This window comes from Frondihabitans sp. OV104, assembly GCF_057787745.1.
In genome coordinates this window covers 2263552-2491049 of the sequence record NZ_CM173541.1, presented here as the reverse complement: position 1 = coordinate 2491049, position 227498 = coordinate 2263552, and the positions used below count along the sequence as shown (strand labels likewise).

Genomic DNA, 227498 nt, shown 5'->3' with positions numbered 1-227498 from the left:
TCGGGCCCTTCCTCACGCCGTACAGCGCCACCACCATCTCAGGCGCGGTGTCGTCGGCCCCGTCGATGGCGCATCTGTTCGGAACCGACAGCGTCGGCCTCGACGTGTTCTCCCGCGTGATCGGGGCGGCGCGCTACAACCTCGTCATCGCTGTCGCCACCACGCTGCTCTGCACGGTCATCGGGGTCGTCTTCGGCCTCGGGATCGGCTGGTTCGAGTCGGCACGCGGCGCGGCCGGCCTCGTCGCGCGCGGCACGACGCGCCTGTTCGACCTCCTCCAGGCGGTGCCGGCCATCCTGCTCGGCCTCGTGATCGTGTCGTTCTTCGGGGCCAGCGTCATATCGCTGACCGTCGGCATGGCGATCATCCTCGCGCCGATCCAGATGCGGCTCGTGCGCATCGAGGTGCTCCGCGTCCGCAAGGAGGCCTACCTCGACGCCGCCCGCATGGCCGGCCAGAACGAGCTGAAGCTGCTGGCGCGCCATGTCCTGCCGAACTCGATCTGGGTGGCGCTCGAGAACATGTCGTTCCTCTTCGCCACGAGCATCCTGCTCACCGCAGCCCTCGGCTTCGTCGGAGTCGGACTCCGCCCGCCGACGCCGGAGTGGGGCTCGATGATCTCGTCGGCCACGAACGACGCGCTCACCGGGCGCTGGTGGTCGGCGGCGTTCCCGTCGATCGCGATGATGATCACCGTCTGGGCCTTCTCGAACGCGTCGCACGCCCTGTTCGGTCGGATCGCGCCGAAGAAGCTGGCGGCCGCGGCGGCGTCGTCGCCCGTGGTTCCGTCGTCCGAGGCGGCTGCCGAGGCGCGCTAGGCCCTCCCGGCGGGCGCCCCACGGCGGGCGCCCCACGGCGGGCGCCCCACGGCGGGCACCGCGTCGGCGGGCGTGCGTCGGGTTCGGCGGGTCTCCGCCCGCCCGCCGACGCCGACCAGCCCCCGCCGACGCGGGGCGGCCCTGCACGCACGGGGGCGCGCCGGCGCCGAGCCCCGGCGGGAGCCCTCCGCCGGGCCGGACGGCAGCGGGCCCCCGTGTTGACGGTCGGGCTAGAAGGCCTGCAGGTTCTCGCGCAGGGTCGTGCCGCTGTACTCGCTGCGGATCAGCCCGCGGCGACGCAGGGCCGGCGAGAGCCCGTCGGTCACCTCGGTGATGTAGCGGCGGGTGAGCTGGCCGGCGATCAGGAAGCCGTCGCCGCCGACCTCGTCCATGGCCTCGCCCATGACGGCGGCGACCTCGTCGGGTGTCCCGCTCACCTCGAGCGAGCCGAGGCGGACCGGCCGCGAGGCGATCTCCCGCAGCGTCGTCTCGGGGTTCGAGCCCTGCAGCATGCCGAGCGTCGACGACGACGCGGCGTTCGTCTTGATCTCGGGCAGGGGGGAATCCAGGTCGAACTGCGAGAAGTCGATGCCGCTCGACCACGACAGACGCGAGAGGGAGTCCTCGATCGTCGTCGCGTCGATGCGCGCCTTCTTCGCCACGGCCTCCTCGCGGGTCTCGCCGAGCACGGGCGAGATGGTGAACAGGATCTTGACGTCGCTGGGCTTGCGGCCCGCGGCGATCAGCCGCTCGTCCATGTCGGCGCGGTACTCCTTCATGGCCTCGATCCCCGGTACCGATGCGACGACCGTGTCGGCGTACTTCGCGGCGAGGCTGCGGCCCGCAGGCGAACCGCCGGCCTGGCAGACGATCGGATGGCCGCCGGTCGGGGCGATGGTGTTGAGCGGTCCGCGCGACTTGTAGAAGCGGCCCTCGAAGTTCACCGGGTGCACCTTGGTGTGGTCGGCGAAGACCCCCGACTCGTGGTCGCCGACGACGGCGTCGTCCTCCCAGGAGTCCCAGAGCCGGCCGACGAGGTCGATCCACTCGTCGGCCATCTCGTACCGGAAGTCGTGCTCGTAGTGCTCGTCCCGGCCGAAGTTCTGAGCCGTGCGGACGTTGTGCGCGGTGACCAGGTTGACGCCGGCGCGGCCGTCCGACTGCAGCGCGAGGCTCGACATCAGGCGCGCGGCGGCGAAGGGCGGGTAGTAGGGAGTGGCGAGCGTCATGATGACGCCGAGGTGGCGGGTCGCGTCGAGCAGCAGCGGCACCAGCGTGGCCGGGTCGAGCTTCGGCGCGTGGTTGGCCTTCTCGAGGTAGTAGCGGCTCGTGCCCTCGAACGCATCGGGGATGAAGGCGCCGTCCTCGAGCATCATGTAGTCGAAGCGGGCGCGCTCCATCGCCTTCGCGAGCTCGATGTAGAGGTCGGGCTTGACCCAGTCGCGGGCCGCCTCGCCCGACCAGTCCTTGGCCCAGCTCGGGACCGAGTAGTTCAGAAACCATCCCATGTGGAACATTCGCGTCTCCATCCGGGCGCGGCGCCGTGCCACGACCCTCCATCAGCCAGTACAGGGGCGGCGCATTTCACGGTCGTGACGCCGGAGTAACGGCTGATTGCGCTGGGGGTTCGCTGATTGGGGCCATCCCCCGGCCAGTGCACGGGCACTGCGCAGTATTCTCGGAGCATGACCACGAGCAGCGACGAGGTCGACCTGCTGATCGATGCGTGGGCCGGTCAGCTTCCCGAGACCGACTTCTCCCCCCTCGACGTGATGTCGAGGCTCCGGCGCGTCTCGTTGCGGCTCAACACCCTGCGGGCTCAGGCGTTCAAGGGCGCCGGCCTCGCGATCTGGGAGTTCGACGTGCTCGCGGCTCTGCGCCGAGCCGGCGAGCCGTTCCAGCTCAGCCCCGCCCAGCTCGTCAAGGTCACGATGGTCACCAGCGGCACCCTGACCAACCGGCTCGATCTGCTCGAGGAGCGCGCTCTCGTGGAGCGCCGCAAGAACCCGGAAGACGGCCGCGGTGTGCTCGTCTGCATGACGCCCGTCGGCCGCGAGATGGTCGACGAGGCCATGCTGGCGCTCGTCGCCGAAGAGGAAGTGCAGCTCGGGCCGCTCTCCCGCAGCGAGCGCGCCCAGCTGATCGAGCTGCTCCGGCGGCTCGGCGACGGCTTCGCGCCGGGCGATCCCGCATAGGCGCGACCGACCCGAACGGCGCCGGAGCGAATCCGAGAATATGATCGCCTCATTGTCTTAGATGAGGAGCTCTCGTGCACCGTCGCACACCAGTTGAGCCGTCCGTCCGACCGACGAGAGCACGTCGCGGATGGGCCGTCCTGACCATCGCCCTCGCGGTGTCTCTCGCGGCTGCCCTCGCTCCCGGGGTCGCGAGCCCGGCTGCGGCCGCCTCCCCTCCCGATCAGTGGACGGGCGTGTACGGATCGGCCGGGAGCAGCTCGACGAATACCGGCGAGCACGTCCTGACGGCCGGCAATGCGGGAAAGATCACGCAGGCCTTCGCCGCCACGAACCGGACCGGCGGTTCGTACCCGCCGGTGGTCCTCGGCGGTGTCGTGTACACGGTCGGGGGTACCACGTCTCCGCGCTTCTACGCTTCGTCGCCCAGAACTGGCAAGGCCCTCTGGAGCATGGCCCTGCCCTACGCCGTCAGCTCCTACGGGTACGGCATGACCGGAACGGGATCGACCGTCCTGATCTCGTTCGGAACCTCGCCCGCAGGCGGGGTCCTCGTCGTGGATGTGGCGAAGCACGCGATCACCGCTCGGGCCTTCCTGCCGAAGGCGACGACCCCTGGCGCGGACCGCACCTATCCCGGTACTCCCACGACGGACGGCACCCGCGTGTTCCTCTTCGGCTCGGGCTACCCCGTGCTCGCGTTCTCGGTGAAGTCCGGCAAGCTCCTCTGGAAGCACTCGTACACGCCGAACAACAACGACGGCATCGACTTCGTCTACGGCTTCGCGGTCGGCGGCGGAACCTTCTACACCAGCGGAGGCGAAGGCCTCGTCGCGTACAGCGCGACCACCGGCCGCAAGAAGTGGACCAGCGACCCGGCATTCTCGTACGGAACCCCGGTGCTCGCAGGCGGTCGCGTCTTCGTCAACGTCTCCGACGCCGTCGCCGCGTTCCCGGCGGCGGGGTGCGGCGCCGCCTCCTGCAAGCCCCTCTGGTCGACCGCGGTCGACAGCTACGACTCCGACATCATCGGGATCGCGGGCGCCGACTCGACGAACCTGTTCATCACGTACCGCACGTCTCACGAACCCGACCCGGCGAAGTGCGAGGCGCGGTTCGCCGGACACATCGCCCGACTGTCGGCGTCAACCGGCACGGTGAAGTGGCAGACGGAAGTCGGCGACTTCGCCCAGGGCATGGTGCGCGGCGGCGATGTGGTCTGGATCGTCAACGAGTACGGCGAGTTCCAGAACGGGACGTGCGTCGGCGACCAGTACCGCCTCCTCGCCTACTCCACGACGGCCACCGCCACGGCCCCCCTCGCGGCGCTCCCCATCGACAGCGCGTACTTCTACTACCCGCAGACACTCGCCGTCGCCTCGGGCACCGTGTTCCAGAGCCCGAACTCGTCGACCCTGGTCGGCTACCGGGTTCCGGGCACGTGACGCGGCAGGCGTCGGCCTCCGGGAATCAGACCAGGGCCTGGGCCTGCTGCAGTGTTCCGCGCAGGATCTGCTCCATCTCGTCGAACTCCGCCTGGCCGGCGATGAGCGGCGGCGCCAGCTGGATCACCGGGTTCACGCGGTCGTCGGGCCGGCAGTAGAGGCCGTTGTCCATCAGCGCCCCGGGCAGGAACTGCTTGATCAGGAGCTCGCGCTCGGCGGCGTCGAACAGCGCCTTCGACCCCTTGTCGCGAACGAGCTCGATCGCCCAGAAGTAGCCGTCCCCGCGGACGTCTCCGACGATGTCGAGGTCCTTCAGCTTCGAGAGCGTCGCGCCGAACGCCGCCTCGTTGTCGAGCACGCGCTGGTTCAGGCCTTCACGCTCGACGATGTCGAGGTTGGCCAGCGACACGGCGGCCGACACCGGGTGACCGCCGAAGGTGTACCCGTGCGGGAAGAAGTCGGTGCCCGTCAAGAACGGCTCCATCACGCGCTCGTTGGCGATCATGGCTCCGATGGGGCCGTAGCCGCTCGACATCCCCTTGGCGCACGTGATGATGTCGGGCTCGTAGCCGAACTTCTCGCAGGCGAACATGGTGCCGTGGCGGCCGAACGCGCAGATGACCTCGTCGCTGACGAGCAGCACGTCGTATCGGTCGCAGATCGCGCGCACCCGCTCGAAGTACCCGGGCGGCGGGGTGAAGCAGCCGCCGGAGTTCTGCACGGGCTCGAGCACGACGGCCGCGACGGTGTCGGCTCCCTCGAAGAGGATCGCCTCCTCGATGCGGTTCGCGGCCCACAGCCCGAAGGCCGCCTCGTCGCCGCCCCACTCGTCGGAGGCCCGGTAGAAGTCGGTGTTCGGAACGCGGAAGCCGCCCGGTGCCAGCGGCTCGAACGCCTGCTTCATGGCGGGCAGGCCCGTGATGGCGAGGGCTCCGTGCGTGGTGCCGTGGTAGGCCGACATGCGCGAGATGACCTTGTGCTTCTGCGGCTTGCCGGTCAGCTTGAAGTACTGCTTGGCGACCTTCCACGCGCTCTCGACGGCCTCGCCGCCGCCCGACGTGAAGAAGACGCGGTTGAGGCTGCCGGGGGCGTAGTGGGCGAGGCGCTCGGCGAGCTCGATGACCGGACGGGAGGTGGTGCCCCAGTTCGGGAAGTACGCGAGCTTGGCGGCCTGGTCGGCGGCGGCGCTCGCGAGTTCCTGCCGCCCGTGCCCGGCCTGGACCACGAACAGGCCGGCCAGGCCGTCGAGGATCCTGTGGCCGCGGTCGTCCCAGAGGTAGGCGCCCTCGGCGTGGTCGATGACGCGCATCGGCTTCTCCTGGAACGGGGCCATGCGCGAGAAGTGCATCCACAGGTGGTCGCGCCCGGCGGCCTCCAGCGGGGTGAATGCCGAGGGCGTCTCGGTCGTGGTCGGCGCCGCGTCGGTGGTCGTCATGGCGACCATCGTGCCGGGCCGTCACCGTGGGCCCCATGGCCGATTCGTCACTCGGGCGCCGTTGCAGTGCCGGTTCGGCGCAGGAACTCACCCGACGTCGTCGCGCAGCACCAGCGACAGGTAGTGCCGCAGTGCCGCCCACACGTCGACCTGGCGGGGGTCCATGGTCCACTGCAGCTGGATGCCGTCCCACAGCGCCACGAAGCCGGCGCCGGCGAGCTCGGGGTCGACGCCGTCGCGCAGGAGCCCGCGCTCGGCGAGGTCGCGGAACTGACCGGCGAACAGCTCGCGCGTGCGCCGGAACCGCTCGACGAAGTAGTCGTGCGCCGGGTGCGCCTGTCCGGTCGCCTCGGCGCAGAGGGTCGTGTAGAGCTCGATGATGCCGGGGGTGCCCGTGTTGTGCGCGACCTGCGCGCGGGCCCCGTCGACGAGTCCGAGCCCGGCCTTGATGTCGTCGCCGCGCGCGTCGCGGTCGGCGAGGACGGCGAGCAGCAGGTCTTCTTTGGCGGGGAAGTGGTGGAGCACGGCCGACTGGCTGACCCCGGCGGCGTCGGCGACATCCTGCACGCTCCCGGCCCGGTACCCCTGAGCCGCGAACACCTCGCGCGCGGCGTCGAGGATCGCCGTGCGGCGGGCGGCGCTCTTGGCGTAGGGGCCGCGGACGCCGGTGGACCGGGGGCTCACGGCAGTTCCTGCGGGGGCATGAAAGGAGTGTAACCACTCTCCTTTCATGCTAGCGTCGCACCACGCACCGATCGAAGGAGATTCCCCCGTGAGCAGCACCCCGGCCTACGTGACCGACATCGTCCCGGGCAGCGTGCTCACGCCGAGCGGCCGTGCCGTCCCGGCGCGGTCGTGGCTGCACAGCGACGCGCCCCGGGCCGATCTCTCAGGACGGTGGGCGTTCCGGCTGCGGCCCCGCGCCGACGGTGACGACGCGTTCGCCGCCGACGGCTTCGATGTCTCGGGCTGGAGCACCATCGCCGTGCCGTCGCACTGGGTGCTCGGTGGCGACGGCGCCGAACCGGCTGGCGAGGACCGCGGTGCGCCGATCTACACCAACGTGCAGTTCCCGTTCCCGGTCGAGCCGCCGTTCGTGCCCGACGACAACCCGACGGGCGATCACGTGAGGGACTTCGAGGTGGGGCCGGAGTTCCTGCGCGCCGCCTCCCAGACGCTGCGCTTCGACGGGGTCGAGTCGACCTTCAAGGTCTGGCTCAACGGGGCTCCGGTCGGCACCGCCGCCGGCAGCCGGCTCGCGCACGAGTTCGACGTGACGGGGCTGCTGCGCGAGGGCGGCAACCGCATCGCCGTGCGCGTGCACCAGTGGTCGGCCGCGTCGTACGTCGAAGACCAGGACCAGTGGTGGCTGCCCGGCATCTTCCGCGAGGTCACCGTCGAGGCCCGGCCCGCGGGCGGCATCGACGACGTCTGGCTGCGCACGGCCTGGTCGGCCGCCGACGGGGCCGCGCTCGATCCCGAGGTGCGGGCGGCCGACGACGCCTTCCCGGTGACGCTCACGATTCAGGAACTCGGGGTGGCCGTCGAGTGGGCCACCGCCGCCGACGTCGCGCCGTTCGCCGTCCCCGGCGCCGAGCCCTGGTCGGCCGAGTCGCCGCGCCTGTACGAGGCCGTCGTCACCGCGCAGGGCGAGACGGTCACGCAGCGCATCGGGTTCCGGACCATCCTGATCGACGGCGACCGGCTGCTCGCCAACGGCCGCCGCCTCGTCTTCCACGGCATGAACCGCCACGAGGCGCACCCCGACCGCGGCCGCGTCTTCGACGAGGAGCACGCCCGCGCCGACCTCGCGCGGATGAAGCGCTTCAACGTCAACGCCATCCGGACCAGCCACTACCCGCCGCACCCGCGCCTGCTCGACCTCGCCGACGAGCTCGGCTTCTGGGTCGTGCTCGAGTGCGACCTCGAGACGCACGGCTTCGAGCGCGGCGGCTCGCAGACCGGCCTCGAGGGCTGGGGCCCGCGGCCCGCCGACGCCTGGGTCGACAACCCGAGCGACGACCCGCGCTGGCGCGACGTCTACCTCGACCGCATCGAGCGCACCGTCGAGCGCGACAAGAACCACGCGAGCATCGTGCTCTGGTCGCTCGGCAACGAGGCGGGCACCGGGCGCAACCTCGCCGCCATGAGCGCCTGGGTGCACGACCGCGACCCCGAGCGGCCGGTCCACTACGAAGGAGACCTGCAGGGCGCCTACACCGACGTGTACTCGCGCATGTACTCGTCGATCCCCGAGACCGAGTCGATCGGCCAGGACTCCACCGAGCTGCTCCACCTGGCGAGCGCCGCCGAGTCGGCCCGCCTGCGCACCCGCCCCTTCCTGCTCTGCGAGTACGTCCACGCCATGGGCAACGGCCCGGGCGCCATCGACCAGTACGAAGTCCTCGTCGACCGCTACCCGCGCCTGCACGGCGGCTTCGTGTGGGAGTGGCGCGACCACGGCATCCGCACACGCGCGGCCGACGGCACCGAGTTCTTCGGATACGGCGGCGACTTCGGCGAGGTCGTGCACGACGGCAACTTCGTGATGGACGGCATGATCCTGAGCGACGACACCCCGACGCCCGGCCTGCACGAGTGGGCCGCGGTGGTCGCGCCGTTCCGCTTCGCCTTCGCTGACAGCAAGAGCGCAGGAACGCGCATCACCGTCTCGAACCACCGCCACTCGAGCGACTCCTCCGACGTCCGCCTCACCTGGCGGCTCGAGGCCGACGGCGTCGTCACGGCGTCCGGCGACCTCGACGCCGGGATCGTCGCGGCGGGGGAGTCGGTGAGCATGGACCTGCCGGCCGGCGCCGTCTCAGGAGAGACGTCGTCGCCGGGCGGCGAGACGTGGCTCACCGTGTCAGCCGTCCTGAGCGACGACACGGCGTGGGCGCCGGCGGGCCACGTGCTCGCAGCCGCGCAGCACGACCTCACTCCGCCCGCGCCCCGGCGTCGCCCCGCGCGCTCCGGCGGCGACCTCCTGCCGGCCGCGTTCGACGCCGACGGGGCCCTCGGCGCTCTGGCCGGGCTCGCGGCGTCGGGCCCGACGCTCTCGGCGTTCCGGGCGCCGACGGACAACGACAGTCTCGGCCACGGCGGCAGCTACGACATAGCAGGCGTCCTGCCGAACCTCGGGCGCGGAGTTCAGGCGTTCTCGCTCGCCGAGCAGTGGGAGGCCGCCGGGCTCCACCGCATGACGCCGAGAATCCTGAGCTCGGAGTCCGGCCCGAGTCGCGTCGCCCGCCTCACCCGCTGGGCCCCCGCCGGATCGCGCCACTCGATCACCGTCGAGACGGTCTGGGAGCCGTACGGCGACGACGTCCTGCTGACCGCGCACATCGCGCCGTCGGCCGGCTGGGACCTCGTGCTGCCCCGCCTCGGCCTGCGGTTCGACCTGCCGGCCGAGGTCGAGACGGCGTCGTGGTTCGGCACCGGCCCGCTCGAGTCGTACCCGGACAGCCGGCGCGCAGCCCTCGTCGGGCGGTACTCGGCGCCGATCGACGAGCTCGGGGCCGGCTACGCCCGTCCGCAGGAGACCGGACACCGCTCCGAGTTCAGGACGCTCGACCTCGACGGCGCCATGCGGATCACCGCGCTGCCGGACCACCGCGGCCTGCCCGGCTTCACCCTCGCGCGGCACACCGCCGAGCAGGTCGCCGTCGCCGGTCACCCGCACGAGCTGCCGCCGTCGACCGCGACCCACCTCTACGTCGACGCCGCGCAGAACGGCCTGGGCTCGCGGGCGTGCGGCGTCGACGTGTGGCCGCTCTTCGCGCTGCGGCCCGAGGCCCGGACTCTGCGGCTGGTCTTCGGGCGGCTCTGAGCCCGGCGGCGAGTTCCTGCGCCCGTCGCCTCGGTTCGTCGCCGAGAAGCCCCGATCTGGGCAGATGGCTGCTGCCATCGCCCAGATCGGGGCCTCTCGCCCAATCAGGGTGCGGTGTCGGCGACCGACGTCGTCACGGCGGTGGAGTCCCAGACCGTCCCAGCGGGCAGGGGGCCGTACGCTTGCGCCTCGATGACACGCGAACCGATCAGCTGGCCGGTCGCCGGGTCGATGATGATCTCCTGGTGCTCGCCCCCGCGGTTGGGCTCGGAGCGCCCGATCGCGATGCCGGTGCGGCCATCGACGGTGGCGGCGTCATCGGTCACCTCGACTCCCGGGAGCAGTGCGAGCATGCCGTAGATCGCCGAGCGGAGCTTCGCGGTCGCGGTCCCGCTCGTCAGCACCTCGGTCGCACGCACCATGGTGTCCTCCTCGCGGCTGGCGGATCCGCCGGTGTAGTGCGAGTCGAAGTAGGCCAGGAGCGCGTGAGGCTCGGTGGGCATCGCGTCGAGTCCCTGGACCGACCACGGGGTGCCGTAGAACTCCCCGTCTCTGGCGTGCCACGTGCCCTCGGGATAGGGCGTTCCGTTCTTGTCGTACTCGGCCTTCGCGGCGGCGGCATGGGCCGCGGGCAGGAACGTGGTCGGAGCCTCGGTCTTCCTGACCAGGACCCAGTCGGATGCAGGGTCGGCGGGGATGTAGAGAGTGCGGGTCTCCATGATCTGGACGCCGTACTTCGCCGGGCCGTCGTCGGTGACGCCGTACTGGCCGACGCTCGTCTCGACGGTGACGACCTTGACGAACTGGCCCGGCTTCACGACGGGGTCGCTCTCGCCGATGGCGGTGACGGCCGCGTGATGCAGCACCCCGGCCGCCTCGGCCGAGGCGCCGTGGCCTGCCGTCCCCGGAACGCTGACGCCGAGCACGTTGGCTGCCACCAGGACGGCCGACAGGACGAGCACGGCACCGGCCGTCGCCGCTCCCGCGCGGCGGACGCGGCGCCGGGTGCGGGTGACGTCGATGACGGTGGAGCGGATGGGACGGAGCGCCTCGTCGAGTGCGGCGCCGTCGGGCGGTGCGATGGAGATCATGATGGACCTTTCAGAAGCGTCAGTCGGCGCGCAGGGCGCGGAGTCGGGAGCGGGTGCGCTGGATGCGCTTGCGGGCGGAGGCCGCGGTCAGGCCGAGCAGCATCGAGGCGTCCTCGTAGCTGCGGCCCTCGATCAGGCACAGCTGGCAGAGCCGGCGGTCTATCTCCGAGAGGGCCGCGATCTCGTCGCGAACCCAGGTCAGCTCCTCAGCGGCGGCCTCCTGGTCGATCCGGCGGTGCCAGGTCGGGTCGCCGACAGACGCCTCGGCGAGCTCGTCCGTGCGGAGCCGGCGTCGCTGTCGGTTCAGGTTGAGCGACACGTTGCGGCACGTGGTCAGCAGCCACGGAACGACGGAGCTGTCGACGATCCTGATCGTGGCGCGGCGCCGCCAGGCCACGAGAAACGTCTCTTGAACGAGGTCGTCGGCGTCGGACCGGACGTCGGCGAGTCCCCAGGCGTACCGGTAGACGGTGCGCGAGTGTCGGTCGAACAACGTCGCGAACGCCTGCTCGTCGCCCCGCTGGGCCAGCCGGACGAGCTCATGCTCGTCGGTGTCGTCTCGTGGTCTCTTCACGGTCACCTCCACTCATGAGGTGTCTGGGGAGAGCCCAGTGTGACATCGGGCGGCGGCGGGTTGCGGCTGGCCGGGGCACGGCTTAGCGTGAGGCTCGTGCGGCGACCACCGGACGAGGCGGACCGCGTTCGATGAGCGCGGTTCTCTCCGGGGCTACCCCGGGGGACGAGGATTGACCACGACATGACACCGCGAGAGGCGAAGCGCGCTTCGCGCACCCTGCCTCCCGCACCGGCCGATGAGTCGTCCGGCGGTCGCCTGCACGCCCGCGGCGGGCAGCCCTCCGGGGCCTCGCCGTACGAGGTGGCCGTGGTGCTGGCCGATGCCTTCGCCGCCGCACCCGGCTGGGACGTCCGCAGTCTGTCAGCGGCAGGCACCGAAGCGTTCGGGTCGGGCCGGCGCTTCGTGCCGCTGGCGGTCCTGGGCGTCCTGCAGGCGCTGCCCCGGCCGCTCCTCGACTCGCCGCGCACGACGGCACGGCTCATCGTGGCCCTGCCCGGCTTCGTCGAGGCCGTGCGGCGCAGCGCCGAACGCGCGCCGGTCGTCGTGCTCTCGCGCGAGGTCGTCCCCGTCGCCGCTGTCGGGCCCGGCCCGCGCGTCGACACGGTCGCCGACCTCGCGCGCCTCCTCGGCGTGACGGTCGGCCGCCTGGAGTGGTTCGCCGACACGAAGGGGTGGAACCGACGCGCTCCCGCGGGCCCCCTCCACCACTACCGCTACGAGTGGGTCAGCCGCCCCGGGCGCACGCCGCGGCTGCTCGAGGTGCCGCTCGGCCTCCTGAAGACCGTGCAGCGCACCGTGCTCGACGAGCTGCTGGCGCCGATGCCGCTGCACGACGCGGCGCACGGCTTCGTCCCGGGCAGGAGCGCCGTCACGGGCGCGGAACTCCACACCGGGCGCGAGGTCGTGCTCGCCCTCGATCTGGTCTCGTTCTTCGCCGCAGTCAGCGCCCGCCAGGTGTACGGGCTGTTCCGCCGGGCCGGCCTCGCTGAACCTGTCGCGCATCTCCTGGCCGGCGTCTGCACGCACGCTGTCCCCGTGCGTGTGCTCTCAGCGATGCCCGACGGAGGCTCCTCGACCGAGCGGTTCGAGCTGCGGCGCGCGCTCGCGGCGCCGCACCTGCCGCAGGGCGCGCCGTCGTCTCCCGCGCTCGCGAACCTGAGCCTCGCCGGCCTCGACCGGAGGCTCGACGGCTGGGCGCGTGCGGCGGAGGCCGTGTACACCCGGTACGCCGACGACCTGTCGTTCTCGGGCGACGGGGAGCTGGGCGGGCGAGTTCCTGCGTTCCTCCGGGGTGTCGAGCGGATCGTCGCCGACGAGGGGCACACGGTCAACGCGAGGAAGACGCGCGTGCGGCGGGCCGGGGTGCGCCAGACCGTGACCGGCATCGTGGTGAACCAGACGACCTCGCCGGGGAGGACGGAGCACGACCGGCTGAAAGCCATCGTGCACAACTGCGTGCGGCACGGACCTGCGTCGCAGAACCGCGACGGGCACCCGGCGTTCCGCGAGCACCTGCTCGGGCGGATCGCCTGGGTCGAGCAGCTGCATCCGGCCCGGGGAGCACGGCTGCGGGCCGAGTTCGATCTCATCCGCTGGGACTGAGCACCTCGCCCGCTTGGGGGACTGTCGAAAACGGCCGGGTCGCTTAGCCTGTCAGGATGACATCCAGCGTTCTCACCGAGACTCGCAAGGCGATCGACGACGCGGCGCGCGACATCGCTCTCTCGACCGGTCTCTCGACGATCACGCTCCGACGCCTCTGCGCGGTCACCGGCCTGACCCCGGGTGTCGTGGCTGCCGAGGAGCCGTCGATGCACGCCCTCGTCGCCCGGACCTTCTCGGACGTGGCCCGCGCCGACTTCGTGGGCATCACCACGGCAATGGCCGCCGAGGCGACCCCTCTCTCGGCCCTCCGGGTTCTGGTCTCGGCCGTGCTCGTGACCGACGACAGCCTCGACAAGACGATCTGGGCCGACGCCTGGAGCGTGGGGCGCCACAGCGAGTTCGTGGCGACGGCACTCCGCGAGCGGCTGCACGAGTGGCAGGACACCCTGGTCGCCCTCCTGATCGCGGGCACCGCGTCAGGCGACTTCTCGGTCACCAACCCGGGGCTGGCCGCCCGCCAGTTCTTCGCCCTGATCGACAGCACCACCGTCTACGGGCTGGTGGGCTACCTCGACGAGCACGAGCGCGTCGAGCTGTTCACCCGCTCGCTCGAGGTGAGCATCGGCCTCGCCGCCGGCACGCTCGCCCCCTAGAGCTTCCTGAAATTCAAGGAGATTCTCGCCAGCCGCAACGGCCTCAGTGCGATCCGGCGCTGCGCGTGCCGAAAAGTCCTTGAATTTCTCGGGCGGGGCATCGATAGGGTCGGCCCATGGCCACCCTCCGCAACTTCATCGACGGCGAGTACGTCGACGCCACGGGCACCGACTCGTTCGCCCTGATCGACCCGGCGACCGAAGACACCTACGGCATCTCGCCGGTGTCCGACCGCGAGACCGTCGACCGTGCCTACCGCGCCGCCGCGACCGCGTTCGAGACCTGGGGCGAGACGACCCCGGCCGAGCGGCAGCTGGCGCTCTTTCGCATCGCCGACGCGATCGAGGCGCGGGCCGAGGAGTTCGCCGACGCCGAGTCGACCGACACCGGCAAGCCGCGCGCGAGCCTGGTGGCCGACGAGATCCTGCTGTCGGTCGACCAGATCCGCTTCTTCGCCGGCGAGGCCCGCCACCTCCAGGGCATGAGCGCGGGCGAGTACATGCCCGACCACACGTCGTTCATCCGCCGCGAGCCGATCGGCGTCGTCGGCCAGGTCACGCCCTGGAACTACCCGCTCAACATGGCGGTGTGGAAGTTCGCCCCGGCGCTCGCCGCGGGCAACACCACCGTGCTGAAGCCGAGCGACACCACGCCGCTCTCGACGCTGCTGCTCGCCGAGGTCGCCGCGGAGTTCCTGCCCCCGGGCGTTCTCAACGTCATCACCGGCGACCGCTCGACGGGCGCGGCGATGATCGAGCACCGCACCCCGCAGCTCGTGTCGATCACCGGCTCGGTCCGGGCGGGCATGGCGGTGGCGCGCTCGGCGGCCGACGACCTGAAGCGCGTGCACCTCGAGCTCGGCGGCAAGGCGCCGGTGATCGTGTTCGACGACGCCGACGTGGCCCTGGCGGTCGAGGGGATCGTGTCGGCGGGGTTCTTCAACGCCGGCCAGGACTGCACGGCCGCGACGCGAGTGCTCGTGCAGGCGGGCATCGCCGACGAGTTCACGCAGGAACTCGCAGCCCGCACCCGGAGCCACGCCCACGTCGGCGCCCCGGCCGACCCGGGGGCCGCCTTCGGTCCCGTGAACAACGCCGCCCAGCTCGCCCAGGTGCAGGGGTTCCTGTCGCGCCTGCCGGACCACGCCGTCGTCGAGGCCGGGGGCCACCGTCAGGGCGACGTCGGGTTCTTCCACGAGGCGACGGTGGTCTCGGGGCTCCTCCAGGGCGACGAGGCCGTGCAGCAGGAGATCTTCGGGCCCGTCATCACCGTGCAGCGCTTCGCCGACGAGGCCGAGGCACTGAGGCTCGCCAACGGCGTCGAGTACGGCCTCGCCTCGAGCGTCTGGACCCGCGACCACGCTCGGGCCCTGCGCTGCGCCAAGCGGCTCGACTTCGGCTGCGTGTGGATCAACACGCACATCCCGATCGTCGCCGAGATGCCGCACGGCGGCTTCAAGCACTCGGGATACGGGAAAGACCTGTCGTCGTACGGCTTCGAGGACTACACGCGCATCAAGCACGTGATGTCGTACATCGGCTGAGCCGGTCGTTGCCGGCGCCATCAGGGAGAGGGAGCAGAGCCCAGGGTCCGCCTTGAGGACGATTTCACAACGAATAGCTCAGCCCTCTTCGCGGAATCGCCGTACCCCGTTTACCGTTGACGCGTGACCCAACGTTCCGCCCCCCGAATCATCGGCGCCCTCTTCGGCTTCATCGGCCTGTCCGTGGTGGCCGGCATGCTCGCCGCCATGCTGTTCGTGCCGACCCTCGCGGTGGCCGGCGAGGGCGTGGTCACCGCCGCCGACACGTTCAACGCGCTCCCGAGCTACCTGAAGATCACGCAGCCGGCTCAGGCGTCGTCGATCTACGCCAAGAAGGGGGGCAAAGACGTCAAGCTGGCCTCGTTCTACGTGCAGAACCGCACCGACGTGGCGCTCGACGAGATGTCGCCGTGGGTCGCGCGGGCCACGATCTCGACCGAAGACCCCCGCTTCCGCACCGAGGGCGCGATCGACCTGCAGGGCACCGTCCGCGGCGCGCTCGCGACGACCCTCGGCCACGACGTGCAGGGAGGCTCGTCGATCACCCAGCAGTACGTCAAGAACGTGCTCGTGCAGCGCTGCGCGCAGGAGTACGACGGCTCGACGAAGGAGGACAAGGCGAAGGCATCCAAGTGCTACGACACTGTCACCGCCCAGTCCGCGGCGCGCAAGCTGAAGGAGCTCCGCTACGCGATCGGCGTGCAGAAGAAGTACTCCAAAGACGACATCCTCCGCAGCTACCTCAACATCGTCGGCTTCGGCGGCACCGTCTACGGCATCCAGGCCGCCGCGGAGTACTACTTCGGCGTCCCTGCCAAGGCCCTGACGCTCGCCCAGGCGGCGACGCTCGCCGCCATGATCAACAACCCCTCCAACCTGCGGATCGACCAGCCGGCGAACAAGGCCAACGGCAAGGCGAACCACTACGCCGCGACGCTCGAGCGCCGCAACTACGTGATCCACCGCATGGAGATCGAGGGGTTCGTCACGCAGGCGCAGTACGCGAAGGCGATCAAGCAGCCCGTCACCCCGCACATCACGCAGCAGTCGAACGGCTGTGCGACGGCCGCGAAGTACGACGCCGGCTACTTCTGCAAGTACGTCGAGCTGTCGCTCCTCGATGACACCGCGTTCGGCAAGACGGCCGACAAGCGCATCGAGACCCTGACCGAGGGCGGCCTGGCTATCCACACCACGCTCAACCTCGACCTGCAGGCGCAGGCTCAGACCGCGGTCAGCGCATACATGCCCACGAGCGTCCCCGGTCTCAACGTCGGCGCCTCGAACGTGTCGGTCGAGCCGGGCACGGGTCGCATCATCACGATGGTGCAGAACACGACGTTCAATGAGACATCGACCGGTGGAGCCGGCACGACCAGCGTCAACTACAACACCGACCACGACCGGGGCGGCTCGCAGGGCTTCCAGACGGGCTCGTCGTTCAAGGCCTTCACGCTCGCCGCCTGGCTCGAGGCGGGCCACACGCTCAACGAGACCGTGACGACCTCCGAGCACGACTTCACCGGAAGCGAGTTCACGAACAGCTGCTACGGCATCAGCAACGATCCGTGGCCCGTGGCGAACGCCGAGGCGGTGCCGGGCTCGATGTCGGTCATGCTCGCGACCGAGGAGTCCATCAACACCGCCTACGCGCAGATGGGCAAGAAGCTCGACCTCTGCTCGATCCAGAACGCCGCCTTCGGCATGGGGATCCACCCGGCCGATCCCGACGCGAACCCGTTCATCTCGGTGCCGTCGATGATCCTGGGCACGAACTACGTCGCCCCCCTCGCGATGGCCACCGCGTACGCCGGCATCGCCAACAACGGCGTCGTCTGCTCCCCTGTCGCCATCATGAGCATCACCGGCGCCGACGGCAAGAAGATCGCGGCCACACCGACCAAGTGCACTCAGGGAATGTCGGAAGACGTCGCGCACGGCGTCCAGTACGCCCTTCAGACCGTCCTCACTCCGGGCGGTACCGCCGCGTCGGCCAACCCCGGCGACGGCGTCCCGATCATCGCCAAGACGGGCACCACCGACGGCGCCGTCCAGAACTGGCTCGTCACCTCGACGTCGAAGATCGCGCAGGCCACCTGGGTCGGCAACATCTCGGGCGGGGCGAATTTCTATCACACGTACATCAACGGGCAGTACGGCTACGGCCTGAAGTTCTCGATGGACAAGCAGATAATCCACGACCTCAACGTCGCCTACCCCGGCGCGACGGGCTTCACGGCCCCGCCGCAGTCCGAGATCGGCTACGTGCAGAAGGCGCCGGCGAAGTCCGACCCGTCGGGTGACGCGAAGAACGACAAGGGTGCGGACAAGGCGCCGACGCCGTCGACGGACAAGGGCAAGAACTAGCCCGACTCAGACGACGAACGCCGTCTCGTGGGCGGCGCTCCGCCAGCGCGAGCCCGGACCGAGCGTCGACCACACCTCGGCGAGGCGCGAGATGCCCTCTTCGAGCGCTGCGGTGGAGTCGGTGATCGGGATTCGGAGGTTGCGCTCGAACGCGCCGTCGATGCCGAACCGCGAGCCCGCAGTCACGGTGACGCCCCGGGAGCGGGCCGCGAGCGACAGGGCGGAGCTGAGGGGGGCGCCGAGGCCGATCCACAGGGCCAGACCTCCGTTGACCGTCGGCACCTCCCACTCCGGCAGGAGCTCGCTGAGCAGGCGCACCGCGGTGTCGCGCCCGGCACCGAGCTCGATGCGCCGGGCCTCGCGGATGCGCGGCAGGTGCGCCATGGCCTCCACCGCGACGAGCTGGTCGAGAACCCCGTTGCCCATGTCGCCGGCGGGCCGGGCGAGGGCGAAGCGCTCGATGAGGTGGCGTTCCGCACGGATCCAGCCGATGCGCAGGCCGCTCCAGATCAGCTTGCTCATCGAGCCGACGGTGATGACCGTGGCGCCGTGCGACGGCAGCGCGGCGAACGGGGTGGTGGTGAACGGCCGGTCGATGTCGAGGTCGGCGGGGGTCTCGTCGACGAGCAGCGGGGTTCCGGTGCGCGCCGCGGTGGTGAGCAGGAGCTCGCGGTCGTCGTCGCGGAGGCTCGCGCCGGTCGGGTTGTGGAAGTCGGGAATCAGGTAGGCGAGGGCAGGACGCGCATCGCGGAGGGTCTCGGCGAGGCCAGGCGCGTCGGTGCCGCCGAGGGGGAGCGGGCTGGCGACGAGCCGCGCGCCGGCTGACAGGAAGGCGTCGAGGGCGTGCGGGTAGCTCGGCGTCTCGACCACGACGCGGTCGGCCCGGCCGAGGAGCGTCCGGGCGATGAGCGCGATGGCGTGCTGGGCGCCGAGCGTCACGAGGATGTTGTCGGCGGTGGTGGGGGCGCCCTTGGCGGTGTACTGGTCGGCGATGGCCTGGCGGAGTTCCTGCGCCCCGAGAAAATCGATGCCGCCTCGCGCGACGTGCTCGGGCAGGCGAACGAGGGCCCGGGCGGCGAAGTCGGCCACCTCGGGCCACGCCTGGGGGGTCGCCTTGCTCAGGTCGAGGTCGACGGGGCCTGAGACGTCGGCGGGGCGCGTCGCGTCGGGGAGCTCGAGCACGCTGCCCGAGCCCTGGACGCTCGACAGCACGCCGCGTTCGCGCAGGAGCCGGTACGCCGACACGACGGTGGTGCGGCTGATGCCGAGCGCGCGGGCGATCTCGCGCTCGGCCGGGAGGCGGGTGGACGAGCGGACGCGGCCGTCGATCAGGAGCACGTTCAGCTTCTCGGCGAGCTCGATGTGCGCGACGCCGCCGTGGCGCCATTCGCCGAGAAGGGTCTGGAGCGCGTGGGTTCCGAGGGCGGTCGTCGTGGTCACGGAGCCACTTTACCGGGATTGGTCCTTTCTGCGGCCGCCAAAGCAGGATTGGATCTCGACATGACCTCATTGGACTCGTCAATAATCGCCCTGCTCGTCTTCGCCGGGATTGGCCTCGTCGCCATCGCCTTAGTCGTCGTCGCCGTCGCGCGCGACGGCTACGGGCCGGTGCCCGACCGCGATGGAGGTCGCCGCGCGACTCAGCGCCGCAGCGTCTGAGCCGGGTACTCGCCGAACCGCTTGACGTAGGCCGACGAGAATCGGCCCGAGTGCGCGAAGCCCCAGCGGAGGGCGATCATCGACACGGTGGTCTCGGAGGGGGCCGCGGCCAGCAGCTCGCCGCGCACCCGGTCGAGGCGGACGCCCCGGAGGTACTCGCTCGGCGTCGACTCGAACTGCTGGTGGAAGGCGTGCTGCAGCCCGCGCAGGCTGAGGCCGGCCGCGTCGGCGATCGCCGTGGTCGTGATCGGCTCGGCCGCGTGCTCGTGGACGAACTCCAGGGCCGCGACGAGCCGCGCGTTGCCGGGCGCGACCGCCAGACCTCGCCGCTCGGGGCCCTCGTGCGCGAACGTGTCGAGCAGGGCTCCGGCGAGCAGCCGCTTCGCCTCGGACTGCTGCAGCTCGGTCGAGGGCGTGCCGAGGATGGCGCGCGCGGCCACCTGGACGGCCTCGTTCCACGCCACGAGCGCTGCCGTGTCGGGAATCGCCGTGTGGTCGAAGTGGAGCCGGCTCGGCTCCGCGCCGGCGCGCTCGGCCGCGATCCGCTCGAGGTAGCCCGACTCGAAGTGGATGAGGTTCTGCCGGAAGTCGCTGAGGTGGAACGCGTACCGCCGACCCGTCGGGAACATCGCCGGTCGCCCCCGCGCCATCCGCAGCTCGTCCGCGCCGATGTCCATCAGGCCCTGGCCGGCGGTCAGCCACGACACGATGTACTCGCCCTCGGGCTGCACCGTGCCGCGGATCGATCCGAGAAACCTCGACGACCGCAGGGTCACGTCGTCGTCGCCGTCGATCGTGTAGCGGTACGCGAACGGCAGCTCGGTCTGCTCCGCGTAGAAGCCGGAGCCGTTGTAGTTGCCCGCGTACAGGGCGAAGGCCTCGTCGAGGTCGCGTCCGTGGTGGTCGGCCTTGATCTGGGCGGTATCGGGCGTCTGCTCGGCGTCCGGGCTGTCGTGGTGCTGGCTCATCGATGGGGATGCTCGCACGTGGGTGACGCTTGCGTCATCCCCTGGTGCGGCCGTGTTTTTCCTGGTAATGGGCGAGTGTTAGGCACACCTCCGGCGCTGACCGGGGACTATCCGAAAAACGCCAGGCGACAAGGGCAGAGTGGAGATCCGTCCCTGAATTCACAAGGAGTACTCGATGTCGAACGACAACCCGTCTGGTGCCGGTTCTGCCGGAGACCCCGCTGCCGACCGCCCTCAGGCCGGCCCCGCCCCGCAGTACGGCGAGTACGCGCCTCCGGGTGCTGTCCCGCCGCCCGTCACGACGCAGCCCGCCGCCGACTCCACGGGATCGCAGGCCGAGCAGGCCGGCGGCTTCGGCGCGTTCGCCGGCGGCGGCTACCCGCAGGTCGTCGCGACCTACACGAAGTACGAGGACGCCCAGGCCGCGGTGGACCGCCTGAGCGACGAGGGCTTCCCCGTCGAGAACGTCTCGATCGTCGGCCACGACATCCGCACGGTCGAGAACGTGTCGGGGCGTCTCACCAACGGCAAGGCGGCCGGGCGCGGTGCGCTCAGCGGCGTCTGGTTCGGCCTGTTCCTCGGCTTCCTGTTCGCGATCTTCGCCAATGCGAACCTCGTCGCGGTGCTCCTCACGGCCGTCGTGGCGGGTGCCGTGTGGGGAGCCCTGTTCGGATTCGCCGGGCACGCCATGACCCGCGGCCGCCGCGACTTCTCGTCGATCAAGACCATGGAGGCCGGCCGCTACGAGGTGCTGGTGCGCGGGGAGTTCTCCGCCCGGGCCTCGCAGGTGCTGACTCAGGCCGTCTACAAGTAAGGGTTGAGTCCACCCCGCTCACCTTTGTGGGCGGGGTGGGAATGTCTCGCGTCCTCCTGCGTTGAGTTGAGTCAAAGGCACTCAAGTTTCTCCTGGAGGTTCCATGCCCGACAACGTCGACATCAGCCGACTCCTCAGCCGTCGCACGCACGAGCTCATGGCCGCGGCGCGCGAGATCGCCGTCTCGCGCGGTCACGCGGAGCTCGACGCTCTCCACATCCTTCGGGCCGCGCTCGACCTCCACCCGGCCAGCGACCTCGTCGCCTACGTCGGAGCCGACCGCGAGGCCCTGGCCGCGGCAGTCGACGGCCGCCTCCCCGGCGCGTCCGCCGATGCCCCGCAGCGTCCGGCCCTGACCGCGGCGGCCCAGCGGATCCTGCTGGAGGCCGCTCAGGCGGCACGCGCATTCGGCTCGACCTACGTCGACCCGGAGCACGTCGTCTTCGCGCTCGTCGTCGATCAGGGCTCCGCGCCCGGCCAGCTGCTCGGCGCCGCGGGGATCACTCCCGAGGCCATGCAGCGCTTCGTGCAGTCCGGCGGCCCCGCGCAGGCGGCGGCCGGCGCCGAGCCGGCATCCGAGACGCCGACGCTCGACCAGTACGGCACGGATCTCACCGCGCGAGCTCGCGAGGGCCTCATCGACCCGGTCATCGGCCGCGCCGATGAGATCGAGGCGACCGTCGAGATCCTGCTCCGCCGCACCAAGAACAACCCCGTCCTGATCGGCGAGCCCGGCGTCGGCAAGACCGCCATCGTCGAGGGTCTCGCCCAGCGCATCGTCTCCGGCGACGTGCCTCCGGTGCTCCGCGACAAGCGCGTGGTCGCCCTCGACCTGCCGGGCATGGTGGCGGGCACCCGCTACCGCGGCGACTTCGAGGAGCGCCTCACCAAGGCGATGGACGAGATCACAGCGCACTCCGACGAGCTCATCGTCTTCATCGACGAGCTGCACACCGTCGTCGGCGCCGGTGCCGGAAGCGACGGCGGAATGGACGCCGGCAACATCCTCAAGCCGCGTCTCGCCCGGGGCGACCTCCACGTCGTCGGCGCCACCACGCTGGCCGAGTACCGCCGCGTCGAGAAGGACGCCGCACTCGAGAGGCGCTTCCAGCCCGTCCAGGTGCCCGAGCCCTCGGTGGCCGACGCCACGGCCATCCTCGGCGGGCTCGCCCCGCGCTACGAGGAGCACCACTCGGTGACCTACACGCCCGAGGCCCTCGCGGCCGCAGTGGAGCTCTCGCACCGCTACGTCAGCGACCGCTTCCTCCCCGACAAGGCCATCGACCTGATCGACCAGGCCGGCGCCCGCCGTCGCTTGCGCCTCGGGCTCGTCGTCGACACCGCCGCACTCCAGGCCGAGCTCGCCGAGCTCGAGGCCGAGAAGAACCGCGCGGTGGCGGCCGAGCGGTACGAGGAGGCGTCGGGGCTGCGCGACGCGATGACGGCCGTCGAGGCCCGGCTGGCGGAAGCGTCCGGCGTTCCTGCGCCCGAGGACCTCGCCGCGAACGCCGACGCGGTCATCACCGCCGACGACATCGCCGAGCTCATCTCGCGCGCCACGGGGATCCCCGCCGCGCGCCTCACCGACGGCGACCGCTCACGGCTCGCGCTGCTCGAGACGGAGCTGCACGAGCGCGTCGTCGGTCAGGACGACGCCGTCGCGGTGATCGCCAAGGCCGTCCGGCGCTCGCGCACCGGGCTCGGCGACCAGCGCCGCCCGACCGGCAGCTTCCTCTTCCTCGGCCCGACGGGCGTGGGTAAGACCGAGCTGGGGAAGGCCCTGGCCGCGTCGCTGTTCGGCGACGAGACCGCCATGCTGCGCTTCGACATGTCGGAGTTCGGCGAGCGCCACACCGTCTCGCGCCTCGTCGGCGCCCCTCCCGGCTACGTCGGCTACGAAGAAGCCGGTCAGCTGACGGAGCGCGTGCGCCGCAACCCGTACTCGGTCATCCTGCTCGACGAGATCGAGAAGGCGCACCCCGACGTGTTCAACCTGCTGCTGCAGGTGCTCGACGACGGGCGCCTGACCGACGGACAGGGACGCACGGTCGACTTCCGCAACACGGTGGTCATCATGACGTCGAACCTCGGGTCGGAGTTCTTGGCGTCGCGGAGCGGTGCGATGGGCTTCGTCGGCGGGCCGGCCGACGGCGGCGGTTCTGACAGGCACAGCGGGTTCGGCTCGGACAAGGCGCTGCGCGACCGCGTGATGGGCAAGCTGCGTGAGGCCATGCGACCGGAGTTCCTCAACCGCATCGACGAGATCGTGCTGTTCCGCAAGCTCGAGCGCACGCAGCTCGCAGCGATCGTGTCGCTCATGCTGGCCGAGACCGGCGCCCGGCTCGCCGCGCAGGGCATCCGGTTCGACGCCTCGCCCGAGGCCGTCGACTGGCTGGCCGAGCACGGGTACGAGCCCGAGTACGGCGCTCGCCCGCTGCGCCGGCTGATCCAGCGCGAGGTCGACGACCGGCTCGCGACGCTCATGGTCGACGGGCGCCTCGCCGCCGGGTCGACCGTGCGGCTCGCGGTGGCCGACGGCAGCCTGACGGCCGACGTGCTGGTGGCCGCGGCCGTCTAGCGGCCCGGCCCGCCGGCCCCTACCCCGCCGTTTCGGCTCCGTCCCTCCTGCGCGACAGCGGGGATCTGCCGAAACGGCGGGGCTCGGCGCGTCGTGGCGCTGCCTCAGGCGTTGAACGTGCCGTCGTAGAACGGGCTGGCCGACGGCGCGAGCGCGAGCGAGGCCTTCGCCGTGGCACTCCACTCGTCGACGACGACCTCCGTCGAGCCGGCCTCGACCCCGTCGAGCACCGCGATCACGACGTCGCGGGGTGCGAGCAGCGGACCGTCGTAGCCGGCCATCATCTCGGTGTCGGCGGCTCCGAGGTGGACGCCCGTGACGAGGGTCCCCTGCGCTGCGAGCTCGAGGCGCACGCCGTTCGTCATCGCCCAGCCGGCCGCCTTGGCCGCACCGTACGCGCCGGCGCCGATCCAGTTGAACCACGACAGCGCCGACAGGACGTTCACGATCCCGCCGCCGCCGTTCGCCCTGAGGATCGGCGCGAACGCCCGCACCATGCTCAGGGTGCCGAAGAAGTGGGTGTCCATCTCGCGGCGGATCAGGGCGAGGTCGCCCGCGACCAGGTCGGCGCCGGTCGAGACGCCGGCGTTGTTGATCAGCAGCGTGACGTCCTGAGCTGCCGCTGCCACGGCGTCGACAGACGCCTGGTCCGTGATGTCGAGCGGCAGGATCGCGACGCCGGTCAGCCCGGACAGCTCGGCGTCGACGCCCTCGGGGCGGCGGGCGGTCGCGTAGACCTTCGCCGCGCCGCGCGCGAGCAGCTCTTCGACGAACTGCCGGCCGATGCCGCGGTTCGATCCGGTGACGAGGACGATCTGGCCTTCGATGTTCATTGGTGCTCCTTTTCCGGTGCCGTCCGTTCGGCACTCGTCGAGCGTACGAAGCAGGTGATGCGCAGGTCGATGCCTGGAGAGAACAAATCGATAGCCGATCGACTCATGTGTGCAGGTGCAGAGATGCTTGCCGGCTATCCTGGGGGGATGGACCTCCTTGCCGACGTACTCGCGGTCTCCGGCGTCCGCGGCACCCTCGGCGCCCGGATCGAGGCCACCGCGACCTGGGGTGTCTGGTGGACCGACAACCCGGGCGCCGCCTTCTACGCCGTCACCTCGGGCACCGCATGGCTCGGTGTGCCCGGGCACGACCCCCGACAGCTGATGCCCGGCGACGTGGTCCTCCTTCCGACAGGGGTGGGCCACACTCTGACGAGCCACCCGGGCGCTCCCGCGCCGCTCTGCGACTCGAGCACGGCCGCCCACGCCCGGCGCACGGGCGGGGTGCTCCGGTTCGGCGACGGCGATGTGCAGACGCACATCCTCGGGGCCGCCTACCGCCACGACCCGGCGGTCTCCACCCAGGTGCTGGAGCTGCTGCCGGAGGTCGTCCACATCCGCGCCGACAACGGGGGCACCTGCCTCGACGACACCGTGCGCCTCCTCGCCCGCGAGCTCGCCCACCCGCAGATCGCAGCGAGCGTAGTGATGAACAGCCTGGTCGACATCCTGCTCGTGCAGCTTCTCCGCGTCTGGCTCGCCACGAGGCCTGCGCCGTCGGAGCCGTCGTGGTTCGGGGTCCTCGGCGACCCGCTGATGACCGAGGCGCTCACTCTCGTGCACGCCGACCCCGCCGCGCCCTGGACCACGACCGCCCTCGCGGCGCGACTGAACGTCTCGAAGGCGACGCTCGCCCGGCGCTTCCAGTCGGTGGCGGGCGAGACTCCGGCGGCGTACCTGACGCGCTGGCGCATGGACCTCGCCGCCGTGCGGCTGCGCGACGGCGACGAGCCGCTGGAGGCCGTCGCCGCGGCGGTGGGGTACTCGTCGGTGTACGCGTTCTCGAGGGCGTTCAGCCGGGCGCGGGGTGCGGCGCCGGGGCGGTTCCGCGCGGCGGCTCGGGCTGTGGCGGCGTAGTCGCAGTTCCTGCGCCCCGGGGGTGATGGTTGAGGGGACGACACTGCCGGTACGCTCCGAGCATGAGCAGCGCAGCATTCGTCGTCGGCGAGGCGCTCGTCGACATCGTGGTCGACGGCGACTCCACGGTCGAGCACCCGGGCGGGAGCCCCATGAACGTCGCCTACGGGCTGGCCCGGCTCGGAGTCGGCACCGCGTTCCGCGCCTCGGTCGGCCGCGACGCACGCGGCGACGCCCTGCTGGCGCATCTCGCCTCGGCGGGGGTGAGCGTCGACCCGGCCACGGTGACCTCGCACCGGACCTCGACGGCGGTCGCCACGATTCAGGAGGATCGCCACGCCGAGTACGAGTTCGACATCGAGTGGGCACCCGGGGCGATCAGCGTTCCTGACGACGTCGCGCTGCTCCACACCGGCTCGATCGCGACCGCCCTCGCGCCGGGCAGCGACGACGTGCGGCGCCTGTTCGAGGCCTCGCGCGACCGGGCGCTCCTGAGCTTCGACCCGAACGTGCGGCCCAGCATCACGCCCGACCGCGACGCCGTCCTGGCCACCGTCGACGCGCTGGCGCGGGTGGTGCACGTGCTGAAGATGAGCGACGAGGACGCCGCCTGGCTGCACCCGGGCCTGCCCCTCGACGCCGTGCTCGACCGCTACCTCGGCCTGGGCGTCACGCTCGCGGCCATCACTCGCGGCCCTGACGGTGCGGTCGCGGCCACGTCGACCGACCGGGTCGCGCTGCCCTCGCTTCCGGTCGAGGTCGTCGACACCATCGGCGCCGGAGACGCCTTCATGTCGGGGCTGCTGTTCGCGCTGCTCGACGGCGGGCAAGCCGACTCGGTGCGCGCTGGCGGGCTGGCTGCCGGCGTGCTGTCCTCCGTCGTAGCGACGGCCCTGGCGAGCGCCCGCGTCACGGTGTCGCGCGCCGGGGCGAATCCTCCGACGGTCGCGGAGCTCGGCCCCTAGCGACCGCTGTCCGGGCCGGGCCCCGAACCCACGATCGGGACTCGACACCACGACATCGCGTGGTGTGGAGTCCCGATCGTGGTGTGGTGGGGGAGGTCCGGGCGCGACGGGCTAGGGGCAGGGCACCGCGATGGCGCCGGTCGTGACCGGCACGGCGGCTGCGGCGGGCGCCGGCGCCGACGCCGCGCGAGACGACCCGCTCCGCCCCAGCACCAGCAGCGTCACGAACCCGAGCGCCGCGATGACGGCCGACACCGTGAAGGTGGCACCGTAGCCGCCGAGGCCGAGGGTGACGGCCCCGACGATCGAGCCGCCCGAGATCGCCAGCTGGATCGTGGTGACGAACATCGCCAGGCTGCCCTCGGCGACGCCGGGAGCGGCGGTGGACATCCACGTCTGCATGCCGAGCGGCATGCCGCCCCAGACGAAGCCCCAGACGATGAGCAGGACGAACACGCCGGGCACGGTCCAGGCGAGCAGCGGCAGAAGCACGATCGCGACCGCGAGCAGGATCTTGCCGAACAGGAGCGTGCCGACCAGGTTTCGCGACAGGGCGACGCTGAACGCGAAGTTGCCGGCGATCCCGGCGATGCCGAAGACCAGCAGCGCCAGCGTCACGGTGGACGTGTCGACCTTGACGAGGTCCTCGAGGTACGGCGTGATGAAGGTGTACGCGGTGAACTGCGCCAGGAACACGAAGGCCGTCGCGATCAGGCCGACGCGGGCGCGCTGAACCCGGAACAGCCCGCCGAAGGTGCGGAACGCCACGCGCGAGCTCGACGGGATCGACGGCAGGAGGATCAGCTGGCCGACGAGCGCGACGACCGCGAGGCCGGCGCCGATCACGAAGGCGAGGCGCCAGCTCGCGAGGTTCGCCACGAGCGACCCCAGCGGCAGGCTGACCACGGTCGCGACCGAGACGCCCGCGGTGATGATCGAGGTGGCCTTGATGACCTGCGGTGCCGCGACGAGGCGGCCCGCGATGCCGGCGCCGATGGCCCAGAAGGCGCCGAGGGTGACGCCGAGCAGCACCCGCGCGACCAGGAGCAGGGCGAACGAGCCCGCCATGGCGCCGACGACGTCGGCGATGATCAGCAGCACCATCAGCGACCAGAGCACGTAGCGGCGGTCGATGCGCGAGCTGACGACGGTGATGACGGGGGCGCCGATCGCGGCCGCGATGGCGGTGGCGACGATGAGGAGCCCTGCAGTGCCGATGCCGATCCCGAGGTCGGAGGCGATGTTGGGCAGCAGGCCGATCGGGAGGAATTCGGAGAGGACGAGCACGAACGAGCCGAGCGATACCGAGATCACGCCGAGCCATCCGCGCCTTTCAGGCGACTGGGTCATGCTCGGCCCAAGCTCTAGGAGCGCCGATCCATTCCCCGGTGTCGCGCCGCGTATCGTGGGCCGGGTGACCGGGCGCGACGTGACCATCGAGCTGCTGCTCGCCTCGCCCCGGCATCGCTACGACGGCCGCCCCGCCGACGGCGCCCGGCCGTTCGGCCAGGGGGAGCGCGAGAGCGAGCTGCCCGGCCGTGTCGAGATCCGCGCCGGCCTCGGCATCGTCGGCGACCGCTACTTCGCGAAGCCTGCGCACCGCGGCGCGTCGGTGACCTTCTTCGACGTCGGGCAGCTCGAGACGGCGGCGCAGGAACTCGGGGCGGTCGCGTTCGATCCCGCCCTCACCCGTCGCAACGTGATCGTCCGCGGCATGCCGGTCGACACCCTCCGCGGAGCCCTGTTCTCGCTCGACTCGGGCGCAGGCGCCGTGCTCTTCCGCGGCAACCGCCCCGCCAACCCGTGCGCCTGGATGGACCACGAGCTCGCGCCCGGCGCCTTCGCGGCCCTCCGCGGCCGCGGCGGCATGCGGTGCGAGCCGCTCACCGACGGCGAGCTGACCCTGGGGCCGGCGGTGTTCGAGGTCGTCCAGCCGTCATGATGGACTCGTGACCGAATCACGGACCGACTTGCTCTTCAGCGGGATCGTCTACTGCGACCTCGTCTTCTCGGGCGTCGCCGTGCCCGAGGCGGGCACCGAGGTGTTCGCGAAGGCGTTCTCCGTCACGCCCGGCGGAGTGGCCAATCGCGCCGTCGCGGGGGCGCGCCTCGGCGCCTCGACGGCGCTGCTCGCCGAGCTCGGCGACGACGTGCTCGGGGCCCACATCCGCAGCCTCCTGGAGAGCGAGGCGAACCTCGACGTCAGCCGTGTCCGTACGCTGCCCGGCCGGCAGAGCCCGGTGACCGTGGCTCTGACCGGCGCGCACGACCGGAGCTTCATCACCTACGAGGAGTCGCTCACGGACGCCGAGTGCCAGCGCCGCAAGACGCCTCCGGCCGGGCTCGGCGCGGTCGGAGTCGTGCACGTCGAGCTCGCCGAGCCGGTTCCCGGCTGGGTCGCCGAGCTGCGCGCCGGCGGCACGACTGTCGTGGGCGGCGTCGGCTGGGACTCCACGGGCTCGTGGTCGAGCGAGGTGCTCGACCGGCTCGACGGCGTCGACGTCTTCGTGCCGAACGACCTCGAGGCGATGCGGTACACGCGCACCGACGACGCCCACCTCGCGGCGAGGGCGCTCGGGGAGCACACGCCCCTCGCCGTCGTGACGCGCGGGCCCCGCGGGGTCGTGGCGTACGACGCCGGGAGCGGGACGATGGTCGAGACGGCGGCGGTGGCAGTTCCTGCCGTCGATCCGACCGGAGCCGGCGACGTCTTCGTAGCGGCCCTGATGGTGGTGCTCGGCCGCGACTGGCCCCTCGAGCAGAAGCTGCGATTCGCGGGGCTGTGCGCGTCGCTCTCGGTCATGAGCCTCGGCGGGGCCGCCAGTGCTCCGGTGCCCGAGGCGCTGGTCCGGTTCGTGGAGGAGCAGCGGCCCGAGGGCGACTGGACTTTCGTGTCGGAGTGGGCGGCATCGCTGTAGCGGTCGAGGGTCGTGGACCGAGGTCCGATATGCAGGAACCGTGGTCTCGCTGACATTTGTTTGATACTTTGGAGGAGTCCACGGCATCGGATCAGGGTCGTGGACGACGGCGATCCACGCGATCGCCTGGCGGGGCCGGTCGTTTGGGTCGATCGGCCTCGCCCCTTCCTGCTCGAGGCAACACGAGGTGATCTGTCTGTCCGCCTTTCGGCTGTCATGCGGGGGACGACTTGCTGAGAACCTGGCAGTGGTCGACAGGTGCGTGATTACGTTGTCTCCATGGATCCGCGAGCACGACGAAGCCGCGACCGGCTGACCTCCGCCGTACTGGCCCTCGCCGCGGCAGGTCGCATCGACGACGTGAGCGTCTCGGAGGTCGCCCGAGACGCCGGCGTCACGCGCGATACGTTCTACCGGCACTCCTCGTCGGTCGTCGACCTGCTGGCACTCGCCCTTCACGAGAAGCTCGAGGAGTACCTCCTCGGCTACGTCGGTCAGGGCATGCCCGCGTCCAGCGCGCTCCAGGGTGTGCTGGCGACGGCGGAGGCCGGGCTCCTCCGGCACATCGCCGCTTTCGGGCCCGCGTACCGCGCGGCCCTGCTCGGGCAGAACGGAGCGCCCGTGCGGCGCTCGCTGTCGACGTTCCTGGCCGACAACATCGTCACCGCTCTGACCGCCTATCCGCAGATCGCCCCGCTCCCGGTAGAGCAGATGGACGACCAGACCACTCGGATGATCGCGGCCTATGCGGCATCGGGCACAGTCGGCGCGATCGAGGTGTGGCTGCAGATGGGCGACCTGGACGACATCGAGGGCGCGGTGCACGCCATCGCCGCCGGCGCTCCGACCTGGTGGCGCCTGGCGACGGGAAAGCCCGCGTAGTCAACCCCCGCTCGGGTGGTGGAAATCGACTCGGCTCGCTCGTATGATCGTCACAGGAAGCACCGAGGGTTCCGGCACAGGCCGCCTCGACACGTTCGCCCCTCTTCCGGATCCCGCGGTCCGCCCGCGTCGTTTGCCGAACGGCGCCTGAACCGCCGAGAGAGGTCCGCGATGTCCGAGCTCACCATCGAGTTCGTCGTGCGAGACACGACCGGGGCCATCGTCGCCCTCGTCACCCCGACCGGCGTCATCGACGCCGAGCTCGCGGCGCAGCAGATCCACCGCGGCGAGGCGCACTACTTCGCCGGCCCCGACTCGTACCAGCGGGCGCGAGTGCGCTCGCTGCCTTTCCTCGACGGCCGCTACCTCTACGTGAACTGGGACGGCACGCGCCGCAACAACCTGCACGACCTCGCGCGCGGCCTCAAGCGCATCGAGCTGCGGACGAAGACGCACGCGCATCTTCCCCGCCGCGGCGAGTGGATCGCACGGCTCTTCGGCCGGGCTCGCGCGGCTCTCGCAGCCTGAGCGTCCGCACCCGCGAGCGCGCACGAGAAAGCCCGGCGACAGGAAGGTCGACTACGCTCGGACCATGTCGGTCTTCGCAGTCTTCCTCGCCATTGTCGCCGGGCTCATGGCGGTCGCCCTCATCGCACTGTTCGTCACGATGATCGTGCTCGCCGTCAAGTCGCGCAGTACCGCGACCGCCGCCACGCTGTACCGCAACGACTGACGCCGACGCGCTCGGTCAGACCGTGCGCGGGGCCTTGGCCAAGTTCTCGACGAGCTCGGCCTTCGACTGGCGCACGACGTAGGCCGGGCGGTCGCGCTCGACGCGCCAGCTGTCGGCCAGCGGGCCGACGTTGACGGTGTCGAAGCCGAACTCGTCGTAGAGCTTCTCGACGAACGTGCTCGCGTCGTCGAAGTCGCTCGAGGTCGCGAGTGCGCGGCGCTTCGGGTCGCCCGCCGGGAGGGCGTCCTCGGTGATGTCCTTCGCCATGATGTGGTTGAAGCCCTTGGCGACGCGGCTCGTCGGGAGGTGCCTCTGGAGCATCTCGCTGACCGTGTCGGTGCCTTCGTCGAGAGCGGCGATGTGGCCGTCGCGCTCGAAGTAGTAGTTGTTCGTGTCGATGACGATCTTGCCGGCGAGGGGCTCGACGGGGACCTGCTCGATGGCCTTGAGCGGAACGGTCACGACGACGACGTCGCCGGCCTCCCCTGCCCCGGCCGCGGTCGCGGCGCGCGCCTTCGGCCCGAGCTCCGTGACGAGGTCGGCGAGGGTCTCCGGCCCGCGGGAGTTGCTGATGACGACGTCGTATCCGGTCGCGATCGCCGCGCGGGCGACCTGGCTGCCGATGTGACCTGCTCCGATGATTCCTAGTGTGCTCATGGTGATGGCAACGGCTCCTGCCGTCAGAAAAATCCGTTCTGCGGTGAGAGTTCCCTGAAAATCCAGGCGGAGGGGATTCCCAGGCGCACGATTTGATCCGCACGATGCCCTCGCCTAGCGTGGTGCGTCGTTCGGCCCTCGTCACCGGGGGCCTCGCCGCGGCGCTGCATCTCGCCGTCGGGCCGCCCAGCCTGCAGCAGCCGCTACCTGACCTCTATCGGCAGGGGTGGGCGGCCGACCCTCGAGGTCTTCGGCGTCCCCCTGGAGCATTCATGGCATCGAAGAACACCGCATCGAAGAACACCGCATCGAAGAGGATCGGCCGTCCCCGCGTCCTCCTCGGATCGGCCGCGCTCGTCGCGCTCACCGCCGGCGGAGTCGGCCTCGCGGCGGCCCCGGCCAACGCGGCCGACGCCTCCACGTGGGACGCCCTCGCTCAATGCGAGAGCGGCGGCAACTGGGCCATCAACACCGGCAACGGCTACTACGGCGGACTCCAGTTCACCCAGGGCACGTGGACCGCCAACGGCGGCACCGGCTCGCCGGCCGCCGCCAGTCGTGCGACGCAGATCTCGGTCGCCGAGAACGTCCTCGCCTCGCAGGGCTGGGGCGCCTGGCCGGCGTGCTCGGCGAAGCTCGGGCTCTCGGGCACCTCCGGCGCGGCCGCGACGGCACCAGCGGCTCCCGCGGCACCCGCCGCTCCCGAGACGCCTGCTGCTCCGGCCGCACCCGCGCCGTCCACGAGCACACCGACGACGACCGAGTCGAGCACGGTGCCCGCACCGGCGATCACGCCGGTCAAGACCAGCGGCAAGACCTACGCCGTGAAGTCGGGCGACACGCTCGCGACGATCGCCACGCACCTCGACGGCGGATGGCAGGAACTCGCCGGCGCCAACACGACCACGGTCACCGACCCGGACCTCATCTACCCGGGCCAGAAGCTCGAGCTCCCGGCCTAGTCGACGGCACGCCACGAGATGGCCGTCCCGGTCGTCACTCCCTGCGGGGTGCGACCGGGGCGGCCATCTCGCCTGCGGTCGGGTCGTAGCGCGTCGAGCGGTCTAGTGCCGGTGCTTCCAGAGGTAGGGGAGGAAGAACGCCAGATTGGCGCTGCCTCCCATGCTCGATCGCATGATGACCTCGGTCTCGCGGTCGAACTCCTCGGCGGGGTCCTGCGCGGCCGATTGCTCGTGCGTGGGAGCGATGTACGAGCACTGCTCGATGAGCAGCTTCATCTCGCGCTTCGCTTCGCGGGCGAACCGTCGTGTCTCGTGGTCCATTGGTCTTCGTCGCCTCTCTGCGCCGCCTACCGGGAGCCCTGGGGCTCCGAGTCGCCGACTCCGATGTCGACGATGCCTCCAGGGTACGACTCTCCCCGGGAGAACGGCCACCCGTCGCGGCTTCGCCCTGCGGCTCGCGTCGCGGCGGCTGGCTAGGCTGTGGGCATGTTCGTCGACATGCCCGAAGAAGAGCTCCGCCGCTACAGCAGCAGCCAGGTCGATCCCGTCGACTTCGACGAGTTCTGGGCGGCCACCCTCGACAGCACCCGGTCTCACGATCTCGGCCTCGCCGTGGTGCCCGTCGACACCGGCCTGGCCACCGTCGACGTGTTCGACGTGACGTTCGCCGGGTACGAGGGGCAGCCGGTCCGGGCGTGGCTGCGCGTGCCGCACGGCGCCTCGGCGCCGCTTCCGGCCGTCGTGCAGTTCGTCGGGTACGGCGGCGGCCGAGGGCGTGCCGTCGAGAATCTCTTCTGGTCGTCGGCCGGCTACGCGCACCTCCAGATGGACACCCGGGGGCAGGGCTCGGCGTGGAGCGAGGGCGCGACCGCCGACCCCGATGGCGGCGGCCCCCAGTTCCCGGGCTTCCTGACCCGGGGTATCGACAGCCGCGAGACGTACTACTACCGCCGCGTGTTCGCGGACGCTGTCCGTGCGGTCGAGGCGGCTCGCACGCTGCCGGCGATCGATGCCGATCGGGTGGTCGTGCTCGGCGGCAGCCAGGGCGGAGGCATCGCGCTCGCCGTAGCCGGTCTCGTTCCCGGGCTGGCCGCAGCGTTCCCGCGCGTGCCCTTCCTCTGCGACTTCCCGCGCGCGACCGTCATGACCGATGCCGATCCCTACAAGGAGATCGGCCGGTACCTGGCCGTGCACCGCGACCGGGTCGACGCCGTGCACGGCGTGCTCGCCTACTTCGACGGCGTCAACTTCGCCCGCCGTGCGACCGCGCCCGCGTGGTTCACGACGGCGCTGATGGACCCGATCTGCCCGCCCTCGACCGTCTTCGGCGCGTTCAACGTCTACGGCGGCGAGAAGGCGATCACCGTCTGGCCGTACAACGGCCACGAGGGCGGCGACGTCTTCGACGACGAGGCGCAGCTGGCTGTTCTCCGACAGGTGCTGCCGGTCTGACGACGCGAGAGCATGATGGATCGACGCCGCCGATCGGAGCGGCCCGACGAACGGAACGACCCATGACGATGACCGTGCTCCTCGAGATGACCCTCAACACCGACGTCGCCAGCGCGACCGAGGTCATCCGCGAGGTCCTGACTCAGACGCGTGACCGCGAGGGCAACACCGGCATCGACATCCTGATCGACGACGACGACCCGTCGAAGATCGTGATCGTGGAGTCGTGGGCGACCGTCGAGGCGCGCACCGCCTACGCCGAATGGAGGCAGACCCCGGAGGGGGCCAACCGCCTCGGATCGATCATGGCCGCGCCGCCGGTCTTCCGCACCTTCACCGAGGGCATCGAGCTCTAGGAGGGCATCGAGCTCCAGCGGCGCGGGCCGCGACGAGGGCCTTCGCACAGTCTTCGGACCGGAGGCGGATGTCGGCGGCCCCCACTTCTGGTGCTTGCCACATCTATTCGACAGACGTACGGTTGCCCCAACCCAGCCACAAGGGGTCGGTCGTTCACTACGGATCAGGACGACAAGACGACCTCCGGCGAACCGAACCAACCACTCGGAGCAACCCATGTCCCAGCTCGTCCCTGCCCTCCTGCGCCCCGCGCGGGTCCAGCGCTACCGACTCGTCGGCGACGGACCCTCGTCCGTCCCCCGACCGCACGATGCCCCCCAGGGGCATGCTCCCGGGGAGAACCCCGACCGCGTGCTCGTCTTCGGAAACGGAATCGCGATGGGCTGGGGCGTCGGCACCCACGAGCTCGCGATCCCCGGCCAGCTCGCCCGCGCTCTGAGCCAGCGCACGGGGCGCGGGGCCGACGTCGACCTCCTCGCCGACATGCGGTGGGACGTCGAGTCGGCCGCGAGCGTGCTCTCCGGCGACTCGCTCGGCGTCTACGACGCCATCGTCATCGTGATGGGGGCGAGCGACGCCTACCGCTTCACGTCGCCCCGCAAGTGGGCCGAGGGTCTGGTGCGCCTCATCGACGCGTTCGAGCGTCACACGGCGCCTCTCACCGGGATCTTCGTCATGGGCATCCAGCCGGTGTCGAGCATCCCGATCTACAGGGCCCGTCCGGGCGGTGAGACCGACCGGTGGGCCGATCACCTCAACCAGCTCACCTTCGCCATCTGCCAGGGTCACCCGCGAGCGCACTTCGTCAGCCCGCCCGAGAACTGCCAGCCGACGACGAGGCAGGGATCCACCGCCGAGGAGCACCGCTACCGATCGCCTGAGCGCTTCCGCCAGTGGGCGCTCACCATGGCCGACGCCATGACACCGCACCTCGAGGTGCAGGCCGCGCCCGAGAGCGAGACCCGCGCGGCGCGCGACCGTCCTCAGTCGCGCGACCGCCGGCTCGCGGCCATCTGGGATGCCGGCCTCGACGGCTCCCCCTCCGAGAGGCGCTTCGACGAGATCGTCGCCCGCGCCGCCCAGGCCTTCGGAACCAGGGGCGCCGCCTTCACCGTCATCGGCGGAGACCGGCAGTGGAACAAGGCCGTGGCCGGAATCGACGCGGGTCCCGAGGCTTCGCTCGAGACGTCGTTCTGCCGCGTGACGATCGAGCACTCCACGCCGTTGGTGGTGCAGGACGCCTGGTCAGACGCGCGGGTTCCCGGGGAGGGTGCGCCTATGCGCTTCTACGCGGGCTACCCGGTCGAGACTGCCGACGGCACCCGGATCGGCGCGCTCTGCGTCTTCGACTCCGAGCCTCGGGAGGGGGAGGACGTCGACGTGTCGATGCTCCGCGAGCTCGCACTCCAGATCCAGCACGAGCTGGGATCGGTGCCGGTCAGCTGAGCCGTTCGTCCCGGTGTGCCACGGTCAGGGGCTCGACGGTCAGCGTCCGGCCGGCGACCGTGACGGTGGCCGGGTCGGCGCCCAGATTGGCAGCGACGACCTCGACCCCGGTCGGGCGGCGCACCGCGATCGCCCACGTGTCCGGCCCCACCCGACCGGCCTCGACGACCTCGCACCCCTGGAACGAGCTCAGGATGCGCAGCGCGTCGGCGGCGGGGTAGGGCGCGCCGTCCGCATCGCCGAAGCCGCGCGGCCCCCACGCCTCGGCGAACGCCAGCGACGCCACGCCGTCGACGGTCAGTGCGGCGGCCGAGGCGACCAGCCAGGCGGCGAAGAACGGCTCGCGCTGCAGCGGGTCGGACGATCCCCACGTGAGCGCGGCTCCTGATCCGTCGCGCTCCGGGTCGTCCGGCGCGGGTGCCGGCGCCGAGGTCGCGACGGCGTTGAACCGCGCGCGGAGCGAGATCGGGCCGACGTGCACGGGGCGGCCCGCGGCGATCCGCACGGCCTGCTCGGCGACGGTGCGCTGAAGGGCGATCGACTCGACCTTCTGCGTCGTCGACCAGTCGTGCATGCCCGCGGTGACCGAGAACGTCACGCCGACCAGGTCGTCGGGCAGGGACTGCGAGGTGCGGTTGAGCTCGGTGAAGTGAGCGCGCGTGCCGCCGACCAGGGTGCCGGTCAGAGGCTCGCTCGCGGCGAGCTCGCCGAGACGGCGCCAGAGCTCGGGCGTCGTGCCGTGTGTCGCGGCGTCGTAGACGGCCAGCCGGCCGACCGGGACCCCGCAGAGCGCGTGCGCGGCGGCGACGAGCTGCTCCGCGTCGGCTGCGATCAGGCGCACGTCGAGCCGTGCGCCGGGGGAGTCGGCGCGGGCCCGGCTCAGGACGCGCGACCAGGCGGCGCTGGTCAGGTCGAGCTCGACGAGGATCCCGGCGCCCGCGAGCCATGGGAGCAGGCGGCGGGGGCGACCCGGGGCGCTGGCGGCTCCGACGGCGAGCTGCGGGAAGACGGCGGCGGTGCGCGCCTCAGGAGATGCGGCAGCCGGAGGGGCCGGGGCCGTGCCGGTCGGCGTGAGCACGACGGATTGCCTGATCACGGCGCCGGCAGCGACGCGGACCGGGAACGGCAGCGACAGCGGCGTGCTGTAGGTCTTGAACGACGCGTCCGTCCAGTTCCGCTGGTCCTCCATCTCGAAGACGTCGCCCTCGAACCGGAGCTCGCCGCCCGCGAACCGCAGGCCGGCGATGTCGCGGGCTGGCTGGTGCGGGGCGACGTCGACGGGGAACGCGGTGTCGGAGGTCGTCCCGTCGGGGTGCACGACGGTGAACGGCGTGCCCGCGACCGCGGGGGAGTGCAGCACGATGAGGCCGGCTCGGTTGCTGTCGAAGTCGCTGTGCGCGACGATCTCGGCGGCGAGCCGCAGGCCGGGGCCGTCCGGGCGGAGCGTCGCCGTCCAGGTCGCTTTCACCCCGAGGTCGTCGAGCTCGGCCGTCAGCGTGATCGAGCCGTCGCCTCCCCGCGAGAGCGCCGTCGAGGCCGCCGGGATCGTGCGCCAGTCGCGGTCGCGCACGACGACCCGGATCGCGCGCAGGAACTCGCGCCCCGCGTGCTCGAGGTGATCGAACGACGCGTCTGCCACGACGACCGTCCACTCGTCGGTCACCTGGAGTCGTTCGGGCAGCCGGAGCCGCTCGGGGGAGCCGGTCATCTCATCTCCGTCGATGTCGCGAGTGGTGCCACCGCGGCGAAGGGAGCGCGGTGGTAGAGGAGCACTGTGGAATAGGAGCACAGCGGAATAGGAGCACAGCGGAATAGGTGCACAGTGGAATAGGTGCATTGAAGTAGAGGACAGTGAAGTGGAGCGGCTGATCGCGATTGGTCAACCGGTTCTGTTCCAGCGACAGTGTAGGGCGTCCGGCCTGCCGTCGCACTCGCGATTCGAAGGAGAATCATGACCCGTCTCACCGACCTCGCCGACGCGGGACTCGTCCCGGCCGGAGCCGCACCCGAGCGCCTCGCCACCGGCGCCATCTGGTCGGAGGGGCCGTGCTGGATCCCGGCGAGCCGCACGCTGCGCTGGAGCGACATCCCGAACGACCGCATCCTGCAGTGGTCGTGGGATACCGGCGAGATGAGCGTCTACGCCTCGGGCGTCGAGTTCACGAACGGCCGGGTCATCGACGACGACGGCAGCGTCGTGCAGTGCTCCCACGGTCGTCGCCGGGTCGAGCGCGACCGAGACGGAGTCATCGAGGTGATCGCCGACCAGTGGAACGGCTACCGGTTCAACTCCCCGAACGACGTGGTCGTCAAGCGCGATGGCACCGTCTGGTTCACCGATCCGCCCTACGGGATCATCGAGGCCCGAGAAGGTCACCCCGGCTTCCGCGAGTACGGCGACCACTGGGTGTTTCGGGCTGATCCGGTCACGGGCGACGTGCGCCCCGTGGTGCTCGACGTCGAGGAGCCCAACGGCCTGGCGTTCTCGCCCGACGAGTCGGTGCTCTACGTCGCCGACACGTCTTCAGCACGCCAGCCCGCGGGTGTCGGCAACCGCTGCATCCGGGCGTACGACGTGACCGAGGGCGTCCGGTGCAAGAACTCACGGGTGTTCGCGACGGTGGGCTCGGGTCTGGCCGACGGGTTCCGCGTCGACGCGACGGGGAACGTCTGGACGTCGTGTGCGACCGGCGTCGAGGTCTACGCGCCGGACGGCGAGTTCCTGGGTGCAGTGGATCTGCCGGAGCTGACGGCGAACCTCTGCTTCGGCGGACCGGACGGCACGACGCTGTTCGCCGCCGCCTCGACGAGCCTCTACCGCATCGCGACGACGACCACCGATGCGCGCCTGACTCGCCGCTGACGGACCGCTGACCCGCCCCTAGGAGTCGAGGTCGAGGCTCGCCACGCGATCGCCCGCCGTGGTCATGTGCACGCGCATGGCCGCCTCGGCCGCCACCGCGTCGTGCGCCGCGATGGCCTCGTAGATGGCCACGTGCTCGCGCAGGGCGACAGCGCCCTGGTCGCGGTCGCGGAGGCCGCGCTCGACCCAGAGGCGCAGGAGGGAGCGGACGCTCTGCAGGAGGTCGCGCAGCACGACGTTGTCGGCGCTCGCCGCGATCTGCAGGTGGAAGCGCACGTCGGCCTCGACGAAGCGGTCGAGGTCGTCGAGGCTCTCCTTCATGGTCTCGATGTGCCGCGCCAGCATCTCGACCTCGTCGTCGGTGATCCGGCTCGCGGCGAACGCGGCCGCCTGGATCTCGAGCGCGCCGCGGACCTCGATCAGCTCACGGGTGCGCGACGCGGAGAGCATGAGCCCCCAGCTGAGAGTCGTCGGCAGGAGCTCGGAGGTGGAGTCGCGCAGGTAGGTGCCCGAGCCGGGACGGACGCTGACGATCCCGAGGATCTCGAGCGCCGCGAGGGCCTCGCGGACGGCGGACCGCCCCACCCCGAGCTCCTCGGCGAGCTGGCGTTCTGGAGGGAGCCGCGACCCGGGGGTGAGCTCGCCGCCGGTCAGCAGCGAGATGAGCTGCTTCACGACCTCGGCCACGGCGGTCCCCCGGGGCACGGCTTCGATCTCGAGCCGCAGCGTCGCGGGGTCGTCGTCTGGATAGGCCGGCATGGCGTGAAGCCTATCTTTTGGTCAACCAATTCGGGGGCGGGCACACCGGCAGTTTAATTGGTCAACCGGTTGACAGATTATGTTGCGGGAGTCATCATGGTTGCAGTGACGCGGGACGACCCTCTCGTGCACGTCCGACAACGTCGTTGAACGAAATGGAGTCGCAGTGGACGCCCCCTTGACAGCCACCCCCGCGCCGAACGGCGTCGAGAGGTCGGCCATCCGCAAGATCTCGATCCGGCTCGTGCCGTTCGTGGCCCTGATGTTCTTCATCAACTACCTCGACCGCACCGCCATCGGCTTCGCCGCCCCCAACGGCATGGAGGCCGACCTCGGTCTGAGCGCGGCGCAGTTCGGCTTCGCCTCGGGCGTCTTCTTCATCGGCTACATCCTTCTCGAGGTGCCGTCGAACCTGGCCCTGGCGCGCTTCGGCGCCCGCCGCTGGCTCGCCCGCATCATGGTGACCTGGGGCATCGTGGCGTTCCTGTTCACCTTCGCCCAGAACTTCGAGCAGCTCGCGGGCCTCCGCTTCCTGCTGGGCGTCGCCGAAGCCGGGTTCTTCCCCGGCGCGATCCTGTTCCTGAGCCTCTGGGTGCCGTCGAAGCACCGCTCGAAGATTCTGGCCCTGTTCTACCTGGCCCAGCCGCTCACGAGCGTCGTGGGTGCCCCGCTGGCCGGACTCCTGCTCCAGAACGACGGCGTGCTCGGCCTCGAGGGCTGGCGTTTCATGTTCCTCTGCGTCTCGATCCCCGCCGTCATCGTCGGCGTCGTGGCCTGGTTCTACCTCAAGGACAGGCCCTCGCACGCCAAGTGGCTGACCAAGGAGGAGAGCACCTGGCTCGAGACCACTCTCGAAGAGGAGAAGATGGGCACCGAGACCAGCGCCACCGGCATCGGGGGCCACGGCGTCGGCCTCGGCCGCGTCCTGAAGAGCGGCCGGGTCTGGATGCTCGCGTTCATCTACTTCGGGTTCATCTACGGCCTCTACGCTCTCGCCTTCTTCCTGCCGACGATCATCGGCACCTTCCAGGAGCAGTTCGGCACCGAGTTCGACCTCTTCGAGAAGGGGCTCATCACGGCCATCCCCTACGTGCCGGCGGCTCTCGCCCTGTACTTCTGGTCGCGGGACGCCACCAAGCGCGGCCTCAGGACCTGGCACATCGTGATCCCGGCGATCGTCGGCGGCGTCAGCATCCCCGTCGCGCTCTACATGAACTCGCCGGCGGCGACGATCGTCGTCATCGCGTTCACGGCCATGTCGATCTTCGCGGCTCTCCCGAACTTCTGGACGCTGCCCACGCAGTTCCTCACCGGCACCGCCGCCGCAGCCGGCATCGCGCTCATCAACACCATGGGCAACCTGGCCGGCTTCGCGGCCCCGTACATCACCGGGGCGGTCACCGACGCCACCGGCGGGTACCGTGCAGCCATGTTCATAGTCGGATTCTTCATGCTCCTGTCCGCCCTCCTGATGGCGATGCTGTCGCGCAAGCGCCGCGTCGGACCGACCGCCACCGCCGAGAGGCCGGCTGCCGCGACGGCCGCGGGGCTCGGCTGATGACGCGCCTCTACAACGAGCCGTCCGACTTCGCCGACGAGGCGGTCGACGGGTTCGTCGCAGCCAACCGGCGCTGGGTCCGCAAGGTCCACGGCGGCGTCGTCCGCACGGCCGCCTCGGCACCCGGCTCGGTGGCGCTCGTCGTCGGCGGCGGGTCGGGCCACTACCCGGCGTTCGGCGGTCTCGTCGGACCAGGCCTCGCCGCGGGCGCGGCCCTCGGCAACCTGTTCGCCTCGCCGTCGTGGCAGCAGGTCCGCTCGGTCTCGAAGTCGGCCCACAACGGCGGCGGCGTCCTGCTCAGCTACGGCAACTACGCCGGCGACGTCCTGAACTTCGACCGCGCGCAGGCCAGGCTCCGCGAGGAGGGCATCCGCGTCGAGACGGTGACGATCACCGACGACGTCGCGAGCGCCTCCGCCGCCGAGAAGCACAGGCGCCGCGGCATCGCGGGCGACTTCACCGTCTTCAAGGCGGCGGGTGCCGCAGCGGCAGCCGGGTACTCGCTCGACGAGGTCGTCCGCGTGGCGCAGAAGGCCAACGACCGCACGCGGTCGATCGGCGTCGCGTTCACCGGGTGCTCCCTGCCGGGGGCCGACGAGCCGCTGTTCACCGTCCCCGAGGGCCGGATGGCCGTCGGGCTCGGCATCCACGGCGAGCCCGGGATCTCCGAGCAGGATGTCCCGACGGCGGCCGGCCTCGCCGAGCTCCTCGTCTCGACCCTGCTCGCCGAGCTGCCCGACGGCGTCGAGCGGGCCGACGGCCAGCGCGTCGCGGTCATCCTGAACGGCCTCGGATCGGTCAAGTACGAAGAGCTCTTCGTCGTCTACGCGAAGATCGACGAGCTGCTGACCGCCGCGGGCGTCGAGGTCGTCGAGCCGGAGGTCGGCGAGCTCGTCACGAGCTTCGACATGGCCGGCGCCTCGCTGACCCTGTTCTGGCTCGACGACGAGCTGGAGAGCCTCTGGGCCGCCCCGGTCGACGCGCCCGCCTACAAGAAGGGCTCGGTCGACCCCTCGAGCGCCGCAGCCGAGATCCACGACGAGGAGGAGCTCGCCGAGCCGATCCCCGAGTCCTCCGAGGAGTCGCGACAGGCCGCGGCCCTGGTCGTGACCGCCCTGGATGCGATCAAGGTCGTCATCGACGAGAACGCCGACGAGCTCGGCCGGATCGACGCGGTGGCCGGCGACGGCGATCACGGCATCGGCATGCAGCGCGGCGTCACCGCCGCGGTGGAGGCCGCCCACGACGCTCTCGACCGGGGAGCCGGAGCCAAGACCGTCCTCGACCGGGCGGGCGACGCCTGGTCGGACCGCGCCGGCGGAACCTCCGGTGCCCTGTGGGGGTCGGCCCTCGGCGCCGTCGGAGGCGCGCTCACCGACTCGGCCGCGGCGGACGCCGACGCCGTGGCGCGCGGAGTCGCGCAGGCGACCACCGAGATCCTCGAGTTCGGCGCCGTCGTCGGCGACAAGACCATGGTCGACGTGCTCGTGCCCTTCTCGACGGCGCTCACCGAGCGCGTGCAGGCCGGCGAGCACCTGACCGATGCATGGAAGACCTCGGCTGACATCGCCTCCGATGCCGCAGCCGCCACCAAGGACCTCCTGCCCAAGATGGGGCGAGCCCGTCCGCACGCGGAGAAGAGCCTCGGCACCCCCGACGCCGGAGCCGTGTCTCTCGGCCTCATCGTGCAGTCCGTCGCGACAGTCCTCGCGACCTCAACGAAGTAACCCCGAAGGAGAACGCAATGGCTGAGCAGCTGCGAATCGTCATCGGATCCGACGACGCCGGATTCGACTACAAGGAGATCGTCAAGCAGGACCTGGAGGGCAACGCCCTCGTCGCCTCCGTCGTCGACGTGGGAGTGGACGCGGCGTCGCACACCCCGTACCCGCCCGTGGCCATCGCCGCGGCGGAGATGATCGCGCGCGGCGAGGCCGACCGTGCCGTCCTGTTCTGCGGCACCGGCCTCGGTGTCGCGATCGCGGCGAACAAGGTCCCGGGCATCCGTGCCGTGACCGCGCACGACTCGTTCTCGGTCGAGCGATCGATCCTGTCGAACGACGCCCACGTCCTGTGCCAGGGGCAGCGTGTCGTCGGGATCGAGCTCGCCCGCCGCAATGTCCGCGAGTGGCTGACCTACACGTTCGACACGTCCAGCGCGTCGAACGACAAGGTCCAGATCATGAACGACTACGAGGCCGCGAACACGACCGGCGCCCCTGCGGCGGTGGACTCCGCCTCATGCTGAGCGACTCGGCGGCAGCCCCCTTCACCGTGGGGGTGAGCTTGAAGATGTACTTCGGCCACGCCCGCACGGTGGAGTGGGCCACCGCCATCGGCGACATCGCACGTCGCCACCCCGCGGTCGCGGACGGCCTGGTCGAGCTGTTCGTCGTCCCGACCTTCCCGTCGATCGTCCCCGTCCGCGACGCGCTCGCGGGTGCTTCGGTGCGCCTCGGCGCGCAGGACATCGCGTGGGCCGACTCCGGCGCGTTCACCGGCGAGGTCTCCGGCGTCGAGCTGGCCGAGATCGGCTGCACGCTCGCCGAGGTCGGCCACGCCGAGCGCCGCGCGCTCTTCCACGAGGACGACGAGGTCATCGCGCAGAAGACCGCCGCCGCTCTCCGCAACGGCCTGACTCCGCTCCTCTGCGTCGGCGAAGAGGAGGCCGCCTCGCCGGCCATCTCGTCGCTCGAGGTGACCCAGCAGATCGAGTCCGCGCTGGCGCAGGCCGGTCCGGGCGCGATCATCGTCGCGTACGAGCCGCAGTGGGCCATCGGCGCGCCTAAGCCCGCCGCCCCCGAGTACATCGCCGCGGTCGTCGCGGAGCTCGAGCAGTTCGTCCAGGCGCTCGAGGGCCGCGACGGCAGCCGGGTCATCTACGGCGGCAGCGCCGGCCCCGGCCTGCTGACCTCCCTCGGCGGCGACGTGAAGGGCCTCTTCCTCGGCCGCTTCGCGCACGACCCTGCTGCGGTCGAGCTGATCCTCGACGAGGTCGTCGCGCTCGCGCATCAGGGGGCCTCCGCGTGATCGGCCTCTCGACCTACGCTTACTTCTGGCGGTTCTCGGAGCGGGTCGCCGATCCGATGAGCCTCGACGACATGCTGCGCGACGCGGCGGCGATCGGCGCGGAGCTCTTCCAGATCTGCGACTACGCACCCCTGGCCGGGTACGACGCCGCGCAGCTCGCGGCGACCAGGGCGGTGGCCGACGGGCTCGGGCTGACGCTGGAGGTCGGGACGCGCGGCACAGTTCCTGCGCACCTCGACCGCCACCTCGACCTCGCCGTCGCCCTCGGCGCGACCGTCGTCAGGAGCATGTGGACCTCGGGCGACGACCGGCCGACCTTCGACGAGAGCGTCGCTCGGCTCCGTCAGATCGTGCCGCGCTACGAGGCCGCCGGCGTCACGCTGGCGCTCGAGACCTACGAGCAGGTGTCGTCGACCGAGCTGGTGGCGCTCGTGGAGGCCGTCGGCAGCGAGCACCTCGGCATCTGCCTGGACCCCGCGAACACCGTCGCGAACCTCGAGAACCCCGCCGACGTCACGGCGCGCTGCCTGCCGCACGTGAAGAACTGGCACGTCAAGGACTTCGACTTCACCCGCCAGGCGGGCTGGGTCGGGTTCAGCCTCGTCGGCGTGCCCCTCGGCGAGGGCCGCCTCGACTACGACGGCATGCTCGCCGCCATCGACCCCGGATCGCGCGGCATCAGCCAGGTCGTCGAGCACTGGCTGCCGTGGCAGGGCGACGAAGAGACCACCACTCGCCTCGAGCGCGAGTGGACCGAACACAACCTGAAATTCCTGAAGGAGAAGAACACGTGACCGACATCCTCGACACCACCCCATCCGTCACCTACGCCGACGGCCAGGGTGCGCCCGACATCACCGTGGCGGTCATCGGCGCCGGCGGCAAGATGGGCCAGCGCGTCTCGAACAACCTCGCCAAGAGCTCGTACACGACGCTGTACTCGGAGGCATCGCCGAACGGCGTCGCCCACATCGAATCGCTGGGCCGCACCGTCACGCCGACCGACGACGCCGTGAGAGACGCCGACGTGGTGATCCTCGCCGTCCCGGACGTCGTGCTCGGCCGCGTCTCCGAGTCGGTCGTTCCGCAGATGAAGTCGGGCGCCATCATCCTGACGCTCGACCCGGCCGCCGCCTACGCAGGACTCCTGCTCGCCCGCGAGGACATCCACTACGCCGTGGCGCACCCCTGCCACCCGAGCGTCTTCCTCGAGCGCACCACCAAGGAGGAGTGGGCCGACACGTTCGGCGGCGTCGCGGCTCCCCAGGAGGTCATCGCCGCTCTCGAGGGCGTCGACGAGGACTCCCCGGTGCGCGAGCTGGCCACCCAGGTCATCTCGACCATCTACGCGCCCGTCATCGCGGTGCACTACGTCACGGTCAAGCAGCTCGCCGTGCTCGAGCCGACCCTCGTCGAGACGATCGCCTGCATGATCGGCGCCTTCCTGAAAGAGGCCCTCGAAGAGACCGTCGACGGCGTCGGCGTGCCCTACGAGGCCGCCCGCGCGATGCTCTACGGCCACACCTGGATCGCCCTCACCAACGGCCTCCGCGGCTCGAACCCGTTCTCGGACGCCTGCCACATCGCCATGGACTACGGCCGCGAGTCGATCGTCAAGGACGACTGGAAGAAGATCTTCGACGACAGCCAGCTCGACACCGTCATCGCCAAGATGCTGAAGATCGACGCGGTGAAGCGCTGACCCGCTGATCCGCCGACCCGCTGACCCGAAGCGCCTTAGGGTAGAGCAATGGCCCGGCGCGCAGGAACTCGACTCCTCACCGTCGGCGTCACCGTGGTGGTCGTCCTCGCCGTCTTCGCCACTGCCTTCCTGGTCTACGCGAACCAGGTCATGCCGGGGGAGCGCAGCGCCGCCCTCACGGTGTGGCGCGACGACCGCGTCGCCGTGCGCGACGCCGGCGACAGCGTCGTGATGACGCCGACCGGTGCGTCCGACGGGGTCGGAGTCGTGTTCATCCCCGGCGCCAAGGTCGACCCCTACGCGTACATGGTGACGTTCCGCGACGTCGTGGCCGCCGGCACCACCGTCGTCATCACGAAGCCGACGCTCAACCTCGCGTTCTTCGACACCCGGCCGCTGTCGACGTTCGAGGCGCACGCGCCCGGCGTCACGACCTGGGCCGTCGGCGGCCACTCGCTCGGCGGAGTCCGCGCCTGCCAGCTCGCCGAGACCGGCGACACGAGAGGGATCCTCCTGCTCGGCAGCTACTGCGCCAACGACCTCGCCTCGTCGGGGGTCGACGTGCTGAGCCTGGCGGGGAGCCGCGACGGGCTGTCGACTCCGGCGAAGGTGGGTGCCGCCAGGACGTTCCTGCCCTCGGATGCGTCGATGGTGACGATCCGGGGTGCGAGCCACGCCAGCTTCGGGGCGTACGGGAAGCAGCCGGGCGACAACACGCCGACACTGTCGCGCGCCGCGGTCGATCGGCAGATCACGGCGCGCGTCGAGGCCTGGGTCTCCGGCCTCTAGCGATCACCCCGTGTAGGCACCCGCCAGGATGTCGTCGACGAGCGTCGGGCCGGTCGGCGTCCAGTCGAGGAGCTGGCGGGTGGCCGCGCTGCTGGCGGCGAGGTCCATGCCCCAGAACAGGCCGATGAAGCCGCCCATGCTGGCCTGCGACTCCTCTGACGTGAAGGAGCGCGCCTCGAGGCCGAGCGACTGGGCGATCGCCGCGGCGATGTCCCTGCTGGCGACGCTCTCCTCGCCGACGGCGTGCAGAGCAGCGCCCGCGGGCGCCTTCTCGAGGCCGAGGCGGATCATGCGCGCGGCGTCGGCCACATGGACCGCGGCCCAGCCGGTGGAGCCGTCGCCGACATAGCCGGCGTAGCCGTTGCGCCTGGCGGCGTCGGTGATGATCGCCATGAAGCCGTGGTCGCGCATGCCGTGCGTGGTCGGCGAGAAGCGGAGGCTGATCGACTTCACGCCCTTCTCGACGTAGTCGAAGGCGAGGTTCTCGGTGCCGCCGCGGGGTGCGTCGGGGCCGACGGCCGGCGACGAGTCGGTCTCGAGGGCGGGCCGGCCCTGCGCGAGCCCGGCGACTCCCGAGGCGAGGAGCAGGGCCCTGCCGGTGCCCGCGAGGGTGTCGCCGAGGGTCTCGACTGCGGCGCGCTCGGCGCGGTTGGTCTCGACCGGGTCGCCGAAGTCGTGCTTGTTGGCGAGGTGGACGACCGCGTCGGCCGCCTCGGCGCCGGCACGCAGGCCGGCCAGGTCGTCGAGGTCGCCCCGCAGGACGGTGGCGCCCTTGGCCTCGAGGGCTGCCGCGGAGGCGTCGGAGCGGGCGAGGCCCGTGACGTCGTAGCCGTGGCTCAGGAACTCGTCGACGGTGTGGGAGCCGATCCAGCCGGATGCTCCGGTGATGAAAACACGCATGTCATCTCCTAGTGATGTCAGTGACGGACATCAGTAACTGTACGCCCGATGTCAGGATCTGTCATCACCCGGTCGAGACCCGTATCATCGGAGAATGGGTCGATGGGAACCGGGCGGCAGCGACCGCCTTCGCGAGGCGGCACTCGAGCTCTTCCTCGAGCGGGGCTACGAGCAGACGACCGCCGCCGAGATCGCGCAGAGCGTCGGCCTGACCGAGCGCACGTTCTACCGGCACTTCCCCGACAAGAAGGAGGTGCTGTTCGGCGGCTCCATCGAGTTCCGAGCGACCATGGTCGACTCCGTCCTCGGCGTGCCGGAGGGGCTCGCACCCCTCGAGGTCGTCGCGCGCGCGCTCGCCTCGGCGACGGAGTTCTTCCCCGACGAGCGCCGCGAGTGGTCGCGGAAGCGCTGGCAGGTGCTGTCGGTGAACCCCGGCCTGATGGAGCGCGAGCTGCTGAAGATGGCCGACGTCGCCGCTGGCATCGGGGCGCGGCTGCGCGAGCGCGGCGTGCCCGAGCCCGCCGCGACGCTGGCCGCCGAGTCGGGGATGACGGTGTTCCGGGTCGCGTTCGACGTCTGGCTCCAGCCCGGCGAGCGGCGCTCGATGGCCGAGATCGAGGGCGAGATGTTCGCCGCGCTGGGGGCGGTCGTCGGGGTGTAGGCGGAGTTCCTCCGTGGATGCGGCTCTGCGCTGTGGGGGTGTGCCAGGAAGGCCGGGGGACCGCCGAATCGGCACGGCCCTGCCGAATGGACGGCGGGGTCGAGCCGGAACGGCGGGGGTGCGGCGCCGACGGGTGGGGCCGAGCCGGAACGGCGGGGGTGAGCCCCGCGCCCGCCGCGCCGACCTAGGTCGTGACGTCGATGTCGATGTCGCTCCGGTCGACCGAGATCGTCGGGATCGACGCCGTGACGACCGAGCCGTCGGGGCGCAGCATCCCGCGGAGGTCGCTGGTCGTCGGGGGAGCGGTCTCGATCCGCGGGCCCTGGTTCGGCAGCGCCACGGTCACCGGCGAGCCGGCGACGACCTCGATCTTCTCGTGGACGACGTGCACCGTGACCTGGGTGCCCTCCTCGATGGTGAAGGTGATGTCGGACTGCGTCACGTCGACCCGCATGCGCGAGCCCTTGACGGTCATCTTGTACGTGAGGCGCTCCCAGTCGGCCGGGAGGCGCGGGTTGAACGTGAGGCGGCCGGAGTGGTCGCGCATGCCGCCGAACCCGAACACCATGGCGCTCCAGATGCCGCCGGTCGACGCGACGTGCACGCCGTCGGAGGTGTTGTGGTGCAGGTCGGCGAGGTCGACGAACAGCGCCGACAGGAAGTAGCTGTGGGCGAGCTTGTAGTGGCCCACCTCGGCCGCGATGATCGACTGCACGACGGCCGACAGCGTCGAGTCGCCGGTGGTCAGCGCGTCGTAGTACTCGAAGTTGCGGCGCTTCTCGGCGGGCGTGAACTCGTCGCCCTGGAGGAAGAGCGCGAGCACGACGTCGGCCTGCTTGAGCACCTGGAACCGGTAGATGACCAGCGGGTGGTAGTGGAGCAGCAGCGGTCGCTTCGACGCCGGGGTCGAGTCGAGGTCCCAGAGCTCCTTGTCCAAGAACTGGGCGTCCTGCGGGTGGATGCCGCGGTGCGGGTCGAACGGGATCTCCATGGCGTCGGCGGCGGCGCGCCACCCGCGGATCTCGTGCTCCTGAAGTCCGACGCGCGTCACCATGCGCTCGTACGCGACCGGGTCGTTCGCCATCAGCTCTTCGCAGATGCGTACGGCCGACCACAGGTTCGCCCGCGCCATGACGTTCGTGTAGAGGTTGTCGTCGACGACCGTGGTGTACTCGTCGGGCCCGGTGACTCCGTCGATGTGGAACTTCTGGTCGCCGTTCGAGCGCCAGAAGCCGAGGTCGGCCCAGAGCCGCGCCGTCTCGACGAGGATGTCGACGGCGCCGCGGGCGAAGAAGTCCTCGTCGCCGGTGGCGGCGACGTACTGCATCAGCGCATGCACGATGTCGGCGTCGATGTGGTATTGCGCTGTGCCGGCCGCGTAGTACGCGCTCGACTCGAGGCCGTTGATGGTGCGCCACGGGAAGAGCGCGCCGCGCTGGTTGAGCTCGCTCGCCCGGTCGCGTGCAGCGGGGAGCATGCCCTCGCGGAAGCGCAGGACGTTCCGGGCGACGTTCGGCGCCGTGTACGACAGGAACGGCATGACGTAGATCTCGGTGTCCCAGAAGTAGTGCCCGCCGTAGCCGGAGCCCGAGACGCCCTTCGCGGCGACGCCCTGGCCGTCGGTCCGGGCCGAGGCCTGCGCGAGCTGGAAGATGTTCCAGCGAACGGCCTGCTGCAGGATCGGGTGGCCGGGCAGCTCGACGTCGCTGCGCACCCAGAAGTCGTCGAGCCAGTCGCGCTGCGCCTGGAAGATCTCCTCCACCGGCGTCTCGGCGGCGCGGTCGAGAGTGCGGTCGCAGCGGTCGGCCAGCTCGCGCGGCGGCACGCCCCGCGACGAGTGGTACGTGATGGCCTTGACCATGCGGATCGGCTTGCCGGCCTTCGCCTTGACCCGGTAGACGTGCTTAGCCAGGTCGTCGTCGATCTGCGTCGACTGCGACCACTCGTTCTCGGTGTCGAGCGTGTGCTCGGCGCCGACGGCGATCGTCATGCCCGAGTTCGAGGTGCGGTAGCCGAGCACGTAGCGGGTGCCCTGGACCTTCTTGTACGACGGCTGCAGGACTCGCGCCGTGAAGCTCTCGGCCTTGCGGGGGTCGAAGGTCGCGGCGGCGCGCATGCCCGCGTGGTACTCGTCGCCGAGGTCTTGGCGGTTGAGGATCTGGCTCGAGATCAGGATCGACGCGTCGGCGTCGAGGACTGTCACCTCGTAGTCGATGACAGCGAGGTGGCGGTCGGTGAACGACACGAGGCGCCGGCTCGTCAGCCGCACGAGCTTGCCGGACGGCGTGCGCCACTCGATGTCGCGCACGAGCACGCCGTCGCGGAAGTCGAGTCGACGGGTGTACTTCAGGATGTCGGCCTCGCTCAGCACGAAGGGCTCGTCGTCGACGTAGAGGCGGACCACCTTGGCGTCAGGCGCGTTGACGATCGTCTGGCCGACGCTCGCGAACCCGAACGCCTCCTCCGCGTGGCGGATCGGCCAGGTCTCGTGGAAGCCGTTGATGAACGTGCCGTCGGCGTGGCTGCCGCGCCCCTCGTCGAAGTTGCCGCGCAGGCCGAGGTAGCCGTTGCCGACGGCGAAGATCGTCTCGGTGACCCCGTGGTCTTCGGCGTGCTCGGCCTCGACGAACGCCCACTCGTCGAGCGGGAAGCGGTTGCGGTCGAGGGGGTCTTCGGTGATGACGGTCATGCGCGGTTCTCCGTGGCGGTGGGGTCGAGGGGTTCGCTGACGGGGCCGACGAGCTCGTCGAGGTCGGTCACGACGAAGTCGGCGCCGAAGTCGAGCAGGGCTGCGGCGCCGACGCCGCGGTCGACGCCGAGCACGAGGCCGAACGCCCCGGCGCGGCCGGCCTGGACTCCCGACTGGGCGTCCTCGACGACGACGCAGTCGGCCGCGGTCAGGCCGAGGCGGCGGGCGCCGTCGAGATAGGTGTCGGGGGCGGGCTTGCCGGCGAGGCCCTCGGCGGCCGCGACCTCGCCGTCGACGACGACCTCGAAGTACGAGCTCAGGCCGGCCGCGGCCAGCACGGGCACGGCGTTGCGCGAGCTCGAGACGACGGCGACCTGGTGACCCGATGCGATGGCCGCGCGCAGGAACTGCAGCGACCCCGGGTACGGGGTCACCCCGTTCTGCGCCAGCTCCGCCGCGAACACCTCGTTCTTGCGATTGCCGAGCCCGCACACCGTGTCGGCGTCGGGGGCGTCGTCGGGCGCGCCCTCCGGCAGAGTGACGCCGCGGCTGGCGAGCATCGACCGGACGCCGTCGTAGCGGGGCTTCCCGTCGACGTAGTCGAAGTAGTCGGCGTCGGTGTACGGCGCCGCCCCGGGAACGTGCTCGGTCAGATAGGTCGAGAACAGCGTCGCCCAGGCGCGCATGTGCACCTCGGCGGTCGGCGTGAGGACGCCGTCGAGGTCGAACAGGATGCCGGGGAGGCGGCGAAGCGCCGCGGCGTCGCGGGGCGCGGAGGAAGAGGGCACGAAGCGGGGGATCCCTTCGAGATCGAAGTCGCCTGGAGAGGGCGGAAACGTCGGCGTTTCGATGGAGCGGACATGATCGGTGGACCGGGGGCTCGGGAACCGCCGCTCGTCAAGTCTGGCACGCCGGACCGCCGCCCACTAGTGACGGATGGCCGAGCGTCAGTTCTGGTCGACGCCGCCCATGCCCTCGAGCGCGGCGGTCAGGATCGTGCCGACGGCATCGGGCAGCACGTGGTGGTTGAGGTAGATGCCCTCGAGCCAGGACAGCACCTCGTCGGCGGGGAGGCCGACGGCGGTCCAGTCGATCCCGGGCAGGGCGCTGGTGACGGGCAGCTCGGTCGCGGGATCGAGGCGCGCCTCGGCGATCGCGACCTCCGCGTCGCCCTCCGACGCCGACCACAGCAGCGCTATCGGATGATGCTCGCCGTCGATGTGCTCGTGGTCGACCGCGCCGCTGCCGAGCCAGGGGAGCGTGAGCAGCTCGCCCTCGATGTCGACGGAGATCAGGTCGAGCTTCGTGGGCTCCTCGACCTCGCAGATGTAGAGGTCGAAGCCCTCGTCGTGCCAGGCCGCGGCCTCCTCGACGTCTTCGAGCAGGTCGGGCATGCGCTGGTGGAACTCCGCCAGCAGGATGGACGCCCACGACAGGATCTCGTCAGTCGCCGCCGGCGGCCACGGGCTTCGATCGGCTTCGGCGCCATTGCCGCGGTGGAAGTGGTAGTCGATGCCGCCGTCCACGGTGTCGAGGTGGATCTGGCCGCTGTCGAACTCGACGGCGAGGCTCGAGTGGCCCGTCTCGTCGTCCCAGTCGCCGAAGAGGTCGGGCGTGCCGAGGCCGGCCGCCTTCTTCCAGGTGGCGGGGCCGATCGCCGCGGCCGTCTTCGGGCCGAGGTTCAGCACCGCCTGGAACCGTGTCGTCGGAAGGCGGAGACTCATGTCGGTCACGGGTGGATCCAATCGCTCGGCTTCGAGACTAGTCGACGCCGAGCGACCGGATCTCCGCGGCTCGGGCCCTACGCGATGGCGTTCAGCTCGGCGAACTCGGCGTCGCTCAGTTCGATCTCGGCACCGTGCATGTTGTCTTCGAGGTGGGCCACCGTCGACGTGCCGGGGATCGGCAGCATGACCGGCGAGCGCTTGAGGAGCCAGGCGAGTGCGAGCTGCGCCGGCGTGGCCTGCTTCTTCTCTGCGATCTCGGCGAGCGGACTTCCCTCCGCCGCCAGCGACCCGGTCGCGAGCGGGAACCACGGGATGAAGCCGATGCCGTGCTCGGTCGCGTAGTCGAGCAGCTTCTCGGACGACCGGTCGGTCAGGTTGAACAGGTTCTGCACCGACGCGATCGTCGCCACCTTCTGAGCCTGCTCGAGCTGCTCCACCGAGACCTCCGAGAGGCCGATGTGGCGGATCTTGCCTTCGTCCTGGAGCTTCTTCAGCTCGCCGACCTGGTCTTCGAGCGGCACCTTCTCGTCGATGCGGTGCAGCTGGTACAGGTCGATCCGCTCGAGGCCGAGCCAGCGCAGGCTCATCTCGGTCTGCTGGCGGAGGTACTCGGGGCGGCCGACCGGCGGCCACTCGTTCGGGCCGGACCGCGTGAGCCCGCCCTTGGTCGCGATGACGAGGTCGTCGGCATAGGGCTTGAGCGCCTTGGCGATCAGGGGCTCGGCGACGGCCGGGCCGTACGAGTCGGCCGTGTCGATGAAGTTGACGCCGAGCTCGACGGTTCGGCGCAGGACGCGGATCGCCTCGGCCTCGTCTTTCGGCGGACCCCAGACGCCGGCGCCGGTCAGCTGCATGCTGCCGTAGCCGAGGCGGTTGACGGTGAGGTCGCCGCCGAGGTCGAACGTGCCGGAGGCCTGCGCGGGAAGAGATTCGAGTGTCATGGAGTGGGTACCTTCCGTTCGGGGACAGGAGCAGTCAACGCCTCGTCCCATGCGGGCGCACTCAGCTACAATTAGTTGTCGCTACAACTAATCGGGTGTATTCTCGATGACATGTCCACAAGCTCCTCGGGAACCAGCGCCCTCGACCTCCTCGCCGCCGACACGTCGATGGGCGCCGTCACCCTCCGCGTCGCCGATCTCGACGCCATGACGGCCTACTACCGCGACGCCGTCTCGCTGGCCGTGCTCGCCCAGGAGCCCGAGCGCAGCGTCCTCGGCCGTGTCGGCGTCCCGATCGTGATCCTCGAGCACGCCCCCGAGCTGCGTCACGCCGGCCCTCGCGAGGCCGGGCTGTTCCACACCGCGATCCTCTTCGAGACCCAGGCCGACCTCGCGTCCGCCGTCTACTCGGTCGCCTCCCGCTACCCGGACTCCTTCACCGGCAGCGCCGACCACCTCGTCAGCAAGGCCTTCTACTTCGACGACCCCGAGGGCAACGGCATCGAGCTCTACTGGGACCGCGAGCGCACGAGCTGGAGCTGGACCCACGGCCAGATCGACATGGCGACCCTCGCTCTCGATCCGAACGCCTTCCTGAACGAGAACCTCGCCGAGCAGGCGTTCGCCGAGGCCGCCAGGCGCCCTGCGACCGTCGGCCACGTGCACCTCAGCGTCGGCGACGTGCCCAGCGCCCGCCGCTTCTACGTCGAGCAGCTCGGCTTCGAGGCGACCACCGAGTTCGGTCCGCAGGCGCTGTTCGTCAGTGCCGGCGGCTACCACCACCACATGGCCATGAACACCTGGCAGAGTGCGGGCGCGGGGCGCCGGCAGCTCGCCCTCGGCCTCGGCCTCGTTCGCATCCAGGTGCCCGGAGCCGACGACCTCGGCGCGCTCGGCGAGCGGCTGGCGCACTACGGCGTGGCCACCGCCGCCACCGGCCGCCTGCTCGGGTTCGACGACCCGTGGGCGAACCGCATCGAGGTGTCGGTCACGGCGCCGTAGCGCGGCGGCGGTCGGACGGTCGGCGGGCTGCGAGTTCCTGCGCCCGCCCCGCGAACCCGGCGTCTACCCCCGAACCGGCGCTGGCGACGCGGAGGGACCGGGTCTAGCATCCCCGGCATGGGCATCCGCGAAGACCGGCGCCGCGCCACCGTGGCGCGGATCCTCGCGGCCGCGGGCGCCGAGTTCGAGGAGCGCGGCTACGAGTCGGCGTCGTACGGGTCGATCGCGACGCGGGCGGGCGTGGCGAAGAGCCTCGTCAGCTATCACTTCGCCACCAAGGCCGACATGGCCGCGCGGGTCGTCGCCGAGGCGTTTCCGCAGGGGACCTTCCTGAACACCGAGCCGTCGCCCGACGGCCCGCTCTCGGACATCGTGCAGTCGACCGCCGAGGTGGCGCGCGCGTTCACGACCAACCCGCTGGCCCGCGCGAGCCTGCGCCTGGTCAACGAGCAGAGCCTCCAGGATCCCGCCGCTCCCCGCCCCTATGTCGGCTGGGTCGCCCGCATGTCGGACGATCTCCGCGCCGCCGCGGCACGGGGCCTCATCACGATGGGCGTCGACACGCACCGTGAGGCGACGATCCTGGTCGGGCTCTTCGTGGGCATCCGCTACGTCACCGACACGCTCGACGAGCGCGACGCGTTCGTCGACCTGGCCGTGACGACGATCCGTCAGCGGCTGGTCTTCCTCGGGGCCGACGAGGCGTCCCTGCCCGCTACTGCGGCTCAGTGAGCGCGCCCGCGGGCAGCCCCAGCGCCGTCTCCATCGCCGTGAACACCACTGCCGACCGCTCGGACGCCTCGCGGTAGCCCACCAGCGCGTACGCCGTCGTGCTGTCGAGCAGAGCGAACATCTGCAGCGACACCAGCTCCGGGGTCGCCGTCGCGAACGCGCCCTCGGCGATCCCGGCTGCAAGGATCTCGTCGGCCAGCGCGCTCCACTCGCCCATCAGCGAGCGCGTCGCGGCGGCCAGCGTCGGCGAGCGGCGGCCGCGGCTCCACGCGTCGGCCCAGAGCGACGACACGTCGTCGCGGCCGGGGGCGAGGAGGGTCGCGAGCACAGACCGCAGCCTCCCGAGGGCGGGCCCGTCACCGGCCAGACGGGCGACCTCGTCGAGCTCCGCCCGTGCCAGCTCGTCGAAGGTGCGCGCCACGAGCGCCTCCATCGACGGCTCGTAGTGCGCCACCAGACCCGAGGCGACACCGGTCTCGGCCGCCACCGCACGGAGGGTCACCGCGCCGAGCCCCTCGCGCAGGGCGACGGCGCGAGCGGCCGCGGCGATCTCGGCGCGGCGCTCAGCGGGTGATCGGCGAGAAGGCATCCCTGAATCGTAGCCTTCCCTTCCGCGCTTGTTGATCGTACGATCAACAAATGCAGCTCATCGTCGCTCCAGTGCTCCCGTCGCCGCTCGCCGCCCCCGTCTCCGCCGAATCGGTGCGTGCCCCCGTCCGCGTCGCCCTCGTGCAGATGCGCTGGCACGCCGACCCCGCCGAGCATGTCGCCGAGCTCGACGAGGGCATCCGGCTCGCCGCGGCCGAGGGTGCCGAGGTGGTCTTCCTGCCCGAGCTGACGCTGCGGCGCTACCCGGGCGACACCCCCGCGACCGGTCGGCCGGTCGACGACGCCGAAGACCTGCACGACGGGCCCACCGCGACCTTCGCGCGCGAGGCGGCGGTGCGGCACGAGCTGTTCGTCCACGCGTCCCTGTACGAGCGGCCCGCCGCGTCGATGGGGATCGCCGGCGACCCGCGGGGCTTCAACACCGCGATCCTCGCCTCGCCGACGGGCGAGATCGTGGCCGCCACCCGCAAGACCCACATCCCGATCAGCGCGGGCTACTACGAAGACACCTACTTCCAGCCGGGGCCGTCCGCCGACGCCTATCCCGTGCACGCTCCCGCGGGCCTCGAGGCCCGTCTAGGCCTCCCCACCTGCTGGGACGAGTGGTTTCCCGAGGTGTCGCGCAGCTACGCGCTCGCCGGCGCCGAGGTGCTCGCCTACCCCACCGCGATCGGCTCCGAGCCGACCTTCCCCGACTTCGACACCAGCGGCATCTGGCGCCACGTCATCGTGGCGAACGGCATCACCAGCGGCCTGTTCATGGTCGTGCCCAACCGCTGGGGCGACGAGGGCGACATCGCCTTCTACGGGTCGTCGTTCATCTCCGACCCGTTCGGGAGGATCCTCGCCGAGGCGCCGCGCGACGCCTCCGCCGTGCTGGTGGCCGACCTCGACATCGCCCAGCGCGAGGAGTGGCTGCGGCTCTTCCCCTTCCTGCTGACGCGGCGGCCCGACACGTATGGCGCCCTCGTCGCGCCGGTCGACCCGGTGGCGCACGGGTACGGGGCGGTGGAGGCGGCGGCGGAGGCGGCCTCGTCGTCGCCGTCTGGCCCTGAAGCATCCGGCCCCGAAGCATCTGGCCCCGGATCACCCGGCCCCTCTTCGCCGGGCCCCGGATCGTCGGGCGTCGAGCCCTCGGGCGCAGGATCGGCAGCCCTCTGATGGGCTGGCGCATGCCGGCCGAGACCGAGCCGCACGACCGCACCTGGATGGCCTTCCCGCGCGAGGGCTTGACGCTCGGCGACGATCCGGCCTCCACCGAGGAGGCCCGCGCCGCCTGGGCAGCGGTGGCCCACGCGACCGCCGAGTTCGAGCCGGTCACCGTCGTCGTCGACCCGTCGGCGCTCGCGGATGCGCGACGGCACCTCTCCGCCGCCATCGACATCGTCGAGGCGCCGCTCGACGACTTCTGGATGCGCGACATCGGGCCGACGTTCGTGGTGCCGGCGGGGCCGGCCGACTTGTCCGGTTCGCCCGCGCCCGGCCTCGGCGCCATCGACTGGATCTTCAACGGCTGGGGCGCGCAGGCCTGGGCCGAGTGGGGGAGCGACGGCGAGATCGCCCGTGTCGTCGCCGAGCTCGCCGGCGCCGAAGTCATTCCGTCGCTCCTGGTCAACGAGGGCGGCGCCATCCACGTCGACGGCGCCGGGACCGTGCTGGTCACCGAGACCGTGCAGCTCGACCCGGGCCGCAACCCGCACGCCGACCGCGCCCGAGTCGAGGCCGAGCTGGCACGCACCATCGGCGCGACCCATGTCGTGTGGCTGCCGCGGGGGCTGACCCGCGACTACGAGGAGCTGGGGACCCGCGGCCATGTCGACATGGTCGCCGCGATGCCCTCGCCCGGGCGGGTGCTGCTCCACGCCCAGACCGACGCGGGGCACCCGGACCACGCGGTGAGTGCGGCGTCGAGGGAGTTCCTGCGCGGGCAGACGACCGCGAGCGGAACGCCGTTCGAGGTGATCGACCTGCCGGCCCCGTCAGGGCTCCGCGACGACGAGGGCTTCGTCGACCACAGCTACGTCAACCACCTCGTCGTCAACGGCGGGGTCATCGCCTGCGGGTTCGGCGATCCGGCCGCCGACGACCGTGCCGCCGGGATCCTCGCCGAGGAGTACCCGGGCCGCCGCGTCGTCACCGTCGACGCCCTCCCGATCTTCGCGCGCGGAGGCGGCATCCACTGCATCACGCAGCAGCAGCCCTCCCTGCCCTGACGCTCTCGCCCTTTCGCCCGCGCCGTCAGCGCGCGAGCGCGGCCAGTGCCCGCCGGTCGGCGGCGAGCCGCGCCAGCGGTTCCGCCGTCGGCGAGCCGTGGCCCGGGACGAGCAGGGCGGCAGCCGCTGCGAAGGGCTCGAGGGCGTCGAGGCCCTCGGCGTAGGCGGCGAGCGGGTCGGGCCCGTCTTCGCAAAGGGGCGGCTCGACGTCGCTGAGCATGTCGCCCGCGAGCAGGACGCGTCGGGTCGGCAGCCAGAGTGCGGTGTGGCCCGGAACGTGGGCGTCGTGCACGACGAGCTCGACCCGCGGGCCCGGCCACGGCACGGCGGGGGCGGCGAGTTCCTGCACCCGGGCCACCAGGGGGACGAGCTCGGCGGGCCACGGACCGAGCTCGGCGAGGAGCGCCGCACGGCCCTCCGGCGAGGTCGAGCGGCGGACGGTCTCGGGCGACGCCCACCGCGGCACGTCGCCGAAGCGCGGGTGCCACAGCAGGTGGTCGAAGTGCGCGTGCGTCGAGAAGCCCGCCTCGACGGTCAGGCCGAGGGTGTCGAGGTCGTCGGCGAGCGACTCGAGCTCGTCGACCTCCCACGCCGGGTCAACGAGGAGCGCCCGACCGCCGGGCCCGACGACCACGGTGGTGGTCGTCGAGTCGCGGCGGCTGGTGGCGACGAGGATCCCGTCGGCGACCTCGACGAGGAGCACGGGGGCGTCCGTCTTCGTCGTCAGTGGAACGTCGGACCGAGTTCGGCTTTGGCCTTCTTCAGCTCCGCCTCCATCGCGAGGTTCTCGCGGCGGGTCTTCGTTCCGAGCGCCCAGAAGACGACGCCGAGCACGATGAACGCGAGCACCGGCAGCAGCTCGGTCAGGAGGTACAGGCCGCCCTCGCTCGCCTTCCAGCCGTCCGGGCGGAAGTCTGTGCCGAACCAGTTGAACCCGGCGCCGGGCGCCATCAGCTGGACGACGGCGAACGCGAGCGTGACCATCAGCAGGATCGTCAGGAAACGGTGCGCGGGCATCCTGTAGGGGCGCGGAGTGTCGGGGTGGCTGCGACGGAGCTTCCACAGCGACGGGAAGATCAGCAGGTAGCTGATCAGCGTCGTCGAGATCGTCACGCCGAGCACGGCGGTGAAGAACTTGTACGCGTCGCCGCCCGTGATCGAGGTGGCGAGGACCAGCACGAGCGTCGAGACGATGCCGCTGAAGATGTTGACGCGGACCGGCGTGCCCAGCTTGGCGTTGATCACGCCCAGCGAGCGGGGAGCGGCACCGTCGTAGCCCGACACCGCCAGGGCGCGGTCGGAGCCCATGATCCAGGTGACGCCCGACGTGAGCACGCAGATCACGACGACGATGCCGGCGACCCCGCCCAGCACCGCTCCGGCACCCGTGAGGGTCGGGACGCCGTCGGAGGCGATCGAGCCGCCGTACACGGTGAAGACCGACTTGATCGCGTCGACGAAGCCGCCGAGGCTGGTGACCTGGTCGGCAGGGATCACGAGCAGGATGCCCAGGATCGGGACCGCGTAGAGGAGGAACGAGAAGGCGGCCCCGCGCGCGATCGCGAACGGCACGTCGGCCGTGGAGTCCTTCATCTCCTCGCCGGCGCTGTTGGGCAGCTCGAACCCGACGAAGTTGAACAGCAGCACGCCGATGAGCCCGACGAAGCCGCCGGCGGTGGGGAGGAAGCTGCTGGCGCCGAGACCGTGGACGCCGTTCTGGACGCCGTAGGCGATGACAGTGATCACGAAGACGCCGAGCAGCACGAAGCGGGCGAAGGCGCCGACGGTGGTGATCCACTTGCCGACCCGGAACGACAGGACCGCGGCCAGCACGGCGACCCAGATGAACGGCACCGTGATCAGGTAGTAGACCGGCGTGGAGAAGTCCTTGCCGCCGTTGAAGAACTCCCGCAGAGCGTAGGCCGCGACGCCGGCGAGCGTTCCGCCGAGCCAGACCGGGTTCGTGATCCAGTACAGGACGTTGTTGATCGCGCCGACCAGGTGGCCGAAAGCCATCCTGGTCCACAGGTACGGGCCGCCCTGCTGCGGGAAGGCGGTGCCGAGCTCGGAGAAGAGGAGCGCCTGCGGCACGAAGAAGATGATCGCGAAGATCACCATCCAGGTGAAGGCCTCGCCGCCTGCCGCCGCGACCGCGGCGATCGTGTCGACCCCGACGATGGTGCAGATCAGGAAGAACAGGATGTCGAACCGGCCGAAGTGCTTCTTCAGCTTGCTGCTTTCGGTGGCCGCCGGAGCGACCGCCTGCGTGTCGAAGTCGAGTGCCATGGGTGCCGAGCTTCTTTCAATCGGGACGGTCGGGTGCGCCGTCGAGGTTGCGGGAAGGGGTGGAGCAGGGCAGAGCGTGGTGCAGGAGGTGCGCGTTCGGGTGGTCGTTCGAGTGCGGGCGGAGACGGTGGAGCGGAGCGGCGGCTAGGGGGTGACCCCTGCCGTCGCCGGAAGCGACGCCGCGATCTCGGTGCCGAGGCGATGCCCCATGCGGATCGCGCCGTCGACGTGCTGGAAGCCGAGACCGGCGATGTCGCTCGAGCCGAAGCGGATCGGGCCGACCGCCGAGTGCTGATCGGCACCGTACCGCGTGAGTCCGCCCAGGTCGAAGCTGGCCGCGTAGGCCCCCTGGGTCCACTCTTCGGCGGCCCAGTCGCTCTCGTAGTAGACGACCGGCTCCAGCGCCGCGGGGCCGTAGTAGGCGGCGAGGGAGCTCAGGATCTCGGCCCGGCGCTCGTCGGGCGAGAGCGCGAACAGGCGGTCGGCCTTCTCGTCCGAGACGAAGCCGACCAGCGTGCCCCGCGTCTCGCCGTGGTTGCTGTTGTCGTAGGCCTCGTGGACGAGCTGGTAGGGGCTGAACGCCGTGCCCGAAAGGCCCGACTCGCGCCAGAACGGGGTCTCGTAGGTCGCGTGGACCTTGATCACGAGACCGAGCGAGAGGTGCTGGTGCAGCTGCTGGCGTCGGCGCGGCAGCGGCGGGTCGTAGGCGATGCGGTTGTAGAGGTTCGGCGGGACGGCGACCAGCGCCCGCTTCGCCTCGACCCGCAGCGAGTCCGTGACGGCGGTGACCCCGTCGTCGCCCCACTCGAGCGTGCGGACGGCCTCGCCGAGGTGCACGTTGTCGCCGAGTCGTGCCGCCAGGGCCAGCGGCACGCTCTGCAGGCCTCCGACCACGCGCTTGTCGAGGATGAAGTCGGCGTCGACGAGGTTGGAGAAGCTGCCGGCGCTCGCCGCCATGAGGAGGGCCTGCAGTGCCGAGAAGGCGTGGGCCGGCTTCGTGAGCATCGCGTCGGCGATGAAGAGGGCGATGTTGTCGCGGGCCTCCTCGTCGTCCGACTGAGTGGCCAGCCAGTCCTTGAACGAGACGTGGTCGAGCTCGACGGCACGCGGGTGGTTCCACGGTGCGTCCGGGTCGGTCTGCGCGGTCAGCTCGTCGAGCACCTCGATCAGGCGCTCGATCTCGCTCTCGGTCGTCTTCGACGCCGGAAAGATGTCTCCGGTGAAGCGCTTGGGCTCGCCGTCGCGGCCGACGTAGACGCTCTCGCCGTCGCGGAAGCGCGAGTACGTCTCGAGCCCCAGCTCGTCGAGGGTGGCTATGAGCGCCGTCTGGTCGGGAGAGACCCACTGGCCGCCGATCTCGAACATCTGGCCGTCGATGTCGTTGGTCCACAGGCGTCCGCCGACCCGGTCGCGGGCCTCGAGCACGATGACGCTGTGGCCGGAGCGGACGAGGTCGGTCGCGGCGGTCAGGCCGGTCGCGCCGGCACCGATGACGACGACGTCGCAGGTGAGGGTGGTGGTCATGCTGATCTCCTTGGGGCAGAGCTGACATACGGTGCGTGGGCTGTCATGGGTGCCCATCGGCGGCGCTCGGCGTCGTCAATGGGCGCTCATGACGTGCTTCACCCGCGTGTAGTCGTCGATCGAGTACCGCGACAGGTCTTTGCCGTAGCCGGACTCCTTGAAGCCGCCGTGCGGCATCTCCGCCGCCAGCGGGATGTGGGTGTTGATCCAGACGCAGCCGAAGTCGAGGTCGCGCGCGAACCGCTCGGCGGTCTGGTGCTGGTTCGTCCAGACGCTCGATGCGAGCGCGTACCGCACGCCGTTCGCCATCTCGAGGGCCTCGTCGTCAGTGTCGAAGGCCTGCACGGTGAGCACCGGGCCGAACACCTCGTCTTGGACGATCGAGTCCGTCTGCTCGACGTCGGCGACCACCGTCGGGGCGTAGTAGTAGCCGACGCTGCCGACCCGGAAGCCGCCGGTGCGGACCGTCGCGTGATCGGGCAGCGCCTCGACGGCGGCCGAGACGGCGGCGAAGTGACGGGCGTTGTTGAGGGGTCCGTAGAACGCCTCGTCGGAGTCGCCGGTGATCGTGGCCTCGGCAGCCCGCACGAGCGCGTCGACGAAGGCGTCGTGGATCGAACGGTGCACGATGACGCGGGTCGCGGCCGTGCAGTCCTGGCCGGCGTTGAAGAAGGCGGCCTGGGCGATCGCCTCGGCAGACGCGTCGATGTCGACGTCGGGGAAGACGACGACGGGTGCCTTGCCGCCGAGCTCGAGGTGGACCCGCTTGAGCCCCGCTGCGCCCGAGGTCGCGACCGCGCGGCCCGCACGGACGCTGCCGGTGATCGCGACGAGGCCCGGAGTCGGGTGCTCGGTGAGGAGCGAGCCCGTCGAGGCGTCGCCGAGCACGACGTTGAATACGCCGTCGGGCAGGATGCCGCGGGTGAGGTCGGCCAGCACGAGCGTCGACTCGGGGGTCGTGTCGCTGGGCTTCAGCACGATGGTGTTGCCGGCGGCCAGGGCCGGGCCGATCTTCCAGAGCGCCATCATCAGCGGGTAGTTCCACGGGGTGACCTGGGCCACGACGCCGATCGGCTCGCGCCGCACCGACGAGGTCAGCCCCTCGAGGTACTCGCCCGAGGCGACGCCGTCGAGCATCCGCGCGGCGCCGGCGAAGTACCGGATCTGGTCGGCCCCCACCGCGACCTCCTCGGCCGCGATCGTCGCCTTCGGCTGGCCGGTGTTGCGGGCCTGGGCTTCGACGAGGTCGTCCGAGCGGGCCTCGAGCGCGTCGGCCAGCGCGAGCAGCGCCTTCTGGCGGACGCTCGGCGTGGACCGCTTCCAGCCGGGCAGCGCGGCGTCGGCCGCGGCCATCGCGGCGTCCACGTCGGCCGCGACCGAGACCGGCGATACCGCGACGACCTCCTCGGTGCGCGGGTCGACGACGTCGATCGTCGCATCGCCCTGGGCGGGTACGAACTCGCCGCCGATGAAGTTCTGCAGTGGCTCAAGAGGCATGGATCGCTCCGGTTCAGGCGTCGTCGGAAGTGGTCAGCGGAACGAACGTGTACGACGTGTCGAGGTACTCGTGGATGCCCTGAGCGCCGCCTTCGCGTCCGAGACCCGACGACTTGACGCCGCCGAAGGGCGCGGCCGCGTTCGACACGACGCCGGAGTTCAGACCGAGCATGCCGGAGCGGAGCGAGGCGATCAACCTCTGGCCCCGCGCGAGGTCCGTGGTGAAGGCGTACGACACCAGGCCGAACTCGGTGTCGTTCGCCATCGCGACGCCCTCCGCCTCGGTCTCGAAGGTCGCGATCGCTGCGACAGGCCCGAAGACCTCCTCGCGGAGGAGTCGCGTGCCCGGTTGGACGCCGGTGAGGACGGTGGGCTCGAAGAAGGTGCCCGGCCCGTCGACGGCCGAGCCGCCCGAGACCACGGACGCGCCGCGTGAGACGGCGTCGCCGACGAGTTCGGCGCTCTTGCTGACCGCCGCCTCATTGATGAGCGGGCCGATCGAGACGCCGTCCTCGGTGCCGCGGCCGACGCGGAGCGCCTCGACGCGCGCCGTCAGTCGGGCGGCGAACTCGTCGGCGACCCCCGACTGCACGAAGAAGCGGTTGGCGGCGGTGCAGGCCTCGCCGATGTTGCGGAACTTGGCGAGCATGGCCCCGTCGACCGCCTTGTCGAGGTCGGCGTCGTCGAACACCAGGAAGGGCGCGTTGCCGCCGAGCTCCATGGAGGTGCGGAGCACGTTGTCGGCCGCCTGCTTCAGCAGGATCTTGCCGACCGGGGTCGAGCCGGTGAAGCTCACCTTGCGCAGGCGGTCGTCGGCCATGACGGCGGATGAGACGCCGGACGCGTCCGTGGTGGTGACGACGTTGACGACACCGGCGGGCACTCCCGCCTCGATCAGGATCGCCGCGAACGCGAGGCTCGTGAGCGGCGTCAGCTCGGCCGGCTTGAGCACGACGGTGCACCCGGCGGCCAGCGCCGGCGCGATCTTGCGCGTGGCCATCGCGAGCGGGAAGTTCCACGGCGTGATCAGGAAGCAGGGCCCGACGGGGCGATGCGACACGATCGTCGTGCCCGTGCCCTCGGGGTTCGTCCCGTAGCTGCCCGAGATGCGGACGGCCTCCTCCGAGAACCAGCGCAGGAACTCCGCGCCGTACGTGACCTCGCCCCTCGCCTCCGGGAGCGACTTGCCCATCTCGAGGGTCATGAGCAGCGCGAGGTCGTCCGCGCGCGCGATGGTCAGGTCGAACGCGCGCCGCAGGATCTCGCCTCGCTTGCGGGGCGGGGTCGCCGCCCACTCGTCGGCGGCACCGACCGCGGCGTCGAGCGCGGCGACGGCGTCTGCGGGCGAGGCGTCGGCGACCTGCGCGAGCGTCTCGCCGGTGGCGGGGTCGACGACGCCGAACGTCTCGCCGCCGGTGGCGTCGCGCCAGACGCCGTGGATCAGCAGCCCGGTCGGGATCGTCGCGAGCAGCTCGGCTTCGCGAGTCGTCGTGATGGTCATGCGGCCTCCAATGCCTGGGCGACCACGTCGAGCCCTTCATGCAGGAGCGCGTCGCCGATCGAGAGCGGCGGCAGGAACCGGATGACGTTGCCGTAGGTGCCGCAGGTCAGGAGTATCACCCCGGCGGCATGACTGGCGGCCGCCACACGGGAGGTGAGGGCCGCGTCGGGCTCGCCGGTCGCGGGGTCGACCAGCTCGACGGCGATCATGGCGCCTCGTCCGCGCACGTCGCCGATCCGCCGATCGGAGGCCTGGAGCTCCGAGAGCCGGGCCTTCATGATCTGCTCGATCTCGCCGGCCCGGGCGACCAGCCCGTCGTGCTCGTACGACTCGATGGCGGCGAGAGCCGCCGCGCACGCGATCGGGTTGCCTCCGTAGGTGCCGCCGAGACCGCCGACGTGCGGGGCGTCCATGATCTCGGTGCGACCGGTGACGGCTGAGAGGGGCAGGCCGCCCGCGATGCCCTTGGCGGTGACGATGAGGTCGGGGACGAGCCCCTCGTGCTCGCTGGCGAACATGGCGCCGGTGCGGGCGAAGCCGGTCTGCACCTCGTCGGCGATGAACACGACCCCGTTCGCCGTCGCCCACTCGGAGAGCGCGGTCAGGAAGCCCGGCGCGGGGACGATGAAGCCGCCCTCGCCCTGGATCGGCTCGATGATGATCGCGGCCGTGCTGGCCGCGCCCACCTGCTTCTCGATCATGGCGATCGCGCGCTTCGCGGCCTCGGGGCCGGAGAGCCCGTCGTGGAACGGATACGACAGCGGCGCCCGGTAGATCTCGGGGGCGAACGGGCCGAAGCCGCTCTTGTAGGGCATCGACTTGGCGGTCAGCGCCATCGTCAGGTTGGTGCGCCCGTGGTACGCGTGGTCGAATGCGATGACCGCGGGTCGCCCCGTGTACGAGCGCGCGATCTTGACGGCGTTCTCGACCGCCTCGGCGCCCGTGTTGAAGAGCGCCGTGCGCTTGTCGTGATCGCCCGGCGTCAGCCGGTTGAGGGCTTCGGCGACGTCGACGTAGGAGTCGTAGCCGGTGATCATGAAGCAGGTGTGCGTGAAGCGGTCGACCTGCTCGTGCACGGCGGCGACCACCCGGGGGGCTGCATTGCCGACTCCGGTGACGGCGATGCCCGTGCCGAAGTCGATGAGGCTGTTGCCGTCGACGTCGACGAGCACGCCGCCGCCGGCGACGTCGGTGAAGACGGGGAGGGTGATCCCGACGCCGCGGGCCACCGCCGAGTTCTTGCGGGCGAGGAGCTCGCGCGATCGGGGGCCGGGGATCTCGGTGACCAGGCGGCGTTCCTGCGGGAGAGAAGGCCCCCCGACGTGAGCGCGGCCGTCGCTGGACAGCCGGGAGTCGACGAGCGTCATGGCGCCTCCTAGAAAACGGTGGATCGGTTAGACGAGACACTAGGGAGAGAGCGCACCCCCGGCGATGCCGTTTCGGCAGGACTGTGGACAACCGGTGGCCCGAGCGGCAATCGGGGGATAGCCTGTGGCGCGTGCAGACCACCACGCCTCCCACGGTCCGAGGCCTTCTCGCCGAGTCCGCCCTGCGGCTGATCCCGCGCCTGACCGGCGACGGGCGCGACACCGAGATCGACTGGGTGCACAGCTCCGACCTCGTCGACCCGACGCCCTTCCTGACCGGCGACACGATGCTTCTCACGACGGGGACGCAGTTTCCGCTCGACGACGCCGACGAGTTCTACGCCGACTACGTCGACCGCCTGGTCGCCGCCGGTGCCGTCGCGCTCGGCTTCGGCCTCGAGGTGATCCGCGAGGGCACCCCGCAGCCGCTCGTCGACGCCTGCGCAGCCCGCGGCGTCACGCTGGTCGAGGTGCCGTACGAGGTGCCGTTCATCGCGCTGATCCGCTGGGTCGCCGACCGGATCGCCGCCAGGGAGCACGAGCGCGACGCGTGGACGCTCGGCGCCCAGCGGGCCGTCTCGGTCGCCGCCCTCACCGCAGGAACCCTGGTCGCCGTCGTGCGCGCGCTCGCCGAGCAGGTCGAGGGCGCGGTCGTCATCCTGTCGTCGACCGGCGACGTCGTCATCGAGGAGAACGCGCGCGGCACCGGGCTCGACGCCCTCGTCGCCGAGGGGCGGAGGATCCTCGGGCGCGGCTCGCGGGCCAGCGTCGAGACGACCCTGCCGGGCTGGCCGGGCTTCGCGACGACGCAGACGCTCGGCCCGCGCGGCGGACTCCGCGGGGCCATCGGCGTGGCCGGGGCCGGCCGGAACGACGTCGCCATGCAGGCCGTCGTCACCAGCGCGGTCGCGATCGTCGAGGTGCTGCTCCGCTACGGCGACGCCGAGCGCCACCTCGAGCAGCGGCTCGGCGCCGTCATCGTGCGGCTCCTGCTCGACGGGCACCTCCCGGGCGCCGTCGCGGCGGCCGCGGAGTTCGACGCCGAGATCCCCGACGCGCTCCGGGTCGGGGTGGTCGTGCTGGCGAGGTCCTCGCAGCCGTCCGAGCGCTGGCGGCTCGTCGACGCGCTCACTCGCAGGCACCTCGCCTTCGCCGACGCCATGGCCGAGCGCATCGTCTTCCTGCTGCCGGCGGCATCGACCGACGACCTGTCCCGGCTCGTCGACACGACGCCGGCGCTGGCCGTCCTGCCGATCGGCCTGTCGTCGGTGCTCGCGCCCGTCGAGGCCGCCACGGGGCTCGCTCAGGCGACGCGGGCGCTCGGTCAGGACCCCGGGGCCGGCCTGCACGTCTTCGGCGACTCGGCGGCGGGACTGCTCGACGACCTGTGGTCGCCGGCGGCCGAGAGCCTCGCCAGGCGACGGCTCGGGGCCCTCGACGGCGAGCCGGGCGACCTCGTCGCGTGCTCGCGGCTCTGGCTCGACCACAACGGGCACTGGGAGTCGGCGGCGCGCGAGGCGGGCCTGCACCGGCACACGCTCAAGGCCCGCATCGCGAGAGTCGGCATCCTGCTCGATCTGGATCTCGAGTCGTTCGCCGGGCGGGCCGAGCTGTGGGCCCTGCTTCAGGCGTCGCGGGCCTGACGAAGCGCTAGGCGCCGACCAGCCACAGCGGGTCGGCGAGGTAGCGGGCGCCGACCTCGACCGTGCCGGGCAGGTTCTCGTCCCAGAGGTCGGCGGGCAGTGCGTCGGCGCGGTGCGTGGTCGCCCAGCCGAGCATCGTGAGCCGGCGCATCAGCGAGAGCGACCCCGCGACCTCGAGGTCGTCGCGTGACAGCGGTGCCACCTCGCGGTAGCCGTCGAGCCAGCGCGCGCCCATCTCGAGGGCGGCGGGCCGGTGCTCGTAGAAGGTCAGCGCCGAGCCGAAGTCGTAGAGGTAGAAGCCGTACCCGCAGTCGTCGAAGTCGATGATCGTCATCGCGCCCTCGTGCGTCATGACGTTCGACGGGCGGAGGTCGGAGTGGATGAGGCCCCAGTGCTGCGGCGTCCTCAGGATTCCCGACAGCGTGGCGCGGGCCGAGTGCTCCGCCCGCTCCAGCACGGCGCGATCCGCCTGAGTCAGCGGCGCGCTCCGCCAGTCGCCCCAGCGCGCCAGCCCGCCCGTCATGTCGTCGAGCGACCAGTCGAAGCGCTGGAACCCGGCCGGCGACTCCCAGCCGCGGGAGTGCTCGTGCAGCTGCGCGGTCAGCCGGCCGATCTCGACGAAGTGGTCGGCGAAGTCGATCTGATCCTCGAGGATGGTGCCGGTCACGAAGTCGAACCCGACGGCCGTCCAGGCGGCCCCGGTGTCGTCGGTCAGGAACTGCACCAGGTCGCCGTCCGCCCCGTGTCGCGGCGACGGCGTCGGCACCCCCGCGTCGCGCTGCAGGGCCTCCACCCAGAGCAGCTCGCTTCGCACGTGCTCGACGCTCACCGCGTACCCGGGGCGGCCCAGCCGGACGACCAGGCCCGGCACGCCGTCCACCGCCACCTTGAACGTGATGTTCTCCGAGACGGCGATCAGCGTGACGGTCGTGCGCTCCGGGGGCAGGGCCCAGCGGCCGCATACGCCGGCGTGCACCCAGGAGGGGGCGTCGTCGCCGCGGCCCACGTGATCGAAAGCCGCGAGCGAACCCGCCATCTGCTCGGTCGTCATGAGACAGAAACCTAGGGGCGGGGCGCAGGAACTCAGGCACTCGCGCCCCATCCTTTACCAGCCGTTCACGCCGGTAACACGCCATTCATCCGGCCGGGGCGGTTGGTAACGTCCCGGCAACACGGGGTGTCCCCGCCGGGCACCGCGCCCTCGGAGAATGGACGTGCACCCACGAACGACGGGACCCCCATGGCGAACACCGCTTCCATCCTCGACGGCAACAGCTTCAAGGCCGAGGACGCCGCCGCGCTCGACCCGCGCACGCGTGCCCTGACCGAGCGGCGCGAAGTGCTCGGGGCCGCCTACCGCCTGTTCTACAAGCACCCGGTCGAGATCGTCCGGGGCCGCGGCGCCCACGCCTGGGACGCCCAGGGAAACGAGTACCTCGACCTCTACAACAACGTGCCGAGCATCGGGCATGCCCACCCCCGCGTCGTCGAGGCCGTGCGCAAGCAGATGTCCGAGCTCAACACCCACACGCGCTACCTGCACGAGGGCGTCCTGAACTACGCCGACGACCTCCTGTCGACGATGCCCGACGAGATCGACCAGGTCATGTTCGTCTGCACCGGCTCCGAGGCGAACGACCTGGCCCTGCGCGTCGGCCGCGAGTACACCGGCGGAACCGCCTGGATCGCGACGAGCGAGGCGTACCACGGCAACACGGCACTGGTATCGGCGCACTCGCCGTCGCTCCGCGGGCCCGAGACGATGGACCCGACGCTGCGCATCGTCGACCCGCCCGACACCTACCGGCTCGGCTCCGAGACGGCCGAGGGCGCAGGCGCCTGGTGGCTGGCTCAGGTCGCCGCGGCGATCGCCGACATCGAGGCGTCGAGCGACGGGTTCGCAGGGCTCATTCTCGACTCGTCGTTCTCGTCCGACGGGATCTTCCTGGGCGAGCCCGGCATGATCCACGCCGCGCTCGAGCTCGTGCACCAGCACGGCGGCGTCGTCATCGCCGACGAGGTCCAGCCCGGGTTCGGCCGCACCGGCGAGGCGTTCTGGGGGTTCGCGCGCCATGGCTTCGTTCCTGATCTGGTGACGACCGGCAAGCCCATGGGCAACGGCTTCCCGATCGCGTCCATGGCCGCGCGCCGGGAGGTGCTCGAGGCGTTCAGCACCCGGCGCCCGTACTTCAACACCTTCGGCGGCAACCCCGTCGCGATCGCCGCCGCCCAGGCCGTGCTCGACGTCATCCGCGACGACGGGCTCCAGGCCAAGGCCCTTCGCGTCGGAGCCGTCCTCCGCGACGCGATCCGCGAGCTCGTGCCCTCGCACCCCGGCATCGGAGACGTCCGCGGATCCGGCCAGTACACCGGCGTCGAGATCGTCGACGATCCCGGCACCAAGGTCGCAGGAACGCGCTCCGCCCTCGCCCTCCTCGAAGAGCTCCGCGACCGCCGGGTGCTCACCAGCGTGTGCGGCCCCACCAACAGCGTCCTGAAGCTGCGTCCTCCCCTCGCATTCGACGAGGACGACGTTCCCCGGCTCGTCGAGGCCCTCGACGGATCGCTGACCGCGCTCGGCATCTAAGCTCATCGCGTGCCCCGAGACCACTCCGAGCTCGCCGAGCGCCTGCGGCGGATGATCGCGCGCGCCGAGCTGCGCGTGGGCGATCGCATCGGATCGGAGCGGGCCATCGCCGAGCAGTTCGGGGTGCCTCGCTCGGCTCTGCGCGAGGCCCTCGAGGAGCTCGAGTCGGCGGCGGTGATCCGGCGCACCATGGGCCGGACCGGCGGGGTGTTCGTCGCCGACGGCAAGATCGAGCGCCAGCTCAACACGATCATGGGCGTGCCCGACATGCTGCGCCAGCAGGGCTTCACCTCGTCGACGGAGGTGCTGTCGGAGGGGATCGGCGTCGCGTCGCCGTCCGAGCAGCGGAGCCTCGGCCTGGCCGACGGCGAGAACGTCTTCCGGATGCGTCGACGGCGCGACGCCGACGGCATCCCGCTGTCTCTCGACACGATGGTGCTTCCCATGCGGCTCGTGCCCGGCTTCCAGGACAGCGACCACACCGGGTCGGTCTACCGCGTGCTGTCGCGCGACTACCGCGTCGAGATGGCTCAGGCCGACGAGACCATCGACGTCGTGGCGGCGACGTCCGAGCAGGCCGCGATCCTCGGTGTGGAGGTCGGCGCGCCCCTGTTCGAGATCTGGCGCATCACGTTCGACGCGTCCGAGGCGGCCATCGAGTTCTCCCACGACTTCTTCCGAGCCGACCGCACCCGGATCTCGCTGCGCCGCTACGGGGCCCGGTGGAAGCGCGTGCCCACCGGGCGCTGAATCATTCTTCCGACTGACCCCGCGGACCGGCGACCGGCCTACTGTGAGGGCATAGTCGATTCACAGGGGGATCACATGCGGGGCAAGGCATATCTCGGCGTCGCGGCGCTTGCGGCGACGCTCATCCTGACCGGGTGCACTGGCACGGCGACCACCTCGCCCGCGGTGTCCTCCGCGGCGGGTTCGTCCACGTCGCCGGGCGACGGTGCGTCCGGCGGGCCCTCCTCGGGCGGTGCTGGATCCGCGACCGCGACGCCCGGGCCGTCCGCGACGACCAAGCCGACGGCCAAGCCGACGAAGACCGCCGAGGCCGACCCGCACCACGACCACGGAACCGTCCCGACCTCGTGCAAGTCCACGATGTCGGCGGCGACCTACGCGAAGACCTTCGCCTCGACGCCGTTGAACCCCGCCGGATTCGACCTCAAGGGCAAGCTCGGACTCCTTCCCGCCAGTGCGCAGACGAGCGGCCGCAGACTCGAGTGCCTGTGGCGCGACCCCCGGGCCGACATCACCAATCTCGACATGGTCATCGCCCCGGTCGACCCGGTCAAGGCCGTCGCCTTTCTCACGGGGCTGAAGTCCAAGGGCTTCACCTGCGTCCCCCTCGGCGAGGGCACCCGCTGCCAGAGCGTCACGACCGACAGCCAGTACGGCGTCGAGATCGGTTCGAACTACTACGTCCGGGGCTCGACCGGGGTGTACATCAGCCAGGCGAACTTCCCGACGAACGGGCTGCTGAACGAGGTCATCGCGCGGGTGTGGTGACGGGGGAGCGCGTGAACCGGCCCACCCCGGGCGGGGTGGGCCGGTTCCTGCGCTCGCGACTACACGAGGTCGGACTCCCGCGGCGCGGGATCGGGAACGGCGTGCGGGAAGATCTCGGATTCCATCGCGTCGTAGCCTTCGGCCTGCGGGTCGCCGTGCAGCCCTCCTGAGAGCGCGTACTCCTCCTCGGGGGCGAGCACGAGGTTCTTGCGGCCGACCGTGGCGAACAGCACCAGGCCGACGGCGTACACGATCAGCATGATCACGATCGCCGACCAGAGCGCGGGATTCAGGATCTCGCCCACGAAGATCGCGAGCCCGATGATCCCGGCGATGTACGCCCCGGCGACTCCCCACGGCGACTTGTAGGGGCGCTTCGCGTTCGGGAACTTCCGGCGCAGGATCAGGAACGACACCATCTGCAGCATGTACGACACCACAGCGCCCCAGACGGCGATGTTCAGCACGAGCCCGCCGCCGGCGCCCGGCGTCGACCTCTCGGCGGCGAACAGCGCGATTAGGCCGATCGCGGAGGCTACGGCGATCGCGATCACCGGAGTCTGGCGCTTGCCCGTGACCGACAGGCCGCGCGGGTAGTAGCCGGCCCGCGAGAGCGAGTACATGTTGCGGCCGGCGGCGAACATGATGCCCTGGAGGCTGGCCAGCAGGCCGACGAGGGCGAACGCGCTCAGGACGGCCGCTATCTTGTCGTTGGGAATGATCGCGCGGAAGCCGTCGAGCAGGGGCTCGAGGCTGGCGCCGGCCGCGGTCCCGCCGATCACGGCGGGGTTCAGCACGAGCACGATCGCGCCGCAGCCGATCAGCGTGGCGAGGCCCCACACGCTGGCCTTCGGGATGTCCTTCGTCGGGTTGTGCGCCTCCTCAGCCGACAGCGGGAGCTCCTCGATGCCGAGGAACAGCCAGACGCCGAACGGCAGGGCGAAGAAGATCGGCAGGATCCCGTGCGGCAGGAAAGCCGTCTGGCCCGCGTCCGGCTTCACGTCGAACAGGCTGCCGAAGTCCAGCTTCCCTGAGAAGACGGCCATGACCGCGAACGTCACGAGCACGCCGATCGAGATCAGCGCCACCACGAGCGCGAACCGGAACGAGACGCTCGACCCCAGCGAGTTCAGGCCGATGAACACGGCGTACAGGATGATCCACCACACCCAGATCGGCAGGCTCGCCCCGGTCAGGTCGGTCAGGATCGGGTCGGCGTACCCGGCCGAGAAGTACACGACCGCGGCCGTCGTGAGGACGTACTCGAGCGTCTCCGCGAGCCCCGTCACGAATCCGCCCCACGGACCCATCGAGGCGCGGGCGAACGAGTACGCGCCGCCCGTGTGCGGCATCGCGGCGCTCATCTCGCCGATCGAGAAGATCATGCCGAAGAACATCACGACCACGACGGCGGACGCGATCAGGAGGCCGCCCCAGCCGGCGCTCGTGATGCCCGCGTTCCAGCCGGAGAAGTCTCCTGAGATGACGGCCGCGATGCCGATGCCCCAGATCCCCCAAAATCCGGCCGTGCGGCGCAGCTGCCGCTTCTCGAAGTAGTTCGGGTCGGCGGACGTGTACGTCACGCCGTTCGTGGAGCCGGTTCCGGTCGACATCAGAGGTCTCCTGTTCGCTGGCGGGTGGTGGATGGCCTCACTTTCGCGGTCGGCGGGCGGGCGCTTGTGACCGCCTCATAAATGGGCTGTAACGAGCGTGTTAAGCGGCCCCCGGTCGGGGGCGGTGCCGACGACGGAGAAACGCCTGGCGGCCACCGACGCATGCGGATCGGGACGGGTGGCGCGGAGAATCTCCGTCACTAGGCCCCGACGGTCGACTCGCGGATCACGAGCGTCGGCTCGATCACGGCCGACGCCGGCTCGCGCCCCGCGATCAGGTCGAGCAGCGCGCGCCCGGCCAGCCGGCCCACGTCTTCGAGGCGGAGATTGACGGTGGTGAGCGGCGGGCGGCTGGCGAGCGCCATCACGTTCCAGTCGTCGTAGCCGGTGACGGCGACGTCCTGAGGCACCGACTTGCCGAGCTCGCGCAGCCGGTCGCAGACGCCGCGGGCGACCTGGTCGCTGCCGCACGCGATGGCGTCGACGTCGGGGTTCTGCCGCAGCAGCAGGTCGACGGCCTGGCGCCCCCAGCGCTCCGACCACTCGCCGAAGAGGGGCGGCGCGACGAGGTTCGGGCCGAGCAGGGCGGCGGCGGCCCCGGCGCGCAGGGTCGAGGCCGCATGGCGCGACGGCCCGGAGACGTAGGCGACTCGGCGGCGGCCGATCGTGAGCAGGTGCTCGGCGAGGATCTCGGCGCCGCGCGCATCATCGACCGCGACCGACACGTCGTCCGCAGACAGCGACGGGGTGAACGCGTAGACCACGGGGATGTCGACCTCGATGCGCGGGCGCGGGTCGGACGACCGGCCTGTCACGATGATGCCGTCGACTCGACGCGACGAGAGAGACCGGAGGTAGTGCTGCTCGCGCACGGAGTCGTCGCGGGTGTCGCACATCAGGACGGCCATCTGCCCGGCGCTCAGGACGTCCTCGGCACCGAGCATGACCGGGATCGAGAACCGGCCGAACGAGTCGGTGGTGATCATGCCGACGGTGTAGCTGCGTCCTGACGAGAGCGCCCGGCCGCGGGCGTCCATGACGAAGCCCAGCTTCTGCGCCGCCTCGCGGACGCGCAGCCGGGTCTCCTCGCGCAGCTGGCCGGTGTCGTTCAGCGCCTTCGAGGCGGTGCCGATGGAGACCCCGGCGAGGGCTGCGACGTCGGTGATGCGCACGATCGTCTCGCCGGCCACGGCAACCGCCTTTCCTGAAAACCGCGCAGGAACTCGAGGTGGTCCCTTTCCACAGATCATCATAGACACGGACTTATCCACATTTTGCATCCGGGCCTTGTGTGGATGCCATGCGCGCCGTACGGTGATCTCAGAAAACGTATTCCGCCGCACGCTTGCAAAGGAGCAGCATGACAACCACGGCCACCCTCGGCACTCCTCGTCGAGCCCAGCCCGTCCAGCCGACCGATTCCGCGACCGCGGTGCTCCGTCCCCTCGACGCGGGCGCCGCCCACATCACCTCCGGGTTCTGGTCGCTGCGACAGGAACGCAACGGCGCTGCCGCCATCCGCGAGGCCTACGACCTCCTCGAGAAAGCCGGCAACTTCTCGAACCTCCGCATCGCCGCCGGGCTCGAGTCCGGCGAGGCACGCGGCCCGATCTTCATGGACAGCGACATCTACAAGTGGCTGGAGGCGGTGGCGTTCGAGTACGGCCGCAACCCGTCCGACGACCTCCTCGAGATGCAGCGCGAGGTGACGGCGCTGGTCGCTCAGGCTCAGGCCGACGACGGCTACCTCGACTCCGTCCAGCAGATCCAGGGCGGGGTCGCGGGGCGCTACACCGACCTCCCGTGGAGCCACGAGATGTACTGCGCCGGGCACCTGTTCCAGGCGGCTGTCGCGCAGGTCCGCGCCACCGGCGACACCGGCCTGCTCGACGTCGCGGTGAAGCTCGCCGATCACCTCGACGCCACCTTCGGCCCCGACAAGCGCCTCGATGTCGACGGCCACCCCGTCGTCGAGATGGCTCTCGTCGAGCTCTACCGGGTGACCGGAGAGCGCCGCTACCTCGACCTCGCCGCCCACTTCGTCGAGGCCCGAGGTCGGGGCTACACCGCCGAGCGCGGCAAAGAGGCCACCTACTTCTCCGACCGGCTCCCCGTCCGCGAGGCCGTGACCGTCGAGGGCCACGCCGTGCGCGCCGTCTACCTCGGTGCTGGCGCCACCGACGTTGCGCTCGAGACCGGCGACGCCGAGCTCCTCGCCGCCCTCGAGACCCAGTTCGCCTCCATGATGTCGTCGAAGGCGTTCATCACCGGCGGCCTCGGCGCCCGCTGGGACTGGGAGGCCTTCGGCGACCCCTACGAGCTGCCCACCGACCGCGGGTACGCCGAGTCGTGCGCCGCGATCGGCGGCGTCCAGTGGGCCTGGCGACTGCTGCTCGCGACCGGCAAGCCCGTCTACGCCGACGCGATCGAGCGGTTCCTCTACAACGCGTTCCTCCCCGGTGTCTCGCTCGCAGGCACCGAGTACTTCTACGTGAACCCGCTCCAGCAGCGCGCCGACGCCCATGCCGACGAGAACCGCTCGCCGGCTCACGGCCGCCGCGGCTGGTTCGACTGCGCGTGCTGCCCGCCGAACATCATGCGCACCTTCGCCAGCCTCGACGCGTACCTCGCGACGACCACCGGCGGCGGCCTGCAGCTGCACCAGTTCGCCTCGGGCGACTTCGCGTTCGACAACGGAGCGGTGCGCGTCACGACCGACTACCCGTGGTCGGGCTCGATCGGCATCGAGATCACCGAGACGACCGGCAGCTGGGCGCTCGAGGTGCGGGTGCCCGCGTGGTCGGACGACACGAAGGTCACCGTCGGCGGCGAGCCCGTCGCCGCACCCGCGGGCGAGTACGTGCGCATCGAGCGCGAGTTCTCCGTCGGCGACGTCGTGCAGGTCGAGCTCGACCTGACCCCGCACCTCTACGCCGCCGACGCCCGCGTCGACGCGGCCCGCGGCAGCGTCGCAGTGGAGCGCGGCCCGCTCGTCTACGCCGTGGAGCACGGCGACATCCCCGGGACGGCCGTCGACGACATCCTGCTCGACACCGCCGCGCCCATCGAGGCGACGAAGGTCGACGGCCTGCTCGACGGCGTCGTCACCCTGGCACTGTCCGGGTCGACGCCGTCGACCCACGCCGAGACCGCCTGGCCCTACCGACGGGTCGACCACGGCGGCGCGGACGGTGTCGGCTACCCCGGTGCGAATGCAAGCCGGCCACCAGAAGTTCCTGCGCCCGTGGCTCTCACCGCGATCCCGTACTACGCGTGGGCCAACCGCGAGATCGGCCCCATGCGCGTGTGGATCCCGACTCTCTAGCGCCATGGCCGTCGACAGGAGAACGTTTCTGGCGGGGTCCGTTATCGGAGCAGCGTCGCTCGCACTCGCAGGATGTGCGGGCACGCTGCCTCGGATCGACTCCTCGGCAGCAGGCTTCACCAAGAAGGCCACCGGCACCATCAACGTGTGGTGCCGCTCCGCGACGCAGGCAGGCCTCGTCGCCCTCGTCGCCGACTTCAACAAGTCGCACGGCGACCTCAAGGTCGAGCTCACGCCCGTGCCGGACGGGCAGTACGTGACCAAGCTCGCCACCGCGATCCGAGGCGGCGAGCCGCCCGACGTCGTCGACATGGACGACATCAACTCGTCGCTGTTCATCTTCCGCGACGTGTTCGCCGATCTGACGAGCGTCGTCGAGGCGCTCCCGTACTACGACAAGCTCTCGACCGGGCACATGGGGCTGCTGAAGCACGACGGGAAGATCTTCGGGGTGCCGTACCTCGCCGACAACTCGATGCTGTTCTACAACAGCGAGCTGCTCCAGAAGGCGGACGTCGACCCGGCCTCCCTGTCGACGGGCTTCGACGGGCTCCTCGCCGCGGCGAAGAGCGTGCAGAAGCTCGGCGGCGACGTGTTCGGCTGGACCCTGTCGGGCAACGCCGCCGGCATCCTCGGGTTCACGGTGCAGCCGCACATCTGGGCGACCGGGAGCGACATGCAGAAGGGGCCGATCGGCAAGCAGCAGGGCAACATCGTCGGCAACGACGCCCTCGAGCAGACGCTGTCGTTCTACCGTCAGCTCTGGACCGACAAGCTCGTCTCCCGCAACGCCTACAGCGACGCCGGGCAGACGTGGGGCGCCGACTTCCGGGCCGGCACCGTCGGGCTCATGCCCGTGTCGTACGGCGCGATCGCGGCGTCGACCCCGGAGATGATGAAGAAGATCGGCGCCGTGCTCCTGCCCGGCCCCACGGGCGGCGCCGCCTTCTTCGACGGCGGCGACAACATGTGCATCCCGAACGGCGCCAAGAACGCGCCGGGCGGGTGGGAGTTCATGAAGTACGCCACCGCCACGAAGACGCAGTCGAACCTCCCGGCCGGCGGCTACTTCCCGATCCGCTCCGATGTGCTGACCCCCGAGTACGAGGCGAAGTACCCGCTGTCGGTGCTGCCGCTGGAGAACATCGACAAGGGCTACGCGCCGCAGACGCTGGCGTACAACCTGCTCTACAACCAGCCGTCGAGCCCGTTCTTCTCGATGTTCCGGGAGGCCGTGTTCGGCAGCGGCGTCACCCAGGCGATGAAGACCGGGCAGATCGCCTGGGATCGCATCCTCGACCAGGCCCAGGCCTGACCCACTCGCACAAGGAGGTGCAGAAGTGTCCACAACAACCGTCAGGCCGCCGCTCGCGTCTGATCGTCAGCCGCCGCCGCCGCGCAGACGCGCGTCGCTCACCCATCCGCCGCGCACCGGCTTCGCGCTCGTCACGCCAGCGATGCTCTTCGTCGTCGTCTTCGTGGTGGCGCCGCTGATCGTCGCGATCTACATCTCGCTGACCAACTGGCCGCTTATCGGCAGCTACCGCTTCATCGGCCTGGAGAACTACTTCAAGCTCTTCCAAGACCCGGCGTTCGTGCAGTCGATCGGCTACACCCTGCTGTACACGGCGATCGTCACGGTGCCGATCCTCGCGGTCGGGTACTTCCTGGCCGTGCTGGTGCGGTCGAAGCGACGCGGGGCGACGCTGCTCCGCACGATCTTCTTCCTGCCGTTCGTCGTCGGGCTCTCGACGCTGAGCTTCATGCTCGTGCTCGAGGCGCAGCCGTCGTCGGGCCTAGTGAACGTGCTGCTGAAGCTGCTCCACATCACCGACGGCACCACGGCGTGGCTCGTCAACGGACCGCTCGCCACCGGCCTGATCTGCGTGTTCGTGGTGTGGGCCGTCTCGGGCCTGACGATGGTGCTCGTCATGAGCGCCATGCAGGGCATCCCCGACGAGATCTACGAGGCCGCGTCGCTCGAGGGGGCGAGCTGGTGGCAGCAGGAGCGCCTCATCACGATCCCGATCATCCGCAACACGCTCGCCCTGAGCGTCATCATCTCGGTCACCGGTTCGCTTCTCGCCTTCACGCAGTTCTACATCCTGACGCAGGGCGGCCCCGGAACCGAGACCCAGACCATCGTCGGCTACATCTACAACCGCGCGTTCGTGCAGCTCCAGCTGGGCGCGGCGACCGCCGAGGCCTTCGCGCTGATCATCGTGATCGGCCTCGTGACCGCGTTCCAGTTCTGGGCGCTGAGGGAGAAGGACGAATGACCGCACTCGCAGGCCGCGTCTCCGAGACGTCGCCGTCGACGGATCCGTCGCCACGCAGCCTGAAGCATCATCAGGGCACCGTCGACCACCCGCGCGACACCCGGGTCAAGCGCACGCTCTACGCCATTGCAGGAATCGGCTCGGCGCTCATCTTCGGCGTGCCGCTCCTGATCGCGATCATGCGGGCCTTCCAGCCGAACGCCGTCATCACGGCGGCTCCGACCTGGGCGACCTTCTGGAACTTCGGCTTCGAGAACTTCCAGGCCATCTTCAGCCCGTCGTCGCATCTGCTGACGGGCCTCGTGAACAGCCTGATCGTCGCCATCTCGACGGCCGTCATCACCGCGGTCGTCGCGACGATGGCCGGCTACGGGTTCTCGAAGTTCCGGTTCCGCGGCTCGAAGGCCGTCTTCGGGCTCGTGCTGCTCACCATGATGGTGCCGTTCCAGGCCATCCTGACTCCGCTCTACCTGCAGCTGAACGCGATGCACCTGACGAACTCGCTTGCGGGCCTCGTGCTGTTCTACGTCACGGTCAACCTGCCGTTCGGCACCTTCGTGATGCGGAACGCCTTCGACGCCATCCCCGACGAGCTCGAAGACTCGGCGCTCGTCGACGGTGCGAGCCGCACCCGGGTCATCGTCACGGTGTTGCGGCCGCTGCTGCTGCCGGGAGCGGCCACCGCGGCCCTCTACGCTTTTCTGGCGGCGTGGACCGAGTTCCTGGGCGCCTTGACCTTCCTGACGAAGGACTCGCTCTACACCCTGCCGGTCGCCCTGCTCAATCTGCAGACGGGCACGTACGGTCAGGTCAACTACGGCACCCTCGTCGCCGGCTCCGTGATCGCGATGATCCCGTGCATCGCGCTCTACGTCGGTCTGCAGCGGTTCTACGTGGCGGGCCTGTCGTCGGGTGCGCTGAAGGGGTAGCGCTCCGGCGGGCGGCGAGGTGAGGGGTCGCTGGTTGTCGGCGCAGGGGTGCTTTGCCGACAACCAGCGACTCCTCACCGCCCGGGTTGGGGCGGGGCTCGCGGTGCGGGGGCGCGCGCCCGCACGCGCGCGCCCCGACGGCCCCGAGCCGCTCAGGCCAGCGGCAGGTGCTTCCGCGACGACACCAGCACGAGCACGAACGACGCCAGCGCCAGCCCGACGGCCACCGTCAGGATGGTCAGCACGGGCACCGCGGAGGCGAGTGCCGCGATGACGGCGGGGGCGAGGAAGCCGGCGTAGGCGATCGCGTAGAAGACACCGGTCAGGCCGGCGAGGTCGCGAGTTCCTGCGATCGTCTGAACTTCCTGAAGACCTGACACCAGGCCGATGCCCATGCCGAAGCCGATGACGACGTCAGCAGCGAGGCCGACCCAGATCGACTGGGTGGCGATCGCGGCGATGACGATGACGAGTCCGACCCCGATGAACGCGACCATCGTCGCGAGTCCGCGAGCGCTGGACGTCGAGTGGACACGGCGCGCGAGCGGCTGAAAGGCCGACGAGACACCGAGTGCCACGACGGTCGCGGCGGTCGCGAACACGAGACCCCACGATCCGGTCGCCCCGCGGAGCTGCGTCGGCAGATAGCCGTAGCCGATGGCCGCGCCGGCGAAGATCCACGGGCACGAGATCGCGACAACGCGCACGAAGCGGCGGTGCTTGGCCGACGGCACTGTGAGCTGCTTCCACCACGGTCCGGCGAGGCCGCTGCCCGACTGCGTCTCAGGAGCCCGCAGCACCACCAGGATGAACGGCAGGGTCACCATGATGTGAATCAGGAAGGGCAGCACCTCAGGAATCGGCCCCCACTGCGCGATCAGGCCTGCAACGAGGGCACCGGCGCCTGAGCCCAGCGTGAAGGCGAGCGACGCGCGGCGAGCACCGGCGGCACGGTCGGCCGTCGGGTCGAAGCGGCCCTGCGAGAGCTCCTTGATCCAGCTGTTTCCGACGGCCATGGCGACGCCGACCGTCGCTCCTGAGAAGAGGCGACCGATCAGCAGGAACTCGGGACCCATCGGCCCGCAGGCCAGCAGCCCGCTCCCGACGACGGCGGACACCAGCCCCGCCAGCATCAGCGGCTTGCGGCCGTGGCGGTCCGACAGCGAACCGGCGATCAGGAGCGCCGGCGCGAGACCGAGCACGTACACGCCCAGGAACGCGTTCACGAGCACGGAGCTGTAGTGCTGCCGGTCTTCGTACATCAGGAGGAGGGGGCTGAACTGGTTGCCGCCCCACGACGAGACGAAGACGGCGCCCCAGAGGAGAAGCCACGTGCGGGGCTTCGCGGTTCCTGCGCCCGCGACCGTCGTCGCGCGGACCGAGCCGGTGTCGACCGCGCTCACAGCAGGCCCCTCAGGATGCCGACGTGGCGGGCGAGGACCGCCGCGTAGGCATCGGCGTCGCGCCGCGCGACGGCGTCGGCCAGCGCCTCGTGATCGTGGAGTGTGACCGCGAGGTGATCAGGACGCACACGGGTGAGGTGATGACGGAGGCGATGGGCTCGGTCGTGCAGGAGGCGGGAGAAGTGCGCGGCGATCGGATTGCGGCTCGCCAGCACGACGGCGGTGTGGAAAGCGTCGTCGGCTTCGAGGAAGGCGTCCGTGTCTCCCGCCGATAGCGCTTCGCGCTGCGCCGTCAGGAGGGTCCTGAGCACGGCTACGAGCTCGGTCGCGTCGGAGGCGACGGCGCGCCGGGCGGCCGCCGCCTCGACGGCCTCGCGCATCTCGACGACGTCATCGGCCTCGCTCGGCGACATCGGCCGGACGACGGCGCCCTTGCGCGACTCAAGCGTCAGGAGCTCCTCCGCGGCGAGGCGGAGGAACGCCTCGTGCACGGGCGTGCGGCTGAGCCCGAGCTCCTGGCAGACGGTGATCTCGCTCAGGGAGGAGCCGCCGGGCAGGTCGCCGCGGATGATCCGGCGCTTGGTGTCGAGGTACGCGCGCTCGGCGGCGCTCGTGTCGGGAGGGGTCGCTGTCACGGGACGAGCATACGTTGCATGCAACGATGCATGCAATGCGTGGAAGCGGCCGGACGTTGCTTATTCAGGGCATCTGCACGGCACCCGTCGCGGATGCCCGGCCCTACGCTGAGGGGGTGAGAATTCTCCTGATTCGGCACGCTCAGACCACGGCCAACGCCGGCGGCATCCTCTCGACCGCCGCCCCCGGCCCCGAGCTGACTGAGCTCGGCCGCGCGCAGGCCGAGGCGCTCGTCGATCGCCTGGCGCACGAGTCGATCGCCGGCATCTACGTCTCGTCGCTGCAGCGCACCGCGCAGACGGCCGCGCCCCTCGGCCGCGCCCGGGGGCTGGAGATCGAGGTCGTCGACGGCGTGCACGAGATCGAGGCCGGCGACTTCGAGGGCACGAACGACACCGACTCGATGACCGCCTACCTTGCGCCGATCCGCCGATGGGCCGAGGGCGACCTCGCGGCGACGGTCCCGGGGGCCTACGACGGATCGCACTTCCTCGGCCGGTTCGACGGCGCGCTCGCCGCGATCGCCGAGAGGCACGACGACGACTCGACGGTGGCCGTGGTGTCGCACGCGGGATCGATCCGCGTCTGGCTCGGCGGCCGCGCGACGAACCTCGACCCGGCGTTCTCGGTCGCCCACTCGCTCGACAACGCCGGGGTGATCGAGCTGTCGGGGTCTCCTGACGGAGGGTGGCGCGTCGACGCGTGGCAGGGCGAGGCGGTGCAGGCCTACTGAGTTCGGGGTGGGCGGCGGGTGCGAGTTCCTGCGCCCCGGGCTCTGTTGCGTCTCAGGCTCTGGTGCTGCTCAGGCGCCGAGCAGCGCCCGCGCCGTGCTCTCGTCGATGATCAGGTCGGTGACGAGGCCGGCCGCGAGAGCCCCGCGAATACCCGGCACCTTCGACGTGCCGGCGACCACGCAGACGCGGCGCGGCGCCCGGCGGATCGTTGCGAACTCAGGACCCGACGCGCGCTTGTTCAGCTCGATGTCGCTCGACGAGCCGTCCTCCCTCAGGAAGACGGTCGCCACGTCGCCCACGACGCCGTCGCGCCGCAGGCTCTCGTGGTCGGCATCCTCCAGGTAGCCGCCGGAGTAGACGTGGCTCGGCACGAGGGCCGACGGGGCTCCGATGCCGAACAGCACGACGTCCATCGACTCCTGAAGCTCGAGCACCCGCTTGGTGCTGCGCTCACGCCAGAGGGCGAGCTTCGTGTCGGGGTCGTCGAAGAACGCCGGCACGGGGAACTGCTGCACCTGCGCACCGAACGCGTCTCCGAACCGGCGCAGGATCTCACTCGCGTAGACGATGCCGGTCGTGCGGGTGTTGGCAGCGCCGTTCAGCTGCACGATCATCGAGCCGTGCGTCGACTTGGGCACGAGGTAGCGGCTGATCGCGCTGACCGTCGAGCCCCAGGCGATGCCGACGACCATGTTCGAGTCGACGAACGGCGTGAGAATTCGTGCAGCCGACAGGGCTACGCGGTCGAGCCGATCGACGTCGGTGGTCTGGTCGGGGATCGGCACGACGTGGGCGACGACGTTGTACCGACGGTGCAGGGCGTCGCTCACGACGGTCGCCTGATCGAGCGGCGACTTGATCTGGATGTCGACGAGGCCGGTCTCCCGCGCGAAACTCAGGAGGCGCGACACGGACGATCGCGACGTTCCGAGCTCGCGAGCGATCGCCTCCATCGTGAGGTCCTGGAGATAGTAGAGATGCGATGCGCGCAAGGCGTCCTGAGTGCGGTCTGACGCGGTTGAATCAGGAAGAGTCATGAGTGCCTCCGTCTGCACGTATGTGCACAGGCCTTGACCACTCGCGCGCACACGTCAAGTATGGCTGTGTTCAGCATCACCAGTTCCACTGAGATCGAAGAGGACAGAGCCAGTGACCGAGTCGAAGAAGACAGAAGCGGGCAAGCTCCGCGCCAACGTGTCGCGAATCGTGGATCGGCCGTCGGCCCAGGTCCTGATCATCGGCGGCGGCATCAACGGAATCGCGACGTTCCGCGACCTGGCGCTGCAGGGCGTCGACGTCGTGCTCGTCGAGCGCAACGACTACGCGTCGGGCGCTTCGGCCGCGTCGAGCCACATGATCCACGGCGGCATCCGCTACCTCGAGAACGGCGAGTTCCGTCTCGTCCGCGAGTCGGTCGAGGAGCGCAACGGCCTCCTGAAGATCGCACCCCACTACGTCAAGCCGCTTCAGACCACGATGCCGATCTTCTCGACGTTCTCCGGTCTGATGAACGCGCCCCTGCGCATGCTCACGCACAAGCAGCGTTCCACCAAGGAGCGCGGCGCCGTCCTGATCAAGGTCGGCATGACCCTGTACGACTCCTTCTCGCGTGACGGCGGCACCGTCCCGCGTCACAAGTTCCTGACGCGGTCTGCGGCCCTCCGCGATATGCCCGCCCTGAACAAGAACCTCAAGTACACCGGCACCTACTACGACGCCTCCGTGCACGAGCCCGAGCGTCTCGCCCTCGACGTCCTGAAGGACGGCCTCGCCGCCGGCAACCGCGGCGCCGCCGGAGCCACCTCCCGCAGCGCGAACTACGTCGAAGCGGTCGGCGCTCAGGACGGCGGCGTGCTCCTGCGCGACGTCGTGTCGGGCACGGAGTTCGTCGTCACCGCCGATGTCGTCGTCAACGCCTCCGGGCCCTGGACCGACCTCACCAACGAGGTCTTCGGCGCGACGTCGCAGTTCATGGGCGGCACCAAGGGCTCGCACATCGTCGTCGACCACCCCGAGCTCCTCAAGGCCACCAACGGCCGCGAGCTGTTCTTCGAGAACAACGACGGCCGCATCGTCCTGATCTACCCGCTCAAGGGCCGCGTCCTGATCGGGACGACCGACCTCGAGGCCGACATGAGCCAGCCCGCAGTCTGCACCGAGGAGGAGGTCGACTACTTCTTCGACCTCGTGAAGCACGTCTTCCCGAAGATCACGATCACGCGCGACGACATCGTCTACCGCTACTCGGGCGTGCGCCCGCTGCCGAAGCACGACGACCTCGCCGCCGGCTTCGTGTCGCGCGACTACCGCATCGTCGAGACCGACGTCGCCTCGCTGCCGAAGTCGAAGGTGCTGTCGCTCGTCGGCGGCAAGTGGACCACCTTCCGCGCCCTCTCGGCGCACCTCTCGACCGAGGCCACCACGCGCCTCGGCGTCGGACGCACCGTCGACACCGCGGGCATGCCCATCGGCGGCGGCAAGGACTTCCCGACGCTGCCCGGCGACCGCGCCAAGTGGATTACCGAGCACCAGGGCGGCCTGGATCGCGCTCAGGTCGACCGCCTCCTGACCCGTTACGGAACGCGCGCCGAAGAGGTCATCCAGACGCTCCTCGACCAGCCGTCCGAGGCCCTCGCGAGCGATGCCGACTTCACCGAGGCCGAGATCGCCTACTTCGCCGAGCACGAGGACGCCGTCCACCTGGTCGACGTCATCCTGCGCCGCACGAACCTCGCGTTCGTGGGCGGCGTGACACACGAGGTCCTCGCTGAGATCGCCGGAATCCTGCAGGGCTCACTCGGCTGGACCGACGAGGCGCGTGACGCCGAGATCGCGGACACCGTCGAGATCCTGAAGACGTTCCACGGCGTCGAGGTCTCGTCGCAGGATGCCCCCGCCGGCTCGTCGGCCCAGTCGCCTGCCGCTGCCCCCGCCGAGGCCGAGAGCCCCGTGTCGGCCGCGGCCTCCGGCTCGCCCCAGGCGTAAGCCGCCCACGACCCGCGGCCCCGCCGCCCGGACTTGCGAGAGGTTCGGGTGGCGGGGCCGCGTTCGTCGTGCGCGGTGCGGACTCAGGTGATGTGGGCGGGCAGAGCGTGCGATCGCCGAGTCCGCGGTGGGCGCGGTGCGGTTCTCCTGAATCGCGACGTGCGTCGGGAGGCGAGGCGCCGAGTTCCTGCGCCCTGATCAGTGCACGGGCGCAGGAACTCCGCGCTCCGCGCTAGCCGCCGAGCCTGCCCGTCAGGCGGCCATGGAACGCCTGCGACCTCTCGTCGAGGCCCTCGATCGCTACGGTCTTGCCGAGCGCGGCGTACTTCGTCTCGATCGAGTCGAGAGCGGCGACGGTCGACGCATCCCACACCTGGGCGGCCGTGAGGTCGATCGTGACGTTCTCAGGATCTTCGGCGTAGGCGAACCGCTCGACGAGGTCGTTGGACGAGCCGAAGAACAAGGGTCCTGACACGGCGTATCGCACGGCCTCGCCCACGGAAGCGCGATCCACCTGAATGACGTGCGCGACTCGGCGCGCGAACAAGACCATCGCGAGCACGACGCCGACGAGCACTCCGAGCGCGAGGTTGTTCGACACCACCACCACCACGACGGTCACGACCATGACGATTGTCTCGGGGACGGGCATGCGGCGAAGGGTCGACGGCTTCACGCTGTGCCAGTCGACCGTCGTGATGGCCACGATCATCATGACCGCGGCCAGAGCCACCATGGGGATCTGCGCCATGACCCCCGCCAGACCCGTGACGAGCGCGAGCAGGAAGAGCCCGGCCACCGCCGTCGAGACTCGCGTCCGCGCGCCGCCGGTCTTCACGTTCAGGATGGTCTGGCCGATCATGGCGCAGCCGGCGATGCCTCCGTAGAACCCCGCCGCGATGTTCGCGACGCCGAGCGCCCACGACTCCTTGCCCTTGTGGGAGCGAGTCTCGGTCAGGTCGTCGACGAGCTTCGCCGTCAGGAGGGTCTCCATCAGGCCGACGAACGCCACGCTGATGGCGGTCGGCCAGATGATCGACAGCGTCGTCAGGTTCAGCGGAACGAGCAGCTGCGTCAGGCCGGGAAGGCCTCCGCTGAGGGGTCCTTCGTCGCCCACGTTCGGCACGTCGGCACCGCCGAAGATGACGATCGCCGTCACCAGCACGATCGCGACGAGCGGCGCCGGCACGGCTTTCGTGAAGCGCGGCAGGATCAGGATCACCGCGAGCGTCAGGGCGAACAGCACGTAGGCCAGCCACGGCACGTCGATGACGTGCCGCACCTGCGCGACGAAGATCAGGATGCCGAGCGCGTTGACGAAGCCGATCATGACGCTGCGGGGGATGAAGCGCATCAGACGCGCGAGCCCCGCGGTGCCGAAGACGATCTGCACGATTCCTGCCAGAACGACCGTCGGCAGCACGTACTTGACCCCGTGCTCGTGAACCAGAGGCGCGATCACGAGCGCGACCGACCCGGCGGCGGCCGTCACGACTCCCGGTCGGCCGCCGAGCACGGTCATCACCAGAGTCAGGACGATCGACGCCACGAGGCTGACCAGCGGGTCCACTCCGGCGACGACCGAGAACGAGATCACCTCGGGAACGAGCGCGAGCGTCGTGACGATGCCCGCCAGCGCCTCGCGGGTGAGCAGGCGCGGGTTCTTCAGGACGTCGAGCACGCCGATCGGGCGGTCGAGGGCAGGCGTGATCATGGCGTCTTTCGGGTGCGGTCGAAGGTGATGCAGGAACTCGGGGCAGTCGTCAGATCAGGCGGCACCCGGTCGATTCGGGGCGCACCGTTGCGCCAGTGTCAGGATACGCGGCCACCGGGTCAGCTCCGCACGTGCATCCGCTCCCCCTGCCGCCCGAACAGGCTCAGGAATTCGACGGCGCGCTGGTCGGCGCGGCCGAACCAGTGGGGTGTCGTGGTGTCGAACTCGGCCGCCTCGCCTGACTCCAGGACCATGTCGCGGTCGCCGACGATCAGCCGCAGGCGACCGCGGATCACGTAGACCCACTCGTGGCCCTCGTGCGTGCGCGGAGTGGGGTCGCGGTCGTCAGCGCTTCGGGTGCCGTCCGTGCTTTCGGCGAACAAGTGCTTGAAGACCTGAACGCCTGACGCGCCGCGCGACAGCGGCAGGATCGTCTGGCCGTGCCGGCGGACCGGCTTGATATGAATGCGCGGGTCTCCGGTCTGCGGTGCGCCGACCAGATCGTCGAGCGGGACGCCGTGCGCTCGGGCGAGGGGGAGGAGGAGCTCGAGAGTCGGCTTGCGGCCGCCCGACTCCAGCCGCGAGAGCGTGCTCACCGAGATCCCGGTCTCCGTGGACAGATCGGCGAGGGTCACGTCGCGCTGCTGACGGAGGGCTCGGAGGCGGGTGCCGACGGCGTCGAGCACCGCGCGCGTGGGGTCGAGGTTTGCCATATCGGCAAGGTTAGTTGCCGTCCGGACTCGTGTCGACTGAGGATGAGCCATGATCGATTCAGTCCCAGCCGTGTCCGGAGATGCGAACCCCTACGACGTCATCGTCATCGGCGGAGGTGCAGCCGGCCTGGGTTCCGCGCTGACGCTTGCCCGAGCGCGCCGACGCGTCCTCGTCGTCGATTCGGGTGAGCCGCGCAACGCCCGTGCAGAGGGCGTCCACAATTTCCTCACCCGCGACGGGATGACCCCGCTCGACCTCGTGGCCGCGGGTCGCGCCGAGGTCGAGTCGTATGGCGGCATCGTTCGCGAGGGGGTCGTGGTCGCGGCGCGTGGCGATGTGGCGCGGGGGTTCGAAGTGGATGTGGTGGCGTCTGCTGCGGGTCGTGCGGGTGCGGGTGCGGGTGCGGGCGGCGTCGCCGGTGCTGGGGGCGGTCCCGGATCGGGCGATGGTGCGGGGGCACGCCGAGTTGCGTCGGCCGACTCAGGAATGCTGACGCTGCGCGCCCGTCGCCTCGTGGTCACCACGGGAATCACGGACGAGCTTCCTGAGGTCGCGGGCCTCGACGCCCGCTTCGGCCGCGACGTCATCCATTGTCCGTACTGCCACGGCTGGGAGGTCCGCGACCTGCCGATCGCCGTCATCGGCGTCAACACGTTCGCCACGCACCAGGCGCTTCTCTTCTCGCAGTGGTCGCCTGACGTGACCCTCGTGGTGCACGACCCGTCGGCGGCGCCTGGCCCCGACGACCGAGAGCGGCTCGCCGCGCGAGGCGTCCGCGTCGTCGAGGGCGGCCCGATCGAGTCAATCCGTGTCGACGGCGATGCGCTCACTGGCCTGCGACTCGTCAGTGGGAACGTCGTCGACGCTCGGGCCGCCGCAGTCATGCCGACCGCCGTCGCCCGAGCCGGGTTCGTCGCCGACCTCGGGCTCGACCTCGCGCCCGTGCCGATGGGTGCTGGGACGTGGATCGAGGTCGACGCGGCGCAGGGCACCTCGGTCGCCGGGGTGCGGGCCGCGGGGAACGTGACGGACTCTTCCCAGCAGGTGGTCGCCGCCGCCGCGGGTGGCGTCCTCGCGGGGGCGCGGGCCAACTTCGACCTGCTGGAGGAGGACACAGCGGCCCTCGTCGCCGAGGCGCGGGCCGGCGCCTGACGGCGCGGGCCGGCCACCGCGTCACACGCGGAGCCGAGCTTCCACCTCGCCGAGAGTGCACTTTTTGTCGAAAAACGTCCCCCGGGGCGACAAAAGTTGCACTTTCGCCGCAAGCGCGGGCCCTCACGTCGACGTCGACGTCGACGTCGACGTCGGCTTCGGCATCGACGCAGCCGGGGCCCACCGCGACCGCGACCGCCGCCGCCACAGCCCCTCACAGCCAGGCCGCCGCCACCCGCACACGCAGAACGGCCCCGGGCACGACACGCAGAACGGCCCCGGGCACCAAGCCCGGGGCCGTTCCGTACTGCGGTGAGCGCTAGTGCGCGGCGACCGGCACGTCGCTGCCGCTGTGCTCGCCGGCGGCAGCGACCTCGGCCTGACGGACGCCGTGGGGGCGGATCAGGAGTCCGCCGATGAGCGCGATGATCAGGAAGACGCCCGTCGCGATCCAGAAGGCCAGGTGGTACCCGGAGAGCGTCGCGTTGGCGAGGTCGGTCGGGGTGCGACCGTGGTCGTCGAGGTAGGACGTGATGGCGTTCGCGCTGAGGGTCGAGAGGAGCGCCGTTCCGATGGAGCCGCCGATCTGCTGCGCCGTGTTGACGGTGGCCGAGGCCACGCCGGCGTCCTCGCGAGCGACGCCCGAGGTGGCGGTGTTCATGGCCGACGAGAAGATCAGGCCCATTCCGAGGCCCATGACGATGAGGCCGGGAAGGACGACGCCCGCGTAGCTGGAATCGAGGCCGATCCGCGTCAGGAGTGCGAGGCCGCCGGCGGCGATGAGGGCGCCGACGAAGATCAGCAGACGCGGCCCGACGCGCGGCAGCAGGCGGCTGCCGAACAAGGTGGCGCTGAACATGATCGACAGCGGCATCGGGAGGAACGCCACGCCGGTCTTGAGCGACGAGAAGTTCAGCGTCTGCTCCATGTAGTAGGTCAGGAACAGGAACACTGCGAACATGCCGATTCCGGCGAGGCCGACTGTGAGGTACGCGCCGCCGCGGTCGCGGTTCAGGATGACCCGGAGCGGGAGCAGCGGGTGCTTGACGCGCTGCTGGATCAGGACGAACGCGATCAGGAGGACGACGCCGGCCGCGAGGCAGGCGATCGTGACCGGGTCGCTCCACGAGCTGGTCTCGGCGTTCGAGAAGCCGTAGACGATTCCGACGAGCCCGGCCGTGACCGTGACGACGCCGGGGACATCGACCTTGGGCTTGTGAGCGACGACGCCGCGCGCCTTCAGGAACACGATCGCGCCGACGAGGGCGAGGACTGCGAAGACCACGTTGACGAAGAGGCAGAAGCGCCAGGAGGTGTACTCGGTGAGCACACCGCCGAGGAGGAGGCCGACGGCCGCTCCCGAACCGGCGATGGCGCCGAAGATGGCGAACGCCTTGCTGCGCTCCTTGGGCTCCGTGAAGCTCGTCGTCATGATGCCGAGCGCGGACGGGGCGAGCAGCGCGCCGAACACGCCCTGCAGAGCACGAGCGGCGACGAGAGCGCCGAACGAGTCGGCGGCCCCGCCCAGGACGGAAGCACCGGCGAAGCCGACGAGCCCGATGATGAAGGTCGTGCGGCGACCGAAGATGTCCGAGAGGCGGCCGCCGAGCAGGAGGAGGCTGCCGAACGCGAGCGAGTAGGCCGTGACGATCCACTGGCGGTTGTCGTTCGAGAAACCCAGGTCGGCCTGTGCCGAAGGGAGAGCGATGTTCACGATGGTGGCATCGAGAACGACCATCAGCTGAGCCAGCCCGACGATCGCCAGGATGATCCACTTGTGGTCGCGGGCGGCGGGTGCCGGCGACGAGTTCGGTGCCGCGGTCGCGGCAGAGGTGGTCGAGGTCATTGCATCCTGACGGTCGTGAAAACGGGAGGGAGAAAAGAAGAGGCGTTCACCGTTGGACGCAGTCGCGAGGCTACGGGGAGCCACCGACACTCGGACTCCAAGCGTGCAGTCACCGCAATCATTCCCTGATTCGCGGGAAATCCTCAGAGAGTTACAGAGAGTTCACGAACGGGCCTTGCCCGATGCACTCGCCGCGAGGGTGGCGAGGTCGATGTCCAGCAGCAGCTTGACTCGCTCGTCTCGCCCCTCGCCGTAGCCGACGTCCGGCACGACGACGCTGGTGACGTGGCTCATGATGGCCCCGCCGATGTCGTTCCAGGCTCGGTCTCGCGCGGCGAGGACGATCTCGTCGACGTAGGCGTCATCGGCCGCCAGGGTCTCGAGACGCGAGGCGATCGTCGTGTAGATGGTCTGTCGCGAGGCGAGTGCAGTGTTGTCGTCGGCACGGTAGTCGAACTGGTGGCGCGAGCGTCCGCTCGACTTGAGCGCCTTGGCCCGCGTGTCGACCATGCGGCCGGCGAGCTCCACCTGCTCCTCGGCGAGGTGCGCCAGCTCGTCGCGCACGGCGACGGCTGTCTCGACGACGTCGAACGACTCCTGCTCGCGGAGCGCGCTCACGATGATCCGGTTCGCGACGGCGATCGTGGCCGCCGACTTCGCGATGAGCAGACCGTCGGCGACGGCGCCCTCGACCTCTGCGGGGTCGACGGTCTCCGCCGCGAGGCGGGCGCGCTTGGACTTGGATCTCACCACCCCTCAACGCTAGCGCGACTGGCGGTGGTTCGACGATGCGTGGCAGTCCGAGCAGGCGCGGATGTCGGCGGGCACCCCTACTGTCGTCGCATGGCGATCACCCCCGACGCGAAGAACTGGACCTGGGTCCTCGAGAGGCCGTGCGCTGACTGCGGCTACAACTCCGGCGCGACGGCGTTCGACGACGTGCCGCGTCTCGTGCGAGAGAACGCCGCCGCGTGGCGGCCACGCCTCGCAGAGCCCGACGCGCGAGACCGACCCGACGACGCGACGTGGTCGCCTCTCGAGTACGGCGCACACGTCCGCGACGTCTTCCGCGTCTTCTCGACGCGCCTTCAGCTCATGCTCGACGACGACGCCCCGACGTTCCCCGACTGGGACCAAGATGCCACCGCCGTCACCGACGACTACGCGTCGCAAGAACCGACCGTGGTCGCCGACGAGCTGCTCGCGTCGGCAGCGAGAATCGCCGACGCGTTCGAGGCCGTGCGCCCCGAGCAGCTGCCGCGCACGGGGCTGCGCTCCGACGGCAGCGGGTTCACAGTCGCATCTCTCGCCCTCTACTTCGTCCACGACCCGATTCATCACCTGCACGACGTGACGGCGACGTCCTGAGACGAGAGAAGCGCAGGAACTCGGGGCACTCACCCCGCTCAGACCGAGAACGCCGCTTCCGGGCCACCCGTCAGCGCTGCGGTGACGCGCTCCGTCATGTCGGCGCTCATGGCCGGCATCGCATCCGCAGCGTACCACCGCGCCTCGGTGTTCTCGCCGTCGGCCGGCCGGGGGTCGCCCGAGACATAGCGGCAGACGAAGGTGTGGTCGATGTACTGGGCGCGGTCGCCGTTGGGATACGTGATCTCGTCGGTGACGCCGATTCGAGCGAGCCGGACGGGCACGACGACGAGGTCGGCCTCCTCGAGCACTTCGCGAGCAGCGGCTGCGGCGGGCTGCTCTCCGGGATCGATGATGCCGGTCACGGGTGTCCACGCACCCGTGTCGGTCCGCTTCACCAGCAGGATCTCCGCCGAAGCCGAAGCCGAAGCCGAAGCCGAAGCCGAAGAAGTCCGCGGCGACCTGTCCAGGTCGCGCACGACGACGGCGGTCACGCCGGTGAGCCAGAGCGGCGCGGTCCCGATCTTCTCGCGGAGGGCAAGGACGAATTCGGGGGTGGCCATGCGGGCAGGCTAGCAAGCGACGCGCCCGGGAACCCCGTGAATTGGGGGCACGATGCCCCGGACGGGGGACTCCCCGGGGTTGGTTGCACCCGGGAACATAAACGTGGGCCCGACGGGCGGGCCCAGGGGAGTTCCATCGTGACCATCGTCAATCCTTCGGCAGCCGACGCGCTGCGCGAGATCGAGCTGCCGTCGTCGTGCCTCAAGGCCGGCAACGGGCGAGGCGTGCCCATGCGCCGCTACTCCATGCTCGACTCCACCCTTCTTCTCACCGCGGTCCAGTCGATCGTCATCGCCACGCTGCTTCCGCTCGAGGGCAACGTCAAGCTCGCCGCGATCATCCTCGGCGTCGTCTTCACCGCCATCGCCGCCGTCATCAGCCGCCGCCGTGCCATCCGCAGCAAGGCCGTCCGCGACGAGCGCGCCGCGATCATCCGCTGGCTCGCGATCCACACGCCGCTCGACCACCGCAGCCGCCTCGCGCTCGCCTGGGCCGAGCCGCAGGAGATCGGCGACCGCCAATACGAGTTCCGCTCCCTGACGGGCGGGCGGCAGCTCTCGCTCATCATCGACCTCGACATCCAGGTCGCATCGCTCGCGACCCTGTAGGGCGGGGTCGCCGGCACGGCGGGCCTCGACGGCGGGCTGCGAGTTCCTGCGCCCGTGGTCTGTGGAGAACTCCGGCGGCGAATCGGCGCCCGAGCCTAGAATCGTCTCGCCCGGCAATCGCGACGAAACGAGACGACAGTGACCCCGACGACAGCGTCAGACGCAATCGCAGTAACCCCGAAGATCTTCGGTGACATCACCAAGGCCTTCGGCAACACCCCCCTGGTTCGAATCAACAAGCTCGGCGGCTCCGAGCGGGCCGAGATCCTCGGCAAGCTCGAGTTCTACAACCCGGGCAGCAGCGTCAAAGACCGTCTCGGCGTCGCCATCGTCGACGCCGCCGAGGCCTCGGGCGAGCTGACCGCCGGCGGAACGATCGTCGAGGGCACGAGCGGCAACACCGGAATCGCCCTGGCCCTCGTCGGCGCTGCGCGCGGCTACCGGGTCGTCATCACGATGCCCGAGACGATGAGCGTCGAACGACGCGTGCTGATGCGGGCGTTCGGTGCCGAGATCGTGCTCACGCCGGGTGGCGAGGGCATGCGCGGCGCACACGACCGAGCCGAGCAGATCGTCGCCGAGACCCCCGGTGCCGTGCTGGCGCACCAGTTCGAGACGCTCGCCAACGCCGAGATCCACCGCACCACGACGGCGCAGGAGATCCTCCGCGACACCGACGGCAAGGTCGACATCTTCATCGCCGGCGTCGGAACAGGCGGCACGATCACGGGTGTCGGCCAGGTTCTCAAGGAGAAGGTCCCCGGCGTCCAGATCGTCGCGGTCGAGCCCGCCGACTCGCCCCTGCTCTCGCAGGGCAAGGCCGGCCCGCACAAGATCGCCGGCATCGGCGCGAACTTCGTGCCCGAGGTGCTCGACACCAGCGTCTACGACGAGGTCTTCCCGGTCGAGCTCGACGACGCCCTCCGCGTGGCGCGTGAGCTCGCCAGCGAAGAGGGAATCCTCAGCGGCATCTCGTCTGGAGCGATCATGCACGCGGCCCTCGAGATCGCGAAGCGTCCTGAGAACGCTGGCAAGCGCATCGTCGCGATCGTCTGCGACACCGGTGAGCGCTACCTCTCGACGGTGCTGTTCAGCGACCTGACGGACTAGGGGTGCGGCTGATCGCGCGCCTGCGCGACGACGTCCGTGCCGTCCGGCGCGGCGACCCTGCGGCGCGCGGCACGGCCGAGATCGTCATCGTCTACTCCGGGCTGCACGCCGTCTGGGCCTACCGGTTGACGTCGAGACTGTGGCGCGAGCGGCCCTTCCCGGGTGCCCGCTTCGCTGCCCGACTGGGGTCGCAGACGGCACGTTGGCTCACCGGCATCGAGATCCATCCGGGCGCGTCGATCGGCGACCGCCTCTTCATCGACCACGGCATGGGCGTCGTGATCGGCGAGACGGCTGTCATCGGCGATGACGTGCTGATGTACCACGGGGTCACTCTCGGTGGTCGGGGCATCTCCGGGTCAGCCCGTCGGCACCCGACCGTCGGCGATGGCGTCATGATCGGAGCGGGGGCCGCGATCCTCGGGCCGGTCACGGTCGGCTCGGGCGCACGCGTCGGAGCCGGGGCCGTCGTGACGGCCGATGTGGCTCCGGGGGCGACCGTCGGCGGCGTCCCAGCGAAGCCCCTCGACTGAGCTCGGTCGGGGGACGGACTCAGCAAGCACTTACGACCAGGGAGTTCACTGTTCTAATGGCGCCCTCCACCCGAAGTCCCGCCCGAATCCTCCCCCTCGACGGACTCCGCACCCTCGCGATCCTCGCAGTAGTGCTCTACCACCTGCACGTGCCCGGGTTCTCCGGCGGCTTCGTCGGCGTCAACGTCTTCTTCGTGCTCTCGGGTTTCCTGATCACGTCGCTTCTGCTCGACGAGCACCGCAAGTCGGCGACCATCAACCTGGGCCGCTTCTGGGTGCGCCGCATCCTGCGCCTGTATCCGACTCTCCTCGTCGTAGTCGTCGTCGGTGTCTCGCTCTGGTTCCTGGTCGGCGACTACGGCTACTCCGACGTGGGTGCCGCCAGTGGCGCCCTCATCGCGCTCACTTACACGGGCAACTTCATGCGCGCCTTCGGCCACGTGTCGCAGGGCGTCTTCGCCCCCGGCTGGAGCCTCGCGATGGAGGAGCAGTTCTACCTCGTATGGCCGCCGATCCTGCTCCTGATGCTGTCGCGGGGCATCCGCCGCCGCACCGTCGCCTGGATCGGCGCCGGCGCCGTCGTCGTGTCGTGCACCCTCGCCGCGGTGTTCTACGACGCCCCGTCCGGCATCGCCACTCCCGACATCTACTTCAGCCCGGTCTCGAACCTCGCCCCGCTGATGATGGGCTGCGTGCTGGCGCTCGCCCTCACTCACGAGCGGGTCCGCATCTTCTTCTCCGGCCGCATGTCGATGATCTCGTCGAGCCTCGGGTTCGCCGGCATCCTGGCAGTCCTCTTCCTGATGCCAGACGACTGGAAACAGGACGCAGGAACATTCGCCCTCACTCTGCCGACCGCCGGTCTGGCGACGACCCTCCTCGTCGCCGGGGTCAGCCAGGGGTTGCGCACGACGCCCGTCGGAGCACTCCTCTCCTGGCGTCCCATGGCCTGGTTCGGCCGCAACGTCTCCTACTCGCTGTACCTGTGGCACATGATCGTCCTGGCGCTGCTCGAGCCGTACGTGCACGGACTGGGTGGCAAGTTCCTGCTGCTGGGAGCGTCGTGCGCCGTGGCCGTCGGAAGCCACTTCGCGATCGAGCGCCCCTTCCTGAAGGTCAAGAAGCGGTTCGAGCCGGCCTCGTGGTCGCGGCCTGTGGAGAACCCTCGCCCGACTCAGCCGAGTATGCAATCGTTGAAGGTGTGATCAGCACCTCCTCGTCTTCCGTCGGCTCCCTCAGTCGCTACCGCGCCGACTTCCCCGGCCTTCAGCAGGAGGTCAACGGCGAACCGCTCGCGTACCTCGACTCGGGCGCGACCGCGCAACGGCCGTCGGCGGTGCTGGATGTCGAGAGGCGGTTCCTCGAGACGACGAACGCCGCAGTCCACCGCGGCGCTCATACCCTGGCCGCCTTGGCGACCGAGGCGTACGAAGAGGCTCGCGAGACTGTCGCTCGCTTCGTCGGCGCCCGGTCGAGCGATGAGATCGTCTGGACGTCGAACGCCACCGACGCGCTCAACCTCGTCGCCTACGGCATGGGCAACGCGACTCTGGGTCGCGGCGGACCTGAGGCGAGCCGCTTCGTCCTGGCTCCCGGCGACGAGATCCTCGTCACCGAGGCCGAGCATCACGCCAACCTCGTCCCCTGGCAGGAACTCGCAGCTCGCACCGGCGCGACGTTCCGCTACGTGCCCGTGCACGACGACGGCACCTGGTCGATCGACGACGCGGCTGCGGCCCTGACCGATCGCACCCGGGTCTTCGCCTTCGCGCACGTCTCGAATGTCACCGGACACGTCGCTCCCGTCGCCGAGCTCGCCGAGCTCGCGCACGGCGTGGGTGCCCTCGTCGTGCTCGACGCCTGCCAGTCGGCTCCGCATCGCGCGCTCGACCTGGTCGGCCTCGGCGTCGACTTCGCCGCCTTCTCGGCGCACAAGATGCTCGGCCCGACCGGCATAGGCGTGCTCTGGGGGCGTGAGGAGCTGCTCGACGCCCTGCCGCCGTTCCGCACCGGCGGCTCGATGATCACGACCGTGACCATGGAGTCGTCGAGCTTTCTGCCATCACCCGCGCGGTTCGAGGCCGGCACGCAGCCGGTGTCCCAGTCCATCGCACTCGCCGAGGCGGTCCGCTACCTGGAGCGCGTCGGGCTCGACGCCATCGACGAGCACGAGGCGCGCCTCGGCCAGCGTCTGGTCGACGAGCTCGGTGCCCTGCCCGGTGTCCGCGTCGTCGGCCCCGCTTCGGGCGTCGCGCGTGCCGGTCTGGCGAGCTTCGACGTGGCCGGTGTCCACGCCCATGACGTCGGGCAGTTCCTCGACGCGCAGGGGATCGCGGTGCGCGTAGGCCACCACTGCGCGCAGCCGCTGCATCGCCGGCTCGGGCTGACAGCGACTACGCGCGCCTCGACCTACCTCTACTCGACCGACGACGAGATCGACCGCCTGGTGCAGGGCGTCTCCGAGGTCCGCGCCTACTTCGGAGCCGAGTGATGTCCGACGCACTCGCAGGCCTCTATCAGCAGGTGATCCTCGACCACGCCAAGGCACGGACCGGCGACCGCGAGCTGCCGGGTGCCGACGCGGAGCACTATGAGCGCAACCCCACGTGCGGTGACGAGATCACCGTCCGGGTCGTGATGGAGCCCGGCACCGACACCATCCGCGAACTCGCGTGGCAGGGCGACGGCTGCTCCATCTCCATGGCGTCGGCATCGGTCCTCGCCGACATCGCGCCCGGCCTCACCCTCGCTGAGCTGGCCGAGCGCACCGAGGCGTTCCGGGGCATGATGCGTTCGAAGGGCGCGGGCGAACCCGACGAAGACCTTCTCGGCGACGCGGTCGCGTTCCAGGGCGTCTCGAAGTTCGTCATGCGCGTGAAGTGCGCGATGCTCTCGTGGGTCGCCGCCGAGGCGTGCTCGACTCAGCTCGTCGCCAAGGTTCGCTAGCCCGTCACAACGGTCTGCACCGGCGGACACGCCCGGTCGGCGGGCGTCCTTCCGCAGAAAACTCCCACCCGTCGCTTAGCCTGTGGAATCACCGGCGACGGCGGCCGCCAGGCGATGTCATGCGCCCGGCGAACTGCTGAGACGTCGGCCGACGCAGGGAGCGGGATGGCGCAGGAGAGCAAGGTCGCGCAGGGCGGCAAGGTCGCGCAGGTCAAGCACGGTCAGCTCAGGCGGCCGCATCCCGTCGCGTCGCTGCTGCGCCTGGTCGCCGTCGTGGTCGCCGTGGGGCTCGTCTCGTCCGCCTGCGTCGTCGCCTACGCGGCCCATGATGTCGTGACGACCGCTGCGCCGCCCGTCCACATCCCCCACCTCCCCGGGCATACGGCCGAGCCTCTGCCCGAGGCGCCGGCCGGGCAGACCGTCGGCGAGGTCAACATGCTTCTCATCGGCACCGACACCCGGACCGGGCAGGGCCAGGACTACTCCGACTCCGCGAATCAGGACGCCAGTACGGGCGCCGGCAACAACGACGTCAACATCCTGCTGCACATCTCGAAGGACCACTCGAGCATCTCCGTCGTGAGCTTCCCCCGTGACCTGATGATCCCGATCCCGTCCTGCCCGACAGCCTCAGGCGGCTACTCGTACTCGAGCAGCAAGGCCATGCTGAACACGGCCCTCAGCCGCGGCGGCGACGACCGGCACGGTCTCGCCTGCGCCGTCCTGACGATCGAGCAGCTGACCGGGCTCGACATCCCCTATGCGGCGAGCGTCACTTTCGCCGGCACCAGCGCGATCTCCACCGCGATCGGAGGCGTCACCGTCTGCCTCGCGACGCCGATTCAGGACGACAACGTCGATCCGCCGCTCGACCTGAAAGCAGGCGAGCAGACCGTGGTCGGCGACGAGGCCCTGTCGTTCCTGCGCAGTCGCCACGGAGTGGGAGACGGAAGCGACCTCGGCCGCATCAGCAACCAGCAGGTCTTCATGTCGTCGCTGGCTCGCCAGCTCACGAGCTCCTCGACGTACGCGAACCCCTTCAAGCTGTTCGCGATCGCCTCGGCGGCCTCGAAGAACATGCTCCTCTCCGACACGCTCAACGTGAAGACGCTGATCGGAATCGTCCAGGCCGTGCAGACGGTGGGCCTGTCGAACATGGTCTTCGTGCAGTACCCGGTCGGGGAGGACCCCGACGACAGCAACCGCGTCGTGCCGAACGCGTACGCGGCCGGGCAGCTGAATCAGGCGCTCATCGCCGACCGGCCGATCGTCCTGACGGGCACGACCGGAGACGCCGCCGAGACCGACCCGTCGAGCACGCCGTCGACGGGGGCCACCTCGCCTCCATCGACGCCCGCGTCTCCCGGATCGACCTCGCCAGCCACGACGCCACCGGCCTCCACGCCCGCGAAGACCACGGCTCCCTCCGCGTCGGTCACTCTGCCGCCGTCGGTCACGGGGCAGACCGCCGCGCAGAAGACCTGCTCCAAGAAGGGGCAGTACTAGCGTCACGTTTCGTCACGTTGCGCGGGCCCACCCCCGGGCGTCGGATGATCGTCAGGTGACTTCATCGACCCGCGGAACCGTCGTCGTCCTCGGCGGCGGCGACCCGGGCGGCGACCTCGGGCATGTCGTCGACGCCCTGGCGCTCGCCGGGTTCCGGGTCGAGACGCTTCCTGACGTCACGCCCGATATTGAGTCCGCGCGGGCCGCGGTCGTCCGGGCCTTCGACGACACGGCCAACGACCTGCCGCGCGTTCTGGTGGGCTCCGGAGTCGGTGCGACCCTCGCAGCGGGCCTCGCCGCGTCGCGTCCCATCGGCATCGAGGCCCTCGTGCTGGCGAACGTCGTGACCGCGTCGTCGCGGGGCGTCGAGCTCCCGGACGGCATCGCCCTGCCGGCCGCCCGCTCCGTCCGCCAGCCGACGCTGGTCTTCCACGGCGATCGCGACGCCGTGACCGACATCGCCGACGCGGCCAGTTGGGCGACCCAGCTGCCGTTCGGCGTCGTGCGCGTCGTCCACGGCGGCGGGCACGACGTGCTCGGCGGGGAGTCTCGACGGTCGGTGGCCGCGGCGATCGTGCTGTTCGTGGAGCGGCAGCGCGCCGGGGCGCCGGTGCTGACGGACGGGTTCGCGTAGTTCCTGCGTCCTGCGTCCTGCGCCGTGCGCCGTGCGCCGTGCGCCGTGCGCCGTGCGCCGTGCGCCCTGCGAGTCGCGCGCACCCGCCCGCAACTCAGGCGATCTGCTCGCCGCGCGCCGCATCCACGAGGATCGCGACGCTCGCTGGAGCACAACGCCTGAGTCGGCTGCGTTCATCAGGTGAACGAGGACGGCTCGGACACGCGGGCGAGGTCGCCGTAGCAAGGCGTGACGGCGCCGACGACGCGGGCGGGCTCGAGCAGGGTCGCGCGTCCTGAGCCCCCGCGCGTCCCGACTTCGACGTGCGGCGCTCCTGCGGCGCGAATCGCGCTCGACGGCACCCGACTGCGACTAAAGGATGTCGGCTGTTCTGACGATTCCCAGGTGGTGTTTGCCCATTCTTAGGATTGTCTTGGGACGCATCCTGTTTTCTGGACGGGTGAGTTCTTCCCCCGCCATCGCGCGCCTGTCTCCCGCGCCGCTCCGCTCAGGCCGGGTCGCGCACCGCCGCGGCGACCTCCGCCTCGGCTGGGCACTCGGGCTGTTCGCCTGGGCCCTGGCCTCCGCGTGGTCGTGGGTGCCGTCGTTCTGGGGTGACGAGGCGGCGAGCGTTCTCTCGGCCGAGCGGCCGCTCCCGAGCCTCTTCCGGATGCTGGGCCACGTCGACGCCGTCCACGGGACGTACTACCTCGGCCTGCACTTCTGGATCGAGGTGTTCGGCGCCTCGCCGTTCTCCGTCAGGACGCCTGCCGCGATCGCGACGGGCCTCGCCGCCGTCGGGCTGTACTTCCTGGTCCGCGAGCTCCGCTCCCGTCGGGTCGCTGTCACCGCGGCTCTGCTCTTCGCCGTCGTGCCGCGAACGATCGCGTTCAGCGACGAGACGCGCGCCTACGCCTTCAGTGCCGCCATCGCCGCCTGGTCGCTCTTCCTGCTGGTGCGGCTGGTCGGCCGCGGCGTCACCTCGAAGCGATGGTGGCTGGGCTACGGCCTGCTCTTCGCGGCGGGTGTCTACACATTCCTGTACTTCGGGCTCTTCGTCGTCGTTCACGCGCTTGTCCTGCTCCAGGCCCGGGTGCCACGCGACATCCTGAGACGGTGGGCGCTTGCGACAGCCGGCGCGGTGATCGCGGCGGCTCCTGTCATCGTCTTCGGCCTCGGGCAGCACGATCAGGTCGGGTTCCTCGCGCGCCGCGAGACGGTGACGCCGCACTCGATCCTCGTCACGACCTGGTTCGGCGAGTGGTGGTTCGCGGCGATCGCCTGGGTTCTGATCGTGACGGCGGTCGCGTTCTTCGTCGTCGACCTCGTCCGCGACCGCCGAGTCGACCTGGGCGCGGCCGAAGTGGGCCGCCCCCGGCCGATCAGCCTGACCTGGCTGGGCATGGCCTGGTTTGTCGGCCCTCTCCTCATCCTGATGGCCGGCAACCTCGTGGTGGCCGACTTCACCCCTCGCTACCTCTCGTACTCCGCGCCCGCGGCGGGTCTTCTGATGGCCATCGGACTCGTCCGGATCGCAGGACTGATCGGCCGCGCCCGACCGCGCCGCACTCTCGTCGCGACCATAACCGGCGTGGCGCTGGTCTTGGGCGTCGCAGCGCCGATCTACGCCGCCTCCCGCACGCCGTACGCGAAGAACAACACGGGATGGCAGTCCATCAGCGAGGTCGTCGGCACCAGCGCGCGCGCCGGCGATGCCGTCGTGTTCGACGAGTCCACGCGGCCGTCACGCCTGGTCCGGCTCTCGATGTACCTCTATCCGGCCGGCTACCGGGGCCTCCGAGACGTCACTCTCGAGACGCCGTACGCCGACACGAACTCTTGGCACGACTCCGTCTACACGGTCGATGAGGCTCTGAGACACGACCGCTTCGACGGCGTCACGACCGTCTGGCTCGTCGAGTACGGCGACGACGACTACGGCCTGAAATCGCTGCAGGACGCCGGCTACGCAATCGCCTCGACGCACACGGCGCACAACGCGACGATCCTCGAGCTGACGAAGTAGCCGGAGGCGGTGCGGGTGGAGCCCGACTCAGGCAGAGACGCGCCGGAGAGCCTTCACCGCGACGTCGAGCACCGGTTGAGCGACGAACGAGCCGCCGTCGGCTGCGTCGACCAGGAGTCGCGCCCGATCCGGGCTCAGGCCCGCGAAGCACTCGGCGATGGTGATGCCGTGCGACGGCCGGTCGGTGACGATCACGGGGTCGCCTGCGGACACCGAACCTGAGGAGACGACGCGGAGGTACGCGCCCGTCCTGTTCTCGGCGGTGAATCGCTTCACCCAGCGCGGCTCCTTCATGCGGCGGGCAAAGGTGGCGCAGGGCGTTCGGGGCATCGTCACCTCGAGCACGAGCGCGTCGCCGATCCGCCAGCGCTCGCCGATGACGGCCCCGCCCACGTCGACCCCGGTGGTCCTGAGGTTCTCGCCGAACAGGCCGGGGGCGATCTCGCGCCCGAGCAATCCTGCAAAGTGGGCGGCATCCTCGTCCGAGAAGGCATAGACCGCCTTGTCGGCCCCGCCATGGTGCGTGCGATCGGCCTGGACGTCGCCGTAGACGCCGAGCTTCCTCACGGCGACGGGCTCGTCGAGGGGAGTCTTGTCGATGGCGGTGACGCCGACGTTCCCCGAGTCAGGACGCAGGCGGGCGACACGGCAGACGGCGGTGATGGCGGGCATGCCTCCATGGTGCCATCCGGTCGACGAGACGACCAGGGGCGCAGGAACTGCGGAACCGCCGCCGAGCCGCACCGCAGCCGCGCCCGGCGTCCGTCTCCGCACCCGCCACCGCCGCTCCGGCTCGCCCCTTCCGGGCTAGAGCTCGACGACCTCGAACTCGAGGAGGTCGGCGCCCGTGGCGACAGGCGTGGGCGCGGTGGCTCCGTCGGCCGCCGCAGCCTGGGCGCCGTGTCCGGCGCTGTCGGCGTGTCCGGCGCCGTGTCCGTCGCCGTGCGGGGCCGGGCCGCCGTGGCCGTGGGCCGCCTTGGCGCCGTTCTCGGCCCAGTCCTGGAAGCTGGCCTCGTCGGCCCACGTCGTCACCACGAAGTAGCGGTCGTCGCCCTTGATCGGGCGGAGCAGCTGGAAGCCCTCGAAGCCGGCGGCGCCGTCGACCGAGTGCTTGCGAGCGGCGAAGCGCTTCTCGAGCTCGGCTCCGTGGCCCTCGGGAACATGGATGGCGTTGATCTTGACGACTGACATGGGCTCTCTTCGGCTCGATTTCGGGAGGACGGCGTCAGCCTAGCGAGCACGTCTTGGTGCGCGCTTCAGGCCATGGACCCTGGGATCCGGTCGCGGTCGTAGGTGATGTCGGTGTAGCCGTGGGGCAGGGGCAGGCCCTCGGGTCCGAGGTTCACGAAGACGATCTTGTCGATCGTCAGGATGCTCTGGCGCGTGACCATGTTCCTCACCTCCGCGCGCATGGTGAGCGACGTCCGGCCGAAATGCGTCGCGCGCAGGCCCATCTCGATCAGGTCGCCCTGGACTGCGCTCGACACGAAGTTGATCTCGGAGATGTACTTCGTGACGACGAAGCCGTTGCCGAGCTGGAGGATGGCGTAGATCGCGGCCTCCTCGTCGATCCAGCGGAGCAGGGACCCGCCGAACAGCGACCCGTTGGCATTCAGGTCTTCAGGACGGACCCACTTGCGCGTGCGGAAGTTGATGGAGTCGGGATCGGACGCGGGAACCCGAGTTCCTGCGGGGTCGCCCTCATGTACTGACATGCGTCGATCGTAGCGAATCAGGAGGGCAGGACTCGTTGGGGGCCCGCTCCGTCGCCCGCGAGCTCGTCCTCAGGATTCAGGAGGGAGCAGGTTCCGAGCGACAGGCAACCGCAGCCGATGCAGTCCGTGAGCTGGTCGCGCATCCGGGTGAGCGTGGCGAGGCGCTCCTCGACATGGGTGTTCCAGGCGTTCGAGATGCGCTGCCAGTCGGCGCGGGATGGCGCGCGATCAACCGGGAGCGAGTCGAACATCGCCGCGATGTCGGCGAGCGGGATGCCGAACCGGACTCCGAGCCGCACCATCGAGACGCGTCGCAGGGCGTGGCGCGGGAACATGCGCGTTCCGCCGACCGTGCGAGTTGACTGGACCAGGCCCTTCGACTCGTAGAAGCGGATCGTCGCCAGAGTGGCGCCGGAGCGCTTTGCGAGCTCCCCGATGGAGAGGGCGTCTCCTGCGGTCTTCGTCATGTGTCGTCCAAACCGAGTTCTCACCTGAGTGGGAGCTTGACCTCAAGTGCACTTGAGATCCTAGGCTGGAAACGACTCCGAATCACCGCGGAATGCACCGCCCAATCCGGCGGCACACCCAAGAGAAAGCGACAACAGTGGCTGAATACACTCTTCCCGACCTTGCGTACGACTACTCGGCCCTCGCGCCGAGCATCTCGGGCCAGATCATGGAGCTGCACCACTCCAAGCACCACGCGACCTACGTCACCGGCGCAAACACCGCCAACGCGGCGCTCGCCGAAGCCCGCGAGAGCGGCAACCTCGCGAACGTCAACAAGCTCGAGAAAGACCTGGCGTTCAACCTCGGCGGCCACGTCAACCACTCCATCTTCTGGACCAACATGTCCCCGGACGGCGGCGACAAGCCCACCGGCGACCTCGCGTCCGTCATCGACGACCAGTTCGGCTCGTTCGACCAGTTCGTCGCGCACTTCACCGCGGTCGGCCTCGGCGTCCAGGGCTCCGGCTGGGCCGTCCTCGCCTACGACATCGTCGGCCAGAAGCTCAGCATCTTCCAGCTCTTCGACCAGCAGGGCAACGTGCCCTTCGGCCTCGTGCCCCTGCTGATGCTCGACGTCTGGGAGCACGCCTACTACCTCGACTACAAGAACGTCCGCGCCGACTACATCAAGGCGTTCTGGAACATCGTCTCCTGGCAGAACGTCCAGGACCGCTACACAGCCGCCACGACCAAGACCGACGGCCTCATCGTCCTCTAGTCGTTCGTGCCTCAGCGCCCGTCACCTCACGGTGGCGGGCGCTTGTGCGTGGCGCCTCGACGGCCTCGGCCTCGACGGCCTCTCTCCCGTCCGACTTCTGGCGTAGCGAGCCGGACTTTTGATTGACAGTCGGCAGAAGTCTCGGTTAGATCAGAGCAGACCGTCTCCGAATCTCGAAGGATCACTCATGGTTCCCACACCGCTGCGTGTCGCCATCATCGGTACCGGTATGATCGGCGCAGTCCACCGGCGAGCCGCCCGAGACGCGGGTGCCGAGGTCATCGGAGTCCTCGGCTCGTCGCCGTCCCGCTCCACCGAGTTCGCATCGCAGTGGGGCGTTCCCAGGGCATACGCGGCCTTCGACGACCTCTTGGTCGACTCGCCCGACGTGATTCAGATCTGCACCCCGAATGGCACCCACTTCGACTACGCCATGCAGGCCATCCGCGCCGGTGTCGCCGTCGTGTGCGAGAAGCCGCTCGCGATGACGGCCGATCAGGCGCAGGAACTCGAGGCTGCCGCACTCGCATCCGGGGTCGTCGCCACCGTTCCCTTCGCGTACCGCTACCACCCCCTCGTCCGCGAGCTCCGCTCTCGGCGCATCGCCGGAGAGTTCGGCGACGTCCTCCTCGTCCATGGCTCGTACCTGCAGGACTGGCTGCTCGATCCGCAGTCGTCCTCGTGGCGGGTCGACGCGGGGGCCGGCGGTCGGTCCCGCGCCTTCGCCGACATCGGCTCGCACTGGTGCGACCTGGCCGAGTTCATCTCGGGTGAGCGCTTCACCGAGGTATCGGCGACGACGTCGATCGTGTACCCGATGCGTCCTGAACCTTCTGGGCTGTCTTTCGGGGGCGCGTCGGACGGCTCTGCGCCGATCCGGGAGGTCACGACAGAGGACACCGCCATCGCCACCTTCCGCACAGCGTCGGGCCGCACCGCCAACACCGTGATCTCGCAGGTCAGCGCCGGCCGCAAGAACCGCCTCTGGGTCGAGGTCGACGGATCGGCCGGCTCTGCGGTCTTCGACCAGGAGAACCCCGACAGCGTCTGGATCGGCGGGGAGGCGTCGTCGACGATCCTGCACAGGGCCTCGGGTGACGTCTCCGCCGATCAGGCGCGGCTCAACCTCGTGCCTTCGGGCCACCCGCAGGGATATCCTGACGCCTTCGCGGCCTTCCTCGCCGACACCTACACGGCTGTGCGGGGCGGGGCCCCTGAGGGGCTCCCGACTTTCGCCGATGGCGCTCGCGCCGCCCGCATCATCGATGCGGTGCTCGAGAGCGCGTCGTCGTCGTCCTGGATCCCGATTCCCGATGGTGTCTCCGTGTTCGCCGGAAGTCGGGCCTCGTGAGCTGTCGTCTGGCGTGAGCTCGTTCTGGTCGCGGAGCAGGTGGTCTACGTCGCAAGCCGGAGATTTCATCAGTTCCAGGCTCACGAACAAGCCCGGCCGGCCCGCGCGAGGGAGCTCATGGCGTCGGCATCCCGCTGGGCTCGGACCTCGGACGAGGTGAGCCTCCCCCGGGGCGCCGCGAGGTGAGCCTCATCGATCGCCGCGGGGCTGATGCGGCACCGCCAGGGCCGCCGACCGCGAGGCCGGACCCGTCGGAGCGGTCGCACGCCGATGGCTGCCGTGGAGTCGCCGAGGTGCCGCTGGACGGCTCGCGTCGTCGCCAGCCGGATCTGGTCCCATGCGTGGCGAACCATCGTCGAGCTCATGCGCAGCGGCATCTTGCCGTCGATGGCGATCGCGAGGTCCTTCGTCCGGTCGGCTTCGAACGTCGACTGGTGGAACTCGCGGCCGTCCAGCTCGACAGCGACGACGCCGTCCACCACCAGATCGATCGACTGACCCGTGCTCACCGCCACCTGCGCCTCGACGTGGTGGCCATCGGCGATGTACCGGACCCTCGCGACGGACTCCAGGACGCTCTGCGACTCGGCGTCCGACCAGGTGGCCACCCCGCGGGCGTCGGCGGGAAGGCTGTCGAGCACCTCCCGCAGATCGTCGACGCTGTAGAGCGATGAGCGCCGGGCCCAGTCCCACAGGGCGACGGCGGCCTCGAACGACGAGTCGAGGAGGGCCCGCCGAAGGGCGTCCCTCGCATCGACGACCGTGTGGTCGCCCCGGTCGACGACGTGCTGACGGTCGTGGACGACGCGGACGCCCGGCACCCGTCGGAGTCGCGCGGCGTTGCGCGGGACGGACACCGCCAACGGGATGTCGGTCTGCCAGGTCCAGGCGCCGAGCAGGACGAGAGCAGCGATGCCGGTCAGACGACCGCCGACTCGCAGAGCGACGAATCTCGGATCGGCCTCGGTGAAGGTCGTGTACCAGCCTCGCCGGGCCCGCCGGACGGCGCCGCTGCGGACGGCCCGGGTCAATGTGCGACTGCTGAACGGGAGGTCGCGCCGAGGGAGGGCGCCGCCGTTGTCGAGGACGTACTGGTGGACGGACTGGAGTGTGCTCTGGTTCATGCCGACAAGGTTCGCGACCGTGACGGCGCCGTGGAGCATCGTCGGCGGATCTGTGGATAACTTCTCCGGGCGGCGAAGGTGGGGATAACCCCGGCGGTCCGGGGCCTGCTCAGGAGGGTTGTCGCCGGCGGGGCGCGGGACCCGAGTTCCTGCGCCCTGGCTTGCTCAGATCGCCTGAGTACGCGCCGCCGGCCTAGGCGTGGTCGACGTGCTCGTGCGCCTGGTGCGCGACCGGCTCGAGCTGGAAGGTGGAGTGCTCGATCTGGACGCTGAAGTGCTCCAGCACGCACGACTGGAGGTCGTCGAGGATCCGGGGCGCGTGCCCGTCTTCGAAGCAGCCCTGCTCGACGACGACGTGCGCGCTCAGGATGGGCAGGCCCGTCGCGATCTGCGACGCGTGGAGGTCGTGGACGCCGCGGACATGCGGCAGCTCGAGCATGTGCGTGCGGACGGCTTCGAGGTCGAGACCACGGGGTGTCGACTCGAGCAGGACGCCCGTGGTCTCGCGGAGGAGACCGACCGTGCGGGGGATGATCAGGACGGCGATGAGCATGCCGGCGATCACGTCGGCGCGGGTCCAGCCGGTCAGCGAGATCAGGATGGCAGCGGCGATGACGGCGACCGAGCCGAGGGCGTCGTTCAGGACCTCGAGGAAGGCCGCGCGCAGATTCAGGTTCTCGCCACGGGACGACGACAGGACGGCGAGAGAGGCGACGTTGCCGACGAGGCCGATGATCCCGAAGATCAGAAGCGACGACGACGGCACCTCGGGCGGGGCGAGCAGTCGCTGCACGCCCTCGACCAGCGCGTAGATGCCGACGGCCAGCAGCACGGCGGCCTGGCCCAGCGCGGCGAGTACCTCGGCGCGGCGATAGCCCCAGGTGCGGGCCGATGTCGCCGGACGGGACATGAGCCCCGCGGCGACGAGCGCCGCGGTGAGCCCCGCGACGTCGGTCAGCATGTGGCCGGCGTCGACGAGCAGCGCGAGGCTGTCGGTGGTGACGGCTCCGACGACCTCGGCGATCAGGATGACCGACGTGATCGCCAGGGCGATCGACAAGCGGGTGCGGGACGACGTCGCCGCCCCGTGGTCGTGTGACATCAGCCCTCCCCGTGGTGGTGCCGGATCGGGGCGCCCACCGTGTGCTCGGCCTGATGGATGGCGTCCTGGACCAGCTTCGAGACGTGCGTGTCGACGAGCCGGTAGAACACGCGGTTGCCGTTCTGACGGGTCGAGACCATGCGCGCCATCCTGAGTTTCGCGAGGTGCTGCGAGACGGCGGTGGGCGACTTGCCCACCCGCTCGGCGAGGGCGTTGACCGACAGCTCTCCTGAGTCGAGCGCGAGGACGAGCCGCACCCGTGTCGCATCGGCGAGCATCGCGAACACCTCGACCGCGACCTCCACGAAGGTGTCGTCCGTGATGTCGTCGTCGAGTGCGGCCGCATCGTCGGCGATCACCTGCGAATCTTCGAGCATGCGTAGATAGTTGCACGGTGATCGCCTGCGGGCAATGGAATTGCGCCTTTATTCAGGAAAACGGGCGCGTTGGGGTCGGCAGCGCGCGGATCAACGCGGTTGCGGGAGCGGATCGCCTGAGTTGCGCGCACCGCCGCCGCAGCGAGGCCGCACCGCACCGCAAGCGCACCGCACCTCCGCGCGAGCGCGGCCGCAGGTCAGCCCTGCGCCGCGTGGACCAGCTGCAGCACGGCGCGCATCTCATGCGCGTCGACCTGGCCGGGCGCGCTCGCAGTGCCGGCGGATCCGAACGTCGCGCACGATCCGAAGGTCTCGCCGGCGAGGCGGCTGACGACACCGAGCGGCCCCATCGACATGGTGATCGCTGGGCGCACGGCTCTGGTCGAGGTGAACTCCGCGGTCGCCTGCAGCAGGGTCAGGACGTCGCCAGGAGTATTGGGCATGACGGCGATCTTGACCACGTCCGCTCCGAGATCCTGCTGGAGGGTCAGCCGCGCGACGATCTGCGCGACCGGCGGCGTGCGCTCGAAGTCGTGCGACGACATGATCACGGCGACTCCGGCCTCGTGGGCGCCGTTGACCAGGCGCTCGAGCGATCCGAGCTCGGTGAACATCTCGACGTCGACCGCGTCGACGAGTCCGGAGTGGATCGCGAGACGGAGGAGCGACTCGTAGTCGCGGGGATCGATGTCGCGTGCCCCGCCCTCCGGCTTCGAGCGGAACGTGAACAGCACCGGGACGTCGTCAGGCAGCTCTTCGCGCACCGTCTCGAGGAGCTCGAGCACCTCCGTGTGGTGCTCGACGTCGTCGAAGTGGTCGACGCGCAGCTCGACGAGGTCGTAGTCGTCGCGGGCGAGCCCGCCCACGGTCGTGCGCACCGCGTCGAGGCTCGCGCCGACGATCGGGACGATGATCTTGGGTGCGCCGGCGCCCAGCATCAAGCCTCGGAGGGACGCGGGGCGGAAGGTCTCGGTCACGAGTCGAGGCTACCGGCGGCCGATGGTGCAAGCCCCACGGACTCCCGCATGGCCTGCCTGATTCCCGTCTCGCCAGCGAGGGGTTCGTCCTGAGCCCGTCCCGTGAAGAGACGGATCTGCCCGATCGCCTGCTCCACGAGCATGTCGAGCCCGCTGACGGCGGTGGCGCCCGAGGCCCGCCAGGCCGAGGCGAGGGGGCTCGGCCAGGGGTCGTAGGCGACGTCGAGCAGGACGGCATCGGGCGACGACGGCGTCATCTCCGGAAGCGGAACCCCGCCGGGGAGAGTGCTGATGACGAAATCGTGGGGTCCGCTCGCGGGGGCGCTCGACAGCGAGTCGACGGCGAACGCGATGTCGAGGGCCGAGGCGACCGCCTCGAGTTCCTGCGCCTTGGAGGGATCGCGCAGGAACGCCGACACCGAGCGCGCCCCGAGCTCGTGGGCCGCTGTCAGCGCCGAGACGGCCGTCGCACCTCCGCCGAGGATCGCCACGCGCTCGTGCCGCCCCTCGTGCGCTTCCGAGATCGCGCGCGTGATGCCGTCGACGTCGGTGTTGTGCCCGGCCATCGTGCGGCCCGCCCCCGTGCCTGAGAAGACGACCGTGTTCGCGACACCCAACTGTCGGACCAGCGGCGACGCCGAGTCGAGCATCGCCACGACCTCGCGCTTGAGCGGCATGGTCAGGCTGAGACCCAGCCAGGAGTCGTCGAGCGAGTTCAGGAGGTCAGGGAGCTCGCCCGACGCCACCTCGCGCCGTCCGTACTCGTGGTCGAGCCCGAGGAGGCGGTACGCCGTCGACTGCAGGGTGGGCGAGAGGGAGTGCTCGATGGGGGAGCCGAGGACGGCGAGACGCATGCGACAACCCTACTGAGCGGGTCGCCGAAGTCAGGGGCTCGGGTCACGACCTCAGGACGTCAGCGATCCGATCCAGGGCGAGCCGTGCCTCCGGGAGCCACGGTGCGCCCGGAAAGTCGTGGAAGCCGCCGCGCGTGATTCTCAGCTCGGCCTCGCCACCGGCGTCGCGGATGCCGCGAGTCAGGAGCTCTGCGTCGGCGAGGAACACGTCGCGGTCGCCCTGGTAGGTGTGCACGGGCGGAAGTCCTGAGAGGTCGCCGTAGAGGGGGCTGACGCGCGGGTCGCGCAGGTCGAGGCCCCCGGCCCAGAGTCGGCCGGCCTCCACCAGCCCGGCGGGGGCGAGCATGTGGTCGAGCGGGGCGAGTTCCTGCACCCGGGGATTCGACATGGTCACGTCGACCCAGGGGGAGATCAGGACGACGCCGCGCGCCGGAGGGAGTCCGGCGTCGCGTTGGGCCATGGCCTGGCCGAGCGCCAGGCCGGCCCCCGCGGAGTCGCCGCCGAGGAAGACGCGGTCGCCGTGGTCGTCGCGTGCCCGCTCGGCGACCTCGTTCAGGAACGGATAGGCGTCGACCGCGGTGAACTCCGGCGCGAGCCCGTAGAGGGGGACGCTCACGCTCAGGCCGGTGCGGGCGATGAGCCCGGCCAGGATGCCCCAGTGCGGCCCGACGAGGGGGAAGACGTAGCAGCCGCCGTGCGTGTAGATGAGGTGCGCTCCCGACGGGTTCGACAGGGGAGTGAGCGTGACGAGCCGGTGGCCGGCGACGAGCTCCTCGGTCACGGACGCGACCTTGCGGAGGCCTGCGGGGATCGGGGCGGCGGTGCCGCGGTTGTCGATCGCGCGGCGGAGCGTCCCGGCGTCGGCCGTGCTCCGCCCCCGCAGGACGAGAAGGCGGCGGGTGGCGCTCAGGAGAACCGACATGGGCCCGAGCCTAGCCAGATCGGGAGAAAGTAGTGGGTCGTGGTGACTTTAAGGGTTAGATTCAGGTAGACATTAACTGCGAGGGCCGGCGAGGGGTGACAATGTGAGCGATTCCACGCTGGCGAGCATGTCTCCTGCGCTCGCGGTCTCGACGGTGGTCTTCTCGCTGATGCCGTCCGACTCGACTGGGCGCATGGCTCTGCATATCCCTCTGGTGCGCCGGATCCGGGAGCCCTACCGCGGACGTTGGGCCCTGCCGGGTGGCCCGCTCGCGCCCGACGAGGACCTGGCCGACGCGGCCCGTCGCCACCTCGTGACGACGACGGCGCTGTCGCCGACCTATCTAGAGCAGCTCTACGCGTTCGGCGCGCGAGGCCGGTCTCTGGCCGAGCGCGTGGTGTCGATCGTGTACTGGGCACTCGTGTCGCGGGCCAACGCGGCCGACGATGCGACCACGGCGCTCGTGCAGAGCGACCCGAACGTGTGCTGGTTCGACGCGGACGACCTTCCTGAACTCGCCTTCGACCACCGGACGATCGTCGACTACGCCCTCTGGCGGCTCCGCACGAAGATGGAGTACAGCCGGATCGCCCACGCCTTCATCGGTGACACCTTCACGCTCGCCGGCCTGCGCGAGGTGCACGAGGCGGTGCTCGGACGCGAGCTCGACCCGGCCAACTTCCGCCGCATGGTCGAGTCGAGCGACTCCGTCGTGCCGACGGGGGAGTTCCTGACCGGCACCCCGCACCGGCCCCCGCGCCTCTATCGCTACAACCACGCAGTCGACCTCGTCGACCCCAATCCGCTCGGGCGCACCTGAGACCCGAGCGCCGGACCTCCTTCCTGACGTAGCGCACACCCCAGTCATCCGACGACCGAAGAAAGCCGCACCATGACCTCCGTCGACACCACGATCCGCCGCATCACCAACGGTGAGGCCCCCGGCGCCGTCTGCACCACCGACCTCCGCGAGGCGCCGTGGGCGTTCGACACGGGTGTGCCCTCCTACGGCCCCGGCTCATCGATGTTCGACGCGATCCCGGCGCGCTCGCCGCTCCAGGGCGAGATACCGGCCGAGTACCGCGAGGCGTCGGCCGACGAGCTGCACCGCCGCATCCTCGCGGCGAAGGAGATCCTCGGCAACCGCGTCCTGATGCTCGGCCACTTCTATCAGCGCGACGAGGTCGTGCAGTACGCCGACTACGTGGGCGACTCTTTTCAGCTCGCGGTGAAGGCCAAGGCGTCGCCCAATGCCGAGGCGATCGTCTTCTGCGGCGTGCACTTCATGGCGGAGACCGCCGACCTCCTCTCGACGCCCGAGCAGGCGGTCATCCTGCCGAACCTCGCGGCTGGTTGCTCGATGGCCGACATGGCCGACATCGACAGCGTCGAGGCGGCCTGGGAGCAGCTCGAGGGCATCTACGGCGACATGACGGCCGTCGACGAATCAGGACGAGTTCCGGTCATCCCAGTCACCTACATGAACTCGGCCGCCGACCTCAAGGGCTTCTGCGGCCGTCACGGCGGGATCGTCTGCACCTCGTCGAACGCCGAGACCGTTCTCGAATGGGCTTTCGCCCGGGGCCGCCGCGTGCTGTTCTTCCCCGACCAGCACCTCGGCCGCAACACTGCCAAGGCCATGGGCATCCCGCTCGAGAGCATGCCCCTGTGGAACCCTCGCAAACCGCTCGGCGGGTCGACATCTCAGGAACTCGACGACGCGAAGGTAATCCTCTGGAACGGCTTCTGCTCTGTGCACAAGCGCTTCACCGTCGCCCAGATCGAGCAGGCCCGCGCCGAGCACCCCGACGTGCAGGTCATCGTGCACCCCGAGTGCCCGATGCTCGTCGTCGACGCCGCCGACTCGTACGGTTCGACCGACTTCATCGTGAAGGCCATCGAGGCGGCTCCCGCCGGTTCGACCTTCGCGATCGGCACCGAGATCAATCTGGTCCAGCGTCTGGCACAGCAGTACCCGCAGCACACGATCTTCTGCCTCGACTCGGTCGTCTGCCCGTGCTCGACGATGTACCGAATCCACCCCGGCTACATCGCCTGGGCACTCGAGGCGCTGATCGGCACGGCCGACCGGCCCGCCGAGGTGCTCAACCGAATTCAGGTCTCTGACGACGTCGCCGAGCCCGCCCGCGTCGCGCTGGAGCGGATGCTCGCCGCCAAGCCGAACCACACGGTCTCGGTCTGACATGGCCAAACTCAGGAACATCGTCGTCGTCGGGTCGGGGCTCGGCGGTCTCACGGCGGCACTCCACGCCGACGCACTGGGCCACAGCGTCACGCTCCTGACCAAGGGCGCGCTCGACGAGAGCAACTCCCGCTATGCGCAGGGAGGAATCGCCGCGGCAGTCTTCGATGACGACACCGTCGAGCTGCACGTCGAGGACACCCTGGCCGCCGGTGCCGGACTGTCGGTGCTCGCCGCCGTCGAGGCTCTGTGCGGCGACGGTCCCCTTCGAATCGCCGACCTGGTCCGCTGGGGCGTTCGCTTCGACGGCGACGAATCAGGATTCTCCCGGGGTCTCGAGGCGGCGCACAGCCGCGCGCGCGTCCTCCACGCCGGCGGCGACGCGACCGGCAGGGCGATCGTCCTGGCCCTGATCGCGCGGCTTGCGGCATCGCGGGTAGAGGTCGTCGAGCACGCATTCGTCACGGACCTCCTGATCACCGCCGACGGAGAACCTCGCGTCGCCGGGCTCATGGCTCGTGTCGGCGAGGGCACGGAGCCGCAGGAGATTCGCGCCGACGCGGTCGTGCTCGCCACGGGTGGCGCCGGGCAGCTCTTCGAGTTCACGACGAACCCGGCGGGCGCGACGGCCGACGGCCTGGCAGCCGCCTGGCGTGCCGGTGCGCGCGTCGACGACCTCGAGTTCTACCAGTTCCATCCCACGGCGCTGGCTGTGCCGGGCAGCTTCCTGATCTCGGAAGCCGTCCGAGGCGAGGGCGCCGTGCTCCTCGACGCCGCCGGCCGACGCTTCATGACCGGCGTGGATCGTCGCGCCGAGCTTGCCCCGCGCGACGTCGTGGCGCGCGGCATCGCCCGGCAGATGGCCCTGCAGGCAGGACTCCCCGTCCACCTGGACGCCACCGCTCTCGGCCGCGAGACGCTCGAGAAGCGCTTCCCGACCATCACGCGCGCGACGCGCGACGCCGGACTCGACTGGGCCGCCGAGCCGATCCCGGTCACGCCCGCCGCGCACTACTTCATGGGCGGCATCTCGACCGATCTCGGCGGGCGTACGTCGCTCCCCGGCCTCTACGCGGTCGGCGAGGTGGCCTCGACCGGTATTCACGGGGCCAACCGACTCGCCTCGAACTCGCTGCTCGAGGCCGCGGTCTTCGGCTGGCGCGCGATCGAGGCGATCGCGGCCGACGAGATTCCGACGACGCAGGAACGCGAGGTGGAGGCACCCGGGCCCGCCCCGACCGGTGCGGAAGGCGGGGGTAGGCGCGAGTTCCTGCGCCCGGATCTTCAGCACCTCATGTGGTCGGCTGCCGGCGTCGAGCGGTCAGGAGAGACGATGCTCGCCGCCGCCGCGACCCTCGCGGGTGCCACAGCGCCGACCGATGATCCTGAGACGACGAACCTGCTCGACGTGGCCCGCCTCGTGCTGGCGGGAGCCCTCGCCCGCGAGGAGTCGCGCGGCGCCCACTACCGGGCCGACTTCCCCTTCCCATCCGACGAGTTCACCCACGCCATCACGTGGACACGAGAGGTTCCCCAGCATGCTCACTGACGACGCGATCCTGCAGGTCGTCCGCGCCGCGCTCCGAGAGGACGCCCCCTGGGGCGATGTCACGAGCGAGGCCCTCATTCCTGAGACGGCGACCGCGACGGCGGCCGTGGTGGCTCGCGAGCCCGGCGTCCTGAGCGGGACGCGCGTGCTCGTCGCGACTCTCAGCCAGGTCGACCCGCTCGCCGAGGTCGAGCTCCTGGCCGCCGACGGCGACGCCTTCGTGGCGGGCCAGACGCTCGCCGTGCTTCGCGGCTCGGCCCGCTCTCTGCTCCGGGCCGAGCGAGTCGCTCTCAACCTGACGCAGCGACTCTCCGGCATCGCCACTCTGACGGCCCAGTACGTCGCTCTCACCGAGGGCACCCGGGCCCAGATCGTCGACACCCGCAAGACGACACCGGGGCTCCGCGCCCTCGAGCGCGACGCCGTCGTCGCGGGTGGGGGGCGCAACCACCGCTTCTCGCTGTCGGACGCCGTGCTCGTGAAGGACAACCACCTGGCCGTCCTGATCGCGTCGGGGCTGACCGTCACCGAGGCCCTCCTCGCCATGAAGGGGAAGCTCTCGCACACCACCCACGTCGAGGTCGAGGTCGACCGCATCGACCAGATCGAGGCCGTGCTCGCGGCGGGCGTCGACACGATCATGCTCGACAACTTCTCGTCAGCCGACCTCGTCTCAGGAGTCGAGCTCGTGGCCGGACGAGCCCTCGTGGAGGCGAGCGGCGGGGTCGACCTGACCACCGTCGCCGCCATCGCGGCGTCCGGGGTCGACCTCATCTCGGTCGGCGCGCTCACCCACAGCGTGCGCGCGCTCGACCTCGGGCTCGACATCGACGTCGACGTTCCTGCCGGACGCACGCCCGCCGGGTTCGCCCGCGCTGACGCCTGACGGGACACCCGTGCTCTACCTCGACGCCGCCGCGACCTCGCCCGCCCGCCGCGAGGCCGTCGAGGCCATGTGGCCGTTCCTGACGAGCGACTTCGGCAATCCGTCAAGCCACCACACGGTCGGGGAGTCGGCGGCTCGGGCACTCGCGACAGCCCGCGCTCAGATCGCGGACTGGCTCGGCTGCCGCCCGGGGGAGGTCGTCTTCACGGCGGGCGGCACCGAGGCCGACAATCTCGCGATCAAGGGGATCGCGCTCGGTTCGCCCCGTGGCAGGCACCTCGTGACGAGCCGCATCGAGCACGAGGCCGTGCTCGAGTCGGTGCTCTTCCTGGAGCGGCTGCTCGGGTTTCAGGTGTCGTACGTCGACCTGACCGACGACGGGCTCGTCACCCCGGCGGCGCTGGCACGAGTCCTGAGAAGCGATACGACGCTCGTCTCGATCGCTCACGCTAACAACGAGATCGGGACGGTGCAGCCCATCGCCGACCTGACCGCCGTGACGCGCGAGGCCGGCGTGCCCTTCCACACCGATGCCGTCCAGACGGCCGGCTGGCTCGACACTCGCGTCGACGTGCTCGGCGTTCAGGCGCTGTCGATCTCAGGACACAAGCTCGGGGCGCCCAAGGGCGTCGGCGCGCTCTACGTCGCGGGCCGGGTGCCGCTCGAGCCGCTCGTCCACGGTGGCGGGCAGGAGCGCGGGCGGCGCTCCGGCACTGAGAACGTAGCGGGCGCGGTGGCGCTCGGTGTGGCCGTCGGGATCGCAGAGCAGGAAAGACGCGCTCGGGCGGATGCCGCCGCGGGCGTCCGCGACGCGTTCGTAGCAGAAGTCCTGACGCGCGTACCCGGCGCCCGCCTGACCGGCCCCGCCGAGGCACGGCTGCCCGCCAACGCGTCGTTCGTCTTCCCGGGGACGAGCGGGGAGGCCGTCCTGCTGGAGCTGGAGCGCCGCGGCGTCGTGTCGTCGAGCGGCTCCGCCTGCGCCGCCGGAAGCGACGAGCCCTCGCACGTCCTCACGGCGCTCGGCATGGACGCCGATCTTGCGCAGACGTCGGTCCGGTTCACCTGGGGCGGCGGGCTCACAGCGCAGGAACTCGGGTCGGTCGCCGCCGACGTCGAGGCAGCCGTCGCCGCCGTGCGCGGAATCGCGGGCTAGTTCCTGCGCCCAGGAACACGGCAGGGTGGTCGCCCGAGGCGCGCCCGCCGCCGCCAGCACAGGAAAGCCGGCGCGGTCCTCCCGTCGAGGCCCGCGCCGGCGTCAGAGGCCGTGCGGTTTTCCTGAGCGCGCAGCCCGGGCCAGGGCCGCTACGCAGCCACCGGCTGTCCGGCCGGCGCGAGCCCCGCCTCGGCGCGCTCGGCGTCGGCGATCGAGGCGTCGATCGGGCGGCGGCGGACGAAGCGCTTCAGGACCACGTACACGACAGCCGTCACGACGGTTCCGGAGAGGATCGCGACGATCCACATGAGGAGGTTGCCGATCGCGAAGAACACGAAGATGCCACCGTGCGGCGCCTGAGAGGTCACGCCCGCGGCCATCGAGATCGCTCCGGTCAGGGCGCCGCCCACCATGCTGGCGGGGATGACGCGCAGCGGGTCCGCAGCGGCGAACGGGATCGCGCCCTCCGAGATGAACGATGCTCCGAGAAGCCACGCCGCCGCGCCGTTGTTGCGCTCGATCGGGGTAAAGCCCTTGCGGTAGAGCACGGTGGACGCGAGCGCCATCGCGAGCGGCGGCACCATGCCAGCTCCCATGACGGCGGCCATGATCTCCCACGGGGCGGGGTTGGCGACCGAGCCCGCCGAGAGTCCGGCCACAGCGAACGCGTAGGCCACCTTGTTGACCGGGCCGCCGAGATCGAAGCACATCATCAGGCCGAGGATGATCCCGAGCACCACGACGCCCGAGCCGGACAGGCCGTTCAGGAAGTCGCCCAGCGCTTTCGTGAGGGCCGCGATCGGTCCGCCCAGGAAGAGGAGCAGGAGACCGGAGGCGAAGATCGAGGCGAACAGCGGGATGATCACGACGGGCATGAGACCGCGCACGAACCGGGGCACGTTGAGCTTGCCGATGTAGTAGGCCGCGAAGCCGGCGAGCAGACCGCCGACGAGGCCGCCGAGGAACCCGGCGTTCATGAAGACCGCGATCGCGCCGGCGACGAAACCGGGGGCGATGCCGGGTCGGTCGGCGATCGCGTAGGCGATGTAGCCGGCGAGGGCTGCCACGAGGAATCCGAGCGATGCTCCGCCGATCTGGAAGGCCGCGGCGCCGAGGTAGTAGGCCAGGCCCTGCGGCGGGAGGTTCCAGAGCGTGTAGTTCTGGAGGGCGTAGGCGGCGTTGTTGACCGTGTGGCCCTCGGCCGTGAGCGCGATGCCGTACTTCGCCAGCAGGAAGCCGAGCGCGATGAGCAGGCCGCCTCCGGCGACGAACGGGATCATGTACGACACGCCCGTCAGGAGCCACGTCTTGAGCGCCGAGCCGAAGCCGCGGCGACCCTGGCTCATGGCTGGGCCTTCGGCCAGAGAACCTGAGACGCGGGCCGCGCTCGGGTTCTTCGCGGCTGCCAGCGCCTCGCGGACCATCGCGTCGGGCTCGTCGACACCGCGCTTCACGGGGCCCTGGACGAGCGGCTTTCCTGCGAATCGCGCGCGGTCGCGCACGTCGACGTCGACGGCGAAGATGACAGCGTCGGCCTCTCGGATGACGGCGGGGTCGAGCGGGACGACCTGGCCGGAGCCCTGCGTCTCGATCTGCAGCTCGGCGCCGAGCTTGGCGGCGGCCGCGACGAGGGCGTCGGCGGCCATGTAGGTGTGGGCGATGCCGGTGGGGCAGGCGGTGACGCCGACCAGCTTGATGGCGGGGGCCGTGCCCTTGGCGGCACCGGCGCCAGCACCCGCGGCAGCCCCGGCACCAGCACTCGCGGCGGCCGGAGCGGCCGTCCCGGTCACGCCGCGGGCCGCGTCGACCTCGCCGCCGACCTCGGCGTCGACGATCGCGACGATGTCGGCGGGGGTCGCGGCAGCGCGAAGGGACGCTGTGAAGTCCTCGCGGATGAGTGCACGGGCGAGCGTCGAGAGCACGGTCATGTGGTCGCCGTCGGCGCCTTCCGGCACCGCGATCATGAACACGATGTCGGCGTCGCCGTCCGGTGCGCCGAATGGCACGCGGCGGGCGAGACGGGTCATCGCGAGGGTCGGCTCCGTCACGGAGGCCGACCGGGCGTGGGGGATGGCGATGCCGCCGGGCACGCCGGTGCCGACGGAGGCTTCTCGGGCGATGGCGTCATCGGCGAGGGAGGACGCCGAGCCGGCGCGGCCGACGGAGGCGACACGGGCGGCGAGAGCGCGGATCACGTCGGACGACGTGCCTCCGAGGTCTTCGTCGAGGCCGACGAGGTCGGTGTTGATGAGGGTGGACATGGGCTGGAGCTCCTTTGCTGCTGCAGGTAGTCAGGTGGAACGAGAGGGGATCAGGCCTGAACGGCGCGCGCCTGAGACAACGGCACGACGTCGATGGCCTCGGGGTGGGTCTGGGCGAGGGTGGGGACGACGCTGCCGGGCAGCGACGCGGCCGCCGCTCCGGAGGCGACGGCCTGGGCGAGGCGGCGGGGCGCCGAGGCTCCGCTCGTCTCGGCCAGCAGGTAGCCCGAGAGCGACGAGTCGCCGGCCCCGACGGTCGAGAGCGCCTCGATGACGGGCGCCGCGGCGAACCAGGCGCCGTCGTCGTCGACGAGGATCGCGCCCGCGCTGCCGAGAGTCAGGAGGACTGCGCCGACACCGCGGGCTCGGAGCAGGTGCGCCCCGGCCACGGCCGCGTCGCGGTCGGTCTCGTAGACATCGGGATCGCCGCCGACGACCTCGGCGAGCTCCTCGGCGTTGGGCTTGACGAGGTCGACCGGGACTCCTGAGTCGAGGAGCTGGCGGAACGGCTCGCCCGACGAGTCGACCGCGATGCGCGGGGCCGAGTCGCCGTGCGCGACGCGGACGGCGTGGACGACGCCGGCGAGGAAGTCGGCGGGCAGCCCGGGGGGCAGAGATCCGGCGATGACCAGCCAGTCGGCGCTCACCGCGTGCTCGACGATCAGGTCGACCAGCGCGATCGCGTGGCCGCCGAGGTCGGGGCCGGGCTCGTTGATCTTCGTGGTGGTGCCGTCGGGCTCGGTGATCGTGACGTTCGACCGGAGGCGCGCGTCGATCGGCAGGTTGACGGTGGCCACGCCTCGTGAGCGGAGCGCGACGAGCACCGGATCGTCGAGCCCGCCGGGCAGGATGGCTACGGTGTCGGCACCTGAGGCCGCCAGAGCGCGCGAGACGTTGACGCCCTTGCCGCCCGGCTCGTCCGTGGTGCGCACCGAGCGCTGCACGGCGCCGCGGGCCAGCGGCGAGGTCAGCTCGATGGTGCGGTCGAGCGAGGGGTTCGGGGTGACAGTGATGATCATGCGACCAGGACCTCCACTTCGGCGTCGCGAAGCGCGCCGGCCAGGTCGGCGGGCGGCTCCACGTCGGTGATGACGGTGTCGAGCTCGTCGAGGCGGGCGAAGCGCGTGAGAGCCTCGGCGCCGTGCTTGGTGCCGTCGGCGACGGCCACGGCGCGGCGGGCTGCGCGCACGAAGGCGGTCTTGACGGCGGCCTCGAACTCGTCCGGGGTCGAGAGTCCGAACCCGGCGCTCAGGCCGTTGACGCCGATGAACGCGATGTCAGGACGGAGCCCGGCGATCTGGTCGACGGTGGTGCTCCCGACGGCGGCGCTGGTCAGGCCGCGCACCCGCCCGCCGAGCAGACGGAGGTCGATGTGCGGGCTGTGCTGCAGGAGCGCCGCGATCGGGACGGAGTTCGTGATGACGGTGAGCTGCACGCCATCCACGGCCGGGCGCCACGACGCGAGCTCCGCAGCCACCGCCGCGGTCGTGGTGCCCGCGTCGAGGGCGACCGACCCCACGAACGTCGAGGGGACGAGGCGAGCCGCGGCCCGCGCGATGGCCGTCTTGCCGGGCGTCTGCTGCTCCTGCCGCTCGGCGAGGCTGAGCTCGGTGACGCTCGAATGGCCCGCAGGAACTGCCCCGCCGTGCACCCGCTGCAGCCGACCGGCCTGCTCCAGCACGTCGAGGTCCCTGCGGATGGTCTCCGTCGTGACCTCGAACCTGTCGGCGAGGTCGGACACCACGACGCGGCCTTCGGCGCGCAGCAGCTCGGTGATCGAGTCGTGTCGCTCCAGTGCGTACATCCGGTGACCTCCGCGTCGCCTGCTCGTCGTGCCGTTGGTATCGCAGGCGTGATCTGCCTGCTTTTCAGGAGCTGCGTCCTGCGTTTCAGGAGACTGTATGCCCGTTTCGGGCACAAAGCAAGACGAACGCAGACAAAACCACAACCGTCGCGGACGCCTACGGTTGACGGATGACCACTGACCGCTTCGTGGGCCGTATCGCCGGCGTCGGCACCGAATCAGGAACCCGGCTCGTCGTCGGGCTCTGGAACACGTCGCCGCTGGGCTCCTTCGCCGACGTCATGGTCGAGACGGGGAGCGGCCACCGGGTCCTCCTCGCACCCCGTGAGGACGTCGCGCACTACATCTCGGCGACCTACGAGTTCGACGAGGTGCGCGTCCTGCCGGTCGAGTGGCGGAAGGTCGACGGCGGGATCCTGGTCGAGGCCGGCCCGGGCGTGCTCCGGCTGCGGCTCGGGATCGGCGGCATCTCGCCGCTCGGACGGCTCCTGAGGGCGGTTCCGCGGAGTGTGGCCACCCGCCCCGCGTGGCTGCGGCTCATCAATCCGGTGGCGAAGTTCCTGCTTCCCGGATCCGCGACCGCCGGCACCGCGGGCGGCGGCCGCCGCGAGTACTACGGCGTCACGCTGGCCCGGCGGGTCGCCAGTGTCGAGGCCGAGTTCGACGCGCAGGAACTCGGGGCCCTCGCGCCCCTGGACCCTCCCGTGCGCTTCGGCTTCGGCTCGGCGCCGCGCGACCCGAGCCTCGTCGACGTCACGACCACGATCCGTTCCTGATCGCCGGCGGGTCCGACCGGGCCGAGCCGTGCGCGAATCAGGAGATCTGCACCCTCACGCGCCGGGCGCGGCACCCAGCACGAACTCGAAGGTCCCGATCTCCTGAATTCCGCCCGACAGCGTCTGCCCCGGCGCGACCGGGCCCACGCCCGACGGCGTCCCCGTGAAGATCAGGTCGCCGGGCGCGAGCTCCCAGGCGCGGGACGCTGCCGCGATGACGTCGGCCACAGGCCAGATCTGGTCGGCGAGGTCGCCGTCCTGAGCGACGACTCCGTCGACGGCCAGCCAGATTCGCCCGGACGCCGCGTCGAGGGCGTCAGCGGCGGGGTCGCCAGCGGCGAGGGCGCCAGCGTCGAGCGACACCCGCGGCATCAGCGATGCCCGCGGCACCAGGGGCGTCAGCGGAGCCGACGCGTCGAAGCCCTTCGCGACGTCCCAGGGGCGACGGGTGTCCTTCGCCTCCTGCTGGCGGTCGCGGCGCGTGAGGTCGACCCCGACCGCGTAGCCCCACACGTGCTCGAGTGCGTCGGCCGGGGCGATCGACGAACCGCCGACTCCGATCGCGACGACGAGCTCGACCTCGAACTCCAGACGGGACGTCAGAGTGGGGTAGGGCACTGTTCCTGAGGCGGGCACCACGGCGTCGCCCGGTTTGGCGAAGAAGAACGGCGGCTCGCGGTCGGGGTCGCTGCCCATCTCGCGCGCGTGCTCGGCGTAGTTGCGGCCCACGCAGAGGATGCGCCGGACGGGGAATCGCTCGTCGGATCCTGAGATCGCCACCGACGGCACGGGCGGAGGAGCAAAGGCGAAGCCCGCCATCAGAGTTCCCGGACCGGGGTGCCGGAGAGTACCGCGAGCACGTTCTCGACGGCCTGGCCGTAGAAGACGTCGTAGACCTCGCGTGTGACATAGCCGATGTGGGGGAGGAGCAGGACGTTCGACAGCTTCCGCAGGGGGTCCTTCAGAGGCAGCGGCTCGACGTCGTAGACATCGAGTGCGGCGCCGGCGAGGGTGTCGACCATGAGCGCCATCATCAGGGCCTCCGAGTCGACGATCGGGCCGCGCGACGTGTTGATCAGGAAGGCCGTCTCCTTCATGGTCGCGAGCTCCTCCGCGCCGATGATCCCTCGCGTGGCCTCGGTGAGCGGCACGTGGACGGAGAGGAAGTCGGAGCCCTCGAACAGCTCCTCGCGCGACACGGCGGCCACGCCGTGGGCGGCGGCGCGTTCCGGCGTCAACGAGGGGCTCCATGCGACGACGCGCATCCGGAAGGCGAGGGCGAGCTCTGCGACCCATCGCGCCTGCTTGCCGAGGCCGAGCAGTCCCAGCGTCCTGCCTTCGAGGCGCGTGCCGATGGTGTGCTGCCAGCCGTCGGCGTGGAGGGCGGCGTCCTCCGCGACGATGCTGCGAGCGAGAGCGATCATCATGCCGATGACGAGCTCGGCCACCTCGCGACCGGACCCCTCCGTGCCGGTGACGACGACGCCGCGCGCCTTCGCGGCGGCGATGTCGACGGAGGCGTTGGCCATGCCGGTCGTGACGAAGTGCCTGAGTTCGGGGAGCCGCTCGAAGACCTCGGAGGGGAAGGCGGTGCGCTCGCGCATGGCGACGACGACCTGACTGCCGGAGAGCCTCTCGACGAGCGCATCGGCGTCGTCGATGTGCTCTGTCACGACGTCGATCTCGAAGTGCTCCCGCACCTCGCTCCAGTCGGCGGAATCGAGGGCGATCGACTGGTAGTCGTCGAGGATCGTGAGGATCGCGGGCATGGGATCAGGCTACAGGCGGCGCCCCCGCGGGCGGCGGGCGGCGAGTTCCTGCGCCCCCGCGATCAGAGCACTCGTCTCGGGGGACAAAGCAGACAGGTTCGTCTGTCACCCCAACGCGTATCTTGTCGCCCTCAGACGCATCAAATAGCGTGGAGGCAACCTGAGAAGCAGACCACCTACCCGGTCTGCTCCCGCCGGTGGCCTCGTTGTGCGCCGGAGAAGCGCGCGACTCGGACCCGACCCGACGACAGGACCCACCCGCCCATGCGGCACGCCCAGAACTCCCGTGTGCAGAACTCCCGTGTGCATAGCACCCGCGCGCAGGACGGCCGCGCCCTTCTCGCGTGCGTGATCCTCGCTCACACGGATCCGCAGCACGTGCAGCGACTCGTGCGGGCACTCGATCCGTTCCCGGTCTTCCTCCACTGCGATCCGAGCACTCCTGACGACGCGTTCGCCGAGATGACCCGCGGGCTTCCTGAGCGAGCGGTCGTGATGCCCCGGATCAAGACCGGCTGGGCGCGCTGGGAGAACGTCGAGGCCGAGCTGCAGGGGTATCGCGCAGCTCTCGCGACGACCGACGCGACCCACGTGGCCGTGCTGACCGGCACCGACTACCCCCTGGCTTCGAGCGATGAGATCTCCGAGCTGCTCGGCGAGCACCCCGGTACGTCGTTCGCTCTGATCGACCCCCTGCCGCATCCCGAGTGGGGCCGCAGCGGCGGCTTCGACCGCCTGCGCTACCGGCACTGGGCCTGGCGCAAGCGCATGATCCGCCTGCCGATCCCGCGCCGACTGCCGCACGGCGTCACGTTCGCCGGCGGCTCTCAGCTCAAAGTCCTGTCGCGCGAGCACGCGCAGGCCGTGCTCGACGCCGTCGACGCGCATCCGGAGCTGGTCGGCTTCTGGAAGCGCAGCTGGGTCGCCGACGAGACGTTCGTTCCCTCCATCCTGATGACCGAGCGCTTCGTTCCCGACTGGGAGCAGAAGCACGTCCGCGCGACCCTCTGGTGGATCGGCTGGGACGGCACGCGCCGCAAGAGCCCGCCGTGGCTGACCCACGAGCACGCCGAGCGCGTGCTGTCGCGACGGTCCGACGCCCAGCAGGAGCTCCCTCACTTCTTCGCCCGCAAGTTCTCCACCGCCGAGAGCACGCCCCTGCTCGACGCGCTCGACGCCGAGCACGTGCGCGCAGGAACTCCCGGCCGGTCCGCAGCCCCCGCAGCTCAGGACGGCACCCCGTGACCGCCGCCGCTGCCGACGTCTCCGTCGAGGGCCCGGCCGCCGCCGCGCCCGCCGACGGCGGATCGAGGCTCTTCGGTCGCGGACTCCTCTACGTCGTCGTCTGGTCGCTGCAGCTGGTCGTCTCGACGCTCATCTCGCCTGTCCTGACCCACCTGATGGGTCCGAGCGAGTTCGGCGCGCTGTCGAGCGCTCTCGCGATCTACCAGGTGCTCAGCGTCGCAGCACTCCTCGGCCTCGACGAGGCCCTCGTGCTCGAGCGCGCCGACGACGGCGACGGCAAGCGCGCCCGCGGCCTGGTCACGATCGGCGTCGTCATCTCGTTCGCCGTCACGGCCATCGCGCTCGCCACCATCCCTCTCTGGTCGGGCCCGCTCGGATTCGGCGACTTCCCGCTGCTCGTCGTCGCGGTCATCCTCTGGACGGCTCCGTCGGCCGCCGTCACGGTCATGCTGGCGCTCCTCGTCGCCGAGGACCGCTTGAAGCCGTTCACCGTCGTCAGCGTCATCTCGGCCATCGGCGGCTCGGTGGTCGGACTCGTGCTGATCCTGACCGTGCACAACGACGCCACCACCTACGCCTGGGGCGGCGTAATCTGCCAGTTCGTCGCCATGTTCCTGGGTCTCATCGTCGTGCGGCCGACCCTGCAGGGCTTCAGGCAGTGGGCGGTCACGCGCCGCGCCATCACGCTCGGCGTGCCGCTCGCCCTCGGCAGCCTCGCCTACTTCGTCCTGAACGCGGGCGACCGCATCATCATCCAGCGCGAGCTCGGCGCCACGGAGGTCGGCCGCTACCAGGTCGCCTACGTCATCGGCTCGGCCGTGATCCTGCTGCTGAACTTCACGAACGGCGCGTGGACGCCGCACTTCGCCGCGCTCAAGGACAAAGCGGCCCGCTACTCGCTCGCCATGAAGTCGCGCGACGAGCTGTACGGCATCCTCGTCCCGATCGTTCTCGGGGTGACCCTGATCGCGCCGCTGGCCCTCCGCATCCTCGCGCCGGCCTCGTTCCGCCCAGCGGGGCTGACCCTCGTCGTCCTGCTCGTCGCGCTCACCGCGTTCCCCGTGGCGGCGTCCGGCGCCTCCGGCCGCCTGCTCGTCGTCGGCCGCCGCGGCAAGACCGTCGGCATCATCACGGGAGTCGCCGCCGTCCTGAACATCGTGCTGAACCTGCTTCTCGTACCGGTGATGGGCATCTCCGGAGCGGCAGTCGCGACTCTGGCCTCGTACTCGCTCCTCGCCGTCCTGCAGGTCGTCTTCCTTCCTGATCGCGACCGCTGGCACGGCGCTCCGATCCGCCTCGTGATGCTGGTCGCGGCAGCGATCGCGGTCGCCGCCGTCTCGATCCTCTTTCCGCAGACGCTCGCCTGGAACCTCGGCCGGGCCGTGCTCGCGGTCGCGTGCTTCCCCTGGTTCGTGGTCCGCCTGCAGGCGGCACGGCGAGGCGCATCCGATCCGGTTCCCGAGGAGGCGGTCGCCGCGATTGCCGACGACGAGGTTCCCGACCACGCGGTTCCCGACAGGAGGAGCGGTCCTGTCGGAGAACGAGCGGCCGCCTCGACAGCTGCCGGTACCACCCCACCTGTCGCCGAACGCACCCCGGAAGGGGACGTGACGGCCGCCGCCCCGGCACTGGACACTGGGGAGGAGCCCCGCGAGGCCGATAGCGCCGACGACCTCGCGCGGCTCCTGGGATTCGACATCGACCCCGGCCGCGACACCGGCCGCGACCCCGCCACCGGCGTCCCACCAGAGGAAGGCGCGACATGACCAGCACCGAGACCGTGGAGACCGTGGTCCCCGGTCCTCGCCGCGTCGTCTCCGTCGACCTCGGCCGGTCGGTTCCCGATCTCGTCGCCGACTACCGCTACTCGACCGCCATGGTCGTCGGCTACCGCGGTGCGGTCCCCGTCGGGGCCGTCGACATCGAGCTCACCGACGACCCGGCCGACGCCTCGCGCGCCCTGGCCTCTTTCTACGCCCAGCAGATTCCCGACCGCGCCGCGGACGCCGTCGACGTGCCCGACGAGCGGCTGCCCAGCATCTCGGTCGTGGTCTCGACGGTCGTGGCGCGCCCCGCCGACCTCGGCGTCCTCCTCGAGGCGTTCACCCGCCTCGACTACCCCGACGTCGAGTTCATCGTCGTCGACAACCGAGTGACCCTTCCTGCCGACGACGCGCTCCCGAGCATCGTCTCCGGCCACGACTCCGTCCGCGTCGTCCGCGAGTCGCGCCCCGGCGTCTCCGCGGGCCGCAACGCCGGGATCGAGGCCGCGCGCGGCGAGGTCGTCGCCTTCACCGATGACGACGTCCGCGTCGATGAGAACTGGCTCCGCGTGATCGGACAGCGCTTCGCACGCGCCGACGGCATCGACGCCCTGACCGGGCTCATCCTGCCCGCCGAGCTGGAGACCCCGGCGCAGATCTGGTTCGAGGGCTACTACGGCGGGTTCGCCGGGGAGCGCACCTTCGTGCCGGTCGTGCTCGAGGCGGCGAAGGATGTTCCTGCGCCCGTCCGCGGTTCGAAGATCGCCGTCAGCGACCCGACGGGGGCCGAGATCAAGCGGCTGCCGGTCTACGGCGTGGGTGCGTACGGTGCTGGCGCGAACATGGCCTTCCGCCGCGCGGCGCTCCTTCGGGTGCGCGGGTTCGACTCCGCCCTGGGCACCGGCACGCCGGCGCTCGGCGGTGAGGACCTCGCGACCATCGTGTCGATCCTCTGGACCGGCGGGCGCGTGGCCTTCGAGCCGCAGGCCGTCGTGCACCACCGCCACCGCCAGACGCTGCCCGAGCTCGAGAGGCAGCTGCACGGCTACGGGCTCGGCTTCACGGCGATGCTGACCTCGCTCGTGCTCGACGACCCGCGCCACCTCATCGGCCTCGGCTGGCAGGTGCCCTCGGCGGCCGGCCGCTTCGCCAAGCAGGCCGTCGGGCGCGTGCTGCACCGCGGTGCGGTCGCAGAGCAGAGCGACGAGAATCAGGCGGCGCAGGATCCCGCGAACCTCTCGGGCGGCTACCCCCGATCGCTCGTCTCGACCGAGCTGCGGGGCTTCCCCGGGGGTCCGGGCGCGTACCTGAGGAGTCGACGCACCTGGCTGCGCTTCGGCCGCGAGAACGTGGTCGAGGCCCGCACGTGAGCACCGGCGTGGACGAGACTCAGACGGCCTCGGGGTTCGGCCCCGACCGCTTCGACCGGACGGTCCCGCCGCTCCGCATCGTGACAGCCACCGATGTGCTCGCGCCCGTGGGCGGCATCGAGGTCTGCGTCTACGAGGACACCACCGCGCTCGTCACCCGCGGGCACCGCGTCGACCTCCTCTACACCGAGTCGGGCGTCCAGCGCGCCGACCTCGAGATCCTCGGCGTGCATCTGCGCGGGCCCGTGACGGTCCGCTTCGAGCCGAGCCGCGCGCTCCGGGGGCTCGCCTCGTTCGTGCGCTCCGCCTACCGCGTCGCGCGGCTCCGGCCCGACGTGCTCTGGCTGAACCGCTCCGAGAACATCATCTGGGCGCAGGTGGTCTCTCTCCTGGCGCGGGTTCCCCTGGTCGTGCACCTGCACCACGCCCCGAACTACCGCCTGCAGTCGCAGCTCATGACCGGCGTCGCCGAGTTCGTGGCCGTGTCCGAGTACATCAAGAGCGTGTGGGTGGCGCGCGGGATCCAGGCCGACCGCATCACGGTCGTGCACAACGCCGTCCCGCTCGACAGGTACCCCGTCGCCACCGAGGCCGAGCGGGTCGCCGCGCGTGCCGCGCTCGACCTGCCCGACGGCGTCCGCGTCGCGATGTACTTCGGGCGGATCTCGCGCGACAAGGGCGTGCTGACGATCCTGCAGGCGTGGAGGTCGCTCGACCTCGACCCGACCGAAGCCCGGCTGGTCTTCGTCGGCGACGCGGCCTCCGCCGACGACGAGATCGGCGAGCTGCTCCGGTCGTTCCCGGAGGGGTCGGTGGCGCACGTCCCGAATCAGGTCGACGTCGTGCCGATCCTGCACGCCGCCGATGTCGTGGTCGCCCCGTCGTGGGCGCCCGAGTCGTTCGGCCGCACGACCGTCGAGGCGATGTCCGCAGGAATTCCGGCCATCGCATCCGATCTCGGCGGCAGCGCCGAGGTGCTCGCCGACGGCATGGAGCGCCTGCTCGTGGTTCCCGGCGACGCCGCCGATCTCGCCGGGCGCCTGTCAGAGCTCCTGGCCTGGCGCACGTCCGAGCCCGGCCTCGGCGCTGCCGTGCACGCGCATGTCGCGCGCCGGTTCCCCTACGAGCCGCACGTCGACCAGCTGTCCGACGTCCTTCTCGCGCACCGGTCGCGTCGCCGCACCCGCGCCTCCCGGGTGCCGCGGGGGAACCGCGCTGTGATCGCCCGATGACCACGGCCGTCACTCGTCCTGACGCGGTCGCTCGTCCACGACTCACGCTTCGCACTGCTGAGATCGGCCTCGCTGTCTACGGACTGATCGCGGCGACCCTCGTCGTCGTCGACGCTCCCGGTCCGGTCCGGTCGATCGTGGTCCTGATCGCCGTGCTGATCCTTCCGGGCTGGACGGTCCTCCGCCGGTTCCCCACGATCGAGCCGGCCGCCCGGCTGGTCTTCACGGCGGTAGGAAGCATCGTCGTCCTGACGCTGCTGTCACTCGCGATGGTCTGGACTCAGGTCTGGCACGCGCGGGCGGCGACCGTGCTCGTGCTGGTCGTCGCGGCCGTCCTGATCGCGCGCCGCCCGGTCGGTGTCCGCGGCCCGTCGGTCGACCCCGTCGCGCGGGCGGCCGGCGGCTGGGCCCCGCGGGACCCGGTAGCCCGCATCTCGGCCCTCCCGTGGCTCGTGCTCGTGGTCGCCGCCGCCCTGTGGATCGTCGGGCTCACCCTGACGCACAGCACCGACCTCGGTCAGTTCGGCCTGCTCGTCGAGTTCCCCGTCTACTGGTACGCCGCCGTCGTGATCGCTTTCGTCGTGGCACTCGTCGGGCTGTTCACCACGAAGCGCGCCCACGGGCTGCTGGCGTCGGCCCTCGCTCTGCTCATCGTGATCCTCTACGGCTCGGCGAACCTCGTCGAGAACGCCCCGCGCCTGCCGTGGGTCTACAAGCACATCGCCGTGACGAACTACATCGTCGCCAACGGCAGCGTCGATCCGTCGATCGACCTTTACAACCGCTGGCCCGGCTTCTTCTCGTTCAGCGCGACGGTGAGCTCCGCCCTCGGCATCCCCGACGCGACCCACTACGCGACCTGGGCCGAGGTCTTCTTCGCGCTGGTCGACGCCGTGCTGGTGCTCGCCATCGCCCGCACGATCTCCCGGCACCGCCGCTGGGCCTGGACCTCCGTGATCGTCTTCACGGTGGGCAACTGGGTCGGTCAGAACTACTACTCGCCGCAGGCGTTCGCCTTCATGCTGTACCTCACGGCCGCGCTCGTCGCGGTGTCGGCGCTCGGCAGCGAGCCGCGTCGGCTGATGGTGTGGTTCGAGCGCCAGCTGGCCCGGCCCGCCGTCCGCCTCGGCCGCGCGATCAATACCGAAGTGCTCGGCGTCACGCGGTCGGGACGCGGCCGGATCCTCCCGATCGTGGCCGTCGTCGGCCTCCAGGGCGTCATCGTCGCGAGCCATCAGCTCACGCCCTACGTGGCGATCCTCGCGCTCGTTCCCCTCTTCGTGCTCGGCTACCTCCGCCCCCTCTGGGTCGCGATCGCGCTCGTGGCGCTTCCGGTCCTTTACCTGCTCCCGAACCTCCCGTACGTCAGCCAGCACTTCGGCCTGTTCTCGTCGTTCAATCCGGGCGCCAACATCTCGCAGGCATCGGTGTCGTCGGTCGGCGTCTCCGAGGCGGCGTCGCTCCAGAGCCACGGCGTCGTCCTGCTGACCGGATTCGCCGTCCTGCTCGCGCTTGCCGGCTTCACGCGACGCATCCTGAACGGCCACGTCCGCACGACGGTCGTCGTCGCGTGGCTGGCCATCGCCCCCGTCTTCACCCTGCTCGGCCAGTCCTACGGCGGGGAGGGCAAGTTCCGCATCTTCCTGTTCGGGCTGCCGTTCTACGCGATGGGCGTCTCGTGGCTGTTCTGGACCCGGGGCGGCTCCGAAGGCCGCCATCGCGTCCGTCGGGTCAGCGCCCTCGGTCTCATCAGCACGCTGTCCGCGCTGCTGGTTCTCTTCGTCGGCACCTACTTCCAGCCCGAGGCGAGCCTCCGAATCTCGGCGTCCGACGTCAGGGCGGCGCAGTGGCTCGACAAGCGGTTCGCGCCCTCCGACTACGAGCTCAGCGTCACCGACACGTTCCCCGTCCTGATCGGTCCGCACTATCCCGACTACCTCCTGAGGTACCTGCAGACGAACACCTTCGCCGACGTCCAGTCGGCCTCGCCGACGAGGCTCTCCACGGCGAAGCTGCTCGAGAGCGCCTACCAGGAGCCGAAGACCGCGCGCACCTGGGTGGTGTTCTCGGACGACCAGGAGCACACCGCTGTCGTCGCCGGCGTCTTCACCCGCGCGCAGCTCGACGAGATGGAGAGGGCCGTCGCCGCCTCAGGAACGCTGAGCTACGACCGCGATGGCGTCCGCATCTACGAGACGCACGCCGCGGCCCGGCCATGAACCGCATCCTCTTCCTGATCGGGCGTCGCGTCCGCCGGGTCCGCGCCCGGATCCGAGCGGCGCAGGAACGCGCACGCCTCGCCCGAACCGTCGTCTCCCGGCCCGTCGACCTCGTCGCACCCGAGCCCGCCGTCGACGGAACGCTCTTCGTGCTCGCCCACCAGGACGACGACCTCCTCTTCGCCTTCACCCGGCTCGCCGGCGAGCTCGCGGCGGGCCGCCCGGTCACGACCGTCTATCTGACGGCCGGCGACGACGACGACGACGAGTGGTACTGGCGCGCCCGCGAGGCCGGCGTCCGCGCCGCCTACTCGCACCTCGCCAGAACCGACGACCGCTGGATAGAGACGACCGAGGCGTTCTCCGACGAGCCGGTGACCCTCGCCCGGCTCGAGGCCCGGCCCGACGTGACGCTCGTCTTCATGCGGCTTCCCGACGGCGGCGTCGAGGGCTCCGGCGGCGAGAGGAGCGGCGGCCAGAGCCTTCGCAAGCTCTGGGAAGGGCGCATCGCCACGATCTCGACGGTGGACGGGACGGCGACGTACTCGCTGGCCAGCCTGCACGCCGTCCTCCGCGCCATCGCCGACCGGATCGCCCCGGCGGCGATCGTGACCCTCGACCACGAGGGCGACTTCGTCGACGGCGACCACAGCGACCACCACGTCGCCGGGTATCTCGCCGAGCGCCTCCACGAGGGGCTCGGCGACGGCACGTCCCTCACCGGCTACCTCGGGTACCCGATCGCCGAGCGCCCCGCCAACCTGACCGCCGAGCAGATCGCCGCGAAGGAGGCGGCGTTCTTCCTGTACGCGCTGTCGGACTACAAGACCTGCGCGTCGACGGCGGCCTGCAGCGCGCGCCCCGAAGGGGCGTGGCTGGCACGGGAGTACACGGCGCGATAGGCGGGGTGGGAACACGCGGGCCCGTTCCTGCGTTCGCTCCTTCATGACTACAACCCTCTCGATCCTGGATCTCGCTCCCGTCTCTCCCGGGGAGACGATCGCGCAGAGCTTCGAGAACAGCGTGGCGCTGGCTCAGGCTGCCGAGGCGAACGGCTACGGCCGGGTCTGGTACGCCGAGCACCACAACATGGCGACGATCGCGTCGAGTGCGACGAGCGTCCTGATCGGGCACGTCGCGGGCAAGACCTCGACGATCCGGCTCGGCGCCGGCGGCATCATGCTGCCTAACCACGCGCCGCTCACCATCGCCGAGCAGTTCGGCACGCTCGCGACGCTCTACCCCGATCGCATCGACCTCGGGCTGGGGCGCGCGCCGGGCTCCGACCAGGTGACCATGCACGCCATGCGCCGCGACGCGATGAGCGCGGAGTCGTTCCCTCAGGACGTCCTCGAGCTGCAGGGCTACCTCCGCGGCGAGTCGCGCGTGCCCGGAGTCCAGGCGACTCCCGGTGCCGGCACCAACGTTCCCCTCTACATCCTCGGATCCTCGATGTTCGGCGCTCAGCTCGCCGCCGCCTACGGGCTTCCGTACGCGTTCGCGTCGCACTTCGCTCCCGACCTCCTGCACGACGCCGTCGAGTTCTACCGCCGCGAGTTCACCCCGTCGGCGCAGCTCGCCGAGCCGCACGTCCTCGCCGGCGTCAACGTCGTCGCTGCCGCCACCCACGAGGAGGCGCAGGCGCAGTTCGACGCCACCCGCCGCACCCGCGTCCGCGGCATGATCTCGCGCACGCCTTCGTCGCCCGAGTACACCGACGAGCAGATCGACATCTTCCTGACGACGCCGAACGGCCGCCAGATCGCCAACATGATGCGCTTCTCCGCCGTCGGAACCGCCGACGAGGTCCGCGACTACCTGACCGAGTTCGCCGCGGGCGCCCAGGCCGACGAGCTCATGATCGCCCACCAGTCGCCGCACATCGCCGAGCGCCTCGTCTCGGTCGAGCTGACGGCCGGCGCGATGCAGGTCGCGACCGTCTAGGGCGCAGGAACTGCGGCGCCGCCGCCGCGCGCAGTCGCCGTCGCACCGCGCATCACGCGCAGCCCGGCGGCGCCGTCACCTCAGGCCTGTAGCTGCGGCTCCCTCGACCAGCCCAGCTCGGCCCCGATGGCGTGCACCGACTCGAGCAGGCGCGCGTTGAACTCCACGCCGAGCTGGTTCGGCACCGTCACGAGCACGGTGTCGGCGGCTGCGACGGCCGCGTCGTTCGCGAGCTCCTCGACGATCCGCTCGGGCTCGCCGATGTACGAGCGGCCGAAGCGCGCGAGGGTGTTCGCGTCGAGATGCCCGACCTGATCCTGGCTGTCGGCCTGGGCGCGGAGCCCGAAGTAGTGCCGCGACTCGTCGTCGATCAGCGGCAGGATGCTCCGCGAGACCGAGACGCGCGGCTCGCGCTCCCAGCCGGCCCGCGCCCATGCGGCGCGGTACAGCTCGATCTGCTCGGCCTGCAGCTGGTCGAACGGCACCCCGGTGTCTTCCGTCAGGAGGGTCGAGCTCTGCAGGTTCAGGCCCTGCGCCGCCGTCCACTCGCCCGTGGCCCGGCTGCCGGCGCCCCACCAGATGCGGTCGCGGAGGCCTTCGGACTGCGGCAGGATCGGCAGGTAGCCGGTCGATCCGGTCATCTGCGGGTTGGCGGCGGCCACTCCGGCGCCATCGATCGCCTGGAGGAAGACGTCGAGGTGATCGCGTGCGAGGTCGGCGTCGGTCTCGCCCTCCGAGGGGCGGTAGCCGAACGACTCGTAGCCGTTGAGCGCCGTCTCAGGTGATCCCCGGCTGACGCCGAGCTGCAGCCGGCCGTCCGAGATCAGGTCGGCCGCGGCCGCCTCCTCGGCCATGTACAGCGGGTTCTCGTACCGCATGTCGATGACGCCGGTGCCGATCTCGATGGTCGAGGTGCGGGCGCCGATGGCGGCGAGCAGCGGGAACGGCGACGCGAGCTGGCGTGCGAAGTGGTGCACGCGCACATACGCTCCGTCGATGCCGATCTCCTCCGCCGCGACGGCGAGCTCGATGGTCTGCTGCAGGACGTCCTTCGCGGTGCGGACGCGCGAGCCGGGGACGGCCTGGTAGTGCCCGAAACTCAGGAATCCGATGCGCTTCATGCTCGGTCCAACCTCGCGTCAGGCTGACGAATTCCCCATGCTCATGCAATTGCATCGACTTGCGTGCCGGTGCTCAGGCCGTGGTCCCGTCGCGTCGAATCGGGCGCAGGAACTCGGGTCGGTCACCCGCGCGCTTTCCGCGCGTCTCGCCGCCTACCCGACCTCGACCGCCTCGTACGCCCGCCACATGCTCGCGTAGCGTCCCTCCCGCTCCAGGAGCTCGTCGTGCGTGCCCACCTCGACGAGCCGCCCGCCCGAGAGCACGCCGATGCGGTCGGCGGCGCGCGCCGTCTGCAGGCGGTGCGCGATCACCACCGTGGTGCGGCCGCGGGCCACACGGTGCATCGCCCGGGTCACGCGCGCCTCGGTCAGGAGGTCGAGGTTCGACGTCGCCTCGTCGAGCAGGAGCACGACGGGGTCGACGAGCTCGGCGCGGGCGAGCGCGATCAGCTGCCGGTGTCCGGCCGAGAGAGAGCGGCCGCGCTCCGTGAGCCGGTGGTCGTAGCCGCCGGGCAGCTCCATCACGAACTCGTGCGCGCCGACGGCTCGGGCAGCGCGTTCGACGTCGTCCTGAGAGGCGTCGGTCCGGCCGTACGCGATGTTGTCTCGGACGGTCCCGGTGAACAGGAACGCCTCCTGCGGAACGTAGCCGAGCTGCGTCCGGAACTCCCGCAGGTCGAGCTCCCGGAGGTCGTGGCCGTCGATCGTGACCGCGCCCTGGTCGGGGTCGTAGAAGCGGGCGAGGAGCTTCATGACGGTGGACTTGCCGGCTCCCGTCTCGCCGACGAGCGCGATCGTCTCGCCGGCCGGGATATCGAGCTCGATGTCGTGCAGCGCCTCGGGCGCCTTCGGCACGATGCCCGCGTCGACGACGAGCGAGCGGGCGTCGGACGGCCCGCGACGGTCGCCGCCGGTCGGCATCGCGGAGAGCACCGGGTAGGAGAACCCCACCCCTTCCAGTCGCAGGCGACCGGCCAGGCGTCCAGGCCGGAGGGGCGTCGCCGCCTCCGGCGTCAGGGTCTCCAGCGCCATGAGGTCGCCGATGCGTGCCACCGAGACCCTCGTCTGCTGCCAGGCGTCGAAGACCTGAGACAGCTGCTGGATCGGGGAGAAGAACATGCCGATGTAGAGCAGGAAGGCGATGAGGTCGCCGGAGGTGAGCTTCCCGTCGGCGATCAGGGTGGCCCCGACGCCGAGCACGATCACGTCGGCGATTCCCGACAGGAACTGCACGAACGGGAAGTACAGGGCGACCAGCCGCTGTGCCGCGATCCGGGAGTCGACGAACCGACGGGCGAGGCGGGCGAAGTGCGCCATCGTGGCCGCCTCGTGCGTGAACGCCTGCGACTCGCGGACACCCGAGAGGCTCTCCTGGAAGTCGGCGTTCACGACGGCGATGCGCTCGCGCGCCACGTCGTAGAGGAGGGCCGCCCGGGCACGGAACACGACGGTGGCGACAGCCAGGGGCACGACCACGGTGAGCGTCAGGAGGCCGAGCTCGGCGTCGATCAAGACGAGCGCGACGCCCACGCCGACGAAGGTGACGATCGACACGAGCGCCGACAGCAGGCCGTTCTGGATCAGACCCTCGAACTGGTCGACGTCCGTCGTCATTCGCGTCATGACGCGCCCGGCCATCTCGCGCTCGTAGAAGTCGAGCGACAGCCGCTGCAGCTGCGCGAAGATCCTGATCCGCAGGCTGAGCATGATGCGCTGGGCCGCCCGGCCGGTCACGAGGGTCTCGGCCATGCCGTCGAACAGGTCGACGATCGTGACCAGCAGGAACGCCCCGGCCGCGGCGAACAGAACCAGCTCCGAGCCCTTCTGCACGCCGGAGTCGATGCCCGTCTTGACCAGGTACGGTCCGATCAGGCCGGCGATGGCGTCGATCACGACGAACACCAGGGCGAGCAAGAGGGGCTTCCGGAACTCGCGGAGCAGGGTGCGCAGCGAGAATCCGCGGTCCTGGCGGATCTCGACGGCGAGGTCGACGGAGGGCGCGTCGCGCACCGGGCCGAGCGCCTCGACGCGGGCCAGGAGCTCGGGCGTCGCCGCGAAGAGCGCCGCCGCGCCGCGGGAGCCGCCGTGGCCGCCACCGGCACCCAGGCCGCCGCCGAGGCCGCCGCGAGGGACGGCCTGGGCCGACGGCGCGGACTGCGGTGTCGGGGCGGTCGCCGTCTCAGGGATTCTGGCCGCCAGAGCGTCTACGTCGCCGCTGGCCGCGGCTGCGGCGGCGCCGAACTCCTGATCCTCCGACTGCCCGGTGACGAGCGCCCGGTAGAGCGCGCTCGACTCCGAGAGCTCGGCATGCGTGCCTTCGGCGGCGACCCGGCCGTGCTCGAGCACGACGATCCGGTCGGCGAGGTGGAGCGTCGACTCGCGGTGCGCGATCAGGAGGACCGTGCGCCCGGCGAGCTCGTCGCGAAGGCCGTCGTGGATGGCCTGCTCGGTCGAGGCGTCGATGGCGCTCGTCGCGTCGTCGAGGATCAGGATCCGGGGGTCGGCGAGGATCGCCCGGGCGAGGGCGATCCGCTGCCGCTGACCGCCCGACAGGCTGAGCCCGCGTTCGCCGACGACCGTGTCGAACCCCTTTGGCAGGCCGTCGACGAACTCGAGTGCCTGGGCGGTGGCCGCGGCCTTCCTGATGTCGTCGTCGGCGGCGTCCGGCCGGCCGTAGGCGATGTTGGCCCGGATGGTGTCGGAGAACAGGAAGCTCTCTTCGAAAACCATGCCGATCGACGACCGGAGCGACGCCAGGGTGACTCCTCGAAGGTCGTGTCCGTCGAGCGAGATCGAGCCGCGGTCGGGGTCGTGGAAGCGCGCGACGAGCGCGGCGACCGTCGACTTGCCGCTGCCGCTGGGGCCGACCAGCGCGACGCGCTCACCGGATCTCAGGTGCAGGTCGAGGCCATCGAGGGCCGGGTGGCCGGCGGCTCTGTCGTACGAGAAGGCGACGCCGTCGAAGCGCAGATCTCCTGAGACCGCGTCGAGCACCACGGCGTCCGGAGCGTCGCGGATTCCGGGCTCGCGGTCGATGAGCTGGAAGATGCGCTCGATGCCGACCTGCGCCTGCTGGCCGATCGCGAGGACGCCGGCGAGCTGGCGGGCCGGCGCCATGAGCGCGGCGATGTAGGAGGTGAAGGCGAGGAACGTGCCGATGGTGAGCTGACCCTCGATGGCGAGCCAGCCGCCGAGCGCGAGGATCGCGACCTGAGCCAGCGTCGGGATCGACTCGAGCAGCGGCTGGAACCGCGCCTGGATCCGCACCGACCGCATCTGGGCGCCGTACACGTCGGTGGCGACGCGCGACATCGTCTCGACCTCGCGGCGCTCGCGTCCGAACGCCTTGACGACGCGTACTCCGGCGACGTCCTCGTCGACGATCTGAGCGACCTCGCCCTCCTTCTGCTGGGCGTCCCAGGTGGCGGGGAGCACCTTGGCGCGCATCCGGTAGCCGATGATCACGAGCGCCGGAACCATCACGAGGCTGACGAGCGCCAGCAGCGGCGACAGGGTGAACATCACGACGAGCGACAGCACCATCAGGATCACGTTGCCGCTCATGATGGGCAGCATCATCAGGAGGCTCTGCACCAGGGACGAGTCGGAGTTCGCGCGGCTGACCAGCTGGCCGGTCGACATTCGGTCGAGAGACGACTGGTCCATCCGCTGCAGGTGGTCGTGCATGTCGGTCCGGAGGTCGTTCTGCACCTCGATGGCGACTCGCCCGCCGCGGTACCGACGCAGGTAGGTGAAGCCGAAGCTCGCGACGGCCAGGGCCACCATCAGGGCGAGCCAGGGGGCCAGCGGCGACGTCCTCTCGACGATGACGCCGTCGACTATCTGCCGCGCGATGAGCGGCACGACGACCTGGCAGATGCTTCCGGCCAGCGACGCGACGAGCGAGATGATCAGGCTGGCGCGGTGTCGCAGCATGTAGCGCCAGAGGCGGCGGACCCAGCCCTCGGCAGAGGTGGTGGGCGATCCCGATTTCGAGGAGCTCTCGGTCGTGCCGGCGCTCACTGCGCGGCCGCGGTCTCGGCGCTGCGGCGCTCCTGAACAGTGCGCTCGACGGCGTCGTTCAGGGTGGCCAGGGCGGCGATCAGGGCGGCAGGATCGTCGGCGCGGCCGGCCACGAGCTCCAGCTGGCGCGCCATGCGCCCCTCCATCCGCTCGAACAGCTCAGAGCCCTCGTCGGTCAGCGCGAGCGACGTCGCGCGACCGTCGCCCTCCACGGCGTCACGCCGGATCAGCCCGCGCCGGTGCAGCGAGTCGACCGTCGCGCTGATCGCCGGCTTGCCGATCTCGAGCCGCTGGGCCAGGCGCGAGGCGCGCTCCTCGCCCGACGAGATCGTGGCCAGGACGCGGTAGTCGGCGAAGCTCAACCCGTCGGCGGCCCGCTCGACGATGCGCGACGCCCGCGCGAGGGCGCGGACGGCGCGCACGAGATCAGGAGTGGTCATGCGCTCACTCTACGCTCGATGGTTCGGGTGTCGAACTAGTTGGAGGGCCGCGATGAGGGGCGCAGGAACTCGGGACGGCGAGTTCCTGCGCCCGATCGGCCTGTGCGGAGGTCACACGACGAGCGCCACAGCCCGCGCGATCACCACGCCGATCAGCACGTACCCCGCGAACGACTCGACCGCCGTCAGCCACTTCGCCCGACGCGACACCGGCGTCGCGTCCGCGGTCATGAAGGCGACCGCCGTGCGGAACGACGTGCGCAGATAGTCGACGTACCAGGCCGACCAGGGGGTGGCGCCCCCCTGTTCGCGGAAGCGGAAATCAGGTCGCCGGCGATGGGGGAGCTCCGGGTGGAGGCGGGCCACGGGTCCGTCGCGGTCGATCTGCCAGTAGAGGAGCGAGAACGAGAGGACCATCGCGACCCAGACCTGGAGCGCGGCGACGAGGAGCCGTGGGGTGCCCTGGATGACGAGGCCGGCGACGGTCTCGCCGAGGGCGGCGAGGGTGGCGGCCGCGACGACGCCGTGCAGGCCGACCGAGAGATCGCGAGACCAGGGTTCCTGACGCGAGTATCGGAGCGGGTTCAGGACGACGAGGGGGACGCCCGCGAGGACGGCCAGCAGTGTCACAGCATGACGGATCGGCGCGGAGTCGCCAGGCAGGGTCGCGTACAGCGCGAGCGCGACGAGAAAAGCCACGGCGGGCGGGATGCGGGGCTCCGCGGTCGTCCGTCGCTGATGGGGGCTCACGACGAGCCAGTGTAGGTGCGCGCCGCCGAGAGCTTCGGCGCCGCGCTCGCCGATCAGGCGACCGGCGCGAAGATCAGGCTGCCGTTGTGGCCGCCGAAGCCGAAGCTGTTCGACAGGACGGGCCCCGGCGTCCAGGCGCGGGCCTCCGTCGGGATGTCGAGGTCGATCTCGGGATCGAGGTTCTCGAGGTTCGCCGTGGGAGGGATGGTCTCGGAGGCCATCGTGAGTGCGACCGCCACGGCCTCGACGGCACCGGCGGCGCCGAACGAGTGTCCGGTGACGCCCTTGATGCTGGTGACGACGGGGCGCGAGCCCTCGAACACGCGGGACACCGCCTCGCTCTCGGCCTTGTCGTTCAGGCCGGTCGACGTGCCGTGCGCGTTGATGTGGGTGATCTGCTCGGGGCTGAGCCCGGCGTCCTCGAGCGCGAGCCGCATGGTGCGCTCGGCGCCGGTGCCGCCGGGTGCTGGAGCCGTGACGTGGTAGGCGTCGGCGGTCGAGGCCGCCCCCTCGATCGTCATGTAGATGCGGGCGCCGCGCGCGACGGCATCGTCGTAGGGCTCGAGGATCAGCATGCCGGCCGCCTCGCTGGCGGCGAGGCCGTCGCGGTCGCGGTCGAACGGACGCGCGACTCCGGTCTTCGACAGCGCGCGCATGTTGGCGAAGCCCGCGAGGCAGACGGGCGTCAGGCTCGAGTCCGTGCCGCCGGCGACGACGAGGTCGGCCGTGCCCTGGGCGATCATGCGGGCGCCGGCGGCGATGCCGTCGGTGCCGGCCGCGCAGGCCGTCGAGATCGTGGTCGCCACGCCCCGGAGGGCGTAGCGGATGCTGATGGCGCCCGCCGGGGCGTTCGGCATGACCATGGGCACGAGGTGCGGCGACACGAGGCGCTCGCCCTTGGCATCCAGCAGCAGGATCTGGTCGGCGAGCGTCTGGACTCCGCCCATGCCCGTGCCGAGCGACACGGCCGCCCGCTCGTGGTCGATGCCGTCGATCAGCTCGGCGGTGTCGGAGGTCGACGGGTTCGGAGCGTCCGGGTCGATCTTGAGGAGACCTGCGTCGCGCAGCGCCTCATCGGCGGCGACGACGGCCATGCGCGTCACGATGTCGGAGTTCTTGGCGTTCTTGTGGCTCATCAGGCGGCGCGCGTCGAGCGCCTCCTGGTCGACGCGGCGGACGGCGAGCGGCGCGACAGGCTCGAAGAGGCTCTTCCAGAAGGCGTCGACTCCGACGCCGTTCGGGGTGACCACGCCGATCCCGGTGACGGCGACGCGGCGGTTCTGCAGGGGCTTCATGCGAGTGGATCTCCTTGGCGAACGGTGCACGGCCTGGTCGGGCCGCCTCCTATTCAACACGGCGCCCGCCTCAGGACTTTCGTCGACTCGTCCAAGATTCGCGGGCCGGATTTGTACCCGGTCTGGCGGATTACCTGAATCCCGTGGAGAAAGGCGACGCCTATCGGGTGCAAGATCGATGCATGGACTTGTCTTCTGGAGGTACCCGCTGATGGTCGCGCCACTGCTCAAGGCGATCGGAGCGGTCGTCGTCGGCACGCCCCTCGCCATCACGCTCGGCCTCACGGCTCGGTCGCTCAAGAAGCAGGAGGACGCCGCCGTCCCGGTGGTCGCTCCGGGCGACTCGCCCCTCGTCGTGACCGTCTTCAGCAACTGGCTGGACGCCAAGACGCACGAGCACCTCTCGCCCACGTCGTTTAAGAAGGGCTACGCGGCGTACGACGTCCGTGTCGAGAACCGCACCGGCAGCAGCGTCAAGGGCGTGAACGTCGAGCTTCTCGATCTCGATGGCGACGTGCTCGGCACGGTGCGCCTCGGCGACGTCGAACAGCACGGTTACTCTGTCTTCGCCGCGAAGAAGGCGTGGAACCGCGCCCTCGAGCGCATCCGCGTGGCGGAGGAGGCGCCGAGGGCCGTCCTGACCTGGCGTACCCCCGAGGGCCGACGCCGGGCGATCCCGTCGCTGGTCATGCGCCGCGTGCTCGGGCCCACTCCGAGCGAGCTGCGTCGTGGACGCCGCGAGAAGTCGCCCGTCGTCAACCACGTGATGAGCTAGGCGACGCGACCTTCCTGAGAGGCGGGGCGATCTTCCTGAGGGACGACGCGACGTTCTTGAGGGGCAGGCGGGTTGCTGCGCCCCGGCGGCGCGCCCTGCTTCTCGCGCGCCCTACTTCTCGCGCGCCCTACTTCTTGCGCGGGCTCGCCAGCCAGGTGAGGCTCACGATCAGGACGACCGCCGCCGCGACGAGCCACGGGGCCGAGACGCCGGTCGACAGCACGACGGCGCCGCCGGCGACGAGGATCATCGCCGCGACGGCGGAGGCGACGACGAGGGCGACACGGGGCGCGGGCCTGGGCGAATCGGACATCCCCCGAGTGTGGCGTCGCCCGAGGGACATCGAAAGACGGCATTCAGGGGGACATAGCGCGGTCCGAGCGCATCGGCCCACGCGGCGCGCGGGCTGTCGCCCGAGGGTGGGGCGCGAATTCGCCCGCGGGTGACCGCGGGCGCGGCGTGGTGCGGGGTGGTGCGGCACGGGCGTGGCGCGGCACGGCCCGCATCTCGCGGCGCGCGGATCAGGAAACGTGGGGCGGCGGCGCGGGGCAGCACGGCGTGTGCGGGCGCGGCGGTGCAGGATTCCTGAGCTGGCACCCGCCCCGGCGCGGGCCCCGCCGGCACGGCGCGAGCCCGCGCACGACACGCGCCTCGGCGGCGCGGCCACGGCAGAGGGCGCCGGCCCAGACGGACCGGCGCCCTCAGCGCGAACGCGGGGTCAGACGGTGGAGCGGGAGGCGGTCTCGAGTTCCTGCGCCCGGTCGTCGCCCTGGGCGGCCGCGGGGACGACGGCGATCGACCCTGTCGACAGGCCCTCGGCTGGCGACTGCTCGAGAGTCGTCGCGAGCGGCACCTCCTTCACGAAGAGCAGCAGCACGGCGGCCAGGAGCACGAGCGGCACCATGATCAGGAAGATCGGGGTGAGCGCGTCGTTGTAGGAGTCGATCACCGCGGTCTTGAGCGCGCTCGGCAGGTTCTTGACGAGCTCGGGGGTGAGGGAGTCGGTTCCGCCGGTGGCGCCCGCCGAGGAGGACGGCAGGTTCTCGCTCAGGAGGCTGGTCAGGCGCGACACGAAGATGCTGCCGACCACCGCGGCGCCGAGCGAGGCGCCGATCTGGCGGAAGTAGTTGTTGGCGGCGGTGGCGGTCCCGACCTCGCGGAGCGGGAACGTGTTCTGCACGACGAGCGTCAGGATCTGCATCGCAAGGCCCAGGCCGATGCCCATCAGGGCGAAGTAAAGGCACATGATCCATACCGCGGTCGAGGCGGTCATGGTGCTCATGAGGGCGAGGGCTCCGGCGGCGATGACCATGCCGACGACGGGGAACCACTTGTAGCGGCCCGTCTTCGAGACGATCTGGCCGGCGGCGATCGACGTGATCAGAAGGCCCGCCATCATCGGGATCATCAGGAAGCCCGCCTGGGTGGCGTTCGAGCCGGTGACCATCTGGAGGTAGGTCGGGATGTAGGCGAGCGATCCGAACATCGCGATGCCGATGATCAGCGTCGCTGCGGTCGTGAAGACGAAGTTCGGAGCCCTGAAGAGGTGGATCGGCATGATCGGCTCGGCCGTCCTGCGCTCGACCATCACGAACGAGAATCCTGAGATCGCGAGGCCGGCGAACAGGCCGATGATCTGCGGGGAGTTCCAGTCGTACTGGTTGCCGCCCCAGGTCGTGACGAGCACGAGGCAGGTAGAGGCGATGGCGAGCAGAGCCATGCCGTAGGCGTCGATCCGGGGCTTGCCCTGGTCGGCGCGGCGCGGCAGCTTCAGGAAGAACACCGCGAGGGCGATCGACAGGATGCCGAGCGGCACGTTCATCCAGAACGCCCAGCGCCAGCCGATGCCGTCGGTGAAGAAGCCGCCGAGGAGCGGGCCGGCGACGCTCGAGAAGGCGAAGACGCCGCCCATGATCCCCATGTACTTGCCGCGCTCGCGGGCGGGGACGACGTCGGCGATGATCGCCTGAGCGAGGATCATCAGACCGCCGCCGCCGAGGCCCTGAATAGCGCGCGCCACGATCAGCGACGGCATGGAGTCGGCGAGCCCGCCGAGCACGGACCCGCCGATGAAGATGGCGATCGCGACGATGAACAGGCTCTTGCGGCCGATGAGGTCGCCGAGCTTGCCGTAGACGGGCAGCACGATCGTCTCGGCGAGGATGAAGGCGGTCGTGACCCAGATCATCTGGTCGACGCCGTGGAGCTCGCCGACGATGGTCGGCAGGGCCGTCGAGAAGATGGTCTGGTCGAGCGATGCGAGCAGCATCGTGACCATGAGGCCGGCGAAGACGAGCAGGATCCCGCGCTTCGACGTGCCGGTGGCGCTCGTGGGCGCGGGGGCGACGGTGGTCATGTGATTCTTTCGATGAGAGAGCGGACGAGTTCGATGGCGCGCGTGCGGACCACGTCGGCGGGCTCGGGAGCCCCGTCGTCGATCCACTCGCGCACGGAGGTGCGGACGACGCCGCCGCAGAGGGAGAGCAGGGTCTCCGCCTCGGCGCGGCTCGGGGTGACGCCGGGGCGATCGTGCTGGAGGATGCGCGTGACGGCGGCGACGAGATCGTCGACCATGCGCGTCATCTGCACCATGTGGCGCGAGAGCAGCTGGGGGTGCCGTCTCAGGAGCTCGACGCGCGACTCGTGCAGCGCGGCGCCCTCGATCGACGGGCGGATCAGCGAGAGCAGCAGCACGAGCGTCGACTCCAGCACATCGACGCCGTCCGTTGCGGCGATGTGCTCCGTCACCGACTCCCGAGTGAGCACGGCGTCGTGGATGCCGAGGACCGCGTCCTCCTTGGTGTCGAAGTAGTTGAAGAAGGTGCGCGACGAGACGTCGGCGCGAGCGCTGATCGAATCGACGGTCGCGTGCTCGAGCCCGTCTCTCAGGACGAGCTCGACGGCAGCCGCTTCGAGGCGGCGGCGGGTCTCTTCGCGCTTTCGATCGCGGAGACCCAGTTGTTCAGGAACCATGCGTCAATTCTTGCCACACGTGCAAAGTTACGCAACTGCAAACGTGCAGTGCTGAAAACATTCACAGCAGGGGCGCAGGAACTCGACTCCGCCGGGCCTGAACCCTCTCGCCGGCTCGCTGCGGATCGGGGCCACCTCGGGCTCGGCGATCGTGGGTCGGCCGACGGCCAGTTCCTGCGCCCGGAGCGACTCTCGGCCACTGGGGCGGGGCGCTCGAAAGGCGCCCCGCCGTCAGACGGGGCCTGCGGGGCGAAATGGCTTCCCGACCATCTCGCCCCCGGCCCTTACGGGGTGTGCACTCACGGCAGGACCCGAATCGATGCCGTTGTACTCAGGGGATTCGGAGCCGTTCGAAGCGCGGTTGGGCGGACTCCGACCCCCCGTTCGAGGGCCAATCCGTCAGTAGCCCGTGCCCGCGGGGTCGATGAAGTCGTTTGCCGAGTCGACGTCCAGCTCGCCGAGTCCCGTGACGGTGTCGTAGCCGACGCGCGTCTTGAGGCTGGAGTCGGTGTCGAGGGTGACCGCGTACGAGTACGCGGAGCTCGAGTAGGCCAGCACGGTGCTGCGCCCCCGCGGTGCCACGTCGGTGATGGCGGTCGACGACGCCTTCTTCAGAGCGTAGAGCGACGGGTTCGCGAATCCCACCCGGACGCCGGTCTGCTGCTGCACGATCGCCATCTGCGCGGCGGCGATGGGTGTCGCGAGCGACGTTCCGCCGACGACGCCGAAGCCGAACGAGCCGGTGGAGAGGGTGGTGTTGTTCGTGATGGGGCGGTAGCCGATCAGGAATCCGGTGAAGGGGTCGGCCAGGGCGGCGATGTCGGGCACGGCGCGACGTCCTTTCGACACGAAGCCCTCCTGATACGACGGCGTGGTGAAGATCGCCGAGAGGCCGCCGCCGGAGCCGCCGAAGAACTGCCTGCCCGGGAGCGTGTGCCTGTACGTCAGCTTGCCGCCCGACTTCGAGATCGGATCCAGGGTGTCGCCCCAGCCGACGGTGAAGAGGCGCCTGCTGGTCTTGGAGAGTCCGATCGCCGTGCCGCCGACTGCGGTGACCCACGGCGAGGAGGCCTGGAAGTCAGGAGAGATGGAGCCGAAGTTGGCCTTCTCGTCGCCGTCGTCGCCCGACGCGAAGTAGAGGCCGATGCCTTCGGCGGCGGCTTGGAGGTGGAGGTTGACGTCGCCCTGGACGGAGTTCGCCGAATCGGAGTCGGTGGGTTCGCCGACGCCCCCGTAGCTGTTGCTGACGATGGTCGCGAGGCCCTTGTCGAGGATCTTCGAGAGCGCGATGTCCATGGCGCCGCCGCAGTTCGATGCGCCGACGTAGAGGATCCTGGCTGCCGGCGCAACGGCGTGAACCGCCTGCACATCGAGGGTCTGCTCGTTCTGCCAGCCGCTCGGCAGGCCGCACGCGGCCTTGTCAGTGAAGGTTGATCTGGCTGCCGACAGATCGGTGTACTGGCCCTTGGCGAGCTGCGGTTCGCCGAGGTAGGCCGCGTAGGAGTTGACGTCCGACGTGATGGTGGGCGACGCGTACGCGCCGACGATCGCGACGGTCTGGCCGGCCCCGGATCTCGTCGTGGTGCCGTAGGCGGCGCGGATCTGACGAGGCGTGTAGCCGCAGTTCGCGGTGGCGACGCTCGTGGTGCCGTGGGTCGAGGGGTACCGCGCGTAGTTCTGCGTGATGTACGACGAGCACGGGGTGCTGACCGTCACCGACTTGGGCGTGGACGCGTTCAGGGCGGCCACCGACTTGGCGGTGCTGGTGCCGCGCGTGACGGCGGCGGGCTTTGCGAAGCGGCTCTGGTCGAGCGTGATTCCCGAGACGATTCGCGCGGCGGTGCCGGTGATCGACGGCGTCGACTGCGGAGCGATCCGAGTGACGCCGGCCACCGAGTAGGTTCCCATCCGGGTGTCGAACGCCTTGTTGAAGGCGGCGACCGAGCCGCGGAACACGATGTAGGAGCGGCTGGCCGGCGTGCCGGTGACGGTGATGCCCGTGTTGGCCTTCACCTGCGCGACGGCCTGGTCGAAGTCGGCCTGCGACGGCGAGTACGTGTCGATCCAGTCCTGGGGGGCGACGTACTGCCTGAACTGCGGGCTCGCCGGGTCGGACACCGCGCGCGCGACCGCCTCCGCGCCGGCGGCATCGCGCAGCTTCAAGTACATCTCGCCCTCGATGACGGTCGACGCCGAGGTGGAGCTGGTCAGGTTGGTCGTGGTGGCCCAGGTCGGGACGGCCGACGTGAAGGTCACGCGGGTGGCGGCGTCGGCGGAGCTCACGCTCGCCAGACTCAGCGCGACGATGGTCACCGCGGTCAGGGTGACCGCGACCGCAGTCTTCAGCGCCGTGTTGAAGTTCAGCGCCGTGTCGGAGTTCGGTGTCGTGTTCGCCATCGGTGCGCGTCCGTGCGCTTCTCGTTCCATCATGGATTCCTTCCCCGGTGATCGGGACGGGGCGACCCCCACGACGAAGCTACGTCCGCGGTGTGCCGCACCACAGTCCCCAGTAGGGGGAATGGTCCTGCGGTGCACGCGGCGAGACGCCGGACGAGGCGAGTCGTCACCTCCTCCGTCGGGATGAAAAGGGGGCGCGAGAGGCGTCCTCCGCCCCGTTCGCCCGTACCGTCGGAGCCATGCAGACCACCAATCCCGTCTTCGGACTGACGACGCTCCGAGTCCTGCGCGTCCTCCGACATGCGGCGGCCCCGGCCGCCGGCGCCGTCTACCTGGTCCTCTGGATCGTCGCCGAGTCCGGCCGCTGGCCGCTCGGGCCGAACATCCTGATGTTCTCGCTCTACGCGATCGCCATCGGGCTGGCGGCGCGGCTGCCGCGCATCGCGCTGGGGCTCGTCCTGGTCGTCGGGCTCTGCCAGGCGCTCGGCCTTCTCCAGCCTCCGGACTCGACGACGTGGCCGGCGTCGGCAGCCGCGGCCTACGCGGTCCTTCTCGTCGCGGCCTTCGCCCCGCTCCGGGTCCGCTGGCTGGCCCTGCCGACGGTCGTCGTCTCAGGTCTCCTGTTCGCGTTCGCCGCCGCCGTCCCGACCGCCCGCTGGCCGTACAAATGGGGGTCGTGGACCGACTCCGGCCAGTCGCCGCGTGCGGATGCTCTGACTCTCGCCCTAGCCGCGATCTCGCTCGGCGTCATCGCCTGGGCGATCGGGTTCGGCATCTCGTGGGTCATCGCGCGCGTCCGGACCGACGTCGAATGGTCAGGCAGCGAGCTCGAGCGCGTGGACGTCGAGCTGCGCCTCTCGGAGGATCGCGCGTGCATCTCGCGCGACGTGCACGACTCGCTGGCGCATTCGCTCGCCGTGATCGTGTCTCAGGCGCAGGGCGCTGCGGCCCTCAGCCCCCGCCGGCCGGAGGTCGCCACCGAGGCGCTCGGCACCGTGACCGAGGTGGCGCGGGCCGCCCTGGTCGACGTCCGCAACCTCGTCGAGCGCATCCAGGGCGAGGGTGACGTGATCCTGCCGCGGCTCGGCGTCGACGACATCCCCGAGCTGGTCGACCAGATGCGCCAGGTGGGCATGCGCATCGACCTGCAGGAGAGCGGCGCGAGCGACGGCGTCGCCCTCACCTCCGCGCAGGAGGTCGCGGTCTATCGGATCGTGCAGGAGAGCCTCACCAACGCGCTCAAGCACGCGGGGTCGTCGGCGCGCGTCGTCGTCGTGCTCGACCGCACCGAGAACGGCCTCGGTCTCGAGGTCCTCTCGGAGGGGGAGGCTGCGCTCGTGGAGCCCTCGCCCACCGGCATCGGCATCGCCGGCATGAAGGAGCGCGCCCGGCTCTCGGGCGGATGGCTCCGCGCAGGTCCTGCGGCGCCGGCCGACGAGTCAGGAACCCTGCGCTTCGCGGTCACGGCGTTCGTGCCGACGGTGCGATCCCTCGCGCGGGGGCACCAGAATGCCTGAGTCCGCAGTGACGCCAGCCGCAGCCAGCCCGGCCGGGGCGACCCGCGCCGCCGTACCCGTCCGCGTCGCCGTGGTCGACGACCAGCGCCTGTTCTCGTCGGGCATGGCCATGCTGCTCGAGGCCCAGCCCGACCTGGTCTGCGTGGGGACCGCGCTCGATGGGCAGGCCGCGCTCGAGCTGGTCGAACGCGAGGCGCCGGACGTGGTGCTGATGGACCTCAGGCTGCCGGTCATGTCGGGGCTCGACGCCACCAGGCGGATCCTGCGCCAGGCACCCCTGGACGGATCGCCTCGCGTGATCGCCCTCACGACCATCCGGAAGGACGAAGCCGTCTACGCTGCGCTCGCAGCGGGCGCGTACGCCTTCCTGACCAAAGACGCCGAGCCCGACGTCGTGCTCGGCACCATCCGGGCCGCTGCCGCCGGAGCGCCCGCGCCGACGGAGGAGGAGGCGATTCGGCTGGTGCAGGAACTCGCAGCCGCCGGCGTCGTCCCCCAGCGGGGCGACGACGCCCTCGCCGGACTCACCGCCCGCGAGCGCGAGACGTTCCTGCTGGTGGCGCGCGGCCTGAGCAACGCCGAGATCGCCCGCGACCAGTACGTCACGGAGGCCACGGTGAAGTCGCACGTGCGCGCGGTGCTGTCGAAGCTCGGGCTGCGGGGGCGGATTCAGGTGGTCGTCTTCGCGTACGAGCACGGGCTGGCGGGGGAGCGGCGCTGAGCGAAGCGGCGCGGCAGGGGAGCGGCGCTGCGGGGAGCGCCACTGCGGGGCGGATCTCCTGCATCGACGACGAACGGCGCCCACCCCGAGGGGTGGGCGCCGTTGGTGGCAGGATCCGACTAGGCCGCGAAGGCCAGGTGGCCGAGCTGCACCTCGTGCGCCTGGAGGATGGTGCGGCTGGGCTCGTCGCGCCAGGCGCGGCCCGGAACGACCCAGCCCTCGGCGCCGGTGGCCTGGACGTGGGCGCCCGGGGCGACCTCGGAGCCGAGGTCGGCGAGCGGAAGGCGGACGAGGAACTCGCGGGAGCTGTCGTCGACGACGACGAACTCCACGAGGTTGTCGTGGGTGAGGGCGGGCGCCGTGGTGACGGTGCCGCCGATGCGGATGAGGTTGAGTGTCTGTGTCATGGTGCGGTCTTTCGATGCGTGGTGGCGACGCGCTGCCGTTCAGGGCTCTGCTCTCTTCGAGCAGCGGCCCCCAGGCGGGTGGATCGCGGTGAACGATCGGCCTGGGACGGCAGGTGTGTCGCACACGCCGAGTGTCGGCGTGCTGGTGTCAGCCTGTGAAGTCTGACGGGATGGACTCGGTGGAATGTGCCCCGGGAGGAGCAGTACGAGTCGGTGCGGGTGCGAGTCGAGTAGATGGTCCGTCTCAGAACACCATCGACCAAGTTACCAGGCTCGTTAGGTGTCGTCAAACCTGGAATGACACCAGTGCGAGGGGTGTTCGATGGATCCATGACCGATTCAGCAGTCCCCACGATTACCTTGAACGACGGCCGCACGATCCCGCAGCTCGGCTTCGGCGTCTTCCAGATCGAGCCCGCCGACACGAAGGCCGCCACTCTGAAGGCGCTCGAGGTCGGCTACCGCCACATCGACACCGCCGAGATGTACGGCAACGAGAAAGAGGTCGGCGAGGCGATCGCCGAGTCCGGCATCGACCGCGACGAGATCTTCGTGACGTCGAAGCTCAACAACGGCTTCCACGATCACGACGACGCCCTCACTGCGTTCGACGGCACGCTCGAGGCTCTCGGCCTCGACCACATCGACCTGTTCCTGATCCACTGGCCCCTCCCCGGCGTCGGCGACTTCGTCGAGACCTGGAAGGCCCTCGAAGAGATCTACGCCTCGGGCCGCTCGCGCTCCATCGGCGTCTCGAACTTCCAGGAGCACCACCTCCGTCGCCTCGCCAATGAGACCACGGTCACCCCGGCCGTGAACCAGATCGAGGTGCACCCGTACCTGACGCAGGAGCCCCTCCGTGCCTTCGGCGCCGAGCACGGCATCGCGACCGAGGCCTGGTCGCCCATCGCACAGGGCCTCGTGCTCGACGACCCGACGATCGTCCGCATCGCCGAGAACGTCGGCAAGTCGCCCGCTCAGGTCACGCTCCGCTGGCACATCCAGCGTGGCGACATCATCTTCCCGAAGTCGGTGACCGAGTCGCGCGTGAAGGAGAACTTCGACATCTTCGACTTCGAGCTCTCCGACATCGACATGACCGACATCTCGATGCGCAACAAGGACGAGCGCACCGGCCCGAACCCCGACGAGTTCAACTACGTGCCGGCCTGATCCAGGTCGCCGGTCCCTCTGAGGTGACCAGTGCGGGGCGCAGGAACTCGGGTTCCTGCGCCCCGCCGCCGTCTCAGGATGCCGCCGGAGGTGCGAGCAGCGCGACCGCCGCGTCGAACGCCTCGGTCATGTCCATGGTCCGGTCATGCATCCACTGCAGCTGGAGGCCGTCGCTGAGGGCGATCAGGAGCCGCGCGGCGACGGTGGGGTCGATGTCGGTGCGCGCCGTTCCTGCGCCCTGCCGCTGGCGGATGGCCTCGCCGACGCGGGTCTCGAGATCTTTGTAGCGCTCGCCGATGTAGGCGTGGCCGGGGTGCTCGAGCGACTCGCTCTCGACGACGAGCCGCGAGTAGAGCTCGACGAGTCCTGGCACCTCGTGGTTGTGCCGGACGGCGCCGCTCAGGAGCTCGACCACGTCGCCGTCGGTCGGGGTGAAGTCGGCCGAATCGGCCGCGTCGCGCTCGCGGAGCACCTCGGCGAGGAGACCTTCGCGCGAGTCGAAGTAGTGGAGGACGCCGGCTTTGGTCAGACCGACCGCGTCGGCGATCTCCTGGAGCGAGGAGTTGCGGTAGCCGCGCTCGCTGATCACGCGAAGGGCGGCGGCGAGGATCTCGCGCCGGCGTGCATCGCCTTTGGCGTAGCGGCGGGGTGGAGCGTCGTTGGTCACGGGATCACCCTAGCCGCACAGTACTTACCTACCTTCGGTAGGTTTTAGGGGTATGGTCGACTGGAGGTCCGTCTTTCAGGAAGTGAGTCACACATGTACGACAGCGCCGAAGAGACTGCGCGTCTCGAAGAACTGGCAGCGAAGCTGACCCTCCCGGAGAAGGTCCAGCTGCTGACCGGTCGCGACTTCTGGAACACCTGGCCCATCGAGAAGATCGGCCTGCGCCGCATCCTCGTGTCGGACGGCCCCTCGGGCGTCCGCGGCGAGGTCTGGGACGAACGGTCGCCGTCGCTGAACCTGCCGTCGGCGACTGCGCTGTCGTCGTCGTGGGACCGCGACATCGCCGCCCGCTACGGTGCCGCCTCGGCCGTCGAGGCTCGCCGCAAGGGCGTCGACGTCGTGCTCGGACCGACCATCAACCTGCATCGCTCGCCCCTGGGCGGTCGCCACTTCGAGGCATTCTCGGAAGACCCGGTCCTGACGGCCGAGCTCGCCGCCGCCTACGTCGAGGGCGTCCAGGCGAACGGCGTCGGCGCGACGCCCAAGCACTACATCGCCAACGACTACGAGTCGGAGCGCTTCACGGCCTCGACCGAGGTCTCGGAGCGTGCCCTGCGCGAGCTCTACCTGCTCGCCTTCGAGAAGAGCATCACCGAGGCGCACGCCTGGCTCGTCATGTCGTCGTACAACTCGATCAACGGCACCACGGCAACCGAGAGCGAACTGCTCGAGACGCCGCTCAACTCGGAGTGGGGCTTCGACGGCGTCGTGATCAGCGACTGGACCGCCGTCCGCACGGTCGAGAGCGCGAAGGCGTCGCAGGACCTCGTCATGCCCGGGCCCGACGGCCCCTGGGGTGCGGCGCTGGTCGCCGCCGTCGAGGCCGGCGAGGTGTCGGAGGAGGCGATCGATCGCAAGGTGATCCGGATCCTGCGCCTGGCCGCCCGCGTCGGCGCGCTCGAGGGCTTCGCCCCCGTGCAGGCCGCGCCCGTCTCGGCCGAGGACGGCATCGCGTTCGCCCGTACGGCCGAGGCCGCGGGCAGCGTGCTGCTGTCCAACGACGGGACCCTCCCGCTGGCCGCCGCCGATCTGAGGAAGGTCGCGGTCATCGGGCACAACGGCCTGCAGGCCCGCACCCAGGGCGGCGGCAGTGCGACGGTCCTCCCCGAGAGGATCGTCACGCCGCTCGAGGGCCTGACTGCCGCGCTCCCCGACGCCGAGGTCACCTACTCGATCGGCGCCGTCGTGCAGGAGGGCATCGCCGAGCTCCCGATCGAGGAGATCGTCAACCCGTCGACGTCCGAGCCCGGCATGCTGGTGCGCTTCCTCGACGAGGACGGCACGGAGATGTTCCGCGAGGACCGCCGCGCCACCGCGCTCGTCTACTTCGGCGGCGACGCCCCGATCGACACCTCGCACCGCATGGAGCTGTCGACGACGTGGACCCCGACCCGCTCGGGCGACGTGCTGTTCGGCTTCGCGGCGGTCGGCCACGGCCGCATCCTCGTCGGCGGCGAGCTCGTGCATGAGGAGACCTCGCAGGAGACCGGCGGCATGGACCTCGGCGCGAGCCTCCTGGCCCCGCCGTCGATCGTCACGCCGCTCACCGTCGCGGCAGGAGAGCCCGTCGATCTGACGGTCGAGTTCGACATGAAGACCCGAGACGCCTCGATGGCCGGTGTCTTCGGCATCACTGCGGGCCTCGAGGCCGACAACTCCGACCCCGAGGCGCTCATCGCGGAGGCGGTCGCCGCGGCGGCGGACGCCGAAGTCGCGATCGTCGTCGTGGGCACGAACTCGCGCGTCGAGTCGGAGGGCTTCGACCGCAAGGACCTCGACCTGCCCGGTCGTCAGGACGACCTCGTGCGCGCCGTCCTCGCCGCGAACCCGAACACGGTCGTCGTCGTCAACTCCGGCTCGCCGGTCGTCATGCCCTGGCACGACGACGTCAAGGCCCTCCTGCTGACCTACTTCGGCGGCCAGGAGTACGGCAACGCCCTCGCCGACCTGCTGTTCGGCGCTGCGGAGCCCGGCGGGCGCCTCCCCACCACGTGGCCGGGGACCCTGAGCGACGTGCCCGTGCTCGACGTCACGCCCAAGGACGGCCTCGTCGCCTACGACGAGGGAATCCACATCGGCTACAGGGCGTGGCTGCGGGCCGGACGCATCCCGGCGTTCGAGTTCGGGCACGGGCTCGGCTACACGACGTGGAACCTCGACGGGCTCACGGCGACCGCGGCGGCCGACGGCGGATTCACGGTCTCGGTCGACGTCGCGAACACGGGTGCGCGCGAGGGCAAGCAGGTCGTGCAGGCCTACCTCTCTCGCAGCGAGTCCGCCGTCGAGCGCCCCGCACGATGGCTGGCCGGGTTCGCGCCGGTCGTGGTCGCGGCGGGGGAGACCCGGACGGTGGTCATCGACGTTCCTGCGCGCGCCTTCGCCCACTGGGATGCCGGCTGGCAGCACGAGGCCGGTGCGTTCCAGCTTCACGTCGGCACCTCGGTCACTCAGACCCCGCTCGAGGCGGATGTCGAGCTCGCCTCGGATGGCTCTCTCGTCTGACGTCCTCAGGCCTGAACCCGGTGCGCGCCGTGAGGCGGGCACCGGGTTCTCCTGAACCGCTGGTGAATGTCGGCGGGTGAGGGAATACTGACCGAACCACCACGTTCGACCCTTCATGCGGCCAGCGCCCCGCAGTCACCCTCGGCGCCCATCACGATCACTGGATTCACTCTTGACGACCGACACTCGCTCCACGCCGCTCGCCGGCGCCGCCACCGCTTCGACTCCTGCCCACGATCCGGCAGCCCTCTCGAAAGACGACGCGGCCCGCAACCGCGTGGTCATCGGGCTCCTCATCGTCTCGGCCTTCGTGGTCATCCTGAACGAGACGATCATGAGCGTCGCCCTGCCGACGCTCATCATCGACCTGAGGGTCTCCGCCGCCACCGCCCAGTGGCTGACCACCGGCTTCCTGCTGACGATGGCCGTGGTCATCCCGATCACGGGCTTCCTGCTGCAGCGGCTGCACACCCGTCAGGTGTTCCTGATGGCGATGACGCTCTTCAGCGTCGGCACGCTGATCGCCGCGATCGCTCCGGGGTTCTCGATCCTGCTGATCGCCCGCGTGGTCCAGGCCTGCGGAACCGCGATCATGCTCCCGCTGCTCATGACGACCGCCATGACGCTGGTGCCGCCGGCCGCTCGCGGCCGGACGATGGGCAACATCTCGATCGTCATCTCGGTCGCGCCCGCGATCGGCCCGACGATCTCGGGCATCATCCTGAGCGCGCTGAGCTGGCGCTTCATGTTCATCATCGTGCTGCCGATCGCCATCGCCGCGTTGATCCTCGGCGCCGTGAAGATGAAGAACGTCACCGAGCCCCGCAAGGTGCCGCTCGACGTGCTCTCGGTGATCCTGTCGGCGTTCGCCTTCGCCGGTCTGCTGTACGGCCTGTCGGGCGTCGGCGAGGCCGCGGCCGGCTCAGCCCAGCCCGTGCCGCCGCTCGTGCCCGTCGCCGTGGGCGTCGTCGCTCTCGCCCTCTTCATCCTGCGTCAGACGCGCCTGGCCCGTGGCGGATCGCCTCTGCTCGACCTGCGCACCTTCCTGACGAAGAACTTCTCGATCTCGATCGCCATGATCGCCGTCTCGAGCATCGCGCTCTTCGGCACCCTGATCATCCTGCCGATCTACATGCAGACCGTGCTGCACCTCCCGACGCTCGAGACCGGCCTGCTGCTGCTTCCCGGCGGCATCGTCATGGGCGTGCTGTCGCCGGTCGTCGGCCGCCTGTTCGACAGGTTCGGCCCGACGGCGCTGCTCATCACGGGCTCCGTCCTCGTGAGCGGAGCGCTGTGGACCATGGCGCTGGCCCTCCACGCCGACACCCCGGTCTACATGATCCCGGTCGTCCATGTGATCCTGAGCATCGGCCTCGCGATGACCTTCACCCCGCTGTTCACGTCGTCGCTCGGCTCGCTGAAGCCCGAGCTGTACTCGCACGGCAGCGCGATCCTGAACACCGTCCAGCAGGTGATGGCGGGCGTCGGCACGGCGCTGTTCGTCACCCTGCTCTCCACCGGCATCGCGTCGGGACTTTCCGACGGGGCGAACGAGGTCGACGCGACCGCGGCGGGCGTGCAGATGGCGTTCTTCGCCGGCGCCATCGTCTCGCTGCTGTCGATCGCGGCGGCGTTCTTCGTGCGCAAGCCGCCGGTGGTCGAGGGCGCGCCGGTGCCGATGGCGCACTGAGCCGCCAGCGATCTCCCTCGGCCCCGCCGAATCGGCACACTCCCTCCGTCGCGACGGCGGGGGTGAGCCGAATCGGCGGGGCCGAGCTGTTTCTGCCCGCCGGCGTGACCGACAGACCGACCCGGCGGGGCCGACCGCGCCCTAGGCTTTGAGGATGCCGGAAGAACGCCTGGGAACGATGACCGAGGACTACGTCAAGGTCATCTTCAAGTCGCACGAGTGGTCGAACGAGGGCCTCACCACGAACGACCTCGCCGCCGTGCTCGGCGTCGCCCCCTCCAGCGTCTCGGGCAACCTCAAGAAGCTCGCGCGCGAGGGCTTCCTCGACTACGAGCCGTACGGCCGGGCGACCCTCACCCGGTCGGGTCGACAGCTCGCCGTCCAGGTCGTGCGACGTCACCGCCTGATCGAGACGTACCTGGTGGAGCACTTCGGCTACGGCTGGGACGAAGTGCACGACGAGGCCGAGGTTCTCGAGCACGCGATCTCCGACCGGCTGCTGGCGAAGATCGACGCGGAGCTCGGCTTTCCCGACCACGACCCGCACGGCGATCCCATCCCCGCGGCAGACGGCACCGTGACGCATCCCGAGGGCATTCGACTGCAGGAACTCCCTGACGGCTCCGAGGGCACGGTCGTCCGGGTCAGCGACCACGACCCCGCCCTCCTCCGTTACCTCGACACTCTGGCGGTCGCGGTGGGCACGCGCGTCCGCGTCGTCGAGCGGCACGATTTCGCCGGGAGCCTCGCCGTCGCGGTCGGCGACGGCAACGCGGTCGAGCTCGCGAACGTCGCCGCCGGCGCCATCTGGGTGGCTGTCTGAGGGCTGGCCGGAGTTCCTGCGCGCGTGCCCTCGAGCAACTCAGGCATTCTGGCGCGTCGGCGCCGCGCGGCCCCCTCGCCCGGGCCGCACCGGTGCGATTCGCCTGACGGGCGCACCGGGCACCCCCGCGAAACCACGATCGGGACTCCGCACCAACGGATCTCGTGGCGCGGAGTCCCGATCGTGGGCCGGAACGCGAGGGGCGGCGCTCTGAGGGGCCGCGCTAGCGGCTGCCCGCGCCTTCCAGTTCGCGTTCGGCGGGGCCCTCCGCAAGGGCGGCCGACGTGCGGAACGGCGCCGTGATCGTCGGAAGGATGTCGCGTCGGTGGATCCAGAGGGCGACGATCGCGACGACGATGTGCACGGCGCTCAGGACGTATCGGCCGGTCTCGTCGGTCACGAAGAACTGCACGGCGAACAGGGCGACCAGCGCGATCGCGGCCCAGCGGTGGAAGCGCAGCGCGACGATGATCGCGACGCCCATCACAGTCTGCGACGCGGTCAGGACGAACTCCTCGATCTGGCGTCCGTCGAGGGGGAGCGCCGTACCGCCGCCGCCGAGCGCGTGGGCGATGGGGAGGGATCCGACGAGCAGGGTCCACTGGTTGATCTTCGAGGCGATGAGCGTTCCGATGGCGGCTGCGCCCTGGCCTCGCAGCGCGAACAGGACGGCCACGATGAACTCCGGAGCCTCGGTCGCGAGCGGCGCGAGCCACTGGACGAGGAAGTAGCTGTCGATGCCGAGGCTCGACCCGGACTGCACGAGCGCATCGGCGAAGGGCTCTGCGCTGGACAGGATGATGGCCGCCGAGACGACGAACATGCCGACGAACACGACCTTGCGCTGCGGGGCAGGCAGGTTCGCGATGTGCGCGGCTGTGCCGACGAAGTCCTCCTCGCCGTCGTCGGCGGCCCGGCCGGCCTTCCAGAGGTACGCGCCGAAGATCAGGATCAGGATGACGCCGAACCAGAGGGCGATCTCGCCGCTCGCAGGGATGACGAAGGCGAGGACCGCGACGATGGCGAGGACGCCCACGTCGAGGCGCGACGAGCCGGGCAGGTCGAGGTACTTCGGCACGACAGTGCCTGAGGCGCGGCGGGAGGCTGCGGCACGGCGGGCGGCGAAGAGGGCGACGAAGACGACGAGCGGCCAGCCGAAGCCGAGCAGCAGGCGGTTCGAGCCGGTCATGTTCGCGGCGGCGAACTGCTCGTAGGCCGGGTCGGATCCTGAGCGGAATGCGTAGTACAGGTCGACGGCGTATTCGGGCAGGACGGCGATCAGCGCGAGGATCGCGATGGCGAGCGCGCCCGAGATGTCTTTCTGGGCGGCCTCGGCGGCCCAGGCGAGCATGAACGACGCGGCGACGACGGCGCCGCCGAAGACGAGGAGGTCGACGACGGGGTGGGGCGCGAACCCGGTCACCCGGAAGACGATGGCGGGGGAGGCGATGAGGAGGCACAGGACGATTCGCCTGATCAGGGGTGCGGGCACGGCGGCTCTCTCGGTCACTCGCGACCGGGCCGGTTCCCCGTCGCGGAGACCACCGTGTCACAGTGATTTTCGGGGCGAAACCTTTTCGGAATGCCGAAATTCACATCACGTGTTGCCGATTATGACCCTACGTCACGGGCAACGGGAATAGCGTTGGCAGGTGCGGACTTATGCGTTCGTATCCAATTCGTTTCTTGAAGGAGAAAACATGTCCGACACCTCGATCCTCGTCCTCGTGGGAAGCCTCCGTGCCGCCAGTACCAACCGCCAGCTCGCCGAAGCTGCCGCGCAGGTCGCACCCGAGGGCGTCACGCTGACGATCCACGAGGGCCTGGGCCACATCCCGTTCTACAACGAGGACATCGACGTCGACGGCGCCGTGCCCGAGGGTGCCGCCAAGCTCCGCGCCGCCATCGGCGCCTCGGACGCCGTGCTCGTCGTCACGCCCGAGCACAACGGAACCATCCCCGCGAGCCTGAAGAACGCCATCGACTGGGCCTCGCGCCCCTTCGGCGAGTCGACTCTCGTCGGCAAGCCCCTCGCCGTCATCGGCTCCGCGTTCGGCCAGTTCGGCGGCGTCTGGGCTCAGGACGAGACCCGCAAGGCCTTCGGCATCACCGGCGCCAAGGTGCTCGAGGATGTCAAGCTCGCGATCCCCGGCTCGGTCGTCCGCTTCGCGGAGACGCACCCGAAGGACGACGCCGAGGTCGTCGGCCAGCTGAGCGAGGTCGTCGACAAGCTCGTCTCGGCCACCACCGAGGTCGCCGCCGCGTAACGCAGCCCTCCTGAACGGCGACGCGCCAGTCGCCGTCTCGCCACACCGATGCGCCTGTCTGGCAACGCTGGGCAGGCGCATCGGCTTGTCATAGGAGGCGCATAGCGCCCGGAGTGATCCTCGGAGTCCACTCGACCTGAGAAGGACTCCCCATGACCGCACACGCCGGACCTATCGCCGGGCACGCCGCCCCGCGGGACCGCACGCTCGCAGCCCGGGCGCTCCTCGGCAGGAAGGCCGACCCCGTCTGGGTGCGGCCGAGCCTCTGGGCGCTCCTGATCGCGACCGCCCTCCTGTACATCGTCGGGCTCTCCGAGAGCGGAACCGCCAACAGCTTCTACGCCGCCGCGGTGCAGGCCGGCTCGAAGAGCTGGAAGGCGCTGTTCTTCGGGTCGCTCGACTCGTCGAACTTCATCACCGTCGACAAGCCGCCGGCCTCGCTCTGGGTGATGGGCATCTCGGCCCGGATCTTCGGCTTCAGCTCGTGGAGCCTCCTCGTGCCGCAGGCGCTCGAGGGCGTGGCCAGCGTCGCCCTCGTGTTCGCGATCGTGCGTCGGAGCCTCGCGACCCTCGGTCCGCGCCTGTCCGCGGCGGGGGCACTCGTGGGCGGACTCGCACTCGCGTGCACGCCGGCCGCGGCGCTGATGTTCCGCTTCGACAACCCGGACGCCCTGCTGGTGCTCCTGATGACCCTCGCGGCCTACTTCGTCGTGCGCGCCCTGCCCCGGGCGAGCTGGAAGTGGCTGGCGGCGGCCGGACTCGTGCTCGGCTTCGCCTTCCTGACGAAGATGCTCCAGGGCCTGCTCGTGGCTCCTGCGTTTGCCGCCGTGTACCTGATGGCAGCGCCCACCCTCCTGCGGAAGCGCCTTCTCCACGTGCTCGGCGCCCTGGTCGGCGTCGTCGTCGGCGCCGGCTGGTGGGTCGCGATCGTCGCGCTCTGGCCGGCCGACTCGCGCCCCTACATCGGCGGCTCGACGAACAACTCCGTTCTGGAGCTCGCCTTCGGCTACAACGGCCTCGGCCGCTTCTTCGGCTCGGGATCAGGAAACGGGGGCGGCGGTGGCACCGGCGGCACGGCCGGCGGCTCCTTCGGCGGATCGACCGGCCTGAATCGGCTGTTCTCGAGCGAGATGGGCCTTGAGATCTCGTGGCTGCTCCCGGCGGCCCTGCTTCTCCTCGTGCTCGGCATCGTGGTCGCCGGGCGGCGCCCGCGCCTCGACCCGGTCCGGGCCGGCCTGGTGCTCTGGGGTGCCTGGCTCGTCGTGACCGGCCTCGTCTTCAGCTTCACCAGCGGCACGATCCACCCGTACTACACGGTCGCCCTGGCCCCGGCGATCGCGGGCCTGATCGGCACCGGCGGCGCCCTGCTGTGGCGGATGCGCACCACGTGGGTCGGCCGACTCGGCCTCGCTGTCGCGGTCGCAGGAACGGGCGCGTGGTCGTTCCACCTGCTGTCCGAGAACGCCACCTGGCTGCCCTGGCTCAAGTGGGTGGTGCTCGCGGGTGCTGTCGTGTCAGGAATCGCGCTCGTCGTCGGGTCGATCGCGGCCTGGCACCGCGTGACCGTCGCAGCCGTCCTGACGGGAACGCTCTCCGCCCTCGGCGGGTCGGGCGCCTACGCCCTGGCGACGGCGTCGGTCGGCCACACCGGCTCGATCCCGAGCGTCGGATCGTCGTCCACCACCTCCGGCTTCGGCGGTGGCGGAGGTGGCGGCGGCACCGGAGGCGGGATGGGCGGCGGCACGGGCGGCGGCACCCCGCCGAGCGGCGGTGCGAGCGGCGGCGAGGCCCCGTCGGGCGGCGAGGCCCCGTCGGGCGGCTTCGGCGGCACGCCCCCGGGCGGCAGCGGCAGCACCGGCGGCGAGGCCAGCGGCGGCGGCGAGGCCAGCGGCGGCAGCAGCACGACAGACGACAGCGGCAGCGAGAGCGGCACGAGCAACGGGACGAGCGACAGCGGCACCGCCGACTCGGGAACCTCGACGCAGGGGTCCGGCAGTTCCGGCGCCGCGTCGTCGACAGCGCTCGACACGCTCCTGAAGAAGAGCGCGGCGCGGTGGGCGGCGGCGATCGACAACGATCAGTCCGCGGCGACGCTCGAGTTGTCGAGCGGCCAGGCGGTCATGGCGATCGGCGGCTGGTCGGACGACCCGACGCCCACCCTCGCCGAGTTCGAGGCGTACGTGAAGTCCGGCGACATCGGCTACTACGTCTCGGGCGGCAGCGGCATGAGCGGCGGCACGGGCTCGTCGTCGTCGGCGTCGAAGATCGCGGCCTGGGTCGCGGCGAACTACACGGCGAAGACCGTGGGCGGCTACACCGTCTACGACCTCTCCAGCTGAACCCGTCGCCAGCGCAGGAACTCCGCGCGGCCGAGGCGCCCGCCACCGGGTGGTGCGCTCCGGCCGGGCGGAGTTCCTGCGTCCGTGCCGCTCTCCGGGGTCAGGCGGCGACGACCTGCTCCTCTTCGCGCACGGCGACCCGCTCGTCGGCCAGGCGGGTGCGGCGCCGGCTCGCCAGGTGCGTGACCAGCGTCAGCGCGAGGCCCACGGCGGCCCAGATGCCGAGGCGCAGGACGTCCCAGCCGAACGACTGTCCCGAGAAGTACTGAAGGGTCTGCACGGCGTCGAGCCACGCGGCGCCGTTCCAGAAGCCGTAGAGGGCGGCGAAGAAGCCGGGCATGAGCTGCACCGCGAAGATGCCGCCCGATGACGTGAAATTGAACATGACGAACAGCATCGTGAGCGCGGCCGTCGTCCAGTGGCGGAGCACCGGGTGCAGGCCGACGCCGATCAGGACGATCGCCGCCGAGTAGAGCCAGCCGAGCAGCCAGGTGGCCCAGACGAAGTGGCCGAGGACGCCGAAGATAGGGCCTGCGACGGTGACCGCGATGCCTGAGATGACGGCCGACATGACGCCGGCCGTGACGAGCGACCACCGGATGCCCAGGCGCGAGGCGAAGGCGGCGACGGCCGCGGCGGTCGCGTACGAGCCGACGCTGAGCCCCACGAGCAGGAAGAACAGTCCCTGGCCCGTGGAGTCGTGCTCGGCGGCGGGGACCACGTCGTCGACCGTGAACGGGAGCTTCTGCTCGTAGGCGATGGGCAGGAACACCTTCTGCGTCACCTCGGCGGTGGTCTCGGAGGCGGCGGACGAGATGAGGAGAGTCGCGGAGTCGGCCTTCGCCTCGTAGGCGGCCGTGATGGTGCGGTCGGTGATCAGTCGTCGGGCCTCCTGATCGGACGCCACGGTCCGCACGGCGAGCTGGCCGTCCGCGCCGTCGCTGAGCGTCTGCGCGAAGACCTTGGTCTCGGCACTGGTGCCGACGACGGCGACGGGGAGGTCGTGCGGGGTGGGCTGGTGGAACGCGCCCAGGTACGCGAGCGTCATGCCCGCGCCGAGGAAGAGCGGTACCAGGATCGCCACGCCGAACGCCTTGAAGACGGCCACGGGCGTGCCGAAGAACAGGCGGGGCCCGGGTCGGGCCGGCCTCGGCGACTCCGGGAGGCGGTGGGAATGGGGGTGGCCCGGGCGGAGGGCGACCTCCCGGAGGGCGTGGGTCGGTGTGGACACGGGGTCCTTTCTGCAGCGGAGGGGTGCGCCGTCGAGCGGCGAAGTCATAGTGTTGCATAATGCAACACAGGTGTACAGTACACCCGATCGTTAAACTCGTGGGCGTGAGCACCCGACGCGAGGATCGAATGCAGGCCGTCTACACGCAGCTGCAGACCATCTCGCGCCGTGCCTCCGCTCGCAGCCGCCGCACCGCCGAGCCGCTCACTCTCGTGCAGCACACGCTTCTCAACTTCATCGACGGGACTCCCGAGTGCCGCGCGATCGACATCGCCGGCGCCATGCGGCTGAACCGCTCGACCGTCTCACGCCAGGTCGGCGACCTCCAGGCGATCGGCCTGATCGAGGTGGGTGCCGTGACCGCGGAGCAGACGTCGCGCGGGCAGCTCCTGACGCTGTCGAAGCGGGGCCGCGAACTGCTTGACCGATCGATCCGCGCCAACCACGACGAGCTCGAGCGGCGCTTGTCCGAATGGAGCGACGACGAGATCGACGACCTCGCGGCGGGCCTCGAGCGGTTCAACGCCGACGAGGAGCGCTCGCCGTCCTGAACGCCGCTCTGCGGCAATCTCGGTACTCTCGTTCGGATGCGAAGCGCGGTCGAGCAGAGGCGGGTGGTGCGGTGACAACCTCCCTCGACTTCCGGATCTCCGGGCTCCTCCGCCTGGTCGCGGCCGCCGTCGCCGTCGCTGCTCTGATCGCCAACTTCCAGTACGTCCTCGGGTTCTCGACGTTCGCGACCCTCAACTACTTCAGCTACTTCACGCAGCAGAGCGCCATGGCGAACGTCGCGGTGCTCGCCGTCTCAGGAGTCCTGACCTTCCGCGGCCGCCTCGATCCGCGCTGGTTCGCCGTCGTCCACGCGATCGTCACGACCTACGTGATCGTCTCGGGGATCGTGTTCGGCGTGATCGTCACGCAGTCGGCGGCCCACCACTACTCGCTGGCGTTCCCGACGTCGAGCCAGGTGCTGCACTTCTGGCTCTCGGGCTACGTGCTGCTCGACTGGGTGCTGGCGCCCGGCCGCACGCCGGTGCGCTGGCGCACCCTCTGGCTGGTGCTGCCGTTCCCGCTCGTCTGGGGCTTCTTCACGCTGGAGCGCGGCCGAGACGTCCGCTGGTACCCCTACTTCTTCCTCGACCCGGCGCAGGTCAGCCCCGAGCAGTTCCGGCTCTACAACGCGATCGTGCTCGTGATCTTCCTGGCGGTCGCGTCGGCGCTCATCGGCCTGAGCCACGCGCGCCCGTGGCACCTGACGAGACACCGCAGACCGGGCGCAGGAACTCCCCGGCCCGCCGCACCTCAGGGCGCGGGGGCAGCCGACGGCGTCGGGGACGCCGTCGCGGGCACGACGTCGAGGTAGGCCGCGACGTCCGACAGCGCCTGTGCGACGGCGTCGCCGTCCGACAGCTTCTCGGCGGCGATCGCGTCGTCGCCCCCGATGAGCGCCACCAGGATCGGGAATCCGGTCGACGGCTCCAGGTTCAGCCAGAGGCGGTAGGTCGCCGAGTCGTCGAGGATCGCCCAGACGGTGGCGTCGGTCGACCACAGGCGCTGGTCGAAGCGCAGCCAGAGGACGTCCTGGACGCCGACGCCCAGGCGGTCCATGGCATCGAGCTTGGCCACCGGCAGCTCGGGCTCGAAGACGATCTTCTTCTGCTTCAGGACGCCCAGGGGGATCGTGGAGATGACGCGATCGGCCGACAGCGACTCGCCCGTGACGAGACGGAGTCCGACCCCCTGGTTGCCGTAGTCGATCTGGGTGACGTTGCTGCCTCGGAGCACGTCGAGGTCTTCGAGGAGGGTGGCGACGTAGGCCGCGAAGCCCTTCGTCACGAGCTGGGAGTCGCCCGGAGCCGACGCCTCGGCGAGCACGCGCGCCGACAGCGCGTCCGGGTCCAGGCCGAACCGGGCCGGCAGCGCCTCGTCGAGCAGGAAGGCCAGACGGTCGGCGTTCGAGACGCCGCTGCCGTCGGCCGTCGCCGAGAGCTTCGACCCGGCGCGCGAGCCAGTGACGGCGGCGTCGACGGAGTACTCGGCGCTGCGGGTGTCGGCCCAGCGCGATGCCTGGGCGAGCGCCGCCTCGACGGCGGACGTCGCGGGGAAGGGCGTGGCCTTCGCGCCGGACCGGGCCGCCGGCGAGGCGCTGAACGGAACCGTGGTGACGCCGCCCGCGGTCAGGACCGCCTCGAGTTCCTGCGCCCCCTGACCCGAGAGGGTCGCGACGCCGAGCTGGGCGTCGATGGGCCACTGGTCGGACTCGTAGGAGGCGATGCGGCCGCCCACGCGATGGCGCGCCTCGACGACGACGACGTCGAAGCCGCGGTCGGCCAGGTCGCGAGCGGCCGTGGCGCCGGCCATGCCTGCGCCGATGACGGCGATACGCTCGCCTGCGGACGCGATGCCGGCGACCTGGCGGGCGGCGTCGAGTCCTGATTCGCGGGCGCCGGCGAGCGTGCCCGGGTAGGTCGCGGCGACGGCCTCCCCGGCGAAGAAGAGCTTGTCGTCGAGGGGGGAGGCGATGCGCTGCCGGTCGGTGTCGGTCGACGCGTCGGTCAGGACGCTTCCTGAGCCGAAGGCGTAGGGGTCGGTGCCCCAGGAGCTCCGGCGGAAGGCGCTCGGCTTCACTCCGGGCGCGCCCGTCGCCGTGGGCGTCGCGGTCGGGGCCGGAGTGCGCGTCGAGGACGGCGCCGGCGTCGGATCGGAGCACGCCGCGAGCACCAGGACCCCCGCCCCCGTCACGGAGGCGGAGAGGAAGACCCGGCGGCTGATCGACATGATGCGGCCATTGTCTCAGGAACACCTCGCGCGTCGGTGGCCTGCCCTACTCTGTGAAGTCCACCCCGGAGGCCGAATGACCATCGAAGCGACACGAGTTCCGGCGCAGCAGCGCGTCGTCGCTCTGCTCGGGCCCGCCCTGGTCGCGGGCGTCGCCTACCTCGACCCTGGCAACGTCGCCAGCAACATGACCGCGGGCGCGCTCTTCGGCTATCTGCTGGTGTGGGTCGTCATCGCGGGCAACGCCACCGCCTGGCTGATCCAGTACCTGTCGGCGAAGCTCGGCATCGCCACCGGCGCCTCGCTGCCCGAGATCCTGGGACGCCGGCTTCCCGGCGCGTGGCTGCGTCGGGCGTACTGGCTGCAGGCCGAGGTCGTCGCCATGGCGACCGACGTGGCCGAGGTGATCGGCGGCGCCATCGCGCTGGGGCTCCTGTTCGACATCCCGCTCCTGATCGGCGGGCTCCTCACCGGAATCGTCTCGCTCTGCCTGCTCCTGCTGCAGAGCCGCGGCCGGGCCCAGGTCTTCGAGCGGGTCGTCACTTCGATGGTGGTGCTGATCGCCGTGGGCTTCTGCGCCGGCCTGGTCGTCGCCCCGCCGCAGTGGGCGAGCGTCGCCGGCGGCCTCGTGCCGAGGTTCGAGGGATCGCAGTCGGTCCTGCTCGCCGTGTCGATCCTCGGCGCGACGATCATGCCCCACGCGATCTACGCGCACTCCGCTCTCGCCCGCGACCGGTTCGACGGGACGCTCGTCACGAAGCCGCGCCTGCTGCGTGCGACGAAGATCGACGTGACGATCGCGCTCGTCGTCGCCGGCACGGTCAACGTCGCGATCCTGCTCGTGGCCGCCGGAACCCTGCGCGGGGTGGCCGGCACCGACACGCTCGAGGGCGCGTACCAGGCGCTCCTGGCCAACCTCGGACCGGTCGTCGCGACGCTCTTCGCCATCGGGCTGCTCGCCTCCGGGCTGGCATCGACGTCGGTGGGCGCCTTCGCGGGCTCGGAGATCATGCACGGGCTCCTGCACGTGCGGGTGCCGATCCTCTACCGCCGAGTCGTCACTCTCCTGCCCGCGCTGGCCCTCCTGGCGTTCGGCGTCGACCCGACCTGGGCGCTCGTCATCAGCCAGGTCGTGCTCTCGTTCGGAATCCCGTTCGCAATCGTGCCGCTGGTGATCTTCACGGCGTCGAAGGCGATCATGGGCGACCTCGCGAACCGGTGGTGGACGTCGGCAATGGCCGCTGTGGCCGCGGTCGCGCTCATCGGCCTGAACGTCGTGCTGCTGGTGCTCGTCCTGGGCTGACGGGCGAGGCCGGGCGAGCCCGATGCGGCAGGTGGCTGGCGCGTTCGGGTGCGGCTGCCGAGAGGCGTTTCGCCGTCGGCGCACGGGTGGCCAGAACCGCGGCATCATACAACCCCTGAATCGGGTAGAATAGTAAGACTGCCGAGATGATGCCCGGCATTGGTCCGCACTCTCGACGAGAAGTGCCATCGGCCTAAAGCCGCTTCACGATACGTAAAGAGAACAGAGGCACGACTAGATGATTTTCGAAGTAGGGGAGACCGTCGTGTACCCCCACCACGGCGCCGCCACGATCACCGCGGTGAAGACCCGCACCATCAAGGGCGCTGAGAAGAAATACATCACCCTGAACGTCCACGCCAGCGATCTGATGATCGAGCTCCCGGTCGACAACGTCGATCTGGTCGGCGTCCGCGACGTCATCGACGCCAAGGGCGTCGAGGCGGTGTTCGACGTGCTTCGCAGCGACCACGTCGAAGAGCCCGGCAACTGGTCGCGCCGCTTCAAGGCCAACACCGAGAAGATGGGCAGCGGCAGCGTCTACAGCGTCAGCGAGGTCGTCCGCGACCTGTGGCGCCGCGACCAGGACAGCGGCGTCTCGGCCGGCGAGAAGCGCATGCTCCTCAAGGCCCGTCAGGTGCTCATCTCCGAGCTGGCGCTCGCGCAGAAGTCCACCGACGAGGAGGCGTCCGCGCTCCTCGACGAGGTGCTCGCGACCGTCACGGTCTGACACCCCCGCACGATCCGCACGAAGGCAGGCCCCGCGGGGCCTGCCTTCGTCGTTTCGGCGGGGTGTCGTGTCGTTCGCACCCGTCGAATCGGCACGGCCCCTCCGATACGACGGCGGGGGTGTGCCGCTTCGGCGGGGCTGAGCGCGCGGCGGCGCGGGCCGCGGCGGCCGGCGGGGCCGGCGGGGCCGCGGGGCTGAGCGCGCGTCGACGCGGGCCGCGGCGGGGCCGAGTTCCTGCGCCCCCTTGACTCGGTAGTACATCGTTGTAGAAGATAGCCGTTACAACGATGTAACCCCTAGGAGAGATCACATGCCGCACGCCCGCCTCGCCCTCGACCCGTCTTTCGTGGTCGCGCCTGTCTCGCGCAACACCTTCGGCACCTTCGTCGAGCACCTCGGCCGCTGCGTCTACGGCGGCATCCACGACCCGGGCCACCCGACGGCCGACGCCGACGGCTTCCGCGGCGACGTCATCGACTTCGTTCGCGAGCTCGGCATCTCGACCGTGCGCTACCCCGGCGGCAACTTCGTCTCGGGCTACCGCTGGGAAGACGGAATCGGCCCCGTCGCCGACCGCCCGGTGCGCAAGGACCTCGCCTGGCACTCCACCGAGCCGAACCTCGTCGGCGTCGACGAGTTCATGCGCTGGGCCAAGAAGGCCGGCGTCGAGCCGATGATGGCCGTCAACCTCGGGACGCGCGGCGTTCAGGACGCCGTCGACCTTCTCGACTACACGAACGGCGCCGGCGGCTCGTTCCACTCCGACCTCCGCAGGAAGAACGGCTCGGCCGACCCCTACGACGTCAAGTTCTGGTGCCTCGGCAACGAGATGGACGGCCCGTGGCAGATCGGCCACAAGACGGCGAAGGAGTACGGCCGCCTCGCCTCCGAGACGGCGCGCGCGATGCGCCTCGTCGACCCCGACCTCACGCTGGTGGCCTGCGGCAGCTCCGGCGCCGAGATGCCGACCTTCGGCACCTGGGAGCGCGAGGTGCTCGAGGAGACGTACGACGAGGTCGACCTGATCTCGATGCACGCCTACTACTGGGAGAAGGACGGCGACCTCGGCAGCTTCCTCGCCTCGGGCGTCGGCATGGACCACTTCATCGACGACGTCGTCGCCAGCGTCGACCACACCCGAGCCGCCATGAAGCGGAAGAAGCGCATCAACATCTCGTTCGACGAGTGGAACGTCTGGTACCTCGACGGCGAGGCGAGCAAGAACCCGACCGACTGGCCGGTCGCGCCCGTGCTGTTGGAAGACCAGTACAGCGTCGCGGACGCCGTCGTCGTCGGCGGGCTCCTGATCTCGCTGCTCAGGCACTCCGACCGCGTCGTGAGCGCCAGCCTCGCTCAGCTCGTCAACGTCATCGCCCCGATCATGACCGAGACCGGCGGCCGCAGCTGGAAGCAGACGACCTTCCACCCGTTCGCCCAGGCATCGGCCCACGCGCGCGGCGACGTCCTGCGCGTCGAGCTGCAGTCGCCCGAGGTCGAGACCGCCAAGTTCGGCGAGGTCCCGACGCTCGACGCGGTCGCGACGCACGACCCCGAGTCGGGAGACGTGGCGGTCTTCGCCATCAACCGCTCGCTCACCGAGTCGCTGACCGTCGCCGTCGACACCCGTGCGTTCGGCTCGGTCCGCCTCGTCGAGGCGACGACGCTGCACAACCCCGACCCGTACCTCACGGTCACCGTCGACACGTCCGACAGTGTCGCCCCGGTCGCGAACGGCGACGCGAGCTGGGACGGCAGCGTCCTGAGCGTCGTGCTCCCGCCCCTGAGCTGGAACGTGGTGCGCCTGGCGAAGGCCTAGCAGACCCGTGCCCGCCACCATGCGAGACGTCGCCGTCCGGGCCGGCGTCTCGGTCAAGACAGTGTCGAACTTCTTCACCGGCTATCCGTACATGCGTCCTGAGACGCGTGCGCGGATCGAGTCCGCCGTGGCCGAGCTCGGCTACCGCGTCAACCTGTCGGCGCGGCGTCTCCGCACCCGCCGAACGGGGATGATCTCGCTCATCGTGCCCGAGCTCGACCAGGCCTACTTCGCCGAGCTGGCGCAGGAGGTGATCGACGCGGCCGCCGTGCACGACCTGACGGTGCTCGTCGAGACGACCGGCGGCGACCGCGTGCGGGAGCTCGCGGCGCTGACCGGCGACCAGCGTCAGCTGGTCGACGGCGCGATCGTCGACCCCCTCGCGCTCGGGCCGGACGACCTTCCTGAGCCCGGTGCCGGGCTGCCGCTCGTGGTGATCGGCGAACGGCAGTTCGAGGGGCTGGCCGACCATGTCCTGATCGCCGACCACGAGGTCGCCCGGGCTGCCGCCGAGCACCTGATCTCGATCGGGCGGCGCCGGATCCTGGTGCTGGGTGCAAGCGGCATCGCGACGCACACCGCGACACTGCGGCGCGAGGGCGTCGAGGCCGCCCTCGCCGCCGCGGGGCTGCCGGCCGATCAGGAGCTCCTGCGCGAGGTGCCGGCGTGGAGTCGCGACGCCGGCGCGGCTGCGACGGCTGCCGCGCTCGACTCCGGGCTCGCCTTCGACGCCGTGCTCGGGTTCAACGACGCACTCGCGCTGGGGGCGCTGTACGCGGTCCTGCGACGGGGGCTGCCAGTTCCTGCGCACGTGGCGGTCATGGGGATCGACGACACTGCCGATGCCCGTTTCGCGCACCCCGACCTGACCACCATGTCGCCCGGCCGCGCCCAGATCGCGCGCACCGCCGTCGACCTGCTCGTGGCCCGCATCGCCGACCCGGCGCCGGAATCAGGATTCGTGTCGGTCGTCGCCGACCACGAGCTGATCGTCCGGGCCTCGACGGCACCGATAGCCTGATCTCCGCACCCACTCCGATCCAGAACGGCACCATTCGATGACGAACCCCACACCCCTTTCCGGAGCCCAGGTCGTGCTGACCCACGGCGCGTACTCCGCCACGATCGCCAGCGTCGGAGCCACCCTCCGCGAGCTGACCGTCGACGGCCGCCATCTCGTCGTGCCGTTCGACGCCGACGAGGTGCGGCCCGCGTACCGCGGCGCGATCCTGGCGCCCTGGCCGAACCGCGTCGTCGACGGCGTCTACGCGTTCGACGGCGTCTCGTACCAGCTGCCGCTCACCGAGCCGAAGCGCGGGCACGCCCTGCACGGGCTCCTGGTCTGGACCCGCTTCGAGATCATCGAGGCCACCGATCGCGAGGCCGTCTTCGAGGCCGAGGTCGTGCCGAGCGACGGCTACCCGTTCCCACTGCGGGTTCAGGTCGCCTACGCTCTCGGCGACGACGGCCTCTCGACGACCGTCACGGCTGTCAACGCAGGAACGTCGGCCGCCCCGTACGGCACCGCGCCGCACCCGTACCTGATCGCCGGCCCGGGACACGTCGACGACTGGACGCTCGAGCTCCCGGCGGCGACCGTGCTCGAGGTGACGCCCGACCGGCTGGTCCCGACTGAGACGCGCGGCGTGGCCGATCACCCCGAGTTCGATTTCCGCAAGGCCCGGGCGATCGACGACGTCTTCATCGACCACGCCTTCACCGACCTTGCGCGCGACGCGACCGGCACGGCGGCCGTGCGGGTGCGCGCAGCCGACGGAACCGGCGTCGAGATGGCGTGGGGAACCGAGCTGCCCTGGGTTCAGGTGCACACGGCCGATCGTGACGACGCTCCTGAGATCTCGCGCATCGGCCTCGCTGTCGAGCCGATGACCTGCCCGCCGGACGCATTCACGTCGGGCACCGACCTCGTGCGGCTGGAGCCGGGCGCGACGCACACCGCGTCGTGGCGGATCGCGGCGCTGTAGGGGCTGGCCCGGGCGCGCCCAGAACGCCTGAGTCGCGGCGCGGCCGCCGGCGCGAGCGCGCCGAGAGTGCGCTCGCTGTCGCTGGCGGGCGGATGGGCGACAACGAGTGCACTCTCGACGGCGAGAACGCGCGGGCGCCGTGGGGGAGTGGGCGCCGTCGGGTGCGTATGGCCGCCGGTCCCGGGCGGGCCGCTCGCGGCGGGTGGTCGCGCGCGCGTCAGGAGTTCTGGCCACGCGGGCGCAGGAACGCGGGGCGGCTGGCCCGGGCGCGCCCAGAACGCCTGAGTCGCGGCGCGGCCGCCGGCGCCGACCCCGCGCACTCCCGCGCTAGCGGCCCGCGTTCCAGTGCTGCGCGACCTGCGCCGGCGTGAGAACGGCCGTGTAGACGCTGGCGAAGCGGAGGCTCCCGGTGAAGAAGCCGTTCGCCGCGGCGTTCGGCCAGCCGGAGAGCGAGTCGTAGCCGATGCGCCAGTAGCCCGTGAAGTTCTGGGCGACCGTGTAGGTCGAGTTGGAGGCGACGAGCGTCCCGTCGAGGTAGAGGCTCATGCCGGCGGCGGTGGAGAAGGTTCCGACGGCCTGGTGCCAGGCGCCGTCGTTCACGGCCGCGGTCGACGTGATCGTCTTCGTGGCCCCGTTGTAGGTGCCGAAGACGAGCTTGCCGGTCGTGTCGACGTAGAGGTGGCGGTCGTACGAGCCCGAGGCGCCGGTCTGAGACGAGCCGAAGCCGATCAGCTTGCCGCCGGCCGTCGTCGTCTTGAACCAGATCTCCTCGCTGAAGGTCTGCGGGTTCGCGAACGACGTCGCCGTCGAGACGTAGCTGGTCGACCCGTTCAGGACGTACGCGCCGCCGGTGTCGCGCGAGCAGGCCTGCGGGGTGGACGTCGAGGTGGTCATGCTGCCGCGGTAGGTGCCGGGGTAGGCGCCGGAGTCGGTGTCGGTCGCCGTCGTGGCGTTCGACGCCTCGTTCAGCGGGAGGACGAAGAGGGCGGGAGCGCTGTCGTTGGCGAGGGCTCCGGCGCAGGTGAAGAAGGGGGCGGTGGCCGCGGTGTCGGTGCTGTTCTTGACGGAGGCGATGAAGCCGGCGCTCGAGCCGGGCACGAGGGCGGCGCTGAGGGCGAGCGTGGCAGCGGCGAGGGCGCCGACGATCGCGGCGACGCGGAAGGGGGTGGTCACGCGACGTCTCCTGAGCGGTCGGCGGAAGAGGCCAGGGCAGCAGCAGCCGCAGCCGCCTCCCCGTCTTCGACCCGCTCCGACGGCAGCCCCACGACGAACGTGAACAGCATCGGGATCGCGCAGATGACTCCGAACAGGATCCACTCGGGCAGGGTCAGATGCAGCTGGCTCGACACGCTGTAGTGGGCGAGGTCGGTGATGTGGCGGACGGTGAGGGTCCCGACCTCTCCGGCGTGGAGGTCCACGCTGGTGCCGCCCTTGGCGGTGGCGGTGATCGGCAGGATCCCGGTCGACACGATCTGAGCGCTCACGCCGCCGGTCTTCGTGGCGGCGGTGGTCAGGACGACCAGGCCGACGAACGGCTTGAGCACGTAGACGGTCAGCGAGGCGAGCATCGAGAAGCCCAGGATGCGGAACGACATGCGACGAGCGGGGTTCGCGATCAGGCGGGTCGCGATCAGGACGAAGGCGGCTCCGACCAGGAGGATCGGCAGGGCGCGGACGAGCGAGCCGGCCATCGGGAGGATCGTGGTGGTCTTGCCGACGAGGTCGGCCTGGTGCAGACGCCACGGGTCGGTCGCGCCGTTGATGTCGCCGCGGGTCGAGATCCCGTCGGCGTCGATGGCCACGATGCGGTGCGTGAAGACCTCGCCGGTCTCGGTCGGCGGGTGGAACGTCAGGACGTCGCCCGTGTGCAGATCGGCGACCTCGACGGGGGTGGTGAGGACGAGGGTCCCGACGGGGGCGGCCGTGCCCATCGAGGGCGTCTGGACGATGAACCAGCGCCCGCCCTGAGCGTGGAACATCAGGGCGAGGACGACCAGGACGGCCGCGGCCGCGGCCCCGAGCCAGATCAGGACGGTCTGGCTCTTCTGGCGGCCGTTCTGCCGCGGACGCGGACGGGCCCCGGTCGGAAGGTCAGCGTCGACGGTGCGAGAGGCGGTGAGGCTCTCTGTCACGTTCGTCATGGTCTGACTTTCCGGCCGGGGCCTGGGTGCCCTGCAAAGGGGCGTGGGAGCCCGGGAGGGCTGCTGGGATGGCGGGGTGCGGTGCTGCTGGGATGGCGGGGTGATGCGTGCCCGGGCGGTCCGGGCTGGAGGTGCGAGCCGACCGAGTGGGCGGCTGGCTCGCGCCGGGGAGCAGGGCGAGCTCGAGGCTGTGCCTACTAGCTCGAGTAGGTCCAGGTGAGGGGAAGCGAGGCGGCCAGGCCCTGGTAGGTGTTGCCCGCGGTGGAGGGCAGGGTGACGGCGAAGCTGAAGCCGGTGGTGGCGCCGGCGGCCTGCGTCGGGAGGGCGATGGCGCCGCCGGCGGCGAGAGCCGTCAGGGTGCCCGAGAAGACGGTGGCGCTGGTGGTCGTGTTCGTGACGACGACGGTCAGCTTGGAGCAGAGGTCGGTGGCGGTGCCGTTGAGCGAGCCGTTGTTCGACTGGGTGCAGGAGGAGCCGGGGGTCAGCGTGAAGGTGTTCGCGGTGACGGTGCCGGTGTTCTTGATGGTGATGGGGGTGGTGACCGTCTGGCCGGGGATCATCGTGGTCGAGCCGCCGAACTTGTTGATGGTCGCGCAGGTCGCCGTGTTGGTCGAGACCGTGCCGCCGTCGGTGGAGGAGCAGGTGACCGTGGCACCGGAGTTCTGCTCCTGCATGGTCAGCGCGCCGGTGGCGGTGGTGTTGGTCGAGTTCTGGATGCTGGCCACGAAGCCCGACAGCGTGCCGGACATGGAGACGGAGAGGAGGACCGCTCCGAGGACGCCCGTCGCGATGGCGAGAGGAGCAAATCGGAGACGCTTGGCCTTCGCGGCGTGCAGGTTGCTGGACATTTCGGAACCCCTTGGGTGGTCTGGTAGTGGGCGGCAGCGAGCCGCTTGGTGAGTGGTCTTTGCGAGCTGGTTGATTACTCGATTGTGAAGCTACTCAATGATGTGGTTACTCATTCATCGACACAAACCCCCACTAGTGGGGCAAATCCGGCACCCGTCCGACTGCGAATATAAAGATGCGCACTTTTCACCAGAAGTGAGCTACCCCTCTATCCAGGAGACCCTCGTGACCCGAGATCCCGCAGCGCTCGCGCTGAGCGCAGCCGACGCCGACGACTTCGAGCCGACCCTGTCGGCCGACACCCCGGTCGTCCGCGAGATCGCCCACGCCATGGCCGAGACCGACGCCGCGCACCGGCGCCTCCGTGCCGTCTTCGCCGCGAGCGTCGGGCTCAGCCCCCTCGAGTTCAACGCCCTCATGCACGTCGGCGAGAGAGGCGACACGACGCCGAAGCTCCTGGCCGCCCACCTCGACATCACGACCGGCGCCATCACCGCTCTGACCGACCGCCTCGTGGGTGCGGGCCTCGTGGGGCGCACCCCGAACCCGAACGACCGCCGCAGCCTCCTGCTCTCGCTCACCGAGACCGGGGCGCGCGCGAGAGACACGATGTACACGCAGTACCACGAGGCCATCGCCCGTGCTCTGCAGGGCGGCACCGGGCTCGAGGCCGGCGACATCACCGCGCTGCTCGACCGGACCGCCGAGGCGATCACCGCCACGGCCGACGCGATCGAGGCCGTGCCCGTCCTTCCGCACTGAGCGCGACCCGACACGACGACGGCGCCGCCCGGACCTCGGTCCGGGTGGCGCCGTCGTCTGCAGAGGGCGCAGGAACTCGGGGTGGCCGGTTCCGGCAGGCAGCGCGACCTAGTCGACGGCCCCGATCCAGCGCGTGCCGGTGGGGACGCCGACAGCCGCGGCGATGTCGGCCGGCATGGGGGAGGCCGTGCCGGTGGAGGCCGCGATCTGCGTCGTCATGACCGAGAGGGCCTGGATGTCCGAGGTCTGCAGGTTCTTCCACCTGCTGTCGACCGCGGAGGCGAGGGCGTCCGGGCTGTCGTAGGAGGTGAAGGACTGGTCGGTCGAGGAGTAGCCCCAGGCGACCAGGACGGATTGCGCCCTCGAGGTGCGCCGGTTGAACAGGTTGCCCGTGATGGTGATCTTCTTCGCGGGGGCGTTGAGAGCGTAGATCTGGAAGCCCGTGCCCGCACCGAAGGCGTTGTTCTCGACGTCGATGTCCTTCGTCACCCAGGGGACGGTGGGGTCGGGCACCGGCCGCTGCTTGTCGTGGCCCGGCACCGACAGGTCGGACGCGAGTCGTGAGTCCTGGTGGATCTTGATGCCGAACACCGTCGAGGCTCCGATGGAGTTGTTCCAGACGCGGACGTCGCCGGTGTTGAGGATGTAGACGGGGGCCTTGCCGCCGGTGAGCACGTTGTCGGCGACGATGGCCTTCTGCGACAGCTCCAGCTCGACGTTGGCCGTCGTGTTGCCGGTCGCGGTGTTGCCGGCGACGACGATGTCGTAGCACGACTCGTCGAACCAGATTCCCGTCGTCCAGTTGTCGTTGACCTGGTTGTTCGTGACGGTCACGCCGCGCGACCGCGTGATCTTGAAGCCGCCGGCGACGGGGGCCGCCTTGAAGTGCGACGAGTTGTTGTCGTCGACGACGGAGTTGGTGAGGGCGAAGCCGTAGCCGGCGTTGACGCCGATCCCGAGCAGGCCGGAGCGGACGACTGTGAGGTGGTCGAGGGTGCCGCCGGCGGCGGAGTTGTTGAGGCCGATCCAGGCGCTGTCCTCGACGACGAGGTTGCGTGCCGTCACGTTGGCGCCCGCGAGGCGGACAGCCCCGATGGAGACCTGCTGGCTCGCGTAGCGCCGGACGCCGAAGCCGCGCACGGTGGAGTTCGGAGAGAGCACGGCGAGGGCCTGGCTGAGGTTCGACACGCGGACCTCCTGACCGGACGGGTCGGAGCCGATGGTGACGGTACCCGCAGAGGAGTCGACTGCGAAGGTGCCGGCGGTGACCTGCGAGGTCTTGGCGACCTGGGTCAGCTGCGCCCCGTTGACGAAGACCTGGTCGAAGCGCGCGGCCAGAGGCGCGGCGGAGTCGACGTAGCCGGGGTTGTCGGCGATGCCGTCGATGACGCTGGAGGGGAAGAAGCTCCACGGGGTCGTCCACGTCGATCCGGACTTCGTCCACGCCGTGACGCGCTTGGAGCCGTCGAACCAGACGGCCTCGTGAGGGTAGGCCTGGATGGTGATCGACTTGGACGCCGGCACGGAGACGGACTCGTTGTAGGTGCCGCCGCGGATCACGACCGTGTCGCCCGAGGTGGCCTTCGACACGGCGGCCGCGACAGTGCGCAGCGGGGAGGCCAGGGTCCCGGAGCCCGAGTCGCTGCCCGAGGTCGAGACGATCACCGCGCCCGAGGCGGGGACGGCGTAGTCGGATGTCCCGACGGCGGCCGAGCCGCGCGTGGGGCGCGCGGCCGACTCGACGGGCGTGGTGGTGGCCGGCGACTCGTCGGCGTCCGTGGGCACGCTGGGGTTGCTGACGACGGTGAAGTTGTCGAGGGTCGACGAGATGGCCTTGGCGTTGAAGCCGGACGAGTACAGCCACCAGCCGGCGGTGCCGGCCTTCGTGATGCGCTTGGACGAGGTGTCCGTCGTGTCGAGCTGCCAGTCCGGCACGGCATCGCCGTCGAGGGACGCCCGCCCGAGGATGCGCACCTCGGTCGTGCCGGTGATCTGGAACTGCAGTCGCACCTCGGAGCCCTTGGCCACCTTGAAGGGAAGAGCGACCGTGTCGAGGTTGGTCTCGCCGGACGTCGTGAGGCGGGACACTGCGAGGACGGCCGAGCCCGACGACATCACGTTGAGGCGTCCGCGGTAGCGCGAGCCGTCCGACTGGCGGCGCAGCTCGAAGGCGTTGTACGTGCGGGCCGCCGTCGACGGCATGCCGATCAGCCCGACGGCGTTGACGTCGCGGAGGGAGAGCTTCTTCAGCGTCGCGGATGCCGCGGCGCCGCGGGCGAGCGACGAGAGCACGCCCCGACCCTGGGAGACGGAGAACCTCGTCGAGCCCGACTTCGAGAGCGACCAGGCGCCACCGAGGCTGGCGGTGCCCCAGCTCGACGAGAGCGTGCGGCCGCCGAAGCCGTCGTTGGCCACCACGGCGCCCTTGGCGGCGGCCGCCTGGGGGACGAGCAGGGCGAGCGCGAGTCCGACGACGAGGCCGGCGGCTGGGAACACCTTCGAGCGGCGGCTCGGGACGTCTTTCCGGTGGGCGCTTGTCGGCACGGGTGTCTCTCGATCTGTTCGATGCGGGGGCTGTTCAGCGGTTCATCTCGATGCGATCGGGCCCTCCGGCCCGCGTGAACGGGGCATGAACCCGATGAGTCATCAAGTATTCAGGGTTCGCCGCGGGCGGGGTAGACCCCGACAGGGTGTGGGCGCTCTGGGGGACAGAATGGGGGATTGCCGAGTGGTCATCAGGCCGTATGGTGGACGCCATGACCCTGACGACCCGAATCGCCAGCCAGTCGCCGACCCGCCTGATCCGCCAGGCCGCTGCCGAGCGCTCGCGCCATCGCGCCGTGCTCGCTGTCGCAGCCGCGTCGATCGTGGTCCTCGGCTGGCGCATCACCCTGCCCCAGGGCGTCGAGGTCGGCTGGATCGTGGCCGCGCTGCTCTCGGCCGTCTGGGTGCGCGCAGTGGGCCGCTACCGGTTCGGCTGGCTGCTCGTCTGCCTCTCGCTCGGGACGGCCGTCGCGGGTGTCTGGCTGCGTTTCGCCAACGCCGCGACCCACGGGACGAACGGCCTCGTCTTCACGACGCAGACCGGCATCATGATCGGCGCCGGGCTCTCGATCGGGCTGCTGCTGTGGGCGCGGACGCTGTTCTCGCCGTCGCTGGTCGCGATCCTGTTCGGAATCGGCCTTCTGATCGGCACCGACGTGCAGAACTCGGCGTTCCAGGGCAACCCGTGGAAGTTCGGCTTCTACTACCCCGTCGCCCTGATCGCGCTCGGCCTGGCCCACCTGACCCGACGCTGGTGGGTCGAGCTCCTCGTTCTCGTGGCGCTCATGCTGATGTGCGCGACGCACGACTTCCGCTCGTCGTTCGCCCTGCTGCTGCTCGCCGCGGTGCTCCTGATCGCGCAGCGCCCCGTGCTGCGGGTGCTCCACCGAGGGTCGACCCTTCTCGTGCTCCTCGGCATCGCGGTGGCGACCGTCGTCGTGACATTCGTCGGCCAGGCGGCGATCCTCGGCGGTCTGCTCGGGGCCGAGACGCAGGCCCGGTCGATCGCCCAGATAGAGACCTCGGGCAACCTCATCGTCGGATCGCGGCCGGAGCTGCAGGCGACGCTGGCCCTCATGCAGAACAGTCTGTGGGGCTTCGGCGCGGGGTCGGCCCCGACCGGCGCCGACATCGAGATCGCCAAGACCGGCATGCGCTCGATCGGGTACGACCCCGACAACGGCTACGTCAACGTCTACATGCTCGGCAACCACTTCGAGGTGCACTCGATCTTCGGCGACGTCTGGATCCAGTCGGGCCTCGTCGGCCTCGCCCTCATCGCGGCCCTGCTGGTGGTCCTGCTCGGGTCGACCAGCCGCCGCATCGCCCAGGGCACCGCACCCGCCGCGACTCTGCTGATGGTCGTGACGACGTTGTGGTTCGTGCCGTTCGGGCCGTGGTTCTCGTCGTCGCCGATCGTCGTGATCGCCGTGGCGCTGCTCCTCGAGGTCAAGCGCCGGGGCGGCGACGCCGACCGACCCCGCGAGAGCTCCGCGGAGCTGCCGCGGTGGAAGCGCGTCGCGCCGGGCCTCAGCCCCGACTGAACTCGAGCACGTCGGTCCGCGAGCCGTCCCAGACGGCCGTGCGGGTGAAGCCGGCGGTCCGCAGCACGGCATCGTCGGCGGCGCTCGCGGCGGCGCCGTAGTCGGCCGGTCGGAGCACCCAGACGCGGTCGACGCGGCTGAGCCGCTCGGACGCCCGCGCACCCCCGATCTGCCAGGACGTGCCGCGGAGGGTGTGATCCTGCGCCCCGGTCGTTCTGAGGGTCAGGTCGACGAGGCCGTCGAAGTCAGCCGGGTACACCGTGTCGACGTAGCGCTCCGAGCGCTTCACGACGGCCTGCCGGTTCGCCTCGAGGGGCGAGAAGTAGATGCCGTCGCCCTGGGCGGCACGATCGCCGACGATCGCCGCGGCCGCCGACCAGTCGGTGCCGCTCTTGCCCGTGACCTGCCGCTGCGACACGTAGACGGGTGCCGCCAGCACGATGACGGCCACGAGGGCGGCGAAGCGGAGCACGCGCGAGCCACGGCCGAGGCGCGGGCCGAGCTGCTCCAGCCCGAGCCCGACGAGCAGCGCGACGGCGGGGGCCGCGAAGGTGAAGTAGCGCGCGTTGTACAGCGGCGAGACGGCGACCGAGTAGGCGATGGCGACGACCGTGGGCACGATCGCGATCGGCACCACGACGATGACCGGGCGCAGGATCGCCGACCTCGCGGCACCCGAGGCCCGCGCGCCGCTCCACCCGTCGCGCACGCACGCCCACGCCGCCAGGGCCCAGCAGAGGGCGGCGAGCACGACGGCCGCGACCGCCCACGCGGAGCGTCCCGAGTCGGAGCCGCCGTTGCCGGTCGGGGTGTCGCCGAGGAAGAACTGGTTGACGACCGCCTGCCGCAGCATGGTCGACAGGCCGATGGCGTTGTCGCCGAGCTGCGCCGACTGCCGCATCGACTCGAGGACGACCGGGGATGCGGCGAGGGCACCCGCCGCGGCGGCGATCAGCCAGGCGCCGCGGGTGCGCCAGGAGGTGTCGCGCAGCAGGAGCAGCGAGACGGCGTGCGCCACGACGAGCAGCGCGAGGTAGATGTTGAGGGCCACGCCGAGGGCGACGAGGACGCCGTAGACCACCCACCGCCACCGGCCCGACTCGAGGGCGCGGACGAGCACGACCGTCGCCCAGACGGCGATCGCGGCGCTGGGGCCGAACGAGCGCGCCTCCACGCCCATCCAGGTGATGCGTGGAAGCACGATCGCCACCGCGGCGGCCCAGACGGCCGCCTCCGGGCGCTGGAGGGCACGGGCCAGGGCCCACACGCCGACCACGGCTATCCCCGCCGCCACCGCGCTGGGCAGCCGGAGGGCGACCGGCGAGAATCCCGCGATCGAGGTCCAGGCGTGCAGGAAGACGTAGTAGAGGGCGTGCACGGCGTCCTGCCCCTGGATCAGCTGCCACAGACCGCCCAGGCTGCGGTCGGCCGCCGACACGCTCGCGGCCTCGTCGGTCCACAGCGAGACGTTCCAGGAGCCGATGAAGGAGACGACCGCGCCCGCGACGAACAGGGCTGCCGGGACGACGGCGCGACGGGAGGAACGCGCATGCAAGGATGAGGGGGCCACGGTGCGGTCATGCTAACAGCAGGCGAGGGTCCCGAATCCCGACCCGGACGACCGCACCCCCGAAGGAGCAGCCATGGCCGACACCCCTCCCGCATCGCCGTCCCGGCGCACCGCCGTCATCGTCACGATCGTCGTCGTGGTGGTCGTCGCCGTCATCGCGGTTCTCGTCGTGCGGGCCCTGGGCCGCTCCGGCGACGACACGGCGACGCCCTCCGCGACGACGACGATCAACCCGACGCCCACGCCGACCGCGCCCGGCTACACCCCGGCGCCGACCGACTCGCCGAGCCCGTCGGCCAGCATCCCCGTGTCGACGCCCTCGGCGAGCGCGAGCCCGGGTGCCGAGGCCGAGGCCGTGCCGCTCACCACCACCGCGCAGCCCGTCTCCGGAGTCAAGGTCAGCGTCGGCGCGATCACCGCTGTCACGGGCAAGGGCAGCGGCATCGGCGAGATCGACGGTCCGGCGATCCGGTTCACCGTGACGTTCGTGAACGACACGAGCAAGGGCATCCCGCTGTCGTCGGTCGTGACGAGCGTCACGCACGGCAGCGACGACGCCCCCGCCAACGAGCTGGTGAGCGTTCGCAAGGACTTCCCGTCGGCCCTGGCGGCCGGCAAGACCGCTAGGGCGACCTACACGTTCACGCTGGCGAAGGCCGATCGGAGCGACGTGCGGATCCTCGTCGACTACTACGTCGGCGTTCCGATCACGGTGTTCGCGGGCTCGGCTCCGCAGTAGATCGGGTCCGCCAAAGGGGGGACCACCCCCTTTAAGGGAGGACCACCCCCTTTAAGGGGGGTATGGCACCCGAGCGGGGGTCAGCTAGTGTTCTGAGAACGGTGAGAACCCGAAAATCCTCACCTTCTGCCAAGTCAACGATGCAGTCGCACCTGGCGCAGCACCACCGCACGTACCCGAAGCTCGTGCGAACTTCACGTGAACCCGTCGGTCCCCAGCCGCCGGGCGAGCGGCTTACCCGAATCAGTGAGGCACCCCCATGGGGATTTCCCTGCCCTCGCGTCTGCGTGCCCCCAGCATCGCAGCCGCCGCAGCCATCGTCCTGAGCAGTGTCATCGTCGCCTCCCCGGCGCTGGCCGACTCGAACCCGACGGACCCGACCAACCCGTCGACGCCCACCACGGTGACCGCGGACGCGCTGGCCGCACCGCAGATCAACGGCGTGGTGTGGTCGCAGAAGATCGTCGGCAACACGGTCTACGCGGGCGGCGACTTCTCGACGGCGCAGCCTGCCGGCGCGGCCTCGGGCGTGAGCACTGTGACGCGCACGGACCTCCTCGCGTACGACATCACGACGGGTGCCCTCAACACCGGCTTCGCGCCGTCCATCAACGGCGCGGTGAAGGCCGTCGCGGCATCGCCCGACGGCAGCATCATCTACATCGGCGGCACGTTCACGACCGTCAACGGCGTCAGCCGCAGCCGCCTCGCCGCGCTGAACGCGACCACGGGCGCGCTCATCACGACGTTCAACCCGGCCCCCAACTACACCGTCGCGGCCATCGTGCCCACGGCCAGCACCGTCTACTTCGGCGGTTCGTTCGCCAGCGTCGGCAAGTCGACCCGTGGCAAGCTCGCCGCGGCATCGGCCGCCACCGGGGCTGTCACCGCCTGGGCGCCCGTCGCCGACGGCGGCCAGGTCACCTCGATGGCGATGTCGCCCGACGGCACCAAGATCATCGTCGGCGGCGGCTTCACGACCGTCAACGGCTCGAGCAACCCGGGCTACGGACTCGCCGCCCTCGACACCTCCGGCGCGCTGCTCCCGTGGAACGGCAACAACCTGATCCGCAACGGCGGCACGCAGGCGTCGATCACCAGCCTCACCGCCTCGGCGAGCGGCCTCTACGGCTCCGGCTACGTCTTCGGCGCCGGCGGCAACCTCGAGGGCTCCTTCCGCGCCGACTGGGCCACCGGCAACCTCGTCTGGGTCGAGGACTGCCACGGCGACACCTACTCCACCGCCGTCACCGACACGGCCGAGTACATCGCCGGCCACCCGCACTACTGCGGCAACATCGGCGGCTTCCCGCAGACCTCGCCCACGTGGACCTTCCACCGCGGCCTCGCGTTCAGCATCGCCGCGACCGGCACTGCGACGGCCGACCCGTACGGCTACTACAACTACGCCGGCAACCCGACCCCGAGCCTGCTCAACTGGTTCCCCGACTTCAACACCGGCACCTTCACCGGTCAGAGCCAGGGCCCGTGGAGCGTCGCGGCGAACAACAACTACGTCGTCTACGGCGGCGAGTTCACCACTGTCAACGGCGTCCGCCAGCAGGGCCTGGTCCGCTTCGCGGTCAAGGCGCTCTCCACGAACAAGCGCGGACCTCAGCTGAGCGGCGCGAACTACACCCCCAAGGTCGTCTCGCTCGCCTCGGGCACCGCGCGCGTCAGCTTCGCCGCCAACTACGACCAGGACTCCGGCACCCTGAAGTACGAGGTTTACCGCAACAACAACCAGACCACGCCGGTCTACAAGGTGACGGCCGACTCCAGCTTCTACAAGCAGCCGTCGCTCGGGTTCGTCGACACCGGCCTGACGCCGGGACAGACCTACTCGTACCGGGTGCGCGCGACCGACCCCGAGGGCAACACCGTGATCGGCGACACCGTCTCGGTGGTGGCCAGCAGCTCGGCGCCGTCCTCCTACGCCCAGACCGTGGCGTCGCAGGGCGCCTCGTCGCTCTGGCGCCTCGACGAGGCCAGCGGCACCACCGTCTACGACAACGTCGGCTACACCGACATGGTCGCCGGCTCGGGTGTGACCCGCGGCGCGACCGGAGCGACGACGATCGACGGCGACTCCGCGTCCACCTTCGACGGCACCGCGAACGGCCTCGCCGCGACGCAGTCGGCCGTCGCCGGCCCGCAGACCTTCTCGGTCGAGGCCTGGGTGAAGACGACCTCCACCACCGGCGGCAAGATCGTCGGCTTCGGCAACTCCTCCACCGGCACGTCGACCTCCTACGACCGTCACCTGTACCTCGACCCGAGCGGCACCGTGAACTTCGGCGTCTACAACGGCAACACGCAGGTGCTCACCAGCCCGACGGCCGTGAACGACGGCCAGTGGCACCAGGTCATCGGCACGCTGTCGTCGTCCGGGATGCAGCTCTTCGTCGACGGCAAGCGCGTCGGCAGCCGGACCGACACCACCAGCGCCCAGGACTACAGCGGCTTCTGGCGCATCGGAGGCGACTCGTCCTGGAACGGCGACAACTTCCTGAAGGGCTCGATCGACGACGTCTCGGTCTACCCGACGGCGCTGACCACGTCGCAGGTGAACAACCAGTACGTCGCGGCCGGCTACCCGTCGCAGCTCAACTCCGCGCCGACCGACACCTACGGCGCCCGCGTCTTCAGCGACTCGCCCGTGCTCTACTACCGCCTCGGCGACTCGAGCGGCACGACCGCGAAAGACAGCTCGCTCGCCGGCTCGAACGGCACCTACACCGGCGGCGTCACGAAGGGCGCGACCGGCGCCCTGGCCGGCAACTCCGACACGGCCGCGACCTTCGACGGCTCGTCCGGTCAGGTCAACTCGACCCAGTCGTTCAACGATCCCGAGGTCTACTCCGAGGAGGCCTGGTTCAAGACGACCACGACCACCGGCGGCAAGATCGTCGGCTTCGGCTCGTCGCAGACCGGTCAGTCGGGCTCGTACGACCGCCACGTGTACATGCAGGACAACGGACAGCTCGTCTACGGCACCTACACCGGCACGACCAACACGATCACCACGGCGGGCTCCTACAACGACGGAACCTGGCACCAGGTCGTCGCGACGCAGTCGTCGGCGGGCCTCAAGCTCTACGTCGACGGCGTGCTCCAGGGCACCAACGGCGCCACTCAGGCGCAGCCGTACACCGGCTACTGGAAGATCGGCGGCGACACCACCTGGGGCTCCTCCAGCGCCTACTTCCAGGGCTCGATCGACGAGGTCGCGATCTACGACACCGCTCTGAGCGCGTCCACCGTCAGCGCCCACTACGCGCTCGGCACGGCCGGTGCGGTGAACGTCGCCCCGACGGCGTCGTTCATCTCCAGCGTGTCGAACCTGACCGCCTCGTTCGACGCCTCGGCCTCCAGCGACTCCGACGGAACCGTCGCGAGCTACGCCTGGGACTACGGCGACGGATCGAGCGGCACCGGCAAGACGCCCAGCCACACCTACGCCACGGCCGGCACCAAGACGGTCACCCTCACGGTGACCGACGACAAGGGCGCCACCGCGACCTCGACCGCCCAGGTCGTCGTCACGGCACCGCGCGTCAACGTCGCCCCGACGGCCTCGTTCACCACCGCGGTGACCGACCTCTCGGCAGCGTTCGACGCCTCGGCCTCGAGCGACTCCGACGGCACCGTCGCGAGCTACGCCTGGGACTTCGGGGACGCAGGATCGTCCACCGCCGTCAAGCCGACCCACGCCTACACCTCGGCCGGCACCTACAAGGTCACGCTCACGGTCACCGACAACGACGGCGCCACCTCGTCGTCGACCGCTCAGGTGACGGTCACGGCTCCGCGTGTCAACCAGGCTCCGACGGCCGCGTTCACCGCGACCACGACGAACCTCGGCGTCTCGGTCGACGCCTCGGCCTCGACCGACTCGGACGGCACCGTGGCCCAGTACGCCTGGGACTTCGGAGACGGCTCGACCGCGAGCGGCCCGACGGCGTCGCACTCGTACGTCTCGGCCGGCACCTACACGGTCACGCTGACGGCGACCGACAACGAGGGCGCCACCGGCACCCTCACGAAGTCGGTCACGGTCGCCCCGCCGGCCAACGTGCCGCCTACCGCGTCGTTCACGACCTCGGCGAACGCTCTGGTCCTCTCGGCCGATGCCTCGGCGTCGGCTGACACGGACGGCACGATCGCCTCGTACGCATGGACGTTCGGCGACGGAGGCACGGCCACCGGCAAGACGCCGAGCCACACCTACGCGGCAGCCGGCACCTACGCGGTCAAGCTCACCGTCACCGACAACCAGGGCGCCACCGGCACCTCGACCTCCTCGGTCGTCGTGACGAAGGCTCCGAACGTCGCCCCGACCGCGTCGTTCACGCAGTCGACGACGGGCCTGAAGCTGACGGCGGACGGCTCCGGGTCGTCCGACCCGGACGGCACGGTCGCCTCGTACTCGTGGACGTTCGGCGACGGCGGCACGGCGTCGACGGCCAACCCGACCCACGCCTACGCCTCGGCCGGCACGTACTCGGTCGCGCTGACGGTGACGGACAACGACGGCGGCACGGCGACGAGCACCCAGCAGGTCACGGTGACGGCTCCGGCCAACCAGGCTCCGACGGCGTCCTTCACCACCTCGACGTCCGGCCTCACCCTGACGGCCGACGGCTCGGGATCGTCCGACCCCGACGGCACCATCGCCTCGTACGCGTGGACGTTCGGAGACGGCGGCACCGCGACGACGGCGAAGCCCACCCACGCCTACGCCACCGGCGGCACCTACACGGTGACGCTCAAGGTGACCGACGACAAGGGCGCGACCAACACGTCCACGGCGACAGTCGCCGTCACCGCTCCGGCGAACCTGCCCTTCTACCTCGACTCGTTCAACCGGACGGTCTCGGGTGGATTCGGCACGGCGGACACCGGCGGGGCGTGGACCGCGGTCGGCTCGGCCAGCGCCCTCTCGGTCGCACCGGGCGCCGGCGCGATCACCCTCTCGAAGGCGGGCGCCCAGGCCGGTGCGCAGCTGATGACCAGCCCTCAGGCGAACACCGACCTGCAGGCCCGGTTCCAGCTCGACAAGGCGGCCACCGGCGGCGGCACGTTCATCTACGTCTCGGGTCGACGCGTCGACGCGAACAACGAGTACCGTGCCACGCTCAAGCTGACGCCGACCAACACGGCCACGCTGACGCTGACGGCGATCTCGGGAGGCGTCGGGACGAACCTCGGCAGCACCGTGACCGTCCCCGGCACCTTCGCGGCCGGCGCCAACGTCACCTTCCGGATGCAGGTCACCGGCACCAGCCCGACGACCATCAAGCTGAAGGCCTGGCTGACGGGGACCCCGGAGCCCAGCGCGTGGCAGTTCACGCAGACGGACTCGAGCTCGGGAATCCAGGCGGCCGGCGGGATCGCGGTCCAGGGCTACGTCTCCGGCAGCGCGACGAACGCCCCGCAGAAGCTCTCGGTGTCGCAGCTCAGCGCCTTCAAGCCCTGAGGTCCGAGCCCTGACAGTGAACAGCAGCAGCACTCGGGGGCGGGCGGGAGGACTGACCGTACAGCAGTCCTTCCCCCGGCCCCGGCCCACCACCAACCCGTACCTCCGGCAGCTGGCCGACGCCATCGGCAGCCAGCCGGGGGTGCGGGTCCTCCCGTTCTCGTGGCGGTCCGCCCTGCTGGGGCGGTACGACGTGTTCCACGTGCACTGGCCCGAGATCCTCGTGACCGGCGCCAGCCCGACGAAGACGCTCGTGCGCCAGCTGCTCACGCTGCTCCTGGTGGCCCGGCTGGCGGTCCTCCGCCGGCCGATCGTGCGGACTCTGCACAATCTGACGCCGTGGGAGGGCCTCGACGGCCGGCGCGCAGCGCTGGTGCGGCTGATCGAGCGCCGCACGGCGCTCGTGGTGCTGCTGAACGACCTGACGCCCGTTCCTCGGCGCACCCTCTCGGCGCTCGTGCCGCACGGCCACTACCGCGACTGGTACGACACGTCGGCGGCGCCCGGCGAGGGAGAGCCCGGCCGCGCCGCGTTCGTCGGCCTGATCCGTCCGTACAAGGGCGTCGAGAGCCTCGTCGAGGTGTTCCGCTCGGTGCCCGGCGAGGTATCGCTCGCCGTGGCCGGGAAGCCGGCGAGCCCTGAGCTCGCTTCGAGACTGCAGGAACTCGCCTCCGGAGACCCGCGTGTCGAGCTCGACCTGCGCTACCTGGACGACGTCGATCTGGTGGCCGCGGTCCGTCGTGCCCGCCTGGTGGTGCTGCCGCACCGGGGGATGCACAACTCGGGCAGCGCCCTGGCCGCGCTGAGCCTCGATCGGCCGGTGCTCGTTCCGGCGAACGAGGTCAACGAGCGGCTCGCCCGTGAGGTGGGGGAGCAGTGGGTGCGGCAGTACGATGGCGATCTCGACGCGGCGGACATCGCCGCGGCGCTCTCGGCCGCCGAGGGCATCGCCGCCGGGGAGCGGCCCGACCTGTCGAACCGCGAGTGGCCGGCGGCGGGCCGGGCCCACGTCGAGGCCTACCGGACAGCGATCGCACGAGCGAGGGGGAGACGCCAATGAGTCAGGACGCACCCGCGCGCCCGTCGACGACGCCGGCGGCCCCGTCGAAGAAGGGCGGCGGCTCAGGCATGCGCCAGGTCGGGTCGACGGCCGCGATCAAGGTCGTCGTCATGGGCGTCTCGGGGATCCTCGGCATCATCACGAGCCACCTCATCATCGGCCACTTCGGCACCGCCGCCTACGCGCAGTACGGCCTCCTCACCTCCTTCCCGCAGCTGCTGCCGTTCGCCGACCTGGGCATCGCGGCCGTCGTCATCAACTCCGTCGCCGGGTCGGAGAAGCCGAGCACCGACGAGGCTGTGCGCCGGACGCTGATCACGGCGTTCCGCGTGCTGTTCACGGCGGGCGGCGTCATCCTGCTGGCGGCCACCGTGCTGACGGTCTTCGACCTGTGGCCGCGGCTGCTCGGCGACGGACTGCTGCCCGGCGGCGGGCTCACCGCAGGGCTCTGCCTGGCGGTCTTCAGCATCGTGATCCCCATGACCATCGGGCAGCGGATCCTGATCGGACTCCGCAAGACGACCACGCAGGTCGCGAGCCAGACGGTCGTCGCGCCGTTCATGATCCTGGTGATCGGCTCGTTCGTGCTGCTCGCCGTGCCCGCCGGCAACTTCCTCTCGATCGTCTCGTACGTCGCGAACGGCCTGGTCTCGGTCATCTGCCTGGTCATCGCCTGGCGCGTGCTGTCGCCTCAGGTCAAGGAGTCGCTCAAGAACGTCTTCCGCCCGCGCCGGTACCCGAGCGTCAAGATCATGAGCGTCGCGTGGCCGATGATGCTGCAGTCGCTGATCCTGCCGATCGCCATCCAGAGCGACCGGGTGCTGCTGTCGCACCATTCGGGCTCGGAGCAGCTGGCTCAGTACAACCTCGCGGCGCAGCTGTTCGGCATCGTCCTGCAGACGATCAACGCGGCAGGCGTCGCCCTCTGGCCGATCTACACGAGGGCGCGCGCCCAGGGCCGCGTCGAGTCGCCGTACAAGGCGGTCGTCTACTTCCTGATCGGCGGACTCGCCGTCGGCGGTGCGCTCGTCGCGGTGTCGCCGTGGCTGGTGCGCTTCGTCTCGGGTGGCAGGATCGTGCTGCCGACGGCGCTGCTGATCGGGTTCCTCGGCTACATCGCCATCCAGGCGGCGAAGTACCCGCTGACCATGTACATGACCGACAAGCGGGGGATGACCTTCCAGGTGGTGCCCATCCTGATCGGCGTGCCGCTCAACCTGGCGCTGTCGTGGTTCCTGATCACGCCCTTCGGCGCCGCCGGGCCGATCATCGGCTCGCTCATCATGGTGGCGCTGTGCCAGCTGCTGCCGAACCTCTGGTTCGTCGAGCGCGACCTCCGCAGGCGGCGCGCAGAGCTGGCCGCCGCAGCGGAGCAGGCCCCGGTCACGGAGGCGGAGGGGACTTCGCGGTGACGTGCCAGACGAAGAGCGTCCAGACCGACTGGACGACGATCAGCACCACGACGATCGCGACCCGGTAGACGCGCGAGCGCGGCAGTGCCAGTGCTCCGATCAGCGGGAAGACCGGCATCAGCAGGCGGATCGTCGACGACTGCGGGTAGAAGACCGCGAACAGGTACGCCAGGTAGGCGAACGTCCAGAGGCGGAGGTCGACGCCGAGGCGGCGGACGGCCGGGACGAACAGCGCGGCCACGCACGCGAGCATGAAGACGGCGACCGCTACCACGCCGACGACTCCCGCCCGGTGCTCGCCCGCCGCGAACCAGCCGGTGAACGGCAGGAACTCGGTGTGGCCGATCGCGGCGGCACGCCAGGCGAGCTCGGTGTCGGTGTAGGCGCTCGGCACCCCGGTGACCGCGCCCGCGATGACCGGCCAGGCCAGGCCCGCGACGAGGCCGGCCAGCGTGGCGATCGCGGCGGAGACGAACTCCCGGAGCGGGAACGGGTCGTCGCGGCGTCGGTACAGCCGGTAGAGGATGTGCAGGCCGAGGAAGAACGCGAAGGCGATCTCGCCGGGGCGCGTGAAGGCCATCACGACGGCGACCGGCAGCACCAGCCAGTACTGCCTCTTCAGCGCGAACAGCAGGCCCGCGGCGATCAGCAGGGCGCCCAGCGACTCGGCGTAGGCGACCTGGAAGAGCAGCGACACGGGATTGAGCGCGAGCAGCGTCGCCCCGAACAGGGCGGTGCCCGCCGATCCGGTGACGCGGAGCAGGATGCGGTGGAAGACCAGGAGTGTCCCCGCGCCCGCCAGGACGGAGACCGAGACCGCGACCACGTCGAACGGCAGGGTGGTGATGGTCATCAGCGCCTTGATGACGTACGGGTATCCGGGCAGGAACGCCCAGGCGTTGGTGACCGCGTGACCGGCGTCGTCGACCGGGAGCGTCGTCGGGTAGCCGCTCTCGACGATGCGGCGGTACCAGACGCCGTCCCAGATGACGGAGTACTCGAGCAGGCCCGGGCGCGCGCCGGTGAAGGGGTTCGCCCCCTGGCGCAGCGTGCCGACGAGGAGCACGGCCGTCGTCAGCACGCGCGAGAGCGCGTAGACGACGAGGACGCAGAGCCACCAGGGCAGGCGCTGCCAGAGCGGGATCGCGGTCGCGGCCCGCTCGGTCGTCATCGCGGTCGTGCTCATTCGTTCTCCTTCTCGACCCGGGCGCGGGATGCGCCATGATCGTCTGTATGACGAAACCCGCGGCGTCCCAGGACGCCGAGCGCCCCGAATCGCTCACCATCGCCGTTCTGACCTTCCGCCGGCCCGCCGACCTCGACGCCGTCCTGCCCCAGCTCGTCGAGCAGGCGCGCACCACCGCGCCGCTGGGCATCGCATCGCGCGTGCTGGTCGTCGACAACGACCCCGAGGGCTCTGCGCGCGACCAGGTGGCGCGGCTCGCCGCCGACGCGGGCGACGTGACCGTGGCCTACTCGCACGAGGCGGAGCCGGGCATCGCCGCGGCCCGGAACCGGGCGCTCGACGACAGCGGAGACTCCGACCTGCTCGTCTTCATCGACGACGACGAGCGGCCGAGCGCGAGCTGGCTGGTCGACCTCGTGCGACTCATGCTGGCGGAGGGCGTCGCCGCCACGGTCGGCCCCGTGATCTCGGAGTACTCGATCACGCCCGACCCGTGGATCGTCGCCGGCCGCTTCTTCGACCGCCGACGCCTGCCGACCGGCACGGAGGTCGACGTCGCGGCGACGAACAACCTGCTGCTCGACCTGCGCGCGATCCGCGCCCTGCGACTCGGCTTCGACCGCTCGCTCGGCACCATCGGCCGCTCGGACACCGTCTTCACGCGGACGATCGTGCAGAACGGCGGCCGCATGCTCTGGTGCGACGAGGCCGTGGTGACGGACGTGGTGCCGCCGCATCGGCTGACGCGGCAGTGGGTCGTGCAGCGGGCGTTCTCGAGCGGCAACGGCTGGAGCCTCACGTCGCTCCTGCTCACGCGCCACATCGGCTTCGGGGCGCGCCTCGCGCTGCGGGTCCGCCTGACGGCGAAGGGCGTCGTGCGCCTGGCCGGCGGGCTCGCCCGGGTCGCTCTCGGCACCGTCGCCAGGTCTCTCGGCCAGCGCGCGCGCGGCGTGCGCACCATGGCGCGCGGCGCGGGCATGGTCACTGGCGCGTGGGGCCACCGGTACCAGGAGTACCGCCGCAGCTGACCCCGGCGTCGCTGCCTCCGGCGCGGGAGCCACGGTCAGTCGTTCGTCGTGGGCTTCGGTTTCGCCGCAGTGCCCCGAGGGGTGCGGGCGGTCGAGGCCGTGGTCCGCGGGGCAGGCGTTTTCGTCGCGGGGGACTCGACGACCGGCGCCACCGGGGCCTCGGCGGGTGCCGGGGGCGCGGTGGGGGCGGAGGGGGTCTGCCGCGTCGGGGCGTCGACTGGAGCGCGCCCGCCGACCTCCGAGAGGACGACGCCGGTGACGTACGCGTCGACGGCCTCGAGCTGCTCGACGACCTCGGTGAGCTGCTGCCGCCTCGTGCTCCGGGCTGACGCGACCACGAGGGTCGAGTCGACGGCTCGCGAGAGGGTGAGCGCATCGGCGAACTCGAGCGCCGCGGGGGCGTCCACGACGATGAGGTCGTACGCGTCGGCGAGCGTCGCCAGGGTCTCGGCCAGGACCGGGCGGCCGAGGGCGAAGTGCGGGTTCGACTGGACGGCTCCGGCCGGGAGCACGTCGACTCCGTCGCGCCACTCGACGATCGCCTCGGCCGCGGGGACGGCACCCGAGAGGACGTCGGCGAGGCCGCGCGCGTCGGTCGTCGCGGTCAGCTCCGAGATGCGGCGCGTGCGGAGGTCGGCGTCGACGATCAGGACGCGGGCACCTCGCTCGGCCGACGCGAGGGCCACGTTCAGCCCGACCTCGGCGGCGGGGACGCCGGTCGTGACCGGCGCGACCAGGACCGACGTCGCGCCCTCGGGCCCGGCGAACGGGAGGGTGGCGCTGACGCGGCGGTAGTCCTCGGCCAGCGGCGACTGGGCGCCGTCCGCGACGACGATGCCGGGGACGTGGTCGGCCGAGCGGCGGACGGTGCCGATGACGGGCGCGGCCGAGGCGCGCTCGACGTCGACCGTGGTCCGGAGACGGGTGTCGACGACGGCGCGGACGACCGCGACGATGATGCCGAGCAGGAGGCCGATGACCAACCCGGACGCGATGATCAGAGGCCGGTTCGGGCCGCTGGGCGAGGTCGGGGTGTCGGCCGTCGCGATGACGGTCATCGACACCTGCGGGGCGCCCGTGGAGCTGACCGGAGAGAGCTCGATCGTCACGGTGCGCAGCGAGTCGGCGATCGCGTTGGCGATGGCCGCCGCGGAGGTGGCCGACGACTCGGTGACGACCACCTGGACGATGACGGTGTCGAGGGGGTTGGTCGCTGCGACGTGCGTGGCGAGCTTCTCGGCCGTGGTGCTCAGGCCGAGCTCGTCGATCACCGGGTCGAGCACCTTGGGCGACGCCGCCAGCTTGGTGTACGACGCGACGAGGTTCTGGGTGTACTGCGACCCCTGCGAGAGCTGGTCGGTCGTGGCGCCCTGCGGCGTCGACACGAACACCGAGGTCGTCGCCTCGTAGCTGTCGCCGCGGGCGAACGCATAGGCGGCGCCGGCGGCGCCGCCGACGATGACCAGTACGAGAATGAGAGCCCAGCTCTTGAGCAGGGCCTTCCAGTAGTCGTGGGCTTCCATTGCGGTCGCTCCCCCTTCGGTTCTACGGGGCCGGGGCTAGGCGCCGAGCCTTCGGGTGCTCGTGCCATCTCGCCCAGCGGTCTCCCGGAAGTGCAGACCTGCGAATCCGTCTCAGCTTACGGCACCCGAGCGACGCTCAGGAGGGTCGCTCGGGCGTCACGCGGCCCCCGAAGTGGGGTGACGCGAGCCGGTCGCGCACACGGCGTCGAGCTCGTCGTCGCGCACGATCCCGGCCGCGAACCCCGCCGTCGTCAGATGCCCGACGGTCGTCACGGCCTGCCGCTCGCTCGTCTCCACGACCAGCAGTCCGCCGGGTGCGAGCCACTCCGCTGCCTCGCCGGCGATCCGCGCCTGGATCGCGGTGCCGTCCGGCCCGCCGTCGAGCGCGGCGAGAGGCTCGAAGTCGCGCGCCTCGGGCGGCATGAAGGCGACCTCGCCCGACGGCACGTACGGGGCGTTGGCGATGACGACGTCGAAGCGGCCGCGAAGCGAGCCGGGCAGGGGCGCGAACAGGTCGCCGCAGAGCACCCGGTCGGCGGCGCGCAGGTTGGTGCGGGCGCAGTCCGCCGCTCGGGGGTCGACGTCGCTCGCCCACACCTCGGCGTCGGGTCGGGCGGCCTCGACGGCGGCTCCGGCGGCCCCGGTCCCGCAGCAGAGGTCGAGCACGCGCGGCGACGCGGTCGCTTCGACGCGGCGGAGCGCCACCGCGACGAGCAGCTCGGTGCGGCGGCGCGGCACGAAGACGCCGTCGGCCACCCTGATCTTCAGGCGCAGGAACTCGGCCCACCCCACGACCATCTCGAGCGGCCGCCCGCTCTCGCGCTGGGCGAGCATCCCCTCGAGCCGCCCGCCGTCTTCGCCCGCCTCGGCCACGAGCAGCGCCGCCTCCTCCTCCGCGAAGACGCAACCGGCCGCCCGCAGGCGCGCCGTCACCGCCGCGAGGCCCGGCGCGGTCAGGCGCCCACCGCGTCCATGGCGCTCTCGAAGTCGGCGATCACGAGCTTCTTCATGCCCATCATCGCCTGCATCGCGGCCTGGGCCCGCGCGGGGTCGGGGTCACCCAGGAAGCCCGGCATCTGCACCGGAACGATCTGCCACGCCATGCCGAAACGGTCGTGCAGCCACCCGCACTGCGACTCCTCGCCGTCCTTCGTCAGGGCGTCCCAGAAGTAGTCGACCTCGGCCTGGTCGGCGCACGAGACCTGGAACGACACCGAGTCCGTGAAGCCGGCGTCGTAGCCGTTGATGAGGGTGAAGGTCAGGCTCCCGATGCGGATCGTCGCCGCGAGCAGGGTGCCCTCGGGGGTGTCGAAGCCCGGTCCCCAGCGGTCGGCCGACAGCACCTCGCTGTCGTCGAAGATCGAGGAGTAGTAGTCGAGCGCCTCTTCGGCGTTGCCGCCGTACAGGAGCGCGGGATTGATCGTCGTCATGGCTGCCTCCCGGCGTCGCTGCGGATTCAGGCCGGCTGCACTGCCGCGCCTGCCGCCCAGGATGGCACGATCCGGGTGCGTCCGCTTCTCCTGATTCCGCACCGCGCGCCCCTAGACTCGGCGGCGTGGCGAACATCTTCGACGTGGCGTCCGAGGCGGGGGTCTCGCACCAGACCGTGTCGCGCGTCGTCAACGGCGACCCGAACGTCCGTCCCGCCACCCGCGCCCGCGTCGACGCCGCCATCCTCAAGCTGAACTACCGGCCGAGCGCCGCGGCCCGCGCCCTCGCGAGCCGCAAGACCCGCGCCCTCGGCCTCATCTCGGCCGGCGGCACCCTGTTCGGCCCCGCCAGCACGATGCAGGGGTTCGACGGCGCCGCTCGCCAGGCGGGCTACCAGGTGTCGATCGCCACGATCCCGCCCGATGACCAGGCCGAGGTCGGTGCGGGGATGCGCGCCGCGATCGATGCCCTGATCGGCCAGAACGTCGAGGCCATCGTGCTCATCGCTCCCGACACCGGCTCGATCGAGGCCATCCGCAAGATCGACCTCCGCGTGCCGCTGGTCACCGCCGATGCGAGCCCGGACGACGGCCTCGTCTCCGTGGCGCTCGACCAGTTCGGCGGGGCGGTCCTCGCCACCGAGCACCTCGCCTCCCTCGGCCACGAGCGCATCGTCCACGTCGGCGGCCCTGTCGCGTGGAACGACGCTCGCGAGCGGGAGCGCGGCTGGCGCGACGCCCTGGTGCGGCTCGGGCTGCCGCAGGCCGACGTCTACCGCGGCGACTGGACGGCCGCGAGCGGCTACGCCATCGGCCGCCGGCTGCCCGACGACGTGTCCGCCGTGTTCTGCGCCAACGACCCGACCGCGCTCGGCGTCCTGCATGCCCTCTCCGAGCGGGGCATGGACGTCCCCGGGAGGGTGAGCGTGGTGGGGTTCGACGACATCCCCGACGCGGCGCACTTCATCCCGCCGCTGACGACGGTCCGGCAGGACTTCACGGCGCTGGGCCGCCGCATCATGCTGACCGTCGAGGGGCTGCTGGCGCCGGGCGACGCCGAGCCGCTGCCGGCGCTCGAGCCGACGCTGGTCGTGCGCGAGTCGACGGGGCCGGCGGCGGGGTGAGCGGGCGGGGCGGGGCAGTTCCTGCGCCACGTGCCGGGGAGCTTCACAAAGTGAGCGCTCACATGGCAGACTGAGGACGCACGCCCACCGAAGACAAGGACGTCTCGACATGACGACACCCCGCGAACTGATCGCCGCCGGCGATGCCACTCTCGGCATCGAGTTCGGCTCCACCCGCATCAAGGCCTGCCTCGTCGGCTCCGACCTGGCCACCCTCGCCACCGGCAGCCACGAGTGGCAGAACGAGTACGTCGACGGCCGCTGGACCTACTCGGTCGACTCCGTCTGGTCGGGCCTCCAGGCCGCGTACGCCGACCTCGTCGCCTCCGTGCGCGAGCAGTACGGCGTCGACCCGCAGAGCTTCGCCGGCATCGGCATCTCGGCGATGATGCACGGCTACGTGGCGCTCGACGACAGGGCCGAGCTGCTCGTGCCGTTCCGCACCTGGCGCAACTCGTCGACCGGCGAGGCCGCGGGCGCCCTGACCGAGGCGCTGGGCTTCAACATCCCGCTCCGCTGGTCGGTCGCGCACCTCTACCAGGCCGTGCTCGACGGCGAGGAGCACGTCGACCGCCTCGCCTCGCTCACCACCCTCGGCGGGCTCGTGCACCGCGCGCTCACCGGCGAGAACGTGCTGGGCGTCGGCGACGCGTCGGGCATGTTCCCCATCGACCCGGCCACGCGCGACTACGACACGGCCCTCCTCGATCGGGCGCAGGAACTCCTCCGGCACCACGCCCCGTCGCTCCACCTCGCCGAGCTCCTCCCCGCCGTGCTCGTCGCCGGGGCCGACGCCGGCTCGCTGACGCCCGCCGGCGCCGCCCTCCTCGACCCGTCCGGCACCCTCCAGGCGGGGTCGCCGTTCTGCCCGCCCGAGGGCGACGCGGGCACCGGGATGGTCGCGACGAACTCCGTCGCGCCCCGCACCGGCAACGTCAGCGTCGGCACCAGCATCTTCGCCATGGTCGTGCTCGACTCGCAGCTGACGAGCGTGCACCCCGAGCTCGACGTCGTCACGACGCCCGCGGGCGACGCCGTCGCGATGGTGCACTGCAACAACGGGGCCAGCGAGATCGCCTCCTGGGCACGCGTGTTCGGCCGTTTCGGCGAGGTCGCGGGCACGACGCTCTCGGCCGACGACGTCTACGCCGCCCTGCTCGACGAGGCGCTGGCCGGCGACGCCGACGCGGGCGGCCTGCTGTCGTACAACTACCTGTCGGGCGAGCCCGTCACCGGCGTCGAGGACGGCCGGCCGCTGCTCGTCCGCACGCCCGAGAGCCGCTTCACCCTCGGCAACTTGATCCGCTCCGAGCTGTACGCGGCCTTCGCGACGCTGAGCATCGGCATGGAGGCGCTCGACGACGAAGACGTCCGCGTCGAGCGGCTGCTCGCCCACGGCGGCCTCTTCCGCACCGCCGGCGCCGCGCAGCAGCTGCTCGCCGCCGCGGTCGGCGTGCCCGTGGCCGTCGAGACCACCGCCAGCGAGGGCGGCGCCTGGGGGATCGCGGTGCTCGCGGCCTACCTGCGCCGCGCCGCCGACACGTCGCTCAGCGACTTCCTCGACGACGAGGTGTTCGCGTCGTCCGACGCCGTGACGGTCGACCCGCAACCGGCCGACGTCGCCGGCTTCGCCGCCTACCTCGACCGCTACCGCGCGGCTCTGCCGCTCCAGCGCGCGGCGGCCGCCGCCACCCCCATCACCTCGAAAGGCACCGCTTCATGACCGATCTCGACGCTGCGATCCAGCGCACCCGTGAGCAGGTCGCCGCCCTGCACTCCGAGCTCACCCGCTACGGCCTCGTCATCTGGACCGGCGGCAACATCTCGGGCCGCGTGCCCGGCGCCGACCTGTTCGTGATCAAGCCCTCGGGCGTCTCGTACGACGAGCTCACCCCCGAGAACCAGATCCTCTGCGACCTCGACGGCACCGTCGTTCCCGGCACCCCGGGCAGCGAGCGCTCGCCGTCGTCCGATACCGCCGCGCACGCCTACGTCTATCGCAACATGCCCGAAGTGGGCGGAGTCGTGCACACGCACTCGACCTACGCGACCGCCTGGGCCGCCCGCGGCGAGGAGATCCCCTGCGTCATCACGGCCATGGCCGACGAGTTCGGCGGGCCCATCCCGATCGGGCCGTTCGCGATCATTGGCGACGAGTCGATCGGCGAGGGCATCGTCGCCACGCTGACCGGTCACCGCTCGCGCGCCGTCCTGATGCAGAACCACGGCGTCTTCACGATCGGCAGAGACGCCAAGGACGCCGTGAAGGCCGCCGTCATGGCGGAGGACGTCGCGCGCACCGTGCACATCTCCCGCCAGCTCGGCGAGGCCATCCCCATCCCCCGGGAGAGCATCGACGCTCTCTTCGACCGCTACCAGAACGTGTACGGGCAGCAGCCCGCCGCGTCGGAAGGAACCACGAAATGACCAAGCTGACCACCTCCCTCGACTCCTACGAGGTCTGGTTCCTCACCGGGTCGCAGGGCCTGTACGGCGAGGAGACCCTCCGCCAGGTCGCCGAGCAGTCGCAGGCGATCGCCGCCGCGCTCGGAGACGCCGGCGTCCCCGTGAAGGTCGTCTGGAAGCCCGTGCTCACCGACTCCGACGCGATCCGGCGCCTCGTGCTCGAGGCGAACGCCCGCGACGAGGTCATCGGCCTCACCGCGTGGATGCACACGTTCAGCCCCGCCAAGATGTGGATCGCCGGCCTCGACGCCCTGCAGAAGCCCCTCCTGCACTTCCACACGCAGGCGAACGTCGAGCTGCCCTGGGGCGACATCGACTTCGACTTCATGAACCTGAACCAGGCCGCCCACGGCGACCGCGAGTTCGGCTACATCCAGACCCGCCTCGGCATCGCGCGCAAGACCGTCGTCGGCCACGTCTCCGACCCGCGCGTCGTCGGCCAGATCTCGACCTGGATGCGCGCCGCCGCCGGCTGGGCCGCGACCCGCTCGATGAAGCTCGCCCGCTTCGGCGACAACATGCGGAACGTCGCCGTCACCGAGGGCGACAAGACCGAGGCGGAGCACGTCTTCGGCGTCTCGGTCAACACGTGGGGCGTCAACGAGCTGGCCGAGCGCGTCGCCGCGGCCGGGTCGGGCGACATCGACTCGCTCGTTCAGGAGTACCTCGACTCGTACGCGGTAGTTCCTGAGCTGCTGCCCGGCGCGGAGCGCCACCAGTCGCTGCGCGACGGCGCCGCGATCGAGCTCGGACTCCGGTCGTTCCTCGAGGAGGGCGGCTTCTCGGCCTTCACCACCAACTTCGAAGACCTCGGCGCGCTCAAGCAGCTCCCCGGGCTCGGCGTGCAGCGCCTCATGGCCGAGGGCTACGGCTTCGGCGGCGAGGGCGACTGGAAGACGGCGGTCCTGATCCGCGCGGCCAACGTGATGGGCTCGGGCCTGCCCGGCGGCGCCTCGCTGATGGAGGACTACACCTACCACCTGGTGCCCGGCGCCGAGAAGATCCTGGGTGCGCACATGCTTGAGGTCGCCCCGTCGCTGACCTCGTCGAAGCCGTCGCTCGAGATCCACCCCCTCGGCATCGGCGACCGCGAAGACCCGGTGCGCCTCGTCTTCACGGCCGACCCCGGCCCGGCCATCGTCGTGGCCCTGTCGGACATGCGCGACCGCTTCCGCCTCGTGGCCAACGTCGTCGACGTCGTCGCTCCGGACGCCGACCTGCCGCACCTGCCCGTCGGCCGCGCCGTGTGGGAGCCCCGCCCGTCGTTCGCCGTGTCGGCCGAGGCCTGGCTCACCGCCGGAGCCGCGCACCACACCGTCATGTCGACCGCCGTCGGCCTCGAGGCGTTCGAGGACTTCGCCCGCATGGCCGGCACCGAGCTCCTGGTCATCGACGAGCACACGACGCTGCGCGACTTCCGTCAGGCGGCCAACTGGAACGCGGCCTACTACCGGCTGGCGCGGGGCCTCTAGCCCTCGCTGCTCGACCGACACGCGACCCTCGACTCCGGGGGTCGCGTGTCGTCAACCGGGTCGCGCCGTGTCTCCCCAGTCGTGCAGTTGTCCACAGACTGAACGGGCGCAGGATCTCCCCGCCGCCGCCGGGCCACCCTGGTCGAGTGCCTCCGCTCCCCGCCCTCCCGCACCTGCTCCGCTCCTCCACCTCCCTCCAGGCCCGACGCCTGGAGCGCGCGGCCGCCGAGGGCCGGCTGATCCGCGTGCATCCGGGCGTCTACGTGCGCGCCGCCGACTGGGCGGGTCTCCTTCCCGAGCAGAAGCACGTGCTGCAGGTGCAGGCCGCCTCGACCTCGCTGCTGTCGAGGCTCGTGTTCTCGCATGAGTCGGCCGCGGCCGTTCACGGTCTGCCCTTCCTCTCGGGCACGCCGAAGCCGGTGCACGTGACCGATCCGGAGCGCGAGCGGGGGCAGCGCTGGGCCGGCGTGGTCAAGCACGCGGGTCCGCTCTCAGACCTCGAGATCGAGGTGGTCGACGGGGTGCAGGTCACCACGCTGGCCCGCACCTGCGTCGACGTCGCGCTGACCTGCCTCTTCGCGGACGGTCTCGCGATGGTCGACGCGGCTCTCGCCGGCGGCATCGTGACCCACGACGACCTGGTGAGACTGCTCGCCGATCGTCCGACGGCCCGTCGCCGCGCCTCCGCCTGCCGCCTCATCGAGTTCGGCTCGCCCAAGGCGGGCTCGGCAGGAGAGTCCCTTGCGAGGCTCCGCCTGTTCGAGCTCGGCGCTCCGCAGCCCTCGTTGCAGGAGCCGTTCGACGACGCGGACGGCCTGATCGGCTTCGTCGACCTCTGGTGGGAGGAATTCGGGATAGCCCTCGAGTTCGACGGCGATCACAAGTACACGAACCCGCGGTACGCGAACGGACGGACACCGGCGCAGATCGCCCTCGACGAGCGAAAGCGGGAACGCCGCCTGCTCGCGCACCCTCGCGTGCACACGGTCGTCCGTTCGGAGTGGCGCGACCTCCTGCAGCCGATCCGGCTGAGGTCGGCCCTTGCAGCGGAGGGCCTCCCGTTCGGTCGGCCGAGGCCCACGATCGCGACATGACACCACCAGGAATCCTGGTGCCATGTCGCGATCGTGGGCGCTGATGTCGGGATCGTGGGCGAAAGGCGGGAGGCGGGCGCAGGTGCCGCGCGGGGGCTAGTGGAACTGCGGGATGATCAGGTACAGCGCGTAGAGCACGGCCAGGCCGCCGACCCCGATGCACGCCCAGCCGCCGGCGGTGCGCGTCGGCGAGCGATCGGTCACGGGCGTGCTGCCCTCGCCGACCGGGAAGCCGTTCGCATCGACGGCGCCGGTCTCGAGCTCGCCGTTCGCCAGCAGGCGCAGGCCCGCCGAGAAGAACAGCACCACGACGGCGGTGGCGGCCAGCGCCACCAGGAAGACGACGACGAACGCGCCCCAGTCGACTCCGAGGAACATCAGCGGACTCCTTCCGTCTCGAGCTCCGGCGCGTCGGCCGACGTGCCGGCGACATCATGCGCCGAGATGGGCTTGCGCTTGGCGAGCACGGAGAACGTCACGCCGGCGCCGAGGGCGAGGACCGCGACGACGACGAGGCCGATGGTGCTGGTCGACGCCACCCACGCGGCGACGCCGCCGACGAGCGCGGCCGCCGGGAGGGTGATGACCCAGCCGGTGGCGATCCTGCCGACGACGCCCCAGTGGACGATGGCGAGGCGCTTGCCGAGGCCGGCGCCGATGACCGAGCCCGACGTGACCTGGGTGGTCGAGAGCGCGAAGCCGAGGTGCGACGAGATCAGGATGGTCGCTGCCGACGCGGTCTCGGCCGCGAAGCCCTGCGGGGACTGCACGTCGGTGATGTTCTTGCCGACGGTCTTCATGATGCGCCAGCCTCCGACGTAGGTGCCGAGTCCGATTGCGAGCCCGCAGGCGAGGATCACCCAGAGCGCCGGGCCCGTTCCTGCGCCCTGGTACCCCGCGGCGATGAGCGTCAGGGTGATCACGCCCATCGTCTTCTGGGCGTCGTTGGTGCCGTGCGCGAGCGAGACGAGGGAGGCGCTCACCGTCTGCGCGTGCCGGAAGCCGCGCTCCGAGCCGCGGGCCCGGGCGTTGTGCGTCATCCGGTAGGCGGCGAAGGTCGCGAGCAGCGCGACCGAGCCGGCCACGAGCGGCGAGGCGAGGGCCGGCACGACGATCTTGGTCAGGACGACGCCGAAGTCGACTGATCCGACGCCGGCGCCGATGACGGCCGCGCCGATCAGGCCGCCGAACAGTGCGTGCGTCGACGACGAGGGGAGGCCGAGGTACCAGGTGGTGAGGTTCCAGAGGACGGCGCCCACGAGGCCGGCGAAGATCATGACCGGGGTGATCTCTATGCCGCCCGGACCCTCTTTGATGATGCCGTTCGAGACGGTCTTGGCGACCTCGGTCGACAGGAACGCGCCGACGAGGTTCAGGACGGCCGAGATGAGCACGGCGGTCCGCGGCTTGAGGGCGCCGGTGGCGACCGAGGTCGCCATGGCGTTCGCGGTGTCGTGGAAGCCGTTCGTGAAGTCGAACACGAGGGCGACGACTATGACGAGTATCACAGTGAAGAGCACGTCCATGGAGAACCCCTTTCGTTGGCGCGACCGTAGGCCCGGATCGTGAACGCAGGATGAACCGGGGCGGACGAGGGTGCGCCCGGGAGTGTCTATGCTCGAAGGGTGCCAGCTCGTCCCCTCGCCTCCCTCTCGAAGTGGGCGCAGGACGCTCGGGTGCTCTGGTCGGGTCTCGTGCTCGTGCACGTCGTCGTCTTGATCCTGAGCATCCCGTACATCCTGAGCGGCGAGCTCGGCGGCGATCTCCCGGTCTACGCGAAGTGGGCCTCCGACGCCGTCGACCGCGGCCAGTGGCCGGTCTTCGCCACCGACTGGGTGTACCCGGCGGGCGCCCTGCTGCCGATCGTCGGCTCGCGCGTGCTCGGCGCCGGCCTCTACACGGTCGTCTGGGTGGTGCTCGTCGGCGTCGCGAACGGGATCGCGCTGCAGGCGCTGATCCGCCGCGGCCGCTTCGTGCGCTCGCAGTGGGCGCCCGGGTTCTGGGTGCTGACGATCGCCGTCCTGGCCGCAGTCGACCTGCTCCGCCTCGAGGGCTTCACGGCGCCGATCGTCGTCGTCGGCATGCTGTTCCTCGGCTCGCGCCCGTGGGTCGCCGGCTTCCTGCTCGCGGCGGCGACCTGGATCAAGGTGTGGCCGGCCGCGGTCATCGCCTCGGCCGTCGTCGCGACGAGCCGCCGCTGGATCGTCCTGATCACCGGCGCTGCCGTCTCTCTCCTCGTCTCGTCCATCGTGCTGATCGGCGGCGGGGGCGCCCACCTCGACAGCTTCGTCACCCAGCAGAACGGGCGCGCCCTTCAGGTCGAGGCGCCGCTGGCGACGCCGTGGCTCTGGATGTCGCTCGCCCGAGTGCCCGGGGCGCACCTGATCCACAACCGCGTCCTGCTCACCGAGGAGGTCACCGGCCCCGGCGACCAGTGGCTCGTCTCGCACGCCACGGCCGTGATGTTCATCGTGATGGCGGCCCTGATCGTGGTGCTCGCCGTGGCGACCCGCCGCCTGTCGACGCTGCCGCACGCCCTGGGCCGTGAGGTCGACCTCGTGCTCGTCGGCGCGCTGGCGCTCGCGTCGGCCTTCATCGTCTTCAACAAGGTCGGGTCGCCGCAGTACGTCCTGTGGCTCACGCCGATCGTCGTGGTCGGCCTGGTGCTCCGCCCGCCGGACTGGAAGACCCCGGCCATCCTCGCCCTCGTCGTCGCCGGGCTCACGACGCTGGTCTACCCGGTGCTCTACATCCCGCTGCTCGACCTCGCGCCGATCGCGCTCATCGTGCTCGGCGCCCGCAACGTCATGCTCGTCGTGGTGCTCGCCTGGTCTGTCGTCAAGCTGGTGCGCGCCGCGTTCGTGCGGCCGGCGGTCCCGCTCGGGACGCGTCCGATGGGCTCGCCGATGCGCAGCACCAGCTACTAGGAGTCTGGAGCGGGCGCAGGAACGCTGTTCCGCAGGAACGCTGTTCCGCAGGAACGCTGTTCCGCAAGAACTAGGCGGCAGCGTGCTCCCGCTCAGCGTCCGACAGCGCCGGCCCGGTCGCGGCCCCGGCAGCGTCGAGCGCCCGCTCCAGGTCGCGCAGCAGGTCGCGCACGCTCTCCAGCCCGACCGACAGCCGCACCGTGCCGGGCGTGATGCCGCGCGACAGGCGCTCCTCCTCGGTCAGGTGGCCGTGGATCGTCGAGCCGGTGTGGATAGCCAGCGTGCGCACGTCGCCGAGGTGGGTCATCTTGCTGATCAGCTCGAGCGAGTCGATGAACGCCTTCGATGCCTCGAGCCCGCCGGCCAGCTCGAACGTGACGACGGCCCCGGCTCCCTTCGGCAGGTACTTCTGCGCTCGGGCGTAGTACTCGTTGCCGACGAGGCCCGGGTAGTCGACGCCCGTCACCTCGTCGCGGTGCTCGAGCCACTGGGCCAGCGCCAGGGCGTTCGCCACGTGGCGGTCCATGCGCAGCGACAGCGTCTCGATGCCCTGGAGGAGCATGAACGCGCTGGTCGGCGGCAGCGTGGGGCCGTAGTCGAGGGCCGTCACGCTCCGGAGGTAGGTGAGGAAGGCGAGGGGCCCGAAGCGCTCGACGAACGACGGCACGCCGGTCGGGCCGGGCGACGCGATGTTCGGGAAGCGGTCGGTGTGGGCGGACCAGTCGAACGTTCCTGCGTCGATGACAACTCCGCCCAGGACGGCGCCGTGACCCGAGAGCCACTTGGAGGTCGAGTGGATCACGAGGTCGGCGCCGTGCTCGATGGGTCGGGCCAGGTACGGCGTCGCCACGGTGTTGTCGACGATCAGCGGGAAGCCGCCCTCGTGGGCGATGCGGGCGAGGCGGGCCAGGTCGACGACGTCGTTCTTGGGGTTCGGGATCGTCTCGGTGAAGAGGGCCTTCGTGGTCGGGCGGATCGCCGCGGCCCACACCTCGTCGGGCGCGTCGGCGGGGATCAGCTCCACCTCGACGCCCTGGCGGCCGAAGCTGCGCGCGAACAGCGTGCGCGAGCCCTCGTAGAGGCTGTCGGTGGCGAGGATGTGGTCGCCCGAGACGGCGAGGGCGTTGAACGTGAGGGCGATCGCCGCCGTGCCGCTGGCGGTCAGGAGCGCGGCGGCCCCGCCCTCGAGGTCGGCGAGACGGCGGGCGACGGCGGCGTTCGTGGGGTTGTCGGTGCGCGCGTAGGCGGCGCCGGGGATCGTGCCGTCGAAGCGGCCCTGCCCGTCGGCGAACGAGTCGAAGACGAAGCCGGCCGACTGGTACATGGGCGTCAGGCGCGCACCGTGGTCGCTGTCGAGGTTCGTCCCCGCATGGATCTGGCGGGTATCGAAGTCGTACGACGAGCTGGACATGCGGCAGGGCCTTTCGCGGGGTTGGTCTGAGCAGGCTAGCCGAGGCGCGTGGGAAACCCGGGGCTGTTCGTCACACGCGTACACATAGTCAGCCGTGCACGAACGCGGGCTCGCGCGCGAGCCGCTCGTGGAAGACCGCCATGCCCTCGTCGTAGTACCGATGGAAGGCGGCGACAGTGCCCTCGACGTCGTGCTGCGCGGCGCACGCGATGGCGTCATTCAGCGCAGGGTTGGTCACCTCGCGCGGAACGAGGTGCCCGAACTGGCCGAGCACGCGGAGGAGGTGGGGCCGGAGCCGAGCCAGCGTGCGCTCGAGCGGGGCGTTGTCCAGGCTGTCGACGAAGGGCTGGAAGAGGCCCGCCGTCGCCGCACCCGTGAAGATCGACTCGGTGTCGACCTCGTCGCGCCCGGCGAGCGATGCCACCCACGCCTGCATGCCGGCGATCTGCGGGTCTGTCAGCAGCGGGGTGCCGTAGCGCACGGCCATCAGGTAGAGAGCGCGAGCGGTGTCGTCGGCCTCGAGGTAGTACCGCAGCGACAGCGGGGCCACTCGCGTGTAGAGATTGGGCACCGACTCGACCAGGCCGATATGGGTCAGGCGCAGGATCGCCGTCCGGACCGTGGCCCGCGACAGGCCCAGCTCGCCGGCGAGCGCCACGTCGTGCACGCGCTGTCCGGGCTCGAGGCGGCCTCGGATGATGTCGTCGCTGAGCCGGTCGAAGACGTCGTCGGTGAGGAGCCGCCGGTTCGGGACGATGAGGGCCTCACGCTCAGGAACCGGCACCGGACGCCTTTCGGTAGGGGCGGAGCTCGTCGCCGGTGACCCGGTCGATGAAGTGGCTCATCGTGCCGTCGAGGAACGCGCGCATCTCGGCCTCGAAGCCGTCGGCGTCGTGCTCGCGGCAGCGCCGGATGACGATGTCGAAGTAGCCGCGCACCGGCGTCGTGTCGAGGTGGTCCTTGAAGCTGTTCACGCCGAGGGTCAGAAGGGGCGCGTGCACCTGGATGCTCTCGATCAGGACCGTGTTGTCGCAGTGCATGACCACGCATGCCACGAACCGGTCGATCGGCGAAGGTCCGGGTGGCCACTCGCTGGCCGGCGCGGCGCGGAGCTCGTCGTTGAGCGCCTCGAGAAGAGGAAGCTGCTCGCCGGGAAACCGCAGGATGCCCCAGTGCATTGCGCGAGTGACCAGGGCGGCCCAGACGGCCGCCGACTCGGCGTAGGTGCGCGGCGACACGTGCGCGACCTTGGTGAAGCGGTTGGGAGCCATCTCGACCAGTCCGATGTCGGCCAGTTGGGCGAGCGCCTCGCGGATCGGGGCCCGGCTGGTGCCGAGCCAGGCGATCAGGTCGTCGTCTCGGAGGCGGTGGCCCGGTGGGAGACGGCCGTCGAGGATGGCGTGGGTGAGCTCGGTCAGGACGGTCTCGCGCAGAAGGGTGCGCGCGATCCTGTCGTCAGCCATTCACCGTCCTTCGTGCGTGTACCCCGACCGGCGGAGACAGCGGGCGGGCCGTGAGCCTGCTGAACAGTACACGCGGAGCCGCGCGACCGTTACCGACGTGACATAGAAGAAGAGAAGGGCGGGAGCCTCTTACCCGAATAAAAGAGCTCCCGCCACCGCCGGATCAGTGGCGTAGTCAAGATACTAATCAGATCACTCCGAGTCGAGCAACACGGAAGAAAACATTCTGCCGAGAATGTTTCGAGTACGTGACATCAGATTGCGACAGCCGCCACGCTCGCCAGCAGCAGGATCGGACGATGGTCCGACTTGCCCTGGGGGAGCGACAGGACGCTGGCGATCTTCATCCCCATCGTGGTCGCGAAGTCGAAGTGCCCGCTGAAGCCCGAGCGGGAGTACGTGGGCTCCTCGGTGATGGAGAGCTCGTAGCCCGTCTTCAGGAGGTGCTTGCGCAGCCCCTGGCGGAACCACGGGTAGTTGAAGTCGCCGACCATCACGGTCGGGACGCCGCCGGCGAGCTCCTTGAGCTTCTCGTGCGCCAGGCCGATCTGGCGGCGGCGCAGACCGTTCGAGGCGGTCAGCGGAGCGGCGTGGAAGTCGGCCACGACGAGCTCCTCGCCGGTCACGAGGTCTTTCAGCCGCGCGGCGAGGAGCCGCTCGTGGGCCGGGGCCATCACGCGGTCGTGCATCGACTTCATCAGCGCGAAGAGACTCGTGCCGAGCAGCTCGAAGCGGTCCTCGCGGTAGTAGAGCGCGAGCCCCAGGCGGTTGGTCTTCGTCGAGGCCGCCAGCTTCAGTCCCAGGATCTGGTCGGGGATGTCGGTGCTGTCGCACTCCTGCAGGCACAGGACGTCCATTCGGTGAGCCTCGACGAGGTCGGTCAGCTCCCCGATCGCGAGGTGCTCGCGAAGGTTGTAGCTGACGATTCTCAGATCGGGTTCCATATCTGCATTCTCTCGCTTGCGACGGTGCTGCGCGTTCAGGAACGCTCCGGAGTTCATCGGAACGTCACGGATCTCATAGGAACGGTTCGGCGTGGACGCTCGCTCCGCTTGGTCCGAGCAGTGGCTGGATTTCGCCATTGACATGTGGTGCACACACTCGAAATACTGCATAGGCGGGACCCAGAGGGCCCCGCCTCGGCTCGCACCAGCGCCAACTGACGCGAGCTATCGATAGCCGGAAGCGCCGGCTACCGAGATGGGAAGAATGCCATGAAAACTAATCGAACGACCTGGAAGTTGCGCCACAGAATCGTTGCCACTCTCGCTCTCTCCGCTGTTGGCGTCGCAGGTTTCTCTGCTGCGGCTTCGGCCGCTCCGGCACCGCTGGCGGCCGTTGCCGCTGGACCTGTCGGCGGGTCTTTCCCCTCCTCGTCCGTAGCCGCATCTGGAGCGGTGATCCCGCTCACCATTGGTGGGTCCGTCCACGAGCCGGTGAGTCCGGTCGGCCCCTCCGACCGCCCTAGCGATTCACGAGCCAGCATCAAGCCCCTTATTGATGCAGCGGTGAAGATCATCAAGAAGATACCCGGATGGTGGTCGAAATTTGCCGCGGGTGTCAAGAAGGCTTGGGCGTGGTTCAACACCAACGTCTGGAAGCCGCTCGTGAAGCTCGCCAATGCACTCAGCGTCCTGGTGTCAGGATGGGAAATCTGGAGCTGGTTCCACTGATGCATGCTAGGAATGGCGGGCTCATCGTCGATCAACTGACGAAGTCGTATGGATCGAAGACGGTCGTCGAAGGTATCTCATTCACGGTGCCGACCGGGACCGTGGCCGGGTTCGTCGGCCCAAACGGATCAGGTAAATCGACGACGCTCAGGATGATGATCGGGCACGCCCGACCGGACTCCGGCCGCGCTCTATTCGATGGCGCGCCGTTCCCGGCGCTTCGATCACCTGGGCGGACCGTAGGCGTTCTCCTCGATGCTGCGGCGCAGCATCCTGGCCGAAGTGTCGTCGAGACCGCGTATCTCGCGGGCCTGATGATCGGCGTCACACGGAAGCGCGTGCTGGCTTGTCTTGAAGCGGTCGGCGTCGAGTCGGTGGCCAAGAAGCGGGTGGGGGCCCTTTCCCTCGGGATGCGCCAGCGCTTGGGGATCGCAATCGCCGTCCTCGGGGCACCCCGCTTTCTCATTCTCGACGAGCCAGCCAACGGACTCGATCCGGAGGGGATCCAGTGGTTGCGGCAGTTCCTCCGGGGCTTCGCGGACCACGGAGGAACCGTCGTGGTGTCCAGCCATCAGCTTTCGGAAGTCGCCGCTGCAGCAGATTCGATTGTGGTCATCGACCGGGGGCGGCTCTCGGCAGTCGGAGTAGGGACAACTACTAACCCGGCTTCGATCCTCGTCCGCTCGTCCGACGACGTTCTCCTTCACGAGACCCTCAGCCGTGCTGGCTTTGCTGTGTCAATCGCAGAAAACGGAGGACTGAGCGTCGAAGGCGATGCTTTCGACGTCGGTCGAGTTGCCTTCGAGCGGGGGATCCTCCTCGGACACCTTGCGCCGCACGAATCATCCCTCGAGGAGGCCTTCCTCGCCGCCACGCATGGTGAATACGCGGGTCTAGGCGGCGAGCGGCTACTCGATTTCGTCAGGGGCGGTGGGCGATGACTTTCCTTCGATGCTTCCAGGTCGAGTTTCGGCGCTCCGTGGACACCCGCGCATCCCGGGTGCTCCTCGCTGTCATGGTCGCGCTGGGGGTTGGCGCGGCGCTTCTCGCCTCGCAGGGTGGCGCTCGACTCAGCGAGTTCGTCGGGTCGGCATCGCTCCCTCTGCCGTTGCTACTGCCGATCGTCGCAGTCTTGGCGACTACTGGTGACTGGACCCACCGGTCAGCGCTGACCACCTACGCGCTGGTCCCGCACCGACAGACTGTGCTCGGCGCCAGGGTTCTCGCAGCAATCGCGCTCGTACTCGCTACAGCCTTCGCCATCACCGTGCTCTCGGTCTCGGCTTTCCTCGTGCTCCACTGGGGCGATTGGACTGTCTTCGACGTGCCTGCCCTGCGCGTCTCGATCTGGTCGGTGTTCGCATTCTCGCTCGCGGCGGCACTCTCTGGAGTGGCGATGGGCTCGTTGCTCCTCAATACGCCTCTCGCGATCGTCGTCACGATGGTCGTCCCCATCGCGTATGACATCGCCGTGACACCCCGGCTCCCCGTCGTCGGGGAGTGGTTCTCGAGTCTGGGATTCAGTCTGTGGCTGACCGAGCCGCAATGGACGTGGCTCTCACCGACGGATGAGTTGACAGGCGTTGGTCCCGCGCTCACATCGCTCGTGGTGTGGGTCTGCCTTCCGCTCCTTCTCGGAGCGGTGAGGCAGGACAGGAGGGAGGTCCGATGACAGGCGACAGGGAGCCGCCGCGCCGCTTTCTCGACCTCGTCGTGGCTCGGTCGGTCCTGGCGGTCGCTCTGACCGCAGTCAGCCTGGTGCTCTTCCTCCACGAGGCGAAGCTGTCGCTCATGCCGATGGTGATGGCGCTCCTTCTGATCACGAAGGGCAAGAGCATCGTCGACCGGAAGGCGCCGCCGATCGCCTTCCTCGTCATGGTCCCGATGATCGCGGTCATAGTCGTGGTCGCACTCGGGCGGGCGTGACGGGCCGGCGGCAAGGGGCACCGGGCAGACTGGTCGCATGCCGATCGCCGACCTCGTCCAGCGCGTCCGACACCTCCAGCTGAAGCACGCCGGCCGACGGCTCATGATCGGGATCGCGGGGGAGCCCGGCTCGGGCAAGTCGACGCTGGCGACCCGCCTCGCCGAGTCGCTGGGCGACGCCGCCGTCGCGCCGATGGACGGCTTCCATCTGGCCAATGCCGAGCTCGGCCGCCTCGATCTCGCCGAGCGCAAGGGCGCGCCCGAGACGTTCGACGCCTGGGGGTACCTCGCCCTGCTGCGACGCCTTCGCACGGCGGACGAGCCCGTGGTCTACGCGCCGATGTACACGCGCGACGTGGAGGAGAGCATCGGCTCGGCGATCGCCATCCCGGGCGACGTGCCGATCGTCATCAGCGAGGGCAACTACCTGCTCGGCGACGACGACCCGTGGCCTCTGGTCCACGCCGAGTTCGACGAGGTGTGGTTCGTCGACACGCCTCGCGACCTCCGGCTCTCGCGCCTGATCGAGCGGCACGAGCGGTTCGGCAAGACGCCCGAGGCGGCGCGGGCCTGGGCGACGGGGCCCGACGAGGAGAACGCCCTCGTCGTGCGGATGTCGCGCGAGCTGGCCGACCTCGTCGTCTCGGTCGACTAGGCGGAGGCGGGGTGGGCCGGCGCCGGGAGTTCCTGCGCCCGCCTGCCGCGGCGCTAGAGGACGAAGAGGAGCTCCTGGTACGTCGGAAGCGGCCAGAGGTCGTCGGCCACGATGGTCTCGAGCTCGTCGGCTGCGCCCCGGACCGCCAGCATCGCCGGCAGCAGAGCGTCGCGGGCGTGCTCGGCCTCGGCGAGGGCGTCGTGGCCGGCGTCGGCAGTCAGCGCGTCGCCGAGCGTCGCGAGGGCCGAGCGGAGCGCCGCGGAGGGCGCGCTGATGCCGTCGAGCGGAGCCAGATCGACGTCGGTCATGCCCGCCGCCTTGAGAGCGGCGATGTTGGTCGCGATCTCGGTCTGGTGGCGCACGGCCGCGGGGAGGATCACCGTCTGGCCGATCTCCTGAGTGAGCCGCGCCTCGACGCCGATGGCCAGGACGTACTGCTCGAGGCCGATCTCGTAGCGGCTGTGCATCTCGCGATGGGTGAAGACGCCGTACTTCTCGAAGAGGGCGAGCGCCTCGTCGGTGATCAGCTCAGGAAGGGCGTCGAGCGTGGTCTTGAGGTTCTTGAGCCCGCGCTTCTCGGCCTCGATCGGCCACTCGTCGACATAGCCGTTGCCGTTGAAGACGACGGCGCCGTGCTCGGTGATGATCTCGGTCAGGAGCGTCTGCACGGCGGAGTCGAAGTCGACGCCCTCGGCGACGGCCGCCTCGAGCGTCGTCGCGACGTAGTCGAGCGAGTCGGCCATGATCGTGTTGATCGTCACCATCGGGGCCGCCACCGTCTGGAGCGAGCCGGGAGCGCGGAACTCGAAGCGGTTGCCCGTGAAGGCGAAGGGGCTCGTGCGGTTGCGGTCGCCCGGATCGGTCGGCAGGACGGGCAGCGTGTCGACGCCGATGGTCATCGTGCCGCGGCCCTTCGACGACGTGGCCGGGCCCCGCGCGATCTGCTCGAAGATGTCGGCGAGCTGGTCGCCGAGGAAGATCGAGATGATGGCCGGGGGAGCCTCGTTCGCGCCGAGACGGTGGTCGTTGCTGGCTGACGCGACCGACGCGCGCAGCAGGCCCCCGTAGAGGTGCACGGCCCGGATCACGGCAGCGCAGAAGACCAGGAACTGCGCGTTGTCGTGGGGGTTGTCGCCGGGAACGAACAGGCTGCCGAGCTCGCTGTTGCCGAGCGAGAAGTTGACGTGCTTGCCCGAGCCGTTCACGCCCGCGAACGGCTTCTCGTGAAACAGGCACTCCATGCCGTGCTTCTTCGCGATCGACTTGAACGTCGTCATCAGGAGCTGCTGGTGGTCGGCCGCGATGTTGCCTCGCTCGAACATCGGCGCGATCTCGAACTGGCCGGGCGCCACCTCGTTGTGGCGCGTCTTCGCCGGGATGCCGAGCTTGAACAGCTCGCGCTCGGTGTCCATCATGAAGCCGAGCACGCGCTCGGGGATGGCGCCGAAGTAGTGGTCGTCGAACTCCTGGCCCTTGGGCGGCTTCGCGCCGAAGAGGGTGCGCCCGGCGTTCATCAGGTCGGGCCGCGCGAGGAAGAAGTGGCGGTCGACGAGGAAGTACTCCTGCTCAGGACCGCAGAACGACACGACGTGGTTCACGTCGTCGTGGCCGAAGAGCCGGAGCACTCGCTCGGCGTGCTCGCCCATCGCCTGCTGCGAGCGCAGGAGCGGCGTCTTGTGGTCGAGCGCCTCGCCGGTCATCGACACGAACACCGTGGGGATGCAGAGCGTGTTGCCGTTCGGGTTCTCGAGCACGTAGGCGGGGCTGGTGACGTCCCAGCCGGTGTAGCCGCGGGCCTCGAAGGTGTTGCGGAGGCCGCCGTTGGGGAAGCTGGACGCGTCGGGCTCGCCCTGCACCAGCGTCTTGCCGGCGAACTCGGCGAGGGCGGTGCCGTCGCCGACGGGCTCCAAGAAGCTGTCGTGCTTCTCGGCGGTGAGGCCGGTCAGCGGGTAGAACACGTGGGCGTAGTGCGTGGCGCCTTTCTCCAGGGCCCAGTCCTTCATCGCGGACGCGACGGCGTCGGCGACCGCCGGGTCGAGCGTCGCGCCGTGCTCGATGGTCGCGACGACCGACTTGTAGACCGACTTCGGGAGGCGCTTCTGCATGACGACCCGGTTGAAGACGTTCTCGCCGAAGATCGCTCCCGGAGCCTCGTCGAGCGAGAAGCTCACGGCCGGAGGCACGTACGCCTCGACGTCCTTGATGGCTTGCAGGCGGGCGGCGTTTCCGGTCATGGCTTCTCCTGAGATTCGGGCTCGGGCGGCGGCGTGCCGTTCGACGTCGGGGATCCTGCTGCGGAACGACCCGTCGGGCCAAATCTAGGGAACGAGGCTTTCTCGGATGTTTCGGACGCGTGACGTTTGGCTACGGGCTGGCGGCGGCATGCTCACGCGGTCGCGGCGTCCGGCCCCATCGTCTCGAGAACGATGTCGAGCTTGTGGCCGAAGGCGGCGCAGGCCAGCTCGGTGGCGTCGGAGTCGCGTCCGAACAGCGACGGCATCTCGATGCAGAGCAGCACGCTCGTGAGCATCCCGTACGACAGGAAGGTCTGGACCTCCTCGGGGGCGAAGCCGGCCTCGTCGCGCAGGAACGCGTACACCTCGAGGAAGCCCCGGCGTGCCGCGACGCCGATGACGGGGTCGCCGCCCGACACGAAGCCCTGCATGAGCGAGCGGTGCAGGCCCCTGGTCTTCACCAGGTCGATGAACGCGTTGCCGAGCTTCGGGACCAGCGCCTCGGCGGGCTCGCCCGAGCTGCGGTGCTCCGCGAGCTGCTCGCGGAAGCTCACGAGCAGCATCGCCAGCGCCGCGTTGATGACTTCGAGGAACAGCGCCTCCTTGGTGCCGAACATGCGCACGACGTAGGGCTGGCTGATTCCGGCGGCCTTCGCGACCTGGTCGGTCGTCGTGCCGTGGTAGCCGCGGTCGCCGAACACGCTCGTCGCCGCCTGGATGATCTGCTCGCGGCGCTCCGCGGAGGTCATGCGGGTATCCGGAGCCGATTTGGTAGCCATGCTTGACAGGTTATCATTCGATTACTACGGTTTTAGTAATCATTCGATTACAACCATCCCATTCCTGCGAGACCAGTCGTGTCTCGTAAGAACAGTCCTGAAGGAGCACTCGTGTCCGCACGAACGAGCACACGCCGGATTCCCGTCTGGCTGGCCATGGTCGCCGCCTCCCTGCCGATGTTCATGGCGACCCTCGACAACCTCGTCGTCACCAGCGCTCTCCCGGTCATCCACGAAGAGCTCGGCTCCACCGTCGAAGACCTCCAGTGGGTGACCAACGCCTACACGCTCTCGTTCGCGGCGCTCATGCTCCTGGCCGTCAGTCTCGGCGACCGGTTCGGACGTCGCCGCCTCTTCGTCGGCGGCATCGTCGTCTTCACGGTCGCGTCGGCGCTCGCCGCGATGAGCACCTCGTCCGGGGCGCTGATCGCGGCCCGCGCACTCGAGGGCGCCGGCGCGGCGGCCGTCATGCCGCTCTCGCTGACCCTGCTCGTCGGCGCGGTCTCAGTCCGCCTCCGGCCGATGGCTATCGGCATCTGGGGCGGCGTCTCCGGACTCGGCGTCGCGCTCGGCCCCCTGATCGGCGGCGCAGTCGTCGAGGGCTGGAGCTGGGAGTCGATCTTCTGGCTCAACGTGCCGATCGGCATCATCGCCGTGCCGCTCGCGCTCTACGCCCTGCCCAACACCTTCGGCCTGCGCGTCCGTGCCGACATCGTGGGCGTCCTGCTCGCCGGGCTCGGCGTCCTCGGCGCGGTCTTCGGCATCGTCCGCGGCAACGATGCGGGCTGGTCGAGCTTCGAGGTGCTCGGCTCCCTGATCGGCGGCGGCGCTCTGCTCGCGGCCTTCCTGATCTGGGAGAGCCGCAACCCGACGCCGCTCCTGCCGCTCCGCCTGTTCCGCGACCGCAGCTTCACCCTCGCGAACTTCGTGGCTATGAGCTTCAGCTTCGGCTCCTTCGGCGCGGTGTTCATCCTGATCCAGTTCCTGCAGGTGGTGCAGGGCAAGACCCCGCTCGAGGCCGGAGTCGCGACCATGCCGTGGACCCTCGCACCCATGATCGTCGCCCCGCTCACCGGCCTGATCGCCCCGCGGGTCGGTACCCGCATCCTCATCGTCTCCGGCCTCGCGCTCCTGAGCGCCGGGCTCTTCGAGATCGCCCTCACCATGAGCGCCGACGTCGGCTACCTGACGCTGCTCCCCGGCTTCCTGCTCGCCGGCGTCGGCATGGGTGCCGTCTTCGCGCCGATCTCGACGGCGGTCCTGACGAACATGGCGCCCGACGATCACGCGAAGGCGTCCGGCACGAACTCGACGCTGCGCGAGATCGGCGTCGCGCTCGGCATCGCCGTCCTGACCGCCGTGTTCACCGGCGCCGGCGGGCAGCTGACGCCGACCGGCTACGTGTCGGCGGCCGTCCCGGCGGTCGTCGTCGGGGCGAGCGTGCTGCTCGGCTCGGCCGTGCTGGCGGCCTTCCTGCCCTCGGGCATCGTGCGCAGGAACGCGGACACCCCCGCCGACCTGCCCGCCGTCCCCGACCTCGTCGTCGCCCCCTAGTCCCGCCCTGCCCGCCCTGCCCGCCCCGCCCCGCCCTCCCTCTGTCCGGTGAGGAGTCGCTGGTTGCTCCCGCCGACAGGCGTCTTCGACAAGCAGCGACCCCTCACCGGGGGCGGGGCGGGGGCGGGGCGCGGTCAGGTCAGGTCAGGTCGGCGGGCTCGCCCTCGGCGGCGGGGGCCAGCCGCTTCTGCAGCCACGCCGTCGAGTGCCACCGCCCCAGCTTCCAGCCGATGTCGGCGAACGTCGCCACCCGCTCGAACCCGAGCGCCTCGTGCAGCCCGAGGCTGGCGTCGTTCGGCAGTGTCATGCAGGCGGCGGCGATGCGGAACCCCCGGTCGGCCAGCCGGGGCAGGAGCGCGCCGTAGAGGGCCCGCCCGCCGCCGCGCCCGCGGTGCGCCGAGTCGAGGTAGACGCTGACCTCGGCGGCCCAGCGGTAGGCATCGCGGCCGGAGAACGGGCCCGCGTAGGCGTAGCCGACGGTGGTGTGGTCCAGTTCCAGCGTCATCCAGGCGTGCCGGACCTGAGCCTCGGCGATGCGGCGGCCCATCTCGTCGGCGGTAGGGGCGACGCTCTCGAAGGTGATGGCCGTGTCGGTCACGTAGGGCGCATAGATGCGGGCGCAGGCCGCGGCGTCGTCGGGAGTCGCATCGCGGACGAGGAGCGCGGGCACGGTGGGGTCCGACATGGCACCATAGTAGCCAGATCAGATCTTATAGTGGCATTCATGACCGACGACCTGACCGACTCGCTCGCGGCCGCCCTCGCCGGAGCCCGCCACAGCCGCGACCTCAGCGTCAGCGCCCTCGCCGATCGGTCCGGTGTCTCACGCGCCATGATCGCCAAGATCGAGCGCGGCGAGGTCCAGCCGACCGCGGCGCTGCTGGGCCGCATCTCAGGAGCCCTGGGCATCACGCTCTCGGAGCTCATCGCGCGCGCCGAGAGCACGGGGGCCGGCGGACGAGTGGCGCGGTTCGGCGATCAGGCCGTGTGGACCGACCCCGAGACCGGGTACCACCGCCGCTCCGTCTCGCCCGGCGCCGGCGGCCCGATCGAGCTCGTCGAGGTCGAGCTCCCCGCCGGGGTCCGCGTCGACTACCCCGCCGACTCGTACTCGTTCACGCACCACCAGATCTGGGTGCTCGACGGCGAGCTCACCTTCGTCGAGGGCGCCGAGACGCACCACCTCGCAGCCGGAGACTGCCTGCAGCTCGGGACTCCGGTGGCCTGCGCCTACGTCAACGAGTCGGCGGGTCCGTGCCGCTACCTCGTCGCGCTCGCGCGGCGCGGCGCCTAGCAACAGGGGCGTGTCGGCGGGCGTGCACTGGCATGGGCGGGTCTCCGGAGGCGCGCCGACACCTGCCAGACCCCGCCCGTCCGTGCCCGGGTCCGCGTGTCGGGCGGTGCGTGCGCGCTTCCCTGAAATGCGAGCGGGGGCGCAGGAACGTGCGCCCCGGCGCGGAACCCCGCACCGCCCGCACCCCGAGCGCCGTCGGGCCGCGCCTCCGGCAGCCCGCCGTCCGCGTCTCCGGCAGCCCGCCGTCCGCGTCTCCGGCGTTGCGCCCACGCGCCGCCGCGCTGCCAGCTGTCGGCATCTCAGGCGCCGTGCACCCTGGACTTGCGGCGGCCCGCCGCCGGCGGCTCGGCCCGCGCGCGTTCCCTGAGTTGCGCGCACCCGCAGCGCGCCGCTGACCGTCGCCACGCAGCACCGCCCGCCCGCCAGCCAGCCGGGCCCGCAGCCGGCCCGCTACGCCCGCGGCAGCGCCGGCACCGCGAGCCCGAACAGCCAGGCGTCGAACAGCTCGCCGAGGTCGGCCCCCGCCTTCTCGGACGCGAGCGCGACGAAGTCCGTCGTCGTCGCGACGCCGTGATGGTGGCGCGTCGTCCAGGTGCGGAGGGTGTCGAAGAACACGTCGTCGCCGACGCGTGCGCGGAGCGCCTGCAGGGTCACGGCGCCGCGCTTGTACACGCGGTCGTCGAACATGGCGTCGGGCCCGGGGTCGCCGACCACGATGTCATGCGGCAGGCCGGCGAGGCGGGCGCGGGCGGAGGCCGCCAGGCGCGCCGCCGAGGGGCCGCCGGAGGACTCCGACCAGAGCCACTCGGCGTAGCAGGCGAAGCCCTCGTTGAGCCAGATCTCGCCCCAGCTCGCGACGCCGACGCTGTTGCCGAACCACTGGTGGGCGAGCTCGTGCGCGATCAGGCGCTCCGACCCGCTGCGGCCGTCGGCGTGGTTCGCCCCGAAGATCGCGAGCCCCTGGGCCTCGAGCGGGATCTCCAGATCGTCGTCGGTGACGACGACCGTGTAGGCGGCGAACGGGTACGGGCCGAAGCGTTCGGTGAAGGCTGTCATCATCTCGGGCAGCAGCCCGAAGTCGTGCCCGATGCGCGAGCGGAGGGCCGGCGGCCCGGCGAGGGTTCCGGGGACGCCCGCGAGGTCGACCGGGAGGATCTCGTAGCGGCCGATCTGGACGGTCGCGAGGTAGGTGGAGGTCGGCTCGGGCTGGTGGTACTCCCACGTCGTGCGACCCGACTTCGTGCTCCGCTCGGCGAGCACCCCGTTGCAGACCACCGCGTAGGGCTGCTCGGTGGCCACTCGGATCACGTACGACGCCTTGTCGGACGGGTCGTCGTTGCACGGGAACCAGGTCGGCGCCCCACTCGGCTGCGCGGCCACGATGACGCCGTCGGTGAGCTCCTCCCACCCCACGGTTCCCCAGATGCTGCGCCGGGGCGCCGGGGCGCCGGCGTATTCGATCACCACGACGAACTCCTCGCCCGCGTCGATCGCCTCGGGCGGCACCACCACGAGCTTCGCGGCAGTCTGCGAGAGGCGCGCCTTGGTGCCGTCGACGCGGACCTTCGAGGCGCGGAGCCCCACGAGGTCGAACGAGAGGCGGCGGAGGTCGGCCGTCGCGCGGGCCGTGATCGTCGCGGTGCCCTGGAGGCGGTTCGTCGAGACCCGGTAGACGAGGTCGAGGTGGTACGAGCTCGTGCGGTAGCCGGGGTTTCCGCTGTCGGGGAGGTAGGTGGAGCGTTCCGTCACTGAGCGGCCGCGCGGTAGTCGGAGACGCGGACCTCGCGCCAGGGGCCGATCGGGTTTCCCGACCAGCGGCTGCCGGTGGGGACGCCCTCGCCGCGCATGACGAGCGACGCGGGCCCGACCGTCGCGTGGGCGCCGAGGCGGGCGGCGGGGAGGACGACGCTGTGCGGCCCGAGGGTCGAGCCGGCGTCGAGGGTGACGGTGTCCATGCTCATGATTCGATCATGAAACAGGTGCGTCTGCACGACGCAGCCGCGATTGACGGTGCTGCCGTCGCCGAGTCGTACGAGGTCGGCCTCGGGCAGCCAGTAGCTGTCGGTCCACACGCCGCGGCCGATGGAGGCGCCGAGCGACCGGAGCCACCAGACCAGCGCCGGGGTCCCGGCGGCGGGCTGTGCGAACCACGGGGCGGCGCAGAGCTCGACGAACACGTCGGCGACCTCGCTGCGCCAGACGAAGCTCGACCAGAGCGGCTTCTCGGTGGCGCGGATCCGGCCCACGAGCGCCCACTTGGCAGCCGTCGCGGTGAGCGCCGCGGCCGCGCCCGCGGCGAGCATGACGGCACCCGAGAGCGCGATGGTCCAGCCGAGGCCCACGGCGTCGACGAGCGCGATCAGGGCGAACAGGAGTGTGAGGCCGAGCAGGCACGACACGACGACGGGCACGAATCGGCCGAGCTCCCAGAGGATGCGCGCCGCGCGGATGCCGGCCGGCGGGCGGAAGGTGCGGGCCTCGTCGGTCGCGGCGACGGTGCGGCGGAGCCGGACGGCCGGCGAGCCGAGCCACGACGACCCGGCCTTCGACTTCTTCGGAGCGGAAGACAGCACGGCGACGAGACCGTCGCGGGGCACGGTGTGGCCGGGGCCGGTCATGCCGGAGTTGCCGAGGAAGGCCCGCTGGCCGATCTCGGCCCGCGCGATCCGCAGGTACCCGCCGCCGAGCTCGTACGAGGCGACCAGGGTGTCGTCGGCGAGGAACGCGCCGTCGCGGATCGTGGTCATCGACGGCAGCAGCAGAACCGTCGACGCCTCGACGTCGCGGCCCACGTCCGCACCGAGGAGGCGCAGCCAGACGGGCGTGAACAGGCTCGAGTAGAGCGGGAAGAGGAAGGTGCGGGCGAGGTCGAGCAGCCGCTCGGTGCTCCACACCTGCCAGCCGGCGCGGGAGCGCACGGGAAACGTGCCCTCGGCGACGCCGAGCGCCAGGAGCCGGACGAAGGCGACGACCAGCACGGCGGCGGTGAAGCCGGCCAGGAGCGTCGCGGGCACGAGCAGCGCGAGCGCGCGGGCGAAGACCTCGCCCAGCGAGCCCGATCCTGCGACCCCCAGGGCGAGGACGGCGCCGCCGCCGGCCAGGGCCGCGACGGGGAGGAGCGCGAGCACCACCGACGACAGACCGTACGCGAGCAGCCAGCGCTTCGGGGCCGCGGGGCGATCGGCCGGCCACCAGGTGCGGTTCTTCCCGACGCGTGCCGCGGGGGAGCCGGCCCACTCCTGCCCGGAGGGCACGCGCCCGAAGACGGCCGACCCGGGTGCGACCGACGAGTTCTTGCCGATGCGGGTGCCCGGGAGCAGCGTCGAGCGCATGCCGACGGTGGAGCCGGCGCCGATCCGGATGGCGCCGATCCGGACGACGTCGCCGTCGATCCAGTAGCCCGACAGATCGACCTCGGGCTCGATCGACGCGCCGCGGCCGACGCGGAGCATGCCCGTCACCGGCGGGAGCGCGTGCAGGTCGACGCCGGGGGCGATACGGGCCCCGAGAGCTCGGGCGTAGTAGCTCACCCACGGCGCGCCCGCGAGCCCGACGGCGCCGATCTGGTGCGCCACCTGCTCCGCGAGCCAGAGCCGCAGGTGCACGCCGCCCCCGCGCCGGTAGTCGCCTGCTTCGACGCCCGTCAGCAGCAGGCGCGCGGCGACGACCGAGATGGCCATGCGGCCGATCGGGCTCACGAACACCACGATCAGGATCACCAGGGTCAGCCAGCCGACGGACGGCAGAGCGCGGAACGCGTCGCCATCGGCCCAGTGGAGCAGCGTCGAGGCCGTCAGCGCGTAGGTCAGCCAGCGCACGCCGCTGAGGATGTGCAGGGGGATCCCGAGCAGGGTCTGCAGCCACTGCATCCGCAGCGGCGTCGGCTCGGAGCGGTGGTAGTCGTCGCGGGCGGCCTGACCGCCGCCGCGCACGGCGAGAGCATCCGCCATGGCACCGAACCGCGGGTGGGAGTAGATCTCGGCGACGGTGAACTCGGGATCGCGCTCGCGGATGCGCGCGACCAGCTGCGCCGCGGCCAGCGAGCCGCCGCCGAGGTCGAAGAAGTTGGCGTCCCGGTCGTCGATCGGCAGGCCGAGCACTGCCTGCCAGTCGGCGGCGAGGATCAGCTCGTCCGAGCCGAGACCGGCGGCGGCGCCGTCGATGGTCGTCGCCGGGAGCGGCCACGGGAGGGCGTCGCGGTCGATCTTGCCGCTGGTCTTGGTGGGCAGGTCGCCCTCGACGAGGGCGAGCAGCGGGACGAGGGCCGCGGGGAGCCCCTCGCGGAGCCGCTCGAGCGCCGAGCCGCGGTCGAATGCCTGCGCGTCGGCCACGGCGAGGTAGCCGACGAGGAGCTGGTTGCCGGCGTCGGTCTTCCGGACGGCCGCCGCTGCGCCGCCCACGCCGGGCAGCGCCAGCAGCGCCGCCTCGATCTCGCCCAGCTCGATGCGGCGGCCGCCGACCTTCACCTGGTCGTCGGCGCGGCCCTGGAAGACCAGGCCCTCGCGCTCGAACCGCACCAGGTCGCCGGAGCGGTAGGCGCGCTCCCAGCCGAGGCCCTCGTGCGGCGCGTACTTCTCGGCGTCCTTCGCCGGGTCGAGGTACCGGGCCAGGCCGACGCCGCCGATGATGAGCTCGCCGACCTCGCCCTCGGCGACGGGCCGGCCGTCGGCGTCGACCACAGCGGCGTCCCAGCCGTCGAGCGGCAGGCCGATGCGGACGGTCTCGCCCGGCACGACGAGTGCGCCGGTCGTGACGACGGTGGCCTCGGTGGGGCCGTAGGTGTTCCAGACCTCGCGGCCCTCGCCGGCGACCCGGTCCACGATGTCGGGCGGCAGCGCCTCGCCGCCGAAGATCAGCAGGCGGACGCTCTCGAGCGCCTCGGCGGGCCACAGGCCGGCCAGCGTCGGCACGGTCGAGACGGCGGTGATGCCGTGCAGCACCAGCCACGGCCCGAGGTCGGCGCCGGTGCGCACGAGCGAGCGCGGGGCCGGCACGAGGCAGGCGCCGCTCCGCCAGGCGAGCCACATCTCCTCGCACGACGCGTCGAACGCCACGCTCAGGCCGGCGAGCACGCGGTCGCCGGGGCCGAGCGGGTCGATGCCGGGCGCGTTCAGGAACCTCCGCGCTTCGGCGTCGGCGAACGCGGCGGCCGAGCGGTGGCTCGCCGAGACGCCCTTCGGCGTGCCGGTCGAGCCCGAGGTGAAGATGATCCAGGCGTCGTCGGCCGGCAGCGGGGCCGTTGCGGGCAGAGCCTCGGCGCGGCTGCGGTGCGGCGCCGGCCCGGCGAAGATCGAGGCGGCGCGCGTGGTGCCGCCGCGCGGGTCGAAGACCCCGCCGGCTCCGATGACGCCGACGATCCCGGCCTCGCCGAAGACGAGCGCCGCGCGCTCCTCGGGGTCGTCGGCGTCGACGGGCACGTACGCGGCGCCGGCGGTGAGCACGGCCAAGATGGCGAGGTAGAGGAAGCGGTCGCCTGAAGGCATCCGCACGCCGACCCGGTCGCCTCGGGCGACGCCCGCCGCGGTGAGCGCGGACGCCGCCGCGCCCACCTGCACGGCGAGCTCGCGGTAGCTGAGGGCCCCCTGGTCGTCCTCCAGCGCGGAGGCCTCGGGGAACGCCGCCACCGTCTGCCGCAGCACGTCGACGAGCGTGCGCTCGGGCGGAGTCCGGTCGGAGCCGAGCAGGAGGCCGGGGCGCGAGTCGTCGTTCATCGGTTGCGCACCCTAGTGGACGCCGGCGACGCGACGGTGAACGCCAGCGCCCCCACCAGCGGACCGTCCAGATTGAGGTCGACGATCCGCTCGTCGTCGGCGCGCACGGTGGTCATCGGCCGGGTGAGACCCTCGCCGGTCGCCTTCAGGAGCGCCTCTTTGCGCACCCAGGTGCGCAGCAGGTCGGACGACGCCTCGCCCTCCGCCAGCAGGGTGTCGGCGAGGGAGGGTGCCGCCCCGAGTTCCTGCGCCCTCTCGATGTCGACGCCGACCGGCTCGTCTGCGACCGCGATCGCCGCCCACCGCCCCGAGCGCGACAGGCTGAAGTGCGGGCCGTCGGCGAGGGAGGGCTTGCCGTGCCGCTCGCCGCACGAGAAGCAGGGGGCGCGCAGGAACTCCAGGCCGCCGCCCGCCACCCCCGCCGCCTCGCCCAGCACGTCGCGCAGCCCCGCGTGCGCTGCCGCGTACCGGCGTGCGTCGCGGGCGCTTGCGAACCGCGCAGCCCGCATTCGCTCGCCCGCGTCGAGCGAGCCGGTGTCGATGGGCGCGTCGCAGTCGACGATCCACACCCGAGCGTCGTGGGGCATGCCTCGACGGTAGCGGCCCGGGTGGTCCTGGAGGACGAGACGATCCGATCCGGGGAGGGATTGCCTGGCTGCGGAGAGCCCCTACAGTCGATATATGAGTTCTGCGAATGCTGCCGCCGTCCGTCACCCGTGGCGCTCCGAGACTGTCGCGAGCACCGTGCGCGCCGTCGTGATCGTGCTCGTCGGGGCCGCTCTCATCGGCGGGGCGACCAGCCCGGCGCAGGGGTTCCTGCCCGACTGGCTGGGGTCGCTGGCGAACTCGGCGGGTGGCTGGAGCATGTTCGCCTTCCTGATCGTGTGGCTCTCGCGGGCCCGGCCCCTGCTCGGCGCGATTCTCGGCATCGTGGCCTTCGAGGCGATGCTCGAGGCCTACGGGGTGGTCAGCATCTGGCGCGGCTACTACTACGCCGCTCCGCTGCAGAACATGTACACGGTGCCCGGCATCGCGGCCGGCCTGATCCTCGGCGCCTGTGCGGCGTACGTGCGCTGGGGGCGCCCTGCTCGACGCTGGCTCGCCGTGCTCCCCCTGACCGTCGTGCTGATGGCGGAGGGCGCGTACGGCCTCCTGTTCATCTCGGACACCACCAGCCCCGTCTACTGGACCCTCGACATCGTCGCCGGCGCGGCCTTCCTCGCCGCCGCCCTCTGGCGCTCGCGGCGCGTCTGACGCCGCTCGTTCACCCGCGGGGAGCATCCTTCTGGGATGCCCCTCATCGACAACGGCGTGTACGTCGCGGGACGCCGGATCGAGAACCCGCGCAGCCTGGACGCCACCTACCGCCTGATGCACCAGCACGACGGCATGGGCTGGATCGGCCTGTACCGGCCGAGCCCCGCCGAGGTGCGCTCGGTCGCCGCCGAGTTCTCGCTCCACCCCCTCGCCGTCGAGGACGCTTTGCTCGGCCACCAGCGCGCCAAGCTGGAGCGCTACGACGACATCCTGTTCGCGGTGCTGCGACCGGCCCGCTACGTCGACGCGGAGGAGACCGTCGAGTTCGGCGAGCTCCACGTCTTCCTCGGGCCCGAGTTCGTCGTCACCATCCGGCACGCGGAGTCACCTGACCTGATGACCGTGCGCAAGCGGATGGAGGCGGCTCCCGAGCTGCTGGCGGAGGGGCCCGAGGCCGTGCTCTACGCGATCCTCGACCAGGTCGTCGACGAGTACGAGCCCGTGCTGGCCGGCCTCGAGAACGACATCGACGAGATCGAGAACGATCTCTTCCGCCTCGAGAGCACGGGGCTCTCGGAGCGCATCTACAACCTGTCGCGCGAGGTGATCAACTTCCAGCGGGCCGTCGTGCCGCTCGTGAAGATGCTCGACAACCTGCAGCGCGGCAGCGAGAAGTACGGCGTCGACGTCGAGCTGCAGCGCAATCTGCGCGACGTCCAGGACCACACGCTCCTGATCGTCGAACGTGTGGCCTCGTTCCGCGCCATCCTCGACAACGCGCTGACGGTGCACGCCACGATCGTGACGAGGCGGCAGACCGACCAGAGCATCCAGCAGAACGAGGAGGTCAAGAAGATCTCGTCGTGGGCGGCCATCCTGTTCACGCCGACCCTGATCGCCTCGATCTACGGCATGAACTTCGACCACATGCCCGAGCTGCACTGGGAGTTCGGCTACCCCTTCGCAGTCCTCCTGATGCTCGCTGCGGGGTTCGGCCTCTACCGGGTGTTCAAGCACCGCCACTGGCTGTAGGGGCACAGGGTGCACGTCGTTCGGGCGACGTGCACCCCGGCCCGGTCTCTCAGGCCGTCGGGCTGCCCGGGTTCCCGCTCGCGACGATCGCGCCGTTGACGCCCGCGGGGAAGAATCCGCCCTTGTCGACCTGGTTCGGGTTCAGGTAGACGACGTTCAGCACGCGGGCCGCGGTCCGGCCGAACGCGATGGAGTTCGCGTCCGTCGGAACGAGGTTCTGCGTGTTGTTGACGACGACGCCCTGGTCGTCCTTCGTCGGACCGTCGAGCGAGTCGCGGGCGTCCGAGATCCGGTCGGCGGGAGTGTGCAGGCCCTTGCGGAAGAGCTCGCTCCGGATGATGCCGGCGTGGTACGCCTCCACCGACAGGATGCCCGCGGCGGCGCCGAGGTACGTCTTGTTGGTGATGAGCGGCGCAGCCCCCTTGTAGGCCGTGACTCCCACGTCCTCGAAGATGTAGGCGCCGAGCAGGAAGTTCTCGTCGCTCGCGAACGGGTCGAACGTCTCGCCCTTCTTGATCAGGCCGGCCGCCATGGCCGCAGCCGTGAAGCTGTTGCGCAGGTCGATCGCGGGCCGTGCCACCTTGGCTCCGCCGAGAGCGGTGCGCAGGAACTTGACGTGCGCCTTCTCGTCGGCCGCGATCTCCGTGGCGATGGCACGGACGAACGATGACTTGAACGGCACCTTGTGGCCGCCGAGCACCTTCCCCTGCGGGTCGATCCCGCCGATCAGCGAGCTGTCGAGGCCGGTGCCGTACACCGCGCGGAGGTAGAACTCCGCCTCGAGGTACTCGAGGTTCAGCGCGAAGTTGAGGATCGCGGAGTCGGTGACGGCTCCGTCCGACGCGGTGTCGGCGTGGGCGGGCAAGGCCCCTCCCGCGACAGCAGCCACGCCGACCCCGACGCCGGCGACGCCGGCCGCGGTGAAGAAGTTGCGCCGGTCGAGCGAGTTCTCGGCGCTTCGCGTGATAGCGGTCGTGATGAATTTCTTGTCGAACATCGTTGTTCTCCTTCTGGGCACTGCAGAGCAGACGACGCGATGGGTGATCGGAGCCGGTCCCAGATGCCGGTTCCTCGCGTCGAGAGGGAGGAGTCCCCCTCTTGGGGGACAAGCTATCCCTGTTCCGCGCTGAGCGCTAGAGGCGGCACGTTAACGCAGGAGGCGGCGGGCGCCTGATCGCGCCCGCCGCCTCCCTCGCTGCTCGATCAGGACGTGGGGTCGCCCGCCGCGCCGCTCGTCGAGATGGTGCCGTTGACGCCGGCCGGGTAGAAGCCGCCCTTGGTGGCCGCGTTCGGCGTCAGGTAGACGACGTTCAGCACGCGCGGTGCGGTCCGGCCGTAGGCGATGCCGTTCTTGTCGGTCGGAACGAGGTTGCGCACGTTCTTCTCGACCACGCCCTGGTCGTCGTTCGACTTGCCGTCGAGGCTGTCTCGGGCGTTCGAGATGGCCTGCGCCTGCTCGTACAGCCCGGTGTTCAGGATCCGCTCGCGGATGATGCCCGCGTGGTACGCCTCGACGGCCAGGATGCCGGCGGCGGCGCCCAGGTACGTGGCGTTCGTGATGAGCGGCGCCGCACCCTTGTAGGCCGTGACTCCGACGTCTTCGAACAGGTAGGCGCCGAGCAGGAAGTTCTCCTCGTTGGCGAACGGGTCGAAGGTCTGGCCCTTCTTGATCAGGCCGGCGGCGGTGGCCGCGGCGCTGAAGCTCGTCTTGAGGTCGATCGCCGGGCGCGAGACCTTGGCCGAACCGAGAGCGGAGCGCAGGAACGCGACGTGCGCCTTCTCGTCCGCCGCGATCTCGGTCGCGATGGCCTTGATGGCGCCCGACTTGAACGGAACCTTCTTGCCGCCGACGACGCCACCCAGGGTCGCCGTGCCGTCGGTCATGCTCGAGGGCAGGCCCGAGCCGGTGACGGCGCGGAGGTAGAACTCGGCCTCGAGGTACTCGAGGTTGAGGGCGAAGTTGAGGATAGCGGCGTCGCTGACCTCATCG

General features: G+C 70.7%; 197 protein-coding genes (2 of these 197 only partly in view). 109 read left to right on the top strand and 88 right to left on the bottom strand.

The genetic code is table 11. The features are described 5' to 3' along the window. Positions 1 to 818 carry the 3' portion of an ABC transporter permease gene (locus tag AC3CBB_RS11715; RefSeq protein WP_488624702.1) on the top strand. Its footprint begins 130 nt before the window's first position, so 818 of the gene's 948 nt are visible here — the last part of the coding sequence; the start codon falls outside the window, past its left edge; its stop codon occupies positions 816 to 818. A 230-nt stretch (positions 819 to 1048) separates the two neighbouring features. Here the strand turns inward: AC3CBB_RS11715 and AC3CBB_RS11710 are convergent, their stop codons facing one another. Next, complete coding sequence (locus tag AC3CBB_RS11710; RefSeq protein WP_488624701.1) at positions 1049 to 2335, bottom strand: NtaA/DmoA family FMN-dependent monooxygenase; 1287 nt, start codon at positions 2333 to 2335, stop codon at positions 1049 to 1051. A gap of 168 nt (positions 2336 to 2503) precedes the next feature. On the opposite strand from AC3CBB_RS11710, the gene AC3CBB_RS11705 reads away from it, so the two are divergent. Both AC3CBB_RS11705 and AC3CBB_RS11700 read left to right on the top strand, forming a co-directional pair. Beyond that, positions 2504 to 3013 (top strand): MarR family winged helix-turn-helix transcriptional regulator, encoded by a 510-nt coding sequence (locus AC3CBB_RS11705; protein WP_123505484.1) that lies wholly within the window; start codon positions 2504 to 2506, stop codon positions 3011 to 3013. Positions 3014 to 3087: 74 nt separating this feature from the next. Next, a complete protein-coding gene (locus tag AC3CBB_RS11700; protein ID WP_488624700.1) occupies positions 3088 to 4458 on the top strand; it encodes an outer membrane protein assembly factor BamB family protein in 1371 nt (456 codons plus the stop codon). A gap of 25 nt (positions 4459 to 4483) precedes the next feature. Here the strand turns inward: AC3CBB_RS11700 and AC3CBB_RS11695 are convergent, their stop codons facing one another. Then, a complete protein-coding gene (locus AC3CBB_RS11695; RefSeq protein ID WP_488624699.1) occupies positions 4484 to 5893 on the bottom strand; it encodes an aspartate aminotransferase family protein in 1410 nt (469 codons plus the stop codon). A gap of 87 nt (positions 5894 to 5980) precedes the next feature. Next, a complete protein-coding gene (locus AC3CBB_RS11690; RefSeq protein ID WP_233579909.1) occupies positions 5981 to 6577 on the bottom strand; it encodes a TetR/AcrR family transcriptional regulator in 597 nt (198 codons plus the stop codon). An 88-nt stretch (positions 6578 to 6665) separates the two neighbouring features. Between AC3CBB_RS11690 and AC3CBB_RS11685 the strand changes: the two genes are divergently transcribed. Continuing rightward, positions 6666 to 9722, top strand: coding sequence for a glycoside hydrolase family 2 TIM barrel-domain containing protein (locus AC3CBB_RS11685; RefSeq protein WP_488624698.1), 3057 nt, complete (start codon positions 6666 to 6668; stop codon positions 9720 to 9722). Positions 9723 to 9826: 104 nt separating this feature from the next. On the opposite strand, the gene AC3CBB_RS11680 is transcribed toward AC3CBB_RS11685, so the two are convergent. Next, positions 9827 to 10813 (bottom strand): CU044_5270 family protein, encoded by a 987-nt coding sequence (locus AC3CBB_RS11680; protein WP_488624697.1) that lies wholly within the window; start codon positions 10811 to 10813, stop codon positions 9827 to 9829. Positions 10814 to 10832: 19 nt separating this feature from the next. Beyond that, entirely contained in the window at positions 10833 to 11387 is a 555-nt protein-coding gene (locus tag AC3CBB_RS11675) for an RNA polymerase sigma factor (protein WP_488624696.1), read from the bottom strand. Between the two features lie 183 nt (positions 11388 to 11570). Between AC3CBB_RS11675 and AC3CBB_RS11670 the strand changes: the two genes are divergently transcribed. The 4 genes from AC3CBB_RS11670 (at position 11571) to AC3CBB_RS11655 (ending at position 17559) form a co-directional block, all read left to right on the top strand. Continuing rightward, positions 11571 to 12992, top strand: coding sequence for a reverse transcriptase family protein (locus AC3CBB_RS11670; RefSeq protein ID WP_488624695.1), 1422 nt, complete (start codon positions 11571 to 11573; stop codon positions 12990 to 12992). A 56-nt stretch (positions 12993 to 13048) separates the two neighbouring features. Beyond that, entirely contained in the window at positions 13049 to 13648 is a 600-nt protein-coding gene (locus tag AC3CBB_RS11665; protein WP_123505477.1) for a TetR/AcrR family transcriptional regulator, read from the top strand. A 116-nt stretch (positions 13649 to 13764) separates the two neighbouring features. After that, positions 13765 to 15192 (top strand): gamma-aminobutyraldehyde dehydrogenase, encoded by a 1428-nt coding sequence (locus AC3CBB_RS11660; RefSeq protein WP_488624694.1) that lies wholly within the window; start codon positions 13765 to 13767, stop codon positions 15190 to 15192. Positions 15193 to 15315: 123 nt separating this feature from the next. Next, positions 15316 to 17559: a transglycosylase domain-containing protein gene (locus tag AC3CBB_RS11655; RefSeq protein ID WP_488624693.1), complete on the top strand. Its 2244-nt coding sequence runs from the start codon at positions 15316 to 15318 to the stop codon at positions 17557 to 17559. Positions 17560 to 17565: 6 nt separating this feature from the next. On the opposite strand, the gene yczR is transcribed toward AC3CBB_RS11655, so the two are convergent. After that, positions 17566 to 18999: a MocR-like transcription factor YczR gene (yczR, locus tag AC3CBB_RS11650; RefSeq protein ID WP_488624692.1), complete on the bottom strand. Its 1434-nt coding sequence runs from the start codon at positions 18997 to 18999 to the stop codon at positions 17566 to 17568. Between the two features lie 60 nt (positions 19000 to 19059). On the opposite strand from yczR, the gene AC3CBB_RS11645 reads away from it, so the two are divergent. Beyond that, positions 19060 to 19218, top strand: a complete 159-nt coding sequence (locus AC3CBB_RS11645) for a hypothetical protein (protein ID WP_488624691.1) — start codon at positions 19060 to 19062, stop codon at positions 19216 to 19218. Here the strand turns inward: AC3CBB_RS11645 and AC3CBB_RS11640 are convergent. Next, positions 19200 to 20186: an AraC family transcriptional regulator gene (locus tag AC3CBB_RS11640; RefSeq protein ID WP_123505469.1), complete on the bottom strand. Its 987-nt coding sequence runs from the start codon at positions 20184 to 20186 to the stop codon at positions 19200 to 19202. The genes AC3CBB_RS11645 and AC3CBB_RS11640 overlap by 19 nt on opposite strands. Positions 20187 to 20361: 175 nt before the next feature. Here AC3CBB_RS11640 and AC3CBB_RS11635 point away from each other — a divergent pair, with 175 nt between their 5' ends. Beyond that, positions 20362 to 21000 carry a YflT domain-containing protein gene (locus tag AC3CBB_RS11635; protein WP_233579907.1) on the top strand — a complete coding sequence of 213 codons (639 nt, stop codon included), beginning with the start codon at positions 20362 to 20364 and terminating at the stop codon, positions 20998 to 21000. A gap of 103 nt (positions 21001 to 21103) precedes the next feature. After that, complete coding sequence (locus AC3CBB_RS11630; protein ID WP_488624690.1) at positions 21104 to 23578, top strand: ATP-dependent Clp protease ATP-binding subunit; 2475 nt, start codon at positions 21104 to 21106, stop codon at positions 23576 to 23578. A 104-nt stretch (positions 23579 to 23682) separates the two neighbouring features. Here AC3CBB_RS11630 and AC3CBB_RS11625 read toward each other — a convergent pair whose 3' ends face one another. After that, on the bottom strand, positions 23683 to 24411 hold the full coding sequence (locus tag AC3CBB_RS11625; protein ID WP_488624689.1) for an SDR family oxidoreductase: 729 nt from the start codon (positions 24409 to 24411) through the stop codon (positions 23683 to 23685). A 147-nt stretch (positions 24412 to 24558) separates the two neighbouring features. On the opposite strand from AC3CBB_RS11625, the gene AC3CBB_RS11620 reads away from it, so the two are divergent. Then, positions 24559 to 25488 (top strand): AraC family transcriptional regulator, encoded by a 930-nt coding sequence (locus tag AC3CBB_RS11620; protein ID WP_488624688.1) that lies wholly within the window; start codon positions 24559 to 24561, stop codon positions 25486 to 25488. Between the two features lie 62 nt (positions 25489 to 25550). Continuing rightward, complete coding sequence (locus tag AC3CBB_RS11615) at positions 25551 to 26453, top strand: carbohydrate kinase family protein (protein WP_488624687.1); 903 nt, start codon at positions 25551 to 25553, stop codon at positions 26451 to 26453. Positions 26454 to 26564: 111 nt separating this feature from the next. On the opposite strand, the gene AC3CBB_RS11610 is transcribed toward AC3CBB_RS11615, so the two are convergent. Beyond that, positions 26565 to 27803: an MFS transporter gene (locus AC3CBB_RS11610; protein ID WP_488624686.1), complete on the bottom strand. Its 1239-nt coding sequence runs from the start codon at positions 27801 to 27803 to the stop codon at positions 26565 to 26567. A gap of 64 nt (positions 27804 to 27867) precedes the next feature. On the opposite strand from AC3CBB_RS11610, the gene AC3CBB_RS11605 reads away from it, so the two are divergent. The 5 genes from AC3CBB_RS11605 (at position 27868) to AC3CBB_RS11585 (ending at position 30986) form a co-directional block, all read left to right on the top strand. Continuing rightward, positions 27868 to 28395: a molybdenum cofactor biosysynthesis protein gene (locus tag AC3CBB_RS11605; protein WP_488624685.1), complete on the top strand. Its 528-nt coding sequence runs from the start codon at positions 27868 to 27870 to the stop codon at positions 28393 to 28395. A 7-nt stretch (positions 28396 to 28402) separates the two neighbouring features. Beyond that, complete coding sequence (locus AC3CBB_RS11600) at positions 28403 to 29371, top strand: carbohydrate kinase family protein (RefSeq protein ID WP_488624684.1); 969 nt, start codon at positions 28403 to 28405, stop codon at positions 29369 to 29371. Positions 29372 to 29650: 279 nt separating this feature from the next. Then, a complete protein-coding gene (locus AC3CBB_RS11595) occupies positions 29651 to 30253 on the top strand; it encodes a TetR/AcrR family transcriptional regulator (protein WP_123505462.1) in 603 nt (200 codons plus the stop codon). A gap of 171 nt (positions 30254 to 30424) precedes the next feature. Continuing rightward, complete coding sequence (locus AC3CBB_RS11590) at positions 30425 to 30781, top strand: hypothetical protein (protein WP_488624683.1); 357 nt, start codon at positions 30425 to 30427, stop codon at positions 30779 to 30781. Between the two features lie 64 nt (positions 30782 to 30845). Further along, positions 30846 to 30986, top strand: coding sequence for a hypothetical protein (locus tag AC3CBB_RS11585; RefSeq protein ID WP_488624682.1), 141 nt, complete (start codon positions 30846 to 30848; stop codon positions 30984 to 30986). A gap of 15 nt (positions 30987 to 31001) precedes the next feature. Here AC3CBB_RS11585 and AC3CBB_RS11580 read toward each other — a convergent pair whose 3' ends face one another. After that, the gene (locus tag AC3CBB_RS11580) at positions 31002 to 31643 is read right to left on the bottom strand and encodes an NADPH-dependent F420 reductase (protein WP_123505460.1); all 642 of its coding nucleotides are present in this window, start codon (positions 31641 to 31643) and stop codon (positions 31002 to 31004) included. Between the two features lie 272 nt (positions 31644 to 31915). Here AC3CBB_RS11580 and AC3CBB_RS11575 point away from each other — a divergent pair, with 272 nt between their 5' ends. Then, positions 31916 to 32605, top strand: a complete 690-nt coding sequence (locus tag AC3CBB_RS11575; protein WP_488624681.1) for a transglycosylase family protein — start codon at positions 31916 to 31918, stop codon at positions 32603 to 32605. A gap of 102 nt (positions 32606 to 32707) precedes the next feature. On the opposite strand, the gene AC3CBB_RS11570 is transcribed toward AC3CBB_RS11575, so the two are convergent. Then, a complete protein-coding gene (locus AC3CBB_RS11570) occupies positions 32708 to 32926 on the bottom strand; it encodes a hypothetical protein (RefSeq protein ID WP_488624680.1) in 219 nt (72 codons plus the stop codon). A 165-nt stretch (positions 32927 to 33091) separates the two neighbouring features. On the opposite strand from AC3CBB_RS11570, the gene AC3CBB_RS11565 reads away from it, so the two are divergent. The 3 genes from AC3CBB_RS11565 (at position 33092) to AC3CBB_RS11555 (ending at position 35860) form a co-directional block, all read left to right on the top strand. Further along, positions 33092 to 34057, top strand: a complete 966-nt coding sequence (locus AC3CBB_RS11565; RefSeq protein WP_488624679.1) for an acetylxylan esterase — start codon at positions 33092 to 33094, stop codon at positions 34055 to 34057. A gap of 62 nt (positions 34058 to 34119) precedes the next feature. Next, on the top strand, positions 34120 to 34413 hold the full coding sequence (locus AC3CBB_RS11560) for a putative quinol monooxygenase (RefSeq protein WP_488624678.1): 294 nt from the start codon (positions 34120 to 34122) through the stop codon (positions 34411 to 34413). A 217-nt stretch (positions 34414 to 34630) separates the two neighbouring features. Then, a complete protein-coding gene (locus AC3CBB_RS11555; protein WP_488624677.1) occupies positions 34631 to 35860 on the top strand; it encodes a GAF domain-containing protein in 1230 nt (409 codons plus the stop codon). On the opposite strand, the gene AC3CBB_RS11550 is transcribed toward AC3CBB_RS11555, so the two are convergent. Then, positions 35853 to 37568 (bottom strand): D-apionate lactonase family protein, encoded by a 1716-nt coding sequence (locus AC3CBB_RS11550; RefSeq protein WP_488624676.1) that lies wholly within the window; start codon positions 37566 to 37568, stop codon positions 35853 to 35855. The genes AC3CBB_RS11555 and AC3CBB_RS11550 overlap by 8 nt on opposite strands. Before the next feature lie 243 nt (positions 37569 to 37811). Here AC3CBB_RS11550 and AC3CBB_RS11545 point away from each other — a divergent pair, with 243 nt between their 5' ends. Then, a complete protein-coding gene (locus AC3CBB_RS11545) occupies positions 37812 to 38723 on the top strand; it encodes an SMP-30/gluconolactonase/LRE family protein (RefSeq protein WP_488624675.1) in 912 nt (303 codons plus the stop codon). Between the two features lie 18 nt (positions 38724 to 38741). Here the strand turns inward: AC3CBB_RS11545 and AC3CBB_RS11540 are convergent, their stop codons facing one another. Then, the gene (locus AC3CBB_RS11540) at positions 38742 to 39482 is read right to left on the bottom strand and encodes a FadR/GntR family transcriptional regulator (protein WP_488624674.1); all 741 of its coding nucleotides are present in this window, start codon (positions 39480 to 39482) and stop codon (positions 38742 to 38744) included. A 166-nt stretch (positions 39483 to 39648) separates the two neighbouring features. Here AC3CBB_RS11540 and AC3CBB_RS11535 point away from each other — a divergent pair, with 166 nt between their 5' ends. The 7 genes from AC3CBB_RS11535 to AC3CBB_RS11505 are packed head-to-tail and all read left to right on the top strand — an operon-like array spanning position 39649 to position 46561. After that, positions 39649 to 41040 (top strand): MFS transporter, encoded by a 1392-nt coding sequence (locus AC3CBB_RS11535; RefSeq protein WP_488624673.1) that lies wholly within the window; start codon positions 39649 to 39651, stop codon positions 41038 to 41040. Beyond that, positions 41040 to 42767 carry a dihydroxyacetone kinase family protein gene (locus AC3CBB_RS11530; protein ID WP_488624672.1) on the top strand — a complete coding sequence of 576 codons (1728 nt, stop codon included), beginning with the start codon at positions 41040 to 41042 and terminating at the stop codon, positions 42765 to 42767. Before AC3CBB_RS11535 ends, AC3CBB_RS11530 begins: the two co-directional genes overlap by 1 nt. A 17-nt stretch (positions 42768 to 42784) precedes the next feature. Next, positions 42785 to 43288, top strand: a complete 504-nt coding sequence (locus AC3CBB_RS11525) for a ribose-5-phosphate isomerase (protein WP_488624671.1) — start codon at positions 42785 to 42787, stop codon at positions 43286 to 43288. After that, entirely contained in the window at positions 43282 to 44070 is a 789-nt protein-coding gene (locus AC3CBB_RS11520) for a triose-phosphate isomerase family protein (protein WP_123505449.1), read from the top strand. Before AC3CBB_RS11525 ends, AC3CBB_RS11520 begins: the two co-directional genes overlap by 7 nt. Then, positions 44067 to 44864 carry a sugar phosphate isomerase/epimerase family protein gene (locus tag AC3CBB_RS11515; protein ID WP_488624670.1) on the top strand — a complete coding sequence of 266 codons (798 nt, stop codon included), beginning with the start codon at positions 44067 to 44069 and terminating at the stop codon, positions 44862 to 44864. Before AC3CBB_RS11520 ends, AC3CBB_RS11515 begins: the two co-directional genes overlap by 4 nt. Before the next feature lie 5 nt (positions 44865 to 44869). After that, entirely contained in the window at positions 44870 to 45772 is a 903-nt protein-coding gene (locus AC3CBB_RS11510; RefSeq protein ID WP_488626743.1) for a phosphogluconate dehydrogenase C-terminal domain-containing protein, read from the top strand. A gap of 48 nt (positions 45773 to 45820) precedes the next feature. Further along, on the top strand, positions 45821 to 46561 hold the full coding sequence (locus AC3CBB_RS11505; RefSeq protein WP_488624669.1) for an alpha/beta hydrolase: 741 nt from the start codon (positions 45821 to 45823) through the stop codon (positions 46559 to 46561). A gap of 3 nt (positions 46562 to 46564) precedes the next feature. Here the strand turns inward: AC3CBB_RS11505 and AC3CBB_RS11500 are convergent, their stop codons facing one another. Then, on the bottom strand, positions 46565 to 47461 hold the full coding sequence (locus tag AC3CBB_RS11500) for an SDR family oxidoreductase (RefSeq protein WP_488624668.1): 897 nt from the start codon (positions 47459 to 47461) through the stop codon (positions 46565 to 46567). A gap of 94 nt (positions 47462 to 47555) precedes the next feature. Between AC3CBB_RS11500 and AC3CBB_RS11495 the strand changes: the two genes are divergently transcribed. Continuing rightward, positions 47556 to 48122, top strand: a complete 567-nt coding sequence (locus tag AC3CBB_RS11495) for a TetR/AcrR family transcriptional regulator (RefSeq protein ID WP_488624667.1) — start codon at positions 47556 to 47558, stop codon at positions 48120 to 48122. Positions 48123 to 48306: 184 nt separating this feature from the next. Here AC3CBB_RS11495 and AC3CBB_RS11490 read toward each other — a convergent pair whose 3' ends face one another. The 4 genes from AC3CBB_RS11490 to AC3CBB_RS11475 form a co-directional block, all read right to left on the bottom strand. Next, complete coding sequence (locus tag AC3CBB_RS11490) at positions 48307 to 50811, bottom strand: glycoside hydrolase family 65 protein (protein ID WP_488624666.1); 2505 nt, start codon at positions 50809 to 50811, stop codon at positions 48307 to 48309. Further along, on the bottom strand, positions 50808 to 51599 hold the full coding sequence (locus AC3CBB_RS11485) for an HAD family hydrolase (protein WP_123505443.1): 792 nt from the start codon (positions 51597 to 51599) through the stop codon (positions 50808 to 50810). Before AC3CBB_RS11485 ends, AC3CBB_RS11490 begins: the two co-directional genes overlap by 4 nt. Before the next feature lie 159 nt (positions 51600 to 51758). Beyond that, positions 51759 to 52544, bottom strand: a complete 786-nt coding sequence (locus AC3CBB_RS11480; protein ID WP_488624665.1) for a hypothetical protein — start codon at positions 52542 to 52544, stop codon at positions 51759 to 51761. A gap of 68 nt (positions 52545 to 52612) precedes the next feature. Further along, the gene (locus AC3CBB_RS11475) at positions 52613 to 53479 is read right to left on the bottom strand and encodes an aldo/keto reductase (RefSeq protein WP_488624664.1); all 867 of its coding nucleotides are present in this window, start codon (positions 53477 to 53479) and stop codon (positions 52613 to 52615) included. 111 nt (positions 53480 to 53590) lie between these two features. Between AC3CBB_RS11475 and AC3CBB_RS11470 the strand changes: the two genes are divergently transcribed. Together AC3CBB_RS11470 and AC3CBB_RS11465 are read left to right on the top strand one after the other, a co-directional pair. Next, the gene (locus AC3CBB_RS11470; RefSeq protein WP_488624663.1) at positions 53591 to 54481 is read left to right on the top strand and encodes a VOC family protein; all 891 of its coding nucleotides are present in this window, start codon (positions 53591 to 53593) and stop codon (positions 54479 to 54481) included. A gap of 117 nt (positions 54482 to 54598) precedes the next feature. Continuing rightward, a complete protein-coding gene (locus AC3CBB_RS11465; RefSeq protein WP_123505440.1) occupies positions 54599 to 55213 on the top strand; it encodes a TetR/AcrR family transcriptional regulator in 615 nt (204 codons plus the stop codon). Here AC3CBB_RS11465 and AC3CBB_RS11460 read toward each other — a convergent pair. Further along, positions 55197 to 55802, bottom strand: a complete 606-nt coding sequence (locus AC3CBB_RS11460; protein WP_488624662.1) for a TetR family transcriptional regulator C-terminal domain-containing protein — start codon at positions 55800 to 55802, stop codon at positions 55197 to 55199. The genes AC3CBB_RS11465 and AC3CBB_RS11460 overlap by 17 nt on opposite strands. Before the next feature lie 50 nt (positions 55803 to 55852). Between AC3CBB_RS11460 and AC3CBB_RS11455 the strand changes: the two genes are divergently transcribed. After that, positions 55853 to 56983, top strand: a complete 1131-nt coding sequence (locus AC3CBB_RS11455; protein WP_488624661.1) for a nitrilase-related carbon-nitrogen hydrolase — start codon at positions 55853 to 55855, stop codon at positions 56981 to 56983. Beyond that, positions 56983 to 58035 carry an agmatine deiminase family protein gene (locus AC3CBB_RS11450; protein ID WP_488624660.1) on the top strand — a complete coding sequence of 351 codons (1053 nt, stop codon included), beginning with the start codon at positions 56983 to 56985 and terminating at the stop codon, positions 58033 to 58035. The genes AC3CBB_RS11455 and AC3CBB_RS11450 overlap by 1 nt, the downstream gene beginning before the upstream one ends. A 25-nt stretch (positions 58036 to 58060) precedes the next feature. Here the strand turns inward: AC3CBB_RS11450 and AC3CBB_RS11445 are convergent, their stop codons facing one another. The 6 genes from AC3CBB_RS11445 to gabT form a co-directional block, all read right to left on the bottom strand. Continuing rightward, positions 58061 to 58738 carry an MBL fold metallo-hydrolase gene (locus AC3CBB_RS11445; protein WP_488624659.1) on the bottom strand — a complete coding sequence of 226 codons (678 nt, stop codon included), beginning with the start codon at positions 58736 to 58738 and terminating at the stop codon, positions 58061 to 58063. 20 nt (positions 58739 to 58758) lie between these two features. Beyond that, positions 58759 to 60321 (bottom strand): APC family permease, encoded by a 1563-nt coding sequence (locus AC3CBB_RS11440; RefSeq protein ID WP_488624658.1) that lies wholly within the window; start codon positions 60319 to 60321, stop codon positions 58759 to 58761. 144 nt (positions 60322 to 60465) lie between these two features. Then, positions 60466 to 61845 carry a flavin monoamine oxidase family protein gene (locus AC3CBB_RS11435; protein WP_488624657.1) on the bottom strand — a complete coding sequence of 460 codons (1380 nt, stop codon included), beginning with the start codon at positions 61843 to 61845 and terminating at the stop codon, positions 60466 to 60468. Between the two features lie 75 nt (positions 61846 to 61920). Beyond that, on the bottom strand, positions 61921 to 63342 hold the full coding sequence (locus tag AC3CBB_RS11430; RefSeq protein ID WP_488624656.1) for an aminobutyraldehyde dehydrogenase: 1422 nt from the start codon (positions 63340 to 63342) through the stop codon (positions 61921 to 61923). Between the two features lie 13 nt (positions 63343 to 63355). Next, positions 63356 to 64843, bottom strand: coding sequence for an NAD-dependent succinate-semialdehyde dehydrogenase (locus AC3CBB_RS11425; RefSeq protein ID WP_488624655.1), 1488 nt, complete (start codon positions 64841 to 64843; stop codon positions 63356 to 63358). Then, positions 64840 to 66210, bottom strand: a complete 1371-nt coding sequence (gene gabT, locus AC3CBB_RS11420) for a 4-aminobutyrate--2-oxoglutarate transaminase (protein ID WP_488624654.1) — start codon at positions 66208 to 66210, stop codon at positions 64840 to 64842. The genes AC3CBB_RS11425 and gabT overlap by 4 nt, the downstream gene beginning before the upstream one ends. 131 nt (positions 66211 to 66341) lie before the next feature. Between gabT and AC3CBB_RS11415 the strand changes: the two genes are divergently transcribed. Then, the gene (locus tag AC3CBB_RS11415) at positions 66342 to 67853 is read left to right on the top strand and encodes a PucR family transcriptional regulator (RefSeq protein WP_158614173.1); all 1512 of its coding nucleotides are present in this window, start codon (positions 66342 to 66344) and stop codon (positions 67851 to 67853) included. 7 nt (positions 67854 to 67860) lie between these two features. Here AC3CBB_RS11415 and AC3CBB_RS11410 read toward each other — a convergent pair whose 3' ends face one another. After that, positions 67861 to 68904, bottom strand: coding sequence for a phosphotransferase enzyme family protein (locus tag AC3CBB_RS11410; protein ID WP_488624653.1), 1044 nt, complete (start codon positions 68902 to 68904; stop codon positions 67861 to 67863). Positions 68905 to 69093: 189 nt separating this feature from the next. Here AC3CBB_RS11410 and AC3CBB_RS11405 point away from each other — a divergent pair, with 189 nt between their 5' ends. From AC3CBB_RS11405 to AC3CBB_RS11395, 3 genes are all read left to right on the top strand, one after another. Next, positions 69094 to 70440 carry an aspartate aminotransferase family protein gene (locus AC3CBB_RS11405; protein WP_488624652.1) on the top strand — a complete coding sequence of 449 codons (1347 nt, stop codon included), beginning with the start codon at positions 69094 to 69096 and terminating at the stop codon, positions 70438 to 70440. Between the two features lie 9 nt (positions 70441 to 70449). Further along, positions 70450 to 71190, top strand: a complete 741-nt coding sequence (locus AC3CBB_RS11400) for a GntR family transcriptional regulator (RefSeq protein WP_123505427.1) — start codon at positions 70450 to 70452, stop codon at positions 71188 to 71190. A gap of 75 nt (positions 71191 to 71265) precedes the next feature. Next, positions 71266 to 71958 (top strand): hypothetical protein, encoded by a 693-nt coding sequence (locus AC3CBB_RS11395; protein WP_488624651.1) that lies wholly within the window; start codon positions 71266 to 71268, stop codon positions 71956 to 71958. Positions 71959 to 72017: 59 nt separating this feature from the next. Here AC3CBB_RS11395 and AC3CBB_RS11390 read toward each other — a convergent pair whose 3' ends face one another. Together AC3CBB_RS11390 and AC3CBB_RS11385 are read right to left on the bottom strand one after the other, a co-directional pair. Continuing rightward, positions 72018 to 73571 carry an amino acid permease gene (locus AC3CBB_RS11390; protein ID WP_123505425.1) on the bottom strand — a complete coding sequence of 518 codons (1554 nt, stop codon included), beginning with the start codon at positions 73569 to 73571 and terminating at the stop codon, positions 72018 to 72020. A 200-nt stretch (positions 73572 to 73771) separates the two neighbouring features. Next, positions 73772 to 74761: a LacI family DNA-binding transcriptional regulator gene (locus AC3CBB_RS11385; RefSeq protein WP_488624650.1), complete on the bottom strand. Its 990-nt coding sequence runs from the start codon at positions 74759 to 74761 to the stop codon at positions 73772 to 73774. A 170-nt stretch (positions 74762 to 74931) separates the two neighbouring features. On the opposite strand from AC3CBB_RS11385, the gene AC3CBB_RS11380 reads away from it, so the two are divergent. Genes AC3CBB_RS11380 through AC3CBB_RS11365 form a run of 4 tightly spaced genes read left to right on the top strand, consistent with a single transcriptional unit; the run spans position 74932 to position 80104 of the window. Next, positions 74932 to 76896 (top strand): glycoside hydrolase family 127 protein, encoded by a 1965-nt coding sequence (locus AC3CBB_RS11380; protein WP_488624649.1) that lies wholly within the window; start codon positions 74932 to 74934, stop codon positions 76894 to 76896. Positions 76897 to 76900: 4 nt separating this feature from the next. Next, positions 76901 to 78211 carry an ABC transporter substrate-binding protein gene (locus tag AC3CBB_RS11375; RefSeq protein WP_488624648.1) on the top strand — a complete coding sequence of 437 codons (1311 nt, stop codon included), beginning with the start codon at positions 76901 to 76903 and terminating at the stop codon, positions 78209 to 78211. 25 nt (positions 78212 to 78236) lie between these two features. Further along, complete coding sequence (locus AC3CBB_RS11370) at positions 78237 to 79175, top strand: carbohydrate ABC transporter permease (protein WP_488624647.1); 939 nt, start codon at positions 78237 to 78239, stop codon at positions 79173 to 79175. Next, positions 79172 to 80104, top strand: a complete 933-nt coding sequence (locus tag AC3CBB_RS11365) for a carbohydrate ABC transporter permease (RefSeq protein WP_488624646.1) — start codon at positions 79172 to 79174, stop codon at positions 80102 to 80104. The genes AC3CBB_RS11370 and AC3CBB_RS11365 overlap by 4 nt, the downstream gene beginning before the upstream one ends. A 152-nt stretch (positions 80105 to 80256) precedes the next feature. Here the strand turns inward: AC3CBB_RS11365 and AC3CBB_RS11360 are convergent, their stop codons facing one another. Both AC3CBB_RS11360 and AC3CBB_RS11355 read right to left on the bottom strand, forming a co-directional pair. Further along, positions 80257 to 81507 carry an MFS transporter gene (locus tag AC3CBB_RS11360; protein ID WP_123505418.1) on the bottom strand — a complete coding sequence of 417 codons (1251 nt, stop codon included), beginning with the start codon at positions 81505 to 81507 and terminating at the stop codon, positions 80257 to 80259. Further along, on the bottom strand, positions 81504 to 82142 hold the full coding sequence (locus AC3CBB_RS11355; protein ID WP_488624645.1) for a GntR family transcriptional regulator: 639 nt from the start codon (positions 82140 to 82142) through the stop codon (positions 81504 to 81506). Before AC3CBB_RS11355 ends, AC3CBB_RS11360 begins: the two co-directional genes overlap by 4 nt. A 116-nt stretch (positions 82143 to 82258) precedes the next feature. Here AC3CBB_RS11355 and AC3CBB_RS11350 point away from each other — a divergent pair, with 116 nt between their 5' ends. Beyond that, positions 82259 to 82876 carry a histidine phosphatase family protein gene (locus tag AC3CBB_RS11350; RefSeq protein ID WP_488624644.1) on the top strand — a complete coding sequence of 206 codons (618 nt, stop codon included), beginning with the start codon at positions 82259 to 82261 and terminating at the stop codon, positions 82874 to 82876. Between the two features lie 69 nt (positions 82877 to 82945). Here the strand turns inward: AC3CBB_RS11350 and AC3CBB_RS11345 are convergent, their stop codons facing one another. Next, positions 82946 to 83914 (bottom strand): sugar-binding transcriptional regulator, encoded by a 969-nt coding sequence (locus AC3CBB_RS11345; protein ID WP_123505415.1) that lies wholly within the window; start codon positions 83912 to 83914, stop codon positions 82946 to 82948. Between the two features lie 112 nt (positions 83915 to 84026). Here AC3CBB_RS11345 and AC3CBB_RS11340 point away from each other — a divergent pair, with 112 nt between their 5' ends. After that, positions 84027 to 85862, top strand: coding sequence for a glycerol-3-phosphate dehydrogenase/oxidase (locus AC3CBB_RS11340; RefSeq protein WP_488624643.1), 1836 nt, complete (start codon positions 84027 to 84029; stop codon positions 85860 to 85862). Positions 85863 to 86094: 232 nt separating this feature from the next. Here AC3CBB_RS11340 and AC3CBB_RS11335 read toward each other — a convergent pair whose 3' ends face one another. Further along, on the bottom strand, positions 86095 to 87576 hold the full coding sequence (locus AC3CBB_RS11335) for a SulP family inorganic anion transporter (RefSeq protein ID WP_123505413.1): 1482 nt from the start codon (positions 87574 to 87576) through the stop codon (positions 86095 to 86097). A 119-nt stretch (positions 87577 to 87695) separates the two neighbouring features. Then, complete coding sequence (locus AC3CBB_RS11330) at positions 87696 to 88289, bottom strand: helix-turn-helix domain-containing protein (protein WP_488624642.1); 594 nt, start codon at positions 88287 to 88289, stop codon at positions 87696 to 87698. 49 nt (positions 88290 to 88338) lie between these two features. On the opposite strand from AC3CBB_RS11330, the gene AC3CBB_RS11325 reads away from it, so the two are divergent. Continuing rightward, positions 88339 to 89442: an NAD(P)/FAD-dependent oxidoreductase gene (locus AC3CBB_RS11325; RefSeq protein ID WP_488624641.1), complete on the top strand. Its 1104-nt coding sequence runs from the start codon at positions 88339 to 88341 to the stop codon at positions 89440 to 89442. Between the two features lie 319 nt (positions 89443 to 89761). On the opposite strand, the gene AC3CBB_RS11320 is transcribed toward AC3CBB_RS11325, so the two are convergent. After that, entirely contained in the window at positions 89762 to 91288 is a 1527-nt protein-coding gene (locus tag AC3CBB_RS11320) for an MFS transporter (RefSeq protein ID WP_123505410.1), read from the bottom strand. Positions 91289 to 91450: 162 nt separating this feature from the next. Continuing rightward, positions 91451 to 92041: a hypothetical protein gene (locus AC3CBB_RS11315; protein WP_488624640.1), complete on the bottom strand. Its 591-nt coding sequence runs from the start codon at positions 92039 to 92041 to the stop codon at positions 91451 to 91453. Between the two features lie 90 nt (positions 92042 to 92131). On the opposite strand from AC3CBB_RS11315, the gene AC3CBB_RS11310 reads away from it, so the two are divergent. Continuing rightward, positions 92132 to 92656, top strand: coding sequence for a DinB family protein (locus AC3CBB_RS11310; RefSeq protein WP_488624639.1), 525 nt, complete (start codon positions 92132 to 92134; stop codon positions 92654 to 92656). Positions 92657 to 92694: 38 nt separating this feature from the next. Here the strand turns inward: AC3CBB_RS11310 and AC3CBB_RS11305 are convergent, their stop codons facing one another. Next, positions 92695 to 93219 carry an NUDIX hydrolase gene (locus tag AC3CBB_RS11305; RefSeq protein ID WP_488624638.1) on the bottom strand — a complete coding sequence of 175 codons (525 nt, stop codon included), beginning with the start codon at positions 93217 to 93219 and terminating at the stop codon, positions 92695 to 92697. Positions 93220 to 93357: 138 nt separating this feature from the next. Here AC3CBB_RS11305 and AC3CBB_RS11300 point away from each other — a divergent pair, with 138 nt between their 5' ends. From AC3CBB_RS11300 to AC3CBB_RS11260, 9 genes are all read left to right on the top strand, one after another. Then, entirely contained in the window at positions 93358 to 93828 is a 471-nt protein-coding gene (locus tag AC3CBB_RS11300; protein ID WP_123505406.1) for a hypothetical protein, read from the top strand. A 138-nt stretch (positions 93829 to 93966) separates the two neighbouring features. Then, on the top strand, positions 93967 to 94938 hold the full coding sequence (cysK, locus tag AC3CBB_RS11295) for a cysteine synthase A (protein WP_488624637.1): 972 nt from the start codon (positions 93967 to 93969) through the stop codon (positions 94936 to 94938). 2 nt (positions 94939 to 94940) lie between these two features. Continuing rightward, positions 94941 to 95471 (top strand): serine O-acetyltransferase, encoded by a 531-nt coding sequence (gene cysE / locus AC3CBB_RS11290; RefSeq protein WP_123505405.1) that lies wholly within the window; start codon positions 94941 to 94943, stop codon positions 95469 to 95471. 56 nt (positions 95472 to 95527) lie between these two features. Then, positions 95528 to 96676 carry an acyltransferase family protein gene (locus AC3CBB_RS11285; protein WP_488624636.1) on the top strand — a complete coding sequence of 383 codons (1149 nt, stop codon included), beginning with the start codon at positions 95528 to 95530 and terminating at the stop codon, positions 96674 to 96676. Then, positions 96676 to 97962 (top strand): SufS family cysteine desulfurase, encoded by a 1287-nt coding sequence (locus tag AC3CBB_RS11280; protein ID WP_488626742.1) that lies wholly within the window; start codon positions 96676 to 96678, stop codon positions 97960 to 97962. The genes AC3CBB_RS11285 and AC3CBB_RS11280 overlap by 1 nt, the downstream gene beginning before the upstream one ends. After that, positions 97962 to 98417 (top strand): Fe-S cluster assembly sulfur transfer protein SufU, encoded by a 456-nt coding sequence (gene sufU / locus AC3CBB_RS11275; protein WP_123505403.1) that lies wholly within the window; start codon positions 97962 to 97964, stop codon positions 98415 to 98417. Before AC3CBB_RS11280 ends, sufU begins: the two co-directional genes overlap by 1 nt. Positions 98418 to 98582: 165 nt before the next feature. Continuing rightward, a complete protein-coding gene (locus AC3CBB_RS11270; protein WP_488624635.1) occupies positions 98583 to 99923 on the top strand; it encodes an LCP family protein in 1341 nt (446 codons plus the stop codon). Positions 99924 to 99978: 55 nt separating this feature from the next. Beyond that, positions 99979 to 100557 carry an alpha/beta hydrolase gene (locus AC3CBB_RS11265; protein WP_123505401.1) on the top strand — a complete coding sequence of 193 codons (579 nt, stop codon included), beginning with the start codon at positions 99979 to 99981 and terminating at the stop codon, positions 100555 to 100557. Positions 100558 to 100996: 439 nt separating this feature from the next. Further along, positions 100997 to 102562, top strand: coding sequence for a glycosyltransferase family 39 protein (locus AC3CBB_RS11260; RefSeq protein WP_488624634.1), 1566 nt, complete (start codon positions 100997 to 100999; stop codon positions 102560 to 102562). A 27-nt stretch (positions 102563 to 102589) separates the two neighbouring features. Here AC3CBB_RS11260 and AC3CBB_RS11255 read toward each other — a convergent pair whose 3' ends face one another. From AC3CBB_RS11255 to soxR, 4 genes are all read right to left on the bottom strand, one after another. After that, complete coding sequence (locus AC3CBB_RS11255; protein WP_123505399.1) at positions 102590 to 103234, bottom strand: MOSC domain-containing protein; 645 nt, start codon at positions 103232 to 103234, stop codon at positions 102590 to 102592. 135 nt (positions 103235 to 103369) lie between these two features. After that, a complete protein-coding gene (locus AC3CBB_RS11250; protein WP_488624633.1) occupies positions 103370 to 103753 on the bottom strand; it encodes an antibiotic biosynthesis monooxygenase family protein in 384 nt (127 codons plus the stop codon). Positions 103754 to 103818: 65 nt separating this feature from the next. Beyond that, entirely contained in the window at positions 103819 to 104277 is a 459-nt protein-coding gene (locus tag AC3CBB_RS11245) for an acyl-CoA thioesterase (protein WP_488624632.1), read from the bottom strand. 17 nt (positions 104278 to 104294) lie between these two features. Further along, a complete protein-coding gene (soxR, locus tag AC3CBB_RS11240; RefSeq protein ID WP_488624631.1) occupies positions 104295 to 104744 on the bottom strand; it encodes a redox-sensitive transcriptional activator SoxR in 450 nt (149 codons plus the stop codon). 137 nt (positions 104745 to 104881) lie between these two features. Here soxR and AC3CBB_RS11235 point away from each other — a divergent pair, with 137 nt between their 5' ends. Together AC3CBB_RS11235 and AC3CBB_RS11230 are read left to right on the top strand one after the other, a co-directional pair. Further along, entirely contained in the window at positions 104882 to 105505 is a 624-nt protein-coding gene (locus AC3CBB_RS11235) for a superoxide dismutase (protein WP_488624630.1), read from the top strand. Positions 105506 to 105692: 187 nt separating this feature from the next. Then, the gene (locus AC3CBB_RS11230; protein WP_488624629.1) at positions 105693 to 106856 is read left to right on the top strand and encodes a Gfo/Idh/MocA family protein; all 1164 of its coding nucleotides are present in this window, start codon (positions 105693 to 105695) and stop codon (positions 106854 to 106856) included. A gap of 80 nt (positions 106857 to 106936) precedes the next feature. Here the strand turns inward: AC3CBB_RS11230 and AC3CBB_RS11225 are convergent, their stop codons facing one another. From AC3CBB_RS11225 to AC3CBB_RS11200, 6 genes are all read right to left on the bottom strand, one after another. Further along, positions 106937 to 107980, bottom strand: coding sequence for a hypothetical protein (locus AC3CBB_RS11225; RefSeq protein WP_488624628.1), 1044 nt, complete (start codon positions 107978 to 107980; stop codon positions 106937 to 106939). A 193-nt stretch (positions 107981 to 108173) separates the two neighbouring features. Further along, positions 108174 to 109082, bottom strand: a complete 909-nt coding sequence (locus AC3CBB_RS11220) for a cation diffusion facilitator family transporter (RefSeq protein WP_123505393.1) — start codon at positions 109080 to 109082, stop codon at positions 108174 to 108176. Then, entirely contained in the window at positions 109082 to 109459 is a 378-nt protein-coding gene (locus AC3CBB_RS11215) for an ArsR/SmtB family transcription factor (protein ID WP_488624627.1), read from the bottom strand. The genes AC3CBB_RS11220 and AC3CBB_RS11215 overlap by 1 nt, the downstream gene beginning before the upstream one ends. A 197-nt stretch (positions 109460 to 109656) precedes the next feature. Further along, the gene (aroD, locus tag AC3CBB_RS11210; RefSeq protein ID WP_488624626.1) at positions 109657 to 110436 is read right to left on the bottom strand and encodes a type I 3-dehydroquinate dehydratase; all 780 of its coding nucleotides are present in this window, start codon (positions 110434 to 110436) and stop codon (positions 109657 to 109659) included. Further along, positions 110433 to 111290 carry a shikimate dehydrogenase family protein gene (locus AC3CBB_RS11205; protein WP_488624625.1) on the bottom strand — a complete coding sequence of 286 codons (858 nt, stop codon included), beginning with the start codon at positions 111288 to 111290 and terminating at the stop codon, positions 110433 to 110435. The genes aroD and AC3CBB_RS11205 overlap by 4 nt, the downstream gene beginning before the upstream one ends. 43 nt (positions 111291 to 111333) lie before the next feature. Then, positions 111334 to 112212: an alpha/beta hydrolase fold domain-containing protein gene (locus AC3CBB_RS11200; RefSeq protein ID WP_488624624.1), complete on the bottom strand. Its 879-nt coding sequence runs from the start codon at positions 112210 to 112212 to the stop codon at positions 111334 to 111336. Between the two features lie 127 nt (positions 112213 to 112339). Here AC3CBB_RS11200 and AC3CBB_RS11195 point away from each other — a divergent pair, with 127 nt between their 5' ends. The 5 genes from AC3CBB_RS11195 to AC3CBB_RS11175 all read left to right on the top strand — a co-directional run bounded on the left by AC3CBB_RS11195 (position 112340) and on the right by AC3CBB_RS11175 (position 118003). After that, a complete protein-coding gene (locus tag AC3CBB_RS11195; protein WP_488626741.1) occupies positions 112340 to 113032 on the top strand; it encodes an NUDIX hydrolase in 693 nt (230 codons plus the stop codon). 72 nt (positions 113033 to 113104) lie between these two features. Continuing rightward, positions 113105 to 114415, top strand: a complete 1311-nt coding sequence (nadA, locus tag AC3CBB_RS11190) for a quinolinate synthase NadA (RefSeq protein ID WP_488624623.1) — start codon at positions 113105 to 113107, stop codon at positions 114413 to 114415. 1 nt (position 114416) lies between these two features. Beyond that, the gene (nadB, locus tag AC3CBB_RS11185; protein ID WP_488624622.1) at positions 114417 to 115964 is read left to right on the top strand and encodes an L-aspartate oxidase; all 1548 of its coding nucleotides are present in this window, start codon (positions 114417 to 114419) and stop codon (positions 115962 to 115964) included. After that, the gene (nadC, locus tag AC3CBB_RS11180) at positions 115954 to 116850 is read left to right on the top strand and encodes a carboxylating nicotinate-nucleotide diphosphorylase (protein ID WP_488624621.1); all 897 of its coding nucleotides are present in this window, start codon (positions 115954 to 115956) and stop codon (positions 116848 to 116850) included. The genes nadB and nadC overlap by 11 nt, the downstream gene beginning before the upstream one ends. A 10-nt stretch (positions 116851 to 116860) precedes the next feature. Continuing rightward, positions 116861 to 118003, top strand: coding sequence for a cysteine desulfurase family protein (locus AC3CBB_RS11175; RefSeq protein ID WP_488624620.1), 1143 nt, complete (start codon positions 116861 to 116863; stop codon positions 118001 to 118003). 149 nt (positions 118004 to 118152) lie between these two features. Here the strand turns inward: AC3CBB_RS11175 and AC3CBB_RS11170 are convergent, their stop codons facing one another. From AC3CBB_RS11170 to AC3CBB_RS11160, 3 genes are read right to left on the bottom strand one after another with little or no spacing between them, the layout of a single operon-like run. Then, positions 118153 to 120264, bottom strand: a complete 2112-nt coding sequence (locus AC3CBB_RS11170; RefSeq protein WP_488624619.1) for a PTS fructose transporter subunit IIABC — start codon at positions 120262 to 120264, stop codon at positions 118153 to 118155. 50 nt (positions 120265 to 120314) lie between these two features. Next, entirely contained in the window at positions 120315 to 121283 is a 969-nt protein-coding gene (locus AC3CBB_RS11165) for a 1-phosphofructokinase family hexose kinase (RefSeq protein WP_488624618.1), read from the bottom strand. Continuing rightward, complete coding sequence (locus AC3CBB_RS11160) at positions 121280 to 122068, bottom strand: DeoR/GlpR family DNA-binding transcription regulator (RefSeq protein WP_123505384.1); 789 nt, start codon at positions 122066 to 122068, stop codon at positions 121280 to 121282. Before AC3CBB_RS11160 ends, AC3CBB_RS11165 begins: the two co-directional genes overlap by 4 nt. A 170-nt stretch (positions 122069 to 122238) precedes the next feature. Between AC3CBB_RS11160 and AC3CBB_RS11155 the strand changes: the two genes are divergently transcribed. Beyond that, entirely contained in the window at positions 122239 to 122844 is a 606-nt protein-coding gene (locus AC3CBB_RS11155; protein WP_123505383.1) for a hypothetical protein, read from the top strand. A gap of 54 nt (positions 122845 to 122898) precedes the next feature. On the opposite strand, the gene AC3CBB_RS11150 is transcribed toward AC3CBB_RS11155, so the two are convergent. Together AC3CBB_RS11150 and AC3CBB_RS11145 are read right to left on the bottom strand one after the other, a co-directional pair. Further along, on the bottom strand, positions 122899 to 123663 hold the full coding sequence (locus AC3CBB_RS11150; protein WP_488624617.1) for a fumarylacetoacetate hydrolase family protein: 765 nt from the start codon (positions 123661 to 123663) through the stop codon (positions 122899 to 122901). Next, positions 123663 to 124613 (bottom strand): D-2-hydroxyacid dehydrogenase family protein, encoded by a 951-nt coding sequence (locus AC3CBB_RS11145; RefSeq protein ID WP_488624616.1) that lies wholly within the window; start codon positions 124611 to 124613, stop codon positions 123663 to 123665. The genes AC3CBB_RS11150 and AC3CBB_RS11145 overlap by 1 nt, the downstream gene beginning before the upstream one ends. 303 nt (positions 124614 to 124916) lie before the next feature. Here AC3CBB_RS11145 and AC3CBB_RS11140 point away from each other — a divergent pair, with 303 nt between their 5' ends. From AC3CBB_RS11140 to AC3CBB_RS11110, 7 genes are read left to right on the top strand one after another with little or no spacing between them, the layout of a single operon-like run. Continuing rightward, complete coding sequence (locus AC3CBB_RS11140) at positions 124917 to 125858, top strand: beta-1,6-N-acetylglucosaminyltransferase (RefSeq protein WP_488624615.1); 942 nt, start codon at positions 124917 to 124919, stop codon at positions 125856 to 125858. Beyond that, a complete protein-coding gene (locus AC3CBB_RS11135) occupies positions 125855 to 127624 on the top strand; it encodes a lipopolysaccharide biosynthesis protein (RefSeq protein ID WP_488624614.1) in 1770 nt (589 codons plus the stop codon). Before AC3CBB_RS11140 ends, AC3CBB_RS11135 begins: the two co-directional genes overlap by 4 nt. Further along, positions 127621 to 128991, top strand: coding sequence for a glycosyltransferase family 2 protein (locus AC3CBB_RS11130; protein ID WP_488624613.1), 1371 nt, complete (start codon positions 127621 to 127623; stop codon positions 128989 to 128991). Before AC3CBB_RS11135 ends, AC3CBB_RS11130 begins: the two co-directional genes overlap by 4 nt. After that, positions 128988 to 130223 (top strand): glycosyltransferase family 4 protein, encoded by a 1236-nt coding sequence (locus AC3CBB_RS11125; protein WP_488624612.1) that lies wholly within the window; start codon positions 128988 to 128990, stop codon positions 130221 to 130223. Before AC3CBB_RS11130 ends, AC3CBB_RS11125 begins: the two co-directional genes overlap by 4 nt. After that, positions 130220 to 132442, top strand: a complete 2223-nt coding sequence (locus tag AC3CBB_RS11120; RefSeq protein ID WP_488624611.1) for a hypothetical protein — start codon at positions 130220 to 130222, stop codon at positions 132440 to 132442. Before AC3CBB_RS11125 ends, AC3CBB_RS11120 begins: the two co-directional genes overlap by 4 nt. Further along, complete coding sequence (locus tag AC3CBB_RS11115; RefSeq protein ID WP_488624610.1) at positions 132439 to 133344, top strand: PIG-L family deacetylase; 906 nt, start codon at positions 132439 to 132441, stop codon at positions 133342 to 133344. The genes AC3CBB_RS11120 and AC3CBB_RS11115 overlap by 4 nt, the downstream gene beginning before the upstream one ends. A 43-nt stretch (positions 133345 to 133387) precedes the next feature. Then, complete coding sequence (locus AC3CBB_RS11110; protein WP_123505374.1) at positions 133388 to 134386, top strand: LLM class flavin-dependent oxidoreductase; 999 nt, start codon at positions 133388 to 133390, stop codon at positions 134384 to 134386. Between the two features lie 80 nt (positions 134387 to 134466). On the opposite strand, the gene AC3CBB_RS11105 is transcribed toward AC3CBB_RS11110, so the two are convergent. The 5 genes from AC3CBB_RS11105 to AC3CBB_RS11085 form a co-directional block, all read right to left on the bottom strand. After that, positions 134467 to 135507, bottom strand: coding sequence for an LLM class flavin-dependent oxidoreductase (locus AC3CBB_RS11105; protein ID WP_488624609.1), 1041 nt, complete (start codon positions 135505 to 135507; stop codon positions 134467 to 134469). Between the two features lie 153 nt (positions 135508 to 135660). Beyond that, positions 135661 to 139530, bottom strand: a complete 3870-nt coding sequence (locus tag AC3CBB_RS11100) for an ABC transporter ATP-binding protein (RefSeq protein ID WP_488624608.1) — start codon at positions 139528 to 139530, stop codon at positions 135661 to 135663. After that, complete coding sequence (locus AC3CBB_RS11095) at positions 139527 to 139970, bottom strand: MarR family winged helix-turn-helix transcriptional regulator (RefSeq protein WP_488624607.1); 444 nt, start codon at positions 139968 to 139970, stop codon at positions 139527 to 139529. Before AC3CBB_RS11095 ends, AC3CBB_RS11100 begins: the two co-directional genes overlap by 4 nt. A 111-nt stretch (positions 139971 to 140081) precedes the next feature. Next, positions 140082 to 140720 carry a hypothetical protein gene (locus AC3CBB_RS11090; RefSeq protein ID WP_148061154.1) on the bottom strand — a complete coding sequence of 213 codons (639 nt, stop codon included), beginning with the start codon at positions 140718 to 140720 and terminating at the stop codon, positions 140082 to 140084. Positions 140721 to 140773: 53 nt separating this feature from the next. Then, positions 140774 to 142015 carry a beta-ketoacyl-[acyl-carrier-protein] synthase family protein gene (locus AC3CBB_RS11085; protein WP_488624606.1) on the bottom strand — a complete coding sequence of 414 codons (1242 nt, stop codon included), beginning with the start codon at positions 142013 to 142015 and terminating at the stop codon, positions 140774 to 140776. Positions 142016 to 142226: 211 nt separating this feature from the next. Between AC3CBB_RS11085 and AC3CBB_RS11080 the strand changes: the two genes are divergently transcribed. After that, positions 142227 to 142790: a hypothetical protein gene (locus AC3CBB_RS11080; protein WP_488624605.1), complete on the top strand. Its 564-nt coding sequence runs from the start codon at positions 142227 to 142229 to the stop codon at positions 142788 to 142790. Between the two features lie 127 nt (positions 142791 to 142917). On the opposite strand, the gene AC3CBB_RS11075 is transcribed toward AC3CBB_RS11080, so the two are convergent. The 4 genes from AC3CBB_RS11075 to AC3CBB_RS11060 form a co-directional block, all read right to left on the bottom strand. After that, the gene (locus AC3CBB_RS11075) at positions 142918 to 143103 is read right to left on the bottom strand and encodes a hypothetical protein (protein ID WP_488624604.1); all 186 of its coding nucleotides are present in this window, start codon (positions 143101 to 143103) and stop codon (positions 142918 to 142920) included. 405 nt (positions 143104 to 143508) lie between these two features. Then, positions 143509 to 145146, bottom strand: a complete 1638-nt coding sequence (locus AC3CBB_RS11070) for an MDR family MFS transporter (RefSeq protein ID WP_488624603.1) — start codon at positions 145144 to 145146, stop codon at positions 143509 to 143511. Further along, a complete protein-coding gene (locus AC3CBB_RS11065) occupies positions 145143 to 145763 on the bottom strand; it encodes a TetR/AcrR family transcriptional regulator (RefSeq protein WP_123505366.1) in 621 nt (206 codons plus the stop codon). Before AC3CBB_RS11065 ends, AC3CBB_RS11070 begins: the two co-directional genes overlap by 4 nt. A 399-nt stretch (positions 145764 to 146162) precedes the next feature. Next, positions 146163 to 148160: a S53 family peptidase gene (locus tag AC3CBB_RS11060; protein ID WP_488624602.1), complete on the bottom strand. Its 1998-nt coding sequence runs from the start codon at positions 148158 to 148160 to the stop codon at positions 146163 to 146165. A 239-nt stretch (positions 148161 to 148399) separates the two neighbouring features. Between AC3CBB_RS11060 and AC3CBB_RS11055 the strand changes: the two genes are divergently transcribed. Further along, entirely contained in the window at positions 148400 to 149677 is a 1278-nt protein-coding gene (locus tag AC3CBB_RS11055) for a sensor histidine kinase (protein WP_488624601.1), read from the top strand. Then, positions 149670 to 150398 (top strand): response regulator, encoded by a 729-nt coding sequence (locus tag AC3CBB_RS11050; protein WP_488624600.1) that lies wholly within the window; start codon positions 149670 to 149672, stop codon positions 150396 to 150398. Before AC3CBB_RS11055 ends, AC3CBB_RS11050 begins: the two co-directional genes overlap by 8 nt. 119 nt (positions 150399 to 150517) lie before the next feature. Here the strand turns inward: AC3CBB_RS11050 and AC3CBB_RS11045 are convergent, their stop codons facing one another. Next, positions 150518 to 150805 (bottom strand): hypothetical protein, encoded by a 288-nt coding sequence (locus tag AC3CBB_RS11045; protein WP_488624599.1) that lies wholly within the window; start codon positions 150803 to 150805, stop codon positions 150518 to 150520. 330 nt (positions 150806 to 151135) lie between these two features. Here AC3CBB_RS11045 and AC3CBB_RS11040 point away from each other — a divergent pair, with 330 nt between their 5' ends. Then, positions 151136 to 151978 (top strand): aldo/keto reductase, encoded by an 843-nt coding sequence (locus AC3CBB_RS11040; protein WP_123505362.1) that lies wholly within the window; start codon positions 151136 to 151138, stop codon positions 151976 to 151978. Positions 151979 to 152051: 73 nt separating this feature from the next. Here the strand turns inward: AC3CBB_RS11040 and AC3CBB_RS11035 are convergent, their stop codons facing one another. Next, positions 152052 to 152645: a TetR/AcrR family transcriptional regulator gene (locus AC3CBB_RS11035; RefSeq protein ID WP_488624598.1), complete on the bottom strand. Its 594-nt coding sequence runs from the start codon at positions 152643 to 152645 to the stop codon at positions 152052 to 152054. Positions 152646 to 152738: 93 nt separating this feature from the next. Here AC3CBB_RS11035 and AC3CBB_RS11030 point away from each other — a divergent pair, with 93 nt between their 5' ends. The 3 genes from AC3CBB_RS11030 to AC3CBB_RS11020 all read left to right on the top strand — a co-directional run bounded on the left by AC3CBB_RS11030 (position 152739) and on the right by AC3CBB_RS11020 (position 157720). Further along, positions 152739 to 155207, top strand: a complete 2469-nt coding sequence (locus AC3CBB_RS11030) for a beta-glucosidase family protein (protein WP_488624597.1) — start codon at positions 152739 to 152741, stop codon at positions 155205 to 155207. A gap of 115 nt (positions 155208 to 155322) precedes the next feature. Further along, positions 155323 to 156897 (top strand): MDR family MFS transporter, encoded by a 1575-nt coding sequence (locus tag AC3CBB_RS11025; protein WP_488624596.1) that lies wholly within the window; start codon positions 155323 to 155325, stop codon positions 156895 to 156897. A 154-nt stretch (positions 156898 to 157051) separates the two neighbouring features. Then, positions 157052 to 157720 carry a metal-dependent transcriptional regulator gene (locus tag AC3CBB_RS11020; protein WP_123505358.1) on the top strand — a complete coding sequence of 223 codons (669 nt, stop codon included), beginning with the start codon at positions 157052 to 157054 and terminating at the stop codon, positions 157718 to 157720. Between the two features lie 223 nt (positions 157721 to 157943). Here AC3CBB_RS11020 and AC3CBB_RS11015 read toward each other — a convergent pair whose 3' ends face one another. Continuing rightward, a complete protein-coding gene (locus AC3CBB_RS11015) occupies positions 157944 to 159212 on the bottom strand; it encodes a sodium:proton exchanger (RefSeq protein WP_488624595.1) in 1269 nt (422 codons plus the stop codon). Positions 159213 to 159420: 208 nt separating this feature from the next. On the opposite strand from AC3CBB_RS11015, the gene AC3CBB_RS11010 reads away from it, so the two are divergent. Continuing rightward, positions 159421 to 159987 carry an NAD(P)H-dependent oxidoreductase gene (locus AC3CBB_RS11010; RefSeq protein ID WP_123505357.1) on the top strand — a complete coding sequence of 189 codons (567 nt, stop codon included), beginning with the start codon at positions 159421 to 159423 and terminating at the stop codon, positions 159985 to 159987. A gap of 152 nt (positions 159988 to 160139) precedes the next feature. Next, entirely contained in the window at positions 160140 to 162326 is a 2187-nt protein-coding gene (locus AC3CBB_RS11005; protein WP_488624594.1) for a glycosyltransferase family 39 protein, read from the top strand. A gap of 100 nt (positions 162327 to 162426) precedes the next feature. Here the strand turns inward: AC3CBB_RS11005 and AC3CBB_RS11000 are convergent, their stop codons facing one another. After that, positions 162427 to 163557 carry an ABC transporter permease gene (locus tag AC3CBB_RS11000; protein WP_488624593.1) on the bottom strand — a complete coding sequence of 377 codons (1131 nt, stop codon included), beginning with the start codon at positions 163555 to 163557 and terminating at the stop codon, positions 162427 to 162429. Positions 163558 to 163661: 104 nt separating this feature from the next. Here AC3CBB_RS11000 and AC3CBB_RS10995 point away from each other — a divergent pair, with 104 nt between their 5' ends. Then, on the top strand, positions 163662 to 164108 hold the full coding sequence (locus tag AC3CBB_RS10995; RefSeq protein ID WP_158614166.1) for a MarR family winged helix-turn-helix transcriptional regulator: 447 nt from the start codon (positions 163662 to 163664) through the stop codon (positions 164106 to 164108). Positions 164109 to 164179: 71 nt separating this feature from the next. Further along, complete coding sequence (locus tag AC3CBB_RS10990; protein WP_488624592.1) at positions 164180 to 164920, top strand: Pr6Pr family membrane protein; 741 nt, start codon at positions 164180 to 164182, stop codon at positions 164918 to 164920. Here the strand turns inward: AC3CBB_RS10990 and AC3CBB_RS10985 are convergent. Next, entirely contained in the window at positions 164860 to 166335 is a 1476-nt protein-coding gene (locus AC3CBB_RS10985) for an NAD(P)/FAD-dependent oxidoreductase (RefSeq protein ID WP_488624591.1), read from the bottom strand. The two genes, AC3CBB_RS10990 and AC3CBB_RS10985, sit on opposite strands and share 61 nt — an antisense overlap. A gap of 76 nt (positions 166336 to 166411) precedes the next feature. Here AC3CBB_RS10985 and AC3CBB_RS10980 point away from each other — a divergent pair, with 76 nt between their 5' ends. The 5 genes from AC3CBB_RS10980 to AC3CBB_RS10960 all read left to right on the top strand — a co-directional run bounded on the left by AC3CBB_RS10980 (position 166412) and on the right by AC3CBB_RS10960 (position 172169). Beyond that, complete coding sequence (locus AC3CBB_RS10980; RefSeq protein ID WP_488624590.1) at positions 166412 to 167638, top strand: Nramp family divalent metal transporter; 1227 nt, start codon at positions 166412 to 166414, stop codon at positions 167636 to 167638. A 238-nt stretch (positions 167639 to 167876) separates the two neighbouring features. Next, complete coding sequence (locus AC3CBB_RS10975) at positions 167877 to 168368, top strand: CarD family transcriptional regulator (RefSeq protein ID WP_123505350.1); 492 nt, start codon at positions 167877 to 167879, stop codon at positions 168366 to 168368. A 310-nt stretch (positions 168369 to 168678) separates the two neighbouring features. Next, entirely contained in the window at positions 168679 to 170184 is a 1506-nt protein-coding gene (gene arfA, locus AC3CBB_RS10970; RefSeq protein WP_123505349.1) for an arabinosylfuranosidase ArfA, read from the top strand. A gap of 7 nt (positions 170185 to 170191) precedes the next feature. Further along, positions 170192 to 171205 (top strand): LacI family DNA-binding transcriptional regulator, encoded by a 1014-nt coding sequence (locus tag AC3CBB_RS10965; RefSeq protein WP_233579898.1) that lies wholly within the window; start codon positions 170192 to 170194, stop codon positions 171203 to 171205. A 37-nt stretch (positions 171206 to 171242) separates the two neighbouring features. Continuing rightward, on the top strand, positions 171243 to 172169 hold the full coding sequence (locus AC3CBB_RS10960; protein ID WP_123505347.1) for an aldose 1-epimerase family protein: 927 nt from the start codon (positions 171243 to 171245) through the stop codon (positions 172167 to 172169). 327 nt (positions 172170 to 172496) lie between these two features. Here AC3CBB_RS10960 and AC3CBB_RS10955 read toward each other — a convergent pair whose 3' ends face one another. The 3 genes from AC3CBB_RS10955 to AC3CBB_RS10945 form a co-directional block, all read right to left on the bottom strand. Further along, positions 172497 to 173342, bottom strand: a complete 846-nt coding sequence (locus tag AC3CBB_RS10955; protein ID WP_123505346.1) for a LamG domain-containing protein — start codon at positions 173340 to 173342, stop codon at positions 172497 to 172499. Continuing rightward, on the bottom strand, positions 173339 to 174310 hold the full coding sequence (locus tag AC3CBB_RS10950; RefSeq protein ID WP_488624589.1) for a signal peptidase I: 972 nt from the start codon (positions 174308 to 174310) through the stop codon (positions 173339 to 173341). The genes AC3CBB_RS10955 and AC3CBB_RS10950 overlap by 4 nt, the downstream gene beginning before the upstream one ends. 197 nt (positions 174311 to 174507) lie before the next feature. Next, complete coding sequence (locus AC3CBB_RS10945) at positions 174508 to 175158, bottom strand: hypothetical protein (RefSeq protein WP_123505344.1); 651 nt, start codon at positions 175156 to 175158, stop codon at positions 174508 to 174510. A 226-nt stretch (positions 175159 to 175384) separates the two neighbouring features. On the opposite strand from AC3CBB_RS10945, the gene AC3CBB_RS10940 reads away from it, so the two are divergent. Then, positions 175385 to 175921, top strand: a complete 537-nt coding sequence (locus tag AC3CBB_RS10940) for a MarR family winged helix-turn-helix transcriptional regulator (RefSeq protein ID WP_199738219.1) — start codon at positions 175385 to 175387, stop codon at positions 175919 to 175921. A 108-nt stretch (positions 175922 to 176029) separates the two neighbouring features. Here AC3CBB_RS10940 and AC3CBB_RS10935 read toward each other — a convergent pair whose 3' ends face one another. Beyond that, positions 176030 to 178465, bottom strand: coding sequence for a right-handed parallel beta-helix repeat-containing protein (locus AC3CBB_RS10935; protein ID WP_123505343.1), 2436 nt, complete (start codon positions 178463 to 178465; stop codon positions 176030 to 176032). 212 nt (positions 178466 to 178677) lie between these two features. Between AC3CBB_RS10935 and AC3CBB_RS10930 the strand changes: the two genes are divergently transcribed. Beyond that, a complete protein-coding gene (locus AC3CBB_RS10930; protein WP_488624588.1) occupies positions 178678 to 180009 on the top strand; it encodes a hypothetical protein in 1332 nt (443 codons plus the stop codon). Here the strand turns inward: AC3CBB_RS10930 and AC3CBB_RS10925 are convergent. Continuing rightward, positions 179996 to 181579 carry a glycosyltransferase family 39 protein gene (locus AC3CBB_RS10925; RefSeq protein WP_488624587.1) on the bottom strand — a complete coding sequence of 528 codons (1584 nt, stop codon included), beginning with the start codon at positions 181577 to 181579 and terminating at the stop codon, positions 179996 to 179998. The genes AC3CBB_RS10930 and AC3CBB_RS10925 overlap by 14 nt on opposite strands. Positions 181580 to 181652: 73 nt before the next feature. On the opposite strand from AC3CBB_RS10925, the gene AC3CBB_RS10920 reads away from it, so the two are divergent. From AC3CBB_RS10920 to AC3CBB_RS10905, 4 genes are all read left to right on the top strand, one after another. Further along, a complete protein-coding gene (locus AC3CBB_RS10920; protein ID WP_488624586.1) occupies positions 181653 to 182318 on the top strand; it encodes a hypothetical protein in 666 nt (221 codons plus the stop codon). 259 nt (positions 182319 to 182577) lie between these two features. Continuing rightward, the gene (locus AC3CBB_RS10915) at positions 182578 to 187797 is read left to right on the top strand and encodes a PKD domain-containing protein (RefSeq protein WP_488624585.1); all 5220 of its coding nucleotides are present in this window, start codon (positions 182578 to 182580) and stop codon (positions 187795 to 187797) included. A 16-nt stretch (positions 187798 to 187813) separates the two neighbouring features. Continuing rightward, the gene (locus AC3CBB_RS10910) at positions 187814 to 188857 is read left to right on the top strand and encodes a glycosyltransferase (protein WP_488624584.1); all 1044 of its coding nucleotides are present in this window, start codon (positions 187814 to 187816) and stop codon (positions 188855 to 188857) included. After that, positions 188854 to 190269, top strand: coding sequence for a lipopolysaccharide biosynthesis protein (locus AC3CBB_RS10905; RefSeq protein ID WP_233579896.1), 1416 nt, complete (start codon positions 188854 to 188856; stop codon positions 190267 to 190269). Before AC3CBB_RS10910 ends, AC3CBB_RS10905 begins: the two co-directional genes overlap by 4 nt. Here the strand turns inward: AC3CBB_RS10905 and AC3CBB_RS10900 are convergent. Further along, entirely contained in the window at positions 190241 to 191455 is a 1215-nt protein-coding gene (locus tag AC3CBB_RS10900) for a hypothetical protein (protein ID WP_488624583.1), read from the bottom strand. The two genes, AC3CBB_RS10905 and AC3CBB_RS10900, sit on opposite strands and share 29 nt — an antisense overlap. A gap of 47 nt (positions 191456 to 191502) precedes the next feature. Between AC3CBB_RS10900 and AC3CBB_RS10895 the strand changes: the two genes are divergently transcribed. After that, positions 191503 to 192483 (top strand): glycosyltransferase family 2 protein, encoded by a 981-nt coding sequence (locus AC3CBB_RS10895; RefSeq protein WP_488624582.1) that lies wholly within the window; start codon positions 191503 to 191505, stop codon positions 192481 to 192483. A gap of 35 nt (positions 192484 to 192518) precedes the next feature. Here the strand turns inward: AC3CBB_RS10895 and AC3CBB_RS10890 are convergent, their stop codons facing one another. The 3 genes from AC3CBB_RS10890 to AC3CBB_RS10880 all read right to left on the bottom strand — a co-directional run bounded on the left by AC3CBB_RS10890 (position 192519) and on the right by AC3CBB_RS10880 (position 195436). Beyond that, entirely contained in the window at positions 192519 to 194006 is a 1488-nt protein-coding gene (locus AC3CBB_RS10890; RefSeq protein ID WP_488624581.1) for a tyrosine-protein kinase domain-containing protein, read from the bottom strand. Positions 194007 to 194162: 156 nt separating this feature from the next. Further along, the gene (locus AC3CBB_RS10885) at positions 194163 to 194939 is read right to left on the bottom strand and encodes a putative protein N(5)-glutamine methyltransferase (RefSeq protein ID WP_488624580.1); all 777 of its coding nucleotides are present in this window, start codon (positions 194937 to 194939) and stop codon (positions 194163 to 194165) included. 20 nt (positions 194940 to 194959) lie between these two features. Then, complete coding sequence (locus AC3CBB_RS10880; RefSeq protein WP_123505335.1) at positions 194960 to 195436, bottom strand: VOC family protein; 477 nt, start codon at positions 195434 to 195436, stop codon at positions 194960 to 194962. A 125-nt stretch (positions 195437 to 195561) separates the two neighbouring features. Here AC3CBB_RS10880 and AC3CBB_RS10875 point away from each other — a divergent pair, with 125 nt between their 5' ends. From AC3CBB_RS10875 to AC3CBB_RS10855, 5 genes are all read left to right on the top strand, one after another. Further along, a complete protein-coding gene (locus tag AC3CBB_RS10875) occupies positions 195562 to 196560 on the top strand; it encodes a LacI family DNA-binding transcriptional regulator (RefSeq protein ID WP_488624579.1) in 999 nt (332 codons plus the stop codon). Between the two features lie 109 nt (positions 196561 to 196669). Next, positions 196670 to 198283, top strand: coding sequence for a xylulokinase (locus AC3CBB_RS10870; RefSeq protein WP_488624578.1), 1614 nt, complete (start codon positions 196670 to 196672; stop codon positions 198281 to 198283). Continuing rightward, entirely contained in the window at positions 198280 to 198987 is a 708-nt protein-coding gene (locus AC3CBB_RS10865; protein WP_123505333.1) for an L-ribulose-5-phosphate 4-epimerase, read from the top strand. Before AC3CBB_RS10870 ends, AC3CBB_RS10865 begins: the two co-directional genes overlap by 4 nt. After that, on the top strand, positions 198984 to 200498 hold the full coding sequence (gene araA, locus AC3CBB_RS10860) for an L-arabinose isomerase (protein ID WP_488624577.1): 1515 nt from the start codon (positions 198984 to 198986) through the stop codon (positions 200496 to 200498). The genes AC3CBB_RS10865 and araA overlap by 4 nt, the downstream gene beginning before the upstream one ends. Before the next feature lie 146 nt (positions 200499 to 200644). Further along, a complete protein-coding gene (locus AC3CBB_RS10855) occupies positions 200645 to 201592 on the top strand; it encodes a type IV toxin-antitoxin system AbiEi family antitoxin (RefSeq protein ID WP_488624576.1) in 948 nt (315 codons plus the stop codon). Positions 201593 to 201688: 96 nt separating this feature from the next. Here AC3CBB_RS10855 and AC3CBB_RS10850 read toward each other — a convergent pair whose 3' ends face one another. Together AC3CBB_RS10850 and AC3CBB_RS10845 are read right to left on the bottom strand one after the other, a co-directional pair. Then, positions 201689 to 201970, bottom strand: a complete 282-nt coding sequence (locus AC3CBB_RS10850; protein ID WP_123505330.1) for a hypothetical protein — start codon at positions 201968 to 201970, stop codon at positions 201689 to 201691. Beyond that, entirely contained in the window at positions 201970 to 203118 is a 1149-nt protein-coding gene (locus tag AC3CBB_RS10845; RefSeq protein ID WP_488624575.1) for an inorganic phosphate transporter, read from the bottom strand. The genes AC3CBB_RS10850 and AC3CBB_RS10845 overlap by 1 nt, the downstream gene beginning before the upstream one ends. A gap of 99 nt (positions 203119 to 203217) precedes the next feature. Between AC3CBB_RS10845 and AC3CBB_RS10840 the strand changes: the two genes are divergently transcribed. Then, the gene (locus tag AC3CBB_RS10840; protein WP_488624574.1) at positions 203218 to 204519 is read left to right on the top strand and encodes a glycosyltransferase 87 family protein; all 1302 of its coding nucleotides are present in this window, start codon (positions 203218 to 203220) and stop codon (positions 204517 to 204519) included. A gap of 70 nt (positions 204520 to 204589) precedes the next feature. Here the strand turns inward: AC3CBB_RS10840 and AC3CBB_RS10835 are convergent, their stop codons facing one another. From AC3CBB_RS10835 to AC3CBB_RS10820, 4 genes are all read right to left on the bottom strand, one after another. Beyond that, on the bottom strand, positions 204590 to 205930 hold the full coding sequence (locus tag AC3CBB_RS10835; RefSeq protein WP_488624573.1) for an O-acetylhomoserine aminocarboxypropyltransferase/cysteine synthase family protein: 1341 nt from the start codon (positions 205928 to 205930) through the stop codon (positions 204590 to 204592). 88 nt (positions 205931 to 206018) lie between these two features. Further along, a complete protein-coding gene (locus AC3CBB_RS10830) occupies positions 206019 to 206714 on the bottom strand; it encodes a GntR family transcriptional regulator (protein WP_488624572.1) in 696 nt (231 codons plus the stop codon). Next, complete coding sequence (locus AC3CBB_RS10825) at positions 206701 to 207393, bottom strand: GntR family transcriptional regulator (RefSeq protein ID WP_123505325.1); 693 nt, start codon at positions 207391 to 207393, stop codon at positions 206701 to 206703. The genes AC3CBB_RS10830 and AC3CBB_RS10825 overlap by 14 nt, the downstream gene beginning before the upstream one ends. A 254-nt stretch (positions 207394 to 207647) precedes the next feature. Then, positions 207648 to 208337, bottom strand: coding sequence for an endonuclease/exonuclease/phosphatase family protein (locus AC3CBB_RS10820; RefSeq protein ID WP_123505324.1), 690 nt, complete (start codon positions 208335 to 208337; stop codon positions 207648 to 207650). 453 nt (positions 208338 to 208790) lie between these two features. Here AC3CBB_RS10820 and AC3CBB_RS10815 point away from each other — a divergent pair, with 453 nt between their 5' ends. From AC3CBB_RS10815 to AC3CBB_RS10795, 5 genes are read left to right on the top strand one after another with little or no spacing between them, the layout of a single operon-like run. Then, on the top strand, positions 208791 to 209066 hold the full coding sequence (locus tag AC3CBB_RS10815) for a hypothetical protein (RefSeq protein WP_488624571.1): 276 nt from the start codon (positions 208791 to 208793) through the stop codon (positions 209064 to 209066). Next, on the top strand, positions 209039 to 210007 hold the full coding sequence (locus AC3CBB_RS10810) for an ATP-binding cassette domain-containing protein (RefSeq protein ID WP_488624570.1): 969 nt from the start codon (positions 209039 to 209041) through the stop codon (positions 210005 to 210007). The genes AC3CBB_RS10815 and AC3CBB_RS10810 overlap by 28 nt, the downstream gene beginning before the upstream one ends. A 38-nt stretch (positions 210008 to 210045) precedes the next feature. Next, complete coding sequence (locus AC3CBB_RS10805; protein WP_488624569.1) at positions 210046 to 210738, top strand: hypothetical protein; 693 nt, start codon at positions 210046 to 210048, stop codon at positions 210736 to 210738. Then, positions 210735 to 210992 carry a hypothetical protein gene (locus AC3CBB_RS10800; RefSeq protein WP_488624568.1) on the top strand — a complete coding sequence of 86 codons (258 nt, stop codon included), beginning with the start codon at positions 210735 to 210737 and terminating at the stop codon, positions 210990 to 210992. The genes AC3CBB_RS10805 and AC3CBB_RS10800 overlap by 4 nt, the downstream gene beginning before the upstream one ends. A gap of 37 nt (positions 210993 to 211029) precedes the next feature. After that, the gene (locus AC3CBB_RS10795; RefSeq protein ID WP_488624567.1) at positions 211030 to 211647 is read left to right on the top strand and encodes a nucleoside/nucleotide kinase family protein; all 618 of its coding nucleotides are present in this window, start codon (positions 211030 to 211032) and stop codon (positions 211645 to 211647) included. A gap of 53 nt (positions 211648 to 211700) precedes the next feature. Here the strand turns inward: AC3CBB_RS10795 and AC3CBB_RS10790 are convergent, their stop codons facing one another. After that, on the bottom strand, positions 211701 to 213881 hold the full coding sequence (locus AC3CBB_RS10790) for a glutamine synthetase III family protein (RefSeq protein ID WP_488624566.1): 2181 nt from the start codon (positions 213879 to 213881) through the stop codon (positions 211701 to 211703). A gap of 152 nt (positions 213882 to 214033) precedes the next feature. Beyond that, on the bottom strand, positions 214034 to 214660 hold the full coding sequence (locus tag AC3CBB_RS10785) for a TetR/AcrR family transcriptional regulator (protein WP_488624565.1): 627 nt from the start codon (positions 214658 to 214660) through the stop codon (positions 214034 to 214036). Between the two features lie 111 nt (positions 214661 to 214771). On the opposite strand from AC3CBB_RS10785, the gene AC3CBB_RS10780 reads away from it, so the two are divergent. Continuing rightward, positions 214772 to 216214, top strand: coding sequence for a DHA2 family efflux MFS transporter permease subunit (locus AC3CBB_RS10780; protein WP_488624564.1), 1443 nt, complete (start codon positions 214772 to 214774; stop codon positions 216212 to 216214). 139 nt (positions 216215 to 216353) lie between these two features. Here the strand turns inward: AC3CBB_RS10780 and AC3CBB_RS10775 are convergent, their stop codons facing one another. Further along, positions 216354 to 216899: a GNAT family N-acetyltransferase gene (locus AC3CBB_RS10775; protein WP_123505316.1), complete on the bottom strand. Its 546-nt coding sequence runs from the start codon at positions 216897 to 216899 to the stop codon at positions 216354 to 216356. A gap of 39 nt (positions 216900 to 216938) precedes the next feature. Here AC3CBB_RS10775 and AC3CBB_RS10770 point away from each other — a divergent pair, with 39 nt between their 5' ends. Then, the gene (locus AC3CBB_RS10770; protein WP_123505315.1) at positions 216939 to 217508 is read left to right on the top strand and encodes a helix-turn-helix domain-containing protein; all 570 of its coding nucleotides are present in this window, start codon (positions 216939 to 216941) and stop codon (positions 217506 to 217508) included. Positions 217509 to 217958: 450 nt separating this feature from the next. Here the strand turns inward: AC3CBB_RS10770 and AC3CBB_RS10765 are convergent, their stop codons facing one another. Genes AC3CBB_RS10765 through AC3CBB_RS10755 form a run of 3 tightly spaced genes read right to left on the bottom strand, consistent with a single transcriptional unit; the run spans position 217959 to position 223806 of the window. Then, complete coding sequence (locus AC3CBB_RS10765) at positions 217959 to 219257, bottom strand: M1 family metallopeptidase (protein ID WP_488624563.1); 1299 nt, start codon at positions 219255 to 219257, stop codon at positions 217959 to 217961. Then, complete coding sequence (locus AC3CBB_RS10760) at positions 219254 to 223219, bottom strand: Pls/PosA family non-ribosomal peptide synthetase (protein WP_488624562.1); 3966 nt, start codon at positions 223217 to 223219, stop codon at positions 219254 to 219256. Before AC3CBB_RS10760 ends, AC3CBB_RS10765 begins: the two co-directional genes overlap by 4 nt. Continuing rightward, on the bottom strand, positions 223216 to 223806 hold the full coding sequence (locus tag AC3CBB_RS10755) for a 4'-phosphopantetheinyl transferase family protein (protein ID WP_488624561.1): 591 nt from the start codon (positions 223804 to 223806) through the stop codon (positions 223216 to 223218). The genes AC3CBB_RS10760 and AC3CBB_RS10755 overlap by 4 nt, the downstream gene beginning before the upstream one ends. A gap of 94 nt (positions 223807 to 223900) precedes the next feature. Here AC3CBB_RS10755 and AC3CBB_RS10750 point away from each other — a divergent pair, with 94 nt between their 5' ends. After that, positions 223901 to 224473 (top strand): DUF6518 family protein, encoded by a 573-nt coding sequence (locus AC3CBB_RS10750; protein WP_488624560.1) that lies wholly within the window; start codon positions 223901 to 223903, stop codon positions 224471 to 224473. Between the two features lie 36 nt (positions 224474 to 224509). Continuing rightward, positions 224510 to 225508 carry a magnesium/cobalt transporter CorA gene (gene corA, locus AC3CBB_RS10745; protein WP_123505310.1) on the top strand — a complete coding sequence of 333 codons (999 nt, stop codon included), beginning with the start codon at positions 224510 to 224512 and terminating at the stop codon, positions 225506 to 225508. Between the two features lie 49 nt (positions 225509 to 225557). Here corA and AC3CBB_RS10740 read toward each other — a convergent pair whose 3' ends face one another. After that, positions 225558 to 226505, bottom strand: a complete 948-nt coding sequence (locus tag AC3CBB_RS10740) for a ferritin-like domain-containing protein (RefSeq protein ID WP_123505309.1) — start codon at positions 226503 to 226505, stop codon at positions 225558 to 225560. A gap of 206 nt (positions 226506 to 226711) precedes the next feature. Further along, positions 226712 to 227498: the 3' portion of a ferritin-like domain-containing protein gene (locus tag AC3CBB_RS10735; protein ID WP_123505308.1), read on the bottom strand. 161 nt of this gene lie beyond the right edge of the window; only the last 787 of its 948 coding nucleotides appear in the window; its start codon lies off the right edge, out of view; its stop codon occupies positions 226712 to 226714.

Coding starts and splice junctions, on each gene's coding strand:
- AC3CBB_RS11710 (WP_488624701.1), bottom strand. CDS start 2,335: ATGTTCCACATGGGATGGTTTCTGAACTACTCGGTCCCGAGCTGGGCC.
- AC3CBB_RS11705 (WP_123505484.1), top strand. CDS start 2,504: ATGACCACGAGCAGCGACGAGGTCGACCTGCTGATCGATGCGTGGGCC.
- AC3CBB_RS11695 (WP_488624699.1), bottom strand. CDS start 5,893: ATGACGACCACCGACGCGGCGCCGACCACGACCGAGACGCCCTCGGCA.
- AC3CBB_RS11680 (WP_488624697.1), bottom strand. CDS start 10,813: ATGATCTCCATCGCACCGCCCGACGGCGCCGCACTCGACGAGGCGCTC.
- AC3CBB_RS11670 (WP_488624695.1), top strand. CDS start 11,571: ATGACACCGCGAGAGGCGAAGCGCGCTTCGCGCACCCTGCCTCCCGCA.
- AC3CBB_RS11665 (WP_123505477.1), top strand. CDS start 13,049: ATGACATCCAGCGTTCTCACCGAGACTCGCAAGGCGATCGACGACGCG.
- AC3CBB_RS11660 (WP_488624694.1), top strand. CDS start 13,765: ATGGCCACCCTCCGCAACTTCATCGACGGCGAGTACGTCGACGCCACG.
- AC3CBB_RS11645 (WP_488624691.1), top strand. CDS start 19,060: ATGACCTCATTGGACTCGTCAATAATCGCCCTGCTCGTCTTCGCCGGG.
- AC3CBB_RS11640 (WP_123505469.1), bottom strand. CDS start 20,186: ATGAGCCAGCACCACGACAGCCCGGACGCCGAGCAGACGCCCGATACC.
- AC3CBB_RS11635 (WP_233579907.1), top strand. CDS start 20,362: ATGTCGAACGACAACCCGTCTGGTGCCGGTTCTGCCGGAGACCCCGCT.
- AC3CBB_RS11630 (WP_488624690.1), top strand. CDS start 21,104: ATGCCCGACAACGTCGACATCAGCCGACTCCTCAGCCGTCGCACGCAC.
- AC3CBB_RS11625 (WP_488624689.1), bottom strand. CDS start 24,411: ATGAACATCGAAGGCCAGATCGTCCTCGTCACCGGATCGAACCGCGGC.
- AC3CBB_RS11620 (WP_488624688.1), top strand. CDS start 24,559: ATGGACCTCCTTGCCGACGTACTCGCGGTCTCCGGCGTCCGCGGCACC.
- AC3CBB_RS11615 (WP_488624687.1), top strand. CDS start 25,551: ATGAGCAGCGCAGCATTCGTCGTCGGCGAGGCGCTCGTCGACATCGTG.
- AC3CBB_RS11610 (WP_488624686.1), bottom strand. CDS start 27,803: ATGACCCAGTCGCCTGAAAGGCGCGGATGGCTCGGCGTGATCTCGGTA.
- AC3CBB_RS11595 (WP_123505462.1), top strand. CDS start 29,651: ATGGATCCGCGAGCACGACGAAGCCGCGACCGGCTGACCTCCGCCGTA.
- AC3CBB_RS11590 (WP_488624683.1), top strand. CDS start 30,425: ATGTCCGAGCTCACCATCGAGTTCGTCGTGCGAGACACGACCGGGGCC.
- AC3CBB_RS11585 (WP_488624682.1), top strand. CDS start 30,846: ATGTCGGTCTTCGCAGTCTTCCTCGCCATTGTCGCCGGGCTCATGGCG.
- AC3CBB_RS11580 (WP_123505460.1), bottom strand. CDS start 31,643: ATGAGCACACTAGGAATCATCGGAGCAGGTCACATCGGCAGCCAGGTC.
- AC3CBB_RS11575 (WP_488624681.1), top strand. CDS start 31,916: ATGGCATCGAAGAACACCGCATCGAAGAACACCGCATCGAAGAGGATC.
- AC3CBB_RS11570 (WP_488624680.1), bottom strand. CDS start 32,926: ATGGACCACGAGACACGACGGTTCGCCCGCGAAGCGAAGCGCGAGATG.
- AC3CBB_RS11565 (WP_488624679.1), top strand. CDS start 33,092: ATGTTCGTCGACATGCCCGAAGAAGAGCTCCGCCGCTACAGCAGCAGC.
- AC3CBB_RS11560 (WP_488624678.1), top strand. CDS start 34,120: ATGACGATGACCGTGCTCCTCGAGATGACCCTCAACACCGACGTCGCC.
- AC3CBB_RS11555 (WP_488624677.1), top strand. CDS start 34,631: ATGTCCCAGCTCGTCCCTGCCCTCCTGCGCCCCGCGCGGGTCCAGCGC.
- AC3CBB_RS11550 (WP_488624676.1), bottom strand. CDS start 37,568: ATGACCGGCTCCCCCGAGCGGCTCCGGCTGCCCGAACGACTCCAGGTG.
- AC3CBB_RS11545 (WP_488624675.1), top strand. CDS start 37,812: ATGACCCGTCTCACCGACCTCGCCGACGCGGGACTCGTCCCGGCCGGA.
- AC3CBB_RS11540 (WP_488624674.1), bottom strand. CDS start 39,482: ATGCCGGCCTATCCAGACGACGACCCCGCGACGCTGCGGCTCGAGATC.
- AC3CBB_RS11530 (WP_488624672.1), top strand. CDS start 41,040: ATGACGCGCCTCTACAACGAGCCGTCCGACTTCGCCGACGAGGCGGTC.
- AC3CBB_RS11525 (WP_488624671.1), top strand. CDS start 42,785: ATGGCTGAGCAGCTGCGAATCGTCATCGGATCCGACGACGCCGGATTC.
- AC3CBB_RS11520 (WP_123505449.1), top strand. CDS start 43,282: ATGCTGAGCGACTCGGCGGCAGCCCCCTTCACCGTGGGGGTGAGCTTG.
- AC3CBB_RS11505 (WP_488624669.1), top strand. CDS start 45,821: ATGGCCCGGCGCGCAGGAACTCGACTCCTCACCGTCGGCGTCACCGTG.
- AC3CBB_RS11500 (WP_488624668.1), bottom strand. CDS start 47,461: ATGCGTGTTTTCATCACCGGAGCATCCGGCTGGATCGGCTCCCACACC.
- AC3CBB_RS11495 (WP_488624667.1), top strand. CDS start 47,556: ATGGGTCGATGGGAACCGGGCGGCAGCGACCGCCTTCGCGAGGCGGCA.
- AC3CBB_RS11490 (WP_488624666.1), bottom strand. CDS start 50,811: ATGACCGTCATCACCGAAGACCCCCTCGACCGCAACCGCTTCCCGCTC.
- AC3CBB_RS11475 (WP_488624664.1), bottom strand. CDS start 53,479: ATGACACTCGAATCTCTTCCCGCGCAGGCCTCCGGCACGTTCGACCTC.
- AC3CBB_RS11470 (WP_488624663.1), top strand. CDS start 53,591: ATGTCCACAAGCTCCTCGGGAACCAGCGCCCTCGACCTCCTCGCCGCC.
- AC3CBB_RS11465 (WP_123505440.1), top strand. CDS start 54,599: ATGGGCATCCGCGAAGACCGGCGCCGCGCCACCGTGGCGCGGATCCTC.
- AC3CBB_RS11460 (WP_488624662.1), bottom strand. CDS start 55,802: ATGCCTTCTCGCCGATCACCCGCTGAGCGCCGCGCCGAGATCGCCGCG.
- AC3CBB_RS11455 (WP_488624661.1), top strand. CDS start 55,853: ATGCAGCTCATCGTCGCTCCAGTGCTCCCGTCGCCGCTCGCCGCCCCC.
- AC3CBB_RS11450 (WP_488624660.1), top strand. CDS start 56,983: ATGGGCTGGCGCATGCCGGCCGAGACCGAGCCGCACGACCGCACCTGG.
- AC3CBB_RS11440 (WP_488624658.1), bottom strand. CDS start 60,321: ATGGCACTCGACTTCGACACGCAGGCGGTCGCTCCGGCGGCCACCGAA.
- AC3CBB_RS11435 (WP_488624657.1), bottom strand. CDS start 61,845: ATGACCACCACCCTCACCTGCGACGTCGTCGTCATCGGTGCCGGCGCG.
- AC3CBB_RS11430 (WP_488624656.1), bottom strand. CDS start 63,342: ATGCCTCTTGAGCCACTGCAGAACTTCATCGGCGGCGAGTTCGTACCC.
- AC3CBB_RS11425 (WP_488624655.1), bottom strand. CDS start 64,843: ATGACCATCACGACGACTCGCGAAGCCGAGCTGCTCGCGACGATCCCG.
- gabT (WP_488624654.1), bottom strand. CDS start 66,210: ATGACGCTCGTCGACTCCCGGCTGTCCAGCGACGGCCGCGCTCACGTC.
- AC3CBB_RS11410 (WP_488624653.1), bottom strand. CDS start 68,904: ATGACGACCGAGCAGATGGCGGGTTCGCTCGCGGCTTTCGATCACGTG.
- AC3CBB_RS11405 (WP_488624652.1), top strand. CDS start 69,094: ATGGCGAACACCGCTTCCATCCTCGACGGCAACAGCTTCAAGGCCGAG.
- AC3CBB_RS11395 (WP_488624651.1), top strand. CDS start 71,266: ATGCGGGGCAAGGCATATCTCGGCGTCGCGGCGCTTGCGGCGACGCTC.
- AC3CBB_RS11390 (WP_123505425.1), bottom strand. CDS start 73,571: ATGTCGACCGGAACCGGCTCCACGAACGGCGTGACGTACACGTCCGCC.
- AC3CBB_RS11380 (WP_488624649.1), top strand. CDS start 74,932: ATGACAACCACGGCCACCCTCGGCACTCCTCGTCGAGCCCAGCCCGTC.
- AC3CBB_RS11375 (WP_488624648.1), top strand. CDS start 76,901: ATGGCCGTCGACAGGAGAACGTTTCTGGCGGGGTCCGTTATCGGAGCA.
- AC3CBB_RS11365 (WP_488624646.1), top strand. CDS start 79,172: ATGACCGCACTCGCAGGCCGCGTCTCCGAGACGTCGCCGTCGACGGAT.
- AC3CBB_RS11345 (WP_123505415.1), bottom strand. CDS start 83,914: ATGACTCTTCCTGATTCAACCGCGTCAGACCGCACTCAGGACGCCTTG.
- AC3CBB_RS11335 (WP_123505413.1), bottom strand. CDS start 87,576: ATGATCACGCCTGCCCTCGACCGCCCGATCGGCGTGCTCGACGTCCTG.
- AC3CBB_RS11330 (WP_488624642.1), bottom strand. CDS start 88,289: ATGGCAAACCTCGACCCCACGCGCGCGGTGCTCGACGCCGTCGGCACC.
- AC3CBB_RS11325 (WP_488624641.1), top strand. CDS start 88,339: ATGATCGATTCAGTCCCAGCCGTGTCCGGAGATGCGAACCCCTACGAC.
- AC3CBB_RS11320 (WP_123505410.1), bottom strand. CDS start 91,288: ATGACCTCGACCACCTCTGCCGCGACCGCGGCACCGAACTCGTCGCCG.
- AC3CBB_RS11310 (WP_488624639.1), top strand. CDS start 92,132: ATGGCGATCACCCCCGACGCGAAGAACTGGACCTGGGTCCTCGAGAGG.
- AC3CBB_RS11305 (WP_488624638.1), bottom strand. CDS start 93,219: ATGGCCACCCCCGAATTCGTCCTTGCCCTCCGCGAGAAGATCGGGACC.
- AC3CBB_RS11285 (WP_488624636.1), top strand. CDS start 95,528: ATGGCGCCCTCCACCCGAAGTCCCGCCCGAATCCTCCCCCTCGACGGA.
- sufU (WP_123505403.1), top strand. CDS start 97,962: ATGTCCGACGCACTCGCAGGCCTCTATCAGCAGGTGATCCTCGACCAC.
- AC3CBB_RS11270 (WP_488624635.1), top strand. CDS start 98,583: ATGGCGCAGGAGAGCAAGGTCGCGCAGGGCGGCAAGGTCGCGCAGGTC.
- AC3CBB_RS11255 (WP_123505399.1), bottom strand. CDS start 103,234: ATGCCCGCCATCACCGCCGTCTGCCGTGTCGCCCGCCTGCGTCCTGAC.
- AC3CBB_RS11250 (WP_488624633.1), bottom strand. CDS start 103,753: ATGTCAGTCGTCAAGATCAACGCCATCCATGTTCCCGAGGGCCACGGA.
- AC3CBB_RS11245 (WP_488624632.1), bottom strand. CDS start 104,277: ATGTCAGTACATGAGGGCGACCCCGCAGGAACTCGGGTTCCCGCGTCC.
- soxR (WP_488624631.1), bottom strand. CDS start 104,744: ATGACGAAGACCGCAGGAGACGCCCTCTCCATCGGGGAGCTCGCAAAG.
- AC3CBB_RS11230 (WP_488624629.1), top strand. CDS start 105,693: ATGGTTCCCACACCGCTGCGTGTCGCCATCATCGGTACCGGTATGATC.
- AC3CBB_RS11225 (WP_488624628.1), bottom strand. CDS start 107,980: ATGAACCAGAGCACACTCCAGTCCGTCCACCAGTACGTCCTCGACAAC.
- AC3CBB_RS11220 (WP_123505393.1), bottom strand. CDS start 109,082: ATGTCACACGACCACGGGGCGGCGACGTCGTCCCGCACCCGCTTGTCG.
- AC3CBB_RS11215 (WP_488624627.1), bottom strand. CDS start 109,459: ATGCTCGAAGATTCGCAGGTGATCGCCGACGATGCGGCCGCACTCGAC.
- AC3CBB_RS11205 (WP_488624625.1), bottom strand. CDS start 111,290: ATGCGTCTCGCCGTCCTCGGCTCCCCCATCGAGCACTCCCTCTCGCCC.
- AC3CBB_RS11200 (WP_488624624.1), bottom strand. CDS start 112,212: ATGTCGGTTCTCCTGAGCGCCACCCGCCGCCTTCTCGTCCTGCGGGGG.
- AC3CBB_RS11195 (WP_488626741.1), top strand. CDS start 112,340: ATGTCTCCTGCGCTCGCGGTCTCGACGGTGGTCTTCTCGCTGATGCCG.
- nadA (WP_488624623.1), top strand. CDS start 113,105: ATGACCTCCGTCGACACCACGATCCGCCGCATCACCAACGGTGAGGCC.
- nadB (WP_488624622.1), top strand. CDS start 114,417: ATGGCCAAACTCAGGAACATCGTCGTCGTCGGGTCGGGGCTCGGCGGT.
- nadC (WP_488624621.1), top strand. CDS start 115,954: ATGCTCACTGACGACGCGATCCTGCAGGTCGTCCGCGCCGCGCTCCGA.
- AC3CBB_RS11170 (WP_488624619.1), bottom strand. CDS start 120,264: ATGTCCACCCTCATCAACACCGACCTCGTCGGCCTCGACGAAGACCTC.
- AC3CBB_RS11165 (WP_488624618.1), bottom strand. CDS start 121,283: ATGATCATCACTGTCACCCCGAACCCCTCGCTCGACCGCACCATCGAG.
- AC3CBB_RS11160 (WP_123505384.1), bottom strand. CDS start 122,068: ATGTACGCACTGGAGCGACACGACTCGATCACCGAGCTGCTGCGCGCC.
- AC3CBB_RS11155 (WP_123505383.1), top strand. CDS start 122,239: ATGACCACTGACCGCTTCGTGGGCCGTATCGCCGGCGTCGGCACCGAA.
- AC3CBB_RS11150 (WP_488624617.1), bottom strand. CDS start 123,663: ATGGCGGGCTTCGCCTTTGCTCCTCCGCCCGTGCCGTCGGTGGCGATC.
- AC3CBB_RS11145 (WP_488624616.1), bottom strand. CDS start 124,613: ATGCCCGCGATCCTCACGATCCTCGACGACTACCAGTCGATCGCCCTC.
- AC3CBB_RS11130 (WP_488624613.1), top strand. CDS start 127,621: ATGACCAGCACCGAGACCGTGGAGACCGTGGTCCCCGGTCCTCGCCGC.
- AC3CBB_RS11120 (WP_488624611.1), top strand. CDS start 130,220: ATGACCACGGCCGTCACTCGTCCTGACGCGGTCGCTCGTCCACGACTC.
- AC3CBB_RS11115 (WP_488624610.1), top strand. CDS start 132,439: ATGAACCGCATCCTCTTCCTGATCGGGCGTCGCGTCCGCCGGGTCCGC.
- AC3CBB_RS11110 (WP_123505374.1), top strand. CDS start 133,388: ATGACTACAACCCTCTCGATCCTGGATCTCGCTCCCGTCTCTCCCGGG.
- AC3CBB_RS11105 (WP_488624609.1), bottom strand. CDS start 135,507: ATGAAGCGCATCGGATTCCTGAGTTTCGGGCACTACCAGGCCGTCCCC.
- AC3CBB_RS11095 (WP_488624607.1), bottom strand. CDS start 139,970: ATGACCACTCCTGATCTCGTGCGCGCCGTCCGCGCCCTCGCGCGGGCG.
- AC3CBB_RS11085 (WP_488624606.1), bottom strand. CDS start 142,015: ATGAAGCCCCTGCAGAACCGCCGCGTCGCCGTCACCGGGATCGGCGTG.
- AC3CBB_RS11080 (WP_488624605.1), top strand. CDS start 142,227: ATGGTCGCGCCACTGCTCAAGGCGATCGGAGCGGTCGTCGTCGGCACG.
- AC3CBB_RS11075 (WP_488624604.1), bottom strand. CDS start 143,103: ATGTCCGATTCGCCCAGGCCCGCGCCCCGTGTCGCCCTCGTCGTCGCC.
- AC3CBB_RS11070 (WP_488624603.1), bottom strand. CDS start 145,146: ATGACCACCGTCGCCCCCGCGCCCACGAGCGCCACCGGCACGTCGAAG.
- AC3CBB_RS11065 (WP_123505366.1), bottom strand. CDS start 145,763: ATGGTTCCTGAACAACTGGGTCTCCGCGATCGAAAGCGCGAAGAGACC.
- AC3CBB_RS11060 (WP_488624602.1), bottom strand. CDS start 148,160: ATGGCGAACACGACACCGAACTCCGACACGGCGCTGAACTTCAACACG.
- AC3CBB_RS11055 (WP_488624601.1), top strand. CDS start 148,400: ATGCAGACCACCAATCCCGTCTTCGGACTGACGACGCTCCGAGTCCTG.
- AC3CBB_RS11050 (WP_488624600.1), top strand. CDS start 149,670: ATGCCTGAGTCCGCAGTGACGCCAGCCGCAGCCAGCCCGGCCGGGGCG.
- AC3CBB_RS11045 (WP_488624599.1), bottom strand. CDS start 150,805: ATGACACAGACACTCAACCTCATCCGCATCGGCGGCACCGTCACCACG.
- AC3CBB_RS11040 (WP_123505362.1), top strand. CDS start 151,136: ATGACCGATTCAGCAGTCCCCACGATTACCTTGAACGACGGCCGCACG.
- AC3CBB_RS11030 (WP_488624597.1), top strand. CDS start 152,739: ATGTACGACAGCGCCGAAGAGACTGCGCGTCTCGAAGAACTGGCAGCG.
- AC3CBB_RS11025 (WP_488624596.1), top strand. CDS start 155,323: ATGCGGCCAGCGCCCCGCAGTCACCCTCGGCGCCCATCACGATCACTG.
- AC3CBB_RS11020 (WP_123505358.1), top strand. CDS start 157,052: ATGCCGGAAGAACGCCTGGGAACGATGACCGAGGACTACGTCAAGGTC.
- AC3CBB_RS11010 (WP_123505357.1), top strand. CDS start 159,421: ATGTCCGACACCTCGATCCTCGTCCTCGTGGGAAGCCTCCGTGCCGCC.
- AC3CBB_RS11005 (WP_488624594.1), top strand. CDS start 160,140: ATGACCGCACACGCCGGACCTATCGCCGGGCACGCCGCCCCGCGGGAC.
- AC3CBB_RS10985 (WP_488624591.1), bottom strand. CDS start 166,335: ATGTCGATCAGCCGCCGGGTCTTCCTCTCCGCCTCCGTGACGGGGGCG.
- AC3CBB_RS10980 (WP_488624590.1), top strand. CDS start 166,412: ATGACCATCGAAGCGACACGAGTTCCGGCGCAGCAGCGCGTCGTCGCT.
- AC3CBB_RS10975 (WP_123505350.1), top strand. CDS start 167,877: ATGATTTTCGAAGTAGGGGAGACCGTCGTGTACCCCCACCACGGCGCC.
- arfA (WP_123505349.1), top strand. CDS start 168,679: ATGCCGCACGCCCGCCTCGCCCTCGACCCGTCTTTCGTGGTCGCGCCT.
- AC3CBB_RS10960 (WP_123505347.1), top strand. CDS start 171,243: ATGACGAACCCCACACCCCTTTCCGGAGCCCAGGTCGTGCTGACCCAC.
- AC3CBB_RS10950 (WP_488624589.1), bottom strand. CDS start 174,310: ATGACGAACGTGACAGAGAGCCTCACCGCCTCTCGCACCGTCGACGCT.
- AC3CBB_RS10945 (WP_123505344.1), bottom strand. CDS start 175,158: ATGTCCAGCAACCTGCACGCCGCGAAGGCCAAGCGTCTCCGATTTGCT.
- AC3CBB_RS10930 (WP_488624588.1), top strand. CDS start 178,678: ATGACCCTGACGACCCGAATCGCCAGCCAGTCGCCGACCCGCCTGATC.
- AC3CBB_RS10920 (WP_488624586.1), top strand. CDS start 181,653: ATGGCCGACACCCCTCCCGCATCGCCGTCCCGGCGCACCGCCGTCATC.
- AC3CBB_RS10915 (WP_488624585.1), top strand. CDS start 182,578: ATGGGGATTTCCCTGCCCTCGCGTCTGCGTGCCCCCAGCATCGCAGCC.
- AC3CBB_RS10905 (WP_233579896.1), top strand. CDS start 188,854: ATGAGTCAGGACGCACCCGCGCGCCCGTCGACGACGCCGGCGGCCCCG.
- AC3CBB_RS10900 (WP_488624583.1), bottom strand. CDS start 191,455: ATGAGCACGACCGCGATGACGACCGAGCGGGCCGCGACCGCGATCCCG.
- AC3CBB_RS10895 (WP_488624582.1), top strand. CDS start 191,503: ATGACGAAACCCGCGGCGTCCCAGGACGCCGAGCGCCCCGAATCGCTC.
- AC3CBB_RS10890 (WP_488624581.1), bottom strand. CDS start 194,006: ATGGAAGCCCACGACTACTGGAAGGCCCTGCTCAAGAGCTGGGCTCTC.
- AC3CBB_RS10880 (WP_123505335.1), bottom strand. CDS start 195,436: ATGACGACGATCAATCCCGCGCTCCTGTACGGCGGCAACGCCGAAGAG.
- AC3CBB_RS10870 (WP_488624578.1), top strand. CDS start 196,670: ATGACGACACCCCGCGAACTGATCGCCGCCGGCGATGCCACTCTCGGC.
- AC3CBB_RS10865 (WP_123505333.1), top strand. CDS start 198,280: ATGACCGATCTCGACGCTGCGATCCAGCGCACCCGTGAGCAGGTCGCC.
- araA (WP_488624577.1), top strand. CDS start 198,984: ATGACCAAGCTGACCACCTCCCTCGACTCCTACGAGGTCTGGTTCCTC.
- AC3CBB_RS10850 (WP_123505330.1), bottom strand. CDS start 201,970: ATGTTCCTCGGAGTCGACTGGGGCGCGTTCGTCGTCGTCTTCCTGGTG.
- AC3CBB_RS10845 (WP_488624575.1), bottom strand. CDS start 203,118: ATGGACGTGCTCTTCACTGTGATACTCGTCATAGTCGTCGCCCTCGTG.
- AC3CBB_RS10835 (WP_488624573.1), bottom strand. CDS start 205,930: ATGTCCAGCTCGTCGTACGACTTCGATACCCGCCAGATCCATGCGGGG.
- AC3CBB_RS10825 (WP_123505325.1), bottom strand. CDS start 207,393: ATGGCTGACGACAGGATCGCGCGCACCCTTCTGCGCGAGACCGTCCTG.
- AC3CBB_RS10820 (WP_123505324.1), bottom strand. CDS start 208,337: ATGGAACCCGATCTGAGAATCGTCAGCTACAACCTTCGCGAGCACCTC.
- AC3CBB_RS10810 (WP_488624570.1), top strand. CDS start 209,039: ATGGGAAATCTGGAGCTGGTTCCACTGATGCATGCTAGGAATGGCGGG.
- AC3CBB_RS10800 (WP_488624568.1), top strand. CDS start 210,735: ATGACAGGCGACAGGGAGCCGCCGCGCCGCTTTCTCGACCTCGTCGTG.
- AC3CBB_RS10795 (WP_488624567.1), top strand. CDS start 211,030: ATGCCGATCGCCGACCTCGTCCAGCGCGTCCGACACCTCCAGCTGAAG.
- AC3CBB_RS10790 (WP_488624566.1), bottom strand. CDS start 213,881: ATGACCGGAAACGCCGCCCGCCTGCAAGCCATCAAGGACGTCGAGGCG.
- AC3CBB_RS10785 (WP_488624565.1), bottom strand. CDS start 214,660: ATGGCTACCAAATCGGCTCCGGATACCCGCATGACCTCCGCGGAGCGC.
- AC3CBB_RS10775 (WP_123505316.1), bottom strand. CDS start 216,899: ATGTCGGACCCCACCGTGCCCGCGCTCCTCGTCCGCGATGCGACTCCC.
- AC3CBB_RS10770 (WP_123505315.1), top strand. CDS start 216,939: ATGACCGACGACCTGACCGACTCGCTCGCGGCCGCCCTCGCCGGAGCC.
- AC3CBB_RS10760 (WP_488624562.1), bottom strand. CDS start 223,219: ATGAACGACGACTCGCGCCCCGGCCTCCTGCTCGGCTCCGACCGGACT.
- AC3CBB_RS10755 (WP_488624561.1), bottom strand. CDS start 223,806: ATGCCCCACGACGCTCGGGTGTGGATCGTCGACTGCGACGCGCCCATC.
- AC3CBB_RS10750 (WP_488624560.1), top strand. CDS start 223,901: ATGAGTTCTGCGAATGCTGCCGCCGTCCGTCACCCGTGGCGCTCCGAG.
- corA (WP_123505310.1), top strand. CDS start 224,510: ATGCCCCTCATCGACAACGGCGTGTACGTCGCGGGACGCCGGATCGAG.
- AC3CBB_RS10740 (WP_123505309.1), bottom strand. CDS start 226,505: ATGTTCGACAAGAAATTCATCACGACCGCTATCACGCGAAGCGCCGAG.